The organism is Pandoraea pulmonicola, from assembly GCF_000815105.2.
Lineage (GTDB): Bacteria > Pseudomonadota > Gammaproteobacteria > Burkholderiales > Burkholderiaceae > Pandoraea > Pandoraea pulmonicola.
The window spans coordinates 4483802-4714487 of the sequence record NZ_CP010310.2; the positions used below are offsets into that span (position 1 = coordinate 4483802).

Annotated in this window: 204 protein-coding genes, 1 tRNA gene, 1 pseudogene and 1 riboswitch (2 of these 207 cut by a window edge); of the genes and pseudogenes, 107 read left to right on the forward strand and 99 right to left on the reverse strand. The window is 64.6% G+C overall.

The features are described from left to right. The 3 genes in view from RO07_RS19120 to RO07_RS19130 are tightly spaced (each overlapping or abutting the next) and all read left to right on the forward strand, a layout consistent with a single transcriptional unit that may run on beyond the window. A protein-coding gene (locus RO07_RS19120; protein WP_039404898.1) for a DUF1656 domain-containing protein crosses the window boundary here: on the forward strand, window positions 1–138 show its 3' portion. 72 nt of this gene lie to the left of the window's left edge; the window shows 138 of its 210 coding nt (coding positions 73–210); its start codon lies beyond the left edge, outside the window; it ends in the stop codon at window positions 136–138. Then, window positions 135–1088 (forward strand): efflux RND transporter periplasmic adaptor subunit, encoded by a 954-nt coding sequence (locus RO07_RS19125; RefSeq protein WP_039404900.1) that lies wholly within the window; start codon window positions 135–137, stop codon window positions 1086–1088. The genes RO07_RS19120 and RO07_RS19125 overlap by 4 nt, the downstream gene beginning before the upstream one ends. Continuing rightward, complete coding sequence (locus tag RO07_RS19130; RefSeq protein WP_237171296.1) at window positions 1085–2608, forward strand: efflux transporter outer membrane subunit; 1524 nt, start codon at window positions 1085–1087, stop codon at window positions 2606–2608. The genes RO07_RS19125 and RO07_RS19130 overlap by 4 nt, the downstream gene beginning before the upstream one ends. Before the next feature lie 219 nt (window positions 2609–2827). Here RO07_RS19130 and RO07_RS19135 read toward each other — a convergent pair whose 3' ends face one another. From RO07_RS19135 to RO07_RS19145, 3 genes are all read right to left on the reverse strand, one after another. Further along, window positions 2828–3094, reverse strand: a complete 267-nt coding sequence (locus tag RO07_RS19135) for a DUF4148 domain-containing protein (RefSeq protein WP_039404902.1) — start codon at window positions 3092–3094, stop codon at window positions 2828–2830. Between the two features lie 270 nt (window positions 3095–3364). Further along, window positions 3365–4132 (reverse strand): autoinducer binding domain-containing protein, encoded by a 768-nt coding sequence (locus RO07_RS19140; protein WP_039404904.1) that lies wholly within the window; start codon window positions 4130–4132, stop codon window positions 3365–3367. A gap of 182 nt (window positions 4133–4314) precedes the next feature. Beyond that, window positions 4315–5199 carry a LysR family transcriptional regulator gene (locus RO07_RS19145; protein WP_039404905.1) on the reverse strand — a complete coding sequence of 295 codons (885 nt, stop codon included), beginning with the start codon at window positions 5197–5199 and terminating at the stop codon, window positions 4315–4317. 139 nt (window positions 5200–5338) lie between these two features. Here RO07_RS19145 and RO07_RS19150 point away from each other — a divergent pair, with 139 nt between their 5' ends. Further along, complete coding sequence (locus RO07_RS19150) at window positions 5339–6523, forward strand: MFS transporter (RefSeq protein ID WP_039404906.1); 1185 nt, start codon at window positions 5339–5341, stop codon at window positions 6521–6523. A gap of 128 nt (window positions 6524–6651) precedes the next feature. Continuing rightward, window positions 6652–7248 carry a nitroreductase family protein gene (locus RO07_RS19155; protein WP_039404907.1) on the forward strand — a complete coding sequence of 199 codons (597 nt, stop codon included), beginning with the start codon at window positions 6652–6654 and terminating at the stop codon, window positions 7246–7248. A 96-nt stretch (window positions 7249–7344) separates the two neighbouring features. Here the strand turns inward: RO07_RS19155 and RO07_RS19160 are convergent, their stop codons facing one another. The 3 genes from RO07_RS19160 to RO07_RS19170 are packed head-to-tail and all read right to left on the reverse strand — an operon-like array spanning window position 7345 to window position 13234. After that, window positions 7345–8805 carry an efflux transporter outer membrane subunit gene (locus RO07_RS19160; protein WP_084072710.1) on the reverse strand — a complete coding sequence of 487 codons (1461 nt, stop codon included), beginning with the start codon at window positions 8803–8805 and terminating at the stop codon, window positions 7345–7347. After that, window positions 8802–11948, reverse strand: a complete 3147-nt coding sequence (locus tag RO07_RS19165; protein WP_039404908.1) for a multidrug efflux RND transporter permease subunit — start codon at window positions 11946–11948, stop codon at window positions 8802–8804. Before RO07_RS19165 ends, RO07_RS19160 begins: the two co-directional genes overlap by 4 nt. A gap of 2 nt (window positions 11949–11950) precedes the next feature. Beyond that, window positions 11951–13234, reverse strand: a complete 1284-nt coding sequence (locus tag RO07_RS19170) for an efflux RND transporter periplasmic adaptor subunit (protein WP_052266726.1) — start codon at window positions 13232–13234, stop codon at window positions 11951–11953. A 339-nt stretch (window positions 13235–13573) separates the two neighbouring features. On the opposite strand from RO07_RS19170, the gene RO07_RS19175 reads away from it, so the two are divergent. Next, entirely contained in the window at window positions 13574–14446 is an 873-nt protein-coding gene (locus RO07_RS19175; RefSeq protein ID WP_039404909.1) for a LysR family transcriptional regulator, read from the forward strand. Window positions 14447–14507: 61 nt separating this feature from the next. On the opposite strand, the gene RO07_RS19180 is transcribed toward RO07_RS19175, so the two are convergent. The 3 genes from RO07_RS19180 to RO07_RS19190 all read right to left on the reverse strand — a co-directional run bounded on the left by RO07_RS19180 (window position 14508) and on the right by RO07_RS19190 (window position 18818). Then, on the reverse strand, window positions 14508–16076 hold the full coding sequence (locus RO07_RS19180; protein WP_039404910.1) for an MDR family MFS transporter: 1569 nt from the start codon (window positions 16074–16076) through the stop codon (window positions 14508–14510). After that, window positions 16073–17194, reverse strand: coding sequence for an HlyD family secretion protein (locus tag RO07_RS19185; RefSeq protein ID WP_039404911.1), 1122 nt, complete (start codon window positions 17192–17194; stop codon window positions 16073–16075). The genes RO07_RS19180 and RO07_RS19185 overlap by 4 nt, the downstream gene beginning before the upstream one ends. A 70-nt stretch (window positions 17195–17264) precedes the next feature. Next, window positions 17265–18818 (reverse strand): efflux transporter outer membrane subunit, encoded by a 1554-nt coding sequence (locus RO07_RS19190; RefSeq protein ID WP_084072874.1) that lies wholly within the window; start codon window positions 18816–18818, stop codon window positions 17265–17267. Window positions 18819–18911: 93 nt separating this feature from the next. On the opposite strand from RO07_RS19190, the gene RO07_RS19195 reads away from it, so the two are divergent. The 3 genes from RO07_RS19195 (at window position 18912) to RO07_RS19205 (ending at window position 21970) form a co-directional block, all read left to right on the forward strand. Continuing rightward, on the forward strand, window positions 18912–19694 hold the full coding sequence (locus RO07_RS19195) for an AraC family transcriptional regulator (RefSeq protein ID WP_039404912.1): 783 nt from the start codon (window positions 18912–18914) through the stop codon (window positions 19692–19694). Window positions 19695–19860: 166 nt separating this feature from the next. Beyond that, on the forward strand, window positions 19861–20766 hold the full coding sequence (locus RO07_RS19200; protein WP_052266728.1) for a LysR family transcriptional regulator: 906 nt from the start codon (window positions 19861–19863) through the stop codon (window positions 20764–20766). 244 nt (window positions 20767–21010) lie between these two features. Beyond that, a complete protein-coding gene (locus RO07_RS19205; RefSeq protein ID WP_072637098.1) occupies window positions 21011–21970 on the forward strand; it encodes a hypothetical protein in 960 nt (319 codons plus the stop codon). On the opposite strand, the gene RO07_RS19210 is transcribed toward RO07_RS19205, so the two are convergent. Next, window positions 21967–22497, reverse strand: a complete 531-nt coding sequence (locus RO07_RS19210) for a TetR/AcrR family transcriptional regulator (protein ID WP_237171298.1) — start codon at window positions 22495–22497, stop codon at window positions 21967–21969. The genes RO07_RS19205 and RO07_RS19210 overlap by 4 nt on opposite strands. 174 nt (window positions 22498–22671) lie before the next feature. Here RO07_RS19210 and RO07_RS19215 point away from each other — a divergent pair, with 174 nt between their 5' ends. After that, window positions 22672–24138 carry a phytoene desaturase family protein gene (locus RO07_RS19215; RefSeq protein ID WP_039404915.1) on the forward strand — a complete coding sequence of 489 codons (1467 nt, stop codon included), beginning with the start codon at window positions 22672–22674 and terminating at the stop codon, window positions 24136–24138. A gap of 12 nt (window positions 24139–24150) precedes the next feature. Beyond that, window positions 24151–24741, forward strand: a complete 591-nt coding sequence (locus RO07_RS19220) for a DUF6196 family protein (protein WP_237171299.1) — start codon at window positions 24151–24153, stop codon at window positions 24739–24741. Window positions 24742–24833: 92 nt separating this feature from the next. Here the strand turns inward: RO07_RS19220 and RO07_RS19225 are convergent, their stop codons facing one another. Continuing rightward, on the reverse strand, window positions 24834–25475 hold the full coding sequence (locus RO07_RS19225) for a LysE family translocator (RefSeq protein WP_039404918.1): 642 nt from the start codon (window positions 25473–25475) through the stop codon (window positions 24834–24836). Between the two features lie 113 nt (window positions 25476–25588). On the opposite strand from RO07_RS19225, the gene RO07_RS19230 reads away from it, so the two are divergent. Beyond that, window positions 25589–26041, forward strand: a complete 453-nt coding sequence (locus tag RO07_RS19230) for an Lrp/AsnC family transcriptional regulator (RefSeq protein WP_039412902.1) — start codon at window positions 25589–25591, stop codon at window positions 26039–26041. An 87-nt stretch (window positions 26042–26128) separates the two neighbouring features. Here the strand turns inward: RO07_RS19230 and RO07_RS19235 are convergent, their stop codons facing one another. Continuing rightward, window positions 26129–26464 (reverse strand): MerR family DNA-binding protein, encoded by a 336-nt coding sequence (locus RO07_RS19235; RefSeq protein WP_147284610.1) that lies wholly within the window; start codon window positions 26462–26464, stop codon window positions 26129–26131. A 158-nt stretch (window positions 26465–26622) separates the two neighbouring features. Between RO07_RS19235 and RO07_RS19240 the strand changes: the two genes are divergently transcribed. Next, window positions 26623–27666, forward strand: coding sequence for an SDR family oxidoreductase (locus RO07_RS19240; protein ID WP_039404920.1), 1044 nt, complete (start codon window positions 26623–26625; stop codon window positions 27664–27666). Here RO07_RS19240 and RO07_RS19245 read toward each other — a convergent pair. Next, window positions 27663–28562, reverse strand: a complete 900-nt coding sequence (locus RO07_RS19245) for a LysR family transcriptional regulator (RefSeq protein WP_039404922.1) — start codon at window positions 28560–28562, stop codon at window positions 27663–27665. The genes RO07_RS19240 and RO07_RS19245 overlap by 4 nt on opposite strands. A gap of 118 nt (window positions 28563–28680) precedes the next feature. On the opposite strand from RO07_RS19245, the gene RO07_RS19250 reads away from it, so the two are divergent. After that, window positions 28681–29670, forward strand: coding sequence for a zinc-dependent alcohol dehydrogenase family protein (locus RO07_RS19250; RefSeq protein WP_039404924.1), 990 nt, complete (start codon window positions 28681–28683; stop codon window positions 29668–29670). Between the two features lie 110 nt (window positions 29671–29780). On the opposite strand, the gene RO07_RS19255 is transcribed toward RO07_RS19250, so the two are convergent. Continuing rightward, complete coding sequence (locus RO07_RS19255; RefSeq protein WP_039404925.1) at window positions 29781–30704, reverse strand: sialidase family protein; 924 nt, start codon at window positions 30702–30704, stop codon at window positions 29781–29783. 388 nt (window positions 30705–31092) lie between these two features. Here RO07_RS19255 and RO07_RS19260 point away from each other — a divergent pair, with 388 nt between their 5' ends. Both RO07_RS19260 and RO07_RS19265 read left to right on the forward strand, forming a co-directional pair. After that, window positions 31093–31860, forward strand: coding sequence for a helix-turn-helix domain-containing protein (locus tag RO07_RS19260; protein WP_039404926.1), 768 nt, complete (start codon window positions 31093–31095; stop codon window positions 31858–31860). A gap of 139 nt (window positions 31861–31999) precedes the next feature. Continuing rightward, window positions 32000–32866, forward strand: coding sequence for a DMT family transporter (locus RO07_RS19265; protein WP_418303726.1), 867 nt, complete (start codon window positions 32000–32002; stop codon window positions 32864–32866). A 186-nt stretch (window positions 32867–33052) separates the two neighbouring features. Here the strand turns inward: RO07_RS19265 and RO07_RS19270 are convergent, their stop codons facing one another. Next, on the reverse strand, window positions 33053–33877 hold the full coding sequence (locus RO07_RS19270) for a hypothetical protein (RefSeq protein ID WP_039404928.1): 825 nt from the start codon (window positions 33875–33877) through the stop codon (window positions 33053–33055). 280 nt (window positions 33878–34157) lie between these two features. On the opposite strand from RO07_RS19270, the gene RO07_RS26150 reads away from it, so the two are divergent. After that, window positions 34158–34751, forward strand: coding sequence for a hypothetical protein (locus tag RO07_RS26150; RefSeq protein ID WP_147284609.1), 594 nt, complete (start codon window positions 34158–34160; stop codon window positions 34749–34751). A gap of 190 nt (window positions 34752–34941) precedes the next feature. On the opposite strand, the gene RO07_RS19275 is transcribed toward RO07_RS26150, so the two are convergent. From RO07_RS19275 to RO07_RS19290, 4 genes are all read right to left on the reverse strand, one after another. Next, a complete protein-coding gene (locus tag RO07_RS19275) occupies window positions 34942–36324 on the reverse strand; it encodes a DnaB-like helicase C-terminal domain-containing protein (RefSeq protein WP_072637099.1) in 1383 nt (460 codons plus the stop codon). A gap of 204 nt (window positions 36325–36528) precedes the next feature. Next, window positions 36529–37359, reverse strand: coding sequence for a hypothetical protein (locus tag RO07_RS19280; RefSeq protein ID WP_115089063.1), 831 nt, complete (start codon window positions 37357–37359; stop codon window positions 36529–36531). Next, complete coding sequence (locus tag RO07_RS19285; protein WP_160118099.1) at window positions 37356–37820, reverse strand: DUF4145 domain-containing protein; 465 nt, start codon at window positions 37818–37820, stop codon at window positions 37356–37358. The genes RO07_RS19280 and RO07_RS19285 overlap by 4 nt, the downstream gene beginning before the upstream one ends. 314 nt (window positions 37821–38134) lie before the next feature. Next, window positions 38135–38977 (reverse strand): RNA helicase, encoded by an 843-nt coding sequence (locus RO07_RS19290; RefSeq protein ID WP_147284608.1) that lies wholly within the window; start codon window positions 38975–38977, stop codon window positions 38135–38137. Window positions 38978–39443: 466 nt separating this feature from the next. Here RO07_RS19290 and RO07_RS26630 point away from each other — a divergent pair, with 466 nt between their 5' ends. Further along, window positions 39444–39836, forward strand: a complete 393-nt coding sequence (locus RO07_RS26630; RefSeq protein ID WP_237171300.1) for a hypothetical protein — start codon at window positions 39444–39446, stop codon at window positions 39834–39836. Between the two features lie 130 nt (window positions 39837–39966). Here RO07_RS26630 and RO07_RS26950 read toward each other — a convergent pair. Together RO07_RS26950 and RO07_RS19300 are read right to left on the reverse strand one after the other, a co-directional pair. Next, window positions 39967–40596: pseudogene (locus tag RO07_RS26950) on the reverse strand (tyrosine-type recombinase/integrase); the annotation flags it as partial. 110 nt (window positions 40597–40706) lie between these two features. Next, a tRNA-Arg gene (locus RO07_RS19300) sits at window positions 40707–40783 on the reverse strand. Between the two features lie 223 nt (window positions 40784–41006). On the opposite strand from RO07_RS19300, the gene rocD reads away from it, so the two are divergent. Next, window positions 41007–42212, forward strand: a complete 1206-nt coding sequence (rocD, locus tag RO07_RS19305; RefSeq protein WP_039404931.1) for an ornithine--oxo-acid transaminase — start codon at window positions 41007–41009, stop codon at window positions 42210–42212. A 100-nt stretch (window positions 42213–42312) separates the two neighbouring features. Here rocD and RO07_RS19310 read toward each other — a convergent pair whose 3' ends face one another. After that, complete coding sequence (locus RO07_RS19310; protein WP_039404932.1) at window positions 42313–42642, reverse strand: DMT family transporter; 330 nt, start codon at window positions 42640–42642, stop codon at window positions 42313–42315. A gap of 234 nt (window positions 42643–42876) precedes the next feature. Between RO07_RS19310 and alaC the strand changes: the two genes are divergently transcribed. Further along, a complete protein-coding gene (gene alaC, locus RO07_RS19315; RefSeq protein ID WP_039404934.1) occupies window positions 42877–44094 on the forward strand; it encodes an alanine transaminase in 1218 nt (405 codons plus the stop codon). 238 nt (window positions 44095–44332) lie between these two features. On the opposite strand, the gene RO07_RS19320 is transcribed toward alaC, so the two are convergent. The 5 genes from RO07_RS19320 to RO07_RS19340 form a co-directional block, all read right to left on the reverse strand. Beyond that, a complete protein-coding gene (locus tag RO07_RS19320; RefSeq protein WP_039404936.1) occupies window positions 44333–44752 on the reverse strand; it encodes a DUF3757 domain-containing protein in 420 nt (139 codons plus the stop codon). A gap of 263 nt (window positions 44753–45015) precedes the next feature. Further along, window positions 45016–45438 carry a PPC domain-containing DNA-binding protein gene (locus tag RO07_RS19325; protein WP_039404938.1) on the reverse strand — a complete coding sequence of 141 codons (423 nt, stop codon included), beginning with the start codon at window positions 45436–45438 and terminating at the stop codon, window positions 45016–45018. Next, window positions 45435–45971, reverse strand: coding sequence for a PPC domain-containing DNA-binding protein (locus tag RO07_RS19330; RefSeq protein WP_039404940.1), 537 nt, complete (start codon window positions 45969–45971; stop codon window positions 45435–45437). The genes RO07_RS19325 and RO07_RS19330 overlap by 4 nt, the downstream gene beginning before the upstream one ends. Beyond that, window positions 45968–47545 (reverse strand): acyl-CoA synthetase, encoded by a 1578-nt coding sequence (locus RO07_RS19335; RefSeq protein WP_039404941.1) that lies wholly within the window; start codon window positions 47543–47545, stop codon window positions 45968–45970. Before RO07_RS19335 ends, RO07_RS19330 begins: the two co-directional genes overlap by 4 nt. Window positions 47546–47659: 114 nt before the next feature. Then, a complete protein-coding gene (locus RO07_RS19340; RefSeq protein ID WP_039404943.1) occupies window positions 47660–48826 on the reverse strand; it encodes an acetyl-CoA acetyltransferase in 1167 nt (388 codons plus the stop codon). Between the two features lie 650 nt (window positions 48827–49476). Here RO07_RS19340 and RO07_RS19345 point away from each other — a divergent pair. The 3 genes from RO07_RS19345 to RO07_RS19355 all read left to right on the forward strand — a co-directional run bounded on the left by RO07_RS19345 (window position 49477) and on the right by RO07_RS19355 (window position 53231). Next, window positions 49477–50496, forward strand: coding sequence for a TRAP transporter substrate-binding protein (locus RO07_RS19345; protein ID WP_039404945.1), 1020 nt, complete (start codon window positions 49477–49479; stop codon window positions 50494–50496). Window positions 50497–50511: 15 nt separating this feature from the next. After that, the gene (locus RO07_RS19350) at window positions 50512–52374 is read left to right on the forward strand and encodes a TRAP transporter large permease (protein WP_052267423.1); all 1863 of its coding nucleotides are present in this window, start codon (window positions 50512–50514) and stop codon (window positions 52372–52374) included. Between the two features lie 101 nt (window positions 52375–52475). Further along, window positions 52476–53231, forward strand: a complete 756-nt coding sequence (locus RO07_RS19355) for an SDR family NAD(P)-dependent oxidoreductase (protein WP_039404949.1) — start codon at window positions 52476–52478, stop codon at window positions 53229–53231. A 111-nt stretch (window positions 53232–53342) separates the two neighbouring features. On the opposite strand, the gene RO07_RS19360 is transcribed toward RO07_RS19355, so the two are convergent. Beyond that, window positions 53343–54287, reverse strand: coding sequence for a LysR family transcriptional regulator (locus RO07_RS19360; protein ID WP_039404950.1), 945 nt, complete (start codon window positions 54285–54287; stop codon window positions 53343–53345). 369 nt (window positions 54288–54656) lie between these two features. Between RO07_RS19360 and RO07_RS19365 the strand changes: the two genes are divergently transcribed. After that, entirely contained in the window at window positions 54657–55781 is a 1125-nt protein-coding gene (locus RO07_RS19365) for a sigma-54-dependent Fis family transcriptional regulator (protein ID WP_039404951.1), read from the forward strand. Window positions 55782–56613: 832 nt separating this feature from the next. Continuing rightward, the gene (locus RO07_RS19370; protein ID WP_039404952.1) at window positions 56614–57777 is read left to right on the forward strand and encodes a porin; all 1164 of its coding nucleotides are present in this window, start codon (window positions 56614–56616) and stop codon (window positions 57775–57777) included. Window positions 57778–57996: 219 nt separating this feature from the next. On the opposite strand, the gene RO07_RS19375 is transcribed toward RO07_RS19370, so the two are convergent. From RO07_RS19375 to RO07_RS19400, 6 genes are all read right to left on the reverse strand, one after another. Next, window positions 57997–58398, reverse strand: a complete 402-nt coding sequence (locus tag RO07_RS19375; RefSeq protein WP_039412916.1) for a MarR family winged helix-turn-helix transcriptional regulator — start codon at window positions 58396–58398, stop codon at window positions 57997–57999. Window positions 58399–58478: 80 nt separating this feature from the next. Continuing rightward, window positions 58479–58967 carry a nucleoside deaminase gene (locus tag RO07_RS19380; protein ID WP_039404953.1) on the reverse strand — a complete coding sequence of 163 codons (489 nt, stop codon included), beginning with the start codon at window positions 58965–58967 and terminating at the stop codon, window positions 58479–58481. After that, window positions 58964–59407, reverse strand: coding sequence for a DMT family transporter (locus RO07_RS19385; protein WP_237171302.1), 444 nt, complete (start codon window positions 59405–59407; stop codon window positions 58964–58966). Before RO07_RS19385 ends, RO07_RS19380 begins: the two co-directional genes overlap by 4 nt. Before the next feature lie 4 nt (window positions 59408–59411). Beyond that, the gene (locus tag RO07_RS19390; protein WP_039404958.1) at window positions 59412–59732 is read right to left on the reverse strand and encodes a DMT family transporter; all 321 of its coding nucleotides are present in this window, start codon (window positions 59730–59732) and stop codon (window positions 59412–59414) included. Window positions 59733–59791: 59 nt separating this feature from the next. Further along, window positions 59792–60421, reverse strand: coding sequence for a DsbA family oxidoreductase (locus RO07_RS19395; RefSeq protein WP_039412918.1), 630 nt, complete (start codon window positions 60419–60421; stop codon window positions 59792–59794). 252 nt (window positions 60422–60673) lie between these two features. Beyond that, window positions 60674–62143: a gamma-glutamyl-gamma-aminobutyrate hydrolase family protein gene (locus RO07_RS19400; protein ID WP_072637103.1), complete on the reverse strand. Its 1470-nt coding sequence runs from the start codon at window positions 62141–62143 to the stop codon at window positions 60674–60676. A gap of 349 nt (window positions 62144–62492) precedes the next feature. Between RO07_RS19400 and RO07_RS19405 the strand changes: the two genes are divergently transcribed. Beyond that, window positions 62493–62774, forward strand: a complete 282-nt coding sequence (locus RO07_RS19405; RefSeq protein ID WP_039404960.1) for a YkvA family protein — start codon at window positions 62493–62495, stop codon at window positions 62772–62774. 80 nt (window positions 62775–62854) lie between these two features. Here RO07_RS19405 and RO07_RS19410 read toward each other — a convergent pair whose 3' ends face one another. From RO07_RS19410 to RO07_RS19420, 3 genes are read right to left on the reverse strand one after another with little or no spacing between them, the layout of a single operon-like run. Continuing rightward, window positions 62855–63829 (reverse strand): quinone oxidoreductase family protein, encoded by a 975-nt coding sequence (locus tag RO07_RS19410; RefSeq protein ID WP_039404962.1) that lies wholly within the window; start codon window positions 63827–63829, stop codon window positions 62855–62857. Window positions 63830–63844: 15 nt separating this feature from the next. Then, window positions 63845–64291 (reverse strand): methylglyoxal synthase, encoded by a 447-nt coding sequence (locus RO07_RS19415; protein WP_052266733.1) that lies wholly within the window; start codon window positions 64289–64291, stop codon window positions 63845–63847. 50 nt (window positions 64292–64341) lie between these two features. Beyond that, complete coding sequence (locus RO07_RS19420) at window positions 64342–65121, reverse strand: SDR family oxidoreductase (protein WP_039404964.1); 780 nt, start codon at window positions 65119–65121, stop codon at window positions 64342–64344. Window positions 65122–65391: 270 nt separating this feature from the next. Here RO07_RS19420 and upp point away from each other — a divergent pair, with 270 nt between their 5' ends. Continuing rightward, window positions 65392–66042, forward strand: coding sequence for a uracil phosphoribosyltransferase (upp, locus tag RO07_RS19425; RefSeq protein ID WP_039404967.1), 651 nt, complete (start codon window positions 65392–65394; stop codon window positions 66040–66042). A gap of 72 nt (window positions 66043–66114) precedes the next feature. Here the strand turns inward: upp and RO07_RS19430 are convergent, their stop codons facing one another. Both RO07_RS19430 and RO07_RS19435 read right to left on the reverse strand, forming a co-directional pair. Next, the gene (locus RO07_RS19430; protein ID WP_039404970.1) at window positions 66115–67038 is read right to left on the reverse strand and encodes a DMT family transporter; all 924 of its coding nucleotides are present in this window, start codon (window positions 67036–67038) and stop codon (window positions 66115–66117) included. Window positions 67039–67212: 174 nt separating this feature from the next. Next, window positions 67213–68670: a helicase HerA-like domain-containing protein gene (locus RO07_RS19435; protein WP_052267424.1), complete on the reverse strand. Its 1458-nt coding sequence runs from the start codon at window positions 68668–68670 to the stop codon at window positions 67213–67215. 539 nt (window positions 68671–69209) lie between these two features. Between RO07_RS19435 and RO07_RS19440 the strand changes: the two genes are divergently transcribed. From RO07_RS19440 to RO07_RS19505, 14 genes are all read left to right on the forward strand, one after another. After that, the gene (locus RO07_RS19440) at window positions 69210–69935 is read left to right on the forward strand and encodes a YebC/PmpR family DNA-binding transcriptional regulator (RefSeq protein ID WP_039404973.1); all 726 of its coding nucleotides are present in this window, start codon (window positions 69210–69212) and stop codon (window positions 69933–69935) included. Between the two features lies 1 nt (window position 69936). Then, on the forward strand, window positions 69937–71214 hold the full coding sequence (gene purD / locus RO07_RS19445) for a phosphoribosylamine--glycine ligase (RefSeq protein ID WP_039404975.1): 1278 nt from the start codon (window positions 69937–69939) through the stop codon (window positions 71212–71214). Window positions 71215–71528: 314 nt separating this feature from the next. Continuing rightward, window positions 71529–72464: an oxygen-dependent coproporphyrinogen oxidase gene (gene hemF / locus RO07_RS19450; RefSeq protein WP_052266735.1), complete on the forward strand. Its 936-nt coding sequence runs from the start codon at window positions 71529–71531 to the stop codon at window positions 72462–72464. 13 nt (window positions 72465–72477) lie between these two features. Further along, the gene (locus RO07_RS19455) at window positions 72478–73197 is read left to right on the forward strand and encodes a nicotinate-nucleotide adenylyltransferase (RefSeq protein ID WP_039404978.1); all 720 of its coding nucleotides are present in this window, start codon (window positions 72478–72480) and stop codon (window positions 73195–73197) included. A 61-nt stretch (window positions 73198–73258) separates the two neighbouring features. Further along, the gene (gene rsfS / locus RO07_RS19460) at window positions 73259–73708 is read left to right on the forward strand and encodes a ribosome silencing factor (protein ID WP_039404982.1); all 450 of its coding nucleotides are present in this window, start codon (window positions 73259–73261) and stop codon (window positions 73706–73708) included. 18 nt (window positions 73709–73726) lie between these two features. Then, entirely contained in the window at window positions 73727–74197 is a 471-nt protein-coding gene (gene rlmH, locus RO07_RS19465) for a 23S rRNA (pseudouridine(1915)-N(3))-methyltransferase RlmH (RefSeq protein ID WP_039404985.1), read from the forward strand. A gap of 182 nt (window positions 74198–74379) precedes the next feature. Next, window positions 74380–75711 (forward strand): sn-glycerol-3-phosphate ABC transporter substrate-binding protein UgpB, encoded by a 1332-nt coding sequence (ugpB, locus tag RO07_RS19470; protein WP_039404988.1) that lies wholly within the window; start codon window positions 74380–74382, stop codon window positions 75709–75711. 133 nt (window positions 75712–75844) lie between these two features. Beyond that, entirely contained in the window at window positions 75845–76741 is an 897-nt protein-coding gene (gene ugpA / locus RO07_RS19475; protein WP_039404991.1) for a sn-glycerol-3-phosphate ABC transporter permease UgpA, read from the forward strand. Beyond that, a complete protein-coding gene (gene ugpE / locus RO07_RS19480) occupies window positions 76738–77583 on the forward strand; it encodes a sn-glycerol-3-phosphate ABC transporter permease UgpE (RefSeq protein ID WP_039404993.1) in 846 nt (281 codons plus the stop codon). Before ugpA ends, ugpE begins: the two co-directional genes overlap by 4 nt. Before the next feature lie 2 nt (window positions 77584–77585). Beyond that, the gene (locus RO07_RS19485) at window positions 77586–78683 is read left to right on the forward strand and encodes a sn-glycerol-3-phosphate import ATP-binding protein UgpC (protein WP_039404995.1); all 1098 of its coding nucleotides are present in this window, start codon (window positions 77586–77588) and stop codon (window positions 78681–78683) included. Next, window positions 78680–79456, forward strand: a complete 777-nt coding sequence (gene ugpQ / locus RO07_RS19490) for a glycerophosphodiester phosphodiesterase (protein ID WP_039404997.1) — start codon at window positions 78680–78682, stop codon at window positions 79454–79456. Before RO07_RS19485 ends, ugpQ begins: the two co-directional genes overlap by 4 nt. A gap of 193 nt (window positions 79457–79649) precedes the next feature. Next, on the forward strand, window positions 79650–80249 hold the full coding sequence (locus tag RO07_RS19495; RefSeq protein WP_039405000.1) for a Maf family protein: 600 nt from the start codon (window positions 79650–79652) through the stop codon (window positions 80247–80249). Window positions 80250–80293: 44 nt separating this feature from the next. After that, the gene (rng, locus tag RO07_RS19500; RefSeq protein ID WP_039405003.1) at window positions 80294–81763 is read left to right on the forward strand and encodes a ribonuclease G; all 1470 of its coding nucleotides are present in this window, start codon (window positions 80294–80296) and stop codon (window positions 81761–81763) included. Between the two features lie 31 nt (window positions 81764–81794). Next, window positions 81795–83054 (forward strand): cation diffusion facilitator family transporter, encoded by a 1260-nt coding sequence (locus RO07_RS19505; protein WP_039405006.1) that lies wholly within the window; start codon window positions 81795–81797, stop codon window positions 83052–83054. Window positions 83055–83143: 89 nt separating this feature from the next. On the opposite strand, the gene rfbC is transcribed toward RO07_RS19505, so the two are convergent. The 5 genes from rfbC to msbA all read right to left on the reverse strand — a co-directional run bounded on the left by rfbC (window position 83144) and on the right by msbA (window position 88121). Beyond that, window positions 83144–83692: a dTDP-4-dehydrorhamnose 3,5-epimerase gene (gene rfbC / locus RO07_RS19510; RefSeq protein WP_039405009.1), complete on the reverse strand. Its 549-nt coding sequence runs from the start codon at window positions 83690–83692 to the stop codon at window positions 83144–83146. A gap of 22 nt (window positions 83693–83714) precedes the next feature. Continuing rightward, window positions 83715–84602, reverse strand: a complete 888-nt coding sequence (gene rfbA / locus RO07_RS19515; protein ID WP_039405011.1) for a glucose-1-phosphate thymidylyltransferase RfbA — start codon at window positions 84600–84602, stop codon at window positions 83715–83717. A gap of 7 nt (window positions 84603–84609) precedes the next feature. Then, window positions 84610–85674 carry a dTDP-glucose 4,6-dehydratase gene (gene rfbB, locus RO07_RS19520; protein WP_039405014.1) on the reverse strand — a complete coding sequence of 355 codons (1065 nt, stop codon included), beginning with the start codon at window positions 85672–85674 and terminating at the stop codon, window positions 84610–84612. A gap of 28 nt (window positions 85675–85702) precedes the next feature. Next, window positions 85703–86287, reverse strand: coding sequence for a peroxidase-related enzyme (locus RO07_RS19525; protein ID WP_039405017.1), 585 nt, complete (start codon window positions 86285–86287; stop codon window positions 85703–85705). A gap of 79 nt (window positions 86288–86366) precedes the next feature. Beyond that, window positions 86367–88121 carry a lipid A export permease/ATP-binding protein MsbA gene (gene msbA / locus RO07_RS19530; protein ID WP_039405021.1) on the reverse strand — a complete coding sequence of 585 codons (1755 nt, stop codon included), beginning with the start codon at window positions 88119–88121 and terminating at the stop codon, window positions 86367–86369. Between the two features lie 174 nt (window positions 88122–88295). Here msbA and recQ point away from each other — a divergent pair, with 174 nt between their 5' ends. Both recQ and RO07_RS19540 read left to right on the forward strand, forming a co-directional pair. Beyond that, window positions 88296–90104: a DNA helicase RecQ gene (recQ, locus tag RO07_RS19535; RefSeq protein ID WP_039405023.1), complete on the forward strand. Its 1809-nt coding sequence runs from the start codon at window positions 88296–88298 to the stop codon at window positions 90102–90104. Between the two features lie 51 nt (window positions 90105–90155). After that, window positions 90156–90938, forward strand: a complete 783-nt coding sequence (locus RO07_RS19540) for a glycosyltransferase family 2 protein (RefSeq protein ID WP_237171303.1) — start codon at window positions 90156–90158, stop codon at window positions 90936–90938. 114 nt (window positions 90939–91052) lie between these two features. On the opposite strand, the gene RO07_RS19545 is transcribed toward RO07_RS19540, so the two are convergent. Both RO07_RS19545 and dnaE read right to left on the reverse strand, forming a co-directional pair. Then, window positions 91053–91904 carry a glycosyltransferase family 2 protein gene (locus RO07_RS19545; protein WP_039405026.1) on the reverse strand — a complete coding sequence of 284 codons (852 nt, stop codon included), beginning with the start codon at window positions 91902–91904 and terminating at the stop codon, window positions 91053–91055. Window positions 91905–92058: 154 nt separating this feature from the next. Then, window positions 92059–95640, reverse strand: a complete 3582-nt coding sequence (gene dnaE / locus RO07_RS19550) for a DNA polymerase III subunit alpha (RefSeq protein WP_115089061.1) — start codon at window positions 95638–95640, stop codon at window positions 92059–92061. Window positions 95641–95827: 187 nt separating this feature from the next. Between dnaE and RO07_RS19555 the strand changes: the two genes are divergently transcribed. Further along, the gene (locus RO07_RS19555; RefSeq protein WP_039412934.1) at window positions 95828–96700 is read left to right on the forward strand and encodes a sulfurtransferase; all 873 of its coding nucleotides are present in this window, start codon (window positions 95828–95830) and stop codon (window positions 96698–96700) included. A 59-nt stretch (window positions 96701–96759) separates the two neighbouring features. Continuing rightward, complete coding sequence (gluQRS, locus tag RO07_RS19560; protein ID WP_039405032.1) at window positions 96760–97662, forward strand: tRNA glutamyl-Q(34) synthetase GluQRS; 903 nt, start codon at window positions 96760–96762, stop codon at window positions 97660–97662. Window positions 97663–97782: 120 nt separating this feature from the next. Here gluQRS and RO07_RS19565 read toward each other — a convergent pair whose 3' ends face one another. Together RO07_RS19565 and RO07_RS19570 are read right to left on the reverse strand one after the other, a co-directional pair. Further along, window positions 97783–99261: a DEAD/DEAH box helicase gene (locus RO07_RS19565; protein WP_039405034.1), complete on the reverse strand. Its 1479-nt coding sequence runs from the start codon at window positions 99259–99261 to the stop codon at window positions 97783–97785. Between the two features lie 241 nt (window positions 99262–99502). Further along, entirely contained in the window at window positions 99503–100588 is a 1086-nt protein-coding gene (locus RO07_RS19570; protein WP_039405038.1) for a bile acid:sodium symporter family protein, read from the reverse strand. A 231-nt stretch (window positions 100589–100819) separates the two neighbouring features. On the opposite strand from RO07_RS19570, the gene RO07_RS19575 reads away from it, so the two are divergent. Both RO07_RS19575 and RO07_RS19580 read left to right on the forward strand, forming a co-directional pair. Beyond that, window positions 100820–101755, forward strand: coding sequence for a LysR family transcriptional regulator (locus tag RO07_RS19575; protein WP_039405039.1), 936 nt, complete (start codon window positions 100820–100822; stop codon window positions 101753–101755). 248 nt (window positions 101756–102003) lie between these two features. After that, complete coding sequence (locus tag RO07_RS19580; RefSeq protein ID WP_039405041.1) at window positions 102004–102297, forward strand: hypothetical protein; 294 nt, start codon at window positions 102004–102006, stop codon at window positions 102295–102297. Between the two features lie 76 nt (window positions 102298–102373). Here RO07_RS19580 and RO07_RS19585 read toward each other — a convergent pair whose 3' ends face one another. Then, window positions 102374–103225, reverse strand: a complete 852-nt coding sequence (locus RO07_RS19585) for an OXA-62 family carbapenem-hydrolyzing class D beta-lactamase OXA-156 (RefSeq protein WP_052266736.1) — start codon at window positions 103223–103225, stop codon at window positions 102374–102376. 401 nt (window positions 103226–103626) lie between these two features. Between RO07_RS19585 and RO07_RS19595 the strand changes: the two genes are divergently transcribed. Further along, complete coding sequence (locus tag RO07_RS19595; protein WP_052266737.1) at window positions 103627–105288, forward strand: hypothetical protein; 1662 nt, start codon at window positions 103627–103629, stop codon at window positions 105286–105288. Window positions 105289–105337: 49 nt separating this feature from the next. Here the strand turns inward: RO07_RS19595 and RO07_RS19600 are convergent, their stop codons facing one another. Beyond that, a complete protein-coding gene (locus tag RO07_RS19600) occupies window positions 105338–105793 on the reverse strand; it encodes a carboxymuconolactone decarboxylase family protein (RefSeq protein WP_039412940.1) in 456 nt (151 codons plus the stop codon). A 210-nt stretch (window positions 105794–106003) separates the two neighbouring features. On the opposite strand from RO07_RS19600, the gene pdxR reads away from it, so the two are divergent. Further along, window positions 106004–107560, forward strand: a complete 1557-nt coding sequence (gene pdxR / locus RO07_RS19605) for a MocR-like pyridoxine biosynthesis transcription factor PdxR (RefSeq protein ID WP_072637104.1) — start codon at window positions 106004–106006, stop codon at window positions 107558–107560. Between the two features lie 191 nt (window positions 107561–107751). Then, window positions 107752–107850, forward strand: a riboswitch (TPP riboswitch). A gap of 73 nt (window positions 107851–107923) precedes the next feature. After that, entirely contained in the window at window positions 107924–109840 is a 1917-nt protein-coding gene (gene thiC / locus RO07_RS19610; RefSeq protein ID WP_039405044.1) for a phosphomethylpyrimidine synthase ThiC, read from the forward strand. Window positions 109841–109993: 153 nt separating this feature from the next. On the opposite strand, the gene RO07_RS19615 is transcribed toward thiC, so the two are convergent. Then, the gene (locus tag RO07_RS19615) at window positions 109994–111070 is read right to left on the reverse strand and encodes a hypothetical protein (protein ID WP_039405045.1); all 1077 of its coding nucleotides are present in this window, start codon (window positions 111068–111070) and stop codon (window positions 109994–109996) included. A gap of 505 nt (window positions 111071–111575) precedes the next feature. On the opposite strand from RO07_RS19615, the gene paeA reads away from it, so the two are divergent. Further along, complete coding sequence (gene paeA / locus RO07_RS19620) at window positions 111576–112922, forward strand: polyamine export protein PaeA (RefSeq protein WP_039405046.1); 1347 nt, start codon at window positions 111576–111578, stop codon at window positions 112920–112922. On the opposite strand, the gene recD is transcribed toward paeA, so the two are convergent. From recD to RO07_RS19635, 3 genes are read right to left on the reverse strand one after another with little or no spacing between them, the layout of a single operon-like run. Beyond that, window positions 112891–115110, reverse strand: a complete 2220-nt coding sequence (gene recD / locus RO07_RS19625) for an exodeoxyribonuclease V subunit alpha (protein WP_052266738.1) — start codon at window positions 115108–115110, stop codon at window positions 112891–112893. The two genes, paeA and recD, sit on opposite strands and share 32 nt — an antisense overlap. Continuing rightward, the gene (gene recB, locus RO07_RS19630; RefSeq protein WP_072637105.1) at window positions 115107–118982 is read right to left on the reverse strand and encodes an exodeoxyribonuclease V subunit beta; all 3876 of its coding nucleotides are present in this window, start codon (window positions 118980–118982) and stop codon (window positions 115107–115109) included. Before recB ends, recD begins: the two co-directional genes overlap by 4 nt. Continuing rightward, the gene (locus RO07_RS19635; protein ID WP_039405048.1) at window positions 118979–122449 is read right to left on the reverse strand and encodes an exodeoxyribonuclease V subunit gamma; all 3471 of its coding nucleotides are present in this window, start codon (window positions 122447–122449) and stop codon (window positions 118979–118981) included. Before RO07_RS19635 ends, recB begins: the two co-directional genes overlap by 4 nt. Window positions 122450–122704: 255 nt before the next feature. On the opposite strand from RO07_RS19635, the gene RO07_RS19640 reads away from it, so the two are divergent. After that, on the forward strand, window positions 122705–124927 hold the full coding sequence (locus RO07_RS19640; RefSeq protein ID WP_039405050.1) for an FUSC family protein: 2223 nt from the start codon (window positions 122705–122707) through the stop codon (window positions 124925–124927). Window positions 124928–124979: 52 nt separating this feature from the next. Here the strand turns inward: RO07_RS19640 and RO07_RS19645 are convergent, their stop codons facing one another. The 5 genes from RO07_RS19645 to RO07_RS19665 form a co-directional block, all read right to left on the reverse strand. After that, complete coding sequence (locus tag RO07_RS19645) at window positions 124980–125618, reverse strand: response regulator (protein WP_039405053.1); 639 nt, start codon at window positions 125616–125618, stop codon at window positions 124980–124982. Window positions 125619–126014: 396 nt separating this feature from the next. Beyond that, on the reverse strand, window positions 126015–127652 hold the full coding sequence (locus tag RO07_RS19650; protein WP_052266739.1) for an efflux transporter outer membrane subunit: 1638 nt from the start codon (window positions 127650–127652) through the stop codon (window positions 126015–126017). 139 nt (window positions 127653–127791) lie between these two features. Continuing rightward, window positions 127792–130956 carry a multidrug efflux RND transporter permease subunit gene (locus RO07_RS19655; protein WP_039405056.1) on the reverse strand — a complete coding sequence of 1055 codons (3165 nt, stop codon included), beginning with the start codon at window positions 130954–130956 and terminating at the stop codon, window positions 127792–127794. Beyond that, a complete protein-coding gene (locus tag RO07_RS19660) occupies window positions 130953–134129 on the reverse strand; it encodes an MdtB/MuxB family multidrug efflux RND transporter permease subunit (RefSeq protein WP_039405058.1) in 3177 nt (1058 codons plus the stop codon). The genes RO07_RS19655 and RO07_RS19660 overlap by 4 nt, the downstream gene beginning before the upstream one ends. Window positions 134130–134204: 75 nt before the next feature. After that, window positions 134205–135725, reverse strand: a complete 1521-nt coding sequence (locus RO07_RS19665) for an MdtA/MuxA family multidrug efflux RND transporter periplasmic adaptor subunit (protein ID WP_237171304.1) — start codon at window positions 135723–135725, stop codon at window positions 134205–134207. Window positions 135726–136121: 396 nt separating this feature from the next. Between RO07_RS19665 and RO07_RS19670 the strand changes: the two genes are divergently transcribed. Further along, window positions 136122–136841: a response regulator gene (locus RO07_RS19670; protein ID WP_039405061.1), complete on the forward strand. Its 720-nt coding sequence runs from the start codon at window positions 136122–136124 to the stop codon at window positions 136839–136841. A 187-nt stretch (window positions 136842–137028) separates the two neighbouring features. Beyond that, entirely contained in the window at window positions 137029–138303 is a 1275-nt protein-coding gene (locus RO07_RS19680) for an ATP-binding protein (RefSeq protein WP_039405068.1), read from the forward strand. A gap of 317 nt (window positions 138304–138620) precedes the next feature. Here RO07_RS19680 and RO07_RS19685 read toward each other — a convergent pair whose 3' ends face one another. Next, the gene (locus tag RO07_RS19685) at window positions 138621–138911 is read right to left on the reverse strand and encodes an H-NS histone family protein (RefSeq protein WP_039405071.1); all 291 of its coding nucleotides are present in this window, start codon (window positions 138909–138911) and stop codon (window positions 138621–138623) included. Window positions 138912–139824: 913 nt separating this feature from the next. On the opposite strand from RO07_RS19685, the gene RO07_RS19690 reads away from it, so the two are divergent. Together RO07_RS19690 and RO07_RS19695 are read left to right on the forward strand one after the other, a co-directional pair. Then, window positions 139825–140451, forward strand: coding sequence for a GNAT family N-acetyltransferase (locus RO07_RS19690; protein WP_084072716.1), 627 nt, complete (start codon window positions 139825–139827; stop codon window positions 140449–140451). A gap of 228 nt (window positions 140452–140679) precedes the next feature. Further along, window positions 140680–142014: an MFS transporter gene (locus tag RO07_RS19695; RefSeq protein ID WP_052267426.1), complete on the forward strand. Its 1335-nt coding sequence runs from the start codon at window positions 140680–140682 to the stop codon at window positions 142012–142014. Between the two features lie 83 nt (window positions 142015–142097). Here the strand turns inward: RO07_RS19695 and RO07_RS19700 are convergent, their stop codons facing one another. The 3 genes from RO07_RS19700 to RO07_RS19710 all read right to left on the reverse strand — a co-directional run bounded on the left by RO07_RS19700 (window position 142098) and on the right by RO07_RS19710 (window position 143344). Next, window positions 142098–142523, reverse strand: a complete 426-nt coding sequence (locus RO07_RS19700) for a YeeE/YedE family protein (protein ID WP_039405076.1) — start codon at window positions 142521–142523, stop codon at window positions 142098–142100. Beyond that, a complete protein-coding gene (locus RO07_RS19705; RefSeq protein ID WP_039405078.1) occupies window positions 142520–142966 on the reverse strand; it encodes a YeeE/YedE family protein in 447 nt (148 codons plus the stop codon). The genes RO07_RS19700 and RO07_RS19705 overlap by 4 nt, the downstream gene beginning before the upstream one ends. 93 nt (window positions 142967–143059) lie before the next feature. Beyond that, window positions 143060–143344 carry an ArsR/SmtB family transcription factor gene (locus tag RO07_RS19710; RefSeq protein WP_237171476.1) on the reverse strand — a complete coding sequence of 95 codons (285 nt, stop codon included), beginning with the start codon at window positions 143342–143344 and terminating at the stop codon, window positions 143060–143062. Between the two features lie 269 nt (window positions 143345–143613). Between RO07_RS19710 and RO07_RS19715 the strand changes: the two genes are divergently transcribed. After that, entirely contained in the window at window positions 143614–144483 is an 870-nt protein-coding gene (locus RO07_RS19715) for an MBL fold metallo-hydrolase (RefSeq protein WP_039405080.1), read from the forward strand. Here the strand turns inward: RO07_RS19715 and RO07_RS19720 are convergent. Next, window positions 144470–145357, reverse strand: a complete 888-nt coding sequence (locus tag RO07_RS19720; protein WP_039412959.1) for a LysR family transcriptional regulator — start codon at window positions 145355–145357, stop codon at window positions 144470–144472. The two genes, RO07_RS19715 and RO07_RS19720, sit on opposite strands and share 14 nt — an antisense overlap. A 130-nt stretch (window positions 145358–145487) precedes the next feature. On the opposite strand from RO07_RS19720, the gene RO07_RS19725 reads away from it, so the two are divergent. The 5 genes from RO07_RS19725 (at window position 145488) to RO07_RS19745 (ending at window position 149511) form a co-directional block, all read left to right on the forward strand. Beyond that, complete coding sequence (locus RO07_RS19725; protein ID WP_039405081.1) at window positions 145488–145892, forward strand: tautomerase family protein; 405 nt, start codon at window positions 145488–145490, stop codon at window positions 145890–145892. Between the two features lie 392 nt (window positions 145893–146284). Next, window positions 146285–146683, forward strand: a complete 399-nt coding sequence (locus RO07_RS19730; protein WP_039412962.1) for a YXWGXW repeat-containing protein — start codon at window positions 146285–146287, stop codon at window positions 146681–146683. A gap of 239 nt (window positions 146684–146922) precedes the next feature. Next, window positions 146923–147768: an ABC transporter substrate-binding protein gene (locus RO07_RS19735; RefSeq protein WP_039405083.1), complete on the forward strand. Its 846-nt coding sequence runs from the start codon at window positions 146923–146925 to the stop codon at window positions 147766–147768. Between the two features lie 78 nt (window positions 147769–147846). Further along, complete coding sequence (locus RO07_RS19740) at window positions 147847–148569, forward strand: amino acid ABC transporter permease (protein ID WP_039405085.1); 723 nt, start codon at window positions 147847–147849, stop codon at window positions 148567–148569. 78 nt (window positions 148570–148647) lie between these two features. Next, window positions 148648–149511, forward strand: a complete 864-nt coding sequence (locus RO07_RS19745; RefSeq protein WP_084072718.1) for an amino acid ABC transporter permease — start codon at window positions 148648–148650, stop codon at window positions 149509–149511. Here the strand turns inward: RO07_RS19745 and RO07_RS19750 are convergent. Further along, entirely contained in the window at window positions 149489–151777 is a 2289-nt protein-coding gene (locus RO07_RS19750; protein WP_039405086.1) for an NADP-dependent malic enzyme, read from the reverse strand. The two genes, RO07_RS19745 and RO07_RS19750, sit on opposite strands and share 23 nt — an antisense overlap. Window positions 151778–151981: 204 nt before the next feature. Here RO07_RS19750 and RO07_RS19755 point away from each other — a divergent pair, with 204 nt between their 5' ends. From RO07_RS19755 to RO07_RS19770, 4 genes are all read left to right on the forward strand, one after another. Continuing rightward, entirely contained in the window at window positions 151982–152950 is a 969-nt protein-coding gene (locus RO07_RS19755; protein ID WP_039412968.1) for a LysR family transcriptional regulator, read from the forward strand. 171 nt (window positions 152951–153121) lie between these two features. Further along, complete coding sequence (locus tag RO07_RS19760) at window positions 153122–154396, forward strand: autotransporter strand-loop-strand O-heptosyltransferase (RefSeq protein ID WP_039405087.1); 1275 nt, start codon at window positions 153122–153124, stop codon at window positions 154394–154396. Window positions 154397–154481: 85 nt separating this feature from the next. Continuing rightward, window positions 154482–155009 (forward strand): helix-turn-helix transcriptional regulator, encoded by a 528-nt coding sequence (locus RO07_RS19765; protein ID WP_039405090.1) that lies wholly within the window; start codon window positions 154482–154484, stop codon window positions 155007–155009. Further along, window positions 155006–155413 carry a VOC family protein gene (locus RO07_RS19770; RefSeq protein WP_039405092.1) on the forward strand — a complete coding sequence of 136 codons (408 nt, stop codon included), beginning with the start codon at window positions 155006–155008 and terminating at the stop codon, window positions 155411–155413. Before RO07_RS19765 ends, RO07_RS19770 begins: the two co-directional genes overlap by 4 nt. Window positions 155414–155434: 21 nt before the next feature. Here the strand turns inward: RO07_RS19770 and RO07_RS19775 are convergent, their stop codons facing one another. Both RO07_RS19775 and RO07_RS19780 read right to left on the reverse strand, forming a co-directional pair. Then, complete coding sequence (locus tag RO07_RS19775; RefSeq protein WP_052266742.1) at window positions 155435–157642, reverse strand: putative bifunctional diguanylate cyclase/phosphodiesterase; 2208 nt, start codon at window positions 157640–157642, stop codon at window positions 155435–155437. A 443-nt stretch (window positions 157643–158085) separates the two neighbouring features. Further along, window positions 158086–159102, reverse strand: coding sequence for a transporter (locus tag RO07_RS19780; protein ID WP_039405094.1), 1017 nt, complete (start codon window positions 159100–159102; stop codon window positions 158086–158088). 316 nt (window positions 159103–159418) lie between these two features. On the opposite strand from RO07_RS19780, the gene ppk2 reads away from it, so the two are divergent. Beyond that, window positions 159419–160339, forward strand: a complete 921-nt coding sequence (gene ppk2, locus RO07_RS19785) for a polyphosphate kinase 2 (RefSeq protein ID WP_039405096.1) — start codon at window positions 159419–159421, stop codon at window positions 160337–160339. Here the strand turns inward: ppk2 and RO07_RS19790 are convergent. From RO07_RS19790 to RO07_RS19800, 3 genes are read right to left on the reverse strand one after another with little or no spacing between them, the layout of a single operon-like run. Beyond that, window positions 160333–161691 carry an ATP-binding protein gene (locus tag RO07_RS19790; RefSeq protein ID WP_052266743.1) on the reverse strand — a complete coding sequence of 453 codons (1359 nt, stop codon included), beginning with the start codon at window positions 161689–161691 and terminating at the stop codon, window positions 160333–160335. The two genes, ppk2 and RO07_RS19790, sit on opposite strands and share 7 nt — an antisense overlap. Next, complete coding sequence (locus tag RO07_RS19795) at window positions 161688–162545, reverse strand: response regulator (RefSeq protein ID WP_084072719.1); 858 nt, start codon at window positions 162543–162545, stop codon at window positions 161688–161690. Before RO07_RS19795 ends, RO07_RS19790 begins: the two co-directional genes overlap by 4 nt. A 17-nt stretch (window positions 162546–162562) precedes the next feature. Beyond that, on the reverse strand, window positions 162563–162784 hold the full coding sequence (locus RO07_RS19800; RefSeq protein ID WP_039405098.1) for a hypothetical protein: 222 nt from the start codon (window positions 162782–162784) through the stop codon (window positions 162563–162565). Window positions 162785–163063: 279 nt separating this feature from the next. On the opposite strand from RO07_RS19800, the gene RO07_RS19805 reads away from it, so the two are divergent. The 4 genes from RO07_RS19805 (at window position 163064) to RO07_RS19820 (ending at window position 168705) form a co-directional block, all read left to right on the forward strand. Beyond that, window positions 163064–163696: a hypothetical protein gene (locus RO07_RS19805; protein WP_147284606.1), complete on the forward strand. Its 633-nt coding sequence runs from the start codon at window positions 163064–163066 to the stop codon at window positions 163694–163696. 175 nt (window positions 163697–163871) lie between these two features. Beyond that, on the forward strand, window positions 163872–165029 hold the full coding sequence (gene macA / locus RO07_RS19810; protein WP_039405100.1) for a macrolide transporter subunit MacA: 1158 nt from the start codon (window positions 163872–163874) through the stop codon (window positions 165027–165029). Continuing rightward, entirely contained in the window at window positions 165026–167080 is a 2055-nt protein-coding gene (locus tag RO07_RS19815; RefSeq protein ID WP_039405102.1) for a MacB family efflux pump subunit, read from the forward strand. Before macA ends, RO07_RS19815 begins: the two co-directional genes overlap by 4 nt. 104 nt (window positions 167081–167184) lie before the next feature. After that, window positions 167185–168705 (forward strand): efflux transporter outer membrane subunit, encoded by a 1521-nt coding sequence (locus tag RO07_RS19820; RefSeq protein ID WP_160118098.1) that lies wholly within the window; start codon window positions 167185–167187, stop codon window positions 168703–168705. Window positions 168706–168712: 7 nt separating this feature from the next. Here the strand turns inward: RO07_RS19820 and RO07_RS19825 are convergent, their stop codons facing one another. After that, window positions 168713–169777 carry a Rossmann-fold NAD(P)-binding domain-containing protein gene (locus RO07_RS19825; protein WP_052266745.1) on the reverse strand — a complete coding sequence of 355 codons (1065 nt, stop codon included), beginning with the start codon at window positions 169775–169777 and terminating at the stop codon, window positions 168713–168715. Window positions 169778–169792: 15 nt separating this feature from the next. On the opposite strand from RO07_RS19825, the gene RO07_RS19830 reads away from it, so the two are divergent. The 5 genes from RO07_RS19830 to RO07_RS19850 all read left to right on the forward strand — a co-directional run bounded on the left by RO07_RS19830 (window position 169793) and on the right by RO07_RS19850 (window position 174632). Next, a complete protein-coding gene (locus RO07_RS19830) occupies window positions 169793–170827 on the forward strand; it encodes a CDP-6-deoxy-delta-3,4-glucoseen reductase (protein ID WP_039405106.1) in 1035 nt (344 codons plus the stop codon). 296 nt (window positions 170828–171123) lie between these two features. Continuing rightward, window positions 171124–172383, forward strand: a complete 1260-nt coding sequence (locus RO07_RS19835; protein ID WP_072637106.1) for an acetylornithine transaminase — start codon at window positions 171124–171126, stop codon at window positions 172381–172383. A 76-nt stretch (window positions 172384–172459) separates the two neighbouring features. Continuing rightward, window positions 172460–172957: a GNAT family N-acetyltransferase gene (locus RO07_RS19840; protein ID WP_084072721.1), complete on the forward strand. Its 498-nt coding sequence runs from the start codon at window positions 172460–172462 to the stop codon at window positions 172955–172957. Further along, on the forward strand, window positions 172954–173433 hold the full coding sequence (locus RO07_RS19845) for a GNAT family acetyltransferase (RefSeq protein WP_039405107.1): 480 nt from the start codon (window positions 172954–172956) through the stop codon (window positions 173431–173433). The genes RO07_RS19840 and RO07_RS19845 overlap by 4 nt, the downstream gene beginning before the upstream one ends. Then, window positions 173430–174632, forward strand: a complete 1203-nt coding sequence (locus RO07_RS19850; RefSeq protein WP_052266746.1) for an MFS transporter — start codon at window positions 173430–173432, stop codon at window positions 174630–174632. Before RO07_RS19845 ends, RO07_RS19850 begins: the two co-directional genes overlap by 4 nt. A 129-nt stretch (window positions 174633–174761) precedes the next feature. Here RO07_RS19850 and RO07_RS19855 read toward each other — a convergent pair whose 3' ends face one another. From RO07_RS19855 to RO07_RS19885, 7 genes are all read right to left on the reverse strand, one after another. Continuing rightward, window positions 174762–175475: an ABC transporter ATP-binding protein gene (locus tag RO07_RS19855; protein ID WP_039405109.1), complete on the reverse strand. Its 714-nt coding sequence runs from the start codon at window positions 175473–175475 to the stop codon at window positions 174762–174764. Continuing rightward, entirely contained in the window at window positions 175475–176248 is a 774-nt protein-coding gene (locus RO07_RS19860; RefSeq protein ID WP_039405111.1) for an ABC transporter ATP-binding protein, read from the reverse strand. The genes RO07_RS19855 and RO07_RS19860 overlap by 1 nt, the downstream gene beginning before the upstream one ends. Window positions 176249–176269: 21 nt before the next feature. Beyond that, window positions 176270–177406, reverse strand: a complete 1137-nt coding sequence (locus RO07_RS19865; RefSeq protein ID WP_237171305.1) for an ABC transporter permease subunit — start codon at window positions 177404–177406, stop codon at window positions 176270–176272. Between the two features lie 18 nt (window positions 177407–177424). After that, window positions 177425–178375, reverse strand: coding sequence for a branched-chain amino acid ABC transporter permease (locus RO07_RS19870; RefSeq protein WP_039405113.1), 951 nt, complete (start codon window positions 178373–178375; stop codon window positions 177425–177427). Window positions 178376–178586: 211 nt separating this feature from the next. Next, entirely contained in the window at window positions 178587–179795 is a 1209-nt protein-coding gene (locus tag RO07_RS19875) for a branched-chain amino acid ABC transporter substrate-binding protein (RefSeq protein ID WP_039405114.1), read from the reverse strand. 788 nt (window positions 179796–180583) lie between these two features. Next, the gene (gene ispH, locus RO07_RS19880; protein ID WP_039405116.1) at window positions 180584–181558 is read right to left on the reverse strand and encodes a 4-hydroxy-3-methylbut-2-enyl diphosphate reductase; all 975 of its coding nucleotides are present in this window, start codon (window positions 181556–181558) and stop codon (window positions 180584–180586) included. Window positions 181559–181566: 8 nt separating this feature from the next. Beyond that, window positions 181567–182022: an FKBP-type peptidyl-prolyl cis-trans isomerase gene (locus RO07_RS19885; RefSeq protein ID WP_039405117.1), complete on the reverse strand. Its 456-nt coding sequence runs from the start codon at window positions 182020–182022 to the stop codon at window positions 181567–181569. A 159-nt stretch (window positions 182023–182181) separates the two neighbouring features. Between RO07_RS19885 and radC the strand changes: the two genes are divergently transcribed. The 4 genes from radC to nadB all read left to right on the forward strand — a co-directional run bounded on the left by radC (window position 182182) and on the right by nadB (window position 185347). Then, complete coding sequence (gene radC / locus RO07_RS19890; RefSeq protein WP_039405119.1) at window positions 182182–182856, forward strand: RadC family protein; 675 nt, start codon at window positions 182182–182184, stop codon at window positions 182854–182856. Window positions 182857–183081: 225 nt separating this feature from the next. Then, window positions 183082–183315, forward strand: coding sequence for a 50S ribosomal protein L28 (gene rpmB / locus RO07_RS19895; RefSeq protein WP_039405121.1), 234 nt, complete (start codon window positions 183082–183084; stop codon window positions 183313–183315). 16 nt (window positions 183316–183331) lie between these two features. Then, on the forward strand, window positions 183332–183499 hold the full coding sequence (gene rpmG, locus RO07_RS19900; protein ID WP_010807102.1) for a 50S ribosomal protein L33: 168 nt from the start codon (window positions 183332–183334) through the stop codon (window positions 183497–183499). A gap of 243 nt (window positions 183500–183742) precedes the next feature. Next, window positions 183743–185347: an L-aspartate oxidase gene (gene nadB / locus RO07_RS19905; RefSeq protein ID WP_039405123.1), complete on the forward strand. Its 1605-nt coding sequence runs from the start codon at window positions 183743–183745 to the stop codon at window positions 185345–185347. Between the two features lie 84 nt (window positions 185348–185431). On the opposite strand, the gene nadC is transcribed toward nadB, so the two are convergent. From nadC to purN, 6 genes are all read right to left on the reverse strand, one after another. After that, entirely contained in the window at window positions 185432–186337 is a 906-nt protein-coding gene (gene nadC, locus RO07_RS19910; protein WP_052266747.1) for a carboxylating nicotinate-nucleotide diphosphorylase, read from the reverse strand. Further along, window positions 186334–187467 (reverse strand): quinolinate synthase NadA, encoded by a 1134-nt coding sequence (nadA, locus tag RO07_RS19915; RefSeq protein WP_039405125.1) that lies wholly within the window; start codon window positions 187465–187467, stop codon window positions 186334–186336. Before nadA ends, nadC begins: the two co-directional genes overlap by 4 nt. Window positions 187468–187560: 93 nt before the next feature. Beyond that, window positions 187561–188757, reverse strand: a complete 1197-nt coding sequence (locus tag RO07_RS19920) for a DesA family fatty acid desaturase (RefSeq protein WP_039405127.1) — start codon at window positions 188755–188757, stop codon at window positions 187561–187563. A 290-nt stretch (window positions 188758–189047) separates the two neighbouring features. Next, on the reverse strand, window positions 189048–190472 hold the full coding sequence (locus RO07_RS19925; RefSeq protein ID WP_072637107.1) for a mechanosensitive ion channel family protein: 1425 nt from the start codon (window positions 190470–190472) through the stop codon (window positions 189048–189050). A gap of 46 nt (window positions 190473–190518) precedes the next feature. Beyond that, complete coding sequence (locus RO07_RS19930) at window positions 190519–191790, reverse strand: RsmB/NOP family class I SAM-dependent RNA methyltransferase (RefSeq protein ID WP_052267427.1); 1272 nt, start codon at window positions 191788–191790, stop codon at window positions 190519–190521. A gap of 161 nt (window positions 191791–191951) precedes the next feature. Continuing rightward, a complete protein-coding gene (gene purN, locus RO07_RS19935; RefSeq protein ID WP_039405130.1) occupies window positions 191952–192602 on the reverse strand; it encodes a phosphoribosylglycinamide formyltransferase in 651 nt (216 codons plus the stop codon). A 222-nt stretch (window positions 192603–192824) separates the two neighbouring features. Here purN and RO07_RS19940 point away from each other — a divergent pair, with 222 nt between their 5' ends. The 7 genes from RO07_RS19940 to dut all read left to right on the forward strand — a co-directional run bounded on the left by RO07_RS19940 (window position 192825) and on the right by dut (window position 201697). Next, window positions 192825–193817 carry a bifunctional riboflavin kinase/FAD synthetase gene (locus RO07_RS19940; protein WP_039405133.1) on the forward strand — a complete coding sequence of 331 codons (993 nt, stop codon included), beginning with the start codon at window positions 192825–192827 and terminating at the stop codon, window positions 193815–193817. A 150-nt stretch (window positions 193818–193967) separates the two neighbouring features. Then, window positions 193968–196805 (forward strand): isoleucine--tRNA ligase, encoded by a 2838-nt coding sequence (gene ileS / locus RO07_RS19945; RefSeq protein WP_039405136.1) that lies wholly within the window; start codon window positions 193968–193970, stop codon window positions 196803–196805. Next, window positions 196805–197350 (forward strand): signal peptidase II, encoded by a 546-nt coding sequence (gene lspA, locus RO07_RS19950; RefSeq protein WP_039405139.1) that lies wholly within the window; start codon window positions 196805–196807, stop codon window positions 197348–197350. Before ileS ends, lspA begins: the two co-directional genes overlap by 1 nt. A 122-nt stretch (window positions 197351–197472) precedes the next feature. Next, window positions 197473–198684 (forward strand): bifunctional phosphopantothenoylcysteine decarboxylase/phosphopantothenate--cysteine ligase CoaBC, encoded by a 1212-nt coding sequence (gene coaBC / locus RO07_RS19955; protein ID WP_039405143.1) that lies wholly within the window; start codon window positions 197473–197475, stop codon window positions 198682–198684. Window positions 198685–198893: 209 nt separating this feature from the next. Beyond that, window positions 198894–200114, forward strand: a complete 1221-nt coding sequence (locus tag RO07_RS19960) for an MFS transporter (protein ID WP_072637224.1) — start codon at window positions 198894–198896, stop codon at window positions 200112–200114. A gap of 73 nt (window positions 200115–200187) precedes the next feature. Next, window positions 200188–201219 carry an LLM class flavin-dependent oxidoreductase gene (locus RO07_RS19965; protein ID WP_039405146.1) on the forward strand — a complete coding sequence of 344 codons (1032 nt, stop codon included), beginning with the start codon at window positions 200188–200190 and terminating at the stop codon, window positions 201217–201219. A 31-nt stretch (window positions 201220–201250) separates the two neighbouring features. After that, on the forward strand, window positions 201251–201697 hold the full coding sequence (dut, locus tag RO07_RS19970; protein ID WP_039405148.1) for a dUTP diphosphatase: 447 nt from the start codon (window positions 201251–201253) through the stop codon (window positions 201695–201697). A 116-nt stretch (window positions 201698–201813) separates the two neighbouring features. Here dut and clpA read toward each other — a convergent pair whose 3' ends face one another. Both clpA and clpS read right to left on the reverse strand, forming a co-directional pair. Continuing rightward, entirely contained in the window at window positions 201814–204111 is a 2298-nt protein-coding gene (gene clpA / locus RO07_RS19975) for an ATP-dependent Clp protease ATP-binding subunit ClpA (RefSeq protein ID WP_039405150.1), read from the reverse strand. Further along, window positions 204108–204422 (reverse strand): ATP-dependent Clp protease adapter ClpS, encoded by a 315-nt coding sequence (gene clpS / locus RO07_RS19980; RefSeq protein WP_010807118.1) that lies wholly within the window; start codon window positions 204420–204422, stop codon window positions 204108–204110. The genes clpA and clpS overlap by 4 nt, the downstream gene beginning before the upstream one ends. Before the next feature lie 441 nt (window positions 204423–204863). Here clpS and RO07_RS19985 point away from each other — a divergent pair, with 441 nt between their 5' ends. After that, on the forward strand, window positions 204864–205070 hold the full coding sequence (locus RO07_RS19985) for a cold-shock protein (protein WP_039405152.1): 207 nt from the start codon (window positions 204864–204866) through the stop codon (window positions 205068–205070). A 581-nt stretch (window positions 205071–205651) separates the two neighbouring features. Here RO07_RS19985 and RO07_RS19990 read toward each other — a convergent pair. The 4 genes from RO07_RS19990 to RO07_RS20005 all read right to left on the reverse strand — a co-directional run bounded on the left by RO07_RS19990 (window position 205652) and on the right by RO07_RS20005 (window position 208880). Continuing rightward, window positions 205652–205966, reverse strand: a complete 315-nt coding sequence (locus tag RO07_RS19990; protein WP_039405156.1) for a non-heme iron oxygenase ferredoxin subunit — start codon at window positions 205964–205966, stop codon at window positions 205652–205654. Between the two features lie 21 nt (window positions 205967–205987). Further along, a complete protein-coding gene (locus RO07_RS19995) occupies window positions 205988–206461 on the reverse strand; it encodes an aromatic-ring-hydroxylating dioxygenase subunit beta (RefSeq protein ID WP_039413004.1) in 474 nt (157 codons plus the stop codon). A 13-nt stretch (window positions 206462–206474) separates the two neighbouring features. Beyond that, window positions 206475–207764, reverse strand: a complete 1290-nt coding sequence (locus tag RO07_RS20000; protein ID WP_418303727.1) for an aromatic ring-hydroxylating dioxygenase subunit alpha — start codon at window positions 207762–207764, stop codon at window positions 206475–206477. Window positions 207765–207848: 84 nt separating this feature from the next. Beyond that, complete coding sequence (locus RO07_RS20005; protein ID WP_039405159.1) at window positions 207849–208880, reverse strand: 2Fe-2S iron-sulfur cluster-binding protein; 1032 nt, start codon at window positions 208878–208880, stop codon at window positions 207849–207851. A gap of 177 nt (window positions 208881–209057) precedes the next feature. Between RO07_RS20005 and RO07_RS20010 the strand changes: the two genes are divergently transcribed. Then, window positions 209058–209969 carry a LysR family transcriptional regulator gene (locus tag RO07_RS20010; protein ID WP_039405162.1) on the forward strand — a complete coding sequence of 304 codons (912 nt, stop codon included), beginning with the start codon at window positions 209058–209060 and terminating at the stop codon, window positions 209967–209969. 60 nt (window positions 209970–210029) lie between these two features. On the opposite strand, the gene RO07_RS20015 is transcribed toward RO07_RS20010, so the two are convergent. Further along, a complete protein-coding gene (locus tag RO07_RS20015; protein WP_039405164.1) occupies window positions 210030–210773 on the reverse strand; it encodes an SDR family oxidoreductase in 744 nt (247 codons plus the stop codon). A 107-nt stretch (window positions 210774–210880) separates the two neighbouring features. Between RO07_RS20015 and RO07_RS20020 the strand changes: the two genes are divergently transcribed. Next, window positions 210881–211804 carry a LysR family transcriptional regulator gene (locus tag RO07_RS20020; protein WP_039405166.1) on the forward strand — a complete coding sequence of 308 codons (924 nt, stop codon included), beginning with the start codon at window positions 210881–210883 and terminating at the stop codon, window positions 211802–211804. An 80-nt stretch (window positions 211805–211884) separates the two neighbouring features. On the opposite strand, the gene RO07_RS20025 is transcribed toward RO07_RS20020, so the two are convergent. Next, complete coding sequence (locus RO07_RS20025) at window positions 211885–212253, reverse strand: VOC family protein (protein WP_039405169.1); 369 nt, start codon at window positions 212251–212253, stop codon at window positions 211885–211887. 200 nt (window positions 212254–212453) lie between these two features. Here RO07_RS20025 and RO07_RS20030 point away from each other — a divergent pair, with 200 nt between their 5' ends. The 3 genes from RO07_RS20030 (at window position 212454) to RO07_RS20040 (ending at window position 213517) form a co-directional block, all read left to right on the forward strand. Continuing rightward, window positions 212454–212882, forward strand: a complete 429-nt coding sequence (locus RO07_RS20030; protein WP_039405172.1) for a hypothetical protein — start codon at window positions 212454–212456, stop codon at window positions 212880–212882. Window positions 212883–213053: 171 nt separating this feature from the next. Continuing rightward, window positions 213054–213206, forward strand: a complete 153-nt coding sequence (locus tag RO07_RS20035) for a hypothetical protein (RefSeq protein ID WP_157118219.1) — start codon at window positions 213054–213056, stop codon at window positions 213204–213206. A gap of 8 nt (window positions 213207–213214) precedes the next feature. Then, window positions 213215–213517: a hypothetical protein gene (locus RO07_RS20040; protein WP_039405175.1), complete on the forward strand. Its 303-nt coding sequence runs from the start codon at window positions 213215–213217 to the stop codon at window positions 213515–213517. A 173-nt stretch (window positions 213518–213690) separates the two neighbouring features. Here the strand turns inward: RO07_RS20040 and icd are convergent, their stop codons facing one another. Beyond that, entirely contained in the window at window positions 213691–214947 is a 1257-nt protein-coding gene (gene icd / locus RO07_RS20045; RefSeq protein WP_039405178.1) for an NADP-dependent isocitrate dehydrogenase, read from the reverse strand. Between the two features lie 241 nt (window positions 214948–215188). Between icd and RO07_RS20050 the strand changes: the two genes are divergently transcribed. The 4 genes from RO07_RS20050 (at window position 215189) to RO07_RS20065 (ending at window position 217027) form a co-directional block, all read left to right on the forward strand. Then, complete coding sequence (locus RO07_RS20050; RefSeq protein ID WP_039405181.1) at window positions 215189–215779, forward strand: pseudouridine synthase; 591 nt, start codon at window positions 215189–215191, stop codon at window positions 215777–215779. Between the two features lie 52 nt (window positions 215780–215831). Next, on the forward strand, window positions 215832–216080 hold the full coding sequence (locus tag RO07_RS20055) for a hypothetical protein (protein ID WP_039405184.1): 249 nt from the start codon (window positions 215832–215834) through the stop codon (window positions 216078–216080). Window positions 216081–216207: 127 nt separating this feature from the next. Further along, a complete protein-coding gene (locus tag RO07_RS20060; RefSeq protein ID WP_039405187.1) occupies window positions 216208–216414 on the forward strand; it encodes a hypothetical protein in 207 nt (68 codons plus the stop codon). Window positions 216415–216616: 202 nt separating this feature from the next. Further along, window positions 216617–217027, forward strand: coding sequence for a DUF192 domain-containing protein (locus RO07_RS20065; RefSeq protein ID WP_115089317.1), 411 nt, complete (start codon window positions 216617–216619; stop codon window positions 217025–217027). A 47-nt stretch (window positions 217028–217074) separates the two neighbouring features. On the opposite strand, the gene RO07_RS20070 is transcribed toward RO07_RS20065, so the two are convergent. From RO07_RS20070 to xseA, 3 genes are all read right to left on the reverse strand, one after another. Beyond that, complete coding sequence (locus tag RO07_RS20070; protein ID WP_084072722.1) at window positions 217075–217803, reverse strand: HD-GYP domain-containing protein; 729 nt, start codon at window positions 217801–217803, stop codon at window positions 217075–217077. A gap of 210 nt (window positions 217804–218013) precedes the next feature. Further along, on the reverse strand, window positions 218014–218592 hold the full coding sequence (sodB, locus tag RO07_RS20075) for a superoxide dismutase [Fe] (protein ID WP_039405190.1): 579 nt from the start codon (window positions 218590–218592) through the stop codon (window positions 218014–218016). A gap of 202 nt (window positions 218593–218794) precedes the next feature. Continuing rightward, complete coding sequence (gene xseA / locus RO07_RS20080) at window positions 218795–220168, reverse strand: exodeoxyribonuclease VII large subunit (protein WP_039405193.1); 1374 nt, start codon at window positions 220166–220168, stop codon at window positions 218795–218797. 448 nt (window positions 220169–220616) lie between these two features. On the opposite strand from xseA, the gene RO07_RS20085 reads away from it, so the two are divergent. The 8 genes from RO07_RS20085 (at window position 220617) to RO07_RS20120 (ending at window position 226272) form a co-directional block, all read left to right on the forward strand. Next, window positions 220617–221231, forward strand: coding sequence for a MotA/TolQ/ExbB proton channel family protein (locus tag RO07_RS20085; RefSeq protein ID WP_039405196.1), 615 nt, complete (start codon window positions 220617–220619; stop codon window positions 221229–221231). A 15-nt stretch (window positions 221232–221246) separates the two neighbouring features. Beyond that, window positions 221247–221708, forward strand: coding sequence for an ExbD/TolR family protein (locus tag RO07_RS20090; protein WP_039405199.1), 462 nt, complete (start codon window positions 221247–221249; stop codon window positions 221706–221708). 47 nt (window positions 221709–221755) lie between these two features. Next, window positions 221756–222772 carry a tetraacyldisaccharide 4'-kinase gene (gene lpxK, locus RO07_RS20095; protein WP_052267429.1) on the forward strand — a complete coding sequence of 339 codons (1017 nt, stop codon included), beginning with the start codon at window positions 221756–221758 and terminating at the stop codon, window positions 222770–222772. After that, window positions 222753–222959: a Trm112 family protein gene (locus RO07_RS20100; RefSeq protein WP_039405202.1), complete on the forward strand. Its 207-nt coding sequence runs from the start codon at window positions 222753–222755 to the stop codon at window positions 222957–222959. Before lpxK ends, RO07_RS20100 begins: the two co-directional genes overlap by 20 nt. After that, a complete protein-coding gene (kdsB, locus tag RO07_RS20105; RefSeq protein ID WP_039405205.1) occupies window positions 222956–223747 on the forward strand; it encodes a 3-deoxy-manno-octulosonate cytidylyltransferase in 792 nt (263 codons plus the stop codon). Before RO07_RS20100 ends, kdsB begins: the two co-directional genes overlap by 4 nt. A gap of 290 nt (window positions 223748–224037) precedes the next feature. Continuing rightward, complete coding sequence (adk, locus tag RO07_RS20110) at window positions 224038–224703, forward strand: adenylate kinase (RefSeq protein WP_039405208.1); 666 nt, start codon at window positions 224038–224040, stop codon at window positions 224701–224703. A gap of 125 nt (window positions 224704–224828) precedes the next feature. Further along, the gene (locus RO07_RS20115) at window positions 224829–225587 is read left to right on the forward strand and encodes an SDR family NAD(P)-dependent oxidoreductase (RefSeq protein ID WP_039405211.1); all 759 of its coding nucleotides are present in this window, start codon (window positions 224829–224831) and stop codon (window positions 225585–225587) included. Window positions 225588–225777: 190 nt separating this feature from the next. Continuing rightward, window positions 225778–226272: an Mpo1 family 2-hydroxy fatty acid dioxygenase gene (locus RO07_RS20120; RefSeq protein WP_039405213.1), complete on the forward strand. Its 495-nt coding sequence runs from the start codon at window positions 225778–225780 to the stop codon at window positions 226270–226272. 132 nt (window positions 226273–226404) lie between these two features. On the opposite strand, the gene RO07_RS20125 is transcribed toward RO07_RS20120, so the two are convergent. Together RO07_RS20125 and murJ are read right to left on the reverse strand one after the other, a co-directional pair. Next, entirely contained in the window at window positions 226405–227271 is an 867-nt protein-coding gene (locus RO07_RS20125) for a SirB1 family protein (protein ID WP_039405215.1), read from the reverse strand. A 45-nt stretch (window positions 227272–227316) separates the two neighbouring features. Then, window positions 227317–228870, reverse strand: coding sequence for a murein biosynthesis integral membrane protein MurJ (murJ, locus tag RO07_RS20130; RefSeq protein WP_039413018.1), 1554 nt, complete (start codon window positions 228868–228870; stop codon window positions 227317–227319). 179 nt (window positions 228871–229049) lie between these two features. On the opposite strand from murJ, the gene rpsT reads away from it, so the two are divergent. After that, window positions 229050–229322 carry a 30S ribosomal protein S20 gene (gene rpsT, locus RO07_RS20135; RefSeq protein ID WP_039405217.1) on the forward strand — a complete coding sequence of 91 codons (273 nt, stop codon included), beginning with the start codon at window positions 229050–229052 and terminating at the stop codon, window positions 229320–229322. A gap of 265 nt (window positions 229323–229587) precedes the next feature. Here the strand turns inward: rpsT and RO07_RS20140 are convergent, their stop codons facing one another. Continuing rightward, window positions 229588–229902: a DUF3579 domain-containing protein gene (locus tag RO07_RS20140; protein ID WP_039405219.1), complete on the reverse strand. Its 315-nt coding sequence runs from the start codon at window positions 229900–229902 to the stop codon at window positions 229588–229590. A gap of 350 nt (window positions 229903–230252) precedes the next feature. On the opposite strand from RO07_RS20140, the gene argF reads away from it, so the two are divergent. After that, window positions 230253–230686: the 5' portion of an ornithine carbamoyltransferase gene (argF, locus tag RO07_RS20145; protein ID WP_039413022.1), read on the forward strand. The gene runs 493 nt beyond the window's last position; 434 of the gene's 927 nt are visible here — the first part of the coding sequence; it begins with the start codon at window positions 230253–230255; its stop codon lies off the right edge, out of view.

Below are 230686 nucleotides of genomic sequence, written 5' to 3' on the forward strand. Positions count from 1 at the left end.
GCGACCGGTGCGCTGCGCTTCGTGCTCGCACGTCTGGGCTTCTACAAGCTCGTCTGGCACCGTTCGCTATTCAACCTCGCTGTGTACATCATCGCGCTGGGCGGTATCGTCGCCATCGCGCGGGCCTGCCAACCATGAAACTGAAACTTCGCTCCCTCGGTCCCGTCGTCCTGACGCTCGCGGTATCCTGCGTCGCGGTCTTCGTGCTCCTGCATCTGTGGGACTACTACACCGTTGCGCCGTGGACCCGCGACGGTCGCATCCGCGCCGATATCGTGCAGGTTGCGCCCGACGTCTCCGGTCTCATTACCGACGTCGAAGTCAAGGACAACCAGCCCGTGCATCGCGGCGATCTGCTGTTCGTGATCGATCGCGACCGCTACGCGCTTGCACTGCAGCAGGCCGAGGCCAATGCGGCCGCGCTTCGCGCCACACTCGCCCAGGCCCGCCGCGAGAACGCGCGCAACCATCAATTGACGGAAGTCGTCGCCAGGGAAGTCGTGGAAGCCGGTCAGGCGAAGGTCGAATCCGGCGAAGCGGCCGTGGCGCAAGCCGACGCGGCCGTGCGGCTGGCGAAGCTCAATCTGGAACGCACGCGCGTGCTCGCGCCGGCCGACGGTTATCTGAACGACCGCGTGCCGCGCGTGGGCGACTACGTCAGCACGGGCCGCCCCGTGCTCTCGATGGTCGATGCGAATTCGCTGCACGTGGAAGGCTACTTCGAAGAGACGAAGATGCGCGGCATCCACATCGGCGACAAGGTCGAGGTCCGACTGATGGGCGAGCGCAATGTGCTGCATGGGCACGTGCAGAGCATCGTCGCCGGCATCGAGGACCGCGACCGCACGAGCGGCGCGTCGATGCTCCCCAACGTCAACCCCACTTTCAACTGGGTCCGTCTCGCGCAACGCATTCCGGTGCGAATCGCGCTCGACGACGTGCCCAGGGACATGCGGCTGGTCGCCGGGCGCACCGCGACGGTGAGCGTCGTGGAAGGCCATCCAGAGAAGTCCGCGGAGGCCGGCGAGACCGCACCTGCCAGGCTTGCCGCGCATCAGGCCGGCGCCCAGTCCGGAGCGCAGCAGTGAAAGCCCGGTCATTTCTCGTGAGCGCCGTGGCGGCTGCCGCCGCGCTGGTGGCCGGCTGCACGACAGTCGGTCCCGACTACCATCTGCCCGAGCAATCGGCGATGCGTTCGCCCGACGCGAACGGCCCTCTCACAAACGGTTCGCAGCGCGCCGTATCGCTCGCCGCCGTGCCCGACGACTGGTGGCAACTCTATGACGACCCGCAGCTCGACGCCCTCGTGAAGCAGGCGCTCGCCGCCAACACGACCGTGCGCGTGGCGCTGGCCAACCTGCGGCGCGCCGTCGCGATGTACCACGAAGTCGAGTCGGAGAATCTGCCGCAGGGCGGCGTGGAAGCCAATACGGCGCGCGCGCAGCTCTCGGGCGAGAGTTTCCTGAAGGAAGAAAAGCTGCCGGTGGTCAACCTGGCCGCCGCCGCATTGTCGGTCTCGTACCAGATCGACTTCTTCGGCAAGCTCGCGCGCGCGGACGAAGCCGCGCTGGCCGCCGCCGAAGCGAGCCAGGCCGCACTCGACGTCGCACGGGTGAGCGTGGCCGCCGAGACCGTGCGCGCCTACGTGCAAAGTTGCGCGGCCAATCACGAATACGACATCGCCAACGAACAGCTCAAACTTCAGGAACGGAGTGTGGCGATCACGCGCAAGCTCGTCGATGTCGGGCGCGATCAGCCCACCGACCTGCTGCGCGCCCAGGCGCAAGCCGATACGCTGCGCGCCGCCTTACCGCATTTCCAGGCGCAGCACGAAGCCGCGACCTACCGCCTGGCGGTCATGCTCGGCAAGGTGCCCGGCACGCTCGAGGCGAGCGCCACGCAGTGCCGTCGCATTCCACGGTTGAGCCAGGCGCTGCCTGTCGGCGACGGCGCCGCATTGCTCCGGCGCCGCCCCGACGTCCGTCAGGCCGAGCGCGAACTTGCGTCGGCCACGGCGAAGATCGGCGTGGCGACGGCGGACCTGTACCCGTCGATCCGCATCGGCGCCTCGATCGGCGCGAGCGGCGTGCTGGAACATTTCGGACAGGCCCGCACGGAACAATGGACCGTGGGACCGATGATCACGTGGTCGCTGCCGACCAACGGCGTGCGTGCTCACATCGAGGGCATGGAAGCCGGCGCCGACGCCGCGCTCGCGCACTTCGACGGCGTGGTTCTCAAGGCGCTTCAGGAAACACAGACGTCCCTCTCGGCGTACACCCGCGAACTCGAACGCGACGCCGCCCTGCGCGATGCGCGCGACAAGTCGCGTGCGGCGGCCGAACAGAATCACAAGCTGTATCAGGCGGGCCGTGCGCCGTACCTGACGAGCCTCGACGCCGAACGCACGCACGCGAGCGCCGAAGCGGCCCTGGCGAGCGCCGAAACGCAGGTCGCGATGGACCAGATCAACCTGTTCCTCGCGTTGGGCGGCGGCTGGCAATCGAGCGCGGCGGGCGGCAAAGCGCCGTCCGCGCTCGCGCGATCGGACGCCGCACGGCGTCTCGCGCCCGTGGCCGGCGAAGCCGCGGCCACGACTACGCACTGAAATTTGGAGACGAGGTCTGCGGCGTCGTCACGACGTCGCCCTCCGGAAACACACAAGCCCCGTCGGGAGCGAATCCTCGGGCGGGGCTGTGGCAAGTGACGCGGTACGGCGTCGGCGGGGTGGAATCGCGCGGCGCGGGCGGGATCTGTCAACAGATCGGGCGGGCCGTCGGCGAATCCGGGTACTGCATCGATAACCCTGCGGCTATCGCGTTTTCACTTAGTTGACGCTCGGCGCCTGCGGTGCCGCACCGCGCTGCATGGCTTCGATTTCCGCCGTGCGCTTCTGCAATTGAACCGACTGTTCGAAGGTGTACGGGAAATTGAATTCCGTCACCGGCGAGAGGCCGAGCTCGCGTGCCGCTTGCAGCTCGGCACGTACGTGCTCACGGCTCACGCCGCTCGTTTGCGAATCCGCCGCAAATGCCGAGCCGGCAGCCATCGTCAAGCCAACAAGCGCGACGGCGATCAACAGGTTCTTTTTCATGGAAAACCCCTTTTGTCGTTTATGTGTTGCCAAAGGACGTCGAAACCGCCAATCGACAAGTTTCCGCCCTGAATAAATTATAGTTTTCCCTTACTTTTGAACCAGACCGAATGCCACAACACACTGTTTCGGAAAAGTCGTGAAATCGGCGGCAAAACGTGCCGACTCGGTGTCTGAATGCGGGATAAATTGCGCGGGGATGGCGTGAAAACGGCGCGTCGGGCGCGCCCGTGAAAGGCGCGCCCGATGCTCATCGATTTGCCTGCGGAATCAGGGGGCGATCATCCCGGTACTGATGGCGGCAGCAATGGCCTGATGACGATTGACGGCGCCGAGCTTGCGCTTGGCGTTGTTGATGTGAAACGTCACGGTGTGCTCCGAAATCTTCAGGATCAGACCGATCTCCCACGCCGTCTTGCCGCGCGCCGCCCAGAGCAGACTTTCCACCTCGCGGGGACTGAGCTTGCCTGTGCTGCGACTCGCGACCCATTGCATGTCGAGTTGCTGGATCGCCTGATGGAAATACACGGCGCTCAGATAGATTTCGCCGAGCATGCGTGTTTCATGCTCGGCCGACGCCTCCGGCGACTGCGCGGTCGCCGCGCTGAAGATGGCGCGCTCGCCCGCCGCCCCGTAGATCGGGATCGACACGCCGCAGGCCAGTCCGTGGGCGCGCGCATCGGCGAAAATCGGATGCGGTCGCTTCTGCGAGAGAAACGTGCGCCAGCGAATGGGAAGCGGCGACAGATTGGCCGCGACCAGCACCGGATCGTTGTCCGCATATCCCGCGCTTTGATAGCGCTCGACCCATGACGCCGGGAAGGTCGTGAAGATGTGGCGACTCGGCATTCCCTCTGCCGTAATACGCTGATCGTCGACCTGGAAGGCGGCGGCTTCGCGTTCGCGTCTCGGCAACAAGGGGGCATAGAACAACGCGTCGTATCCGAGCGTGCGCGGCAGCTTCCGAAACTCGACGTCCAGCGCTTCGACGGAGCGGGCGTTGAGCAGCCCCTCGTATCGATAAAGATTGTGATGCATTGCGAGTTGTACTTATTTTAGTGACTGCCCGTGGATTGCCGCCATCCGCGCATTGTAGCCCTGGCATTACCTGTTGCGGACAGCAATGTTGCTCAATGAAACAACACTCGCCCTTGACATGGAGTACCAATCATTCACATCGTTAATTATCGCATCTCGACCCCATATCGCGCCCCCATGCCTCACCCCAATTCCTCCAGTCCCGTCATCACCTTGCGCAGCCCCGGCGTCAATGGCTTGTCCTGCCGAACGACGATCGCCAGGGTACGCGACAGGGCCGGCGCCAGCGTCGCGATACGCAGCCCTCGCCGGTAATGCGCGGCATTGACCGACATGCGCGGCACGATGCTGTAGCCGAGTCCCGCCGCGACCATTTCCTTGATCGCTTCGATACTGCCCAGCGCCATGACCGGACGCAGGCGCAATCCCGCCTGCAGAAACCATTCGTCGATCAAAAGCCGTGTACTGCTGCCGGATTCGAACGCAACCATGGGCGCGACGGCCAACATGTCCGGTGTGACCTCCTCGGCCCAATCCGTTTCGTTCGAGGGCGCGATGGCGACGAATTCGTCGCGCAGCACAGGCGTGATGTGCAGGCTGCGCCCGGCGGCAGGCAACGTGACAAGCCCGACATCGAGTCGGTTTTCGGTGACCGCCGCCACCACGTCGTCAGTGTTGCCGGTACTCACGCGAATGTCGAGTGCCGGATAGCGACGGCGCATGGCGCGCAGCATCGGCGGCAGCAGATGGATGCACGCCGTGGCGCCGGTGCCGATGGCGATCTCGCCTGCGACGCCTTGCGCGTGCGTGGACAGCGCCTGCATGGCGTCTTCGACGGCGGCATCGATGCGCACCGCATGTTCGAGCAACGCGGAACCCGCTGGCGTGGGTTTCAGCCGCTTGCCCACGCGCTCGATCAGCCGAACGTTCAGGCGCTGCTCCAGTTGCCGGACCTGCAGGCTCACCGCCGGCTGCGACAGATCCAGCCGGGCGGCCGCCGCCGAGAAACTCCCCGCATCGACGACCTCCGTGAAGGTATGAAGCTGATCCAGATTCAGGCGCCTCATCTCCAAGTTTTCCTTATGGTCCGGATAAGATGCCAAGACTTTACCAAGAGATGGGGGCGGCGCACCATGCAGGCTGCGTTCCACCATTGCCCTCGGTCGTCAGCCGACCGGCCGCCGTCAGCGACGACCGTCACCCCACATGCCCACCGTCCCCACCAGTCTTACGCTCGGCCTCGCACAACTGATCAACTGGGGCGTGAGCTTCTACCTTCCCGGGGCATTCGCCTGGCGCATCGCCAGCGCCACGGGCTGGCCGCAATCGTGGGTATTCGCCGGTCCGTCGCTGGCCATGCTCGTGATGGCCGCCGTCTCCCCGCTCTCCGGCCGATGGCTCGATCGCATGGGTGGGCGGCGCGTCATGTGCACCGGCACGCTCGTCTGTTCGGCCGGCTGCGCGGTACTCGCGACGAGCACGACACTCGCGCAGTTCCATGCGGCGTGGGTCTTGCTCGGCGTCGGCATGCGGCTCTCGCTCTACGACGCCGCCTTCGCCACCCTCGCCTCACTCTACGGCGCGGCGGCGCGCCGCCCGATGACCCAGATCACGCTCATGGGCGGCCTCGCGACCACCGTCTTCTGGCCGCTCGGCAACTGGCTTGGCGACACGTGGGGATGGCGGGTGGGCGTGCTGGTCTACGGCGCGTTCAGCCTGCTGGCATGGGCGCTGCTGCGCACGCTGCCGCCCACGCCGCCGAAGACGAGGCAAGCCGACGCGCGCCTCGAACCCAGGGCGCCATTGCCGCGCACGCCCGCATGGCTCTATGGCGCGACCATGGCGCTCGTGTCGATCCTGTCGTCGGGGCTCGCCGCCCATCTGACGGCGCTGCTCGGCGCGCGCGGGTTGCCCGTCACGCTCGCCGCGCTGTGGGGACTGGGGCAGGTGTGTGCGCGCACGCTCGAATGGCTCCAGCCGCGTCAGGCAAGCGCGATCCGGCTCAATGTCGTGGTCGGCTGCGGCCTGCCGCTGTGTTTTGCCCTCGGCATCGCGGGCATGTCGTCGGTGCCGGCGGCGGGCGTCTTCATCTTCGCTTACGGCGCGCTCAATGGCCTGGCGACGCTGCTGCGCGCCAGTCTGCCGCTGGAGCTTTTCCCGCACGGCGCCTATGCGCGTGCACTCGGCACGCTGCTCACGCCGGCCTTCGCGGTGTCGGCCGTCGCCCCCTGGGGGTATTCGCTGGCGCGCCAGCATTGGGGCGACACGGCGATCCTCTGGGTCTCGCTCGCCGTCAGCGTGCTCATTGCGGCCGCGTCGCTAACGCTGCGGCGTCTGGTGCGGCCAGCGCCTGCGCCACAAACGCGCGCGGAAACTCGATCCACGCCTTGACCTTCGCATCGGGGTAGCGCCGCGATATATGCACGTGCCGCAATATTGGTTGGGCCTGGTGAGCCTGCAGGGTATCCTGTCGCCCCATTCAGCATTCCACGGCCCCTCTCATCGCACGAGACATTCGCATGACCGACACGACCATTCGCCAAGCCGACCATCCGATCGACCCGCAATTCACCGCCCGCTGGTCACCGCGCGCGTTCACCAACGAGACGCTGCCCGAAGCCACGCTGCTGTCGTTCTTCGAAGCGGCGCGCTGGGCGCCGTCGGCCTACAACGCCCAGCCCTGGCGCTTCGTGTATGCACGCCGCGGCACGCCGCACTGGGAGCAGTTCGTTGGTTTCCTCAACGAATTCAATCAAAGCTGGGCGAAGCACGCGGCGGCCATCGTCATCGTGATCTCGAAATCGACGCTCAAGCCGCCGGGCAGCGATCAGGACGCGCCCTCGCCGACACATGCCTTCGACACGGGCGCGGCCTGGGGCTATCTGGCCCTGCAGGCCTCGCTCTCGGGCTGGGCCACGCACGGCATGGCCGGCATCGAGCACGACAAGATTCGCAATGAACTCGATCTGCCACCGAAGTACACGATCGAAGCGGCGATCGCCATCGGGCGTCCGGGCGACCCCGCAACGCTGCCGGAAGGCCTGCGCTCGCGCGAAGTGCCGAGCCTGCGCGATCCGCTCTCGACGATTGCCGCCGAAGGCCGCTTCGCGTTCTGACCTCCGCCGTCTCGACAAAGCAAAACCCCGCCGGGTGGAAAGCCCGGCGGGGTTTTGTGTTTCGAGGGTTCAGGGTGTGTTGCGCGTCGGGACGCGTCAGGACGCGTCCGTCTCCGGCTGCCAACCGCCGCCCAGCGCACGGTAGAGCGTCACGTGGTTCACGAGCACACGCTGCTTCACGTCGATCAACTGCTGCGCGGCGTGAAACTCGCTGCGCTGCGCGTCGAGCAGTTCGAGATAGCTCGCCACGCCGTTCTCATAGCGGCGCTTGGCCAGACGCAACCGCTCCCGCTCGCCGTCCGACACGCGCTTTTGCGCCTGAAACTGTCGGGCGAGTTGCTGTTGCGCGACCAGTGCGTCCTCCACTTCCGCGAAAGCCGTCTGGATGGTCTGCTCGTACGTCACGACGGCCATCTCCTTGCGCACGTTCGCGAGGTCGAGCCCCTGAATGTTGCGTCCGCCCTCGAAGATCGGCACGGTGATCTGCGGCACGAATGACCACACACCGGTCCCCGCGCTGAACAGGTCCGCCAGGCGCGAACTCGCGCTGCCCACGTCGGTCGTCAGTTTGATCGACGGGAAGAACGCCGCGCGTGCCGCACCGATGTTGGCGTTCGCCGCGCGCAGTTGCGCTTCCGCCCGACGGATGTCGGGACGCCGTATCAACAACGACGACGGCAGCCCGGCCGCGACCGGCACGACGAAGGCATCGTCGAGTCTGGCCGCCGCCACAGGCTTCACGCTGACGTCGCCCGTGAGCAGTTGCAGCGCATGCAGAATCTGGCTGCGCTGGCGTTCACGCTCGGCCAGCGCCGCACGGGCGACTTCGACCTGCGTGGTCTCCGTGTTGAGATCGAGATCGTCGATCAGGCCGCGCTCCGCACGCAGGCGGATGACGCGAATACCGTCCTCGCGCGCCGCCAGCACGTCACGCGCATACCGGATCTGTTCGTCGATGGCCACAAGTCCGATGTAGGACGTCGCCACTTCGGCGACCAGGCTCACCTGCGCCGCGCGCTGCGCCTCCTCGCTCGCGAGGTACTGCTCCAGCGCCGCGTCGCGCAGGCTGCGCACGCGCCCGAAAAAGTCGAGTTCGAACGCGCTCACGCCGACCGTCGCGCGCAGATCGTTGGCGACGTAACCGTCGGGATTGCGGCCGCCCCCGTCGGGCTGCCCGGCCGAACCGGAGTAGCGCTGGCGTGCAAACGAACCGCCCGCCTGTATGCTCGGCAGCAGATTGGCTCTCTCGATACCGTAGAGCGCACGCGCTTCCTGCACGCGCAGTGACGCCAGGCGCAAATCGCGGTTCTGCGCCAGCGCGCGGCGAATGAGCGCCTGCAGACCGGGATCGGTGAAGACCTCGGCCCAATCGGCATCGCCAGCGAGCGGCTCCGCGAGCGCCAGACGCACACCGCTGTCCTGCGGCGCGGCCTCGAACGTCGTCGGGATCGGCGCCGCCGGGCGCTCATACGTGGGCGCGAGCGTGCAGGCGCCGAGCGTGAAGACGCACGCGCCGGCCAGCGTTATCCCGCGCAAGCGGGGTCGAAACATCGTCATACCTTCCCCTCGACGGCCGGCGCGGCATCGCCCGACGCGTCCTTATTGTCCGGACTCGGCCGGCGCACGAAGCGGCCGACCAACACGAAGAACAACGGCACCAGGAAGATCGCGAGCACGGTGGCCGTCACGATCCCGCCCAGCACGGCTACGCCGATGGCGCGCTGCGCCCCCGACGCCGGCCCCGAAGCGATCGCCAGCGGCACCACGCCGAAGCCGAAGGCGAGCGAGGTCATCACGATCGGACGCAGACGCAGACGGGCCGCTTCCACTGCGGCATCGAACCACGTCATGCCCTGCTTCGCCAGATCATTGGCGACTTCCACGATCAGGATCGCGTTCTTCGCCGACAGACCGATCGTCGCGATCAGCCCGACCTTGAAGTAGATGTCGTTGGGCATACCCAGCAGACTCACCGCGCCAAGCGCGCCGATCACGCCGAGCGGCACCACCATGATCACCGCCGCCGGAATCGCCCAGCTCTCATAGAGGGCCGCGAGCGCGAGGAACACCACGAGCACCGACAGGGCGAACAGCGCCGGCGCCTGGGCGCCCGAGATGCGCTCCTCCAGCGACTGCCCGCTCCACTCGTGGCCAATGCCCTTGGGCAGATCGGCCATCAACTGCTCCATGCGCGCCATCGCTTCGCCGCTGCTCTTGCCCGGTGCGGATTCGCCCTGAATCGTGAACGACGGATAGCCGTTGTAGCGCTTGAGCTGAGGCGCACCGAGCTGCCATTTGAGCGAGACGAAGGCCGAGAGCGGCACCATCTCGCCGAGCGAGTTGCGCACGCGCAGATTGCCGATGTTCTCCGGCGACACCCGGTAGCGTCCGTCGGATTGCACCAGCACGCGGCGGTTCTCCGAGCCGAGCATGAAGTCGCCCACGTAGTCCGAGCCGAACATGGTGGAGAGCGTGGTGTTCACGTCGTCCATGCTCACCTTGAGCGCCTCCATCTTGCGGCGATCGATACTCACGTCGATCTGCGGCACATCGCCCTGGCCGGCGAAGATCACATTCTTCAATACCGGATCCTCGGCGGCCTTCTTGAGCAGCTCGTCACGCGCGGCGATCAGCGTGTCCTTGCCGACGCCGGCGCGATCCTGCAAGCGCAGATTGAAACCGTTCGACGAACCGAGCTCCGGCAGCGCCGGGCTGTTCATCGCGATCAACATGCGATCGGGCTGGCCGCCGAACTTCTCGTTCACGCGATCGACGATGGCATTCACGCCGTCGTGCTTCGAGGTGCGCTTGTGCCAGTCGTCGAGCGTGACGAACAACATGCCGCCGCCCGGCCCCGCGCCGAACTCGTTCCATCCCCCCAGCACGAACACGTGCTTGACCGGCTCGTTCTTCATCAGGTACTGCTCGATGCGCTTGAGCGCCGTCATGGCCTCCGGCAACGTGGCACCCTGCGGCTCCGAAGCCATCACCATGAAGCTGCCGGTGTCCTCCTCGGGAATGAATGCCGAGGGCAGGCGCATGAACGCGAGCGGCACCGCGATGAGCACCAGGCCATAGACCACCAGCGCCCGCCACGGACGACGCAACGTCTTGCCGACGGTGCGCGTGTAACGCTGCGTGCCGAGCGCGAACGTGCGGTTGAACCAGCCGAAGAAGCCCCGCTTGTCGTGATGGTCGTCAGCGATCGGTCGCAGCAGCGTGGCGCACAGCGCCGGCGTGAGCGAGAGCGCGAGGAACGCCGAGAAGCCGATCGACACGGCCAGCGTGACCGCGAACTGCCGGTAGATGTTGCCCACCGCGCCCGAGAAGAACGCCATCGGCACGAACACCGTGACCAGCACCACCGTGATGCCCACGATGGCGCCGCTGATCTGCCGCATTGCCTTGACCGTGGCCGCGTAGGGCGACAGTCCCTCCTCGACCATGATCCGCTCGGTGTTCTCGACGACCACGATGGCGTCGTCCACCAGAATGCCGATGGCGAGCACCATGCCGAACATCGTCAGCGTGTTGATCGAATAGCCCAGCCCCAGCAGCACGCCGAACGTGCCGAGCAACGCGACCGGCACCACGAGCGTGGGGATGAGCGTGGCGCGCAGGTTCTGCATGAACAGATACATCACCAGGAACACGAGCACCACGGCTTCGAGCAGCGTCTTGACGACCTTCTCGATCGACACCTTCACGAACGACGCCGTCTCGTAGGGCAACTGGTATTCGACGCCGGCCGGGAACTGCGCGGCCTGCTCGTCCATCACCTTGCGCACGGCCTTCATCACTTCCACGGCGTTCGAGCCGGCCGCGAGCTTGATGCCCATGGCGGTGGCCGGCAGCCCGTCGACCCGCGACGAGAAGTTGTAGTCGGACGCGCCGAGCTCCACGCGCGCCACGTCGCCCAGCCGGATGGCCGAGCCGTCGGCGCGTACGCGCAATGGAATATTGGCGAACTCCGCCGGCGTCGACAGCGCGCTGTCGGAGACCACGTTGGCGTTGATCGGCGCGGACTTTGGCGTGCCTCCCGCGCCCAGATCGCCAACTGTCACCCGCGCGTTATAGGCGCGCACCTTCGAGACGATATCCGACGCCGTGAGATCGACCGCGACCAGTTTGGCGGGATCCGGCCAGATGCGAATGGCCTTCTCCGTGCCCCAGAACTGCACCTGGCCGACGCCAGGCACGCGCTTGAGCTGGTTCATCACCTGCGCGGCCGCGAGTTCGCCGAGGTCGAATTCACCGATGGCCGGATTGCGCGAAGAGAGCGTAACGACCATCTGGACGTTGTCGGCCGCCCGCTCGACCTTCACGCCGTAGCGGCGCACAACCTCCGGCAGACGCGATTCGACGGTCTTCAGACGGTTCTGCACTTCCACCGCGGCCAGATCGAGGCTGGTGCCCTGACGGAAGGTCAGGTTGACCGACGACTCGCCGTTGCCGCTCGTCGCCGACGTGTACATGAGGCCCGGCGCGCCGTTCATCTGGCGCTCGATGATGGCGGTCACCGAGTCCTCGACGACCTTGGCCGAAGCGCCCGGATAGGTGCTCCAGACGCTGACCATCGGCGGGGCGATGTCCGGGTACTGCGCCACGGGCAGCGCCCGGATCGCGAGTACGCCGATCAGGGTGATCAGCAGGGAGATCACCCAGGCAAAGACCGGGCGATCGATAAAGAAACGAGCCATTGTTATTGCGTCTCCGCTTTGGAGGCCGGGCTGGCGCGAGCGAGCTCGACCGGCCTGGCATTGGCTTCAGCATGGGTTTCGGCCTTCACGGCCGATGCGCCCGGCGCGACAGGCGTCGTCAGCGTGGTCGGCGCGGCCGGCTTTATGGGCGGTGGGGGCGGCGGCGCCGCGGCCGCCTTGATCTTGACCTGCATGCCGTCCGAGAAATGCGCGACGTTCTGCACGATGACCTTCTCGCCGCCCTTCAAGCCGTCCGTCACCAGCCAGTCGTGGCCGACGATCGTTTCGGCGTGCACCTTGGTGTCGTGCACCTTGCCCTGGGCGTCGACCACCCGCACGATGGCACCTTCGGCCGTCCGGACGAGCGACTCGCGCGGCACGCGTACGACGTTCGGGTTCACCGCGCCTTGCATGCGAACCTGCACGAACGCGCCGGGCAGCAGCACGCCGTCCGGGTTCGGCAGCAGCGCGCGCATGGCGATGGTGTCGGTGCCGGGGTCGACGGCCAGATCGGTGAAGAGCAGCTTGCCGGGCAACGCGTATTCGCGTCCGTCGGGCAGCGTGACATGCACCTGCGGCGCAGCCGCACTGCCGCGCTCCAGCTTGCCTGCGCGCAGGTCGCGCGTCATGGCGTAGACCTCGGCGGCCGGTTGCGAGAAGTTCACGTAGATCGGATCGATCTGCTCCACGCGCGTGAGGAGCGTTGGCGAATCGAGACCGACCAGGGCCCCTTCCGTGACTTCGGCGCGACGCACACGGCCAGCAATCGGTGAGACGACGCTGGCATAGCCGAGGTTGAGTTCCGCGCGGCGGACTTCGGCGCGAGCGGCCAACACTTCGGCCCGGGTACGTGCCTCAGCGGCACGGGACTCGGCGTCCTCGCGGGCGCTGATGGCGCGATCGGCGAGCAGTCCACGGTAGCGCTCGATCTTGTCGCGCGCGGAGTCGTGTTCGGCCTGTGCCTTGGCGAGTGCGCCGCGCGCGGCGTCGAGGGCGGCGGACAGCGGCTTCGGGTCGATGCGAAAGAGCACTTCGCCCCGGGCGACCGTTTGACCCTCCTGATAACGACGCTCGATGACGACGCCGCTGGCGCGCGCGCGCACGTCGGCATTGCGGTAGGCCTCCAGACGCCCCGGCTGGTGAGTCGTGAGCGGCTCGGCGCGACGCTCCACGGTGCGCACGACGGCTTCCGGCGTGGCATCGGCCTTCTCGCCCTCGCCGCGATCCGAGCAGGCGGCGAGAAACACCACACCGGCGAGCAGACTGACTGACACACCCGTTAGCATTCCGAAGCGGGTTCGGTAATCGATTTTCGATGACATGTATTTGCGTTGGATTTACGACATCCGGTCAGAGTGTCGAACCGCGTTCGGTGCGCGACGACGACCTATGGCTGAGCCAGCGATGGGGGAACCGGGGGCCCGCATCTCTCCAGAAGCACCGTGGGTGGCAGGATGCGCGTTGCGCGAAGGAGGTCTGTGCCCAAGACCACCGGACCGGTGGGATCCGGTCGTCTGCCGCCTCGCCTATGTTGGCGTTTCAATCTGGCGTTTTAGATGGAGAAACGCGATTCTGACGTGAAATTGATGTTAGAAAAAGTTGGAACCTATCTATAAAATGAATGGATGAACTGGACCATAGAACAATTGCGCTATTTCGTGGCTGCCGCCGAGGAAGGATCGATATCGGCTGCCGCCCGGCGTCTCGGCAAAGCCCAGTCGGCGGTGAGCACGGCAATTTCGCTGCTCGAAGCCGACTTGGGCTTTGAATTATTCGACCGAAGCCGTCGCAACGCCCGGCTGACCGATCAGGGCGAGGTGATGCTGCTCGAAGCGAAGGAGTTGCTTCGTCAGGCGGAGGGGCTGAATCACCGGGCGAACGCGCTGGCATACGGCGAGCAGCCGCAGCTCTCGCTGGCGCTCGACGAGGCGTTGCCGTATCAGGCGGTGAGCGAGCTCGTGCGCGATCTCGCCTATCAGTTCGCCTATCTGGAATTGACGCTGCTCAACGGCACGTCGACGGAAGTGGCCGAATACGTGGAGAAGCAGCGCGCGGACATCGGTTTTCACGTGGATCGGGGGCCGATTTCTTCCGCCTTTGGGCAGAAGTACGTGGGCTCGGCCGTGCAGGGCGTGTTCGTGGCCGGCGACCACCCGCTCGCGTTCCGCGCTCAGGTCACGCGCGGCGATCTGGCGAAATATCGCCAGATTCTGTTGCAAATGGACGACATCACGCCCATGCAGCTGAGCCCGTCGATCTGGCGGGCGGACAGTTCATACGTAATTGCCAGCATGGTCGTCGACAAGCTGGGCTGGGCGGTGCTGCCGATCGACATCGCGGAGTACGAAGATCTTCACGAGCTGCGCTGCGGCGACCTCGGCCTTCCGCAGTTGCCGGTGCGCATGCTCTGGCGCTTTGGACGCGAACCCAACGACGTCATGCGATGGTGCGAGGCGCGCTTCGCCGAACTGCTGCGCGCGAGCACGCAGGAGACGTGATGGCGCCGGGAGACGCGGCGTCGCCGCCTGAAGCCGGCACAACGCTCGCGTCCCCGTGAGCTCATTGCGGCTTCGGCCCCGGTGCCGACTTCGCCCGCAGCAGCAGCGCCGCCGCCGTGCAGCCCAGCATGGCGATGCCGGCGATCAGGAACGTGTCGCTGTACGCCATGAACAGGGCCTCGCGCATGACGCGCTGCTCGATGAGGCCGAGCGCGGCGTCGCGCGCCTGGCCGCCCGCAACGCCCATTTTGGCCATCCAGTGCTGCATCATGTGCATCCGGTCGCGAAATGCCTCCGCGTACGGCGTCACCGCCTCGCCGATCCGCATGGCATGGAGCTTTTGCCGCTCGACCACGATCTGGCTGGCCACGGCAATGCCGATGGCGCCCCCGACGTTTCGCACCATCGTGAAGAGCCCCGACGCCGATCCGACCTGCGCCTTCTCCACGCCGGCGACCGCCATGACCGACAGCGCCACCACGACCAGCGACTGACCGACACCCCGCACGATCAACGACGGTTCGATGACGTTGACGCCCGCGTCGATATTGAGATTCACGTTCATGAGACACCCGGCCGCCACCAGCGCGAAGCCGGCAATGATCGTCGTGCGCGGGCCGATGCGGCGCATCAGCGGCGGCGTGAGGAACGACATCACGAACTGCACCGCCCCGTAGGGAATCATGGTCAGCCCGATATCGCGTGCGCTGAACCCATGGAGCTCCGCAAAGTAGTTCGGCACCAGGAACACCACGCCAAACACCACAGCCCCGAACAGGAACTGCATGAGGCTTGCCACGCCGAAGTTGTACCGGGCGAGCAGCCGCAGGTTGATGAACGGTTCGGCGCGGTGCCACTGCGTCCAGGCGAATGCCGCCAGACCGATGGCGGCAACGATCGACAGTTGCACCATCTCGGTCGAGGCGAACCAGTCCTTTCGCCCGCCCTCCTCCAGCACGATCTGCAGCGCGCTCAGGCCGATGGCCATCGCGCCGATACCGAACCAGTCGGCGCGCCTGAGCCGATCCAGATGCACCGGCGTCGCCTTGATCGACCAGCCGATGGCGGCAAGCAGCGCGATGCCGGGCGGGATCTGGAGATAGAAGATCCACCGCCACGAGTACATCTCCGTCAGCCATCCGCCCAGCGATGGGCCGGCGGCCTGCGCCACGTTATTCGCCACGGCGAACAGCGCCATTCCCAGCGGATGTCGCGACGGAGGCAGTTCCGAGACGATCAGTTGGAACGACAGTGGGATCAGCACCCCACCGAACGCGCCCTGCAGCGCTCGGGCGACGATCATGGTGGAGATGTCGGGCGCGAGCGAGCAGGCCAGCGAGAACAGCAGGAAGCCCCCGGTGCCCACGAGCAGCACGCGCCGCGCCGAGAACACCTGCACCAGCCAGCCTGTCAGCGGAATCACAATGATCTCGGCGACGAGATAGGCCGTGGTGATCCACGATCCTTCCTCGAAACTCGCCCCGAGCGAGCCGCGAATATCGGGCAGCGAGGCGTTGGTCACGTGCACGTTCATGCCGGCCATGAAGCAGCCGAACACGCCACCGAGCACCGCTACCCACGCGCGCAGGGAAACGTGCCCGGATTCCGGAGCGGGCGCGGCGGCGCTCATTGCGCCCTCGCTTGCTGCGCGCGCGTATCGACCTGCGCGATCACCGACATGCCGGGGCGCAGCACGGGCGCGTGTTCGGCCGCGTGGTCGAGACGAATCTTGACCGGGATGCGTTGCACGATCTTCGTGAAGTTGCCCGTCGCGTTATCGGGCGGCAACAGCGCGAACTGCGCGCCCGACCCCGGCGAAAAGCTGTTGACCGTGCCGCGCAGCGAATGCTCTGGATAGGCGTCGACATCGATGACCACGGGTTGCCCCTGCCGCATCTGACGCACCTGGGTTTCCTTGAAATTCGCGACCACGTAGACGTCGGCCAGCGGCACCACGGCAAGCAGCGGGTCGCCGGCCTCGACATACTGCCCGACGCGCACACTGCGTTGCCCGACGACACCGTCGCCGGCCGCCTTCACGACGGTGTGCGCGAGCGTGAGCTCCGCCTGTGTGAGCGACGCCTGCGCCGCGGCGAGCCGGGCGTTCGCCTGCGCGATGGCCGCCTTGCTTTGCTCGCGTCGACGCTGCAATACCGTCAATTGGTCTCGCTGCGCCTGACTGGCGGCCCTGGCATGCGCGAGTGCAGCGCTGGCCTGCTGCGCCTGTGCCTCCGCCTGCTCGAAGCGTTGGCGGCTCGCGGCCCCGTCGTCCAGCAGCGCGCGATAGCGCTGTGCATCGGCCGTGTGTCGCGCATGCTGCGCCTGCTCCCCCGCCACATCGGCCTCGGCCTGCGCGATGAGGCTGCGTTGGCGCACCAACTCGGCGTCGAGCGTGGCGGCCGCGTCGATCTGCGCCTGCACGTCCGCCGCGGCGGACTGCACCGCAGCCTTCGCCTGCGCAACACCGGCTTGCGCATCTCGATCGTCGAGGCGCACCAGCACGTCTCCGGCATGGACGTGCTGGTTGTCGTCGACTTCGACGCGACTGACATATCCGGCAATTCTCGGGCTGACGCGCGTCACGTCGGCTCGGACGTAAGCGTCGTCGGTGCTCTCGATAAAGCGGCCGACGAACCACCAGTGGCCGGCGGCAACGACAACTGCCGCGCTCAGCGCGACGCCCGCGGTGATCATCCACGTCTTGCGGCTCGCAAACCGTGACCGGCCTGGCAAGGCAACAGTACTCATAACAATCTCTCGACAGATAACGGAAAGGGAGACGACGCCGCGCGACGGCGTCGCGAAGAAACGCCCCGCACTAGCGGGCGGCTGTCTTGTGGGGTTGGGATTCGTTGCGCGTGGCAGACGGCTCGTGCAACACGTCCGGCAACACGTCCGGCGGTGCATCGGCGACCTGCCATCCGCCACCGAGCGCCTTGAACACCGTGACCTGATCGATGCCGATCTGCAGGGCGCTCCTGGCCAGCGCGGCGTCCGCCTGAGCGAGCGAACGCTGCGCATCGAGCAGATCGAGAAAATCGGCGGCGCCGGCCTGGTAGCTGCGCTCGGCCAACGTCAGCGCGCGCCGATGATGGGCGCGAGAGGCTTCGAGCGCACGCCCCCGCGACCAGTCTGCCCCATAGTGCGCCAGCGCTTGCTCGGTTTCCTTCACGGCGACGAGCAAGCGACCTTCGAAGCTGGCCAGTGCGGCGTCGTCTTCGGCGTGCGCCGCACGCAGCCGCGCGCGTTCCGCGCCCAGATTCGGGAATTGCCACTGGATCAACGGCCCGACGCCCCAACTCACCGCGTAACGATCGCCAAGCGAGGACAGGCGACTGCTGCTCGACAGCCAGTCGACGGACCCGCCCAGCGTGATGCGCGGATACAGGTCGGCCGTCGCGACACCCACGCGGGCGGTTGCAGCGGCGAGGCGCCGCTCGAACGCGCGCAAGTCCGGGCGCCGCTGCAGCAAGTGCGCGCCGTCGCCCACCGGGAAGGGTTGCGCCAACGCCGGTACCGCCGCGCACTGCGCCGCCTTGTGCGGGAGACCGGCAGGGGCGCGTCCAGTCAGCACGGCGAGTTCATAGAGCGCCGCCTGACGATCGCCTTCGAGCGCGGGCAGGCTGGCGCGCGTGTCCTCGACGAACGCCTGCGCACGAGTGACTTCGAGATCGGAGACAAGGCCATCCGCCTGTTGCCGGCGGGTGAGATCGGCAATGCGCGTGGCGATATCGAGCGTACGCCGCGTCACGCGCGCTTGATCGGCAAGGCCGCAGACCTGCAAGTAGGCCGCGACAGTCTGCGCGGCAATGCTCACGCGCATCGCATCGCGCTCGGCGGCCACGGCGTCGGCATCGGCGGCGGCCGCTGTCACGAGATGATCGACGCGTCCCCACAGATCCACCTCCCAGGAGAGCGAGAACGACGGCGCCCAGCCCCAGCGAGTCGATGGACTGTCGGTGCCCCGGCTCGCCGCGACGATCTGGTCCGGCCCCGGTTTGCCGTAGCGCGGTCCAAACGATGCGGAAGTCTGCGGCAGCCGTCGCGCTTCCTGCTCGCCGAACGCGGCACGCGCCCGACGGATGTGCGCCGCCGCGACCGCGAGGTCCCGATTCTCGGTCAGAGCTTGCATCACCAGGGCGTCGAGCACCGGGTCGCGATAGAGCCGCCACCAATCGTCCGGCGGGTTGTTGACGCTCGTCGGCGCAGCGCTCGTGGTGACGAATCCGCCTTGCAACGCCGTCGAAGGCTGCGGTGCGTGATACGTCGGACCGACGCTGCACGCGCTCAGCAGACAAACGATGAAGATGGCCGGGAGACCTCCCCGGCGCGACGGTGTTTTCGGGCGCTCCCCGCGTGCGTGATGAACCATGGCGAACTTGCTCGTCTGACAAATCAGGAAGTTCGATGGTATGGTGATGTGGCTGCGCCAATCGAACGCAGACTGCACAATCATCGTCGCAAAATGGACAGTTTCATCAACGCCTTGCATACCGGTGAGGCGACCGCCCAGGTCGCCGTGGTCGCCACCGACTCTCCATCGCACACCACGTATCCGACACACGCGCATCGTCACGGACAGTTGATTCATGCGATCGCCGGCGTGATGATCGTGCGCACTGCCGCGGGCAGTTGGGTCGTGCCGACCGGTCGCGCCGTGTGGGTGCCGGGGGACACCGAGCACGCCATCGAAATGGCCGTCGACGTCGCCATGCGCACGGTTTTCGTGGCGCCGGGCACGCGCGCCACGCTACCGCAGCGCTGCCGGGTCATCAATGTGAGCCCGCTGCTGCGCGAGCTGATTCTGACAGCGGACGAGGCGGGCCACCGGCAGTCTCGGCCCGACGACGTCAATCGCGATGGCCGCGTGCTCGCCCTGATTCTCGACGAAATCGAGCGGGCGCCGGCGCTGTCCCTGCATGTGCCGATGCCGCGTCACCCCGCGCTTGCAGGCCTGTGCACATCGCTGCTGCGGGATCCGTCCATGTCTTCCACGCTGGCCGAATGGTCGACGCGCGTCCACATGAACGAGCGCACGTTTGCGCGCACCTTCAAGAAGGAAACCGGCATGACGCATGGCGCCTGGTGTCGCCATGCCCGCGTGTTGCTCAGTTTGCCGAAGCTGGCGGCGGGAACGTCCATCCTGGCGCTCGCGCTGGAGCTCGGCTACGACAGTCCGAGCGCCTTCGCCGCCATGTTCCGCAAGACGCTGGGCGTGGCGCCGAGCGAGTACTTTCGCACACGCTGAGTCGTGCGCGGTGTTCGTGCGGTGTCGGCGCATTGTCCGAATCGCGACGACGGTTGCGCGATTCGCGCGCGCGAATCGCGCCAACGAGTCGCTAGACTGAAGGCACGGCAATTCGCGGCGGGCGCCTTCGTCCGCCTCTCGGCAACCGATGGACCTTCTTCGATGCATGCGCACGTTCGTCCGTCTCGCGGACGCGGGCAGTTTCGCCCGCACCGCGGAGCAACTGGACCAGACACCCTCCCAGATCACCCGCGCGATCTCCGCACTCGAGGCGCATCTCGGCACGCGGCTCCTGCACCGGACCACGCGCGCCATGTCGCTCACACCCGCGGGCGAGCGATATCTGCGTCGCACGCGTGAAGTCATCGACGCGATCGATCAGAGCGAACGCGAAGCGCAGGGCACTGCAATGCACGCGCGAGGGCGCTTGCGCGTGCATTGCAGCGCGAGCATCGCCAACCGCCTGCTGATTCCGCTGGTGGAGCCGTTCGGGCAGGCGCATCCGGAAGTCGCCCTCGATCTGACGATCGGCCCGCGCGTGCCCGATCTCATTCGCGAACCGTTCGACGTGGCGTTCGTCGCGGCACGCTCGTTGCCCGGCTCCGAACTCGTCGGCATCGAACTGGGCAGTATTCGCAACGTGCTGTGCGCCGCCCCGGAGTACATCGCGCAACACGGCCGACCGGCGCATCCGGAAGCGCTTGAGCAACATCGATGTCTGCAACTGGTCGCGCCCGAATACGACGACAGCCTTTGGTGCTTCGGCGAGACCCGGAACGCGCCGCTGAAGATCGATCCGTTCCTCACGGTGGACACGTCGGCGTCGCTCGTGATCGCCGCGCGGCAGGGCACGGGCATTGCGCTGTTGCCGTCGTTCGTGGTCGAGGACGATCTGCAGACCGGTCGGCTCGTCGAGCTTCTGCCGCAATTTCGGCCCGCGTCGCTCAACCTTTACCTGTTGTACGCGTCGCGCCTGCATCTGGACGCGAAGATTCGCGCCTGGGTGGATTTCATCCGGCCGGCCATTCGGCGGCGGTTGGCGCCGGAGGCGGGTGTCGCGAGAGATCAATGAGAGCGAGACCGAATTGTTGCCGCCGAGGTAACCCGGTGGTCCCGCGACGGGCCATTTGTTGCTCGGCGAACGGGCCCGCGATGAGGAACGCCGTTCCGGCGTGAGACGCCGGGCTGGCCTGGCTCGTAGAAGCGTTGGCCCTCGCCGATGAATGATTCTTGATAGTCGGGACAGCTAATCTGCGTATATCTTTTGCGGGTTCATGACAACCTACGCGACAAATACGCGCACCCGTTACGTCCATATGATCAAGTTCTCCCCCGCATCCTTCGACAGATCGAGCACGATGCGAGCCCCAACCGCCGCAGCGTCTCATGGTGCGGACGCTCCCCGCGAAAATGGCGGCAAGAAAGGCATGGCTTCCAATATTCGTGCCGTTTTCAACTGCGCCAGAAAATCACTCGCGGGCGCGCTGGGCGGCGTGCGCAACTTTGCGCAACAGACAAGCCATTGCATCGTGGTGGCGGTGAGGTCGGTATTCGGCGCAAGACCCAAGGGCGCTGGCGAAGCGCCATGCAGCGGTGCTGACGAGAGGAACCTGAAGTCCATGCTCCGCGGTGTCGAGGGAGGCGTGACATCCACTCGATCGCCTGGATCCGTCCGTTTTCATACCGAAGCCGGGATGGTGGAGTACGAGGGGCGCCAGCGCGTGAACCTTCTTGCGACCGTGCCTCGGCAGACAGTGCCAGTCAGGGACCGGGCCGTTCCGACGCTCTTCTCGCACACCACTGTCGCCGCATCGCGCCGTGAGACGACCACTTTCCCGTCAGGGAGCAGCGAATCTTTCCGCAAAGCGAGCCTGCGCACGCCGCCAGATGTCAAGACGCGATTGTCGCTAACCTCGGTCAACGAGGAAACAAAGCGGTTGATAGGATCTGAGCCAAACCCATCGTTTCCGAACCGCGTGGAAAAGCCGGGCCAAGGCGCCAGCTTCGATCCTGAGCAGAATAGCGCGATCTATACGCTGGTCCAGTTGCTCAAGCCGAACCTGAGTTCCGTGGAGTTGGATCGAGAGGTGTTGGCACTGCGCTGCCTGTATGACGCCCGGCATCCAGCCGACCAGGGCAAGCCCTTCTCCTTTGACGCAGGCAACAGCAGCGCGGCACGTACGCTCGTCGAGCTCGTTAACCAGCGTTACGGTACGGACATAAAGGTGCGCACGGTCGAACCGGGACTCGTTGGGCTCGTCAATGAGCTGTACTAGGTTCTGTTCACATTCTCACCATCGCGCCCCTCGGCAGTCGACACCGCGCCCCGCATGAAGAAATCGAGCGCTTTGCCAAATTCATCTTCCAGGCGGACGTCCGAGTTGCTTAACCATGTCATGACGGCAGATAGATAAAGAAAATGCAGATAAAGCGCCAGGCGCTCGGCCGGCGTATCGGATCTGAGTTCCCCCGCCTGTTGTGCATGGCCGATGAGTCGCACATACAGGGAGATCATGTCCGAACTGGCTTGCTGCGCCACCCCGTCACGCACCTGCTGGAATCGAAAGCGAATATACGGCGCCGCATACTGACGGTGGTGCTCCCACCACTCGGCTGAGCCATGCAACAACGCTGTTACTCGCGAGACGAAGGATTTCCTGCCGAGGACCAGCCCTTCCGCCACTGCCTCGAGATCTTCCCCGAGTTCATTGTGCATCCAGTGCACCAGTACCGCTTCCTTGACCGGGAAGTGGTTGTAAAGCGTTCCTCTCGCGACATCTGCCTCCGCGGCGATCTGCTCCATCGTGACTCCTTCATACCCGTCACGTTCGAATAATGCGTGGGCGGTGGCCGCAATGTGGTCGCGAGTTTGATTCCGTTTGCGGGTAGTCCGATCGTCCTTGGTCATCTCAATTGCAGATTTATTGCACAATGTCTAATATTGGACATTGTACATTTTTTTTGAGAGGAATGGCTGATGCACGGCAGAAAAGCGTTTCCCACGGTAGTGATTGGGGCAGGCCTGTCGGGACTGGCCGCCGCCCTTCTGCTATCTCGTCGGGGTATCCCCGTGATGGTTGTCGAAGCCCAGGACGGCGCGGGCGGGTGTTGTTCGACCGAGGCGTTTGATGGATACACTTTCAACAATGGCGCGGTCTATGTGGCGGTCCCTTCGCTGCTTCGCGCCTCCTTTCGGCGCCTGGGCATCAGCTTCGATGACGAAGTACAACTCATCCCGATCGCGAGGCCGCACGTCACTCATTTGGACAACGGCACGACGGTGCACCTCTCGACAGCAGAGAACTCGCACGTCGAAGGTGCTGACGGCAACTCGCGAACACGGCAACTTCGAGAAGGGCTGACCAAGCTGCACAACGACTGGCATCCAATCTACCGAGCGTTGGTCTGCGACGTGCTGCCGGAAGAACCGTCGCTCGTACGGACTTTCGGCAAACTCTGGAAATACCTGCCTCGAATGGGCGGCCACATAAACAAATTGATCGCGTCCTATTTCCCGGACGGCGATCTGCAAGCTGCCGTCGCCTCCACATTGTTGTACACAGGCCTTCCACCCGACCAACTCCCCTCGACACAGATCATTGGATTACTGGCGTTGCTCGAAGAGGGATTTCACCTGCCGCGAGGGGGCATGGGAGCCATCAGCGCTGCACTGCTGCGTCATCTACAGGACCAATCCGTCCCAGTTCGTTTTGGCGCCAAGGTCAAGGAGATTGCCGTCGAAAACGGACAAGTGCGCGGCGTCGTGCTTTCCGACGGCGAACGCATCAACACCTCGCACGTCATTGCGACTTGTTCGGGGTTGGGTGTCGTGAAGACTCTGCTGCGCCCTGACGCTATTCCGCGACGACTGGCCGCGAAGGCGGATAAGGCTCCGCTGTCGCACAGCGCCATCTCCATCCAGATCGGATATTCCGGCGCCCCGGCCTCGGACGCCTTCATCGTCAACCACGTCCCTGCAATGGACAAGCAAGGCGCCGTGCACACGCTGACGCCTGAAGTTCCGCGCTGGATTTCTTATACACAGCCCACGCAAGTCTTCTCGGATCTGGCACCTGAGGGGAAGAATATTATCGAGCTGTACGCTCCTGCCACGGGTATTCAGTCGGCGTCTGGATGGGACAAGGCATGGAGTGATGCCGTGGTGGAGAGATATCTGAGAGCATTGCGGCAGCGAGTGCCGGAATTGACCGTCGAAAGGACTCGCGTGCTTGATCCGCAGGACTTCGCCCAGGAACGGCATTTGCATGAAGGCGCACTGTACGGCATTGCTCCGGGCGCATCTCCCAGCAAGTTCCTTCCCCATCGCACCCAGATCGCCGGACTATATCTCGGGGGACAAACAACGTTCCCAGGCTACGGTGTGCCTTCCGCGATTCTGTCGGGGATACAGTCCGCGGAGTCTCTGGTTGCCGATTTGTCGTAAGCCCGATGCACAGTGTCCCCCACATTTGCACAGATCAGTTATGCCATCTATCCGGTCGGTCGTCGTGACCCTTCGACCGAAAGTGCTTTTCGTGCCGGCAAGATAAATTCGATTTACGCTTGCATTCGCGAACTGATCGGCTATCCCCCTATTCCCGGAGTTGTCATGGTTGATATTTCACGCGAAACCACTGAACAAACGGAGCAGCGTCTCCGACGAGTCATTACAGAAGCACGGCTACGGATATACCCCGAAACATACGCGTTCGTTGAATTTCCGCTGGACCAATTTCCGAAGGCCGTGCGGTCCGATGCACTTGCCCTGGTGCGGGACGACAATGTGTGGAGTCAGCTCGTTCCGAGTCGCGATGCGAGCAAGGAGACATTCGGCGTCTTTCGGTTTCACTTTCCGGCGGGTGCGGACAACAGTGGTTTCGTCGGCTGGCTGGCGACGCATCTCAAGAGTCGATTTGGCACCGGCGTATTTGTGACGTGCGGACAAAATTCCGAAGACGGCGGAATATTCGATTACTGGGGCGTCCCGGCAACACTGGCAGACGAAGTATTTGAGGAAGTCAAGCGTCTTGTTCAGGTGGGAAAATAGCGGGTTCTTCGCAGGCTATTCGAATTCAGCCCGAAAACGGGACTCGAATGCCGACACTGTCGAGCATGTGCTGGCATGCGTTGTCCCGCAGATCAGATGCCCTGGATAAGTCCAGACACTCCGGAGACCGTCTGGACGCACCCAAACAAAGCGACCACGACGGCCGATATGCGCGAAAAGCCGTGCATCAGTGAGACGGGTATCGCTTTCCGTACTGCGGCGGTTGCAGTGCTCAAGCACAACCACCAGGCAGCGGAGCCGGCAAACACCCCTCCGACCATCAGCGATACCGCGGACCATCCAAGGCCATCGCGCGAATCCGACAGCGGCCCCAGCGCCGCAAAGATCCCGATGAACGACAGAATGGTCATGGGATTGGACAGCGTAAGGCCAAACGTCGTGATGAAATCGCGAGCGACGGATGTGCGCGGTGTGCCTTGGGAAACGGTGGAAGCAGCGGGCGCCTCGCGAGCGATACCCCAGGCCAGCCAGACAAGAAACACGCCACCGCCCATTTTCAGGGCCACACTCAGCATCGGCAGCGCCGCCGCCACGCCGGCGATACCGAGCGCGCCGAGCAACCCATAGATGCCATCCGCGCTTGCTGCGCCCAGGCCCGTGGCAAAGCCGGAGCGAAAACCGCGGGTTAGGCTACGCTGGATGCACAACATACCGATGGGACCTACCGGCGCAGCAATGCAAAAACCCATCACCATTGACTTGACGAACAACATGCCCTTCTCCGACGAACTGCGTTGATGTGAAGAGCATCGTAGGCAGTTCACGAGAGTGCGGAAAGTCAGTTTTTAAGAGAAAATGGTGTTTTCTCCTTAAAAACTACGGCATGATGGACGAACTGGATTGGAAGCTGCTTTCCTTGCTGCAGCATCACGGACGCATGACCTATACCGAACTGGGTCGCCAGGTCCATCTATCGGTGCCAGCGATAACGGAGCGCGTCAAGCGCCTGGAAGAAGCCGGGATCATCGAAGGCTACTCGGCGCGGATAAACCCCGTCGCGGCGGGCTATGCGGTGAGTGCGCTGATCGGCATTACGGTGCCGCAACCTGCAAAAGCAAAGTTTCTCAAGTTGCTCGGCACGATCCCCGAAGTGCTCGAATGCCATCACGTAACCGGGGCAGACTCTTATGTCATGCGATTGGTGGCGGTGAGCCTGGCCGATCTGGAACGGTTGATTGAACGTATCAACTTATACGGCGAAACTCGTACGTCAATCGTGATGTCGACACCGTTGGTTGCCCGGGGCCTGCAACAGCCGCCCGCCAAGCCGCGAAGCTGAATGACGCATTGACTTGGAAGCCGCCGCTTGCAGGATGCGTCCGCGTACTTGGACGGGAACTGCGGCCGTCTATCTTCCAGAGAGGGTTCATCCCGTCTGCGAGCACTCGTCACGAATACCGGCCAGGGCCAGTTTCAGTTCGTTTGAAAGATCCTGTAGCTCCAGGATCTTTCGATCTATTACCTCAATTTTTTCGGCAATCACTGCGCGTTTCTCTTCCGGCCTGAAAGTGTGATTGGCCCATGCGTCCAGCAGTCCCTGGATTTCTCCAAGTGAAAAGCCCAGCGCCTTGGCCTGCTTGATCAGACCCACACGTCGAACGGCCGATGCGTCGTAGCGGCGATATCCGTGGCGGCCCTCTTGACCGCGCTGGGGCTTGATGAGGCCGATTCGCTCATAAAAACGGATCGCATCGCGACTCATTCCCGTCTGTTCCGCCAACTCCCCGATCCGCACGATCCAATTCTGCCGTCAATTTCAATCTTGACCTTGGACTGTACACCAGTGTTTACAGTGCCCTTTCGAACAGCCTTGGCTGACTTCCGAAGCACCCTGTTACGGGCCAACGATCAAAGAAAAACATGACGCAAGAAAAAACCGCATTTGTCACCGGCGCCACTGGATTGCTGGGTAACAACCTTGTTCGCTTGCTGCTGGCGGAAGGCTATCGGGTCAAGGCGCTGGCTCGGTCCGCACAAAAAGCCACGGCACAGTTCGGGGAACCAATGGATGACCGCCTGGAACTGGTATTGGGCGATCTCGAGTGTGTGGAGGAATTTGCGCCGGCACTGCAGGGCTGCGAGGTTCTTTTTCACACGGCGGCCTATTTCCGCGACAGCTACAAAGGCGGCCGCCATATGGCCGCCCTGCGGAAGATCAATGTCGAGGGCACACGGGTTCTGCTGAATGAGGCGTATGCGGCGGGGATTCGGCGCATCGTCCACGTCAGTTCCATCGCGGTATTGGGCGGCAACGCGGCAGGATTGACGGACGAGACCATGACGCTGGCAAAAGACGCGGCGCCGGATGACTATTACCGCAGCAAGATCGAAACCGACGAGGTGGTATTCGCCTTTCTGGACAGTCATCCTGACATGCACATTTCCCTCGTCCTGCCCGGCTGGATGCATGGCCCGGGCGATCTTGGCCCGACCTCCGCAGGGCAGTTCGTACAGGATTATCTGCAACGAAAAATCCCTGGGGTGGCCGATGCGGCCTTCTCCGTGGTGGATGCCCGGGATGTGGCCCGAGTCGCCTTGGCGTCCAGCAAGACGGGGAAACGAGGCGAGCGCTATTTGGCTGCAGGCTACCCAATCAGCATGGCCGGACTTCTGCAGGCGATGGAAGCCGTCAGCGGCGTGCCCGCGCCGCGGCGCAAGCTGCCTCGAGTGATGTTGTATGCCATCGCCTTTGCGCAGGAGGCCTATGCTCGATTGACCGGCAGGCCGGTATTGCTCAGCTTGGCTACGGTACAAAACATGGCAAACGACTACGGGAGAAGATTCTCCGCGGAGAAGATTCGGAGGGAGTTCAACCTGGGCTTCAGACCCATGGAAGAGACGCTGGCGGACGAAGTGAGGTGGACTCGTCAGCGCGCAGCGCGCGGAACGCCCGACATCGCCTAGGTCATCATGCCCGGCAGTGCTTCCGCCAACGCGTCGACGGCGATGCGAACCTTGCGCGGGAGATGCGGCGTCTGCAGCCATAACGCGTAGGCGTCGTAGAGAAACGGCGGCTGCTCGGGAAGCAGATGAACCAGCGCACCTGCGCGAATGCGATCGCTCACCAGCCAGTAGGGCAGCCAGGCGATGCCCGCGCCCAGCGTCGCAGCGTCGGCGATGGCGTCGAGATCGTCCATGCGCACCCGATTCGCGGGCATGAACGCGTGCGGCGGTTGTCCATCGCGGGGAAACAACCACGGACGCGCCCGGCCGGAGCGTCGATACAACACCGCCTGATGCACGCCGAGCGCGTCGATGTCGTGCGGCAGTCCATGCGTCTCGACGTACGCGGGCGACGCGCAGACAATCATCGGCTGACGCGCCACCCGTCGCGCAACAATGCCCGCCTTGTCCTCCAGGTCGCCGGTGCGAATGGCGATGTCGTAGTCCCCCTCCGCCAGATCGACGAAGCGATCGCTGAACGAGAGATCGAGTTCCAGCGTCGGATACCGCTGCGCGAGGCGCAGGAGCACGGGTGCGACACAACGTCGGCCGAAGTGCACCGGCATGGCCACGCGCAGCTTGCCGCGCGGCTCCGCCAACTGATCCGCCGCAAGCGCATCCGCCGCTTCGGCCTCGGCGAGCACGATCTTGCAGCGCTCGTAGTAGGCGCGGCCGAAGTCGGTCAGGCTCTGGCGCCGCGTCGTGCGATTGAGCAACCGCATCCCCAGCCGCGTCTCCAGCCAGTGCACGTGCTTGCCGACCATGGGGCCGGACAGGCCGAGGGTATCCGCCACGGCAGCAAACGATCCCAGATCGACCGCTTTCACGAATACCGCCATGCTGGTCAGGCGATCCATATTGGAAACTCCTGGTTTTTAGTATTGATATCGAACCGCCATTTATTGACGAAGAGCGTACCGCCACAGTGAATTCCTATCAACGAGTTCTTACTGGAGAATCCAAATGGCAACCCAAATGGCACGCGTCGTTCGTTTTCATCAACATGGTGACCCCGAGGTGCTTCGCATCGAAACGGTGGAGGTTGCGCCACCGGGGCCGGGGGAAGTGCAGATTCGCGTCAGAGCGCTGGGGCTCAATCGCGCGGAGGCGTTGTTGCGGGCGGGGAAGTACATCGAGCAACCGACTTTTCCGTCGGGGTTGGGACTGGAGGCCGCGGGCGTCGTCGAGGTGGTAGGCGAGGCGGTGACCGGCTTCGTACCGGGCGACGCCGTGAGTGTGATCCCCCCGCAATCGATGGTGCGCTGGCCCGCGTACGGCGAATTGGTCACGTTTCCCGAAGCGCTCGTGGTCAAGCACCCGTCGGCGCTCGGTTGGGAGGCCGCCGCCGCCGTCTGGATGCCGTACCTGACCGCCTATGGCGCGTTGATCGATATCGGCAAGCTGAGCCGGGGGGACTTCGTCGTGGTGACGGCAGCGTCGAGCAGCGTGGGACTCGCGGCGATACAGATCGCCAATCGGGTGGGCGCGATCCCCATTGCGGTCACGCGGACGTCGGCCAAGGCGCAGGCGTTGCGGGAGGCAGGCGCGGCGCATGTCGTGGCGACTGCCGAGTTCGACCTCGCCACGCGGCTGCAGGAGATCACCGGTCCGACCGGCGCGCGAGTGGTGCTGGACCCGATCGGCGGGCCGATCTTCGAGCCGCTTACGGTCGCGATGTCGCGCGGTGGCATCCTCATCGAATATGGCGGTCTGAGCCCGGCGCCGACGCCGTTCCCGTTGTTCGCCGTGCTGAGCAAAACGCTGACGCTGCGTGGCTATCTCGTTCACGAAATCACGGGCGATCCGCTCCGGCTGGCGGCGGCCAAGGCGTTCATCCTCGACGGGCTGGCATCGGGTGCGTTCTCGCCGGTAATCGCGAAGACGTTTGCGCTCGACGACATCGTCGACGCCCATCGTATCCTCGAATCGAACGACCAGTTCGGCAAGATCGTGGTGACGGTCTGAGGTGGTGTAGTGGCACACGCGAAACGACGGCGGTGGTTGAGCGCCGACCGGACAGCGAAAAAACTACACCGCATCAGCGCGTAATTGGGGGCCGTTCAGCACGGCGGCGGTCACTGGTAAAAATATGAGACATGATCTCCTGTTGTCGTAATGAAGAAGTAAAGGCCTGGCCCCCGATTTGCGAAATTTGCGAGAACTGGAGCAATCGCCGGAGATTGGTATGACGCGGTCGACGTGGATACGGGGGTGTCGCCACTCCACACCCCGGCAACGTACCCCAGATACCAGAGTTTTGATCCGTTATTGCCAGGAAACCTCAAGTGCAAGCAATACAACGTCTCGTTATAGAAGGCCAGCGCGGGCTCGGAAAAAATCGGGGCATTGGGAATCTGGGCGGGCGCAGACCAGTTCTTCCCATTGAGTGTCGTGTACCAGATCTGTCCATTTGGGATCAACTGCGAATCCACTGACTGATACGCAAGGTAGACGTTGCCATATGGATCCGCTGCCAGCCCAACGCCACCCGCCGTCGTCACCACATGAGTTGGGGCGGGCTGAGACCAGTTTGTGCCGTCGAACGTCTGGTACGAGACGTCTCCGCCTTCGTCGGTTAGATACGCCACGTACAGCGTCGTTGAATTGGCTGCGAGCGCAGGATTGGACGAGAATGAGGGACTATTGGGAATCACCTGGCCCGGCGCCCACCAGATGTTCCCGTCGAACGTCATGTACCACGCCTGCCCCCCGCAGTCGGCCGCGCAGAGCAGCAAGCCCTGCCAGACTACCAGCGCAGGATTGAATGCGTTGCTGGGAAAGGAAAGCTGGACGGGTTGCGACCAGTTGGTTCCGTCGAAATTGGTAGTCCAGATTTGGCCGGAGAACTGATCGCCCTTCGGCACATACGCCAAATAGATTTTCCCCTCGTAAAATGCGGCCGCAGGTGGATACCCTGTGGTGACATTAGGGACTTGGTCAAGCGTGTGCGGATGGATCGTTTCATTGTCACCGTCAACGCTCTTTTTCTTCTCGCTCATAAGTTGCCTCCAAAATTAGGCGACGTAATGGTTGCAAGCATTCTTTGACCGACTTTCCCCGTGGACTGTGCACACGCTCCAGAACCGCACCTTGATGCCAAGTTAGTTGCCAATGAACTTGAATAATATTCGTGATATTTCGGCATACGTACTAGCAGTATTAATAGCTGGTTATATATGGCTAAGCATCAGCAGAGCTCAACCAACGGCCTCTCGATGCACGCAGACCTTCACCTCGTCGCACAACCGCACCTGAACCACGCCATCGCGCCGCTGACGCGATATGCGGCGGCGCACGGTGCTATCCTGCTATCTGCACACCGGCCATGAGGGGCCGCACTTGCTCAAACGACCAGATCGCCCCGCCTTCTCGATATCCCGCTGCGCCATGCCTGGCGTGGAGGCCGTCGCTGCCGATTCCGCCCATACATTCCCTCGCCATACGCACGAGCAATTCGGTATCGGCATCGTCGACCGGGGTGCGCAAAAATCCTTCAGCGGACGCGGCATGGTGGAAGCCGCCGCGGGCGACGTCATTACCGTCAACCCGGCGGAAGTGCACGATGGCACCCCCATCGGCGACACAGGCCGCGCGTGGCGGATGCTGTATTTCGACCCTGGCGTGGTGACCGTTCTGGCCCACGATCTGCGTGCCGGGCGCAACGGCGGCGTCGAATTTGGCCGCCCCGTCATCCGCGACATCCGTCTGGCACGCCGGGTACGGCTTCTGCTTGCCGAGATGAAGGCCGGCGCAGCCCCAGTCGATGCACTGCGGCGCGAGCAGCTGCTGCTTGTCGTCCTGGCCGATGCGCTGGACGCCTTGCCGCGCCACGCCGACGATGTGCCCAATGCCATTCGCTTCGCGCGCACACGCATCGACGATGATCCGGCGGCAGCCGTCTCGTTGCTCGACCTGGCGCGCGAGACTGGCCTGAGCCGCTTCCAGGTGCTGCGCGGCTTTGCCCGCGCAACAGGCCTCACGCCCCATGCCTATCAGGTGCAGCGCCGTGTCGCCTTGGCGCGCGGACTCATCGTCCGCGGCCAGCCCCTGGCTGAAGTCGCGGCCACGTGCGGCTTCGCCGACCAGAGCCACATGACGCGCCAGTTCGTGCGCATCTATGGCGTGTCCCCGGGTATGGTGGCCGGAGCGCGGTAGACGGCCTCCTCCTCCCTCCTCTTCGCTGCAATTTCGTTCAAGACGCGCACGCCGCGGGTAGCCATCCTGCGGTTTTCTTTTTTGCGCGGGGTGAAGCGTGTCCAAGCGAGGCGGAGGCTATTGGTATCTGGCGTTGGCGATGGTGCTGGTGGGCAGCACGGTCGCGGCCAGCAAGATCATCGCGGCAGGCCTGCCCCCCTTCACGGCGACGGCGTTGCGCTTTGAGATGGCGCTGCCGCTGTTCCTCATCATCATGCGGGCGACCGGCACACGCTGGCCCGTGCTGGCACGGCGGGACTGGGTGCTGCTGTTCCTGCAGGCGGCCGCAGGAAGCGTGGGCTATACGACGTTGTTGATCTCGGGCTTGCGGCATACGTCTGCGGCGGATGCTGGCGTGATCATCGGTACGCTGCCGGTCATGTCCGCGCTCATCGCTATCGTGCTGCTGGGCGAGCGGCCGGGCCGCGCGGTCCTGGGCGCCATTGCATTGGCCACGGCGGGCGTGCTGGCCATCGCGCTCCCACCAGGCGGCGACGCTTCGCACCCGTTGCTGGGCAACCTGCTGGTGATGGGCGCGGTGGTATGCGAGGGACTGTTCATCCTGCTCAACAAACGGTTGCGCAATCCGGTGCCACCGCTGGCGCTGTCCGCGCTGATGAGTGCGTTTGGCTTGCTGACGGCACTGTTGCCCGCGCTGTGGGAAGCGCCCTGGCAATTGCACGCTTCCGCCCAGGTCACGCATGCCGTAATGGCTGTTGCGTACTACGCCGTGGTGCCGACCGTGGGCGGCTTTGTGCTGTGGTATGCCGGTGCGGCGCGCGTGAGCGGCGCGGAGGCATCGCTCTTTACCGCGCTGGCGCCGGTGGCAGCGCTTCTGTTTGCGGCCACGCTGCTTGAAGAGTCTGTCACCGTGCGTCAGGTGGGGGGCATTGTCTGCGTGCTGGCGGCGGTGGTCAGCCTTGGACTGATGACGCGCGCGCCAGCGTCTGCGTCGTCAGTGTCTTAGCAATGCTGGCCTGCCCAGAGGGATTCGAACCCCCGACCGTCGGCTTAGAAGGCCTCGCTTTTAGGCGGCGGCGGAGCTAAAGCCCCTTGCCTTCTATCCAACTGAGACGCGTGTGTGAGCGGATTATAGCGGCGGTGTGATGGGAGTGTGATGCCCACTCACCTCCATTAAAATGAAGAGCATCGGTCACAGGTCGTCCCAAGTCTTCCGCGTTCGCATGTAGGAATCTGCGTTATAGAACGGCCCAAAAAGCTCACTTAGGAACGGAATGTCTTGTTTACCAAGTCGGTGCGCCATGTGCTCAAGGCAAGAAAGTAGCTCTGTCCAATAGCGAATGATGTGCAGAACATATAGTTGGCGATATGGGGCAACGGCTTCGTAAATCCCGGTTCCTCGGCTCGCGCTTTCCACGTCGGTAATTTGCTGCCCGGTTTCTGAGGTATGGCGAACAAGTGCATGTGCCCCCATCAGCGCATCGACCAACGCCGCGTTCCGGTCAATCATTTGCTTCCGCCGCTCAGTGACACGCGTCTGGAAAATCGGGAGATCGACCTCCGTGGACCAAGACGCAATCGGGTCGGCAGACATTCTGCGACTACGGACCAACAAATTAACATTGGCATAACGATCACCCTCTGCGAAATTACTAAGGACCCGTGTCATCGCCACGTGAATTGGATCGGAAAGGTCCTGAAGAAAGGTCAGCGATATCCCGCGCCGGGAAATTAGTGACTGGGATCGTTCGTACAAGATCGATAGATTGTGTCCGATTTCGTTCTTGAGGTAATCGAAGTCGGGGAATTGACCACCAGTCTCGATGTAGTGATCAACCATTAGACAGAGCTTCCCAATACGTTCTAGCCCGGTTGAGAGACTTGTAAAAGCTAGGAAGTAAGCCCCTTTGGTCGCGTAGTTTGCACGGCGAATTTGCGTCGCGCCTGCTCCCAGCAGTTCCTTGGTGAATTGCGCCTCTTTGAGCAGTGCCTGAAAGGTCGAGTTAAATTGTTCCATATATAGCGCGTATATGCGTACGCCGAAACTGGCAGACACCAGTCGGTTAGGTTGGATGAAATATCGGCAGTAAGTGAGTTCCCGCGAGGAAATAATTTCTGACACAACCGCAATTTCACCTCAGATTTTCGTGAGGGGATTGCACCGCTTCTGCCCAGCCGGTTTTCTCTTGCTGGGGAGGCGCGACGACCAACGATATGGCCCTCTCGTGTCACAGGTCAAGGTATTTGGTGGTGTGCCGATAATCCATCTTTAGACACTAGTCAACGTTGGTCCCAACATGATCACAGAAGCGAGACTTGCTATCGTCCTCAGTGCCTTTGCTACCGCCTTCACGGGGGCACAATGGTATGAAAGCCACAGGACCAACAGCATCAACGATGAAAACCTCGCAGTTGAAATTCTGCCGGGCGACGACCCATCGGACAGGGTTGGCAATCCGATATGTTGGACGGATACGACCACTATTGATTTGGCGTGGCGAGTTTCGGTGTTTAACACATCTATCCAGCCGGTGACGATTCAATCCGCAAATTTTTTCGGCAGTTCCTCTGCGGGAATGTCATCTGAAGTCGGCTCATTTGGTCCTCATGGACCTACAAAGCGCGAGTTTCCACGCACCATCGCGGCGCGCAGTTTTGACGCATTTGTGGTTCATGTACCAGTACAAACGTCGCCACGGTTTGGCGCGTGGCTGCGGAGCACTGGTGCGTGCAATGGGAAGCCTCTAGACGTCCGTATGGCCGCTATGAAAGCTGGGTTTTCTGAGGCGGAGGCGAATGTCGGCGGTGCGTCCAATCCACGCGTTATCGCGTTGATTCAGACGGCGGGGGGGCGCGAAATTCATGCAACTGCTCGCTGGTACGGACGGTAAACGTTCGGTTCAATGGCCGGGTACGAAATAGCATAGGGAAATTTCGGGAAATGTATCGCTTGGGCGGCCCAACTCCGAATTCCGTTTTAGCACCCTCGAACAAACGGTGCGAGCTTTGGCGAGTAGAAATGGCGTGACCGCCAGCTAGCTAACAACTTACCCTCCGGAAATGTATAAGGTTCCCGTATAACTAGGAGCAACTGATTACCGAATCATCGGTCCCCGGGGGCGTGATCAACTCCATGAAGATGCCCTTGCTAGGAGCATGGGCAACTCGCACCGCACCGCTGTAGCCGCGTGCACACCGTGCCACCACAATTTCAGCGGTATCGCGATCCGGGCCTTCCGGGTTATACACTGAGTCCACATAGGTGAATAGTAATACGTCGGATTCCTCACCAAGCACGGCCCAATCCCCTAAATCACCCGCGACCGGGCGTTTGTTCGGCCTTGTCTCTACAGTAGGCATTACGTTCGCGGTCACCAAAATACGGCAATGTAGCTCTCTAGCTAAGCTTTTAAGCTCCCTCGCAACAACCGATACATCAGTGTTTTTTGATTCGCCCCCCAGATAATGTATGGAATCCAACAAAACCAAACCGAGCTTGCCCCGTTCGCGACATATGGATCGGCATTTTTCGCGGAACTCACTGAAGCCCAGCCTGACGGTGTCATCGAGCATCACGTCCAGTTTTTCCATCGATTGAACAGCATGCACTAGTCCGGGCCAATCAGCGTCCGTCATCATCGCACGCTCCATCGCCAACGGACGGATACGACCGGAAACACTCAACAGTTTGGTAGCAATACCCGTTGTCGAGGTCTTCGTGCTGAATATTAGGACGGGGAGATTTTCCGATGCGACCCCGAGCGCGATCTTCAACGCCAGTGTTGTGCGGCCCATCAGCGGCCGAGACGCGATGACAATTAAGTCCCCCTCATGCGTGCCGTCAGTCATTAAATCCAGATCCACCAAACCAGTGCTCACTCCGCCAATCACCGCGTCAGAGTGATATCGTGCGTCAAGGGCTTCGACTGCCTCTGTCATCGCATCGATCACAGAACGCATTTTTATGGGCTCGCCAGACGAGGCATCAAACCGCCCCTTCCGCTCGATGATTTCGCTTACAGTCTGCCTAACACCCTTTGCAACTTGCAGCCAAGCGGAGTCAACATTGTCCCACTCAGAAACGCTTTTCGCGTCCGTGGGCAAGCCCTGAAGGCTCATAAATGGCATGCCATGTAGGTCTGCCGGCCGTACGAAAACTGGTACGACGATGGCTGACTCGGCTTGATGCCGTTGCAGCGCTATCGCCAACTCTTTCTCCATGCAATAGTCGGAGTTTACAAAACTAGGGCTGACGAGAAGAAGAATGAGATCGGCGTCTTCAATGTTCTTATCGATGGTTTGCGACCAGTCTGTGCCCGGCGGAATCATTCGATCTGACCAAACAGACACGTCGCCCGAACGACGCAACGGCGCTAAGTGTTCATGCAGCGCGTCCTTGAACGACTCGTCCTTGTGGGAATAACTGATGAAAAGGTGTACAGATGGCCTTTTATGCGATTCCATGCCGGGTGCTCTCGGTGAGGTGAATCCGTAGTACGAGATACAGTTCGATTGGGAACTGATTGCGATCCATTCAACTTTCTATGACTGCGACGTTTGCCACAAACATGGCACCCTTCGCGCCGAGGCTGGGCGTGTGTTGGTGAACACAAGACCAATGCGCCAGCTTCAGTCTTTCAGGCTCAGTCACCACCGAATGCTGTCCCGTCAACGGCTGTATCGTGGACTGTCGATACCGGCGTTCTTCCTTATGACGTCGAATACTGTCTGGCAGATACCAGTAAAGTTCAGAAGGACTTGGTACATCCGATCATATAGCTCGAGTTTCAGATCATGGTCATCGAAGTTAGCCCCGGCAAACACAGTCGAGTCGGATAGACGATACATCGCTGCATCGGAGGCTCTGCCTATGTGACTGAACCTGTGATAGAGCTTTTCCGCTTCCCGCATGATCCCGACAGTATCCCTATTCATACCCCAGCGGCTGCATTTCTCGAATAGTTTCCCTACCGCGCTATTTGTGCTGTAGTCCTGATACTTCGAGTAGTCCCTAGCGACCTGTAGTTGTCGGTCGGAGCATAGCATCGCCATCGACAACGCTTCCAGCACCTGTCGGAATGTGTTGCCTGCGGGCGCTAAATGGCCTGAAGTGAGCAGCCGCGTCGACTGCGTGTGCATGAACAGGCATGCCCGCATAAAGTCGGCGGGTAGCTTAATGTGCATGTCTCCATTGTCGCCAATGGCTGTTGTGTGCTCGTGTAGCGTCTGGTGCGCAATGGACATAGCCACCGAGAATCTTTCTAGTTCCGGCCGGAAGTGCCTGATGAATGCCGCCCTTACCGCAGGATCGTCTTCCGTTATTTCCCGCCAAATCGCCTGTCTCGTTGCATCCCTATCCACGTCGTAGTCCCCGGTTTGTGTGAAAGCGCGGATCAAATTTTGCTGCGATATTTTGCTGGGATTGCGCCGCTCACCACGAGCCGGTTTCCCCCATGCCGGGGTGTCAGCGACACAGACAACCGCAACGCCCGCCGTCATTCGGCCTGCTTACCCTCCCCTGCGTCCCTCCGCTCAATCGCATCTCGCGCCCCCGACGGCAACGACGAGAATACGTCATCAACCATTTTCGGACTGGTGATGCGGTCCTCTACGATAAGGTTCACGAGAGCAAACAAGGTGTTGCACACAGCGCCTACGTCCGCCCGGTCCATTTTTCCCGGATGCACTGCGTTATTGCCGATGACGCGGACAGCATCAAGCGCCCTTTGCACGCCTATCGGCAGCCCGCCCGCCACCAAATCCCCGATTCGCTCATTTATGTTGTTGCCCTTTGCGTTGAGTCCAGCGCACAGTTTCTCGATACTAAGACGTAACAATGCTGAGGCTGCCCGTGGCGAAACAACTGCTATCTGGCGGGCTTCCTCGTAGTCTGCACGCACATCCTCGGGCATATCGTCGTGGGGCGGCGGCGCTGAGGTAGCAGCCGGGTAGACCATCATGCCGAAGGTTGCCTGCACTTTGGGAGACCACCAAACGCTCTCGCCGCCGCAGTGCACACAATGTGCGAGAGATGCCCGTGTCCCGTTAAATCCGTTGCCCACCGTGCACAAGATTGCCCATTTCATTTGTGCATAGGCTTCGCAGTGAGGGCAGTTAAATCGACGGCGGCTCGTGTTTCATACGCTTATTCTCGAATCTATGGTGCTGGCTAGCGTATCACCACCGCCACCTACAGAAAAGTCAGGTTAGGGTGCACCGAGAAGGTCATCCAGCTTGGGCAGACGGTACGACATTCCACTATTGACGCCCTTTTTCAACCACGCTCCGAAACGTGTCTAATTGCTCGGTCAACCATGCCGGCTAGATTAGGCCTATCGGGGTACGTCCGCTGCAAATCTGCGACTATGTAGTCTCTGAAATTCTCGTCACTCACAGCCTCCGTCCATTGTTCGCTCGTCATTCGATCTCGCTCTTCCCTCACCCTGCGTCGAGCTACTACTCCAACCGCGTCGGACGGGCTCCTGAGGCCTTCATGCATCCCGAGTCGGTCGACCTTCAGGTTCAGTCGCTGCATTTGACTCTGAACTTGTTCGAGCATCGACATCACGATTTGGTCCGACTTGGCCTCTTCTGTATCTAGGTTGGCGACCTTGAACGTCCCGAAATTTTTTAAGAAGGTACTGTGCGTCGGGTCATCAATTGATTTCTTGTAGGTTGACGTGACCTTCTCGGCAAGCTGTTGCTTAAATGATTGCATTGTTGTGTAACGCAAATCACGCGGATATGTCAGGTGCTCGATAACGCCAGTGTCGAACGAGTAAGACGTCTTGTCGTCCTTAATTATTACTGCTGGCCGATCAAACGCTAGGCGCATCCCGAGTTCGAACATTACGTTCGGATTCTTTCCGCTTACGTCGCAAACTACCACATCGCTCATGAAGATGTTTGAGACGATTCTCTTCTGGATCACCCCGACTTCGTCAGCGTCACTGACCATGCGCGCAGAGAAAGCTGGATTTGCGATTGTCTCTACGCTTTCCTTGATAATTGCTTGAACGTCCAGCCAATGAGAAGCCGAGCACCCATCAATTGGGGAAAGCGGCATGATTATTCCGCATGTCGGCAAAGGCGTGCTTTCGGAAATTTGTTCAGACATCTTATTCTCATCCCCCGAAGAATAAATATGGCAAGTATCGGAATGCAAGGTTGTGATATTTAGTTTTCTTTCCGATTGTATATCAAAGGAATGTCACTGATCGATGGGAGTTCTATCCAGTCGAATGGCGTGAAGTTGACATCAAACATGACCTGCCCGTGAACTTCTCCCATCACGCAAACAACCGTGATCTGGGTTTGGCGACCCGGAATGCCAAAGGCGGACAGCCGCCGTGGAGAACTCGCATTCGTAAGCAGCCTCCGGCGGTTTTCTTTTGGGTGCTCGCACGCCCGGATGCTTTATGCTGTCCGCACACACCTTGCTCCTCCTACGGGCGGGCCCCGGTGGGGAGGGGTTCGCCCCTGCCGGTCTCCTTTGGCACCGGTTCGCCAACCCTGCCGTGTGCCCGCCCACCCCGTTTGGCGACGGTATGGGTGGGTTTCTAAATGCCAGAGGAAACCGCACCGTGCATACCATCCATAGTTCCGCCAATAACGTCATCCACATCGAAAGCCGCTGCGTTAGCCGCACCCGCGCCGAGCGCATTGCCCACCGCATCCCGCATGTACTCAACATGCAGCAGCTTGCGGCACATGTGACCCTTTACCAGCAGGGCCGCAAGGCATTTACTCATTGGCTTGAGCTGCTTGCACCGGCACGTGCCCGCGCCGCATATATCCCTCGGGCAGATGATCCCAAGCGAATGCAGTACGTGCCGGGAACGTTCGACAGGAGGGTCGCCTATGAGATGCTGGCGCACAGGCAGACCACTGCGGCTTACACAACACATGCCATGTCTTCCGTTGGGGCTTCGATGACGCAGCAGCGGACGCGGGGATATCCACGTAGGCACGCCTAGCTCTGTTCAACGCCCGCTCGAACGCCTGTGAAGTCGAGTCCGGTGCGAGTCCGAACACAGAACCGGCCTCCTGCCGTCCGACCTGTTCCAAAAGGGCTACGGTCGCCGAGGAAAGCGGCACAGTGCGGGGCACGTCCGTCTTAGTACGCGGGATGTGGGCTGTACGACGCTGAAGGTCGACATGCTCCCAGCACAGACCGGCGATTTCCCCACGGCGCATCGCGGTCTCGACAGCGAAGCGAATAACGTAGCCGAGCACGGGAGAAAGTGAAGCCGCCTCAATTGCAACAATTTCCCCGTCTGCAACGCGCCGGGTGCGACCGGACGGCTTCTGAGGCTTCCTGACTGACGCGGTGGGTATACCTGCGGGAAGAGTAACGCCCCATTCCGAGACAGCGTGCCGCAAAGCCCGGCTCATTAGATTCAACTCGTGGATGACCGTCTGTGGCCCCACGGAACGCAGCCGAGCGTTGCGGTATTCGGCCAGTATTGCCGGGGTAAGAGTCGGAAGACTGTACTTACCCAACACTCGCTTGATGGTCTTAGCGCGCCCAAGGTCGCTCTTGCCGCTCCGTTTGCTCGGTGACACCTCATCGCAATACCGATCAAGCAGCGTCCCTAGAAGCTCGACGGGCACCGGAGGCCGGAGGAACTGCCCACGGTCAATCTGCGCCTCAAGGTCACGCCCCATTGAACGGCGTCTGCCCGAGAATGGAAGGATTGGGTACGGGGCGGGTGCCCCTTCTTGCGCACTTGGCATTGCCACTTCGCGCCAAGCTTCCGGATGGTCGCCATGTGTCCTCACTGTGATGAAAGTGTGATGAACACGCGACTCGATGGAACCGGGCGACCGTAGGCCCTTATAAAAACTGGCCTGCCCAGAGGGATTCGAACCCCCGACCGTCGGCTTAGAAGGCCGATGCTCTATCCAACTGAGCTATGGGCAGTGCGTGATGACAGCGACCAGATGTCGCCGCCGGAGAGGCCTCGGGGCGATGTCTTCGATACTTCGCATCGCAGGCGATTTCGCGCGTGAATGCGTGCTGTGCCCGAGGAATCACGGATTATAGCGCACGCGCATGCCAATTTCATTGGCGCCGCATCTGGGAGTTGTCCTCTTTACGTGACTCTGCGTTCGCATCTAGACTGCAGACGTGGAGGGCCGCGCTCATGAACGAGATCGAACGCGAACAACGCTATGGTGCGCACAACTACGCGCCGCTGCCCGTCGTGCTATCGCACGGCAAGGGCGTCTGGGTCTGGGACGTCGACGGCACCCGCTACCTCGACATGATGAGCGCCTACTCCGCCGTCAGCCATGGTCACGCGCATCCTCGTCTCGTCGCCGCACTCGCCGCGCAAGCGCAACGCCTCGCCGTCGTCTCCCGCGCCTTCTACTCCGACCGGCTCGGCGCCTTTCTCGAACGCCTCTGCGACCTCACCACGCTCGGCGGCGCCCTACCGATGAACACCGGCGCCGAAGCGGTCGAGACCGCCATCAAGGCAGCCCGCCGATGGGGCTACAGCGTCAAGCACATTCCCGCCGGGAAAGCGGAGATCATCGTCGCCGACGGCAATTTCCATGGACGCACCACCACCATCGTCGGCTTCTCTTCCGAAGCCGCCTATCGCGCCGACTTCGGTCCGTTCGCTCCCGGCTTCGTGCGCGTCCCGTTCGGCGACATCGACGCCGTTCGCGCCGCCATCACGCCCAACACCTGCGCCGTGCTGTTCGAAACCATCCAGGGCGAAGGCGGCATCATCCTGCCGCCCAACGGCTTCCTGCGCGATCTGCGGCAACTGTGCACCGAGCAGAACGTCCTCCTGCTGCTCGACGAGATCCAGTCCGGACTCGGCCGCACCGGCAAATGGTTCGCCTACCAGCACGAGGACATCGTGCCCGACGGCGTCATGCTCGGCAAAGCCCTCGGCGGCGGCCTTCTGCCCGTGTCCGCCTTCGTCGCGCGACGCGAGGTGATCGACCTGTTCGAGCCCGGCAGCCACGGTTCGACGTTCGGCGGCAACGCGCTCGCCGCCGCCGTCGCGCTCGAAGCGCTCGACGTCATGGCCGACGAGGACTTGCCGGGAAGAAGTGCCGAGATGGGGGAATACCTGCTGTCGCGACTCCACGCGATCCACTCGCCCGTCATTCGCGAAGTGCGCGGACGCGGCCTGTGGGCCGGCATCGAAATCGACCCCACCTTCGCCAGTGCCCACGACCTGTCGTTGCAGTTGCTGCGGCGTCACATTCTCACCAAGGAAACGCGCACCACCGTGCTGCGACTCGCCCCACCGCTCGTGATCGCCCGCAGCGAAATCGATCTTTGCATCGCCGCGCTCAAAGCAGTGTTGGCAGAAGCGGAAGATCAGGCTTGAGTCACCGTGACGACACGCGCATCGTGATCCGGATCAGTGAATCGGTGAAGCCGGATCACGCATCGTGGCATGCAGGGTCATGTGAGCGCGCCACGCCCGATCAATGCGCCGATGACTTCGACCAGAGATTCATCACGAGCACACCCGCGATGATGAGCGCCATGCCAACCATGGCGGGCGCGTCGAGCTTCTGGCCGAACAGCACGCGCGACGCGATCGAGATCAGCACGATGCCCAGCCCCGACCACATCGCATACGCAATGCCCACGGGAATCGTGCGCAGCGTGAGCGACAACATGTAGAACGCCAATCCATAACCGGCCACGACGAGCGCCACCGGCCCCACGCGCGTGAATCCCTCCGACGCCTTGAGCGCCGACGTGGCGATCACCTCCGCCACAATCGCCACCAGCAAATACACGTACGCCATTACCACTCCTTTTGCCTGTGGACTCACGGGCGCCCATCATAACCGACGGCCCGCCCATCGCCTCGTCCGCCGTACCGATGCGCCAGTGCATCGATACACCGCTCCACATCCGGGCGACACCCTGCAAAAACCGCTTGCGCATTTGCGCCCCGCCGCGCTAAAGTCGCCGTCACGGTGTGGCCGGCACACCGGCGTCGCTCGGACGGTTCCGGGCGCTTACGTTCCAGGATCATCATGTCAGGCTCCCAGAGCTCGCGCAGCTTTGCGCGCATCAATCGTCTTCCCCCGTACGTTTTCAATATCACCGCCGAACTGAAGATGGCGGCGCGCCGTCGCGGCGAAGACATCATCGACCTCTCGATGGGCAACCCCGACGGGGCGACGCCTCCGCACATCGTCAACAAGCTCATCGAGGTCGCGCAACGCCCCGACACCCACGGCTATTCGACCTCGCGCGGCATCCCGCGTCTGCGTCGCGCGATCACCCGCTGGTACAAGGATCGCTACGACGTGGAGCTCGATCCCGAACGCGAAGCCATCGTCACCATCGGTTCGAAGGAAGGCCTGGCTCACCTGATGCTCGCCACGCTGGATCAAGGCGACACGGTGCTCGTGCCGAATCCGTCGTACCCGATCCATATCTACGGCGCCGTGATCGCCGGCGCCAACATCCGCTCCGTGCCGATGACGCCCGGCATCGACTTCTTCTCCGAGCTCGAGCGCGGCATTCGCGAAAGCCATCCGAAGCCCAAGATGGTGATCCTCGGCTTCCCGTCGAACCCCACGGCGCAATGCGTCGAGCTGGAGTTCTTCGAGCGCGTGGTCGACCTCGCGCGCAAGCACGACATCCTCGTGGTGCACGATCTGGCCTACGCCGACATCGTCTACGACGGCTACAAGGCGCCGTCGATCATGCAAGTGCCCGGCGCGCAGGACGTCGCCGTGGAGTTCTTCACGCTGTCGAAGAGCTACAACATGGCGGGCTGGCGCATCGGCTTCATGGTCGGCAACCCGGAGCTGGTCGCCGCCCTCGCGCGCATCAAGAGCTATCACGATTACGGCACATTCACGCCCGTCCAGGTCGCCGCCATCGCCGCGCTCGAGGGCGACCAACAGTGCGTGGAAGAGATTCGCGCGCAATACCAGCGCCGCCGCGACGTGCTCTACAAGGGACTGACGGAAGCGGGCTGGGCCGTGGATCTGCCACGCGCGTCGATGTATATCTGGGCGCGCGTTCCGGAGCCGTATCGCTCACTCGGCTCGCTCGAATTCGCGAAGAAGCTGCTTGCCCAGGCGAAAGTCTCGGTCTCGCCCGGCATCGGTTTCGGAGAGTACGGCGACGAGTACGTGCGCTTCGCGCTGATCGAAAACGAATCGCGCATTCGTCAGGCCGTGCGCGGCATCAAACATATGTTCCGCGAGGATGGGCTCGTGCAGCCGGCCATCGCATAAGTTGCAGACGCATCGGAAAGACATCGGGGCGCACTCGTCGGAGGCGCCCCGATGTCTTTTCGGCGCTTGCCGGATTGTCGGCGGACACGGCCAATCCCGCTCGGCACAACCTCCGACATACGACAAAACGCCACCGTGAACACGTTCGGATCCGTTTTGGATCAATAACGGTGACATACGAGCCAAAGGGTCGTCGATACGACGACCCTTTGGCTCACGGTGCCTTATTCTGTCCGGATCACGGCTTCATTTCGAATGTGCAGCTTTGAGGAGAGCCTTTCGTTTCGCAATCCCATGTTGTGCGGTTCACAACTTTCCAATTGTCCCCCGTCACGTGCCCCGCATTTCGCTGGACCATGCTGACGCCACCGCCAGAACCACCTTCGTACTGGCAGATGACCTTTGCATCTTTCCCGCTGCCCATGAAACGTGCTGCGGTAAAAACCAGACTCTTGAGCAGAGCGTCAGTGGCCCCGTAATCCATATTCGCCGAACCTTTCCAACTGCTGCCATTTGCATTCGCAGAATATTTAATGATATTGCCTTCAATCTTCTGGCTGATATCGCCAACCGCCGGACACGCATTGCCGGCCGCGAATGCCACCGAGCAGCTTGCAGAGCACAATGTTGCAATGAAGATCGACTTCATGACGCGCATGGAACTCTCCTGAAGGAAACCGCATTGAAGATGGCCGCTCATATTGCACACGGCGAGCGACTCTCCCTCCCCCCGACGAGAAAACCCGGATTCGAGGGAATTTTCATTTTCCGCGGAACAATTCCCAAGCAATGTCCGATGCACATAATTTGGGCGAATTCCTATTTTTCGACGGAATAGGCCCATGCAAGGAAAAAGGGAGGCCGAAGCCTCCCTCATTCCCAAAAAACGCTGTCAACGGGACGTCTCACTCGCGCTCAGGATCAAGCCGGCAACCACTCCTGCAACGTCACCTCGATGGTAATGAACGCGAGATTGCCACCGCGCACGAAGCGCCCGGCGAACATGCGCCCGTCGGTGTCGGCGACCATGCCATGCAACATCGGCAGTGTGCGCGAAGCGTCGGCGTGTGTGTCGACCTCGCCGAACACGTTGAGGATTTCCACGCCGGGGCCGGTGACGATCTGCTCGCGCCAGCCGTCACCCGCGCGAAACGCGAGCCGCGCGTCGATCAGGCTGCCGACCGCGCCACGCACGATGGCCCGCGCAATGCCATGCTCGGTGCACAACGCTTCGATGCTCTCGGTCAGATCCTGATTCGGCTTGAGGCGGGCCACCACCAATCGGCCCAGCGTGCCATTTTCGATGGCGACGGGAATGTCGGCTACGTCGGATGCTGCGCTCATGACAGATCTCCGGCAACGGGATGGAGCAGATGGAAACGTGTCTCCTCGTCCTCTCCGGTCACATAACCGCCGTGCTCGAACAGGCACAGACGGATGACCACGGGCTCGTCGCCGGCCCATGTGTGATCGAGGATGAGGTGACCGCCGTGCAATTCGCCGCTCGGGTCGGAAAACCCTGCATGGCAATGCATCAACGTGGCACCGTCGGCCGTTCGGCCCACGGTGATCGCGCCACCGATCAGATCCACTTCCCGGGTTTCGTCGACCGGCGCCCCATAGCCGAAAGGGCGCTCCTTGTCCGCGGTGTTCTCGATCATGTGATACCGCAGACCTCGCGCGGTGCCCGCGCAAAAACGGCCGACGCCGCCGCCGTACGCATAGCGGGATAACGCCGCGCGTAACGACTCGCCGAGATTCGCACCAGACCGGATCGTCACGCGCAGTTCGTGCTGCCCGCTCAGCACGCAGTCTTCCACACGGGGTAACGTGGGGACGCCTGCATGCCGATAGATCCGTGAAAGCGCAGGTTTCATAGTCGATAGTCTCCTTGCTCTTCGAGCATCGTCTTGATTTGCTTTTTCACGATCTTGCCGTAGCCCGACTTGGGCATGGCATTCCAGAACACGAAGCGACGCGGCCACTTGTAGCGGGCAATACGCGCTTCGAGATGTCCGAGCAGTTCATCGGCCTGAGCGGCCATGCCTTCCCGGGCGACCACTACCGCGAGCCCGCTCTCGCCCCACTTGGGGTCAGGCACGCCAAGCACCGCGCACTCGGAAACCGCCGGGTGCGTGAGCAACGCTTCCTCGATCTCGCGCGGATAGACGTTCGAGCCACCCGAGATGTACATGTCCGACGCCCGCCCCGTGATGTACAGGAAGCCCTGTTCGTCCACGTGCCCCAGGTCGCCGGTATGGAACCAGTCGTCCTTGAACGCCTTGGCGTTCGCCTCCGGATTGTTGTGATACCCCATGAACACCGCCGGGCCGCGCACGCAAATCTCGCCCGAGGCGAACGGCGGTTGACGCTGCCCCGTCTCGTCGAGGATCGCCACCTCCATGCCGGTGCGCGGCATGCCGCAGGTGCCCACGCGTGCATCGGGGGCGTCGTCGTCATCGCTGTGCAGCCAGGGCGGCAGCACCGTGATGTTGCCCGTGACCTCGCCGAGCCCGTAGTACTGCACGAGCACCCGGCCCAGCTTCTGGAGCGCGTACTTCTGATCGGCACGATACATCGGCGCGCCCGCGTAGATCACGAAGCGCAGCGAACTGTGGTCGTAGCGATCCACGGCCGGATCCTCGACCAGCATCTTGACGATGGTCGGCACCGTGAACATGTTGTCCACGCGGTGACGTTCGATGGCCTGCCAGACCTGCTCGGCATCCATCTTTTCTCCCGGCAGCAGCACGCTCGCCGCACCGCGCGCCGTGTTCACGATGGCGTGAATACCCGCACCGTGCGACAGCGGTGCGACGACCATCGAGCGGCTGCGATAGGTGATGCCCGGCATCAGATCGGCCAGGTGATTGGTCACGACGAAGGCCATCTGTCCGTGCGAGAGCACGCCGGCCTTGGGATGTCCCGTCGTACCCGACGTATAGAAGAACCACAGCGGGTCTTCGTACTCGACTTCCGCTTCGTAGCCCGGCGCGCCCCGATGCTCGGCGACCAGCGTCTCGTAGTGCAGCTCGCCTGCACGCGGCGTCCCCAGCGCAATCACGTGACGCAGCGCCGGCGAGGCGGCGCGCACGGCGTCCACATGGCCCTCGAAGCCGGCATCGTAGATCATTGCGCACGCCCCGCTCGACTGACCGAGATAAGCCGCCTCGGGCGCCGTAATGCGGAAGTTCGTCGGCACCCAGACCATCCCCAGCCGGAACGCAATCCATGCGCTCTCGAAGATCTGCAGATTGTTGCGCGAGTGCACCAGCAGTTTGTCACCCTTGCCCACGCCCAGTTGGCGCAGCGCGTCGACGACGGCGTTCACGCGCGCATCGATCTCGCCCCACGTATGCACCTTGTCGCCGATGATCACACCGGGCTCGTCGGGGTGCCGTCTTGCAACGTCGGCCAGCAGACGGCCGAGATTCATGACCTTCTTGAGCATTTCGCTCGTCTCCCAATTCTTATTGCTCAGTCTTGCTTCCTGCCCCGCACCCGGCACGCATACCGGGCGCAGGACATGGTCGAACACGGCCGGGGGTGCGCCCGGCAGCACGCATCAACGCGCCTCGAGAATGCTCACGTAGTTCGCCACCGCGGCGCCGCCCATGTTGAACACGCCCGCGAGACGGGCCTCGGGAATCTGCATCTCGCCGGCCGTGCCGGTCAGTTGCATCGCGGCCATCACGTGCATGGACACGCCCGTGGCGCCGACCGGGTGACCCTTCGCCTTCAGGCCGCCCGAGGGGTTGACCGGCAGCAGGCCGTTTTTCTCGGTGATACCTTCGGCGATCACATTCGCGCCCTGTCCGGGCTTGGCGAGCCCCATCGCTTCGTATTCGATGAGTTCGGCGATGGTGAAGCAGTCGTGCGTCTCGACGAGCGAGAGGTCCTTCAACGAGACGCCCGCCACGCCCAGCGCCTGACGCCAGGCATGCTGTCCCCCTTCGAACGCGAGCGGATCGCGACGCGAGAGCGGCAGATAGTCGTTGACCTGCACCGCGGCACGGAAGCCGACAGCCTTGGGCATCGAGCGCGCCACGTCGGCCTTCGAGATCACGAGCGCGGCGGCGCCGTCGGAGACCATGGAGCAGTCGGTGCGCTTGAGCGGCCCGGCGACGAACGGGTTTTTCTCGGACACGGTGCGGCAGAAGTCGTAGCCGAAGTCGCGCCGCATGTGCGCGTACGGATTGACCGAGCCGTTGCGATGGTTCTTCGCTGCGATGCGTGCGAGGGCGTCGGACTGGTCGCCGTAGCGATCGAAGTACGCTTGCGCGATGGTGCCGAACACGCCGGCAAAGCCGCCCGGAATGCCGGCCTCCTCGCGCGCATAGGAACACTTGAGCAACACCTCGCCGACCTGCGGCGTGGCGAGCTCGGTCATCTTCTCGAAGCCGATCACGAGCACGTGCGTGGCCTTGCCCGCTTCGATGGACTGCAGGCCGCCATGGACCGCGGCCGACCCCGTCGCACACGCATTCTCGTAGCGCGTGGCGGGTTTGAAACGCAGCCCGGGAATACGGTTGAAGACGAGCGACGACGGGAAATCCTGATACAGGAAACCGCCATTGAAAGTGCCGACGTGAATGGAATCGATCTGCTCGGGCGCGAGGCCCGCGTCGTCGAGGGCGGCCTGTGCGACATCGGCCAGCAGAACCTCGGCATCGACGTTATCGAGTTTGCCGAACTGGGAGTGGGCCCAGCCGGTAATGCATGCAGCAACCATGAAGTGTCTCCGGGAAATGGGGTCATCCAGACTCCGGTGAGCAATTTCGATGCCAGACATGCGTGCGGCACGACAACGACGCGCTGTGACGGGCATCGACTGCGAATTGCGCCGCCGTGGCGACATCGCGCGCTTGTGGCGCGCCTGCAATTGACGTAAGCGTAAGGCCGGTTTCCCCGGGCCATCAAGTGAATTCGGATGCGCACGAGGTGAATTAAATTTGCCGCATTGCAACACGGCTGCCCCAGCCGCCCACTTGCGACACCTGTCGCAGGGGTGTCGTGCCGCGGCAGTGACACCTGTCGCACCCCGCGGCGCGAATGCGACAGGTGTCGCACGGCCGTCCGATGTGGCCTTGGCGCGCTGCACGGCGGCGGCAGACGCCAATGCCGACGCGGCCGCTCGCGCCCGCCTGTCATCGGGCCGCTGTGGCGAGTGAATCCTGGCCCCGGGTTTTCACGTATGCTCGACAACGTAAGGGTTTTCCCGTCCGCCCTGCGATCTGGCATTCGATTTGCGTAAGATAGTCGAGCCACTTGCGAGTCGCCCAGCGCGCGAATGTCGAGTTGGCCGAAACGTTGCACGGCAACACGCGCAATCGCTTCGCGCTTCAGACGCAGTCACTAAACCTATAACAGGAGACATGCAGTATGAGCACTATGGATCGTCGCCACTTCATCAAGGTCGTGGCCGCCGCGTCGGCCGCCGCCGCCACGGGGTTGTACCAGACGCAGGCCCACGCGGCCGAATTCACCCTGAAGTTCGCCAACAACCTGCCGATCAGCCATCCGATGAACATCCGTGCCAAGGAAATGGCGCAGAAGATCGCGGAGCAATCGAAGGGCCGTATCGACTTCCAGATCTACCCGAACAACCAGCTCGGCTCCGATAGCGACATGCTCAGCCAGATTCGCTCGGGCGCCATCGACTACTTCACGCTCTCGCCGCTGATTCTCGGCACGCTCGTGCCCTCGGCGCAGATTTCGGGCGTGGGCTTCGCGTTCAAGGACTACAGCCAGGTGTGGGCGGCCATGGACGGCGACCTCGGCGCCCACGTGCGCGGCCAGATCGCCAAGACGTCGGTGTTCGCCTTCGACAAGATCTGGGAGAACGGCTATCGCCAGATCACCACGAGCAACCGCCCGATCAACTCGCCGGCCGATCTGAAGGGCCTGAAGATCCGCGTGCCGACAAGCCCGCTGTGGACGTCGATGTTCCGCGCGTTCGACTCCTCGCCCACGTCGATCAACTTTGCCGAAGTGTATTCGGCCCTGCAGACGCACATCGTCGAAGCGCAGGAAAATCCGCTCGCGCTGCTCACCACGGCCAAGCTCTACGAGGTGCAGAAGTACGTGTCGATGACGAATCACATGTGGGACGGCTTCTGGTTCCTCGCCAACAAGCAGAAGTGGGACAAGCTGCCGAAGGACCTGCAGGCGATCGTGACCGCCAACGTGAACGCGGCCGCCATGGCGCAACGCGACGACGTGCGCAAGCTCAACGACGGCGTGATGGTCGAGCTCAAGCAGAAGGGTCTCGTGTTCAACGCACCGAACAACGAGCAGTTCCGCGAGAAGCTCCGTTCGGCGGGCTTCTATGCCGAGTGGCACAAGAAGTTCGGCGACGAGGCATGGGCCATGTTGGAAAAGTACACCGGGAAGCTCGCGTAAATGGAAACGTTGACGATGACGGCCGAGCCGACGCACGCGCTCGCCCGCCTCTTCTGCCACGTCAACCGCGCGGTGATGAAAGTCACCGAAGCGGTTGCCGTGCTGCTGGTGGTGGCGGAGACTCTCATCCTGCTCGCGGGCGTGGTCTCGCGTTACGGGTTCGACAATCCGATCACCTGGTCCGACGAGCTCGCCCAGATCCTGTTCATCTGGCTGTCGATGCTCGGCGCCGTGCTCGCGCTCGATCGCGGTGAGCACATGCGCCTGTCCGCCATCGTCAACAAACTCCCCGCGGCGTGGCGCGACTGGTTCCAGACGATGGCCGCGCTCACCGTGTGCGTGTTCGTCGCGCTGATCATCATGCCGGCGTACACGCATGCCATCGAGCAGATGGACATCACCACGCCCGCGCTGGAGATTCCCGACGGGCTGCGCGCGGCAGCCCTGCCGGTCGGCGCGGCGCTGATGCTCATCGCGGCAATCTCTCGCATGGCGCGTTGCTCGTCGCTGCGCCAGTTCGGCCTGGGCGTACTGTTCGTGGCAACGCTCGGCGCCGCGCTCTGGCTCGGCCGCCCGGCGCTCATCGCGATGGGCAACTACAACCTGCTGATCTTCTTCGTGCTGATCGTGGGCGTGTGCGTTGCGGGCGGTATTCCGATCGCGTTCGCCTTCGGCACCGCGACGCTCGGCTATCTGGCGCTCGTCACGGACGCGCCGCTGCAAATCGTCGTGAGCCGCATGGACGAAGGCATGTCGGGCCTGATTCTCCTGTCGGTGCCGTTGTTCGTGCTGCTCGGCGCCCTCATCGAGATGAGCGGTCTGGCGCGCAGCCTGATCGAGTTCATGGCCTCGCTGCTCGGTCACGTGCGCGGCGGCCTGCAATACGTGCTGCTCGGCGCGATGTTCCTCGTCTCCGGCATCTCCGGATCGAAGGCAGCCGACATGGCGGCCGTCGCACCCGCGCTCTTCCCCGAGATGCAACGGCGCGGCTCGAAGCCGGAAGATCTCGTGGCGCTGCTCTCCTCGACCGGCGCCATGACGGAGACGATTCCGCCGAGCCTCGTGCTCATCACGATCGGCGCCGTATGCGGCGTGTCGATCACCGCGCTCTTCGTCGGCGGACTGCTGCCGGCGGTCATCGCCACGCTGGCGATCGTCGTGGTCTGCTTCGCCCGCTCGCGCAAGGAAGCGCCGAACGCTGCGCGTCGGGCACCGTGGAGCGTGATCGGCAAGACGTTCATCGTGGCATTGCCCGCCCTCGCGCTGCCCGTGCTCATCCGCACGGCGGTCATCGAAGGCGCGGCCACCGCGACCGAAGTCTCGACCGTCGGCATCGCCTACACGGTCGTGATCGGCCTGATCGTGCATGCGTTCAGGAAGCATCTCGACTTCAAGCGTCTGTATCCGCTGCTCACCGAGACGGCCGCACTGTCCGGCGCCATTCTGCTGATCATCGGGATGGCCACGGCCATGGCTTGGGCGCTCACGCAATCGGGTTTCTCGGCCAAGCTCGTCAGCCTGATGCACGGCGTGCCGGGCGGGCAGATCGGCTTCCTGCTCATCTCGGTGGTCGTGTTCATCGTGCTGGGCAGCGTGCTCGAAGGCATTCCCGCCATCGTGCTGTTCGGCCCGCTGCTCTTCCCCGTGGCGCGCTCGCTGGGCATTCATGACGTGCACTACGCGATGGTCGTGATCCTCTCGATGGGCATGGGGCTCTTCGCACCGCCGCTCGGCGTCGGTTTCTACGCGGCCTGCGCGATTGGCAAAACCTCGCCCGACAAGGTGTTCAACCGGATGTGGACTTACATGGGCGCACTGCTCGTCGCACTGCTCGTGGTGGTCTTCATTCCCTGGATCTCGATCGGTTTTCTGAAGTAGAACAAACCCGCCAGCGGTTTTTAGATTCACCGACGGGCTCCGCCGCATCGCTGGCGGCGGAGCCCGTGCTGTAGATGTCAATAAATTTAGGAGTCCATAGTATGACGGAGAAAGTAGCAGTTGTAACAGGCGGTGGCATGGGCATCGGCGCGGCGATCTGCGAACGGTTGGCCAGCGATGGCATGACCGTGGTCGTGGCCGATCTGAATGAGAGTGCGGCGCAGGAGACGGTGGCCGCGCTCAAGGCAGCCGGCGGCAAGGCCTCGGCGCTGACGATGAACGTCGGCGACGAGGCGTCGATCGCCGAGGGATTTGCCAAGGTCGCCAAGCAGTACGGGCGTTGCGACGTGCTCGTCAACAACGCGGGCATTGCCAAGACGTTTCCGTTTCTCGAATATCCGATCGACCACTGGCACCAGGTCATGGCGGTGAACCTGACCGGCACGCTGCTGTGCGGCCAACACGCCGCGCGGCTCATGCGCGAGCAGCGCTGGGGACGGATCATCAACATGGCGTCGGTGGCAGGTATTCTGGCCAGCGCCGGACGCACGGCCTACGGCACATCGAAGGCCGCCGTCATCGGGCTCACGCGGCAGATGGCCATCGAGCTCGCGCCGTTCGGCATTACCGCCAACGGCATCGCGCCCGGCCCCATCGACACGCCGCTCACGCAGGTGCTGCACTCGGACGTCTCGCGTCGCAACTACACCGAGACGACGCCGCTGGGCCGTTACGGACAACCGCGCGAAATTGCCGGGGCGGTGAGCTTTCTCGCGTCGGACGATGCGTCCTACGTGACCGGACACATCCTGCCGGTCGACGGCGGCTTTGTCGCCGCCGGGATTCTGGAAATCTGAGGGACTGAAGCCCACAGGCCCGGGCATGTACCGGGCCTCATGGCTTCGCGGCATGGCCTGGCTTCACCGGCGGAGCACGTTGGGACCGCGTTGGGGCCGTGCCGCCAGGCTTCACTCCGGGCCGGTGTCCGGCATATCCGGTACCAGCCGCGCACCCGGTGTGCGCTGCATCTCGCGCCACACGTTGCGCGCATTCTCCACGAACGTCGCCACACACGGGTTGTGGTTGTCGCGATTCCACAGCAACGCCACCTCGGCCACCGGCGCGTTGCGCAGCGGCTTGAACACCGCGTTGCCCGACGCGCTCGCGCTGCTCATCGACATCGGCACCATCGCCACGCCCAGCCCTTCCCCCACCAGGTTGATGATCGTCTGCTGCAGGTTCGTCTCGAGCCGGATATGCGGTGAGAACCCCGCGCGCCGGCAATGCACGACGATCAGGTCGTAGACCAGCGGCGCAATCTCGCGCGGAATGCTCACGAACGACTCGTCGGCCAGTTGCGTGGCGTCGAGCACTCTCACCTTTGCCAGCGGATGCGTGCGCGGCAGCACCGCCACCATCTCCTCGCGGAATACCGTCGCCGTGTCGAGCCCCGTGAGATCCTCGGGACGATACAGGATGCCGACGTCCGTCTTGCCGGCCCGCACGGCTTCGGCCAGCAGGTTGGGCAAGGTCTCCGCGAGCTTCATGTCGACGCGCGAGTACGCCGCCGCGTACGTCCGAGTGAGCGCCGGCAGGATGTTGTAGGCCGAGGACATCATGAAGCCGACGGTGATCGCGCCATCCTCTCCGCGGCTCGCCGCCACCACGTTGCGACGCGCGCGGTCGACCGAATTCAGGATTTCGACGGCGTCCTGATAGAAGCGGGTGCCGGCGCGCGTGAGTCGCACACTACGGCGCGTGCGCTCGAAGAGCTGCACGCCGAGCTCCGCCTCCATCAGCGCGATCTGACGCGACAGCGGCGGCTGGGAAATGTGTAATTGCTGGGCGGCCCGGCCGAAGTGGAGGGTCTCGGCGAGCACGACGAAATACTGCAAATGACGCAGCTCGATCATCTTATACCCCAAAGGTATTAATGGCGCATCTATATTGTATTGGATGTTATGACTGAGCAGACGTATCCTGCATTGGCGGTCGCTACCCGAGCAGGCCGCGATATAAAGAGACGTCAGGAATCGCCAGGCCACAAGCCACCGACGGCGCCCTTTCGTACCGATACGAGAAGGAGACAAGTCATGCCCGCTCACCTTGCTGTAGCGCCTGCCCCCGCTCGACCTGTCGGCCAAGGCCAACTCGCCACGGCCAGCGCCAACACCGCATTCAGCAATATCGCCGCCCTCGCCGAACGCCTCTCACGCGTGCCGCCCCCCCATTCGGCCCCCACGGCTTCCACCGCCCCCGCAATGCAGGCAGCCGCCGGCCGGATGCGCCCCGACTATCTCGCCATCGACGACCTGTGCGGCACCGACGCCCGCATGCGCGAGTTGCTCGCGCGCGGCAAGCGTTTCGTCGATCGCGGCCTGCCGATCCTGATCCTCGGCGAGACCGGTACGGGCAAGGAATTCCTCGCCCGCGCCCTGCACGAATACAGCGAGCGCCGCGCGCAGGCGTTCGTCGCCATCAATACCGCATCGCTGCCCGAGCATCTCGTCGAGAGCGAGTTGTTCGGCTATCAGCGCGGTGCGTTCTCGGGCGCCTTGCCCGGTGGCATGAAAGGCAAGCTGCAGCAGGCCGACGGCGGCACGCTCTTTCTCGACGAGATCGGCGACATGCCGCTCGCACTGCAGACGCGATTGCTGCGCGTGCTGTCCGAGCGCGAGGTCACGCCGCTGGGTGCCATGCGCCCCGTGCCGGTGGATGTGCAACTCATCTGTGCGACGCACCAGGACCTGCCCGGCGCCGTCGCCCAGGGTACGTTCCGTGAAGATCTGTATTACCGCATCGCGGTCGGCGTGCTCACGCTGCCGACACTGCGCGATCGTGACGACAAGGCCGAACTGATCGCCCGCATGCTATGCGACGAGTGGCCAGACGTGCGCGTGGAAGAAGCGCTCGAGCGTGTGTCGCCGCAAGCGATGACGTGCCTGCTGTCGCACGCATGGCCGGGTAATCTGCGTCAGATGCGCGCGGCGCTGCGTTATGCGTGTGCCGTCATGAATGGGAACGTGCTGCGCGCAAGCGACTTGCCGCCGGAGCTGACTGGACCGTCAACGTCGCCTTCGGCTTCGCCGTCTTCGCTCTCATCGCTAACTTCGCGCTGTGACGAAGCACCTCGCATGTCGGCCACGAGCGCGGTCGACGCCATGCGCACCGATGCCGTCGATGCTTCCTGCGACGGCACATTTGCCGACGCGAGCGCACCCGCGTCTCCTCAGACGCAGGAACGCGAGCGCATTCTGCAAGCCCTCGCACAACACCGCTGGAACATTTCAGCAGCGGCGCGATCGCTGGGCGTGTGTCGTGCCTCGCTCTATCGCAAGCTCAAGCAATTGAGCATCCCTCACGTGCGCGACTGCGGCGAAGCGCTGCGCGCCGGGTACTACGCCTGACGAAAATCGCAGGCAAAAAAAAGCGCGGCCAATGAGGCCGCGCCAAGGTTTGGAGACTTTTCACTCAACGCAAAAGTCTACTTCTCGCGGAACGTAGTATAGGTGCGCATCCCGAAATCATTGTCATCATTCGGCGCAATGAATTATTCGGTGAGTCGCAATAGTCGCGTAACACCCCATAAATAAAGGCGTTTTTCGCCATGATGCACAAGCTCTCCCGCGTGAGCATCTAGGAATCAACTCAAAATCCGCGCGTCTCCATCGCTTGCTCCGCGCTCCCATTCCGATTCGCCCCGCCACCTCCCTGACGCGAGCATGACGGTGATCCAACACGGACTTATCACTTTCGCGTCGCACTCATGCTCGTCGCATCGACACTCGTCGTGAGTTCGTTCGATGCGCGTCTCGCGCAACGCACGGATGCGACATGAGTACGCACCGCCGGAACTATTCCACACGATGCATGTCACGCGCAAAACCACGGCTGGCAACGCTTCGCACGCGCTTCGTCAAGCGCTTCACACTGTGTCCCAAGCGCAACACACGTCACTTGCATTGCCATTTCTCGCCTAGGCTTAACTGAGCCAATGCCTTGTCTGGCAACGCTTTTCAGCATGCGCGCAGGATTCTTCTCATATCTGAAATAGATTCTTGCGGATTCTGAAATAGGCGGGAGTAGCCGCCACTCATACACTGCCCCCTGTCAACAGAGCAGTGCCGACACCTGATCGGGTCCGCGAATGACAAACCGTCACCTCGACATGTTCTGTTTCGCCGCGTTCTGTTTTCACGCGAATTCTGCGATTCGTGTCACGTTACTGGAGCTTAAACCATGAAAAAAACTCTTCTTGCCGCGGCCGCCATCGGCGCGTTCTCGGTGGGCGCGCACGCACAAAGCAGCGTCACCCTGTACGGTTTGATCGACGCCGGTGTTTCGTACACCAGCAACTCGACCAACACGATCGGCGCTTCGGGTTCGAAGAACTTCCGTGCAACGAGCGGTCTGGTCAACGGCAGCCGTTGGGGCCTGAAGGGCACGGAAGACCTGGGTGGCGGCAACAAGGCCATCTTCGTGCTGGAAAACGGTTTCTCGATCGCTAACGGTTCGTCGCTGCAAGGCAACCGCATGTTCGGTCGTCAAGCCTACGTCGGCCTGCAGAACGACAAGTTCGGCGCCGTGACGTTCGGTCGTCAGTACGACTCGGTTGTCGATTACCTGGCACCGCTGACGCTCAACGGTTCGTCGTTCGGCGGCACGATCGCATCGCACCCGTACGATAACGACAACACGAACAACTCGTTCCGTGTGAACAACTCGGTCAAGTACTCGAGCGCCAACTACAACGGCCTGACCTTCGGCGGCCTGTACGGCTTCTCGAACAAGGCGGGTGACTTCGCCAACAACCGTGCATTCAGCGCCGGCGTGAACTACGCAAACGGCCCGCTGACGGTGGCTGCCGCTTACTTGGAGCGTCAAGGCAATCCGGGTAACAACAACACGGGCGGTGCAGTCGACACGTCGGCTACGGGTGACTCGGTGTTCAACGCCTCGAAGCAGCGCGTCTGGGGTATCGGTGGTAACTACGCCTTCGGTCCGGCAACGGTCGGCCTGGTGTACACCCACACCCAGATCCAGGGTCTGTCGGGCCTGAACTACAACAGCACTTCTGTTGGCTTCAACAACGACGGCCTGAAGTTCGACAACATCGAAGTCAACGGTCGCTACATGCTGACCCCGGCAGTCTCGCTGTCGGCCGCGTACACCTACACGATGGCCAAGCAGGATTCGACGGACAAGAAGCCGAAGTTCCACACCGTTACGCTGCAAGCTGACTACCGTCTGTCGAAGCGCACCGATGTGTACCTGACCGGTTCGTACCAGCACATCTCCGACAACGAAGGTACGGGCCTTGCCGCCGGTATCGGCGCTGCCGGCGGTATGTCGTCGACCAGCTCGCAAACCGTCGTGGGCACGGGTATCCGTCACCGCTTCTAATCAAGGCGGCGTGAACACCGGGGCAGTTTTCCGGTGTTCCTGACGAAAGAAAGGCTGAGTTCCTCGGAACTCAGCCTTTTTTCTTTTCTCGACGACTCCAACCCGGCATCTCGCCGGGCTGCGCCGAAGCCGGATACTGAGCCCAACCGTCAGCGTTCCGTCTTCGAACCTCATAACTGTTGACGATTCGCCCAGAATTTCTGAGCACGGCCTATCGGGTTATTGGGTTTTCAGACTCAACAACTTCTCTGCGCCGTGCTCCTTGAGCGCGACCTCCAATGCCTTCTGGTAGGCCGGCTGGGCTTCCTCGAGGTGAGCCCGCCCTTGTGCGGTGAGCACCGTGTACACCCCGCGCTTGTCGTCCGGGCACAGGTCGCGGACGGTAAAGCCGGAGCGTTCCAGGCGCTCGACCATCCGCGAGACCGAGCTTTGATTCAAAAGCAGATGCGAGGCCAGTTCCTGCATGCGCAGTTCGGAGTTCGGAGACCGCGCCAGCATTTCCAGCGCGCGGTATTCCGACAGACCCAGCCCATACTGCGCCTGCAACATCCTGCCCAAGTCGGCCTCGACATTAGTAACGACTTGAATCAGCTTGAGCCATGCATCGCTTTTCTTCGGCATCACCGTCGCGCTCCTCTTGAACAATGGGGAGTCCATTTTCTCATATGTATGCCCATACAAGTAGATCAAGAGGAGCGACCTCAAGACGTCATTACGCCAGAACGGAAAGCCAGGAAGGGCTGCATTGCACCCGGCACCGGCAGCTTGTGCACGGCAGGAGAGCGCCAATCCAAGGGGTCGCTGGCGAACAACGCGTAGGTATTGCGATAGTCGAAGCCATGCACCGCCGCCTCGTTTCGATCCACGGCAAACAGCACCTGCGAAACGCCCGCATAGAGAGCGCTCAGATAGCACATGGCACACGGCTCTCCCGATGCCAGCAGCGTCGTCCCATGCAGATGCGGCCTGCCGGTGGCGCGGCAAGCATCGCGGATGGCCTCGACCTCGGCGTGCGCAGTCGGGTCATGACGCTCCCGAACGCGATTGACGCCGCGCCCGAGCACAGTGCCATCGGCATCGACCACCACGGCCGCGAAAGGGATGCCGCCACGATGAACATGCGCCACCGAACAGGCCACGGCCTCCTCCATGCGTTGCGTGAAACGCGCGGCAAGGTCGCTCGCCATCATGCAGCCACCCGCTTTTTGCCGACCTGGAGCTTCGCACTGTCGGCAAGCTTCAACCAGACGACACCGCCGATGATGACTGCCAGCCAGAAGGCCTGCGTCAGCGTGATCGGCTGGTCGAGCAACACGCTGCCGAAGACAGCCGCGCCCACTGAACCAATACCCGCCCATGCTGCGTAACCAATGCCCACGTCGATGGTTTTCAGGGCCACGCTGAGGGCATAAAGCGTCAGCAGGAAGAACACGGCGGCAGCGACAGACCAGTTCAGTACTGTGAACGCCTTGCTGCCTGCCACGCTGAGCGCGTAACCGATCTCAAACGCGCCGGCCAGCAGCAGCATGATCCATGCGCGTCCGTTGCCCTTGTTCGTTTCGTGGGGGGTTGTCATTTTGGATTCCTTGTCAAAGTTGGAATGGGGGAAAAGTGAGGGATGGTCTGTCATGGCTTCACGCCGCACCACTGAGTCGCAGGCCGACGACGCCGCCAATGACCAGGGCGATGCCGAGCGCCTTGCCCAGGGTCAGCCGCTGCCCGAAGAACAGCGCGCCCAGGACAACGACGCCAACGCCCGCGATGGAAGTCCAGATCGCGTAGCCCACGCCAACGTCAAAAGTCAGCAAGGCAAGACTGAGAAAGACGGTCGCGATGGCCCCACAAGCCAAGGTGGCGATCGTCCACCCCAGGCGGGTGAATCCTTTTGCATTTCCCGCGGAGATGGCGACTGCGATCTCGAAAATTACGGCGAAGCCAAGGTATAGCCAATGCATGATGAAAGTACCTCTCTTGAATGTGCTCCTTGCGAGGGCGGTGGGGAAAAAATCGTTGGTCAGGCCTGGGGAGCGAAGGTCGAGGACGACTCCCTCGAATCGCGGGCAAGTTGGTCGATGGCCCGCTTCAACTCGTCCAAGGGCGGTGTGCCCCGGAACACTCGCTGCCCGACGACGATGGTGGGAACCGAGGTGATGAGCATGTCCTCGCGGGCATGGCGTTGCGCCTCGCGGTGACGCTGGGCATAGGTTCCGTTTTCGAGTGCCAGCCGGGCTTGCTCCGGATCGAGGCCAGCATCGGCGGCAATCTCGATCAGGCATTCGGTATCGCCAATGTCCCGACCTTCCTGGAAGAAGGCCTGGAAAACACGCATGGAGTAAGCGTGATCCAGTCCCAGGTCCTGGGCCATCGCCAGAAGCTCAAACGCCTTGGCGGTTCGCGGCTGGGGCGAAATCGACGGCAGCCGTATCGGTACGCCCAGGCGTTCGGCCAAGGGATAGACGGACCGCTGCCAGACCGCGGGCAGATACGGATCTTCCGGCTTCAGCGTCGGTTCTGGCGCGGGACGCAGCTCGAAGGGACGCCAGCCAAGCGATATGTCCCGGTCCCCGATGGCCTCGGAAAGCACCTTTTCCGCGAGCAGGCAGAAGGGACACACGTAGTCGGAATAGATGGTGATGGATGTCATACAGCCCTCATTTATTTGCATGTGCATGCATATTAATAAAGGCAAAAAGAAACGTCAAGTTATTTGCGCGTGCATGTAAATTTATTGTTGATTCGGGTGAGCACGGTGACGACGGCCATCGCTGTGCCGCCAGTCACGTGAATTCAAATCGCAGGGCCGCGCTGCCGCCCGATCGCCCATGGCACTCCGCCGCCGTGCGCCATCGCGGCGATCCCCGGCCTCAATCGCTCACTCAATCGCTCACTCAATCGCTCAGAAGCGCGTCTCGCGTGCCGCGCGCAGGAAGTTGTCGAGCACCGGCGTGCAATCGAGAAACTCCGGTCCGCCCGCGCGGTGGAACTCGGGGTGCCACTGCAAGCCCATCACGAACGGCGCCTTGCGGTAGCGAATGGCCTCGACCACGCCGTCTTCCGCACATATCGCCTCCACGCTCAGATCGCGCCCCAGCGTCTTCACCGACTGATGGTGAATCGAGTTCACGATGGGCACGTCCACCGGCCCGAGCATCTGCGCCAGCGACGATCCTTCGGGGAACGTCAACGTATGGCGATTGTGTTCGTAGGTCTCGGTCACGTGCGGGATGGCTTCCGGCAGATCGGTCGCAATGTCCTGATGCAGCGTGCCGCCGAACGCCACGTTGATCAGTTGGCAGCCACGGCACACGCCGAGGATCGGCTTGCCCTGCTCCACGAATTCGTGCAGCAGCTCGAGCTCGTACATGTCGCGCATGCGATCGCCCTGCCACTCGTGACGTGTGGCGACTTCGGAATAGGTCAGCGGCGAAACGTCGGCGCCGCCCTGCAGCACCAGCCCGTCGAGATGCTTCGCGTAGTCGTGCAGACGGATGTGGCTCGGGTGCAGCAGGCCCTGCGTGTCGACGGTCGGGATCATGAACACCAGCACGTCGCGCGACATCACCCAGTGCGCGATCGACTCTTCGAGATATTGCAGCGTCTTGCTGCGCAGTCCCTTCGAACCCGGCTCAGGATGGAAGATACGCGCCGAGATGCCGATCTTCAGCGTGCGCTGCGTGATGCGCTGCCCGGCGCGGTCGTACCACGCGCGAAAACGTGCCGACATGATGCGGCGCAGGACCGACCACGGCGAATCGCCGGCCTGGAGATACGACGGCTGACCGCCCATTGACGACGGACTGCCCGGACGCGGCGTGCTGCCAAAAGCAGGCTGATGCGGAGGTTCGCCACCGCCTGCCCCGCGCCCCGCCGCGCCACCGGCGCCTGCGCCTGCGCCTGCGCCTTCGTCAGCACCGACACCGGCAGCGTCCTGCCCGCCAATGCTGCCGCCCGCACTACCGGAACCGGCAGCCTTGACGTCCTCACGCGAAGCGTGCGCCGACTTGCCGATGGGGTTGCTGTCGGAAGCCACCTCGGCGGCCAGCGCCCTCGGTGCAGTCTGCGGCGCCTGCGAAGCGGGCTTCGCCGACGGCGCGGCAGGCCGCGTGAGCGTGTCGGGGTTCGGCGGCATATCGGAAGAGCCTTCGGCCGTGCCGGCGACCGGTTTGGCCGTCGGATGCGCGGAGGTCGGCGACGCGGGTTCGACGTAGTCGGATCCCTGCGTGGGAGACGTCGGCGTCGAACCGGATTCGGTGGCCGGACGTTTCTCCTGCGGGGTCGCGCTCTTGCTCGTCTCGCTATCAGGCTTCGGGGAATTCAGGGGCTTGGCGGGCTGCTGCGGCGATTTCGGATCTTGAGCGTCGGTCATGATGGCGTTTTGATGGCGTCCGCGAAGGGGAAAGGGGGGTTGACCATTGCGGCTGGCAAATTATCCCGCCGCCCCGATCACGCCGCAACCGGAAAGCCGACGTCCGGCAAGAAGGCCAACGACACCGGAAAAACCCGGATGAACCCGGCGAGGGCAGCACTGTCGAATGAAGTTGTGACGCATCGAGCGTCACACGTCGCGTGACCTAAAGGCTTCGGCGTGCAAAATGATTTTTGCGCACAATCAAAACAAGTTACGCGATTTTAGACGATATTTCTGAAAATTTCATGTAAATTACGCACTTTCGCCCGCCACCTTCGGCGGGCTCGTCCGTTTCAGGAGTCTGCAAGTGAAGCGCTTCCTCCGTCTGTGGCAGATCGCCCGCCACGATTTCCGCATCCTTTGGCATGCGGTTCGCGATCCCCGCCGTCCCCGCTGGCTGCTGCCGGCCGTGACGCTGCTCGTCGTGTACCTCATCAGCCCGTTCGACTTGATCCCCGATTTCGTGCCGGTGTTCGGCCTGCTCGACGACGTGGTGGTGATCGGCATGGTCGTGCATTGGCTCGTCGGCCGTCTGCCGGCCGATGTCCGCGAGGATGCGCGCGCTCACGCGCTCACGCAGCGCGCTTGAGCGCCTTGCCCCGCCCGCCGAACGCAGGCCATAAAAAAGGACGCCGAGGCGTCCTTTCTTCGTTACCGGTTCCGCTCGACTCACGGCATGAGCAAGGTCGAGCCGGTGGTCTTGCGCGCCTCGAGATCGCGATGCGCCTGCGCCACGTCGGCCAGCGCGTAACGCTGATTGATCTCGATCCGGACCTTGCCGCCGGCAACGACATCGAACAGCTCGTTCGCGGTGGCTTCAAGATCGGTGCGCTTCGCGGTGTAGTTGAAAAGCGTCGGACGCGTGAAGAACAGCGAGCCGCGCGAGACGAGGTCCTCCGTGTGGATCTGCGTGATGGGCCCGGACGCGCTGCCGAAGTTCACCATCGTGCCCAGCGGGCGCAGGCAGTCGAGCGAGCCGACGAACGTGTCCTTGCCGATCGAGTCGTAGACCACCGGCACGCCCTCGCCGCCCGTGATCTCCTTCACGCGCTCCACGAAGTTCTCGCGCGTGTAGACGACCGGATGATCGCAGCCGTACCGGCGCGCGAGCGCAGCCTTCTCGTCGGAGCCGACCGTGCCGATCACCGTGGCGCCGAGCGCCTTGGCCCACTGGCACATGATCAGGCCCACGCCGCCGGCCGCCGCATGAATGAGGACGGTGTCGCCGGCCTTGACGGGATACGTACGGCGCAGCAGGTACTGTGCGGTCATGCCTTGCAACATCATCGCCGCGGCCTGATCGTCGCCGATCGCGTCGGGCAGCCGCACGAGCGATGCGGCCGGCATCACGCGCGCCTGCGAGTAGGCGCCGCACGGGCGGCTCGCATACGCCACGCGATCGCCCGGCTTGACATGCGTCACGCCCTCGCCCACGGCCTCGACCACACCAGCCGCTTCCATGCCGAGCCCGGCAGGCAGCGGTTGCGGATACAGGCCGGTGCGGAAATAGACGTCGATGTAGTTCAGGCCGACGGCGTTATGGCGTACGCGCGCCTCGCCCGGGCCCGGCTCGCCGACTTCGACGTCGACGTACTTCATCACCTCCGGGCCACCGTTCTGTTCGATGCGGATTGCCTTGGTCATCCTCTCTCCTTTCGCTCAGGGTTGCGTGCGGTTCGCCGACGGCATGGCCGCCAGACGCACGATCAATTGTTCAAGCAGCAGACGCGCCGTCGCGCTGTTGGTCGCGCACGGTACGTTGTGCACGTCGCAGGCGCGCACCAGCGCGTTGATATCGGGCTCGTGCGGCTGCGGCGTCATCGGGTCGCGCAGAAAGAGCACCATGTCCACGCGCCCTTCGGCCAGTTGTGCGCCGATCTGGAGGTCGCCGCCGTGCGGGCCGGAGAGCATGCGCTCCACCTCCAGGCCGAGTTCGTTGGCGATGCGCCCGCCGGTCGTTCCCGTCGCCACGAGCCGGCATTGGCGCAGCACGTCGACGTAATCACGGGCGACGGCAAGAATCTCGTCCTTTTTCTTGTCGTGCGCGATCAGCGCTATCCGAACATTGGGGACATTGGGAACTTGCGATTCGGTGGAGACAGTCATCAAAGCGTTCGCAGCCCGTGCGGGGCCGTCCGGAAAGGGTCGCAGGAGAATCAGAAGGTGCCCGGGTAGGCGCCGCCGTCGATCAGGACGTTCTGACCGGTGATGTACCCGGCCTGCGCGCTGCACAGGAAGGCGCAGGTCGCGCCGAATTCATCGGGCCGGCCGAAGCGACGCGCCGGAATCGCGCTCGCGCGCTGACTGCGCGCCTCGTCCACGGTCTGCCCGTGCTTGTCCGCCCAGGCTTTCATCGTGCCGGCGAGACGGTCGGTATCGAACGCGCCCGGCAGCAGGTTGTTGATCGTGACATTGTGCGCCACCGTCGTGCGCGAGAGCCCGGCGACGAAGCCCGTCAAGCCGGAACGCGCACCGTTGGACAAGCCGAGAATGTCGATGGGCGCCTTCACCGCCGACGAGGTGATGTTCACGATGCGCCCGAAGCGGCGCGCGATCATGCCGTCCACGGTCGCCTTGATCAGTTCGATGGGAGTGAGCATGTTGGCGTCGAGCGCGCGGACCCAGTCGTCGCGCTGCCAGTCGCGGAAGTCGCCCGGCGGCGGGCCGCCAGCGTTGGTCACGAGGATGTCGAGCGCTGGGCAGGCTGCCAGCGCCTGCTCACGGCCCTGCGGCGTGGTGATGTCGGCGGCCACCGCCGTGACCTGAACGCCGGTCGAGGCGCGGATGTCATCGGCCGCAGCCGCGAGTGCGTCCGCCGTGCGGGCGACGATCACGACATTCACACCCGCCTCGGCCAGCGCCTGCGCACACGCGCGCCCCAGCCCCTTGCTGGCGCCGCACACCAGTGCCGTGCGCCCCTTGATACCCAGATCCATGTTCAGCCTTCAAGACAAATGAAGCATCGGACAGATGCGGCCGTGGCCGCCTTGCGACGATTCTAAGGGAATCGCGCGTGCGCCGCTGTATCTCTCCCTGTATTTCTCCTTCATGCCGGCGCACCGCGGGGGGCGTGGCAGTTCTCCCCTGCGAGCGGCGCGCCCCGGGCATTTCCCGTGCCAGCGCACCGAAACCCGGACCGGCCGCGCCCGCATCGGCTAAAATCGCGGCCATGCGGGCCATGTCGGCCCAGCCTCAGATCGCTTGCCATGAAACAAGACACCCGCTTTCCAAACCTCTACATCTGCGATCATCCGCTGATCCAGCACAAGCTCTCGCATATGCGCGACAAGGAAACCTCGACGCGCACGTTCCGCGGTTTGCTGCGCGAGATCACCTTGCTCATGGGCTATGAGATCACCCGCGACCTGCCGCTCACGACCGAGCGTATTGCCACGCCGATGGTGGAAATGGACGCCCCGGTGATCGCCGGCAAGAAGCTCGCCATCGTGCCGGTGCTGCGCGCCGGCGTCGGCATGAGCGATGGCCTGCTGGACCTGGTGCCCTCGGCGCGCGTCGGGCACATCGGCGTGTATCGCGACGAGCAGCATCGTCCGGTCGAGTATCTCGTGCGCCTGCCCGACGTGGCCGATCGCCGCTTCATCCTGTGCGATCCGATGGTGGCGACCGGCTACTCGGCCGTGCATGCCGTGGACGTGCTGCGCAAGCGCGGCGTGGAGGAAGAGAACATTGCGTTCCTGGCGCTGGTGGCCGCGCCCGAAGGCGTGAAGGTGCTCCACGACGCGCATCCGGGCGTGAAGCTGTACGTCGCCTCGCTCGACGAGCGCCTCGACGATCACGCCTACATCATTCCGGGCCTGGGCGATGCCGGCGACCGCCTGTTCGGCACGAAGAACTGAACGCACGTTGCCGCAGCAAAACGCCCCGGCACGTCCGGGGCTTTTTGTCGGTTGACGATCGGCCGAACGCGGTCATCCGTTCCTGGGTCTGCGACGCGTGGCCATCGCCACACCGATAGCCGCGAGCACCATCCCGCCCCACGCCAGCGGCGGCATGTGTTCGCCGACCATGACCCACGCCGCCAGCGCGGCGGCCGGCGGCACCAGGAAGAACAGCGCCGATACGCGCGACGCCTCGCCGCGCCGGATCATCGCCAGCAACAACGAAATGGCCACGATCGAGTTGCCGATCACCAGATAGACGAGCGAAAGGCTGAGCTGCCATGTCCATTCGATGTGCATCGGCTCGAGCCACCAGGCGAGCGGCAGCGTCGCGGCAAATCCCACGGCGTACTGCACGAGGTTCGACGTGATCGGGTGCTGCCCCACCCCGAAGCGCTTTTCGTACAGCGTGCCGCAGGTGATGGCGCCCAATGCCACGAAGGTCAGCACAAGCCCCAGCACTGACGTGGCTTCCACCGCCGAGCGCGCGACGATCACGAGCGCCGCGCCCGCCAGCCCCAGGCCGAGACCGACCCAGTTCAGGCCGCTCACACGCTCGCCGACCAGATACGGCGCGGCGAGCGCCACGAGAATCGGTTGCAGCGACGTGATCAGCGCCACGCTGCCCGCCGAGACGCCCATCCGCAGCGCGAGATACGTCATGCTGAAGTACAGCGCCTGGATAAGCAGGCCGATGACGACGAGATGCCCCCACGCCGCCGCCGTCTTCGGCAACGGCGGACGCATGACGAGCGCCAGCGGCGCGAGCAATACGAGCACGAGGCCGTAGCGCAGGGCGAGGAAGGTCAGCGCGTCGGCATACGCGAGGCCGATCTTGGCGATGGTGAAGCCGACCGACCACAGGAACAGGAAGATGAGAGGCGCGGCACGCAACCACAGCGGGTCGTGGGCAACACCCGTGCGTACCGGCTCAAGCGAAGGTTTCAGCGACATGGATTGACAGGGGGCCTGGCGAGAATGGCGATCCCGAACGCGGCTGCGGCTTTCGGGATCGCCGTTTTGTTGTTATGCCGGACGGCACGCGGTCCGGACGAAGATGAAACATGACATACCCGCGCATCGAGGCGCGGCGAGCCGAACACAAACCGACGAAGCGTCAATGAAGCGTCAACGGCGTCTGCTGCCGCCGAAGATGCTGCCGAGCACGCCGCGCACGATCTCGCGGCCCAACTGGCTGCCGACGGTGCGCGCCGTACTCTTGACCATCGCTTCGATGGCCGTGTCCTTGCGGAGCGAGCCGCCGGCGCCGCCCAGCAAGCCGCCAAGCGAGTCCTTCACGGTATCGAGCAGACCGCCGCCCGAAGTGCCGCCCGAAGCGCCGCCGGCAGGTGCGTCCACCTGACGGGACTGCGTGCGTCCGACGAGCTTTTCGTACGCGGACTCGCGATCCACCGCATTCTCGTACACACCGGCCACCAGCGACGACGCCATGAGCGCCGCGCGCTCCTGCGGCGTGATCGGCCCGATGCGCGAGGCGGGCGGCGCGACGTACGCACGCTCGGTCACCGCCGGGCGGCCCTTCTCGTCGAGCAGCGACACCAGCGCCTCGCCCACACCCAATTCGCCGATCACCGTCTCGATGTCGAGCGCCGGGTTGGCGCGCATGGTCTGCGCCGCCACCTTCACGGCCTTCTGGTCGCGCGGCGAGTAAGCGCGCAACGCGTGCTGCACGCGATTGCCCAGTTGGCCGAGCACGGTGTCGGGGACATCGACCGGATTCTGCGTCACGAAATACACGCCGACGCCCTTCGAACGAATCAGCCGCACCATCTGCTCGATGCGTTCGAGCAGCGGCTTGGGCGCCTCGTTGAACAGCAGGTGCGCCTCGTCGAAGAAGAAGACGAGCTTCGGCTTTTCCGGGTCGCCCACTTCCGGCAGTCGCTCGAAAAGCTCGGCGAGCAACCACAGCAGGAAGGTCGCGTAGATGCGCGGGGCGGCGAGCAGCTTGTCGGCCGCGAGGATGTTGACCATGCCGCGCCCTTGCGCGTCGGTCTGCATGAAGTCCTCGATGTTGAGCATCGGCTCGCCGAAGAACTTGTCGGCGCCCTGCTGCTCCAGCGTGAGCAGCCCGCGCTGGATCGCGCCGATCGAGGCGGCGGAAATATTGCCGTACTGGGTGGTGAACGTCGACGCGTTGTCGCCCACATGCTGCAGCATGGCACGCAAGTCCTTGCTGTCGAGCAGCAGCAGACCGTTGTCGTCGGCGATCTTGAAGACGAGATTGAGCACGCCGCTCTGCGTCTCGTTCAGGCCCAGCAGGCGCGCGAGCAGCAGCGGACCGAGATCGGAGACCGTCGCGCGCACGGGGTGGCCCTGCTCGCCGAATACGTCCCACAGCGTCGCCGGACTGCCGTGCCAATCCGGTGTATCGAAGCCGAGGTTGGCGACACGCTCCTTGAGCTTGGGCGTCTCGGTCCCCGGCTGCGTGATGCCCGTGAGGTCGCCCTTCACGTCGGCGAGGAAGACCGGCACACCGATGTCCGAGAACGCCTGCGCCATCACCTGCAGCGTCACGGTCTTGCCGGTGCCCGTCGCGCCCGTGATCAGGCCATGGCGGTTACCCATGGCGGGCAGCAGACCGAGCACGTGCTGCGCGTTGCGGGCGATGACGAGCCGGTCGCCGGTGTCCTGCGCGGAACTCGCGCCGACAGGCAGGTGCGCCGCGGGAGCGGGGGTGGCAGCGGCGGATGACGCGGTGGCCGCCGAGGTATCGGCGGGAGAGGAGGAAGAAGCAGGAGAAGACACAGCGGAAGAAGCAACGGACGACGCTTGCGACGGCACGGACTTGCGGGGCATGAGCAACCTCGGCGACAGACGCCGGCTTGACGCGTGACACGGCGCAGCAAACACCCGTGGCACGGTGCGGCGGCATGATAAAATTGCCTTCGATTATAGCGGCACGTTGCCGCTTGGACCGTCCCGGCCCGGTTTGCACACGGTGCACCTCGGGCGCACGGGGCGATTGGGCAATTGAAGGGCAACTGGTTTTCGGGCGCCCGCGACCCCGGTGGTGGCGGGCGCTCCCGTTTCAACGGCTGGCCGCGTCGAATCCTGGCGGCCGCAGCGCATACTTTGCCGCACAGCGCGGCACGACGGAGAAATTCATGGCGGGTCATAGCAAATGGGCCAACATCAAACACAAGAAAGCGGCAGCCGATGCCAAGCGCGGTAAGGTCTGGACACGCCTGATCAAGGAAATCACCGTGGCGGCGCGCCTCGGCGGCGGCGACGCCGACAGCAATCCGCGCCTGCGTCTGGCCGTGGAAAAGGCAGCCGACGCGAACATGCCCAAGGACAACGTCAAGCGCGCCATCGATCGCGGCATCGGCGGTCTGGACGGCGCCAACTACGAAGAAATCCGCTACGAAGGCTATGGCCTGAACGGGGCGGCGGTGATCGTCGACACGATGACCGACAACCGCACCCGCACGGTCGCGGAAGTGCGTCACGCCTTCTCGAAGTTCGGCGGCAACATGGGCACCGACGGTTCGGTGTCGTTTCTCTTCACGCACTGCGGCCAGTTCCTGTTCTCGCCGGAAACGCCGGAAGACAAGCTGATGGAAGTCGCGCTCGATGCGGGCGCGGACGATGTCATCACCAACGACGACGGCAGCTTCGAAGTCATCTGCCCGCCCAACGACTTCCAGGCCGTGAAGGCCAAGCTCGAAGCGGCGGGTCTGAAGGCCGAAGTCGCCGAAGTCACGATGAAGCCGCAAACCGAAGTGGTCTTCACCGGCGAGGACGCCGTGAAGATGCAGAAGCTGCTCGACGCGCTCGAAAACCTCGACGACGTGCAGGAAGTATTCACCAACGCCGTCATCGAGGAATAAGATGAAAATCATGGTTGTCGGCTCGGGCGGCCGCGAACACGCGCTGGCGTGGAAGCTTGCCCAATCGCCGCGCATTCAAATCGTCTACGTTGCCCCCGGTAACGGCGGCACGGCGCTCGACGAGCGCCTGCGCAACGTGCCGATCAGCGACCCGAACGTGCTCGCCGAATTCGCCGCGCGCGAAGGCATCGCCCTCACGGTGGTCGGCCCGGAAGCGCCGCTCGCCGCCGGTATCGTCAACATCTTCCGCGCGCGCGGCCTGAAGGTCTTCGGACCGACCAGGGAAGCGGCGCAGCTCGAATCGTCGAAGGATTTTGCCAAGGCGTTCATGAAGCGCCACGGCATTCCGACCGCCGAGTACGAAACGTTTTCCGACGCCGCCAAGGCCCACGCCTACATCGACGCCAAGGGCGCGCCGATCGTCATCAAGGCCGACGGCCTGGCTGCCGGCAAGGGTGTCGTGGTGGCGATGTCGCTCGAAGAAGCCCACAACGCCGTGGACGCCATGCTGGCCGACAACAAGCTCGGCGACGCCGGCGCCCGCGTGGTCATCGAGGAATTCCTCGAGGGCGAGGAAGCCAGCTTCATCGTGATGGTCGACGGCAAGAACGTGCTGCCGCTGGCCACGTCGCAGGATCACAAGCGTCTGCTCGACAACGATCAGGGCCCGAACACGGGCGGCATGGGCGCCTACTCGCCCGCGCCGATCGTGACCCCGCAGATCCACGCGCGCGTGATGCGCGAGATCATCCTGCCGACCGTGCGCGGCATGGAGACGGACGGCATTCGCTACACCGGTTTCCTGTACGCCGGCCTGATGATCGACGCGCAAGGCAACATCAAGACGCTCGAATTCAACTGCCGCATGGGCGACCCCGAAACGCAGCCGATCATGGCGCGTCTGAAGGGCGACTTCTCGGTGGTGGTCGAGCACGCGATCGCCGGCACGCTCGACAAGATCGAACTCGACTGGGACCGCCGTTACGCGCTGGGCGTGGTGCTCGCCGCGCACGGCTATCCGGACAATCCGCGCAAGGGCGATCGCATTTCTGAGATCCCGGCGGAGACGTCCGACTGCGTAACGTTCCATGCCGGCACGAAGCTCGAGAACGACGTGCTGTCGGTCACCGGCGGACGCGTGCTGTGCGTCGTCGGCCTGTCCGACACCGTGCGCGGTGCGCAGAGCGTGGCGTATCAGACCGTCAATCAGATCAATTTCGACGGCATGCAGTATCGCCACGACATCGGCAACCGCGCCCTCACGCGCAAGCCCGAGTAAGTCACCGTCCGGCGCCGCGGCGGCCCAGCGCCGACGCCATGCACCGGTCCGCCACGGCCCGGGGATTCCACATCCCCGGGCCGTTGTCGTTTGGGCGCGTGTGGCCCTTCCCCGCTACGTGGCGCCGCTCCAGCCGGCGCGCTGCCCAACGGCGCCTGCGCCCTGACGTCCGACGCCCGACCCACGCTCGATGCCGGCACTTGATACAAATCATGCCGACGGCTCACGACGCCCGCCGTTTGTCACCCGCCCTGCCCCGAACACGTGGCTGCCGGTACAATCGCGGTAATGACCACGCATGGGGACGTTACAGAATGACAGTGCAAGACGCTGCACCGGCGCCGGATACGGCGGCCGTACGTACTTATCTTCTCGGGCTTCAGGACCGCATCGTCGAGACGCTCGAACGTCTGGACGGCAAACGCTTCTTCGCCGACGACTGGCAACGCCCGGCCGACAGCCCCCTGCGTGGCGACGGTCGCACCCGCGTTCTCGACGACGGCGACTTCTTCGAGCGCGGCGGCGTGAACTTCTCCCACGTGCTCGGCGACAAGCTGCCGGGCTCGGCGAGTGCATCGCGCCCCGAACTGGCCGGACGCGGCTTCGAGGCGCTCGGCGTCTCGCTCGTGATGCATCCGCGCAATCCTTACTGTCCCACGGTGCACTTCAATGTGCGCATCCTGATCGCCACCGCGCCCGGCGAAGCGCCGGCGTTCTGGTTCGGCGGCGGCATGGACCTCACGCCCTACTACGCGTTCGAAGAGGACTGCCGGCACTTTCACCAGACCTGCAAGAACGCGCTCGATCCGTTCGGCGCCGAGTGGTATCCGCGCTTCAAGACGTGGTGCGACGAGTATTTCTACCTGAAACATCGTCAGGAACCGCGCGGCATCGGCGGCATCTTCTTCGACGACTTCTCGGGCGGTGGCTTCGACACGGGCTTCGCCGTCATGCAAAGCGTGGGCGACGCCTTCCTCGATGCCTACGTGCCGATCGTCGAGCGCCGCCGCGGCATGCCGTACGGCGAGCACGAGCGCGATTTTCAGGCGCACCGGCGCGGCCGCTACGTCGAATTCAACCTGGTCTGGGACCGAGGTACGCACTTCGGCCTGCAGTCGGGCGGACGCACCGAGTCGATTCTGATGTCGATGCCGCCGATCGTGAAGTGGCACTACGACTGGAAGCCGGCGCCGGGCACGCCCGAGGCGAAGCTGTACACGGACTTCCTCGTGCGCCGCGAGTGGGTGTAAAGGCTGGCAGCGCATGACCGTCTTCTCCACTGCCGCGAACGCGGCACCGGGCGCCAAACGGCGGCGCATCGGTGTGCTGGGCGGCACGTTCGACCCGATCCACACCGGTCATCTCGCCCTTGGCGCCCTGTTCGCCCACACCCTGGCGCTCGATGAACTGGTGCTCATGCCCGCCGGCCAGCAACCTCAGAAACAGGGCAGCACCACCGCCGAGCACCGTCTGGCCATGACGCGGCTGGCCGCCGAAGGGCTGGCGGCCGATCTGGCGCGCACGCACCCGGCCACGCAACTGATCGTCAGCACGCGCGAAATCGAGCGTGCGGGGCCGAGCTACACCGTCGACACGCTACGTGAGCTGCGCGGCGATATCGGCCCCGAGGCGTCGCTCTCGCTGCTGATCGGCTCGGACCAGTTGGTGCGGCTCGATACGTGGCACGCCTGGCGCGAATTATTCGATTACGCGCACGTCTGCGCGGCGGCGCGCCCCGGTTTCAGCCGCGAGGCGGCGTCCCCGACACTGCGCCAGGTCTTCGCCGAGCGGGAGAAGTCCGCGCTCGGGGTACAATCCACGCCATGCGGCGGCATCCTGATCGACGACTCCCTGGCCGTCGACATCTCCGCCACCGAGTTGCGCGCCACGCTGGCGCACGCGCGAGACGCGGCCACGCCCCCGGCGAACCTGCCCGAATCCGTGTGGCAGTACATCCGCGCGCAGCACCTGTATCGCGCCTGACGCGCCCGCGGCCCCACGCGGGCCCCGACACGCGCACCCCGTTTCACCCAAAAAACGCACTATGGATATTCGCAAACTGCAGCGCCTCATCGTCGACGCCCTCGAAGACGTCAAGGCTCAGGACATCAAGGTTTTCAACACCTCGCATCTCACCGCACTGTTCGACCGCGTGGTCATCGCGAGCGGCACCTCCAACCGCCAGACCAAGGCACTCGCCGCGAGCGTGCGGGACAAGGTCAAGGCCGGCGGCGGCGACATCGTCAGCATGGAAGGCGAAGATGTGGGCGAATGGGTACTGGTCGACACGGGCGATGCCATCGTGCACATCATGCAGCCGGCGCTGCGCCAGTACTACAACCTGGAAGAAATCTGGGGCGAGAAGCCCGTGCGCCTGAAGGCGGCGGGCACGAAGGCCGGCGCCAAGGCAAGCGCGCAAGCGGACGAGGAGGACGAGGAGGACGAAGACGCCGCCGCCGAAGCGCCCGCCCCCGCCCGCCGCAAGGCCAAGTAAGCCGCGACGCCTCGCGCCATGCGTCTGTTCATCCTCGCCGTCGGGCACAAGATGCCCGGCTGGATCGAGACGGCCTTCGCCGAGTACGCCAAGCGCATGCCGCCCGAGCTGCGCATCGAACTCAAGGAAATCAAGCCGGAGCAACGCTCCAACTCCCGCACGGCCGAGACGGTCATGGCCGCCGAGGCACAGCGCATCGAAGCGGCCCTGCCGCGCGGCTGCCGCCTCGTCTGCCTGGACGAGCGCGGGCAGGATCTCACCACCATGCGTCTGGCCCAGTCGCTCACGACGTGGCAGCAGGACGGCCGCGACGTCGCGTTCGTGATCGGTGGCGCCGACGGATTAGACCCCGCCCTCAAATCGCGCGCCGACACCCTTATCCGCCTGTCCAGCCTCACCCTGCCGCACGGCATGGTGCGCGTGCTGCTCGCCGAGCAGCTCTATCGCGCATGGAGCATCAACGCCAACCACCCCTATCACCGGGTGTGAGGCGGCATGCCCGGCCAGCCGCGCGGCCGGGTGTCTCCGCCGCTGTCAATCCCCGCAAGACGCCGTCATACAACACGCGTTGTGCGCCGCCAGTGGAAAAAACATGTCGACGTGTTAGTCTACGCGCGCTATAGCGTTCGCACCGCGAACAACAGACTTCTCGTGAACCATCGGAGATTGGCATGAAGCAACCTTCCCTGCGTAAATTCGCCCTGGCCGGCGCTGCGGCGGCAATGGCGCTCGGCATGAGCACCTCGGCCCTGGCCGCCACCGAGATCCAGTTCTGGCACTCGATGGAATCGGCCCTCGGCGAGCGCGTGAACCAGATCGCCAACGACTTCAACGCATCGCAAAGCGACTACAAGATCGTGCCCATCTACAAGGGCAATTACGAACAGGGTCTGGCGGCCGGCATCGCGGCCTTCCGCGCCGGCAACGCCCCGGCGATCCTGCAGGTATACGAAGTGGGCACCGCCACGATGATGCAGGCCAAGAAGGCCGTGAAGCCGGTGTGGGAAGTGATGAAGGACGCCGGCGAGCCGTTCGACGAGAAGGCGTTCGTGCCGACCGTGGCGAGCTACTACGCCGACAGCAAGACGAACCACCTCGTCTCGATGCCGTTCAACAGCTCGACGCCGGTGCTGTACTACAACAAGGACGCCTTCAAGAAGGCCGGCCTCGACCCGAACACCCCGCCCAAGACCTGGGCCGACGTAAAGGCCGACGCCCAGAAACTCAAGGCCGCCGGTCTGGCATGCGGCTTCACCATGGGCTGGCAGAGCTGGACGCAGCTCGAGAACTACAGCGCGTGGCACGCCCTGCCGTTCGCGACCCGGAACAACGGCTTCGACGGCCTCGACGCCAAGCTCGAATTCAACGGCCCGCAGCAGGTCAAGCACATCCAGTTCCTGGCCGACATGGCCAAGGAAGGCACGTTCACGTACGTGGGCCGCAAGGATGAAGTGACCTCGAAGTTCTACAGCGGCGATTGCGGTATCGCCATGACGACCTCGGGCGCGCTCGCCAACATCGCCAAGTACGCCAAGTTCAGCTACGGCGTGGGCATGATGCCGTACGACGCCGACGTGAAGGGCGCGCCGCAAAACGCCATCATCGGCGGCGCCAGCCTGTGGGTGCTCGGCGGCAAGTCGCCGGCCGAGTACAAGGGCGTGGCCAAGTTCCTGAACTACCTCGCCTCGCCGGCCGTGGCGGCCAAGTGGCACCAGGACACGGGCTATCTGCCGGTGACGAAGGCCGCCTACGAGCTGACCGAGAAGCAGGGCTTCTACGCGAAGCACCCGGGCGCCGACATGGCCATCAAGCAGATGCTCAACAAGCCGCCCCTGCCGTTCACGCGCGGCCTGCGCCTGGGCAACATGCCGCAGATCCGTACGGTGATCGACGAGGAACTCGAAGGCGTGTGGAGCGGCAAGCAGGCGCCGAAGGCCGCACTCGACAAGGCGGTCTCGCGTGGCGACGACCTGCTGCGCCGCTTCGAGAAGTCGGGGAGCTAAACCGCTCCCGCCACCCGTGGTGCGCCAGATGCAGGCTTTTCCTGCCTTCGGCGCGCCCATGGCGACGCTACAATGACGCCACCCGGCCCGCCCTCCGCGCGGGCCGGTTTCGCTTTTTTTCCGGCAACACGTTATGGCGCATAACACCAGAGAACGCCCTCGCTTCGGAACCGGCTGGCTGCCCTACGCTCTCGTAGCGCCGCAGCTCTTCATCACGGTCGTGTTCTTCCTTTGGCCCGCGGGCGAGGCCCTGTGGCAGTCGACCTCGGCTCAGGACGCCTTCGGGCTGTCGAGCCAGTTCGTCGGCATCGACAATTTCACCGCGCTGTTGAGCGACGCGCTCTATCTCGCGTCGTTTCGCACCACGATGATCTTCAGCGGCCTGGTCACGGTCTGCGGGCTGGTCATTTCGCTGCTGCTCGCCGCGATGGCCGACCGGGTGACGCGCGGCAAGCGCACCTACCAGACGCTGCTCATCTGGCCGTACGCCGTCGCACCGGCCATTGCCGCCGTGCTGTGGGCCTTCCTGTTCAACCCGAGCATCGGCCTCGTCACCTATGGCCTCGCGAAGCTCGGCATCGAGTGGAATCACGCGCTGAACGGCGGACAGGCCATGTTCCTCGTCGTGCTCGCCTCGATCTGGAAGCAGATCAGCTACAACTTCCTGTTCTTCTACGCCGGCCTGCAGGCCATTCCACGCTCGCTCGTGGAAGCGGCGGCGATCGACGGCGCGGGACCGGTGCGCCGCTTCTTCGGGCTGGTGCTCCCGCTGATCTCGCCGACGACGTTCTTCCTGCTCGTGGTCAACCTCGTGTACTCGTTCTTCGACACTTTCCCGGTGATCGATGCGGCCACCGGCGGCGGCCCGGGTCAGTCGACCATGACGCTGATCTACAAGATCTACTCGGAAGGCTTCAAGGGGCTCGACCTCGGCAGCTCGGCGGCGCAATCGGTGGTGCTGATGGCGATCGTCATCGTGCTCACGGTCGTGCAGTTCCGCTTCATCGAACGCAAGGTGCAATACGCATGATCGAGAATCGTCGCGGCCTGGATATCTTCTGCCACGTCATGCTGGTGAGCGGCGTGCTGCTGGTGGTCTTTCCGCTCTATGTGGCGTTCGTCGCCGCCACCATGAACGAGCGCGAAATCTTCAACGTGCCCCTGTCGCTGGTGCCGAGCACGCACCTGTTCCAGAACCTCTCCACCGTCTGGAACCAGGGCACGGGCGATTCGGCCATGCCGTTCGGCCTGATGCTCGGCAACAGCCTGCTCATGGCGCTGGTCATCACGATCGGCAAGATCTCGGTGTCGATCCTGTCGGCGTTCGCCATCGTGTATTTCCGCTTCCCGTTGCGCAACCTGTTCTTCTGGCTGATCTTCGTCACGCTGATGCTGCCGGTCGAAGTGCGGATCTTCCCGACGGTGCAGGTCATCTCGAGCCTCGGGCTGATCAACAGCTACGTGGGCCTGACCGTGCCGCTCATCGCTTCGGCCACGGCCACGTTCCTGTTCCGGCAGTTCTTCATGACGCTGCCCGACGAGCTCGTGGAAGCCGCGCGCATCGACGGCGCCGGCCCGATGCGCTTCTTCTTCGATGTGCTGCTGCCGCTGTCGAAGACCAACATCGCGGCGCTGTTCGTCATCACCTTCATCTACGGTTGGAATCAGTACCTGTGGCCGATTCTGGTGACCAACGCGCCATCGATGACGACGGCCGTCGTGGGCATCAAGAGCATGATCGGCAGTGGCGACACCGCCACGCAATGGCAGCTCGTCATGAGCGCCACGCTGCTCGCCATGCTGCCGCCGCTCGCGGTGGTTCTGCTCATGCAGCGCTGGTTCGTGCGTGGTCTGGTCGATTCGGAAAAGTAATCATGGCAAATCTCAAACTCCATAGCGTCAAGAAAACCTACGACCAAAAGAACTACGTCCTGCATGGCGTCGACATCGACATCCAGGACGGCGAATTCGTGGTCATCGTGGGGCCGTCGGGCTGCGGCAAGTCGACGCTGCTGCGCATGGTCGCCGGCCTCGAGTCGGTGAGCGAAGGCAGCATCCTGATCGGCTCGCAGGTCGTCAACCAGCTGGAACCGAAGGATCGCAACATCGCGATGGTGTTCCAGAACTACGCCCTGTATCCGCACATGAACGTACGCGAGAACATGTCGTACGGCCTGAAGATCCGGGGTATCGACAAGAAGGCGATCGAGGAGCGCGTGCTCGCCGCGGCGCGCATTCTCGAGCTCGAACCGCTGCTCGCCCGCAAGCCGCGCGAGCTCTCGGGCGGTCAGCGTCAGCGCGTGGCGATGGGCCGTGCCATCGTGCGCGAGCCGGCCGTCTTCCTGTTCGACGAACCGCTCTCGAACCTCGACGCGAAGCTGCGCGTGCAAATGCGCCTGGAAATCCAACGCCTGCACAAGCGCCTGAAGACCACCAGCCTGTACGTGACGCACGATCAGGTCGAAGCCATGACGCTGGCCGATCGCGTGATCGTCATGAACAAGGGCTACGCCGAGCAGATCGGCACGCCGTCGGACGTGTACGAGCGCCCGGCGTCGCTGTTCGTGGCGAGCTTCATGGGCTCGCCCGCGATGAACCTGCTCAAGGGGCGCGTGGATACGGAAGGCCGCACCTTCCAGGTCGACGGCGGCGGCCCCTCGCTGCGCCTGCCGCCGACGAGCCTGGCCCACGCCAACCGCGAACTGGTGCTCGGCGTGCGTCCGGAGCACCTGGTGCCGGCCGAACAGAAGGACGGCATCGGCGCGTTCGCCGCGCAGACGAGCATCCTCGTCGATCAGCTCGAACTTCTGGGCGCCGACAACCTCGCGCATGGCCGCTGGGGCGAGCAGCCCGTGACGGTGCGCCTGCCGCATGAACTGCGTCCGGCCGCGGGCACGATCGTGCCGCTGGCCATCTCGGCGCGCTCGCTGCATCTGTTCGATCCGTCGACCGGCAAGCGGGTGGAGGCATGAGCGATACCTCGTCCTCCCACCTGTGGCCCGCCTGGCCGTATCCGCGCATCGTCTCGCACCGCGGCGGCGGCAAGCTGGCCCCCGAGAACACGCTCGCGGCCTTCGAGATGGGCGCTTCGCTCGGCCTGCACATGGTCGAATTCGACGCCAAACTGTCGGCCGATAACGTCGTCTTCCTGCTGCACGACGACACGGTCGATCGCACGAGCGACGGGCACGGGGCGGCCGCGCAGATGACCTATGCCGAAATCGAGAAGCTCGACGCCGGCAGCTGGTTCGACGCGCGCTTTGCCGGGCAGAAGATGCCCACGCTCGCGCAGGTCGCCGAGCGCTGCGAGGCGCTGGGCCTGGCGGCCAACGTCGAGATCAAGCCATGCCCGGGACGCGAGGCCGAGACGGGCAAGCGGGTGGCCGAAGCGGTCAGGACGCTGTGGGCCGGACAGGCCGTGCAACCGCTGCTCTCGTCGTTCTCGTACGAGGCGCTCGAAGCGGCCGCCGCCGCGGCGCCAGAGCTGCCGCGCGGCATGCTCTACGAAGCGGTGCCGGCCCATTGGCGCGACGATGCACGCAAGCTCGGCACCGTCTCGCTGCATGCGAGCCACAAGCATCTCGATGGCCCGCAGGTCGCCGAAATCAAGGCTTACGGCCTGCAAATGCTCGTCTACACCGTCAACGACCCGGCCCGCGCCCGCGAGCTCGCGGCGTGGGGTGTGGACGCCATCTGCACCGACCGCATCGACCTGATAGGCGACGACTTCCTCACCGCCGCCTGAGCCAGCCCACAACCGCCTCCCGGAGTGGCCCAGTCGGGTCTTTCGGGCCGCGCCCGTGTCCTCGCCGCGCCCTGCTGGCGGGCGTGGGCGCAAGGCGGCATAATAGGGCGTCCCCCTCGCCCAGCCTATACAGCGGCCCGGTGCACCAAGCCTCTTTGGCGTGCCGGGCTGGACGAATTCAAGCCAAGCCGCCATGCCGTACATCTATCTCGCTTCGCAAAGCCCCCGCCGTCAGGAATTGCTGCACCAGCTCGGCGTTCGTTTCGAGCTGCTGCTGCCTCAGGCGGACGAGGACGCCGAAGCGCTCGAAGCCGTGCTGCCCGGCGAGCCGCCCGACGACTACGTGCAGCGCGTCACGCGCGCCAAGGCCGAAGCGGCGCTTGCGCGCTTGTCGCGCGCCGGACTGCCCGGCGCGCCGATCCTCGCGGCCGACACCACCGTCTGTCTTGACGGCACCATCCTGGGCAAGCCGTTCGACGACGCCGATGCGTGCGCCGTGCTCGCCCGCCTGTCGGGCACGCGTCATCGCGTGCTGACGGCTGTGGCCGTCTGCGCCGACGGCAAGATTCACCAGGCGGTGAACATCTCGCATGTCTGGTTCCGTCCGCTGCGCCGCGACGAAATCGAGCACTACGTCGCCTCGGGCGAGCCGCGCGGCAAGGCCGGCGCTTACGGCATTCAGGGCAAGGCTGCCGAATTCGTCATGCGCATCGACGGCAGCTACTCGGGCATCATGGGCTTGCCGCTTTGCGAGACCGCCGCGCTCTTGCGCCAGGCGGGCGTCGACTTCTGACGCGCACCGAATCCGCCACGCATTTCGAGTCTGGTCGACACTTTATGAACGAAGACATTCTGGTCAACATCACGCCGCAGGAAACCCGTGTGGCGCTCATGCAGCTCGGCGCCGTGCAGGAACTGCACATCGAGCGCACGCTCTCGCGCGGCCTGGTCGGCAACATCTATCTGGGCAAGGTCGTGCGCGTGCTGCCCGGCATGCAATCGGCCTTCATCGACATCGGCCTGGAGCGCGCGGCGTTCCTGCACGTGGCGGACATCTGGCATCCGCGCGTGAACAACGACACGTCGGTGCCGCATCCGCAGCCCCCGATCGAGAAGACCGTCTTCGAGGGGCAGACGCTCATGGTGCAGGTCATCAAGGATCCGATCGGCACGAAGGGCGCGCGACTGTCCACGCAGATCAGCATTGCCGGGCGCACGCTCGTGTATCTGCCGCAGGAGCCGCATATCGGCATCTCGCAGCGCATCGAGAGCGAGACGGAGCGCGAGGCGCTGCGCAGCAAGATCCAGGCACTCGTACCGGCAGACGAAAAGGGCGGTTTCATCGTGCGCACCATCGCCGAGGATGCCGCCGACGCGGAGCTCGCCAACGACATCGCCTACCTGCGCAAGTCGTGGCAGACCATCGGCGAGCAGAGCACGCGCATGCCGGCGCCCGCGCTGCTGTATCAGGACCTGAATCTCGCTCAGCGCGTGCTGCGCGACTTCGTGCACGAGGACACCGGCAAGATCCTCGTCGATTCGCGCGAGACGTTCCAGAAGCTCGCGGAATTCGCCGCGACCTATACGCCGGCGGTACTCGGCAAGCTCACGCATTACACCGGCGAGCGGCCGCTGTTCGATCTGTACAACGTGGAGACGGAAATCGAACGGGCGTTGTCGCGCCGCGTCGATCTGAAGTCCGGCGGTTACCTGATGATCGATCAGACCGAGGCGATGACGACCATCGACGTGAACACCGGCGGCTACGTCGGTGCGCGCAACTTCGACGACACGATATTCAAGACCAACCTCGAAGCGGCGCTGATGATCGCGCGCCAGTTGCGGCTGCGCAATCTCGGCGGGATCATCATCATCGACTTCATCGACATGGAAAGTGCCGAGCATCGCGATTCGGTGCTGGCCGAGCTCAAGAAGGCGCTCGCGCGCGACCGCACGCGCATCACCGTGAACGGCTTCTCACAACTGGGCCTCGTGGAAATGACCCGCAAGCGCACGCGCGAGTCGCTCGCTCACGTGCTGTGCGAGCCGTGTGCCGTGTGCCAGGGCAAGGGCCAGGTGAAGACGCCCCGCACGCTGTGCTACGACATCCTGCGCGAGATTCTGCGCGAATCGCGTCAGTTCAACCCGCGCGAATTCCGGTTGATCGCCTCGCAGGAAGTCGTCGATCTCTTCCTCGAAGAAGAATCGCAGCATCTGGCGATGCTCATCGACTTCATCGGCAAGCCGATCTCCCTGCAAGTCGAATCGACGTTCCACCAGGAACAGTACGACATCATTCTGATGTAACGTTACCCGGCGCCACGCGCGCCTCGAGCTCATGCCTTACACGAACTACGACAACCTGGCGGCATCCAGCGAGGCGCTCGACAAGCATGCCGTCGCCCGCCATTCGACCTGGGTCAGCATCTGGGTCAATGTCGTGCTCACCACCGCACAGATCGTCATCGGCGTCTTCGCCCGTTCGCAGGCGTTGATCGCCGACGGCATCCACTCGCTCTCGGACATCGTCTCCGACTTCGTGGTGCTGGCCGCCGCGCGCGGCAGCGCACGCGCTCCCGACGCCGATCACCCCTACGGCCACAACCGCTACGAGAACGCGGCGTCGCTGTTCCTTGGCGTGATTCTGCTGGCCGTCGGTGCAGGCATGCTGTGGCGCGGCGTGGAGCGGCTGCTGCACCCGGAGGACATTCCGGAAGTGCACACCGTCGCCCTGCTCGTTGCCGTGTTCGTGCTGATCTCGAAGGAAGGCCTTTTCCGCTATATGCTGCGCGCCGCCCAGCGCGTGCGCTCGGCCATGCTCGTGGCCAACGCCTGGCATGCGCGCTCTGACGCCCTCTCCTCGCTCGTCGTCGCCTGCGGCATTCTCGGCAACCTCGCCGGCTATCGCATTCTCGACCCGCTCGCCGCGGCGCTCGTGGGACTGATGATCGGCCGCACCGGCTGGAAATTCGGCTGGAATGCGCTGCAGGATCTGATCGATCGTGGCGTGGACGACAGTACGACCGTCAACATCCGCACGCAACTCACGGACACACCGGGGGTGCGCGCCATCGACATGTTGCGGACTCGCCGCATGGGCGACCAGATCGTCGTGGACGTGCATATCCTCGTCGACGGACGCCTGTCCGTCTCCGAAGGCCACTACATCGCCGAGCAGGCCCGCGCCGCCGTGATGCGCGAGCCGGAAATCCTCGACGTGCTCGTTCACGTCGACCCGGAAAGCGACACCAAGGGCACCGCCTTGCAGCAGTGGCCCGCACGCGCGGTCGTCGTGGGCGCCGCCGAAGTACTCTGCCGCGCCAACGCGCTGGCGCTGCACGACGTGAAGCTGCACTACCTCGATAACGGGCTGGAAGCGGACGTGCTCGTCGAGGGGCTGGGCGAAGCCGCAAGCGCCGGGATGCACGGCGGCATCGAGCCTGCATCGCAGACGGTCGCCGACGCGCTGGCCGCCCGCTTCGGCCTGCGGCACGTGCGGGTGCTGCGTATCACGGGTGAGACATCCGTCGTCTCGGGTGAAGCTCGCGTTGCGGTGGACACCGAAAAAACCGCGACCGCCGGGACCTCCGCCGACTGACGGAAGGCCCAGGGCGGCCGCGAGCGTTGCGCGGCGTCGCCAGGCGGCCATCGACGGTCTGCCGACTGCCTGGCGACGGTCCGCGCCGATCAGTCTTCGTGGCGGTAATCCGCGAACAGCATGCCGAGCTTGTCCTTATCCGAGACGATCGGGGTGATACCGTCGAGCGGCCAGGGAATTGCCAGCGTCGGGTCATCCCAGCGAATGCAGCGCTCGTACTGCGGCGCCCAGTAGTCGGTGGTCTTGTAGAGCACTTCCGCACTCTCCGAGGTCACCACGAAACCGTGCGCGAAGCCGGCGGGGATCCACAATTGTCGATGATCCTCGGCCCGCAGCACCTCCGACACCCATTTTCCAAACGTTGGCGCTCCTTTGCGCAGGTCAAGCGCGACATCGAATATCTCGCCTTGCAATACCCGGATGAGCTTCCCCTGAGGTTGCTTGACCTGATAGTGCAGGCCACGCAGCACGCCGCGCGCCGAGCGAGACTGGTTGTCCTGCACGAACGTGAGGCGCTCGCCGAGCGCATCGTCGAACTGGCGCTGGTTGAAGCTCTCGAAGAAATAGCCGCGCGAGTCGCCGAACACCCTGGGTTCGACCACTTTGACGTCGGCAATGGCGGTGGCAATCAGTTGCATGAGTTGACCTTAAACGGGACGATCAGAATACGCGCTCGTTGAGCATGGCGAGCAGATACTGGCCGTAGCCGGTCTTCGCCAGCGGTTGGGCCAGGGCTTCGATGGCGGCGGCGTCGATCCAACCGCGGCGGAATGCGATTTCCTCCGGACAGGCGACCTTGAGTCCCTGGCGCGATTCGATTGTCTGGATAAACGTGCTCGCCTCCAGCATCGATTCGTGCGTACCGGTATCGAGCCAAGCGTAGCCACGCCCCATGATCTGTACGTTAAGCTTGCCGCGACGCAGATACTCATTGTTGACGTCCGTGATCTCCAGCTCTCCACGCGCCGACGGCTTGATCGAGCGCGCGATGTCGATCACGTCGTTGTCGCAGAAGTACAACCCCGTCACGGCGTAACGCGACTTCGGCGCTTTCGGCTTCTCGACGAGTTCGATTGCCTTTCCGCTATCGTCGAATGTCACCACGCCATAGCGCTCGGGATCGTGCACCGGATACGCAAACACGGAAGCACCGTCGGTCTTGGCGTTGGCGGCCGAAAGCAGCCCGGCGAAGTCATGCCCATAGAAAAGATTGTCGCCGAGCACCAGGGCGCAAGGATCGTTGCCGATGAAATCGGCGCCGATCAGGAACGCCTGTGCCAGACCGTCCGGCGAGGGCTGCACTGCGTATTGCAGATTCAGCCCCCATTGGCTGCCGTCACCGAGGAGCTGCTCGAAGCGCGGCGTGTCCTGCGGCGTCGAAATGATCAGCACGTCGCGAATCCCCGCCAGCATCAGCGTGGTGAGCGGGTAATAGATCATCGGCTTGTCGTAGACCGGCAGCAACTGCTTGGAGACCGCCAGCGTCGCCGGGTACAAGCGGGTGCCGGATCCGCCGGCGAGAATGATGCCTTTGCGTTTGATGCTCATACGTGCCTCAATCTTTCTTCTGATAATGCGTTTCGATCCAGCGCTGGTATTCGCCCGACTGCACCTGGCGCACCCATTCGCCGTTGGCCAGATACCACTGCACCGTCTTGCGCATACCGGTTTCGAACGTCTGCGCCGGACGCCAGCCCAGCTCGCGCTCCAGTTTGCGTGCGTCGATGGCATAGCGACGATCGTGCCCCGGACGGTCCGTCACGAAAGTGATCTGGTCGCCATACGACTTGCCGTCGGCACGCGGCGACAGTTCGTCGAGCAGCGTGCACAGATGCTTCACCACCGACAGGTTGTTCTGCTCGTTCCACCCGCCCACGTTGTACACCTCGCCGAGCGCACCGCGGGCGAGCACCTCGCGAATGGCCGAGCAGTGGTCGCCCACATACAGCCAGTCGCGCACGTTGCTGCCGTCGCCGTAGATCGGCAGCGGCTTGCCGGCGAGCGCATTGGCGATCACCAGCGGAATCAGCTTCTCGGGGAATTGATAGGGACCGTAGTTGTTCGAACAGTTGGTCGTCAGCGTGGGCAGTCCATACGTGTGATGGTAGGCACGCACGAGGTGGTCGGAACCGGCCTTCGACGCCGAATACGGACTGTTCGGTGCATACGGCGTCGTCTCGGTGAACGCGGGATCGGTCGGGCTCAGAGAACCGTAGACTTCGTCGGTCGAGACATGAAGGAAGCGGAAGGCGTCACGCGCCTCACCGTCGAGCGTGCTCCAGTAGGCGCGCGCGGCTTCGAGCATCGTGAACGTGCCCACGACATTCGTCTGCACGAAGTCTGCCGGACCATGAATGGAGCGGTCGACGTGGCTTTCCGCCGCGAAATGTACGACGGCACGGGGCTGGTGCTCGGCATACAGTCGGTCGAGCGCATTGCGATCGCAAATGTCGACCTGCGAAAAATGGTGACGAGGATCGCGCTCCAGGCTCGCCAGATTCGCAAGATTACCGGCGTAAGTCAGCTTGTCGATGGTCAAGACCGGTTCGTCGTTTTGCGCGAGCCAGTCAAGGACGAAATTCGCGCCGATGAAGCCGGCGCCGCCAGTCACGAAGATCATAGATGTCAGACTTTTGTGAGAAGTAGGTTTAGCGGGTGCGCGGCACGCGTCCCATCAGAAAGAATTCGTCGTTCGGCCGCATCGAAATGGCATTCGCGATGCGGTTGGACATACCGAAAAACGCGGTGATCGCGGCGATGTCCCAGATGTCCTCGTCGTCCAGACCGTGCTCGCGCAATGCGGCATAATCGTCGTCGCCAACTTCGTGGGAGCGCTCGCACACCTTCATGGCGTACGCGAGAATCGCCTTCTGACGCGCCGTCAGATCGGCCTTCAGATAGTTGACGGCCACCTGGTCGGCGAGCAACGGTTGCCTCTCGTAAATGCGCACCAGCGCGCCGTGCGCGACCACGCAGTACAGACACTGGTTCGCAGCGCTCGTGGCCACCACGATCATCTCGCGCTCGCCCTTGCTGAGATTGCCGTCCTTGAGCATCAACGCGTCGTGATACGCGAAAAACGCCCGGAACTCGTCGGGACGGTGCGCCAGCGTGAGGAACACGTTCGGAATGAAGCCGGCCTTCTCCTGCACTTCGTCGATACGCGCGCGAATATCGGTCGGCAACGCGGCCAGATCCGGCACGGGGAAACGACTGATTGGCGGCTGGCGCATCGCGATCTCCTGGTAGGACGCTGGTATGAGCTGATATGTGCCGATGGTCCGACGGGGACGGCGGCCGGTTCGTCGGGCGTCAGGCTTCCTGCTGTTGCTGCGCGTACTGAATGCGGTGCAGGTGGGCGTAGAGGCCATTATGCGCCAGCAGCTCCTGGTGAGCCCCCTGCTCCACGATCCGGCCGTGCTCGAGCACGACGATGCGGTCGGCGCGCTCGATGGTCGACAGACGGTGCGCGATCACCAGCGTGGTGCGGCCCTCCATCAACACTTCCAGCGCCGCCTGCACATGACGCTCCGACTCCGAATCCAGCGCCGAAGTCGCTTCGTCGAGAATCAGGATCGGGGCGTCCTTGTAGATGGCGCGCGCGATCGCCAGACGCTGACGCTGGCCGCCCGACAGGCGCATGCCATTATCGCCGACGAGGGTCTGCACCCCACCGGGCATGGCCTCGACCGCATCGACCAGGTTGGCTGCGCGCAAGGCCGCCTGCACCCGCGCCGCATCGACTTCCTGACCGTAGGCGACGTTCGCCGCGATGGTGTCGTTGAACAGCACCACGTCCTGGCTCACGAACGCGATCTGGCTGCGCAGATCGGCCAGACGCAGATCGGCGAGCGGAATGTCGTCGAGCAGGATCCGGCCCGCGGTCGGATCGAAGAAACGCGGCACCAGATTGACGAGGGTCGTCTTGCCGCTGCCCGACGGGCCGACCAGCGCGACCATCTCGCCGGGGGCGACGTTGAGCGAAATCCGGTCGAGCGTCGGGCGCTCGCTCGCGCCGTAATGGAAACTCACCTGATCGAACGTCACGCGTCCCTTGGCGCGTTCGAGCGTGCGCTCGCCGCCGGCAGGCTCCACTTCGACGTCCATCACTTCGAAAATCAGCTCGGCGGCCGTCACGCCGCGCTGCAGCGGCTGATTGACGTCCATCAGATGCTTGAGCGGCGAGACCACGAGCAGCAGCGCCGTGACGAAGGCCGTGAAGCCCCCCACGGTCATCTCGCCCGACGACGATTCGATCATCGCCACCGTGATGACGACGGCCAGCGCGAGCGACGCCAGCGCCTGCGTGACCGGCTGCGCCAGACCGCCGGACACCGTCACGCGCATGGCATAACCGCGCAGCTTGCTGGTCATCCTGTCGAAACGCGTCTTCTCGTACTCTTCGCCGTTGTGAATCTTCACGACCTTGTAGCCGCCCACCGCCTCTTCGACCACGTACGACAGTGCGTTGGTAAGCGTTTGCTGCTCGCGGTTCAGGCGACGCAAGCGCCGGTTGATCCTGCTGACCAGCCAGCCGATGAGCGGCAGAATGACGGCGACGACCAGCGTCAGGCGCCAGTTCAGATAGAACAGGTAACCCAGCAGGCCGACGACCGTGAGCGAATCGCGCACCAGCGTGATGAGCACCGTGGTCAGCACGCCGAGCACCTGATTGACTTCGAAGACGATGGCGTTGATGAGAGTACTGGTCGTCTCGCGCTGGTAGAACGCCGCGGGCGCGCGCAGCAGGCGCTCGAACATCCGCACGCGCAGATCGAGCAGCACGCGGTTCGAGACCCAGGAGAGCATGTAGTTGGCGGCGTATTGCGCCAGCCCGCGCACGACGGCAAGGCCGATGACCGCGGCAGGCACGTACCACAGCTTCCACGGGTCGCCGCCCGAGAAGCCCTTGTCCAGCACCGGCTTGAGGACTGCCGGAATGGCCGCTTCGGTCCCCGCCACGAGCGCCATGGCGACGACGGCCAGCAGGCCCATGTACCAGTACGGCTGAAGATAGCCCAGCAGACGTCGCAGAATCGGTCCGGCGGGCTTGTGCGGTGCGCTCATGTAAATGGGGGACGGCGGAAAAACCGCTATTCTAACGTACCGGACGCCTGCGCCGGGACGCGTCCGAGGCCGCCTCGGACGCCACAGCAAAATTCCCCACAATCCCCGCAAGCCCCGTGCTTTTCGGGGATCCTGGCGCGCCGGAGCCCCGGGGGAACCGGTATACTCCCGGCCATGGCAAGCGCACTCGAAGTCCTCCGAACCGTATTCGGCTATAACGCATTCCGTGGCGATCAGGCCGCCATCGTCGACCATGTGGCCGACGGGGGCGACGCCCTCGTCCTCATGCCCACGGGCGGCGGCAAGTCGCTCTGCTACCAGATTCCCGCCCTGCTGCGCCCGGGCATCGGCATCGTGGTCTCGCCCCTCATCGCGCTCATGCAGGACCAGGTCGACGCGCTGCTGCAAGCGGGGGTGCGCGCCGCCTATCTCAATTCCAGCCTCGGGTTCGACGAGGCGCTCGACACCGAGCGCCGTGCGGCGCGCGGCGAGCTCGACCTGCTCTATGTCGCGCCCGAGCGGTTGCTGACCGACCGTTTCCTCGATCTGCTCGACCGGCTCGACGAACGCGGGCAACTGGCGCTGTTCGCCATCGACGAGGCACACTGCGTGTCCCAGTGGGGGCACGACTTCCGTCCCGAATACATCCAGCTCTCGGCACTGCACGAGCGTTATCCGCGAGTGCCGCGCATCGCGCTCACGGCCACGGCCGATGCCGCCACCCGCGACGAAATTCAGACGCGGCTGGGCCTGACCGAAGCGCGTCTGTTCGTGTCGAGCTTCGACCGTCCGAACATTCGCTACGAGATCGTCGACCGGGACAATCCGCGCAAGCAGTTGCTGGCCTTTCTCGGACGGCATCGGGGCGAGGCGGGTATCGTCTATTGCCTGTCGCGCAAGAAAGTGGAAGAAACCGCCGCGTGGCTGGAGACGCAGGGCATTCCAGCGCTGCCGTACCACGCCGGGCTCGACGCCGAAGTGCGCCGCGCGCACCAGCAACGCTTCCTGCGCGAGGAAGGGTTGGTCATGGCGGCAACCGTGGCGTTCGGCATGGGCATCGACAAGCCGGACGTGCGTTTCGTTGCGCACCTGGACCTGCCCAAGAGCCTGGAAGCCTACTACCAGGAAACCGGGCGTGCCGGGCGCGACGGCGAACCGGCCGAAGCCTGGATGACCTACGGACTCAACGACGTCGTGGTGCATCGCAGCCGTATCGACGAATCGAACGCATCCGAATTGCAAAAGCGCATCGAGCGCCAGAAGCTCGACGCCCTGCTCGGCTACTGCGAAGCTCCGCGTTGCCGCCGCACCGTGTTGCTGTCGTATTTCGGCGAGACGAGCAAGCCTTGCGGCAACTGCGACGTCTGTCTCAATCCGCCCGAGGTGTACGACGGGACCGTCGCGGCCCAGAAAGCGCTCTCGGCGATCCTGCGCACGGGCCAGCGCTTCGGCGCCGGGCATCTGGTCGACGTGCTGCGCGGGCGAAGCACGGACAAGGTCCGTCAATTCGGACACGAGAGTCTGCCGACGTTCGGCGTGGGCGGAGAGCTCGACGATCAGGGCTGGCGGTCGGTATTTCGTCAACTGATCGCGCACGGCATCATCGAGCCGGACAGCAGCCAGTACGGCGCGCTGACGCTCAACGCGGCGGCACGCCCCGTGCTCAAGGGCGAGACGACGCTGTCGCTGCGACGGCAGCGCGTGGCGGCGGGCAAGAAGAGCCGCTTTGCCGGCTATGCGTCGTCACCGGCCATCGAGCTCGATCCCGCCGATCAGCAACTGTTCGACAAGCTGCGCGCCTGGCGGCAGGACATCGCCAAGACGCAACAGGTGCCCGCTTACGTTATCCTTCACGACCGGACGCTGCGCGAACTCGCCCAGCGCCGCCCGAGGCATCGCGAAGGTCTGGCCGACATTACCGGACTGGGCGAAGCGAAGATCGAACGCTACGGCGAAGCGCTCGTGGCGCTGCTGAACGCCTAGGCGACATCCGGCGAGGCCGCCGCGATCGTTGCCGTCATTTCGTGAGTATTCATGACCGAAGCCACTTCGCCCGCGGCTCAGGCGCCGCAACTGCCGCTCACCGTGACGATTCTCACGCGCAACGAGCGGCATAACATCGCCGAGTGCATTGCATCGGTGAGGGCGGTCGCGTCCCAGATCGTGGTGGTCGACAACGCGAGCACCGACGGCACGGCGGACCTCGCGCGCGCGGCAGGCGCCGAAGTCCACGTCACGCCCGACTGGCCCGGCTTCGGCCCACAGAAGAATCGCGCGTTGTCGCACGCGACGCAGCCATGGGTGCTGTCGCTCGATGCCGACGAACGCGTCACGCCGGAACTCGCTGCCGACATCGCGTCGGCGATCGCACGGGGCGCTCACGCCGGCTATCGCATGCCGCGCCTGTCGCAGTTTCTCGGCCACTGGGTGCGGCACTGCGGCTGGTATCCCGACTATGTGGTGCGTCTGTTCCGGCGTGAGGCCGGCCGCTTCTCGGACAACCTTGTGCACGAGCGCGTGATTGTCGATGGCGAGCTCGGCACGCTCGCGCATCATCTCCTGCATTACAGCTATACCGAGGCGCGTCAGGTCGAAGACAAGGTGCAGCGTTACGCGCGCGCCGGCGCGAAGGAAATGGCGCAGCGCGGCAAACGCGTCTCGCCGCTCAAACCCTGGATCAACGGCGGGTGGGCGTTCGTTCGCACCTACTTGCTGCGCCGGGGCTTTCTCGACGGCGGCACGGGCGCGGCAATTGCCCGCATGAATGCACGAAGCGCATTTCTCAAGTACGCCCTGCTACGGCGCGGCGACGTCTGAGGCCGGCGCGATGCGCCGCCGAACACGAAAAAACGGACGCGCATGGCGTCCGTTTTTCGTTCCCCACGGTGTGTGCCGGCCGGCGAGCGCTCAGGCATGGATCCGTGGCCGCTGTTACTTGGCAAGCGCCCGCTTCACGCGCGAGCGGAACAGTTCCCAGCGCAGCTTCCCGTCGTCGACAGGCTCGGCCAGACGGCCGTCGCTTCCCACCGGGATCGGCTTGCCGCGACGCAGGTAGTAACGGTCGAAGATCGACTGCGTCATGCCCCATTTGCGCAAAAATTGCGTGCGCCCGTCGTTCTTCACGACCTTGCCGGTACTCTTGCACTGGAAGTGGTACACGAGGCTCGCGCCGACACCGATGAACCGGCGCGCGCCAGCGCCCCACATCTTCATCGAAAAGTCGTTGTCGCTGCTCATGCCCGGGCTCAATTCGGTGCTGTAGCCGCCCACGAGGAACCACCAGTCGCGATGTACGAGCGTCGGCGGCCAGGTCGCGCCGAACCAGTCCGGCTTGCGGTAGGTCGGCACCGTGGCGAGCAACGCCTGCTCGTCGAACGTATCCGCGTCGCGCCCGAAGTCCTGCACCAGCACGCACGGATTGCCCGTGTCGACGGGCTCGATCATCGTGCCCGAGAGCATGAACGCCTTGTCGGGCATTGCCTCCGCCCGGTCGAGCAGCGCGGTGTCCCAGCCCGGGCAGCAATACATGTCGTCGTTCAGATAGACGATGTACTTCTCGCGCGCCAGCGCTGCCGCCTGGTTCACTGCGTAGCAGATCCCGATGTTGTCCGGCGACGCCGTGTGCTCGATCCCCTCGGCGCGTACCCAGTCGAGGGTGCCGTCCGAACCGTCGTTCACATGCACGATGATCTGATGCGGCCGGCTCGAATTCCGGCGGATGCTGCGCACGCACAGCTGCAGCAAGGCAAGGTTGTTCCACGTCGGAACAATGATGGAGAACATCGGGATTTCCCTGTTGGATCGTCCGGGGAACGGCCTCGGGCCGCCCACCGGGGTTATGACATGAAGTCACTCGTGACATCGACGCGATACCGGCGAAGCGGTCGCGCAGGCCGCACCATGCATACCGCCCGAACGAGGCGCGACGCGCGCCCGCTCAGTAGATCACCTGTACCGAATCGGGCGTGAGCCACTGGCGGAGTTCGCCGAGCAGTTCGTCGCCGGGCTGCACCTTCCAGTCGTCGCCCAGACGCGACTCGCATTCGGCGTCGGGACGGCGATACACGATATGCACCGGCAGACCGGTCTGCTTGTCGCCATCGTCGTTGCCGTTGCCATTGCGGCGCCCGAAGCCGCCACCTCCACCGCCACCGTTATACCCGCCGCCACCGCCGCCATTGAACCCGTTGCCGGCATTCGTCGTGGCCGCCACGCGATACATCGTGCAGTGCGGTTGCAGGGTGGCGCGAAGGCGCGTCCAGTCGGCATTGCCGTTGAACGAGAGCTTGAGGGCGCGCGCGAATCGCGCACGCGCCCGGCCGAGATCCATCACGCTTTCCGTCGTGAAACGCAAGCCGCCCGTGAAACTGTCGGGGCGCGCATTGCCCTGCACGATCAGCAACTCGTCTTCCTTGAACAGGTGCTTGTTCGCCTCGAACTGCTCGTTGAAGATGGTGGCCTCGAGCGTGCCGGTGCCGTCGTCGAGCTGCACGATCACCATCTTGCCGCGCTGCGTCATCATCGTGCGCAAGCTGGAGATCACGCCGGCCACGAGCTTGTCGCGTCCGTCGGACAGGTCGCGAATGCGCGTTCGCACGAAGCGCCGCACTTCCTCCGCGTACGAATCGAACATGTGCCCCGACAGGTAGAAACCGAGCGCCTGCTTTTCCTCCTGCAGCTTGCGCTTGTCGGTCCATGCCGGCTCGTCCGCCAGTTCCAGCGGCGCTTGCAGGCTCTCGTCGCCGAGATCGAAGAGGCTCACCTGATTAGCCGCCGCGCTCGCCTGTTCGGCCGCTTCCATCGCGAGCGGCACCGAGACCATCAGTTGTGCACGGTTGTCGTGGATCGAGTCGAACGCACCGGCGCGAATCAGCGCTTCGATGGTGCGACGATTCACCACGCGGCGGTCGATGCGCGCGCAGAAGTCGAACAGATCGGTAAACGGCTTGCCTTCGCGCGCCCGCAGGATTTCTTCGATGGCCGACTGACCGCTGCCCTTGATCGCCCCCAGACCATAGCGCACGGTCTTCGTGTCGGCCGGCTCGAAACGGTAGGCCGAGACGTTCACATCCGGCGGCAGGACGCCCAGACCGTTGGCCAGGCAGTCGTCGTAAAGAATCTTGACCTTGTCCGTGTCGTCCATGGCCAAGCTCATGTTGGCGGCCATGAACGCGGCGGGATGGTGCGCCTTGAGCCATGCGGTGTAGTACGCCAGCAGGGCGTACGCGGCCGCGTGCGACTTGTTGAAGCCGTAGCCCGCGAACTTCTCCATCAAGTCGAAGATTTCGTCGGACTTCTCGCGCGAGAGGCCGTTCTTGGCAGCGCCCTGCGCGAAAATCTCGCGGTGCTGCGCCATTTCTTCGGCCTTCTTCTTGCCCATCGCGCGACGCAGCAGGTCGGCGCCACCGAGCGAATATCCGCCGATGATCTGCGCCATCTGCATCACCTGCTCCTGGTAGACCATGATGCCGTAGGTCTCCTGGAGCACCGGCTCGACGCGCGGGTCCGGATATTCCACCTTCTCGCGGCCATGCTTACGCGCGCAGAAGCTCGGAATCAGGTCCATCGGCCCTGGGCGATACAACGCCACGAGCGCGATGATGTCCTCGAAGCGGTCGGGCTGTGCGTCCTTGAGCATGCCCTGCATGCCGCGGCTTTCCAGCTGGAACACCGCCACCGTATTGGCTTTCTTGAGGATGCTGAACGCGGCCGGATCGGTGAGCGGAACCTGATCGAGCGACCAGTCCGCCATTTCCGGATGCAGACGCTTGATGTAGCGCTCGGCCCAGTTCAGGATCGTGAGCGTGGTCAGGCCCAGGAAGTCGAACTTCACGAGGCCGACGGCTTCCACGTCGTCCTTGTCGTACTGGCTCACCACGCCACTGGCGTCTTCGCCCGTGCCCTGCGTGTAGAGCGGGCAGAAGTCGGTGAGCTTGCCCGGGGCGATCAGCACGCCGCCCGCGTGCATGCCGACGTTACGGGTGAGGCCTTCCACACGTTGCGCCAGGTCGATGAGCTGCTTGACCTCGTCTTCTGTCTGATAGCGCTCGGCGAGTTGCGGCTCTTCCTTGAGCGCGTCGTCGATCGTGACGAGTTTGCCCGGCTTGAACGGAATCAGCTTGGAGATGCCGTCGACGAAGTTGTAGCCCAGATCGAGCACACGGCCGACGTCGCGCACGGCCGCCTTGGCCGCCATCGAACCGAAGGTGGCGATCTGCGACACGGCGTCCGCGCCGTACTTCTCCTTCACGTACTGGATGACGCGATCGCGCCCGTCCTGGCAGAAGTCGATGTCGAAGTCGGGCATCGACACACGTTCCGGATTCAGGAAGCGCTCGAACAGCAGGTTGTACTTGAGCGGGTCGAGGTCCGTGATGCCGAGCGCGTAGGCGACGAGCGAGCCTGCCCCCGAGCCCCGGCCTGGGCCGACCGGCACACCGTTGTTCTTCGCCCACTGGATGAAGTCGGCCACGATCAGGAAGTAGCCGGGGAAGCCCATCTTGATGATCGTGCCGGTCTCGAAGTCGAGCCGCTTGTAATAATCGGTGCGCTGCTTGTCGCGCTCGGCTTCGTCGGGGAAGAGCTGCGCAAGACGCGTCTCCAGCCCTTCCTTGGACAGATGCACGAGATAGTCGTCGAGCGACATGCCGTCCGGCGTGGGGAACAGCGGCAGCTTCGGCTTGCCGAGCTCGAGCGTGACGTTGCACCGCTTGGCGATCTGGACGCTGTTGGCAATCGCCGACGGCACGTCCTCGAACGCGGCGATCATCTCGTCCTGCGTGCGGAAACGCTGATCCTGCGTGAAGCGGCGTACACGTCGTGCATTGCCGAGGATTTCGCCCTCCGAGATACACACGCGCGCTTCGTGCGCGGTGAAATCGTCGGCCGTCATGAACTGGATCGGATGCGTGGCAACGACCGGCAGGCCCGCCTTCGCGGCCAGTTGCACCGCCTGCTGCACGTAGGCTTCCATGCCGGGCTGGCCCGTGCGCTGCAGCTCGATGTAGTACGCCCCCGGAAATACGCTCGCCCAGTGCTGCGCGCACTGCAGCGCCAGCGCCGGGTTGCCGGCGGCCAACGCCGCGCCGACATCGCCCATCTGCGCCCCGGACAGGGCCAGCAGGCCGGCGGCGAGACCGTCCGCCTGGAGCCACGACGCTTCGAGCTCCGCGCGCCCGCGCCACTGGTTACCCAGCCACGCCTTGGAAAGCAACTGGCACAGGTTCAGATAGCCTTGCTTGTTGCGCGCGAGCAGCAGCAGCCGCGTCGGCTTGTCGCGATCGGCGGGATTCGTGATCCAGGCGTCGCAGCCGATGATCGGCTTGACGCCCTTGCCGCGGGCTTCCTTGTAGAAACGGATGGCGCCGAACATGTTCGCGAGATCGGTCAGCGCGAGCGCGCCCTGACCGTCCTTGGCGGCGGCCTTGACGATGTCGTCGAGCCGCACGATGCCATCGGCGATCGAATATTCGGAGTGAAGACGGAGGTGGACGAAGCGGGGTTCTGACATGGCCGGTATTGTACCGCGACGCCCTCCCCTTGATCGCGTCCGGATGTTCGTGAATCGGCAACGGAAGCCGGGCGCTCCGGGGTGGAGCGAATTTGCGCCAGATCAACGGCGGTTCGGGCTCGAATCGGGGCGAGTCGGCACGATATCGGCGATAATGGCGGATTATCGTTTCACGCTTTTGCGTTTTCCCGTTGCCATGTCCATCGTCAATATCGCTGCGTACAAGTTCGTCACGCTCGACGACATCGCGACCCTGCGTCCGGCGCTGCTCGAACGCTGCCAGGCGCTCGACCTCAAGGGCACGATCCTGCTCGCGCCCGAGGGGATCAATCTGTTCCTGGCCGGCGCGCGCGAGGCCATCGACGCCTTCCTCGCCGGCCTGCGCGCCGACGCCCGCTTCGCCGACCTCGCGGTCAAGGAAAGCCTGTCGGACACGCAGCCCTTCCGTCGCATGCTGGTCCGCCCGAAGAAGGAGATCATCACGATGAAGATGCCGGTCATCAAGCCGGCCGACGGACGCGCACCGGGTGTCGACCCCGCCACGCTCAAGCGTTGGCTCGACGCCGGCCACGACGACGACGGCCGCCCCGTCGTGATGCTCGACACGCGCAACGACTTCGAAGTGGATGTCGGCACGTTCGACAATGCCGTCGACTACCGGCTGACGAAGTTCTCTGAATTCCCTGACGTCATCGCCGCGCATCGCGCCGACTTCGAGGGCAAGACCATCGTCTCGTTCTGCACCGGCGGCATCCGTTGCGAGAAGGCGGCGATCTACATGCGCGACATCGGCCTCGAACATACGTATCAGCTCGACGGCGGCATTCTGAAATATTTCGAGGACGTGGGTGGCGCGCACTATCAGGGCGACTGCTTCGTTTTCGACTACCGCACGGCGCTCACGCCCGAGCTCGCGCCCTCGGCGACCAGGCAGTGCTTCGCCTGCCGCGCCGTGGTGACCGTCGAGGATCAGCGCAGCCCCGACTACGTCGAGGGCGAGCACTGCCCGGCCTGTGTCGGCAGCGAGCGTGGTGCGGCCGGCGCCACCCCGGCTGCCGCCGCTCGATGACGGCCTGACGTCGTCACGCCGAGATGCAAGCGCCGGCGTCCAGCGAGGCACGAGATCCCATGACACGGACTTACCGGGGCCGCTTCGCCCCCTCGCCCACCGGGCCGCTGCATCGCGGCTCGCTCGTCACCGCACTGGCCAGTTGGCTCGACGCGCGCGCGCACGATGGCGTGTGGATCGTGCGCATGGAAGATCTCGACGAGCCACGCTGCGTTCCTGGCGCGGCCGATGACATTCTCGTCACCCTTGCCCGGCTCGGTCTGCATTCCGACGAGCCCGTCGCATGGCAAAGTCGGCGCCACGCGTTCTACGACGCCGCACTCACCTCGCTCACCGCCCGCGGACTGGTGTATCCCTGCGGCTGCACGCGCCGCGAGATCGCCGATTCGCTCACGCGCGTCCATGCACGCCACAGCACGCTAGCCTACCCCGGCACCTGCCGCGATGGGCTGCACGGCAGACCCGCGCGCGCCTGGCGTCTGCGCGTGCCCGATGGCGCTGCGGCGCGCGTGACGTTCGAGGATCGCTGGATGGGGGCGCAGACGCAGGATCTCGCGACGGAAGTCGGCGACTTCGTGCTCAAACGCGCGGACGGGCAATGGGCCTATCAACTGGCCGTGGTCGTGGATGACGAGGATCAGCGCATCACGGACATCGTACGCGGCGCCGATCTACTCGATTCGACGGCGCGCCAGATATATCTCCAGCAGTGCCTCGAGGTGCCGACGCCCCGCTACCTGCATGTGCCGCTGGTGATGGCAGACGATGGCGAAAAGCTCAGCAAGCAAAACGGCGCGGCGCCGCTCGCACTGGACAACCCCGAAGCCGTGCTGAACGCCTTGAAGGCGTCGGCCCGGCATCTCGGATTGCCAGCGGCGCTCGCCGACATCTCGCATCGCGACGATTTCTTCGCTGCGGCCACGGCCGCGTGGCGTGAGCAACGCGTACAACACGGACGCTGAACGGTCAGCCTCCTCGCCGCTCCCCCTCGCAACCGACCGTCCCCAATGAAAAAGCCAGCGCAATTCACGCTGGCTTTTTCGTTTCGACGCGCCAAAATGCCCGGCGCGCGGCTTGCCTCGTCAGTGACTCGCCTTACGCGGGAAACCGGCGAGCAAGGCGGCGACCTGCCGCTTCGGGGCTTTCTCCGGGATCGCGCCGAACGCGGTCGGTGCGCCGGCATCCGGCTGCGAATGCGCGTCGCGCTGCGACTGCCCCGCCGAGGGCGACGGTTCGTACGGCTTGTAGAAGAACTCGTCCTCCGGACGCACGCGGCGCGGCGCCGTGCCGCCGCCGCGGCTTGCGCGCAAGCCTTCATGGCGGCCATGGCGTTCGTTTCGTTCGCTCCGATCGCTGCGTTCGTAGCGATCGCCACGGTCGTCGCGCGAACGGCTGCGGCGCTCGAGTACCAATTCGCCGCGCTTGAGCTCGCGCTTGATCAGCTTCTCGATTTCCACGAGTTGCTTGCGCTCATCCGGGGCACACAGCGACAGCGCCTCGCCCGACGCACCCGCACGACCCGTGCGCCCGATACGGTGCACGTAGTCTTCCGGGTTGTACGGCAGGTCATAGTTGATCACGCCCGGCAGATCGGAGATGTCCAGGCCGCGTGCCGCCACGTCGGTGGCGACAAGCGCGCGAATACCGCCCTGCTTGAACGCCTCGAGCGCCTGCATGCGCTCGTTTTGCGACTTGTCGCCGTGGATGGCCGCCGTCACGATGCCGTCGCGCTCGAGCTGACGCGCCAGACGGCTCGCGCCGATCTTGCTGTTGACGAACACGATCACCTGCTTGAGGTCGCGCTCGTTGAGGATCTGGACCACGGCTGCGCGCTTGTCGTCTTCATCCACTTCGTAGACGACCTGCTCCACCGTGTCGGCCGTGGCATTGCGACGCGCGACCTCGATGGTGACCGGGTTGGTGAGATAGCTCGAAGCGAGCTTCTTGATTTCGTTCGAGAACGTTGCCGAGAACAGCAGCGTCTGACGTTGTTTGGGCAGCAGATTCAGAATGCGCTGAAGATCGGGCAGGAAGCCCATGTCCAGCATGCGGTCGGCCTCGTCGAGCACGAGCATCTTGACCTGGCTCAGATTCACCGTCTTCTGCTCGACGTGATCGAGCAGGCGGCCCGGCGTGGCGATCAGGATCTCGACGCCGCGGCGCAGAACATCCTTCTGCGGATTCATGTCGACGCCGCCGAACACCACGGTATTGCGCAGCGGTGTGTGCGCCGCATAAAGACGTACGTTGTCGGCGACCTGATCGGCGAGTTCGCGCGTGGGCGTGAGGATCAGCGCGCGCACCGGGTGGCGGGCGGGCGATGCACTCGTGTTGGCGTCGGGCAGCAGGCGCTGGATGATCGGCAGCGAGAAGCTCGCGGTCTTGCCTGTCCCCGTTTGTGCGGCGCCCATCACGTCGCGACCGGACAACACCACCGGAATGGCCTGCGCCTGAATCGGCGTCGGCTGGGTGTAGCCCTGCTCGGCAATGGCCCGCAAGATGTCCGCATGTAGCCCAAAGCTATCGAAGCCGGGGGTCGGAACAGCATTTACATCAGCCATGATGAAGGGACATCTCTTTTAAAAAACGGGGGCCGCCACGCGGAAGGATTCCGCATCAAAGCTCACTCGCGAAGATTCAAGGGGCGCTGCGCGCCATGCTCGGGGCTGGCGCAAGAGGGGCCTGTCAGGGGACAGAAGCGTCGGGCACCGCCGGACCAGGGTGGTCGTCAAGAAGCGAAACAACCGCGATTCTAACACTTGCGCGAGACCAACGTGTGACAGTCGCCCCGGCAGGGCCGTATCAGCGGCCCGCGCCGGCGTTTGCACGCTTCTCGGATTCGCGCGTTTTGCCGGCTTTACCGTCGCGCCCGGTCAGCTTGGCAGCCCCGGCGTTGGCCGATTTGCCCGCCTGCGCGGCGCGCTGGCGGCTGGCGTAGCGCTGTGCGAGAACCGCACAGACCATGAGCTGCATCTGGTGGAACAGCATCAGCGGCAGCACGATCGCGCCCAGCGGCCCGGTGGCGAACAGCACTTTCGCCATCGGAATGCCGCTCGCCAAGCTCTTCTTCGAGCCACAGAAGACGATGGTGATTTCATCCTCGCGCGAAAAACCGAGCCAGCGCGCCGAATAAGTCGTGAACGCGAGCATGATCACCAGGATCACCGCGCAGCAGCCGAGCAGTCCGAGCAACGCGAGCGGCGGGATCTGATGCCACAGTCCGGTGTTCACGGCTTCGCTGAACGCCGTGTAGACGACCAGCAGGATCGAGCCCTGATCGACGAACTTGAGCAGCGCACGGTTGCGCTCGACCCACCCGCCAATGGCCTTGCGCGCGAGTTGCCCCGCGATGAAGGGCACGAGCAGTTGCAACATGATGTTGCCGATCGAGTCGAACGGCGACGCCCCGGTGTTGCCGTCGTGATGCACGACGACCAGACCCACGAGCACCGGCGTGATGAAGATGCCGAACAGGCTCGACGCCGATGCGCTGCAAACGGCCGCAGGCACGTTGCCGCGCGCGATCGACGTGAAGGCGATGGCCGACTGCACCGTGGCAGGCAGCGTGCACAGGAACAGAATGCCCAGGTAGAGCTCGGGCGTGACCGTCCACGAGAGCACCGGCTTGAGCGCCATGCCCACGATCGGAAACACGGCGAACGTGCTGGCGAACACCAGCAGGTGCAGGCGCCAGTGCGTGGCGCCGGCGAGCACGGCCTCGCGCGAGAGCTTCGCGCCGTGCAGGAAGAACAAGGCGGCAATCGCCACGTTGGTGAGCAGGTTGAAGGCGACTTCGCCCTCGCCGTGCGCCGGCAGGAAGCTGGCGAGCACGACGGTCGCCACCAGCATCAACGTGAAATTGTCGGGAAGGAAACGCGGTCTGGACATCGTCGATCTCGAATGCTGCAGTCGAATGCAATAGAAAAGACAAAGCCCGTCCGCAAGCCGCTCGACGCCGCGGCATGGGGGCCACCGGCGTTACCGTTGGTACCGTCGTCGATCGACGGGCGATCGAACAGAACCGGAAGTGTGTGCTCGCGATACGGGTTTTTACGTATTAGAGCGCAAGGGCAGTTAAAATACAAATTCATTTAAAAAATTTATTCATACCAATTACGCATGAATATCTCGCTGCGCCAGCTCAAGGTGTTCCTCGCAGTGGCCGCGCACGGCAGCTTCAGCCGTGCCGGCGAGGACATCGGCCTCACTCAGCCGGCCGTCAGCCGCTGTATCCGCGAACTTGAACAGGAACTCGGTCTCAAGCTGGTGGACCGCACGACCCGCGAAGTCACGCTGACCGAAGTGGGCGCTAGCCTCTCCGCCACGCTCTCCCGGGTTCTGGACGATCTGGAGAGCGCCCTGCGCGACACGCACGGCCTGGCCGAGGAGCGACGCGGGCGGGTGCGAGTGGCCAGCGCACCGACCATTTCGGCCAACCTCATGCCCGAGTGCATCTCGGCGTGCGCGGCCCGCTACCCGGACATCACCCTCATGCTGCGCGACCAGGTGCAGACGCTCGCGACCGACAGCGTGCGCCACGGCGAGGTGGACTTCGGGGTGATCGTCGCCTCGGAAGGCACCGACGATCTGGTCGGGGAGCCCATCATGGTCGAGCCCTTCCTCGTGGTGTGCGACCGCTCACATCGCTTCGCCCGGCAGACGCAGGTGACATGGAAGGAGCTCAACGGCGAGAAACTGGTGCTGCTCGATTACGCATCGGGCAGCCGTCCGCTCATCGACCGCGCGCTGGCCGAGCACGGCGCGTATTGTCAGGTGGTGCAGGAGGTCGGGCACGCCGTCACCGTGTTTCGGATGATCGAGGCGGGCATTGGCATCAGCATCGTACCGGCGCTGGCGCTGCCGACCATGCCGGGTATGCCGGAAAATGACGAGCGCCTCGCCGCCCTGCCCCTCGTGCCGCAGGTCGACCGCACGATCATGCTCGTGCGCCGCAAGAACCGGACGCTCTCGCCCGCCGCGCAATCCGTCTGGGAACTCATTCAGCAGATCACGGCCGGCACGCCCCAGTCGGGCCAATCAACCGGCAAAGCCTGACATCATGGGAAATACCGGCGGATATCGGTGTTTTTTCGTCTAGTTGCAAGAAATTCAACGAAATCAGCCGAATCGCAGCGAGGCATCGATGTCTCGAAGTGAGTGGTCACCTGCTACAATGATGGGGCGTCGACTCCCCGGGCGGGGAAGGTACGATAGGTGCGACAAGGACAAGAGCGCTTGCCCGGTCGATCGCGCTTCGACGCCGTGCCCGCGGCTTGCGGGCATTGTGTTTCCGATGCGGCGTCATGGACTTGTTCATCAAATACTTCAGCCCGCTGTGGCTCTTCCACGCGGCGGCCGATCTGTCGTTCTGGCAGCGGCATCAACTCGACGCCCGCATGCGGATCGTAAGTCGCTTCATGTGGCGATACGTCATGCGCTGGTGCGTAGTCAGCGCCGCGCTGCTCGCACCCGCGGCCACTCTGGCGCACGGCTTCGCCGCGACCGGCCTCGCGCTTGCCGGCGGCCTGTCGGCCTGTGTCACCGTCCTCATGGCTGCGCTCGCGCTCGGTTGCCTCATCGGTTCGCGACTTCGCTGAACGCTTCGGCGCTCAAGCCGGAAAAGCCCGCCGCCATGGCGGGCCTTTCGTTCAGTACGTCGACACTTCGAATCCGTCAGATCAACTTCAGATCCTTGAGCACGCTTCGGACGATGCGCACGCGCTTCGGCCCGTCGGCATCCGACTGTATATCGATGTTCAGGGCGATCATGGTGAGGTTGCCGTCACGCTCGAGCCAACCCACCCACCAGCCGATGTCGGGCTTCTTGTCGGTGAACCAGCCCGTCTTGCCGTGCAGCACGTAGTCGGCATTCGCTTCCACGATCGAGATGTTCCGCACGATGTCCTGCGAGCGCGCCGAGAACGGCAGCGTGCCCTTCGCCAAACGCTGCAGGAAGTCGACCTGTTCGCGCGCCGAAATCTGCAGGCTGTCGTCGACCCAATAGGTGTCCGCGGCGTGGCCGATCGTGCGATTGCCATAGCCCACCTCGTTGAGTTTGGCCTGCGCATACTGACGCGGGATCTTGTGCGAGAGGATCTGATAGCAAGGCAGACATGACACGCGGAACGCGTCCCGCAGGTTGAGCGCCGCGTTCCACGCCTTCATGCTACGCGGCTTGCCGTCCCAGGGAATGACTTCGCGTTCGTTGTCGATCGCCCCCGATTCGAGCGCCAGCAAGCTGTTGAAAATCTTGTAGGTTGATGCCGGCGACAGGCGCCGCTCGGCGCGCGCGGCGTCGTACGCCTGATAGGTCTGCGTGCGGCCGTCGAGCACGACGACGGTGCCTTTGACGCCTTCATCAGCAAAGTACTTCCCCCAATCGGCCCGCTCGGTGATATGTACGGAAGGGGGACGCACGGGTTCGGCGGCATGCCCCGGCGTTGCGAAGACCACGGGCGAGGCCAGCGCGCCAAGGATGCGCAACACGAGCGCGCCGCGCCGCCAGCGGGAGAATGTCTTTTTCATTTCGTTATCCTGAGTTCGGTGGGTGCCAGATCAAGATGACTGGCTGGAACACTGTCGACGATGCTGGCCAGGCACCTCTCTCGAAAGCGTTTGCAGCATAGTGTGCGTTTCGGCAGATGCAAAGTATCGCTACCGTAACTTTCGTAACCACCGTATCATCGGTCGCAATGGCGAATGTGGACTGCCTCGGGCGTCCGTCCAGCGGAGGCGTTCGGCGACGGCAGCAGCCAACTGCCGATGCGCGTCGGCGCGGATGGTGCACGGGCGGAACACCAGTTGAGCGTGCCATGGCATCACGTCGATGCACGCTGTCGCGAGCCGCATGCGTCGTCACACGCCGTCGCACGTCGTCGCCTGTTGCTTTTCAACATTGCCTAACCCCCTAGCTGACACGTACCGCCATGACCGACCCGCTCACGCAGCGCCAGTCTCCCGCCGACACCCGCGAGCGCTTGCTGGTACGCCTCGACGCACCGCAGAAAGTCGGCGGCGAGCCGGTGCGATATCAGAGCCTGTGGTTGCTGATGCGCGTCTACTTCGCGGCGCGCTACGAAAGTGCGCCCGTCTCGCTCGCGTCGCTCAAGATCCGTTTCGGGCAGTCTGGCGCCGCGGGGGACCTGCGCATGCTGATCAGCCGCGCATTCGCCGATTTCGCACGCTGGGGCGTGGCCGTCGGCTGGGGCGACGACCGGCAGGCGGACGTGCGTCTGCTGCCGACGCGCGGACGCAGCAAGGGACCGTTCTGGCTTGCCGCACACGACGTGTCGCGCATCGCCGTCATGGTCGGCGACACGCCGCCCGACGACCCGCGCCGCGACATCGCGGCCTTCCTCGGTCTGCCGCAGGACACCGCCCAGGGCAAGCCATCGCCCGCGCTCGACTACGTCATGCAGGACATCGCATTCTGGCATCACCTCACACTCGGCAAGCGCGATATGCAGGACGGCGTGTTCTTCGCACCGGAAGCCCCATCGCCGGGCGAGGCCCGCCGCCAGCGCACCGGCGCCATTCCGTCGTTTCACGCGGCCCAGGTGTGCGCCGTCGACGACGTGCAGCGCGGCATCGCGCTGCTTGCCGAGACCCTTGTGTGGCGCCGCATGGGCGACGGAGCTCGCACGCAGCGCTCGCTCGCCACGCTGGCGGCGACCTTCCATGCGAATCAGCCGGGTTCGCCGACATTGCGTGCCATGCACTGGATCGTGCAGGCATGGCAGGCGTACGCGTTGCGCGATGAGGCGGGCGCGTTCGCGCATCTGCAACGTATCGGCGACGACCCGTCGCTTGCCCCCTGTCTCGTCTACAACCCGCGCATTCGCTTCGAGACCCGCAATCTGCAAGCGCTACTGCACAAGTCGCGTGCCGCGCGTCCCGGGCCGATGCCCATACGGGCGCAGTCGGCCGCCGACGCGCTCGCCGCGTTTTCCGATGCGCTGCAAGCCGCATTCGAAGCCGACTCGATCGAGCTGGCGCAGCACGTCGCGGCGAACATCGGACTGTCGTTGTGGTTGTTCTGGCAGGAGGCGCTGATCGACCCTGGCAGGCGGCTCGCCGTCACCGAGGTGCAACGGCAATCGTTGCGCTGGATCGGTCTGTCGGAGTGGATTTGCGATCGCTTCGGCGTGGGCGGCAACTCCGTGTGGAACACGGTTTTTTTACTGCGCATTGCGCGCGGCGGGGTGCCTGCGCGGCGCGATCCCGACCTCGCGACGCTGCGCGCGAGCACGCCGCTGACGGTGGACGCCTTTCTCGACGCCGTACAGCCGTTCGGTGCGCCGTTCTCGCGCGCCAAAGGGTTCCGGCAGTGGACGGACGTGGTGGCGACGACGCTGGCCGATCACGAGGACGGACGCGTTCGTTTCGAGCCGTTGCAGCTCGCCAATCTATGGTTCGAGATGTTGTGGTTCGCCCTGCATCAGGACGGCGACTCGCCACAGGCACTGCACGCGGCCCGTTCGCTGGGACGTGTGCTGCCGATACTGCCGCCGCCCGACCGGCGCTTTTTCCGCGACGCGTTGCGGCTGATGCCGCGCGAATTCCAGCGCGAAGTCCGACTCGCCCGCTGAGCCCCGGCGCCGCCCTCGGGAACGGGCAAGCGCCCCCTGCCCGTACGGTTCAGCGCACGCCCTGCGGCGTCTTCGGCAACGGCGAGCGGAACGAAATGGCCAGACGATTCCACGCGTTGATGGTCGCGACCGCAAACGTCAGGTCGGCAATCTGCTTGTCGTCGTAGTGCGCACGCAAGTCGTTGAAGACGGCGTCCGGCACGTGGCCATCCTGCACGTTCGTGACGGCTTCGGTCCAGGCCAGCGCGGCACGCTCGGCCGGCGAGTACAGCTCGGTCTCGCGCCATGCATCGAGCAGATGCAGACGGCGCGGTTCGATGCCCATTTTCAGCGCGTCGGTCACATGCATGTCGATGCAGAATGCGCAGCCATTGAGTTGCGAGGCCCGCAGCCAGACCAGCTCGACCAGACCGTCGGGCAGACCGCAGTCGTGGAAGTACGCGCTCAGGGCGCCCAGTTGCTCGTAGGCCTGCGGGGATGCTTTGACGTAGTTGAGACGCATCATGAGTCGATTCTCCAGTCGGTTCGTAAAATGCCGCGGATTCGGCGCGCAAGTGCGGTGGCCTCCCGTTGACATCGCTAACGATACGTCCGCCTTGTCTTATAGAGAAGAGCCAAAACAGAATAGAATCGCTAGGCCAATCCTGGTCATCTCAGGCCACACCGGTCCAAGCCAGGACGCCCCGGCGTGGACCGCCACGCGAGGCACTGCGCCATGACAGACAACCCCAGCCCGACCGACTCGCCGGCCCTTGCCGCGCTGCATCTGGCGGACGCCGCGCACACCGCCGGTGTACCGACTTATCGCGCGCTCTATGAGCGTATCCGCGACGGCATCCTGTCCGGCAAGCTCGCCCCGGCCGCGCGCCTGCCCTCGACACGCGCGCTCGCCAGCGAACTGGGCGTGGCACGCGGTACGGTCGAGGCCGCGTACGAACGGCTGGTCGCCGAGGGCTTCGTGATCGGACACGGCGCCGCCGGCAGCCGCGTCAATCCCCAGCTGGACGCCGCCCGGCTTGGCGCCGCCGCCAGGGTTTTCCCCTCGGCGTCGCACAAGACGGCGGACGGTTCACCAGATGCGTCAGTCGTCTCCGCTGGCAAGGCGACGGCACTGCATCCCGTGGACAACCCCAGTCATATCCCGATAAGCGCGTCGGGCATGCCGCTCCCGCTGCAAAACGGCATGCCCGCGCTCGACGAATTCCCACGCAAGCTGTGGGCGCGGCTCGCGGCACGTCACGCGCGCCATCTCGCCCCGGAAAGCCTGCACTACCAGGACGCCACCGGCTGGGCGCCGCTGCGCGAGGCCATCGCCGGCTATCTGGCCATCGCGCGCGGCATTCGTTGCGAGCCCGGGCAAATCGTCGTCACCGCGGGTTACCAGGGCGCGCTGGCGCTCATCGCACGCGTGCTGCTGCGCCCGGGCGATGCCATATGGTGCGAAGACCCCGGCTACTTCCGCGCGCGCGAAGCGCTGCGCATGGCAGGCGCGACGCTCGTGCCCGTGCCGGTCGATCGGGAAGGGCTCGACGTCGCGGCGGGCGAGCAGGCCGCCCCACACGCGCGACTCGCTATCGTGACGCCATCGCACCAGTCGCCGCTGTCGGTAACACTGCCGCTCGCACGCCGCCTCGCGCTGCTGGCTTGGGCGCAGGCGCGCGACGCGTGGATCGTCGAAGACGACTACGACAGCGAATTCCGCTACACCGGCGCGCCGCTGCCCGCGCTCAAGAGCCTGGACGGCGGCGAGCGCGTGCTTTACGCGGGGTCATTCAGCAAGGTGCTGTTTCCCGCGCTGCGGCTGGGCTATCTGGTGGTGCCCCCGGCATTGTGCGATGCGTTTGCCGCCAACGCGGCGCTCACCACGCCGGCGCAGGGCTGGATCGAGCAGGCCACGGTGACGGATTTCATCACGCAGGGGCACTTCAGCCGCCACATCAAACGCATGCGACAACGCTACGGGGAACGCCGCACGGCGCTCGCCGAAGCGTTGCGCGCGCGCCTGGCAGGCCGCATCGATCTGGCGCAACAAGCCGGCGGCATGCATCTGCTCGGCTGGCTTGAAGCCACGCGCGACGATCGCGGCATCTGCCGTGCGGCGGCCCGGCATGGGCTCGCGCCCGGAGCACTGTCGTTCTTCAGCATCGCACGAGCGATGCCGCCGGCGCTCGTGATGAGCTTCACGAACGTCGACGAATCGAGCGCCGACGACGTGGCACAGCGCCTTGCACGGGCCTTCGACGACGACGATCGCCGCCGCGCGGGCGGATAAGGCCAACGACATGGCGCGGCGCGAAAACCGATGCGTGATCGGTGCACGGTCGACGTATGAGCGCTCGTCGACACCCGTCTCGCTGTCCGGTGCACACAAGCGCCATGCCGCAACGCACCATGGTGCCGTTCACGTTTTTCGGGACACATCGTGCTTGTGCTGGCCGGTCGAGTCGGTGTATCGTTGCCGCAAAGCTAGCGCAGGGGTCCTGCAACGTGAGTTGTGGGTGAGAAATACCCTTAGAACCTGATCTGGATAATGCCAGCGCAGGGAGCGTAGAAGTTACTCGCCCCCGTTCATGCTCCTGAGCCGCTTTGCGCCGAATTTGTCGGCGTCAACACGTGCCCCGCCAGGAGACATTGCATGAACGCCAATCCGAAGTTCCTCTCAGCCAACGCGCGCGTGGACGAAGCCGCGATCGCACCGCTGCCCAATTCCCGCAAGATCTACGTGAGCGGCTCGCGCCCCGACATCCGCGTGCCGATGCGCGAGATCTCGCAAGCCGACACGCCGACGAGCTTCGGCGGCGAGAAGAACCCGCCGATCTTCGTCTACGACACGTCGGGTCCTTACACCGATCCGAACGCCAAGATCGACATCCGCTCGGGGCTGCCGGCACTGCGCGCCGCCTGGATCGACGAGCGCGGCGACACCGAAGCGCTGCCTGGACTCACTTCGGCCTACGGCCGCGAGCGCGCCGCCGACGCCGCCACCGCCGAGTTGCGCTTCCCCGGCCTGCACCGCACGCCGCGCCGCGCCAAGGCCGGCAAGAACGTGACGCAGATGCACTACGCGCGTCAGGGCATCATCACGCCCGAGATGGAGTACATCGCGATTCGCGAAAACCTGCGCCGTCAGGAATACATCGAGAGCGTGCGCCGCGCCGGTCCGCAGGGCGAGCGTCTCGCCAATCTGCTCTCGCGCCAGCACCCGGGCCAGCACTTCGGTGCGAGCCTCCCCGCCGAGATCACGCCGGAATTCGTGCGCAGCGAAGTCGCGCGCGGGCGCGCCATCATCCCGAACAACATCAACCACCCGGAATCGGAGCCGATGATCATCGGCCGCAACTTCCTCGTGAAGATCAACGCGAACATCGGCAACTCGGCCGTGACGTCGTCGATCGGCGAAGAAGTCGACAAGATGACGTGGGCGATCCGCTGGGGCGGCGACACCGTGATGGATCTGTCGACCGGCAAGCACATTCACGAAACGCGTGAGTGGATTCTGCGCAACAGCCCGGTGCCCATCGGCACGGTGCCGATCTACCAGGCGCTCGAAAAGGTCAACGGCAAGGCCGAAGAGCTGACGTGGGAAATGTTCCGCGACACGCTCATCGAGCAGGCCGAGCAGGGCGTCGACTACTTCACGATCCACGCCGGCGTGCGCCTCGCGTACGTGCCGATGACCGCCAACCGCATGACGGGCATCGTGAGCCGCGGCGGCTCGATCATGGCGAAGTGGTGCCTCGCGCATCACAAGGAGAGCTTCCTGTACACGCACTTCGAAGAGATCTGCGAAATCATGAAGGCCTATGACGTCGCGTTCTCGCTCGGCGACGGCCTGCGTCCCGGCTCGATCTACGACGCCAACGACGAAGCGCAGCTCTCCGAGCTCAAGACGCTCGGCGAACTCACGCAGATCGCCTGGAAGCACGATGTGCAGGTGATGATCGAAGGCCCGGGTCACGTGCCGATGCAGCTCATCAAGGAGAACATGGATCTCCAGCTCGAGTACTGCGACGAGGCCCCGTTTTATACCCTCGGCCCGCTGACGACCGACATCGCCCCCGGCTACGACCACATCACGTCGGGCATCGGCGCGGCGACCATCGGCTGGTACGGCACGGCCATGCTGTGCTACGTCACGCCGAAGGAGCACCTGGGCTTGCCGAACAAGGACGACGTGAAGGAAGGCATCATCACGTACAAGCTCGCCGCCCACGCCGCCGATCTCGCCAAGGGCCACCCGGGCGCGCAGATTCGCGACAACGCGCTGTCGAAGGCACGCTTCGAGTTCCGCTGGGAAGACCAGTTCAACCTGGGCCTCGACCCGGACAAGGCGCGTGAATTCCACGACGAAACGCTGCCGAAGGACTCCGCCAAGGTGGCGCATTTCTGCTCGATGTGCGGGCCGCATTTCTGCTCGATGAAGATCACGCAGGACGTGCGCGACTACGCCGCCAAGCAAGGCATTACCGACGAGGCTGCGCTCAAGCAAGGCATGGAAGTGAAGGCCGTCGAGTTCGTCAAGAGCGGTGCCGAGATCTATCGCCGCACCTGAGGCGCGAATCGCGAACGACTGGCTCACCGTGTGTGACCCGCCGCTCGCCTCGCCCGCATGAAGAAACGCCCGCAGCGATGCGGGCGTTTCCGTTTCCCCTCGGGAGTTGGCGTCCGGCGGACACAATCGGCAGTGCCGCGCGGTGCGGGCGACTCAGGCAGGCTTTGACGCGTCGGGCGTCGTGGCCGCCTCCGCGGTCGGCACGCCGAGCGCCGTGAGCCGGTTGCGCAACCGAAGCGCCGCCAAGTCGGGACGCAGCGTCGAGATGGAAGTCGCCAGCGCGACGAACGCCTGCGTGTCCGTCGCCGGCAGTTTGGCGGCATTCACCACGTCGCGATGCCGCATCCCCCAGTGCTGGTCGCCCAGTTGCTCGATACCGAGCGCGCACCGCGCCCATTCGTCGGTGCCGAGGCCCGCGGATGCCGGCAGGTCGTCGCGCACCGTCGCCTGATGCATCGGCATCGCGTCGGAGAAGGCCACACGCAACAGCCACGCGGTCGCGTCCGCCGACGGCAGTGCCCGGTGGCTCGCCTGCAGGCGGGTGTTCACGTCGCGAAGGAATCCCTCCGCAGGCTGGTGGACCTGGCATGCGTGGATCCATTCCTTCTTGCCGACCAGGCCCGACTTGCCCGTCCAGCGGCGTGCGGTGTCCGCGACCGTCCGCGTGACATCGGTCAGACCGACCTCGAACGGCACGGTGGCATTGCGTCCGTCGGTGCCGAGCAACGCGCCCTCGATGACGGACGCGCAGATCTGCGCCCCTTCGCTGCGAGAATCGGGCATCGCGACGGGATGATGCGCGAAGTCACCGGCATTGCCACGCGCGTTGCCTCGTCGCTCGCCCGCGCAGACAAACAGCGTCTGCAGCGCCGACGGACATAGCACCGCCTTCGCAGGCACACGCCCTTCGGGATCGAGCTCCGCCCTCAGGATGGAAAGCGGATCGCCGGGCTTGCCGTCCATCCCGGCGGGCGCGGGAGCGTTGCCCGGCCTGGGCTCCGGCGCATTTGCGGATGAGACTTTACACAAATCGTCGCACAGCTCGGTCGTCGGAAGGCAAGTCACGGGCTTGCAAAGATGCTCCGTGACCAGCCCTCTCGCGCTGCCGGCAAGGCTGTTGGCCAGGCGTATCAGGGGAAAGTTCTCCCACTTCACCTTGTCGAGCGAAAGATCGAGGCTGCCCAGGTCGGGCTTGGCCATGTTGCCCGGACCGATCGGATAGTTGTGCATGATGTCGTCCTCGGAAAGTGGCGTGAACGCGATGATTCACCGCGACTTCGACCGCATGTCGAAGCGGATCCACGATGCCCGAGCGTGGCGGCGGCGATTATCGTTTCTGCGCCGCCGAACGCGCGGCAGGTACACGCCACCGCCCGGAAGTAGACAGGCCATCCGCCCGACCGCAGGGCCCGGGAGGCAGCGTGCGGCGGTGCAACGGTGGCCTGGGCGGGCGTATCGGCGCGCCCCGAAGTTATGGCATGCTATTGGACAGGCGATACAGCCGACGGCTGACGCAACCCGCGAGACTTCGCGGACAGGCGTAGGCGGCAATGCTTGCTCGCCGCACACGCCGGGCCCGGCCCCTGGTCCGGCGCCCCAGCCCGAAGGCATCTCAAAATGATGGCCCCACCGGCCTTGTTTTGAAATGTCTCCTGTCACCGGCCCTCCGTCATGCGGACGGGTCCGGCCTACGTCGCTGCTGTGCGCCCGCTTTCGTACATACAGGGACATCAATATGAGTGGTTACGGCTTTCTCTTCAGTATCTTTTTGCTCGTCCTGGCGAGCGCCTTCTTTTCCGCCTCCGAAATTTCCCTCACGGCTGCCAAGCGCACCAAGCTTCAGGTGTTGATGGAAAAGGGCGACGCGCAAGCGGTCAAAGTGCTCGCGCTCAAGGAGCAGCCCGGCAATTTCTTCACCGTCGTGCAGATCGGCGTGAACGCGGTCGCCGTGCTGGGCGGTGTGCTCGGGGAGAGTTTCCTCACGGGCTATCTGTTCAGCTGGCTCTCGCCCGTCGCCGATCAGGCGCTCGCGCTACGGCTCGCGAGCATCGGCTCATTCCTGTTCATCACGATCGCGTTCATCCAGTTCGCGGATCTGATCCCGAAGCGGCTTGCGATGGTCAACCCGGAGCGCGTCGCGATGGCCATCATCGATCCGATGCTGCTCTGCCTGAAGGTGCTGCGTCCGCTCGTCTATGTCTTCAACGGCGTGGCCAACGTGTTCCTGCGCATCTTCAAGCTGCCGACGCATGCCATCGAGAACATCACCTCCGAGGACATCGCGGCGATGGTCGGCGCCGGTGCGGAGGCCGGCGTGTTGCGCAAGCAGGAACTGCATCTGATCGAAAACGTGTTCGAACTGGAATCGCGCACGGTCGGCTCGGTCATGACCTTCCGTGACGACGTGGTGTATTTCACCATCGCCGAGGAAGAACGCAGCATTCGCCAGAAGATCACGGAGAGCCCGCATTCGAAATATCTCGTGTGTCGCGACGAAATCGACAACGTGCTCGGCTACGTCGACTCGAAGGATCTGCTCCAGCGCATCGCGAGCGAAGACCTGTCGAGCGTGATCCGCAATCTGGATCGTCTGTACGCGAAAAAGCTGCTTGTGATCCCCGACACGCTCAACCTGTCCGAAGCGCTGGCCCGCTTCAAGGAAGCGCGGGAGAGCTTTGCCGTCATCATCAACGAGTACGGGCTGGTGGTCGGTGTGGTCACGCTCAACGACATCGTCGGCGCGCTCATGGGTGACGTCGTTCACCCCGCCGACGAAGACCAGATCGTGCAGCGCGATGAGCGCTCGTGGCTCGTTGACGGTGTGACTTCGGTGGAAGACGTGAAGAAAACGCTCGACATCGACGAGTTGCCGGGCGAAGGCGAGTACGAGACCATCGCCGGCTTCATGATCTATCAGCTCAAGCGCATTCCGAAAAAATCGGAAGCGACCGAAGCGGCGGGCTACAAGTTCGAAGTGGTCGACATCGACAACTACAAGATCGACCAGTTGCTCGTCACGCGCCTCGGTTCTGTTACCGAAGAAGCGGCGATTATCGCGCCCCCGACGGATCAGGCATCGTAGCGAGCACCTGCGTGAGCCGGTCGGTCAGTCCACCATCGCGCTGCGTCGGACGCGCGATGGCCGACGCGATCACCTGCCACGGCGCACAGACCCAAGCCTGACGGCGTGCACGTGTCACCCCGGTGTAAATGAGCTCGCGTGAGAGCACGCGGCTCGCCTGCTCCGGCAGCACGATCGCCACGCGCTCGAATTCCGATCCCTGAGATTTGTGAATCGTCATCGCGAACGCCGTCTCGTGCGCGGGCAGACTCGCCGGGGAATAGAGACGGTAGCCGCCGTCCGGGGTCGCGAATGCTACGCGCAACGTGCCCGACGGGCCCAGCGGCAGCGCGATGCCGATGTCGCCGTTGAACAGGTTCAGTGCATACTCGTTTTGCGTTACCAGGACGGGACGCCCGGCGAACCAGGCGCCGCCCCCCGCGCCGAGGGCGACGCCCGCGCGACGCGCCAGCACCGTGGTGAGCTGCGCGCCGAGAAACTCGACGCCACGTCGCCCGCCCCGTGTCGCGCACAGCACGCGAAACCGGCCAAATGCCGCGAACACCGGTTGCGCCACCATCGCGATATCCGCCGTCGTCGCCGCGGCCGGGTCGCCAAGCTGCCCGATCATCGTGACCGCGTCGGCCAGTGCATCGAGATATGCCGCATAGCCGTCGGCGAGCGCGTTCAGATTCGCTGGCGACAACTGAATTCCGCCATCCTCGCTGAGGAGTACGCGATCGGCAGCCGTGGTTTGCGGGTTTGCTCCTTCTAGCGATTCCGTCTTCACCAATGTCGATGCCGATGTCGATACCGATACCGACGCTGATGCCGACGCATCCGCCACGGTGAACTCCCTGCGAGCCTCGATGACCTTGCCTGCCTTGATCGCCGTGGCGAGCCGGCCGATGGCCGAGTGCGAACCGAAGCGATAATTGCGCTCCAGCCAGACCACCGTATCCTCGAGCCCCCGCGCCGCGCGCGACGCCTCGCCGGAGGCCAGCGGCCCCGGCGGCGGCGGTTCGCCTTGCGGCCATTCGAGCGCATCCAGCAACCGCGCCCGCATCCCGGGCGAGAACGAGCGCTGCGCACTCAGTTCGCCGAACACCGCCCCCGCCTCCACGGCCGCCAATTGGTCCTTGTCGCCGAGCAGGATCAGACGCGCGCCATCCGGCACGGCTTCGAGCAACTGCGTCGCCATCGACAGATCGATCATCGACGCCTCGTCCACGACGATCAGGTCGTACGGCAGCGGATTGCCCGCGTGGTGACGGAAGCGTCTGCCCACCTGCTCCGCCGACTCCGGCAGCACGCCGAGCAAGCGGTGCAACGTCACGGCCGCGTCGGGCAACGCCTGGCGCACCGTTTCGGGCAGATCCTGGCGCGCCGTCAGCGCTTCCTGCATGCGCTGGGCCGCCTTGCCCGTGGGGGCTGCGAGCGCGACGCGCAAGTTAGCGTCTCTCTCCAGCAGACATGCCAGCAGCCCAACCACCGTCGTTGTCTTGCCCGTGCCCGGACCGCCGCTGAGCACCACCAACGAGCGCTGCAGCGCCAGTGCCGCCGCGGCCATCTGCCAGTTCGGTTCGTGCTTGCCATCGGGGCCGACGAGCACGCCATCGCCGAAATAGCGGCGCAGACGAGCGCGATCGTCAGGCGTGATCGACATGTGGCCACCCGCCGCCAGCTTGCGCCCCAGGGCCGCCGCCAGACGCGCCTCGTAGCCGTAATAGCGCGCCAGATAAAGCCGGTCGTGCTCATCGAGCAACAAGGGGAAAGCGTCTGCCTGAGCGTCGCCCGCAAGGGCAAATGCGAGACTTGCCGGGGCGCAGAGGCCACTGCCGAACAGGGCATCGCGCCAGACGGACAGCGCCGGCGCATCGCCGGGAAACAGTTCGCCGCTCGCTTGCGCGTCGAGCAGGTTGTCGAGGGGTACACACACGTGGCCTTCGGCGGTCGCAAGGCTGACGGCAAGTGCCGCCCGCCAGACATACCGGCACGTGACGTCGTCAACCCCGCGTCCGCGCGCGAGCAATGCCATGCGGCGCGCGAAGCCCTGCGCGAGCCGTACGCCCCCACTGTCGGCCAGCGGTGTGCCGGAAGCGCCATTGGTATGGTCGCCATGCCCGGCATGCCCCACATGGAACATGTCGCCCTTATCGCGCCTGACGGCCGCCTTGCCAGTGCCGCTCGAAGTACGAATGTCGCTCATGCGTCCTCCCCCGGCGCAGCCCCTGCATTGCCTTGCCCGATGATCGTGTCGTTCGCATCGAGCGCATCGAGCCCATCAAGCGACAGGGCCTCGGCCAGCGCGCTGTTCTCGCCCGCGGCAAACAACCGATCGAGCGCATCGACCATTTCGCGCGATGGTTTGTCGAAGAACACGCCGGGGACTTCGTCACCGGCCAGATGCGCGCTCGCCCAGTCTGGGCGAACGCCACGCACGAAAAGATAAAGACTGCCCGCCATGTCGCGATCGTAATCGTAGTCGGGCAAACGGCGCCGCAAGTAGCGATGCAGCGCCAGCGTGTACAGCAGGTATTGCAGGTGATAGCCGTGTTCGGCCATCGCTTCACGCAATCCATCTTCGCCGTAGTTCTCGGGTGCGGTACCGAGGTAGTTCGACTTCCAGTCGAGAATCCACCACTGGCCGCCGTGACGGAACACAAGATCGATGAAGCCCTTCAGATAGCCCCGCAACACCGTCGCGTCGAGCGGCAGATCCGGATAGCCGAACTGGCGCAACACGCCGCGCAGCGCATCGAGCGACACCGCGTCGGCCGGATAGGTGAACTCCATTTCGGTGAGGCGCTCCGACATCGCGACGTCGGCCAATTGCAGCCCCGGGCGCAGAGGTGTCGTCACCGTATCGGCCAGCATGTTCATCATCATCGCGCGCCAAACGTCGTTCTGCTCCGCGCCCCGCCCCGGTGGCCGCTCACGCAACGCACGTGCAACGGCGTGCGGCCATTGCGAGCGCGACTGGAAATCGGCCAGTTCGAAGACACGGTGCAGGCTCTCGCCGGCTGCGGGACCGCGCGGGAAACGCAGGATGTCGTCCGCTGGCGGCCAGGTATCGTCCCCCGTCGGCGGCAATGCAAACGTCGGCCCGGCGTTGGCCTGCGCATCGTAATCGGGGCGCGTGCGCTCCGGCGCGCTCAATTGACCGCCGCCAAGTTGCGGCCCCGTGTGCATCCCGGCCAACAGACCGGAGAAGCTGCCGATGCGCCAGACTTCCCGCAGTGCCCGCGTACTCGAGCGCGTGGTCAGTTCGGGCGGGGCCTCGTGCGCGACGCGCGTCTCCGTATCGAGCGCATCCCCCATGGGCAGCGGTGTCATCCCGATCGGACCGCTGGCGAGCGCCTTCCACGCCGAGCGGATCGTCTGCACTCGCTCGTCGGTGTCGAGCGTCGAGGCAATCCACGCATCGAACGCCATGCCCTGCCCGGCGGCGAGCCAGTTGAGCATCCCGCCGCAAGCCTCCTTCACGCTCCTGCGCGATGCATAGATGCCCGCCGCCAGATAGCAGCGGTAGACGGCGCGCGTGAGCGCCACGTACAGCAAGCGCACCTGCTCCGCCGACTGCTCGCGGCGCAATGCGGCTGCCGCCGGCGTACCCTTGCCCGCCGCGTCGGTGAAATCGATCACGGCCGTCGGGCCATCGTGGTATTCGAGCCCGTCGAGGCTGCCGCCGTCGCGCACTGCGCCGTCCCAGAGGAATGGACAAAAGACCACGCCGTACTCCAGCCCCTTCGACTTGTGAACGGTCACGATCTGCACGAGATTCTGGTCCGACTCGAGCCGCAACTGCGCCTCCTCGCCGCCGCTTGCGTTGCGCTGCGAGGCCAGCCAGCGCAGCAGCGCGGGCATGCCCGGCTGCTCGGCCCAGCGCGCCTGCGCGAGTTCGGCCAGGTGCATGAAGTTCGTGAGACGCCGCTCGCCACCGGCCTGCGCCACCAGGCGCGCGGCCAGTCCCAGTTCGCGCATCAGCGTGCGCCACATCGCGGAGAAGCCGCGCTCGATCCACAACTGGCGATACCGTTGCAGGCGCTCGATCCACGCGATCGCTTCGGCGTCGGACGCTTCGCTCGTCTGCATGCGGTAAAGCGCCGTGGCATCGAGGCCGAACAACTCGGTCGCCAGTGCAGCCCGCAGCGCGCGCACGTCCCCCGGCGACTCGACCGCCCGCAGCACACGCAGCAGCGTTTCGGCCTCCTCGCTCGCGAACACGGAATCCTGCGTGAGTTCGACGCTGCCCACCGCATGCTCGGCGAGCATCGCTTTCATCAGCGCACCCTGACGGTGCGTCTGTACGATCACGGCGATGTCGCCCGGGGCCAGCGGCCGCTCGCCGATGCACACGTCGCCGCGTGATGCGCCCGCCAGCAAGCGGGCAACCTCGGCGGCCGTCGCCCTGGCGCAAGCTTGCTGCGCCTCGTCTTTCGACAGCGGTTCGTCGTCCGGCAGCCACCAGACGGTCAGATCGGCAACGCTGCGCACGTCCGACAACGGCGCGCGCCGCCGCGATCCCGGACGCACCGGCGGATAGTCGAGCCCGTCGAGCACGAAGGCCCTGTCGTTGGCGCCGAAAAGCCGGTTGCCCGCCTCGATGATGGCCGGCGTCGAGCGCTGATTGACGGCAAGCGTATAGGCCGCGTCGGCATTCTCGCGCGCCGCGAGATAAGTGTGCAGATCCGCCGCGCGGAAGCTGTAGATGGCCTGTTTGGGATCGCCGACCATGAACATCGGCCCACGCCCCTCGTCGTCGGCCGCTGCATCTCCCTGTCCGTACACCGCACTGAAAATGGCGAACTGCAGCGGGTCGGTATCCTGGAACTCGTCGATCAACGCACACGGATAACGCGCTCGCAGTGCCTGCGCGAGGTCGGGATGCTGTGCGAGCGCACGCGCGATATTGCCCAGCAGATCGTCGAACGACACCACGCGCAGTTCGCGCTTGCGCTGCGCGAGTTGCTCGGGCGCATGCATCAGCCACTCGCGCAGGATGCGCAACCACTGCATTGCATAGCGCTCGTCCGCATCGGCGCGGGCGCGCACGAGCATGTCGGCCATCTCGAAGAAGCGATGCTCCGGCGGCGTCTCGCCCTTTTTGATGTCCTTCGCGAGACGCGTCGACGTGAGCAGCTCGGCCTTCGGGCTCAACAGCGCGCCAACGTCGCGCGCATTCAAATAGCGTTGCCAGGCGCCCACCGCCTGGGCAAGCGACGCCTCGTGATAGATGTTCTTCCTGTACGCCGGCAACGCCGCGCGCATCAGATCGGCAATCGCCGACGCTTCCGCCTCCCAGCACTCGTACGCCGCGCGATAGGTGGCAAGCAACGTCTCGTCTTGCAACGTCCGGGCGTCCGCGTCCAGGGCCACCGGCCAGCGCAGCGCCGACATCGGCTTTTTCAGGCGGCGGGCCAACTGATCGGTGAGCGTGCCCGGCGAACGCTTGCGATCGACCAGCCACGCGGCGAACCCGTCGTCCTGCGCCGCGAGGGGTTCGACCACGCGACGCCAGAACTCGACGGCCAGATCGTGGCGCACACCGTTGTCGTCCGGCACCAGTTCGTAGGCGAACGGCAGGCCGGCCGCAAACGGCACCTCTGCCAGCGCGCGCTGGCAGAAGCCGTGGATCGTGTGGATCGACGCCTGATCGAAGCCGCGCAAAGCCGTTTGCAGACACGCGCGAATCGCCTTGGGCGTCATGTCTGCGCGTTCGACCAGCCCCGCGATCATCACGTTGAATAGCGGGTCGTCGCTCGCATTGGGATCGAAGTCGGGGAATCCGTCGTCTCCGTCTTCTTCGTCCGACGTCTGCCCGTCGTCGTCATCGAAGACGGGCGCCATCGCGGCAACCAGTCCCGCCAGACGGTCGCGAATGCGCTCGCGCAGTTCGGCCGTTGCCGCGTTGGTGAAGGTGACGACGAGAATCTGTTCGACCGTCAGTTGCTTCTCGAGCAACAGACGCACGTACAGCGCGCAGATGTTCCACGTCTTGCCCGTCCCGGCGGAGGCCTCGATCAGACACACCCCATCGAGGTCGCAATGGAATACGTCGAGGTCGATGAGCTGCGTCATGCGCCCTCCACGAGTTCGAGATGTTGCATCAGCGGACCGAAGATCGCGTTGGCCAGCAGGTCGAATGGAGACGCCAGCGGGTCTTCCACACCTCGCCAGAGCAGGCGGGTGTAGGGGTCGTCCGCATCGCCGCGCGCAAATGCGGAGCCTTGCCACGCGCTCTCGGCCTCGGCAGGCTTACCCGTACTTGCAAGTTTCCACGCACTGCGCGCGAAGAATGGCAGCGGACGCGTCTGTCCCAATCGATACAGCGCCACCCATTGCCCCAGCAATGCGGCAGCGTCCTCGACGGGCCTCAACGCAAACGTCTCGTCCTCGCCGTACCACAGCGTGCGCGCGGCAATGTCCTCGCCTGCCTGCTCGGGCTGCTGCAGATGCGCGCACAAGGCGAGATGCGAGAGCCATGCGGCCAGCAGATCGCTCGGGCGCATGCTCCCGTACCGGTACATCACAAGGCCATACCGCGACACCGGGGCGAGGCGCCCCTGCAGCAGGCAGGCGGCAGACAGCGTCGCATCGCCATGCCAAACGGCGTCGGTCGATTCGCGCCACGTAGCGGGCAACGCCGGTTGTAGCGGCAGCGTCACCAGCAATTCCCGGGTGCCTTCGGCTTGCGCCTGCCTGACCTGCGAGGCCAGCGCCCGCAGGCCGCCCAATTCGCGTCGGCGCCAAACGGCGCCCGTGGCGCCACCAGGCAGTTCATGACTGACGTTGGCGATACGTTCAACGACTTCGGCATGCGTATGCGCGTCATGCCCATCGTGCCGCAACAGGCGCGGCAACAGTCGGGCCGCCAGCGCATCACGTCCGGCCCAGTCGAGCACGAAGGGCTCTTCGTCCTCGACCTCGGTGAGCATGTCGCCCAGCGAAAGGCCGAGCCGGTCGCGCGCCCACGCCCTGCCAGGATGGCGCCAGAAACGCAGCAGGTCGTCGAGCGTGAGATGGGTCTGGGCGACCGCGGGCAGCGCTTCGCGCACAAACGGCGCGGCCTGGGCGTCCGGCAACGCAGACGCGAGTTGCTCCGCCAGTTTCTGTGCGGCTTCGCCGTTGGACACGTCGTAGCTGTACAGCGACGCGTCACGTCCGTCGAAATAAGCCGGGGAGAACGGCTGCAGCGGATGCAGCACGACCAGCCTCTCGCGCGCCTCGCGCTGCTCCTCGAGCGTGTAGCCCTGCGACATCGGGGCGAGCATCTGGCCGGTGAAGTCCAGCAACTCGTCCACGGCCGTGGAGGGCGGCAGCGGCGCGTTGTCCCGCACACTCCGCCCCGTATAGGTGATGAGAAACCGGTCCTGCGCGCTGAGCATCAGGTCGAGGAAGAGATTGCGCTCGTCGTCGCGCCGTTGACGATCGCCGCGCTGCGGCAGGGCCCGCATCAGGTCGAATTCGTCGACGCGCACGCGGCCCGGCAGCACGCCGTCGTCCATGCCCAGCATGCACACCACGCGATACGGCAGCAGACGCAGGCTCGGAATCGCGGCAAACGTCACGCGGCCGGACGGAACGCCACCGCGTGTCGGGTCGTCGAGCGCGTCGGCGAGCACGCGGGCGACCACCGCCACCGGCACGCGAATCTGCGGCGCGCCGTCAGCAATCGCGGAACCGATCTGTTCGATGGCCAAACGCACCTCGGCGACATCATCGGCAAAACGGGGTTCGTCCGAAAAGAACTGCTCCAGCATCGCGAGCAGTTGATCGCGCCACGCAATGCCCGTTCGCTCCGTTTGCAGCGCCACGGTCGTCGCATCGAGGTCGTCCACGAGCCGCGCCAATTGACCGAGCAGTTCGGCACGCCCGCCTTCGATGCCGCCGACCGGGAGCCAGTCGTCCACGGGCAGCGCGTCGTCCGGCAGCGCATAGCCGAGGAACAGCCGCATCATGGCATCGCCGAGCGTGTGGCGCTCCAGCGCATGCGCCCCTCCTGTCTCGTCCTGCATACCGTCGCCCGGGGCGTTGGTGGCGAGGGTGGCGAGGGTGGCGAGGGTGGCGGGGGTGGCGGGGGTGGCGTTTGGGGCGCTCGGGGCGTCCAGCCGCAGCAGCGCATCGCCGCGCCAGCCGCGCCGGGCGCCTGCCGCGTGCAGCCAGTTCTGAATCGAGTCGAGCACGTTGCCGCCGAGATCGTAGCGTTGTGCGATGGCTTCCGTGCGGGCCAGTTCGATGAGGCTCGACGCCGCCACGCGCTGCTGCGGCAACGCCAGGATCGCCGAGAACGCGCGTGCGACCGGGTTGGTGCGCGTCGGCGGCAAGCCGGTGACGAGGTAGGGAATGCGCGGCGTCGCCGTACCGAATACCGCGTCGATGAGCGGCGCGGCGCGGCCAAGGTCCGGCACGGTGATCAGGACGTCGTCCGGGCGCAAATCGGGAATCTCGTCGAAACATGCCAGCAGCCGGTCGTGCAGCACCTCGATCTGCCGCGCCAGACTGTGGCAGACATGCACCTGCACCGACCCATCCGCGGTGACGCCGTCCGGCGCACCATGACGGCCATCGTCGAGCGTAAGGATGCCGTTCTGAAGCGCGGCGAGCAGCGTCGGGGCCGGGTTCGGCTGAAAGAGCGCGTGGTCCTCCACCGCCTGCGGCGCGAGGTCGGCATAGAGCGCATCGATATGCGACTGCGTCTGGCGGCCCCATTCGGCCAGCAGCGGATGCCCCACTTCCCGGTGCGCCGCGCCGTCGCGCTGCGTGAGGTACGACAGCCGCGACGGCGGCACGATGTCGAACCAGTAGCTCTCGCAGGGATTGAGCGCATACAGATGCACGTCGATCAGGCGCGACATCGCCTTGAGCAACGCCATCGAGAGCGGCGGCATCGACGACAGGGCAAAGACCGACACGCGCGACGGCCATCCCTGCGGCACGGTCTCGGGAGTCAGTTCCCCGATGCGGTCGATCGCCCGCAGCGTCGGATGGCGCTCACGGATCTCCAGATGGGCCAGCACCTGCCGCCAGAGCGCGCTCTGCCAGGCTTCGTCGGCGCGTTGCACGTCGCCCCAGCCGGATGCGGCGCCCGGATCGATCGCGGCGCCGGACTGCCATCGTTCCAGCCAGCCCGGCCGATACGTCAGATACTGATCGTAGATATGCGCGAGCCGCTCGGCCAGTTCGAAGCGCATGACGTCGTCCGCCTCGGACAGATAGCCGGCCAGCCTCGGCGAGGCCGCCACCCACGGTTGCGCCAGACATTGGTACAACGGCCAGACGAGCCGGTCGGGCGCGAACGGCGAGCTCTCCGGCACCGTCAGCAGCTTGCCCGCCATGTCCCACAACCATTGTGCGAGATAGGTCAGGCGCACGTTCGCGCAAACGCCGAAGACGTCCGCATAGTCGAGCTCCAGCCGGCGGCGCACCGCCACACTTGGCACGACGATGGTTTCCACGTGCAGTGGGTCGCCGGGCGAGCGCGCCAGATCGCGCAGCAAAGCGGCTTCGAGCGTGGTGAACCGGTTGGAAAAGAAGAGATGGAGCATGCGGGCGTGGCGGCTGAGCGAGTCTGTTCGCAAGGATAGCAAATGCCCCGTGGAACGGTGGATCGGGCAGTTCCGAAAACCTGCCCCATCATGCGTGACGCGTCCGCGCGCCGTGCCGCCGGCACACCCGCCCGCCGCTTGTAACCGGCAGTATCCCCTCTTCGCGGCGCGCGGGGCTTCGGCTAGACTCTGTCTGCGCCGCGCCCTTCCCCATCGCGCGGCCGGCTTTGCTGCGGAACCCCTCGCCCCGGACGCATGGACTACCAGACCGATATCAAGAAGTTCCTTTACAGCCATTACTTTTTCAGCGGCACCCGGCAGGCGGTGGGCGTCGTGATGCCCGCGCTCGTGTTGTTCTGGGGAATGGATCAGCATCTGCTCGGCATCGAAGTCGCCTCCGGCGCCCTGTGCGCGAGCGTGGTGGATATCAACGGCCCGCTGCGCCACAAGCACACGGAACTCCTCAGCTGCACGCTGCTCGGCGCGCTCACGGTGCTCATCACCGGCATGGCCACCGCCGCGCAGCCGTGGCAACTCTGGCTCACCACGCTGATCCTGACGTTCGGGCTGTCGATGCTCGTGATCTACGGCTATCGCGCGTCGCTCGTGAGCTTCGCCTGCCTGATGATGATGGTGCTCAACGTCGAGGCGGATCTGACCCGGCACCAGGCCGTGCTCGATGCGGGCGCCGTGCTCGCGGGCGGCCTCTGGTACACCTACTTCAGCCTGGTCGTCTGCCGCGTCTGGTGGTTTCGCATCGAGCAGCAGACGCTCGCCGAGTGCTTCTTCGTCACCGCGCAGTACCTGGACGCCAAAGCGGCGTTCTACGACACCTCGACCGATATCGACGAATGCTACCGGCGGCTCATCGCCGCCCAGGTCAACGTTGTGGAAAAGCAGCAGGCGGCGCGCGAGATCATCCTGCGCAACCTCCCACGGCTGCGCACCGGTACGTTGGAACCGCGACGCACGATGCTGTTCAACCTGTTCATCAACATCGTCGACCTGCATGAGGTCGTGGTGTCGGTGCACACCGACTACCCGATGCTGCGCCGCGAGTTCGCCAATAACGACGTGCTCCTTTTCTTCCGCGACATGATCCGCAAGATCGCGAACGAGGTCGATGCGATCGGTTATGCCATCGCGACCAACGAGCCGTCGCGCGCGCAACGCAGCTGGCGCGCGGAGTTCCGCGCCATCGAGTACGAGATCGAGCTCATGCGCAAGCAGGGCCTGCCGCAGCGCGCGCCCGAGGCCTACCAGGCCGTCGCGAGCACCTTCCGGCGCGTGTGGAGCAGCACGCGCGTGGTCGAGCGCATGCATCGCAACACGAATCTGGCAACCGCCGGCTCGGCCACGGAAATGCAAATCGACCAGGCGCTCGTGCGCTTCACGTCGCGGCAGAGCTTTTCACCGAAACTTCTCTGGAAGAATCTGACGTTCTCCTCGCCGAGCTTCCGCCATGCGCTGCGCGTGACGATCGCCATCACGGCGGGGCTGATCATCTGCGAGAACTGGTCATTGCTCGCGGGACAGGCCCACAGTTACTGGGTGCTGCTCACGATCATCGTGATTCTCAAGCCCGGTTTCAGCCTGACGAAGCAGAAAAATGCGCAGCGCCTGACGGGCACGCTCGTCGGGTGCGTGAGCGTGCTGATCATCCTCGCGTTCGTGCACAAGCCCTGGGTGCTGCTCGCCCTGATGTTCTTCTGCATGGTCATGGGCAACAGCCTGTCGTTGTTCAACTACGGGCTGTCGGTGGTGTTCATGTCGTCGTATGTGCTGCTGCTGTTCCACTTCCTGCTGCCGGGGTCGCTGTCGGTGATCGGCGAGCGCGCCATCGACACGTTGATCGGCTCGGCCGTGGCGCTGGTGTGCTCGTATCTCTTCCCGTATTGGGAATACCGCCTGATGGGGCCGCTCATTCGCAATGCGGTGCAATCGACGCGCGCCTATCTCGAGTCTTGCGCCGGCCGCGACGGCAAGCGCGACGATTTCGCCTATCGCATGGCGCGCAAGGACATGCACATCGCCTTCGGGAATTTCGGGGCGGCGTTCAAGCGGATGATGCTCGAGCCGAAGTCCAAGCAGGTCTCGGTGGGCGAGCTCAACGATCTGCTCGTGCAGAACCATGTGATGGCGTCCTACATCACGGGCATGGCGGAGGTGTTGCCGCGTCAGATCGCGGCGGACAAGAGCGGAGAACTGGGGCAGGTGGTGTCGGCGATCAGCGATCTGCTGTCGCAGGCGGTGGCGGCGCCGGCGGCGTCGGTGCCGACGGATACCCAGGCGGCGAGCGAAGCCATGCGCGATTACACACGGCGGCTCGACGCGCTCGTCGTGAGCCAGGAGCAGCAGCCCGACGCGCCCGAAGCTCACGTGCAGGAGATCAAGCAGGTGGTGCATCAACTCAAGCAGATGCTGCGGGCGGGAGAACTGATCCTGCGGGATATGCGGGCGATTCGTCTACCGGCCTGACGCCCGCTTCATGCCGAGGACGGCGTGGGCCGCTGCGGCCGACAAGCGCGCCTCACGTGATGCCGGTCCGTGTGGCGTAGTGATAGAGATCGACGTCGCGATCCAGACCCAGCTTGCGCATGGCGTTCGTCTTTTGCGAGCTGACGGTCTTCACGCTGCGGCTGAGCTTGAACGCGATCTCGCTGATGGTGAGACCCGACACGAAGAGTCGCACCACCTCCACCTCGCGCCCCGAGAGCTTCGACGCGTCGATCTCGGTGTCATCGACCACGGAATCGTGCAACCGGGTCGCGAGCCCGGCGGGGATGTAACGACTGCCATCGGCCACCACGCACACGATGTCCGCGATCGAACTCTGCTCGTCGAGCTTCGAGAGTATCGAATGCACGCCCAGCTTGAGCATGCCGCGCAGGATCGCCAGGTTTTCCAGCATCGTCACGACAATGATCTTGATGTTCGGGAAGTACCGCCGAACGTAGCCGATGAGAAAGAGGCCGTCCTTGAAATGGCCGCCCGGCATCGAGAAATCGGTCACGAGAATGTCGCATGGCGCTCTCGCAAGCAGGCTCACAAGTTCGGACGAGTTGGCCGCCTCGCCCACCAGTTGAATCATGTCCCGCTCTTCGAGCAGTCGCCGTATTCCATAACGCACTATCGGATGGTCGTCCGCGACCACGACGTTGATCGTCATCGTTGTCTCTCCCCCTATTCGTCATCTGGCAAACCGTGGACGGTGCTCGTCGCACCGTACTTCGCGCGGCTGTGGCAGCGAAGCGAATCCATTCTGGCAAAAAGGAAACGGGCGAACCTGCTGGGAATCGTCACATTACCGTGACGTCGGGACATCGCTGCCACGCGGTGTGGTCAACCCGCGTGAGCCCCGCATGCTGCCCGATAGAGCGGGTACTGCGACCTAGAGGCTTGTCGGGACGCGGGCAGACGTGAAATTGCACAGCGGCGCGGCGACATCGTCTGTGCTACTCGCGTTACCGGCCTTCGGACGATTCTTCGCGCGAGCTTCCGCCTGTCCGATTGGGAAGTTCGGAAATACCTTAAACATTGGGACCTGAACCGGCCGCACGGCGCGTTACTCCTGCGCGGCGGCGCCAGAGTTGCGTTCCGCACCCTCTGCGCTGCCTACGCTTCCTGCGCTTCCTGTGCTTCCCGCGGTCGGTGCACTCGCCGTGCCGGCTACGCTTGCAGCGGTCGCCGCATCGCCCGCCAGCCCGTGCCAGCCACCGCCCAGCGCCGTCACGAGCAGCACGTTCGCGGTGAACTGGCGGCCGAGAATCGTGAGCGCCGTCCGCTCGGAAGTGTAGGCCGTCGTCTGTGCGGTAAGCACATTCTGGAATCCGACGGTGCCCGCCTTGTATTGGTTGAGGATGAGTTGCAACGCGTCGCGCGACGACTGCACCGCCTGGTTCTGCACGGCCGCTTCGCGTCCCAGGTAATTGAGCGCCGCGAGATTGTCCTCGACCGACTGGAACGCCGCGAGCACCGTCTGGCGATAGGTCGCCACCTGCGCGTCGTAGGCCGCGATCGCCGCATCGGTCTGCGCGCGACGCAGGCCACCGTCGAAAAGCGTTGCCGCCAGCGCGGGGCCGACCGACCAGAAGCGGCTCGGCAGCGTCAGCCAGTTGGCGAAGCTGCTGCTCTGGAAACCACCCGTCGCCGAGAGCGTCAGCGCGGGGAAGAAGGCGGCCTTGGCCACGCCGATCCTGGCGTTCGCGGCGGCCACGGCCCGCTCGGCCGACGCGACGTCGGGGCGACGCTCCAGCAACTGCGACGGCAAGCCCACCGGCACCGGCGGCAATGCCGCACGCAATGGCGCCGGCGCAAGCGAGAACGCCGCGGGCGCCTTGCCGACGAGCAGCGCGATCGCATGCTCCAGTTGGGCTCGCGTCACCTCGATATCGATGGCGGCCGCCTGCGCCGACTGGAGCTGGGTCTGCGCCTGAATCACGTCCGAGCGCTGTGCAACGCCGACCGCGTACTGGTTCTGCGTGAGCTTGAGCGTCTGCTCGTACGCGCTCACCGTGCGATCGAGCAATGCCTTCTGCGCGTCCGTCACACGCAGGTCGAAGTAGTTCTGCGCGAGCAGCGCCTGCGCGGACAGACGCGCATTGGCCAGATCGGCCGCGCTCGCCTCGGCGCTGGCGTTGCCGGCCTCGACCGAGCGGCGCACGCTGCCCCAGATGTCCGGCTCCCAGCTTGCGGTGCCCGACAGGCTGTAGCTGTTCGAAATGCCGCCCGCGCCGGCGCCGGACACGGCCGTGTTACTCACGCGCGAGCTGCTGCGCGTGAGGCTCGAATTCGCACCGATGGTCGGGAAAAACGCTGAGCGCGCTTGCGACGCCACCGCCAGCGCCTGCCGGTAATTGGCCTCGGCCGCCTTGATGTTCTGATTGTTGACGTCGACCTGCTGCATCAGATCGGCAAGCACCGGGTCCTGATAGATCGACCACCATTCGCCCTTGGCGAGCGCGTCGCCCGGCTCGGCGATCTTCCAGTCCCCCGTTTCCTTGAACGCGGCGGGCGTGTCCATTTCCGGGCGCACGTAGTCCGGCCCCACGGCGCAACCCGCGAGCCACAACACGGCGCTCGCCGCCAGAAACGCCGCCGTGCGGCGCGCGCGCGGCGACGCCCCCGCCCTCCTCTGACGCCCCGCCGCGGCGCGGGCGTGAGAACGAATGAGCGGGACTTGACGATTCAGGGTACGAGACATGGCACACATCGGCCCATCGGCCGGGACAGGAGTTACGGGAGACGCATCGGTGCGCGTGCCGACGACTCCATCGGCACATCCACCGGAGACGACAGTAGCGTGGGCGACAGGGAGCGCTCCGCGCACAGGACGAACGGCATCAGCCATGGCCAACCTCCCCGACGTCGCTCTTGCCGCTCTGGCCGCGCGCACGCCAACGCGCCCAGCGCAGGCGCAAACGATCGAGATACAGGTACACCACCGGTGTCGTGTAAAGCGTGAGTACCTGGCTGACGAGCAGGCCGCCCACGATCGAAATCCCCAGCGGCTGACGCAGTTCCGCACCGTCCCCGGTGCCGAGCGCGAGCGGAATCGCGCCGAGCATGGCGGCCATCGTCGTCATCATGATCGGACGGAAACGCAGCACGCATGCGTGATAGATCGCATCGCGCGGCGCCATGTTCTGCCGGCGCTCGGCCTCCAGCGCGAAGTCGATCATCATGATCGCGTTCTTCTTGACGATGCCGATGAGCAGAATCACGCCGATGAGCGCGATGATGCTGAATTCCGTATTGAACAGCAGCAGCGCGAGCAGCGCCCCCACGCCCGCCGACGGCAGCGTCGACAGAATGGTGAGCGGGTGGATATAGCTCTCGTAGAGCACACCCAGCACGATGTACACCGTGAGCAGCGCCGTCAGAATCAGAATCGGCTGCGACGACAATGCCGACTGGAACGCCTGCGCCGTCCCCTGGAAACTGCCTTGCACCGACGTGGGCATGCCCAGGCGGCTCACCGCATCCTTGATCGACGCCTGCGCCTCGGAGAGCGACACGCCCGGCGGCAGGTTGAACGAAATCGTGCTCGCGGCGAACTGCCCCTGGTGCGACACGCCCAGCGCGGTGTTCGTCGGGCGGTAGCGCGCGAACGCCGAGAGCGGCACCTGCGCGCCGGTGGACGTCACCACGTAGATATCCTTGAGCGACTCCGGACTCTGCCACCACTGCGGCGCAACCTCCATCACCACCTTGTACTGGTTGAGCGGGTTGTAGATGGTCGAGACCTGCCGCTGCCCGAACGCGTCGTTGAGCACGTTGTCGATCTGGCTCATCGTCAGGCCCAGTCGCGATGCCTGATCGCGATCGACGTCGAGTGTCGTCTGCAGGCCCTTGTCCTGCTGGTCGGTATTCACGTCCACGAGGTTCGGCAGACGCGAAATCGCATTGCGCACCTTCGGCTCCCACTCGCGAAGTTGCTGCAGATCGTCGGCCTGCAAGGTGTATTGGTACTGCGCGTTGCTCGAGCGCCCGCCCACGCGAATGTCCTGCACGGACTGCAGGTAGAGCATCGCGCCCGGCTCCTTGGCCAGCTTGCCGCGCAGGCGCGCAATCACCTGATCGGCGCTGGTCTTGCGCTCGCCCAGCGGCTTGAGCGTGACGAACATGGAGCCGCCGTTGCGGTTCGAGCCGCCCGTGAAGCCGGTGACGGTCGTGACGTCCGGGTCGGCCTGCACGATCCTGATGAAATCGGCGAGCTTCTTCTCCATCGCCTGGAACGAGATCGCCTGATCGGCCTGAATGAAGCCGATCATCCTGCCCGTGTCCTGCTGCGGAAAGAAGCCCTTCGGCACCACGGTGTACAACCAGACATTCAGGCAGATGGTCGCGAACAGGATGACGAGCATCAGCGGCCCGTGCCGCAGCGCCCATGCCAGCGAGCGCTCGTACTCGCGCAACATGCCCTCGAACATGCGCTCGGTCCACTCGCCCATGCGCGTCCAGACCGTGCGACGCGGCGGCGGCTCGGGCGCGAGCGGCGCCGTCCCAACGGGCACGCCCGGTGCGGGCTTGCCCTTGAGCAAGCGCGCGCACATCATCGGCGTGGTCGTGAGCGAGACGACCAGCGAGACCATGATGGCCGCCGTGAGCGTCACCGCGAACTCGCGGAACAGGCGGCCGACAATGCCGCCCATGAGCAGCAGCGGGATGAATACCGCCACCAGCGAAATGCTCATCGACAGCACCGTGAAACCCACTTCGCGCGTCCCCTTGAGCGCCGCCGCGAAGGGACTCAGCCCCTCCTCGATATGCCGAGAGATGTTCTCCAGCACCACGATGGCGTCATCGACGACGAAGCCCGTCGCAATGGTCAACGCCATGAGCGACAGGTTATCGAGGCTGAACCCGCACAGATACATGATGCCGAAGGTGCCGATCAGCGAGACCGGCACGGCCACGCTCGGGATCAGCGTCGCACGCCAGTTGCGCAGGAAGATGAACACCACCATGATCACCAGCGCTATGGAGATCAGCAGCGTGTGCTCGACTTCCTTGAGCGACGCGCGGATCGTCGGCGTGCGGTCCATTACCACGTCGAGATTGATCGCGGCGGGGATCGACGCACGCAGATTCGGCAGAATCCGGTTGATGCCGTCGACCGTCTCGATGATGTTCGCCCCGGGCTGCGTCGTGATGATCAGCAGCACCGACGGCTTGCCGTTGGCCGAACCGGCATTGCGCAGATCCTGCACCGAATCGACCACGTCGGCGACATCGGCCAGGCGCACGGGGCGCCCGTCCCGATAGCTGATGATGACCGGCAGGTACTCCTTGGCCGTCTTGGCCTGATCGTTGGCGAGAATCTGCCAGCGCCGGTCGCCGTCTTCGAGTGCGCCCTTCGGCCGGTTCGCGTTGACCGACTGGATGGCCGTGCGCACCGTCTCCAGCGGAATCTGATACTTGTTGAGCGCCGTGGGATTGAGTTCGACGCGCACCGCCGGCAGCGAGCTGCCGCCCACCGTCACGTCGCCCACGCCGTCGAGTTGCGAGATCTTCTGCGCGAGGATGGTCGACGCCGCGTCGTACATCTGCCCGCGCGTCATGCTCTCGGAGGTCAGCGCGATGATCATCACCGGCGCGCTCGCCGGGTTCACCTTGCGATAGGTCGGGTTGCTCGGCAGCCCCGTGGGCAGCAGGCTGCGCGCCGCGTTGATCGCCGCCTGCACGTCGCGGGCCGCGCCGTTGATGTCGCGCGAGAGGTCGAATTGCAGCGTGATGCGCGTGGAGCCCAGCGAGCTGTTCGACGTCATTTCGGTCACGCCGGCGATGCGGCCGAGGGAGCGCTCCAGCGGCGTGGCCACGCTCGCCGCCATCGTCTCGGGACTCGCCCCGGGCAGCGACGCGGAAACGGAAATCGTCGGAAAATCGACCTGTGGCAGCGGCGAGACCGGCAGCAAGCCGAACGCGACAGCGCCCGCGAGCGTCACCCCGATGGTGAGCAGGACCGTGGCGACCGAGCGCTTGATGAAGACGGCCGACAGGTTCATCGCACAGGACCGTCCATGGTCGCCGGATGGCCGCCGCCGTGGCCCTCGCCGCCATTGCCACCACTATCGCCATCGTCGTCCGACGGGCCGAAGCGCCGCTCGCGCCATGCGCGCGCACGCGCCGCCCAGCGATCGAACCAGAGATAGATCACCGGCGTGGTGAACAGCGTGAGCACCTGACTGACCATCAACCCGCCGACCATCGTGATACCGAGCGGCTGACGCAGCTCGGAGCCGACGCCCGAGCCGAGCATCAGCGGCAGCGCGCCGAGCACGGCGGCCATCGTCGTCATGAGGATCGGGCGAAAACGCAGCAGGCACGCCTGATAGATCGCCTCGCGCGGCGCCATGCCATGTTCGCGCTCGGCCTCGAGCGCGAAGTCGATCATCATGATGGCGTTCTTCTTGACGATGCCGATGAGCAGGATGATGCCGATGATCGCGATGATGCTGATGTCGTTGCCCGAGACCATGAGCGCGAGCAGCGCGCCCACGCCGGCCGAGGGTAGCGTCGAGAGGATCGTGACCGGGTGGATATAGCTCTCGTAGAGCACGCCCAGCACGATGTACATCGTCACCACGGCCGCCAGGATCAGCCACAGCGTGTTCGACAGCGACGCCTGGAACGCCTGCGCCGCGCCCTGGAAAGTCGTCTGCGTGCTCACCGGCAGGCCGATGGACTGTTCGGCCTCGGTGATCGCCTTGACGGCATCGCCCAGCGACGCGCCCTTGGCCAGGTTGAACGAAATCGTCGCGGCCGGGAACTGCGCCTGATGGTTGATCGCAAGCGGCGTGGGCTTCTCGATGATCTTCGCGAACGACGTGAGCGGCACCTGCACGCCCGAACTCGACGCCACGTAGATGCCCTTGAGCGCATCGGGGCCACGCTGAAAGTCGTTGGCCACCTCGAGCACCACGCGGTACTGCGACGCCTGCGTGTAGATCGTCGAGATCAGCCGCTGACCGAACGCGCTGTAGAGCGTCTGATCGACCGACGCCGGCGTCACGCCCAGGCGCCCCGCCGTATCGCGATCGATTTCCACGTAGGCTTGCAAGCCGTTGACCTGCAAGTCGCTCGTCACGTCGGCGAGCTGCGGCACATGCCGCAGCTTCTCGACGAGCTTCGGCACCCACACGCCCAGCGTGTCCAGGCTCGGGTCCTGCAATGTGAACTGATATTGCGTGCGGCTGATCCGGTCTTCGATCGTCAGATCCTGCACCGGCTGCATGTACAGCGCGATGCCCGGAACCTTCGCCACGGCCGGCTGGATGCGGCGAATGACTTCCGAGGCATCCACCCCGCGCACGCCCTTGTCTTTCAGGTTAATGAGCAGACGGCCGCTGTTGAGCGTGGCGTTCACGCCGTCCACGCCGATGAACGACGACACCGATTCGACGGCCGGGTCCTTGAGCACTTCGGCCACCAGCGCCTGCTGACGCTCGCCCATCGCCGCAAACGATATCGACTGCGGTGCTTCGGAGATGCCCTGGATCACGCCGGTGTCCTGCACCGGGAAGAAGCCCTTGGGCACCCACAGATACAGCAGCACCGTGAGCACGAGCGTGCCGAGCGCCACGAGCAGCGTGGCCGGTTGACGATCGAGCACCCACGTGAGCCACTCTCCGTACTTGGCGATGATGCGATCGAACATCTCGCCGGTCTTGCGGTAGAACTTGCCCTGCTTGTCTTCCGGCACGTGACGCAGCAGCTTCGCGCACATCATCGGCGTGAGCGTGAGCGAGACGACCGCCGAGATGAGGATCGAGACCGCGAGTGTGATCGCGAACTCGCGGAACAGCCGCCCGACCACGTCGCCCATGAACAGCAGCGGGATGAGCACGGCGATGAGCGAGAACGTCAGCGAAATGATCGTGAAACCGATCTGCTCCGCGCCCTTGAGCGCCGCCTGCAGCGGCTTCTCGCCCTGTTCCATGTAGCGCGCGATGTTCTCGATCATCACGATGGCGTCGTCGACCACGAAGCCCGTCGCGATGGTCAGCGCCATGAGCGTGAGGTTGTTGATCGAGAAGCCGGCGAGATACATCACGCCGAACGTGCCCACCAGCGAGAGCGGCACGGCCACGCTCGGGATGATGGTGGCCGAGACGTTGCGCAGGAACAGGAAGATCACCATCACCACGAGCGCGACGGCGAGAATGAGCTCGAACTGCACGTCGGAGACCGACGCGCGAATCGTCGTCGTGCGGTCGGTGAGCAGCTTCACGTCGATGCTGCCCGGCAGCGACGCCTGCAACTGCGGCAGCAGCGCCTTGACCTTGTTGACCGTCTCGATCACATTCGCGCCCGGCTGGCGCTGCACGTTCACCACGATGGCCGGCGTGGTGTCGGCCCAGGCGGCGAGCTTGGTGTTCTCCGCGCCGTCGATCACGTCCGCGATGTCCGACAGCCGGATAGGTCCGCCGTTCTTGTAGGCGATGACGAGATTGCGGTATTCGTCGGCCGAAGCGAGCTGATCGTTGGCGTCGATGGTCGACGCGCGCAGCGGGCCGTCGAAGCTGCCCTTCGCCTGATTGACGTTGGCCGCCGCGATGGACGTGCGCACGTCTTCGATATTGAGCCCGTACGAGGTGATCGCACGCGGGTTGACCTGGATGCGCACGGCCGGACGCTGACCGCCCGAGATGCTCACCAGACCGATGCCGGGCAACTGCGAGATCTTCTGCGCGACGCGGGTGTCGACGAGGTCCTCCAGCTTGGGCAGCGGCATGGTCTTCGACATGACCGCCAGCGTCAGGATCGGCGTATCGGCCGGGTTGACCTTGCTGTAGATCGGCGGCATGGGCAAGTCGCTCGGCAGCAGGTTGCTGGCGCTGTTGATGGCGGCCTGCACCTCCTGTTCGGCGACGTCGAGCCCGAGATCGAGCGAGAACTGCAGCGTGATCACCGACGCGCCGCCCGAACTGGTCGACGACATCTGGTTGAGGCCCGGCATCTGGCCGAACTGCCGCTCCAGCGGCGCCGTCACCGACGACGTCATCACGTCCGGACTCGCGCCCGGGTAAAGCGTGACCACCTGGATGGTCGGATAGTCGACTTCCGGCAGCGCCGAGAGCGGCAGCAGCCGGTACGCGACGAAACCGGCGAGCAGGATCGCCAGCATCAGCAACGATGTGGCGACCGGTCGGAGAATAAACGGGCGTGACGGATTCATTGGCTGCGTTGAAGGGCGTGGAGTACTTCTCTGGAGGCGTCGGAACGGCGTCGCGTGACTTCGCGCGACGCCACCTTATTGCGCCTGACGGCGATGTCCGCCATTGCCATTGCCGCTACGCTTCTCACCCGGGGCGCGTGGCGCGACCGCCGCCGCGCGGCTCTCGGCCGTGATCACCTCCACCCTGGCACCATCGCGAAGCTTGTCCATGCCGTCGATGACGAGCTTCTCGCCCGGGCCGATGCCCGACTCCACGGCCACGTTGGTGCCGTCCGTCGGACCGAGTTTCACGGTCTTGAGCTTGACGGTCTGATCCGGCTGCACCGTGTACACGAAGCTGCCCTGCGTGCCGCGCTGCACGGCCGCGCTCGGAATGAGCGTGGCGCCCCTAAGCGTGTCGACGAGCATCTTCACGTTGACGAACTGGTTCGGGAACAGCAGGCCGTCGCCATTGGCGAACTCGGCCTTGAGCTTGACGGTGCCGGTGCTCACGTCGATCTGGTTGTCGATCGACGCGAGCTTGCCCGTGGCGAGCTTGGTCTTGCCCGCGCGGTCGAACGCCTCCACGGGCAACGTCTCGCCGCCGCGCGAGCGCTTGAGCACGCGCGCGAGATTGTCCTCGGGAATGGTGTAGACGACCGTGATCGGCGTGACGCCATTGATGATCACGATGCCGTTGGCGTCCGAGGCGTGGACGATGTTGCCCGGATCGACTTGCCGCAGGCCCGCGAGTCCTGAGATCGGCGCGGTCACATTCGCATACGTCAGTTGCAGACGGGCATTGTCGAGCTGTCCCTGATCGGACTTGACCGTCCCTTCGTACTGCTTGACGAGCGCACGCTGGGTATCGACTGTCTGCGTGGCAATCGAGTCCTGCTTGAGCAGCGTTTCGTAGCGGGCGAGATCGAGTTGTGCGTTCCTGAGCAGCGCCTGATCGCGCGCGAGCTGACCTTCCATCTGCGTGACCTGCACCTGGAACGGACGCGGGTCGATCTCGGCGAGCAACTGGCCTTCCTTGACCATGTCGCCTTCCTTGAAGTGCACCTTCATCAACTGACCGTCCACGCGTGAGTGCACGGTAACGCTGCGCGTGGGCGTCACCGTCCCCAGACCATTGAGGAAGACGGGAAGATCGCCGGTCTTCGCTTCGACGGCGGTCACCGGCGTGGCCGGTCCGCCGGCCATGCCGCCCGGCGGACCGCCGCGGCGCCCGCCCGCCTGGGCCGGCCCCTGGGCGCCTTGCGTGTGCAGGCGGTAGTAGACGCCCCCGGCGATGAGCACGACGATCAGCCCGATCACGCCGGGCACGAGCCAGCGGCGCGTGCGTGCCCCCGTGTCTGCCCCTGTATCGCCCGGCGCCGGCGCCTTGGGCGGCGCAGGCGGTACAGACGAACGATCAGAACCGTTCGGTTGTTCGGAACCGTGGGGACCGTGCTCGGTCATGACTTCCTCGTAACAGCGGTGTAGTTGGTGGATTCGTCCGATCGCGACGATGGCGTCAATTCGGACGACGTTCTTCTTGTCTTGTTGCTGCAGCGCGGCAAACCGCCCGGACGCCCGGGACAGCACCTCGCGCCAAGCCTGGCCGATCAGCATAGCAGACCGTCGTGGAGGCCCGGCACATCGGACAACTTTCAGCGACTTCGCCGCTTGACGGCCGAATATCGTTGCTGGTGAAAGACCCGCGGCGCGCGCGATGGTTCGCATCGCCGGGGCGCGTCAGCGCTTTCAGAACCATGCCTTGCGGTGCCTTGTCGCCGCACTCTCGTGACACGAGACGCGCGCTTGGGTATACGGAACCTGCCGCCGGATCGGCGGCCTTTCGGGCAGAGCGAAGCTTACGTGAAGCGTAGGAAATTGTTGCAACGTCGAAGCTCGCACTATTATTACGCATCGTTACAGGCAACCAAGACTGTAATGTCCGGAAACAAAACATGTGTCTAACCGCGCGGGGAGGCCACTATCATGACGACACCACCTGTTCGATCCAATATGAAGATTCTTGTTGTCGACGACGATCCCGATCTGCGTGACCTGCTGCGCGAATACCTGAGCCGCCACGGCTTCTCGGTCGCAGTGATGCACGACGGCGACGGGCTGGCCGCACGCCTCGAGCGCGAGCGCCCCGCCCTGATCGTGCTCGACCTGATGATGCCCAAGGTCGACGGCCTGACCGCGCTGCGCGATCTGCGCGCGCGCAACGACGATGTGCCGGTGATTCTGCTCACCGCGCGCAGCGACGAGATCGACCGTATCGTCGGCCTGGAAATCGGTGCCGACGACTACCTCGGCAAGCCGTTCAGCCCGCGCGAGCTGCTCGCGCGCATCAACGCCGTGCTGCGTCGTCGCAAGACGCCCGACGCCGCGGTGCCCGAGCAGCGCGAGAACTACACGTTCGGTCCGTTCGTGCTCGACTTCCGCAGCCGCACGCTCACCCGCGATGCGCAGTTGCTCACGCTCTCGGACGGCGAATACGGACTGCTGCGCCTGCTGGTGAACCACGCCATGCAGGTGCTCTCGCGCGAGCGCATCATCGAATTGCTCTACGGCGCGGACAGCGACGTCAACGACCGCGGCATCGACGTGCAGATCTGGCGCTTGCGCCGCCTGCTCGACGAGGACGCACAAAGCCCGCGCTTTATCCAGACCGTGCGCGGGCGCGGCTATATCTTCGTTCCCGACGGCCAGCGCGCCGACATGGCGAGCGCCTGATGGCCCGGCGCGGCCATCCGCCCCCCATCTCGCGCCTCGTGGAGTCCGTCGATTCGGATGATTGGGACCGCTCGGCAGACGCAGACGCCGTCGAAACGCCGAGCGTGCCGCGCGACACCATCTCCCGGTCTGGCAAGGATTCCGGCATGCTGCCAGTGCTTTTCCCGGACCCTCTGCGGAGCGCCGCATGAAAGGCCGGTTCGATACGCTGTTTGGCCGGCTCGCGGTGCTGATCATCGCCGCGCTGGTCATCAGCCATTTCTCGTACCTCACGATCCTGCGCAGCGATCACGACGACACGCGCGTGCAGAATGCGGCCGAGCAGATGGCGTTCATCATCAAGGCCGCCGCCGACGTACACGACGGCAATTCGACGCTCACCTTGCCCGATCTCGTGCAGGTCGTGCCCGTCACGTTCGCACATGGCGACGTCTTCGAGCCGACCACGCGCAGTGCGCGCCTCACGACCCAGCTCGCGCGCCGCCTGCCGCCCGGCACCCAACTGCGCGTGGAGCGCACACCGCCGCCGCGCATCTGGGCGCGGTTGCCGGGGCGCGACTACTGGATCGCCACGCCGATCCTCTCCGTGCGCAATCCGCCGGGCACTGCCGCCGTGCTTCCGGGCCTGGCCGCGGTACTCGGCATCACGGTGATCTTTGCGCTGTTCGCCGCGTGGCAGTTGCAACGCCCGGTGCGCGACATGGCCGCCGCGGCCGAACAGTTGGCGACGCATCGCGTGCGCACGCAGGTCAAGGAGCGCGGTCCGTTCGAGCTGCGTCAGCTCACCGAGCGCTTCAACCGCATGAGCCACGACATCGTGCAGACCGATCGCGAGCGCAACACCATGCTCGCCGGCATCGCCCACGACTTGAAGACTCCGCTTGCCCGGCTGCGGCTGCGCGCCGAAATGCTCGACGACGCACAGATGAGCGAGGGCATCACGCGCGATGCCGAATCGATGACCCGAATCGTCGACCAGTTCCTGCTGTTCGCACGCGGCATCGAGATGGACAGCGCGGCGTCGCCGGTGGAGGCACGGATTCCGGCGCTCGCTCAGCCGTTCCTCGATCTGGGTTATGCGATAGAACTCGACCTGCAGGCCGGACCGGGCTTCAAGCTGCGTCAGACCTACCTCGAACGCATCGTGAACAACCTGCTCGACAATGCCGTGACGTATGGGCGCGCCCCGCTCGCGATTCGCACGTCGTATGACGCGAGCGGCTGGCGGCTGGTGATCGAAGACAGCGGCCCGGGTATTCCGAACGAGGACATCAACCGTATCGTGCGTCCGTTCGTTCGGCTCGATCCCGCGCGCGGCGGCAACGCGCACTGCGGGCTCGGACTGGCCATCGTCGACAAGTTGACGCAGCAACTGGGCGGGCGTGTATCGTTCGCCAATCGCCCCGCCGGCGGGCTGCAGGTGACGCTGATGTTCCCGCCGGACGATCCCGGTGCGCAATGAGTCGTGATGGCCCCTGATCACGCCTGGCAGCGCCTCCGAACCCACCTCGATGCCGCATGAATGAAAAAACCCGCCCTCGTTCCACGAGCGGCGGGTTTTGACTTTTACGGCAATGCGTCACATCAAGCCACAGCCAGGCGATCCAGGGTTGGGGGCGCAATGCGACTACTGGGCTGTTGCTCTACGGCTCACAGGGACACGCGATTCACGTTGGATAGGCAACGACGCCATGCGCGTTGACGCAACACGGCGACCGCTTACACCCACCCTCTCCCTGGCATGTGACCGGCAATGCCAGTCCGGCTTTCGCCGGCGAATTACTTGATGAGGAATTTCTCTTTGTTCTTGCCGACCCACTTCGGCGCACGGCCGCGGCCCGACCATGTCTCGCCCGTTGTCGGATTCATGTACTTCGGCGCAATCTGCGCGCGGGCGGCACGGCGGCGACCGTCCGTTACCGTGAGACCCAGATCCTTCGCGGTCAACTCATAGTCATAGATCTTCTGCTTCACTTCGGCGACCACCTGAGCGACTTCACGAGCCCGGGCTTCTTCGATCTGCTTTTCGATCTTTTCGCGTTGCGCGACGAGTTCCTTATAGCTTGCCATCTAGCGTGTCCTTACGTTGTTAAAAATGGATCGCCACTTAAAATAACACGAGTTTTAATAAATTGAAAACCGCATTTCCAGAGAATGAGGCTTCGGATGCAAAAATCGCGTTGAATTGTCCTAGCGATGCTTCAGAAAATGCACAGAATCTGGGCAGAAATCTGGGAATATCAGCCATTGAACCTTGCTTATCTCCTCGGCCAGATGCCGGATTGACGCTCAATATCCCTCTCTCGGATCCGAAGTCATCAGGACTCCACGCGACAGCGCCGTGGCATGTTTCTGCCGGCAAGATTCCGTAAGCATTGGCGCCACTCGTGCACTGCGCCCCGCGCAATGACGACAACCATAATTCGACGCACCAAAATATACGATCACAAATATTTAAGCGCTATCCGATCATTCTGTGATCCAAAGCACCGGCTGATTCGGACACTTCGCAAACCATTCGCGCACAATTTCCCTTGAGGTTACGCAATTTACGGATAAGAGCGAGGCTGATTTCGCCTGTACGATTTGCTGGATTTCATCTGACACTCAATTTGCCATCGCCCTCGGCACGAGTACCGTCCGGACCAATCCACGCTTTTGGGATATTCGAGGCGTTGCGCCTCGCATTACCGAATGCGACGGGTATTCCCAGCACGGTTCCCGGTGAATGGCGACAAACCGCGGATATCCGGGATCGCTTGACGTATACGTCAAATTCATACGTCGATATCACACCGGATCGGCGCACAATTCCGTAAGATAAGCCAATACATTGAGTGATTCGCCGGCATGCCGCCGCGTGCGGACGCCCGCCGTTCGGGACATTCCGTCGGATCAATTGCATCGGCTCGAGAGAGTTAAGTGGATCCTGATTTATCGTAATGGTTAATTCGACGACCGAATTCAATTCGGGTTTGAACGCATGACGACGTCTCAAAATGCTTCCGGCACTTCTTCGGCATCCGCGCCGAAGCCACCCGCTGGCCCCCACTCGCTCACGACAGCGCGCACGATATTGCGTCAATGGCGGCCCGAGGATCTGGCGCCGTTCGCGGCACTGAACGCCGATCGCGAAGTCATGCGGCACTTTCCGACGACGCTCGATCGTGCACAGAGCGACGCCGTCGCCCAGCGACTGTCCCGACACATCGAGACGCACGGCTATGGTCCGTGGGCGCTCGAGATTCCCGGCGTGACGCCGTTTGCCGGCTTCGTCGGCCTCCTGCATGTGGGCTTCGACGCGCCTTTCGCGCCGGCCGTCGAGATCGGCTGGCGACTGGCCCGTCCGTGGTGGTCGAAGGGATACGCCACGGAAGCGGCGCAAGCGGCCGTCGCCTTCGCGTTCGAGACGCTCGGCCTCGACGGGCTGGTCTCGTTCACCGTCACGGCCAACGCTCGCTCGCGCGCGGTCATGGAGCGCCTGGGCATGCATCACTGCCCCGACGAGGATTTCCTGCATCCGCTGGTCCCACCCGGACACCGCATGCGCCGCCACGTGCTGTACCGGCTAGCGGCAAGCGACTGGCGAACGGGCAAATCGTCCTCCTGACCTCCCTCGTCCGCCTCCCGTCGTAAAACTCAACGGCGCGAAATCCTCCTCATTCCCGACGCATGGGAATCGAAAGGGATGGAATGGCAACAACGGCGCGACGGGCGTCGCCTTCGCGATTGAAGGGCCCTGCGCAGTCGTGGGAGAATTCGAACCTTTGCGCTTGCCGTTCCCCACATCGTGTCGCGCGCCGTCATCATCCCGCTCATCATCGCCTGCGCCCTGTTCATGGAGAACATCGACGCGACGGTGATCACCACCTCGCTGCCCGCGATGGCACGCGATCTGCATCAGGATCCGATTTCACTCAAGATAGCGCTGACCGCGTACGTGGTCGGGCTGGGCATCTTCATTCCGATTTGCGGCTGGGTCTCCGACCGGTTCGGCGCACGCAATGTATTTCGCACGGCCATCGGCATCTTCATGGCTGGCTCGATTCTGTGCGCGCTGTCGTTTTCCCTGCCGACGTTCGTTTTTGCCCGCTTCCTGCAGGGCGTGGGCGGCGCGATGATGGTGCCGGTCGGCCGGCTCGTGATCTTCCGCGCGGTGCCCAAGCATGAGTTGGTGAAGGCCATCGGCTACCTGACCATGCCCGCCCTGCTGGGCCCGGTCGTCGGCCCGCCGCTCGGCGGCGCGATCACAGCCTATCTGCATTGGCGTTGGATCTTCTTCATCAACATTCCCGTGAGCTTGCTCGGCATCTATCTCGCGGGCAAGTACATCGACAATGAGCGCGGCGGCGACGCGGGACGTCTCGACACCGTCGGCTTCATCCTCTCCGCGCTCGGCAGCGGCCTGCTCATGCTCGGTCTGGCGATGCTCGGCGAGCATCAGGTCGACGACCGCGTCGTCGCGATCATGTGCGCGCTGGGCGCGCTGTTCCTGCTCGCTTACTGGCGTCACGCCAATCGTGCCCAAGCGCCGTTGCTCGACTTCCGCTTGCTGCGCATTCCGACGTTTCACGCGAGCGTGATCGGCGGCTCGCTGTTTCGCATCGGCCTGGGAGCGGTGCCGTTCCTGTTGCCGCTGGCACTGCAGGAAGGCCTGCACATGGATCCGTTCGAGTCGGGCATGATCACGTGCGCGTCGGCCTTCGGCGCGATCTTCATGAAGGCCATTGCGCAACGCGTGCTGGCGCGTTTCGGGTTCCGCCGGGTGCTGATCGTCAACGCGGGGCTCGCCGGTCTCGCGTTGTCGTCCTACGGACTGTTCACGCACGACACGCCGGTCGCGGTGATGCTCGCCGTGGTCGCGTTCGGCGGTTTCTTCCCGTCGCTGCAATTCACCTGCCTGAATTCGATCGTCTACGCCGATATCGCGAGCGGCGACGCCAGCCGCGCGACGAGTCTCGCGAGCGTGGTGCAGCAGCTATCGCTCGGTCTCGGCGTGACGATCGCGGGGATGGTGCTGCAGATAACCAGCCGTCTGGCCGGGCACGAGCAACTCACCGCCGGCGATTTCCTGCCGGCCTTCCTCGTGATCGGCCTTTTCTCGTGGCTGTCGATTCCCGTGACACGTCAGTTGCCGGCGGACGCCGGCACCGAACTCGCCCGCAAGCACTGACGCCGCGGCTTGGGGCTCTGTTCACGCTAATGCAAAGCACGTTCGCGAGTCCGTTATCAGTGTGAAATTTGTGTGAACAGGATCTAGGATTTCGCTGGCTCTCGTGTAGCCAGAGCGTGGATCGCCATGCCGACGATCATGGCGACGACGAACACCAGCGCCTTGCCCGATCCCGCGCCGAGCAGCACCAACGCCGGCCCGGGACAAATACCGGCCAGCCCCCACCCGACGCCGAACAGCAGCGCACCGATCACGAGCCGTTTGTCGAGCCCGCGCGAGGCGGGCCAGACGCGCGGCTCGCCCGTCCATGCCAGCGCCCGCGCGTGCGCCAGCCGGAAGCCCGCGAGGCCCACCGCGACCGCGCCGCCCATCACGAAAGCCAGCGACGGGTCCCAGCGTCCGGCCAGATCGAGAAAGGCCAATATCTTTGCGGGGTTGGCCATGCCCGCGAGGATCAGTCCAAGTCCGAACACCAGGCCGCCGAGGAAGGCGAAGAGCAGCTTCTTCATGCCGCACCTCCGAAGCCGACGACGTGACGCACGACGAACACGGTCAGGAAGCCCGTGACCATGAAGCACAACGTGGCGATCAGCGAGCGCCACGACAGCCGCGACAAGCCGCATACGCCGTGGCCGCTGGTGCATCCGGCGCCAAGTCTTGTGCCGAAACCCACGATGAGACCGGCCGCGGCCAGCATGGCGGTCCCCGCCTCGATCTGCGCTTCCGGCACCAGCGCCACGGCGCGATAGATCCACGGCGCCACCATTAATCCGATGACGAACGCGACGCGCCAGCCGACGTCCCCCGAGCGCGGCCGAAGCAGACCGCCGACAATGCCGGAGATCCCGGCGATACGCCCAGTCGCGAGCATCAGCCAGACAGCGGCCGCACCGATCAACACGCCGCCCGCGAGCGAGGTCCAGGGAGTGAAATGGAAAGTGTCGAGTGTCATGATGGATTCGCGATAGCTGGGCGGTGACGTAGCGACGACGCGAGCAAACGGTTCGCGCCCACGCAAAGCGCTGAACCGCGCTGGACGGCGCACTCAGGGTTTCGGACAGAACTGCTCGTATAGACAGGCCAGAACGCCGAGCACGGCGCCGTCGGCAACCGAGTAGAAGATGCGCTTGCCGTCGCGCCGCGTGGTCACGAGCGCCTCCGCGCGCAGCACGGCAAGCTGCTGCGAGAGCGTGGGCTGGCGGATGTCGAGCTGCGCCTCGAGCTCGCCCACGGACAGTTCGCCCTGGGTCAGCTGGCACAGAATCAATAGCCGGTCCTCGTTGGCGAGCGCCCGCAGCAGCGTGGTGGCCTCCCGCGCGGCCGAACGCAGCCGAGCGATGTCCAGCGGTACGCCCGCCGCGTCATTGGCGGCGGCGCCAGCAGCGTCGGCGGCCGCTGTCACAGAAGCGGCGACAGCGGCCGTCGGGGCCGTCCGGTCGTCCGGGGATGGCGCAGCGCCTCGTGGCATGGCAGGATCTAAGCCCGTTCAGGAAAGTGGGGAAGTGGCGGCGCGGCGAGATGCCGCGCAGTGTCACGCTCAACGCGTACACTTTACTGATTTATAATATATGAATCGATAAATTTTTGCAGGAGCCGGACATGTCAGCCACGCCAGCCCACATCGAGGGATTTTTCGACACCGCCACCGCCACGGTGACGTATGTCGTGTTCGATGCGCCTGGCGGTCACGCGGCGATCATCGATCCGGTGCTCGACTACGACCCCAAGGCCGGGCGCACGCACACGGGCTCGGCCGAGCGCGTGCTCGACTTCCTGGCCGCGCAAAAGCTCACGGTCGAGTGGATCCTGGAGACGCATGCCCACGCGGATCACCTGTCGTCGGCACGGTGGCTCAAGGAACGCGTGGGCGGCCGCATCGCCATCGGTGCGCACATCCGCGACGTGCAGCACGTGTTCAAGAAGCTGTTCCATCTGGGCGCCGACGTGCCGCCCGACGGCTCGCAGTTCGATCATCTGTTCGAAGACGAAGAAACGTTCGCGATCGGCGCGCTGCAGGCGCAAGCGCTTTTCGTGCCGGGACACACGCCGGCGGACATGGCGTATCGCGTGGGCGATGCCGTCTTCGTCGGCGATACGCTCTTCATGCCCGACGTCGGCACCGCGCGCTGCGACTTCCCCGGCGGCGACGCCCACACGCTGTTCCGCTCGATTCGCCGACTGCTGGCCATGCCGGCCTCGACGCGTCTGTTCATGTGTCACGATTACCCGCCGGCCGGGCGCGCGCCGAAGTGGGAAACGACGGTGGGCGAGCAGCGTCGCGACAACGTTCACGTGCACGACGGCATCGATGAAAACGCGTTCGTCGCCATGCGCGAAGCGCGCGACCGCACGCTCGACATGCCGACGCTGATTCTGCCTGCCGTGCAGGTCAACATCCGGGCGGGCGACATGCCCGCGCCGGAAGCGAACGGCACGCGCTACCTCAAGATCCCGCTCAACGCGCTGTAAGCTGCGCGGCCAGCGCATCGCGCGCCTGTGTGACCCATTCGGGCTCGCCGCGGCGCGCGGGCAGCAGGTGGAATTCGGCCTCCGGCAGCGCGGGCAGGCGCCGCCCCGGCACGAGCGTCTCGATACGCGCGAGCGAAGGCCCCGCGGCCGACGCATTGAGGCACGCGACGCCGAGTCCGGCGTTCAACGCCAGTTGCAATCCCGCCACGCCGGACGCCACATGCGCAATCGTGTACGGCACGCGATGCGCGTCTAGCCACTGCGTTGTGAAACGATGCAGTGCGCAGGTATCCGGTAGCACGAGCAGCGGCAACGGTGCGCCTTCTTCCCGTACGAAATCCGTCGACGCCACCCAATCGAGCGGTTCACGCCCGAGGGTTCGCGTACCTGCAACGGTGTCGCGCCCGAGTCCCTTGCCGAGTACGCGCATCGACACGCCGATGTCGAACTCGCCGCCGTCGTAGCCCGACTCGATGACACCGCTCTTGAGAATCGTCACGTGGATACGCAGTGACGGGTACGCCACGCCCAGGTGTCGCAGCATGCGCGCGACTTCACCCGGACGGAAGTAATCGGTGATCGCCAGCCGCAGTTCGCCCGCGAGCGAGTAGCCACGCACGTCGTGCCATGCCTGCTCGGACTGCGCAAGCAACTGCCGCGCATGTCCGAGCAGGCGCTCGCCGGCCGGCGTCGTCGCCACGCCCTGCTTGCCGCGCGTGAACAGCGTGACGCCGATGCGCTCCTCGAGCTTGCGCATCTGCTCGCTGACGGAGGACTGCGACAGGAACACGCGAGGCGCCGCCGCGGACAGGCTGCCCGCCTCGGCCACCGCCACGAAGGTCCGCAACTGATCGAAGTCGAATCCGGGTGCCATGATTCCATCCATTGAAGAAATCGATGGATGGAATCGTAAATTCCCGCTTTTCCGATGTCAATCGACTCCCTAGACTGAAGCCGTCGTCTTCAACAACACCCCATGCCTCTTAACGTTCAGGAGTCGCACCATGCCGCACATCGTTCTCCAACTCTCGGGCACGCCCAACGACACCCTCACCCGCAACGCCGTACGCGCCGTGTCGCAACTCACCGTCGACACGCTGCACAAGGCCCCGGAAGTCATCGCCGTGACGGTCGACTACATCCCGCTCGATCGCTGGTTCATCGGCGGCTCGCCACTGTCGGAACAAGGCAAAAATGCCTTCCACCTCGATATCAGCGTGACTGACGAGACCAACACGAAAGGCGAGAAAGCCCAGTTCATCGCACAAGTCTTCGAAACGCTCTCGGAACTCCTCGGCAATGTCCACGAGTGCTCCTACATCCACGTGATCGATGCGCGCGGCGCCGCCTACGGCTACGGCGGGCGCACGCAGGAGTATCGGCATCAGCATGCGCATACGCCCAAGTGAGGGAGCGCTTCGCGTCCGGGCTCGTTTCTGGGCTCCGCGGCACACCACATCCCACTTCACCCTCCCTCGCCCTCCCCCACCTCCGGGCCGTGGAGATCGGGAGTACCCTGACTGCGCTCCACCTCAAAGTCGCTCCGTCAGGGCACCCCCGATCTCCACCCATTTATTGCCCCTATCCCCCTTCCCCCTTCCTGCTTCTCTCGTTTACGCAATCCCCTCGTTCCCTTCAATTCCGACCGGGTGACGGGTTCTCGGAATTGCCTGTTCATGCAAGTTTCCATGGAATGGAACGAAACACTTCCAACACTTTTTTACGACTATTCGTTTCACTATCCAGGCATTCACCTCATACGATGAAGATGTACCAGGACATCGCTTTCAAAGAGGTGAATATGAAAAAACCAACTCTGGCCATCGCGCTTCTCGCCGCCACACTCGGCGGCATTGCCACCGCACCAGCCCACGCTCAGGTCGACGTCTCGATCAGCATCGATGCACCACCCGCGCCGCGCTATGAACCCGTGCCACCGCCACGCGCCGGCTACCTCTGGGCGCCCGGCTTCTGGGACTGGGACGGTCATCGCCACGTATGGCGCAACGGTCACTGGGAACGCTCGCGCCCCGGCTACGCCTATCGCGCACCGGCCTGGCATCAGGGCCCGCACGGCTGGGAACTCAACCGCGGAGGCTGGGACCACGACGGCCCACGACCCGGTCGCCCCGACGACGATCGTGATCGCGATCACGGCCGCGGTCGCGGCCACGGCCACGGCTACGGTCATCGCGACTGACCGATGGGTCGTCACGCATGACCGTCTGACCGGCACAGGCGCCGGCGCTTATCAGCGCCGGCGTTTTGCTAAGGAAAATCGATTGGTTGGGCACGCCGCCCCGCGCCGTTATCGTAGAGACCCACTCGCTGCCACCCGCAGCCATGTCCCCCGCCGGCATCTGTCCAGGCTGTCCGCCGGCGCAATCGACCGATTGCGGGACGAGTGACGAATCTACGCAAAACGGAGCCCAACAGGCCATGCAAAAACACATTCGCACACCACGCGCCAGTCTCGCTGTTTCCGCCCTCGCGGCATCGCTCTTCTCTATCGCGGCACTCGTACCGCTCGCGGCCCACGCCGACAAGCTCGACGACATCAAGAAAGCCGGCGTGCTGCGCGTCGCCACGTTCGACAGCAACCCACCGTTCGGCTATGTCGACGCCAAGTCGCACAAGATCGTCGGGCTCGACGTCGACTACGCCAAGGCGCTCGCCGACAAGCTCGGCGTGAAGCTCGAACTCCAGCCGACCAACCCGGCCAACCGCATTCCGTTCCTCACCTCGAAGAAGGTCGACCTGGTGCTGGCGAACTTCACGATCACGGACGAGCGCGCCAAGCAGATCGATTTCAGCATTCCGTATTTCTCGTCGGGCCAGCAGTTCCTCGCGAAGAAGGGCACGCTGTCTTCGCCGGATCAACTGAACGCCCTGCGCATCGGCGCCGACAAGGGGACGACCAACGAAATCACGCTGCGCGAGAAATTCCCGAAGGCGACGATCGTGGCGTTCGACGACACACCGTTCGCCTTCGCAGCGCTGCGCACGGGCACGGTCCAGGCGATCACGCAAGACGGCCCGAAACTGGTCGGCCTGCTCGCCAACGTGCCCGACAAGCAGAACTACGAAATCCCCGCCTTCACGATTTCGAACGACTACATGGGCGTGGGCGTGCCGAAGGGCGAGGCGCGTCTGACGGCCTTCGTGAACGATACGCTGCGCGGGCTCGAGAAGGATGGCACCGCCGCGAACATCTACGACCGCTGGTTCGGCCCGAATACGGCCCAGCCGCTACCGCGCCTGTTCAAGATCGGCGACAAGGTCTGACGCCTGTCCGTCGGCCTGCCGGGACGCCTGGGGCACAAGCCTCATGCGCCCCGGCGTTTTGCATTGGAACCCCGGATCATGATGGACTGGCTCGCCCCGAAATACCTCGCGTGGCTGCTGCAGGGCTTCGGCGTCACGCTGGCGCTCGCCATGGCCGCGAGCGCCGCCGCCACGTGGCTCGGCTTCGGACTCGCCCTCGCACGCGACTCGCGCAGCGCCCCCTTTGCCCGGCCCGCCGCCGCGTTTGTCGCCGTCATGCGCAATACGCCACTGCTCGTGCAGTTGTTCTTCTGGTACTTCGGCGTGGCCGCGCTATTGCCGCCGGGCGTGGTGCAGTGGCTCTCGCAACCGCATGCGTGGCACCTGGTGCTGTTCGATATCCGTTGGCCGACGCTGGAGACGCTCGCGGGCTTCCTCGGTCTCACGCTCTACACCACGGCCTTCATCGGTGAAGAGATCCGCGCCGGTCTGCGCGGTGTGCCCCCCGGGCAGACGCACGCGGCCGCCGCGCTGGGCCTGGGCCGCTTCGCCGTCTTTCGTCACGTGGTGCTGCCGCAGGCCGTGCGCATTGCAATGCCGCCGCTGTTCGGTCAGTACATGAACGTGGTGAAGAACTCGTCGCTCACGATGGCGATCGGCCTCGCGGATCTCTCGTACGCGTCGCGCCAGGTCGAGACCGAAACGTTCAAGACGTTCCAGGCCTTCGGCATCGCCACGTTGCTCTACATCGGCGCGATCGCCGTGATCGAGGCCGTCAGCATGGCTACCACGCATCGGCACGCCGCCGCCCCATCTCGCTGAATTTCACGACCTCACCGACTTCACCGATCGCCGCTGCGTTGACCGTGGCCGTCGGCGAGCGAACTCCCGGACGCCCCCATGAACGCCTCCGCCGTACTCGACAACCTGCCCTATCTCCTGTGGGGGGACTTTCCCGACGGTCCGCTCGCCGGTGCCGCGCTCACACTCGTGCTCGCAAGCGTGAGCGCCGCGGCCTCCGGCGTGCTGGGTCTTGCCGGCGGCATCGCACTCGCCATGCTGGATGGCCCCGGGCGCTGGGTGCTGACGCTCGTCATCGGCTTCTTTCGCGCCATCCCCGTCCTGATGCTGATCTTCTGGACGTACTTCCTGCTGCCGATCCTCTTCGGCGTGAACGTGCCCGGTCTTGCCACCGTCGCCTGCGCTCTGGCGCTGATCGGCGGCGCATACCTTTCGCACACGGTCCATGCCGGCATTCGCGGCGTGGGCGTCGCGCAGTGGCAGGCCGGCATGTCGCTCGGTCTCACGCGAGCGCAAACGCTGCGCCACATCGTGCTGCCGCAGGCGCTGCGCATCATGACGCCATCCTTCATCAACCAGTGGGTGTCGCTGGTCAAGGACACGTCGCTTGCCTATATCGTCGGGGTGGCGGAGCTCTCCTTCGTCGCCACGCAAGTCAACAGCCGCCTGATGGTCTACCCGGCGGAAGTGTTCGCGTTCGTCGCGCTGATCTATTTCGTGATGTGCAGCGTGCTCGAGTGGCTGTGCACGAGACTGCTGGGCAAGCCGTTAAGGCCGCAGTCGCAGGCCCCGATGGCGCAAAAGACACAGTCCCGGGGAGGCTGGCGGCGCATCGTGGCAATGCGCATGCCGGGCACAGCGGGGCTGCAGAGGATCGCGGAACGTCATCAGGCGCGTCGCGCCGCGGGCGAACTCGCCGAGCGCGAACGGCGCTCGGACTTCAGTCACGATTGGCCTGGATGACGGTAAGCGCCGTCATGTTGACGATACGGCGCACGGTCGAGCTCGACGTCAACACGTTGACCGGCGCACCCACGCCCAGCAGGAACGGTCCCACGGCCACGTTGCTGCCGGCGCCCGTCTTGAGCAGGTTGTAGGCGATGTTGCCCGAGTCCACGTTCGGGCACACCAGCAGGTTGGCCGCCCCCTTCAGACGCGATTGCGGCAGGATGCGGCTGCGCAACGCTTCGTCGAGCGCGCAGTCGCCATGCATTTCGCCGTCGATCTCCAGCTCCGGCGCCTGCGCCGTCACCATCTCCAGCACGCGACGCATCTTCGTGCCCGACGCCGCACTGCCCGAGCCGAAGTTCGAGCGCGAGAGCAGCGCGACCTTCGGATTGAGGTTCAGCCACGACATCTGCCTGGCGGCGGCCAGCGTGAACTCGGCGATCTGTTCGGCTGTCGGGTCGTCGTTGACGTGGGTGTCGACCAGCGCCACGGTGCGCTTGTCGAGCAGCAGGATGTTCATCGCCGCATAGGTGTTCGCGCCCGGCTGCTTGCCGATCACTTCGTCGACGAAGCGCAGGTGGTCGTGATATGCGCCCACGGTGCCGCAGATCATGCCGTCGGCGTCGCCCAGGCGAACCATCATCGCGCCGATCAGCGTGAGACGGCGACGCATCTCCACGCGGGCCATCTCCTTGGTGATGCCGTCGCGGCAGCGCAGCTCCCAGTAGCTGGTCCAGTACTGGTGGAAGCGCTCGTCGTAGTACGGGTTGGTGACTTCGACGTCTTCGCCCAGACGCAGACGCAGACCGAATTTTTCGATGCGCGCGAGCAGCACCTCGGGGCGTCCCACGAGAATCGGACGGGCCAGCTTCTCGTCGACGATCACCTGCACCGCACGCAGCACACGCTCTTCCTCGCCCTCGGCGAACACGATGCGCGCGCGGCCACCGTCGCGCACGAGCTGCTTGGCCGCCGAGAAGATCGGCTTCATGAACGCGCCCGAGTGATACACGAACTGCTGCAACTGATCGGCGTAAGCGTCGAAATCGGCGATGGGGCGCGTGGCCACGCCGTCTTCCATCGCCGCACGCGCCACGGCCGGCGCGATGCGCACGATGAGACGCGAGTCGAACGGCTTGGGAATCAGGTATTCCGGCCCGAACGACAGGTCATAGGCGCCGTAGGCGGTCGCCACGGAATCGTTCGGTTCTTCCTGCGCCAGACCGGCGATCGCGTGCACCGCCGCGATTTCCATGTTGCGCGTGATCGTGGTCGCGCCCACGTCCAGCGCACCACGGAAGATGTACGGGAAGCACAGCACGTTGTTGACCTGATTGGGGAAATCCGAACGGCCAGTGGCGAGTACCACGTCGTCGCGCGCGGCACGGGCGTCCTCCGGGAAGATTTCCGGGGTCGGGTTGGCCAGCGCCAGGATCAGCGGACGGGCGGCCATGGTCTTCAGCATTTCCGGCTTGAGCACGCCGCCGGCCGACAGACCGAGGAACACGTCGGCGCCCTCGATGACTTCGGCGAGCGTGCGCTTGTCGGTCTTCTGGGCGAAGCGCGCCTTGTCCGGGTCCATGCTGACGGTGCGACCTTCGAACACCACGCCGTCGATGTCGGTCACCCACACGTTCTCGATCGGCAGCCCCAGGTCGAGCATCAGTTCCAGGCAGGCGAGCGCGGCGGCGCCGGCGCCCGAGGTCACCACCTTGACCTCGCGGATGTCCTTGCCCACGACCTTCAGACCGTTGATGAACGCGGCGCTCACGGTGATGGCGGTGCCGTGCTGGTCGTCGTGGAAGACGGGAATCCTCATCCGTTCGCGCAGCTTGCGCTCGACGGTGAAGCACTCGGGCGCCTTGATGTCTTCGAGGTTGATGCCGCCGAAGGTGGCTTCGAGGCTGGCAATGATGTCGACGAGCTTGTCGGGGTCGCTCTCGGTGATCTCGATGTCGAACACGTCGATCCCGGCGAACTTCTTGAAGAGGACGGCCTTGCCTTCCATGACGGGCTTGGAGGCGAGCGCGCCGATGTTGCCCAGGCCCAGCACGGCCGAGCCGTTGGTGATCACGCCGACGAGGTTGCCCCGGCCGGTGTACTTGAACGACGCCGCCGGATCGCCGGCGATTTCCTGGCACGGGATGGCCACGCCCGGGGTGTAGGCGAGCGCCAGATCGCGCTGCGTGACGAGCGGCTTGCTGGCCGTCACCGAAATCTTGCCCGGCGTCGGAAACTGGTGGTATTCCAGGGCGGCCTGGTGGTCGTTGTTGGTGCTCATGGCGTGTCGTCCTCGTTGAATGTCTCGGCTCCGGCATGCGCCGCGAGCCGTTCTCACGACGGTTCCCGCCCTGGCGCATCAGAGGTGAAGCCATTCTAGGCAGCCGCCAGCGGGGGGCGATTCTGAATTACTATGGGGGCATCATGTTTTTGTTATAAGCCCCGTGCACCGGGGGTTTCAGAGGATTGGGGACAGATGGGCGCGATGCCTTTCGATACGGGAGAAGTGGTCCGGCGGCTGACGTCCCGGCTCAAGATGCGTCATCTCGTGCTGTTGCTGCAGATCCAGCAGCACGGCTCGCTCACGCGGGTGGCCGAGCATATGGCAACGAGCCAGCCCGCCGTCACGAGCGCCCTGGCCGAGCTCGAGAGCATGCTCGGCGGCCCACTCTTCGACCGCACCCCGCGCGGCATGACGCCAACGCCGCTGGGCGAAGTCGTTCTCGCCCGCGCCCAGGCAATGGTGCACGACCTGGACCACCTCACGCGCGACATCGAGGCCGTGATGGCGGGGCACGCGGCGCGGCTGCACGTCGGCGTGATCCCCTACATCTCGGGCAAGATGCTCGCCGCCGCCATCCAGCAAACGCTCGCCCAGATCCCGCAGCGCCTGACCGTCACCCTGCACGAAGGGACCAGCGAGGCGCTCATGGCGCAGTTGCGCGATCACACGCTCGACGTCGTGATCGGACGCGCGGCCGCCAGCGTCGATCTCGCGCAGGTGCAGTTCGAAGTGCTTCATCACCAGATGCCGCGCGTGGTCGCCAGCCGGCGTCTGGCGGCGCGGCTCGGGCGCAGCGCCCCCGTGTGGTCGCAACTGGCCGAGCTCGACTGGGTGATGGGAGCGCCCCACACGCCGATGCGCGACCAGTTGTCCGATCTGTTCCTGCACGCGGGCGTGGTGCCGCCCGTGCCCATCGTGGAGAGCTTTTCGTCGCGGTTGACCGGCGAGCTGCTGGCCAGCAGCGAGCGGGCCGTGTCGTTGCTGCCGGCCGACATCGCCGAAGAACTCGTGCGCATTGCCGGCGTCGCCATCGTGCCGTGGTCGCTCACGTGGACGCTGCCGCCCGTGGCGATGTTCACGCGCCGAGAGAATCCCCGCGACATCCACCTCCGGTTCACGCAGGCGCTGCGCGCCCAGTATCAGATGATGACTGCCGGTACCGGCGCCTGAATTCGATTCGCGTCCGCGCGCCTCGGGAAGGTTCGGAAACGCCCTGGGCCGGCCAGGGAAAGGCGCCGAAAGGTCTTCTGACGTCAACACCGGCCAATTTCGCGAATTGAGCCCTTTTCGGCTCGTTTGCCCGGCGATTGCCGGGGCGCTTCGAGCGGTAAGGTGTCGTCCATGACCGATGCCGTCCCCGCCCCGATGTCCGCCGACACCCCGACCGCCGCTGCCGGCCCTGTGCCAGCGCCCGCCCTCGCCCCCGCCCCGTTTGCACGTTCGCCGCACCAGATATTCCTGTCTCCCGCGCTGCTGCCCACGCAAGTCGGCCCGGCGGGCCTGCGCTTCGACTTCAACGACGGCGCGCGCGTCGTCATCCCGGACTTCGGGCAGCCCCTGCCGTGGCGCGTACGCCTGAGCGACCTGCGCGACGACACCACGCTCGCCGACGTGTCGCTGTCCTCCGGCGTGGTGCGCAGTCCGGCAAAGTACTTCGTGCCGTATGGCATCACGATCTGGCTCAATGACGTGGTCGTCTTCGAGCACCGCTACGACGCCCGCGATCAGGACGTGCTCGTCCAGTTTCCGCTGGCTGCCCTCGGCGACGTGCTGGGCTGGCTGCCGTATGCGCTGCGCTTTGCCGACGTGCACGGCTGCCGCCTCGCCTGCGTGGTCACGCCGGCGGTGGCCGCGCTGTTCCGCGATGCCTATCCCGACGTGGACTTCGTGGCGCAGGAGAACGTGGAACGCCGCAAGTACTATGCAACGTACAACGTCGGCCTGTTCTTCGACGACAAGGCGCTCGTCGAGCAACCGCGCGACTTTCGCGAGACCGGACTGCATCGCACGGCGGCGCACATTCTGGGTGTGGACGATGCCGAGGCACCGGCGAGGACCGCGCTGCCGGACGTGTCCCGGCCGATGACCGAGCCCTATGTGTGCATCGCGGTGCAGAGCACGGCACAGTGCAAGTACTGGAACCACCCGGGCGGCTGGCAAGCCGTCGTGGCCGGCTTGCGCGAACGCGGCCTGCAGGTGGTGTGCATCGATCGGGAAGCGCGCGACGGCAAGGGCGACTTCTGGCAGTCGATCCCCGAAGGGGCGATCGACGCGACGGGCGATCTGCCGCTCACCGAGCGCGCCCGTTGGCTGATGCACGCGAGCGCCTTCGTCGGCCTGTCGAGCGGCCTGTCGTGGCTGGCGTGGACCATGGGCACGCCCACGGTGCTGATTTCGGGCTTCACGCTGCCGCACAATGAATTCTCGACGCCGTACCGCGTGATCGCCGAAGACGTTTGCACCGGCTGCTGGCACGATCCGGCGCTACGCTACAACCACGACGACTTTCACTGGTGTCCGCGTCACAAGGGCACACCGCGTGCGTTCGAATGCACGCGCGCCATTCACCCCACGCAAGTGCTGGCAGCCTTCGACCGGATACCGGGCACGCGCTAGGACGCCGCCAGGCCGACATGGCGGCCATCGCACCCGCGTCACATTGCGCCTAAACTACGCGCTGGTCCCCCTGCCATCGACGCCCATGGCCCTTCGTGAACGCCGTAGCCGCTCCGCCGAGCCCGCCAGCGCCGGGCCACTCGAAGATCCCGCCTTGCTGCGCCGCCTGCTGCGGGCCAAGGACCGCATGGACGCGGCGTCGCACGAGGCATGGCCCGTCAAACGACTGGCCGCGCTCAGCGGCACGTCCGAAGCGCATTTCGCCCGCTCGTTCAAGCGCGCCTTCGGCCTGCCGCCGCATCGCTACCTGCTGACGCGCCGGATCGAGCAGGCCTGCACGCTGTTGCGCGACACGGACCTCGGCGTCACCGACATCGCCTTCGCCACGGGATGGGAGAGCGTGGGGACGTTCGGACGCATCTTCCGCGACATCACCGGACAGAGCCCCAGCACGTTTCGCGTACAGGCGCGCGGCAACGACGCCCAACTGGCGCGCGTGCCGGCCTGTGTCCTGAAAGCGGCCCAGCGCCCCGACCTCAACATCGCAGTTTTGGAGAAGCGCCGCCGCGTGGCCGCGGGTACAGTCCCGCCATCAACCCAGGAGGACTTATGAATCAAGGTATCGGTGTGGTGGGCCTGTACGTCGACGATCAGGACGAAGCGCTGACGTTCTACGTCGACAAGCTCGGTTTTCGCGTCCATACGGACGTGCGGAATGGCCCCTATCGCTGGCTGACGGTGCAGCATCCGGATCAGCCGTCGTTCCAGCTCGGACTGTTCAAGCCCGGCGCGCCCATTCACGACGACGCCACCGCCCAGACGCTGCGGGCGATGGTCGCCAAGGGCGCAATGCCGCCGCTCGTCCTGCATGTCGAGGATTGCCGCGCCGAATACGCCAGACTCAAGGCCAACGGGGTCGAGTTCACGCAGGAACCGGTCGAGCGCTACGGCAACGTCGATACCGGGTTCCGCGACCCGGCCGGTAACGGCTGGAAGATGATTCAGATGGCGAAGTAATCGGGCGGCGTGCGCGGTCCGTCACGCGCGGCTCAGCCGACGTTCGTCCCACGCATGGCCGCGCCCCACGCCGAACACCTCGCCGAACTCTCGTGCAGGCATCGGTTTCCCGAACAGATACCCCTGCCCTTCGTCGCAGCCGAGCTTGCGCAGACGATCGTGCTGCTGGACCGTCTCCACGCCTTCGGCGATGGCGCCCAGTCCGAAGCCACGCGCCATGTCCACGAGCGCGCGCACGACGGCGGCGTCGGCCTCCGATTCGATCATCGATTGCACGAACGAACGGTCGATCTTGATGCGGGTGAGCGGATAGCGCCTCAACTGACTGATCGAGGCATACCCCGTGCCGAAGTCATCGAACGCGACGCCCACGCCCAGTTCGCGCAAACGTTGCAGCGTCGTGAGCACGACGTCGTCGTCGAGCGCGATGTTCTCGGTCACTTCCAGTTCGAGCGCCTGCGGTGGCAGGCCATGCCGGTTCAGCACGTGGCGTACTTCATCGACAAGGTTGCCGACGCGGAACTGCAGCGGGGACAGGTTGACGCCCATCTGGAAGTCGGGCGCGCCGTTGCGGCGCCAGAACGCCGCCTGCGCACACGCCTCGTCGAGCACCCAGAGACCGACGGTCGCGGCGAGCGGCCCGCGCTCCAGCGCCGGCAGGAACGCCGCCGGCGAGAGCAAGCCACGCTGTGGATGACGCCAGCGGATCAGCGCCTCGGCGCCGGTCAGCGAGCCGTCCTCGAGGTCGACCTGCGGCTGATAGAACAACACGAATTCACCGTCGTTGACCGCACGGTGCAGTTCGATGTTGTAGACGCGACGCTCGACCGCCTCCACGCGCAGGGCATCGACGAAGACGAACGCCTGCCCCGATCCGTGGCGCTTGGCCCGCGACAACGCGAGGTCGGCGTCGCTGATGAGGCTCAGGGCTTCCTGCGCGCCTTGCGGCGTGAGCGCGATACCGCAGCACGCCGTCACGCGCACGTCGACGCCGCCGATGGCCATCGGCTCCGCGACCGCGGACGCCGCGGCTTCCGCGAAAAAACGCGCTTCGGTGGCGTTGGTCACACCTCGCAGGAGGACCGCGAACTCGTCCGCGCCGACGCGCGCCACCGAGTCGCCGGGACTCGCCAGAGCGGTGAGGCGTCGAGCGACTTCGCACAGGATGCCGTCGCCCACGCGCTGACCGAGCATGTCGTTGGTGTCCTTGAAACCGTCCAGATCGAGGATCACAACGGCCGCGCCGTCCGGACCGAGCGCGGCCACCTCCGTGTCCCGATAGAAACTCGCGCGATTGGCGACACCGGTGAGGATGTCCGTGCCGCCCGCCTGCACGCCGGCTTCCCGCGCCTCGCGAGCGGCGCCCAGATCGCAGACATGCGCGTTTAAGGTCGGCACCCCGTTTTCGCGCCAGCAGAAAAGCGATACGCCCATCGGGAATTCCGTGCCGTCCTTGCGCACGCCGTACAGACCGGAGGGCATCGTCATGCCATCCACCGTACCCGCGCTCACCGCGCGCCCGAAGTGGTCGTACAGTGCCGCCCGGCCACGCTCGGCAATGAGTTCGAAAACCAGACGGCCGACGCCTTCGGCAACCTCGTAGCCATAGAGCCTCGCCGCCGCGAGGTTCCAGTCGAGGATCTCGCCCGAGGCGGTGAAACGAATCATCGCGGTCGGCGATTGCCGCTCCGGCTCGGCGAACGTGTGTCGCTCGCGCTCGACGAACAGTTCGACGCGACGCAACTCCAGCCGGTCGGACGCCATCTTCGCGAGCTCACGCAGGCGCGCACGGTCGATGCTGGAGAAGGTGTAATTGGGCTTTCTGTCGATGATGCACAGCGCACCGAGCGCGTGCCCATCCGGCGACGTGAGTGGCACGCCCGCGTAGAAACGCACCTTCGCGTCGCCGGTGACAAGCGGGTTGTCGTGGAAACGCTCGTCGGTTCGCGCGTCGGGCACGACCATCACGCCATCCTGAGAAATCGCGTGCGCACAGAACGACACATCGCGACTCATGTCGACACCGCCGCCAGTGAATCCCGTGGCGGCAGCAAAGAAGACGTGATCGTTGCCGACCATGTTCACGGCCGCCACAGGTACGTCGAACATGGTCGCGGCAATCTGCACGACGGCGTCGAGACTCGGCAGCGCACGGTCACTTCCCAGACCGTATTGAGCCAGCGCGGCCAGTCTCTCGGTTTCCATCGACAATACAGGGGGACACTTCATTGACAGTCTCCTCGCCTGAAAGCGGTTCATCGAAAAACACCGGCGCTCCTGGTGCGGGTCCTGAAACGAAAACGCTCATCTTCTCGCTTATCGTCTTTAAACACGCATGCGCTCGCCGAGCATCGGGAGACGTGATTCTCTTTAATTTCTTCCCGTTGAAATACGGCGAATAGATGTCCGATGAAATTAATTATAAGGGGAAGTCAATTTCTTCCGTTATCCAGAATAACCAGTCCCGCGAATCCTTTTTCGTAATGGGATTCCGCCAGTTTACTCTGTCTTTTTTGGGTGCGAATTTGGCTCCCCCCTTGCCACGCAAGGCAATTGAGGGCATCACCACGCCCCGGCCACATAGTTTTCGCTTCAAACTTCCGTTTAATATTTTTTAAGCGGCGCGGATGTCCGCCGGGGAAGCGACCGAACGGCTCGTGATGAAAGGACGCTCAGTCCGGCCGGCGGCGAAACGCCCACCATCCGGCCGCCGCGGTGCCGGTCGCGACGATCGCCACCAGCACCCAGAAGCCGTGAGGATGATCGGCCAGCGGGATGCCGCCGACGTTCATGCCGAAGAAGCCCGCCACGATATTGATGGGCAACGCGAGGACGGTGACGACCGTCAGCGTGTAAATCGTGCGGTCCGTGCGTTCGCTGACCATCGCGGCGATCTCTTCCTGCAGCAGTTTGATGCGTTCGAGCAGCGCCGACAGGTCGTTGAGCACCACCGCAAACTCTTCCGTCGCCTGGCGGAATTCCTGCACGTCATCCGCATGGCCCCATACCGGCGGCCGGCTCAGCAGCCGGAAAAGCGCGGCGGGTTCCGGTGCGAGCAGACGCTGCAGGCGCACCAGCACCCGCCGCAGCGAGCCCAGATCCGCGCGATTGCTCTCGATGCGTTGCTGCAACAGCCGATCCTCGACCGTATCGACGCGGCGGCTCGTCTCGCGCACGATGCGCTCGAGCACGTCGGCCTGATCGCGCAGCAGATGCACGAGCAATGCCAGGGGGGAACGGAACGCGTCGCCCCGCTTGACCGACGCGCGCAGCTTGTCGATGGAGCGCAGCGGCTTCACGCGCCCGGTCACCAGCAACCGGGCGTTGGCGGCCACGCGAAGCGTCGAGATCTCGGACTGCGCGATGTCGAACGCGAAAATCACGTCGTTGATGACCGCGAGCAGCCAGTCGTCGGAATGTTCGATGCGGGTGGAACGCGAACCTTCGCCGAGGCTCTCGTAAAACTCTTCGGGCAGCGAGAGATGCTGTTGCAGCCATTTCTCGCACGCCGCGTGCGCGAAATTGAAATGCAGCCAAAGGAAGCCCTCGGCCCGTTCTCCGCGCGCCAGCCAGGCGAGCGCATCGCCCGAGTCGATCGGCTCGGGCGGCGTGCCCTCGGTGAAGCGATAGCCATAGATCAGGCCTGCCTGATCGCAGCCGTAAGCGTTGTGAATCAGGTCAGCGAACATGCGCGCGGCGTCTTGGCGAACGTGGGGAGATGGCGAAAACCGCCTGCAACACGGCGATGAGACTTGCCATCATGACAATGTCATATTTCGCTTTTGTGACAAGCGAGAGCCCCCCACCGCTGCCGCCCCGCCGCCTGTGACGCCCGCCCGGCGAGGCCTCGGCGGAAACGGCGCCGCGCGGCCCCCCCAACGCCATGCTGCCGTCACAAAAACGTCGCATACTCGAAGTTCATCACCGGGCGAGTGCTGTCGTCGCCCGCCGCCGCCCGTGCCACAGGGCGCCCATTGTGTTTTCTGGCCGCAAGAGATCGTCGCCATGACCAAATTCGACTCCGATGCCGACCACGACGCCTCGCTCGCGCGTCGCCTGCAGGATGAACTCGTCGACAGCTACGACGAGGAAATCGAGATGGAGATCGACGATCTCCGTCTGCCCGGCTTGAACGACCTGACCGAAAGCGCGCGCAACGACCGTCTGCACTACTTCCGCGAGTTGTTCCGTCTGCAAGGCGAGCTCGTCAAGCTGCAGGACTGGGTGATCCGCAGCCGCCACCGGATCGTGGTGATCTTCGAAGGCCGCGACGCCGCCGGCAAGGGCGGCGCGATCAAGCGCATCACGCAGCGCCTGAACCCGCGCGTATGCCGCGTCGCCGCACTGCCCGCGCCCAACGATCGCGAGCGCACGCAGTGGTACTTCCAGCGCTACGTCCAGCATCTGCCCGCCGCCGGCGAGATGGTGCTGTTCGATCGCAGCTGGTACAACCGCGCCGGCGTGGAGCATGTGATGGGCTTCTGCACCGACGACGAGTACGAGGAGTTCTTCCGCTCGGTGCCCGAGTTCGAAAAGATGCTCGTGCGCAGCGGCATCCAGATCGTCAAGTACTGGTTCTCGATTTCGGACGAGGAGCAGGAGGCGCGCTTTCTCGCGCGGATTCAGGATCCGCTCAAGCAATGGAAGCTGAGCCCGATGGATCTGGAGAGCCGGCGCCGGTGGGAGAGCTATACGCGCGCGAAGGAAGTGATGCTCGAGCGCACGCACATTCCGGAAGCGCCATGGTGGGTCGTACAGGCCGACGACAAGAAGCGCGCGCGCCTGAACTGCATCCACCATCTGCTCGCGCAGGTGCCGTATCACGACGTGGAGCGCGCGCCGGTGCTGTTGCCCGAGCGCGCCCGCAGCGAAGACTACATGCGGCAACCCGTGCCCGACACGATGATCGTGCCGGAAATCTACTGAACGTCATGGCGCGGGACATCCGGGGCTTCGTCAGCGCCCCGGATGTGCGCGATGTGTGCGTCGCCGGCCTGCGCGGCGGCTGCGACGGGCAAGCGCAACACCACGCGCAATCCGCCCGGTGGCGAGCGGTCGAGACGAACCTCGCCGCCCAACCCTTCCACCAGACGCGCCACCAGCGACAGACCGAGGCCGCAATGGCCCTCGCCGCCACGCGACGCGTCGAGCCGCACGAACGGCCGCATCGCCAGCGCCATCCGGTCCTCCGGAATGCCCGCGCCGCAATCGCTGACTTCGATGCATCCCATGTCCGCCTCTCGCCACGTCGCCAGACGCACCGGCGGCTCGCCATGCTCCAGCGCGTTGTCCACGAGGTTCGACATCACGCGATCGAGCAGCGCGCGCGGCAGCATGAAGCCGGCGCCCGCGCGCAGATCGCAGACGAAGAGCGGTGCATCGTCGCCCGCAGCCGTGTCGTCGGCCGGAAACTGCTTCTGCAAAAAGGCGTCGACGCTCACGAGCGGGCTCCTGTCGTTCTCGTCGCGCGCGTACGCGAGGAACTGCTGCACGATGTGATCGATGGAAGCGATATCGCGCGCAAAGCCATCGCGTGAAACGTCGTTCCCGATCAGATCCGCACGCAGGCGCAGGCGCGTAAGCGGCGACTTCAGATCGTGTGCGATGCCGGCCAGCATGATCGCCTGATTATCCTCGGCTTCCGCGAGCCGCTTGGCCATCTCGTTGAAAGCGTGCGCCAGATCGCGCAGCTCGTGCGGCCCCTGCTCGGGCAGCAGCGCCGGGCGGCGGCCCCGTGCGATCACTCGCGCCGCCTGGGCCACACGCGCAATCGGCCGCTGCATCTGCCACGCGACGAGCAGGGCGAGGAGCACCGCGCCGAGCAGAATACCGACGGTCTCCCGCACGAACGGCGGCATCGGCGGCAGATCCAGTCCGATCACGATCCACTGGTCGTGCTGCGGCAGCAGGACCCACAAGCTGGCGCGCTTGCCGTTCTCGCGCAGATGCAGTTGCGTGCCCGGCGGCAGGCGGGAGAGCAGTTCGTTGCGCAGCCGCTCACCGCGCGCATCGTCGAGTGGGTCCGCGAACTTCGGCGCCTCGGCCAGCGGCACGCGGCGCAAACCATGGCGCGGCGCGAGACTGCCCGGAACGACCGCGCGCTGATCCACGCTCTGAATGGCGACGAGCAGGCCGCGGGCGAAACCGTCGACCTGCTGGCGCGGACGCTGATAGAGCACCAGCGCGCTCCACACGAGATGCATGACGAGCAGAACGGCAATGCCCAGCCCGGCCATGCGCGCGAACAGCGAGTCGCGCAGCAGCCAACGCAGATTCACGCGGTCGACTCCCGCCAGCCGCGCACCGCCCGCTTGCCGGCCGCAGCCGCCGGTGCGAGCGACATGCCGTCGTCGCTATCGTCGCCGTCCGAACCGATGCCGCCGATGGCGCCGGACGGCTCCCGCGCGTCGGACGTTGCGTCCTCGGACAGTTCGCCCCCCGGCACGAAGACGTATCCCTTGCCGCGGATCGTCTGGATATAGCGCGGCTCGGACGGATCGACTTCGATGAGGCGTCGCAGGCGCCACACCGGCACGTCGAGACTGCGGTCACGAAAAGTGATGCCGTCGCCGTACAGCATGGCGTGCAGCTTCACGCGCGGCAGCACCTGCATCGGGTGCTGGGTGAATGCCTTGAGCATCGCGAACTCCGTGTCGCGCAGCGGCAGACGCTCGCCTTCGCGTTGCAGCGTGCGCAGCGAGTAGTCGAGCTCGAACGGACCGAAGCGATACGGCGCCCGGGCGTCCGGCGCGCTCGCCGCCACCGGGCCACGACGGCGCAGCACGGCGTGAATGCGTGCGAGCAATTCGCGCGTGTCGAACGGCTTGGCGAGATAGTCGTCGGCGCCCAGTTCCAGCCCCAGCGCCCGGTCGAGCGGGCCGCCGCGCGCGGAAAGCATGATCACCGGGATATCCTCGCCGGCGGCACGCAGGTCCTGCAGCGCCCGCAGCCCGTCGCGCTCGGGCATCATGATGTCGAGCAGAATCACCGACGGCCGCTCGAGTTCGAGCCGGCGCAGCAGCGACGCCCCGTTGTGCAGCACCGAAACCTGCATGCCGTTGGCATGCAGCACTTCGCGCAGCAGGTCGCGCACGACAGGATCGTCGTCGACCAGAAGAACATGCAGACTCATGAAACGCTCTCGGTAATTTAAGTTTGGCGCGGTTCGCGCGCCGCTTGCGACAATTTCACGGCGCTGTCCTGGGTGACGTCGGCGGGCGCCGGCAGGTTCGAAAGCGTGCGCAGCGCATTCGTATATCGATCGGACGACGACGCGGCCCGCCGGGTGCCGACCGTCGCAGCGTTTCCCTGACCCGGCAAACGCCAGGTCCGATGCAGCGCCGAACCCGGCGCACCAATGCCTGAAGACATGGTTCGTGCTCCCTTGGTGTCGAGATACACCGGAGTCTGCGCCCCCGTCCGCTCAGGCGTTGAACGAAGCATCTTATAGAATGGCGTCCAATCCTTATTTCAGAAAGGATCGGTAAGGTACGCCGATGTCCGGCGTCGGCATCGAAACCTATCGCCCCCCAGAAACAAAGATATTTAAGCGACGTTGACGGATGTAGCGAGAAATTATAGCCACCTTCTCGCACCACTCTCGGCGTCGCGGCATTGTCCGCATCGGCCGTTTTGGCCATGGGAGGCAACATGCGCCGTGCAATCTTCACACTGTGCAGCCGGCTGGCCCTCGCCGGGGCGCTGGGGGCCTGTCTGGCAGCGACACCGCTGGCCGCGCCGAACGGCTTGTCCGGTGGGGCCTCCGCGCCGCCTTCGCTCGCTGCCACGGCTTCCGCGTCGGGTGAACCGCGCAACTTCGGCCACGATCCCTTTCTCCACATTTCCACGGCGATCGCCGATTGTCCGGTACCGCTCGGCCCCGCCATGCGTGAATCCGACTGGCTCGCCGACGCGCATCACCGCATCGAGAAAGGCAACCACTGCTGGCTGGAGGGACGCTGCCGCCTGTCCAACAGCTACCGGTACGATGCGGAGATCGCCGACGCCGCGCAGCGCCGACTCTCCAGCATCGCCGCCGAGATCCCGTGGGCGGCGCAGACCTCGCTCTGGCTGACGTTCCAGCGGCGCATCATCGTCGTGCAAGGCTGCGTCGCGCCGGGCTTCGCGGTGGCGAAATTCCTCAAGGCACTGGGCGAAACGGCCGATGTGGAGGCCGTGGTCGACCAGCTCATCGTGCATCGCCCAGGCACGCCGCTAACGCGTCTGACCTACCCGACGCCCGCGCATCCCGAATTACCCGCCGGCGCCCGGACGCTTCCCTGAGGGCGGCGGCGCCGCGCGGCACGGCGCGTCGTACGGGCGTGCCGTGATCCACCGTCACACTTCAGTCACGCCCGTTCACAAAGTCACAACAACAAAAAACAGTTTGACCTCCCCTGTTTGATTAGGATCGCCAACACGTCCGCACCTTGCGGCAGCCTTGGCCCCTTCCTGATCGATGACGCTTTTCCCTCCGTTCCGTCTCACACGCCGCCGCAAGATCGGCGTGGCCGTATTCGTCCTGCTTTGCGGCGTTGCCTTCTGGCTTTGGCCGCGGCCGAAGCCGCCCGCATATCTGAGCGCCAAGGTCACCCGCGCCGATCTCGAAGACGCCGTGCTCGCCACGGGCGTGCTCCAGCCCATCAAGCAGGTGGAAGTGGGCTCGCAGGCGAACGGTCAGTTGCGCTCGCTCAAGGTGGTGCTCGGCGACCGCGTGACGAAAGGCCAGTTGCTGGCGGAAATCGATCCGACCTCCAGCGACAACGATCTGCGCGAGGCGACTGCCGGACTCACGACGCTCGCGGCCGACCGCCGCGCCAAGTCGTTGCGCCGCGCCCAGGCCGAGCGCGAGTTCGCGCGTCAACGCCAGCTCGCGCACGACGACGCCACTTCGCCGCGCGAACTGGAGAAAGCGCGCACGGAAAGCGACGCGCTCGCGGCCGAGGTCGAGTCGCTCGACTCGCAAATCCGTCAGCAGAACGTGAAGGTCGACAAGGCGCGCACGAACCTGTCGTACACGCGCATCACCGCGCCGATCAACGGCACGGTCACCGCCATCACCACGCAGGAAGGGCAGACGGTCACGGCGATCTACCAGATCCCGACCATCCTGAAGATCGCCGACCTGTCGCAAATGACGATCCGCGCGCAGGTCTCCGAAGCCGACGTCGTACGCATTCGCGAAGGTCAACGGGTGTACTTCACGATTCTCGGTGCGCCCGAGACTCGCTATGAGGGCAAGCTGCGCGTGATCCAGCCGTCCCCCGAGAAGATCAACAACGCCATCTTCTTCAACGCACTTTTCGATGTGCCGAACCCGGACGGCGTACTGCGTCCGGACATGACGGCACAGGTGTCCATCGTGCGTGCGCGCATCGAAAAGGCGCTCACGTTCCCATCGGTCGCGCTCGGCGAGAAGCGCGCCGACGGCCGCTATCGCGTGCGCGTGCTCGACGCGAAGGGCAACGCGCACGTGCGCTGGGTGAAGGTCGGACTCGACAACCGCCTCACGGCGCAGGCGCTCGACGGGTTGTCCGAGGGCGAGCACGTGGTAACGGCCGATCCGACCGACGCGCCGCCGCCGGGCGCCACCCCCGACTCGGGAGGCGTTCTGTGACGTCCGCTGGCGAACCGCTGCTGCGTCTCACAGGCATCTCGCGTACATTCGGCGAGGGCGTGGGCGCGGTCACGGTACTGCGCGACGTCGAGCTCGTGATTCGCCGCGGCGAGATGGTCGCGATCATGGGCCCGTCCGGTTCGGGCAAGTCGACGCTGATGAACGTGCTCGGCTGCCTCGACCGCCCCAGCACCGGCCGCTACGAGATCGACGGACAGGACGTGGCGTCGCTCACCGACGACGCCCTCGCCCGCCTGCGCCGCGAGTATTTCGGCTTCATCTTCCAGCGCTATCACTTGATGGGGCATCTCACGGCACAGGGCAATGTCGAAGTCCCCGCCGTGTATGCCGGCACGTCGAAGACCTCGCGGGCGACACGCTCGGCGGCACTGCTCGAGCGCCTGGGCCTGGGCAAGCATCTGTCGCACCGGCCCGCGCAGATGTCGGGCGGTCAGCAGCAACGCGTGAGTATTGCGCGTGCATTGATGAACGGCGGCGACATCATCCTCGCGGACGAACCGACGGGGGCGCTCGACAGTCGCAGCGGCCTCGAAGTCATGCAGATCCTGTGCGAGCTGCATGCGCGCGGGCACACGATCATTCTCGTCACGCACGATCCGGGCGTGGCGGCGTGGGCGCAGCGCGTCATCGAGATCGCCGATGGACGCGTCGTGCGCGATCGCATCAACGAAACGCCGCGCGCAAGTCCGCGCGCCGAGCAAGCGGTGGACGCTTCGCGCACCGCCAACGATGACGATCGACACCACGAGCCGGCCGACCGCGCGGGCGAAGACGACATCGTCCCGGCCCCCGCATCCGCGCCGGCCACGCCCCGCCAGCGCTGGCTGGCCGGTTGGCCAACCTTCTCCGAGAGCCTGGCGATGGCGTGGCATGCGCTCGCGTCGCATCGGCTGCGCACGGGACTCACGATGCTCGGCATCGTCATCGGCATCACCTCCGTCGTGTCGCTGTCGGCCATCGGCGAAGGCACGAAGCGGCGGGTCATCGACGACATCGGCAGCATCGCGCCGAACACGATCACGGTGCTGCGCGGCAAGGACTTCAACGACGACAAGGCGGCCGAGATCCGTACGCTGTTGCCGCGCGACGTCGCGTTGCTCGCCGCACAGCCGTACACCGACAGTGTCTCGCCGCAGATCGGCCCGCGCACGATACGCATGCGGTTCGGGCGTCTGGACACCGACGCGCAGGTGCATGGCGAAGGCGCCGATTTCCTGCGCGCGAACGGGCTCAAGCTCTCGCGCGGGCGCAGCTTCGACGCCAACGAGGTCGAGCGTCAGGCGCAGGTCGCCCTGATCGGCGAGAACGCGCTGCGCAAGCTCATGCCCCACGGCGGCGACCCCATCGGCCAGATCGTGCTCGCAGGATCGCTGCCGCTGCGCATCATCGGCGTGATCCGCGACAAGTCCTCGATGTTCGTGAGCCGCTCGCTCAACGTGTATGTGCCGTGGACCACGGTCGCGAGCCGCCTGTCGGGTCAGCAGCATCTCGAATCGATCACGGTGCGCGTGCTCGATGGCCATCCCCCGGCGGCCGCCGAGGCCGGGATCATCCGCGTGCTCACGCGCGCCCACGGACAGAAGGACTTCTTCACGTTCAACATGGACACGATCGTGCAGTCGATCTCGCGCACGAGTCAGATGCTCACGCTGCTGCTCTCCTTCGTGGCACTGATCTCGCTCGTCGTGGGCGGCATCGGCGTGATGAACATCATGCTCGTGTCCGTGACCGAGCGCACGCGCGAGATCGGTATCCGGCGTGCCATCGGGGCGCGTCGCCAGGACATTCTGCGGCAGTTTCTGATCGAGGCGGTGCTCGTGTGCCTGATGGGCGGCGCCGTCGGTGTGGCGCTGTCGTACGCCATCGGACGACTCGTCGCGATGTTCGTGCCGCAGATCGCCGTGGTGTTTTCCGTGAGCACGTTTGTCGCGGCCGTGATGTGCGCGAGCGTCATCGGCATGGCGAGCGGCTGGTGGCCGGCCCGCAGCGCCGCACGTCTCGATCCGGTCGACGCGCTGGCTCGCGAATGATTTGCCCCCAACCGTCCTGGGGCCCCCCTGTAGTTGACCTGGGACGGCTTTCCCACCCCGCGCGCGATTCGGTGTCGCGCGCGGGGGTCTTTTTGACAGATTTGATGATTCGTTCACCAGGATTGCTTCACGACCTGCGCATCGGGCGCGTTGCCGCGATGCTGCCGTCCTCCCTCGCATTGGCCGTTGCCGCACTGCTCGCCGGTTGCAGCCTCACGCGCACGAACTACGAGCGTCCGGCGCTCGACGTCCCCGCGCAATACCAGACAGCGCTCGACGGCAATCGGGCCGTTGCGGCGGCGTCCGATACGTCCCTCATGTCCCTCATGTCCCTCACGTCCCGCGCGACCGCCCCGGCGAACAGTGCGGACGGCGCGGACATCGATCCGTGGTGGCTCGCGTTTCGCGACCCGCAACTCGACACCCTCATTTCGCAGGCGCTGGCCGCCAACCCCGCCCTCGCCATCAAGGCTCTCCAAGCCGATCGCGACGCCCTGCAGGCGGGCCTCACCGGCGCCAACCGATGGCCGCAGCTCTCGGCGTCCGTCACCGGTTCGAAGTCGCGAGCGCTCGATGGCGGCAGCACCTACAACGGACAGACACACACGCCTTCCGGCACGACCGCCAGCATCACGTATGAGATCGACGTCTGGAACAAGTTGGCGGCACAGCGTGACGCCGCAACTTGGCAGGCTGCGGCGAGTGCGTGGGACCGTCGCGCTGCCGCGCTGTCCCTGTCGAGTCAGGTGGCGTCGCTGTACTGGCGCGTGGCGTATCTGAACGAGAACGTGCTCAGCGCACAGGAGGACCTGCGCGCCGCCGAGAGAACCGTGGGGCTTGCGGATGCAAAGCGGCGTGCGGGAGCAGTCTCGGCGCTCGACCCGGTGCAGGCCCGCCAGGATCGCGACGAGGTGGCGGGAGCGCTCGCCAACTGGGAGCGGCTGCGCGACACGGCGCGGCACTCGCTTGCCGTGGCGCTCGGATTGCCGCCGCAGACCCGCTTCGCCGAGAACGTGTCGTTGGCGCAGGCTTATTTGCCGGAGATCACGCCGGGATTGCCGGCGTCGCTGCTGGCACGACGCCCCGACCTGGCCGCCGCCGAGACACGGGTGCGCGCACGGCTCGCGGATGTGGACGCCGCACGGCTATCGTTCTATCCGACGTTCACGCTCACGGGTACCGCCGGCACCAGCAGCGACTCGCTCTCGCGTCTGCTCACCAACCCCGTCGGTACGCTCGCGGCGACGATCGCCCTGCCGTTCCTCCAGGTGCAGACCGCGCGCTTCACGACGGCCATCGCCCGCAACGATTACGAACAATCGGTGACGACGTTTCGCAACGTGCTGCTCACCGCGCTCAATGAAGTGGAAGATGCGTTGACGACACGCGGGGCCACGACGTCGCAATACACATCGCTCGCCAGCGCCGCCGCGCTCGCACAGCGCGCGGCCGAATTGTCGGGCGCACGCTACCGCGCGGGCGACATCGAACTGCAAACCTGGCTCGAGGCGCAACGGCTCGCGCGTCAGGCACGGCGCGACGCCGCGCAGTCGCGCCTCGATCAGATCGACGCCACGCTCACCCTTGTCAAGGCGCTGGGCGGGACGTTGGGCGACACGCCATGATCGTCGGCTACAGCGTGGCGAGCAGCGCGGCCACGTCAGGGTAAATCAACCGGTAGCCGAGTTCGCGCTTGAGTCGCGTGTTCTCGAGCCGTCGCGACTCCGACATGAACGACAGCAATGTCGGCTCCAGCACACGCGCGGCTTCCTCGCGCGAGACGCGCGGCGGGCGCGGTAGATGCAGCGCGTCCGCCACGCGGTCGAAATACTCCCCCATGCGCCACTGCGTGTCGTCGCTCGCGTGCACGACCCGCTGCGGCTTGCCTCGCCACATCGCCCGAATCAGGATCGCGGCGAGATCGTCGGCGTGAATATGGTTGGTGAAGACGTCGTCCTCGGCGCGCAGCGCGGGCGTACCGCGCTGCAGCCGCGCCACCGGCAGACGGTCCTCCGCATAAATACCCGGGATGCGAACGAGCGTGGCGCGCCACGTGGCCCGCGCCGGTTCGGGACGACGCCACGCCGCCCGGGCGCCCGTGCCCGCGGGCGCCTGTCGGCGCGATGGGCCGGCCGCCAGCCAGCGACGTGTCGTAGAGGCGTGGCGAGACGGGCGTCCCAACTGGCGCAACGTTCGCTCGGCATCGACACGGCGCTGCCCGCGCGGCGAGCGCGGCGCCGGCGTTCGAGTCTCGTCGATATGTGCGCCCCCGCAGTCGCCATAGACGCCGCTGGTGCTCGCGTATACCAGGATCCGGCGAGCCGCACCGGGCCGGCGCGGCAGGGCCTGACGTCCCCCCTCGGGTACAATCACGGGTTCAGGCGGTCGGCCGAGCGCCGCGCGCAAACGGCGCGTGCGCAGGTCCCGTGTACCGTTGCCGGCGACCCCGGCGGGCGGGGCGAGATGCAGCACGCGCGAGGCCAGCCGGCCGACGCGGCGCAGGCTCGCGGCGTCGTCGAGATTGGCGGTGACGGGGATGGCGCCGGCCGCGCGCAAGGCCGCATGCCTGGCATCGCTGGACGTCACGGCAAAGACCCGGAAGCGTTTGACGAGGGCAGGCAACGCACGCATGCCGACGTCGCCGCAGCCCACGACCAGCAGGCGCGGACGACCGAAGGATTTCGACGAATTTTTCATTTTTCGGATTGTAGTATGGCTTACAACGTTACCCTCGTGCCGAGCGGGCGCGAGTTCCAGGTCGAAGACGGCGAGGCCGTGCTTTCCGCCGCGTTGCGTCAGGGCATCGGTTTGCCTTACGGGTGCAAGAACGGCGGCTGCGGTTCGTGCAAGGCCAAGCTCGTCGAGGGCAGCGTCGAGCATGGCGCACATTCGAGTTCCGCGCTCACCAAGGACGAGGAAACGCGCGGCTTCGCGCTACTGTGCTGCGCGCACACCAAGGGCGATCTCGTGATCGAATCGCGCGAGGTCAAGGGCATCGGCGACATTCCGGTCAAACGTCTGCCCTGCCGCGTGAACGCGCTCGAGCGCCGCGCCGACGACGTCATCGTGATGCGACTGCAACTGCCCGCCAACGAGCGGTTCCAGTACCTCGCCGGTCAGTACATCGAGTTCATCCTGAAGGACGGTAAACGCCGCAGCTATTCGATGGCGAGCGCGCCGCACGAGGAGGGCTTCCTGGAACTGCATCTGCGGCACATGCCCGGCGGTGCATTCACGGATCACGTTTTCCTGAACATGAAGGAGCGCGAGATTCTGCGCTTCGAAGGTCCGCTGGGCACGTTCTTCCTGCGCGAGGATTCCGACAAGCCCATCGTGCTGCTCGCCTCGGGCACGGGCTTCGCGCCGATCAAGGCGATCGTCGAGCATGCGGTGCACAAGGGCTTGAACCGACCGATGACGCTGTACTGGGGCGCACGACAGCTCAAGGACATCTACATGCGCGAACTGGCCGAACAGTGGGCGCGGGAAATTCCTGGCTTCGCCTTCGTGCCGGTGCTCTCCGAAGCCGCGCCCGAGGACCGGTGGCAAGGCCGCACGGGCTTCGTCCACCGGGCCGTGGTGGAGGATCTGCCGGACCTGTCGGCCTACGAGGTGTACGCCTGCGGTGCGCCTGTGATGGTCGAGTCGGCCCGGCGCGACTTCACCGCGCATCACGGGCTGCCGGAAGACGCGTTCTTCGCCGACGCGTTCACCACCGAGGCCGACAACCCGGGCGGCGGCCACTGACGACCGGCCAGTCGCCGGGCGCCCCTGGGCGATCCGGACCATTGCAAAGATGCGCGCACGCCACAGTGCGCGCATACCCTTTGACAAGCGCCGCGTCACCCCCTTATGCTTGCCGACATGAACCTGATTGCCATCGCCTCGATCCGACGTCGCCGTACGCTGCCCCAACCGGGATGCCGCGCGGCACGCTATCGACTGCGATAACACGCAAGTTCTCAAGCACAGCGAAGCCACGGGCAACCCCGTGGCTTTTTTTATTCCTTCGTCTCGTTCACCTCAGTCCTTCGGAGACCGTCATGTCGCTTGCCAAATCGCCCGCCGTCGCGCCGTCCAACACTCCCGCCACGGCGCGCAACGCCAAGTTCGCCGAGTTCGCCACCCAGGCGTTGCTGCCGATCACTTCGCGTCCCGAGCTCGTATTCACGCACGGCAAAGGCGGGTGGCTGTACGACCATGAAGGCAAGCGATATCTCGACTTCATCCAGGGCTGGGCGGTGAACAGTCTCGGCCACTGCCATCCGGTGATGCGCGACGCGCTGGCCACGCAGGGCGCGCTGTTGCTCAATCCGAGCCCCGCGTACTACAACGGGCCGATGATCGAACTGGCCGACCTGCTCGCCACGCTCTCGGGCCTGGGCAAGGTTTTCTTCGCGAACAGCGGCGCCGAAGCCAACGAGAGCGCCATCAAACTCGCACGCAAGTGGGGGCAGTTGCACCCGAACGCGTCGGGCGGCGCGCGCTACGAGATCATCACGTTCAAGAACGCCTTCCACGGCCGGACGCTGGCAACGATGTCCGCGAGCGGGAAGCCGGGCTGGGATACGATCTTCGCGCCGCAGGTGCCGGGTTTCCCGAAAGCGGAGCTCAACGACATTGCATCGGTCGAGGCGCTCATCGGCCCGGACACGGTGGCCGTGATGCTCGAACCGATTCAGGGCGAGGCCGGTGTCGTGCCTGCGACGTCGGCGTTCCTCAAGGAACTGCGGGCGCTGACGCAGGCGCGCGGGCTGCTGCTGATCGTCGATGAAGTGCAGACCGGCTGCGGGCGCACCGGCACGCTCTTCTCGCATCAGCAGGCGGGCATCGTGCCGGACATCATGACGCTCGGCAAGGGCATTGGCGGCGGCGTGCCGCTGGCGGCCATGCTGTGCGGCGACGAGTTCGCCGTCTTCCAGCCCGGCGATCAGGGCGGCACGTACAACGGCAACCCGCTCATGTGCGCCGTGGGCCTCGCGGTCATGCGCACGGTGAGTTCGCCGGGCTTTCTCGAATTCGTGCGGGCGCAGGCCGACTATCTGAGCGCCGGGCTGCAGCATCTGTCGTCGCGTTACGGTGGCGAGGGCGAGCGCGGCGCGGGTCTGCTGCGCGCGCTGCTGCTTGGCCGCGACATCGGTCCGCAACTGGTCGAGGCGGCGCGCGACATGACACCGGACGGGTTGCTGCTCAATTCGGCGCGCCCGAACCTGTTGCGCTTCATGCCAGCGCTGAATGTGAGCCGCGAGGAAATCGACCAGATGCTGTCGATGCTCGACACGCTGCTCGCGAAGCACGTCTGAGACCTTCCGGGGCCTGCCTGTCCGGTGTACGCATCGGGCGGCGCGGCGTCCTGCCAATTTTTGAGGGACCCCGTCAATGAACGACATGAGTCACGCACACTCGACGCCGCCGGCGGACGCCATCGTCGAGATCTCGTCCGATTCGGCCCGGCTCGACATCGGTTTCATTCATCACGCCCTTTCCACACAGACGCATTGGGCGAAGGACATTCCGCGCGAGACGCTCATGCGCGCCATTTCGCACTCGCTGTGTTTCGGCGCTTATGCGACGGAAGTGGAAGGTGGCCCTGCGCGACAGGTGGGCTTCGCGCGTGTGATCACGGACCGCGCGACGTTCGCGTATCTGGCCGATGTGTTCGTCGATCCGTCGATGCGCGGTTTGGGCATCGGCAAGCGCCTGTGCGAGGACGTGCTGGCGCATCCGGCGTTGCAGGGGTTGCGGCGTTTCCTGCTGGCGACGACCGACGCGGCGGGGCTGTATGCGCGCTACGGTTTCGAGCCGCTCGGCCCCGTCAACAAGATGATGCAGATCCATCGGCCCGACGTGTACACCGGCACGCGGGAGGCGTCATGACGAGTGCGCCTGCCAACGTTCACATTCGCGCGTTCGACGACACGGATACCGAAGCGGTGATCGCGTTGTGGCGCGATGCGTTTCCGGAGTACAGCGCGCCGGACAAGCCACATCGCGAGCCGCGCCGTTCGATTGCCAACAAGGTGGCGATGCGCGATGGATTGTTCTTCGTTGCGGTTCGCGAGCGCAAGATTGCGGGCACGGTGATGGCCGGCTACGACGGACATCGCGGCTGGGTGTATTCGCTGGCGGTGACGCGTGCGCTGCGGCGTCGCGGCGTGGCGAGCGCCCTGCTCCAACATGCGGAAGCGGCGCTCGCGCAACGCGGATGCCTCAAGCTCAACCTGCAGGTCCTGACCGGCTCGCGCGAAGCCCTGGCGTTCTACAACGCCCACGGCTACGCCCCCGACGATGTCGTGAGCCTCGGCAAGCGACTGCCGGTCGCGGCGACGGGGAGCGGGCAAGCGCGCTCGTGAGCGAATCCCTTCGGGACTATTGCCGCCTGCTCGGCTCGCGAGCGGTGGGCGCCGCCATTCTCTGGATCGACTTCACGTTGATCTTCGAGACCCTGGCATTCCGCTGGGACGCCAATCCCATGTGGATCGGGTTTGCCATGACGCTGTATGGTCTTCCAGGCATCGTTGTCGGTCCTTGGCTGGGCTCGCTCGCCGACAGGCACTGTCCGTGGCGGCTGCTGCGCTGGAGCTACGCCGCAAGAGCGGTTGTCTCCGTCGGGCTTTGGCAGGCCCCCACGTTCGGCCTCTTTCTCGGGTGCATCGCCATGAAGGGATTGGTCAACGTCATGCCGGCCCCCGCCGAGCAGCAGCTGTTTCGCCGTCTTCTCGACGACAGCCGCCTGGCGGCGAATGCGGGTCGCGTCACGCTCATCGATCAGGCGACAAAACTCGTCGCGCCGCTCGTCACCGTCCTGACGGCTCGCGCGGGCATCCCGGGATTCTCGATATCGGCACTGCTCGGCGTTGCCGGGTTGCTGCTCACGACCGGCAAACGACTTCAGCCGGCCAATTCGCCGCAACATGGCGCGCGGGCTCGCCCGATCTGGAGAGTATTTTTTTCCATCCTGGGCGACAACGCCGTGTTGCGGCGCGTCTTCATCGTGACGCTCTGTCAGGCGTTCGTTCTCGGACTCTATGATGCTCAACTGGCCTTGCTTCTCAAGGCGCAGGGCTTTCCTGACGGCACCTTCGGCAGCATCGTCGGATGTACGGCGGCCGGCGCCATGATCGGCGCGTTTCTATTCCAACGAATACAACGACATATCAAGACGAGGCCGCTGCTCTGCGTCTCGTGCCTGCTGTTCGGCTTGACCATCCTGACGCCGGCGATCATGGCGTACGCTGCGGCGCCGATCCCCTTGCCGCTCATGCTCTCGCTCTGGGTTGGCAACGGCTTTGCCTATGGGCTCGGTGCGATGCTGACGATGGTGACGTTTCAACGCGAATGCCCTGTCGAATCGCTCGGGACCCTCACGTCGACCGGCCGGAGCCTCCAGATCACCCTGCTGATCCTGGCGCCGCTCGTTGGCGGCGCGCTTTCATCGGCGGCCAGTATCGAATTCGTCTTCCTGCTCGCCGGAACGTTCTCCATCGGCCTGGGCCTGCTTGCGATGCGCCCATTGAACGGCCTGCCTTCGCCCCGGTCTGGTACTCGTTAAGAAAACGAGGCTCGCTTCCAGGCAACAAAAAACCCCAAGGCGCGGACGTCCATCCGCGGCCTTGGGGTTCCAAGTCGATGCGGCGTCGACGAAAATCGACGCTCATCTCCTGCTCCACCTTATTCCACCTTACTCTCCCAGATACGCGGCGCGCACCTTCGGATCGTCGAGCATGGTTTTGGCGTCGCCGGTCATCGTGACGAGACCACTGTCCATCACGTAGCCGCGGTGCGCGGCCTGCAGCGCCAGACGTGCGTTCTGCTCCACGAGCAGCACCGTCACGCCCTCGGCCGACACCGTGCGCACCACTTCGAAGATCTTCTCGACCATGATCGGCGAGAGTCCCATCGACGGCTCGTCGAGCAGCAACAGCTTCGGCTGGCTCATGAGCGCACGCGCCATTGCCAGCATCTGCTGCTCACCGCCCGAGAGCGTGCCCGCGAGCTGGTCCTTGCGCTCCTTCAGACGCGGAAAGATGCCGAACATCCGGTCGACGTCCTGCTTGATGCCCGCGTTGTCGTTGCGCAGATACGCGCCCATCTGCATGTTCTCGAGGATGGTCATGCGCGTGAAGATGCCACGACCTTCCGGCACCATCGCCAGCCCCTGCTTGAGCAGATCGAACGCCTTCACGCCACGAATCGACTTGCCCAGATACTCGATGTCGCCGTCGGCCCACGGCAACAGCCCCGTGATCGCCTTCATCGTGGTCGTCTTGCCCGCCCCGTTCGCGCCGATGAGCGTGACCAGCTCGCCCGGCTGAATGTTCAGGTCGATGCCCTTGACCGCCTTGATACCGCCATAAGCGACTTTCAGGCCCTTGATCGTCAACATTGCGCTCATCAATGGCCTCCCGCACCGAGATACGCTTCAATCACCGCGGGATTGCGTTGCACATCCTGCGGCAAACCTTCGGCAATCACCTTGCCATAATCGAGCACCGTCATGCGGTTGCACAAGCCCATCACCAGCTTCACGTCATGCTCGATGAGCAGGATCGTCTTGCCGTCGCTACGGATCTTGTCGAGCAGACCGCGCAGCTCCACCTTCTCGGTCGCGTTCATGCCGGCAGCCGGCTCGTCGAGCGCGAGCAGCTTCGGATCGGTCGCCAACGCACGCGCGATCTCGAGACGACGCTGGTGGCCGTACGAGAGGTTCGCCGCCGTGTAATTGGCGTACTTCGCCACGCCCACATACTCGAGCAACTCCATCGCACGATCGCGAATGGCACGCTCCTCGGCCTTCGCGCCCGGGTAGCGGACGATCGCGCCGATCACGCCCATCTTCGTGCGCACGTGGCGTCCGACCATCACGTTCTCGATCACGGTCATGCCGCCGAACAGGCGAATGTTCTGGAACGTGCGCGCAATGCCGGCCCTCGCCACTTCATGCACGGCCGTCGGTTTGTACGACTCGCCCGCCAGACGGAATTCGCCCGAATCCGGCGTGTAGAGACCGGTGATCACGTTGAAGAACGTGGTCTTGCCCGCACCGTTGGGGCCGATCAGGCCATAGATCTGCCCCGGCTTGATCTCCAGCCCCACATCGGTGAGGGCCTGCAGACCGCCGAAGCGCTTGTTCACGCCCTTGACGGACAGAAGAATTTGTTCGCTCATCTTGAATTCGTCTCCCTCGGCTTACAGAGTCCGCTCTTCCGGACGCGGCGACGGCCACAGGCCGGCCGGACGGTACAGCATGATCAGGATCATGGCCAGACCGTACAGCAACTGCCGGATCACTTCGGGATCGACGATGACGCTGCCGAACATCTTCATCTGCAACGGGCCCATGGTCGAGCGCAGAATCTCGGGGAACGCCGAGAGCAGCACACCGCCCAGAATCACGCCCGGAATGTGGCCCATGCCGCCGAGCACCACCATCGAGAGCACGACGATCGACTCCCAGAAGGTGAACGACTCGGGCGAGACGAAGCCCTGGAACGCCGAGAACATGCCACCGGCCACGCCGCCGAACGACGCCCCCATGGCGAACGCGAGCAATTTGATGTTGCGCGTGTTGATCCCCATCGCCTTGGCGGCGATCTCGTCTTCACGGATGGCGACCCAGGCGCGTCCGATGCGCGAGTGCTGCAAGCGCACGCAGATGAACGCAATGAGCAACGCCAGGAACACGAACAGGTAGTAGTACATGTACACCGAGCTCACCTGGAACCCGAAGAAGTTGTGCGCCTTCGAGAAATCGAAGCCGAACAGCGACGCGGGCTCGATGCCGGTGATCCCCTTCGGGCCGTTGGTGATGTTCACCGGCCGGTCGAGGTTGTTCATGAAGATGCGGATGATCTCGCCGAAACCCAGCGTCACGATGGCCAGGTAGTCGCCGCGCAGGCGCAGCGTGGGTGCACCGAGCAGAATGCCGAACACCGCCGCGACCGCCGCGCCGATGGGGATCGTGAACCATACCGGTACGTGCAGGCCGGCGGGGAACAGATGCGCGATCCACTCGAATTGCGTGGTCAGGTGAGGCGAACTCAAAAACGCGGTGACATACGCGCCCACGGCATAGAACGCGATGTAGCCCAGGTCGAGCAGGCCGGCAAAGCCCACGACGATGTTCAGGCCCAGCGCGAGCATGATGTATAGCAGCGCGAAGTCGAGCACGCGCACCCAGTAGTTGCCGCCGGCATAGCCGACGAGCATGGGCGCGAAGATCGCCGCGAGCAGGAACAGCGCCAGACCGCGATAGGCGCGGCGCGTGGCCGCCGCGGCGGAAATCTGCGTGGCCGGACCGGAGGAGGTTTGCACGGGTTGATTCATGATGTGTTTCCTCCCCGCTCAGGCACGATCGGCCACGCGTTCGCCAAGCAGACCGCTCGGACGGAACACCAGCACGACGATCAGGACGATGAACGCAAAAACGTCCTGGTAGTTACTTCCGAATACCCCACCGGTGAGATCGCCGATGTAGCCGGCACCGAGCGCTTCGATCAGGCCGAGCAGCACGCCGCCGACCATCGCGCCTTGCAGGTTGCCGATGCCGCCGAGCACGGCGGCCGTGAAGGCCTTCATGCCAGGGATGAACCCCATGTAGAAGTGGGCGTTGCCGTAGTTCGAGGCCATCATCACGCCCGCGAGCGCCGCCAGGGCGCCGCCCAGCGCGAAGGTCGCGGAAATCACGAAGTTGGGATTCACGCCCATGAGGCCCGCCACGTTGCGGTTTTCCGCCGTCGCCCGCATGGCGCGCCCGAGCTTGGTACGGTTCACGAGCTGCGTCAGACCGAACATCACCAGGAATGCGACCACGACGATCACGATACCGGTGCCGTTGGTCACCGCCCCCGGATGCTCGCCGCGTTGCGGAATGATCGTGAGCGCATCGGTCGGCAGCAGTTGCGGGAACGAGAGCGGGTTGCGCGACCAGATCAGCATGGCGATGGTCTGCAGCAGCAGCGACACGCCAATGGCGGTGATCAGCGGCGCGAGACGCGGTGCGTTGCGCAGCGGCCGATAGGCCACGCGCTCGATCACGACGTTGGCCAGGGCACACACGGGCATGCACACGAGCGTGGCAATGGCCAGCATGAGCGCCGGGTTCATGTCCGGCGCGACCTTCAACAACAGGTTGATGGTGGACAGCGCGACCATGGCGCCGATCATCATCACGTCGGCGTGGGCAAAGTTGATGATGCCCAGAATGCCGTAGACCATCGTATAGCCCAGTGCAATGATCGCGTAGACGCTGCCAAGCACGAGGCCGTTCAAGATTTGTTGGATAAAAATATCCATGAAACTAACTCCTTGTCCCGAAAACGGGCTCCCGGCGCGCTTGCCCGATAGGGCGTGCGACGAGGCCGGAAGAACTGCGGGTAATGAGGCGTAATCCTGTGTCAGGAGGGGGGCCGTGCCCGTCATGCAGGCACGACATCGTTCCGCAGATAAAGAAACGGCACCGAACGGGTAGGCAACGGTGCCGTTTCATGGCGCAAGCGCCCGGGACTTACATCTTCACCACGTCAAGCACGCTCTTCTTCTTGTCCTTGTAGTTGTAGAGCGTGATCACCGGCTCCTTCATGTCGCCCTTGCTGTCGAAGGCGATGTGACCGATGACACCCTTGTAATCCGTGGCGGGCATGGCAGCCAGGATCTTCGCCGGGTCCGCCGAATTGGCACGCTTCATGGCGTCGATGATCACGTTGATGGCGTCATACGTGAACGGGGCGTAGATCTGGATCGGCTGCTTGAAGCGATCTTCGTAACGCTTCGAGAAGTCCGCACCGCCCTCCATCTTCGACAGCGCCATGCCCGCTTCCGAGCAGACGATGTTGTCGATGGCGTCGCCGGCCAGTTCGGCCACCTTGTCGGTACACACGCCGTCGCCGGCCAGCACCTTGGCGCCGATGCCCAGTTCCTTCGACTGCTTGGCGAACGGGCCGCCGGTGGCGTCCATACCGCCGTACATGATGATGTCCGGACGCTCGCCCTTGATCTTCGTCAGAATCGCGCGGAAGTCCGTGGCCTTGTCGTTGGTCGCGTCGTGCGAGAGCACCTTCAGGCCGTTGGCCTTGGCGGTCTTCTCGAACTCGTCGGCCAGCCCCTTGCCGTAGGCCGTTGCGTCATCGACGATGGCCACCGACTTGGCGCCCAACGACTTCGTGGCGTAGTTGGCGAGTGCCGGACCCTGCTGGGCGTCCGTTGCCACGACGCGATAGGTCGTCTTGAAGCCCTGCTGGGTATAGGCCGGATTGGTTGCCGACGGGGAGATCTGAACGAGGCCGGCGTCACTGTAGATCTTCGAGGCCGGGATCGTGGTGCCCGAGTTCAAGTGACCCACCACCGCGACCACCTTCTCGTCGACGAGCTTCTGGGCAACTTGCGTTGCGGTCTTCGGATCGGCGGCATCGTCTTCCGCCACCAGTTCCAGCTTGACCGGCTTGCCGTCGATCGTCAGGCCAGCCTTGTTGGCTTCTTCGACGGCGAGGCGTGCACCATTTTCGTTATCTTTGCCCAAGTGAGCAATTTGGCCCGTCAATGGTGCAACGTGACCAATTTTGACTACAACCGCATCGCCGCCCCCGCTGGCGGCAGTCGTCGCGGCAGGTGCAGAAGCGGCACCCGAACCGGCCTGCTTTTCTTCCTTCTGACCGCATGCCGCCAACAGCGTCACTGCCGCGACCACGGGCAGTACCTTCGCGAACTTGAGTTGCATGTGATTATCTCCTGATTGTCGGCGCTTTAATAACGCCAATGACGTCAATGACGCCAATTCAATGTTTCGTATGCGAAACGCGCGCATTGTAACTCCATTCTTTGCGGCTGCGACGCCCGCCGCCACAGGGTTTTCCATAATGGAGGCCTAAGGTTTATACCAACTTGTGCAACCCTGAATTTTCAAAAGCGCAACCCCGGATTCGTTAAAGATTTTATTCACCCGCGCGCATCGGCACGGGCGGCTTCATGGTGCATGCAACGCACCATCTATGGGCCTCAATAGCGCACCAACCCAATAAGCAATTCCTGTGCCCAATCGCTCTGGAGGTTTTCGTCTAATTAAGGAAGCATATAAATAACTGGTCTTTCAAAAAACGGTTATCGCTTTTTCGATTCAATTCCATAATTGTTGAATTAAGAATTGCGGCAATCAGTTTCAATAGATGAGACGCAAAAGTGCACCGATTCGGACATGCGGGAATTTTGCAAAATGTGCGATGTCCGCGCATAAATTCCGCAATGTTTTTTGAGCTGGATCAAGAGACCATCCGAGTCAATTACGGAAGGGCATCGGCGCGCCGATGACGGCGGTAGGGATAGCGCCCGAAGGAAAAACGGGCGGCGGGGTGAAAGGCAATAAAAAACCGGAGGTCGCCGATGCGACACTCCGGTTCGATGGCGACGCGGCGCCTGCGTTGCGTGTGTGGTGCGGGTGCGGGTGCGTTGCGACTGTGGTGCGTGTGCGGCGTTAACGCGAACCGCAGCCGCTTTTCACGAGGTTGGCGCTCAGCCGGCCGCCACCTGCGTGAGGCCCTTGGGCAGCGGGAACGCAATGTTCTCCTCGACGCCCTCGAGCACCTTGACCTGAGTCACGCCCAGTTCGCGCAGACGCGACACGATCGACTGTGCCAGGACTTCCGGCGCCGATGCCCCTGCCGTCACGCCAATACGACGCTTGCCGTCGAACCACTCGGGCTTGAGCTGATCCGGCGAATCGATCATGTAGGCCGGCACGCCCATCTTCTCGGCGACTTCGCGCAGGCGGTTCGAGTTGGAACTGTTCGGGCTGCCAACGACCACCACGACGTCACACTGCGGCGCCATGAATTTCACGGCGTCCTGGCGGTTCTGCGTGGCGTAGCAGATGTCCTGCTTCTTCGGCTCGGTGATCGACGGGAAGCGCGTCTTGAGCGCGTTGATGACCTCGGCGGCGTCGTCCACGGAGAGCGTCGTCTGCGTCACGTAAGCCAGCTTGCTCTCGTCGGCGACTTGCAGAGCCAGGACGTCCTCTATCGTCTCCACGAGGAACATGCCCTCGCCCGACTGCCCCATCGTACCTTCGACTTCCGGATGGCCCTTGTGGCCGATCATGATGATCTCCAGGCCCTGGTCGCGCATCTTCGCGACTTCGACGTGCACCTTGGTCACCAGCGGACACGTGGCGTCGAAAATGCGAAGGCCACGGGCTTCCGCTTCGGTGCGAACGGCCTGCGACACGCCGTGGGCGCTGAAAATCAACGTGTTGCCGGGTGGCACGTCCGTCAGTTCCTCGACGAAGATCGCGCCCTTCTTGCGCAAATTCTCGACGACGTACGCGTTGTGCACGATCTCGTGGCGCACGTAGATCGGCGCGCCGTACATCGCCAGCGCGCGCTCGACAATCTCAATGGCACGGTCGACGCCAGCACAGAAGCCTCGCGGCTGGGCCAGCAGGATTTCCGCATCCGACAGCGTCGGTGCTACGAATTGGGTGGCGCTCATCTCGATTCCTACAGAATGCCGATAATCCGGGCTTCGAACACGATCGGCTGTCCGGCCAGCGGGTGGTTGAAGTCGAACAATGCCCAGCCGTCGCCCAGTTCGCGCAGGATGCCCGCGTAGCGGCCACCGCTCGGCGCGTTGAACTCGACCAGGTCGCCCACGCTGTATTCCTCGCCAAAGTTGCTGTTTTCCTGCAGCGTCTTCATCGAGACGCGCTGCAGCAACTCGGGATTACGCGGGCCGAACGCCTGCTCGGGCGCCAGTTCGATGCGGCGCCGCTCCCCCACCGTCATTCCCAGCAACGCCTGCTCCAGCGTCGGCGCCATCTGGCCACCGCCGAGCTGCAGCGTGGCAGGCGTGCCTTCGAAAGTGTTGACAATGTCCGCACCGTCGGGCGCGGCAATCCGGTAGTGGAGCGTCAGATAGGAATCGTCTTGAACCACGGGGGTTGCGACAGAACTCATGGGGGTCTCACAGCAGGGTCAAGCTATTATTGTAAATGACGACGCGTTGCGCGTCCGGCTCCCCATCGAAGCTGCCCCGATTTTTTCCGTCGGCGGCGGTACCTTTATTTGAGACGCACCGGCATCATGCGCCCGGGCGCGTCCGCCACAGGAGTCGTCATGTCCATCGCCCAATGGCCGCTCACCGAGCGTCCCCGCGAAAAAATGCTCGCTCGCGGCCCCGGCGCGCTCTCCGACGCCGAATTGCTCGCCATCCTGCTGCGCACCGGCTCGCACGGACGCAACGCCGTCGATCTCGGCCGCGAATTGCTCGCCCGCAGCGGCTCGCTCGCCCGGCTTCTCGCCATGCCGTTCGAGACGCTGCGCCAAGTCCCGGGGCTCGGTCAGGCCAAGTGCCTCCAATTTCAGGCCGCGCTCGAAGTTGCGCGCCGCATGCTCGGTGAAGGCATGCAGGCCGGCAGCCTCCTCGATTCGCCCGCGCGCGTACGCGATTACCTTCGGCTCACGCTGCAGGACCGCTCGCGCGAGCGCTTCGCCTGTCTGTTTCTCGATGCCTCCCACCGGCTCGTGAGCACGCGGGTGATGTTCGAGGGCACGCTCACCCAGACCTGCGCCTACCCGAGGGAAATCGTGCGGGCTGCCCTGGAAGTCCATGCGGCGGCGGTGATCGTCGCCCATAATCATCCGTCCGGCGTGCCGCACCCGAGCGCCGCCGACCTGGCGCTCACGCGGCAACTGGGCGAAGCACTGGCGCTGCTCGAGATCCGCCTGCTGGATCATTTCATCGTGGCCGGCAGCAGTGTGTACTCGCTCGCAGAGCACGGCGAGGTGTGACTTCCTGCAACATTTGCACAAGAATTTGGCAAGCATGTCGCGTTCGGGGGCTGCTTGCGCTATAATCCGTCCCTTCCCCGAATCTCCGACAGACGTTTCCCGCCAGGGACTCGCATCCTACATCGACTAAAGCGATTGATTTGTCTGGGATTTTTGTGGTATTATCGCGGTCTGTCTTTTCGACTCACCATTTTTTTACACAGAATTCTGGGTTAGGAGTGCTTCATGGCACGCGTATGTCAAGTGACCGGGAAAGCGCCGATGGTCGGCAACAACGTTTCCCACGCCAACAACAAAACCAAGCGCCGTTTTCTCCCGAACTTGCAAAATCGCCGGTTCTGGGTTGAGAGCGAAAACCGTTGGGTGCGTCTGCGCATTTCGAATGCGGGTCTGCGCCTGATCGACAAGAATGGCATCGACGCCGTTCTGGCCGACCTGCGTTCGCGCAACGCCATCTAAGTTTTAGGAGCTCATCATGGCAAAAGGCGCTCGCGACAAGATCAAGCTGGAATCGACCGCTGGCACGGGTCATTTCTACACGACCACCAAGAACAAGCGTACCCATCCGGAAAAGATGGAAATCAGCAAGTTCGATCCGGTGGCTCGTAAGCATGTGCCGTACAAGGAAACCAAGATCAAATAAGATCAACAGGTTTTCTCGCGGCAGTTCGCTGCTGCGTTCGATACCCCGCCACTGGCGGGGTTTTTCATTTCTGGCGCCCCAAAATCCGCCGCGCTACGCTTTGCGTAGTCAGGCAAGGCACTATTTCGTCAATGTGCGCATAGCCTCCTGTGTCACTCGCGTATTGACTCGCTATACTGGCTCACTTTCCATTACGAGAATCGCCCCACCGCCGTGGCGACGACTCCGGAGACAGCCCGTATCATGAATTTCGATGTCGTTATCGTCGGCAGTGGACTCGCCGGCCAGTCCGTCGCCCTGCATCTGGCCGACACCTGCCGCGTGGCACTGGTTGCCAAGCGCCCCATGCCCGAGGGGGCGAGTGACTGGGCGCAGGGCGGCATCGCCGCGGTACTGGACTCGACCGACAGCATCGACGAGCATGTGGCCGATACCCTCGTTGCCGGCGCCGGGCTGTGCGACGAAGGGGCCACGCGCTTCATCGTCGAACACGGCCGGGAAGCGATCGAATGGCTCATCGCCCAGGGTGTGCCCTTCACCCGCGACGACGACGCCGAACTCGGCTTCCATCTCACGCGCGAAGGCGGCCACAGTCATCGCCGCATCATTCATGCCGCCGATGCCACGGGGCACGCCGTCATCGCCACGCTGACCGAGCGCGTGCGCCGCCATCCGAACATCACGCTTTTCGAGAACCACTTCGCGGTCGACCTGATCACGTCCGATCGCGCCGACGCAGCGCCAACGGCTGGACGTCACTGTCAGGGCCTGTACGTGCAGGATCTGCGCACTGGCGAAGTGCACGCCATGACCGCGCGCCACACGGTTCTGGCCACGGGCGGCGCGGGCAAGGTTTATCTCTACACCACGAACCCCGACACCGCCACCGGGGACGGCATTGCAATGGCATGGCGCGCCGGTTGCCGGATCGCGAACATGGAATTCATCCAGTTCCATCCGACATGCCTCTACCATCCCTACGCCAAGTCCTTCCTGATCACCGAAGCCGTGCGCGGCGAAGGCGGACGACTCGTACTGCCCGACGGCACGCGCTTCATGCTTGCGCACGATCCGCGCGCCGAACTGGCGCCGCGTGACATCGTGGCCCGCGCCATCGACTTCGAAATGAAGAAGCACGGACTCGACTGCGTGTACCTGGACATCAGCCATCAGAGCCCGGAATTCCTGCGCGAGCATTTCCCCACGATCCTGGCGCGTTGCGCCGAGTTCGGCATCGACATCACGAAGCAACCGATCCCAGTCGTACCCGCGGCGCATTACACTTGCGGCGGCATCGTCACCGACATGCAGGGCCGCACCGATCTACCGGGGCTGCATGCGGTCGGCGAAGCTACTTATACCGGCCTGCACGGCGCCAACCGGCTCGCCAGCAACTCGCTGCTCGAATGCATCGTGCTCGGCAAGGCCGCCGCCGAGGACATTCAACGCGGCGAATTCACACATCCTGCCGCTGCCGATGTGCCCGCCTGGGACGAAAGCCGTGTGTCGGACGCCGACGAGGAAGTCGTGGTGGCCCACAACTGGGACGAACTGCGTCGCATGATGTGGAACTACGTCGGCATCGTGCGCACGACCAAACGGCTCGAGCGCGCACAGCATCGCATCGCGCTGCTGCGCGAGGAAATCGCCGAGTATTACGCGAATTTCCGTGTGAGCCGGGATCTGCTCGAGCTGCGCAATCTGGTCGACGTCGCCTCGCTCATCGTGGACAGCGCACTGTCGCGCCATGAGAGCCGCGGCCTGCATTTCTCGCGCGACTTCCCCGATACGCTGCCCAAGGCACTGCCGACCGTCCTCTCGCCGAAGCTGCCGCGCCGCGAGCACTGACGCGCAGCCCACGTGCCATAAAAAAAGCCGCAGGTCCGACCCTGCGGCTTGTTGGCTTGAAGCGAACGAGAACTCAATCGAAGCTTAACCGACCGTCTCCAGAATTCGCATCGAGAAGTCGGTCGCACGCACATCCTTGGTCAGCCCCCCGACCGAAATCCGGTCGACGCCCGTCTCCGCAATCGCGCGCAGCGTTTCGTGATTGATACCGCCCGAGGCTTCGAGCAGCGCGCGTCCATCCGTCACCCGGGCCGCTTCGCGCATCATTTCCAGCGAAAAGTTGTCCAGCAGGATCGACTTGGCGCCGCACTCGAGCGCCGTCCCGAGTTCTTCGAGCGACTCCACTTCGATCTGCACCGGTGCGTCATCGGCAAGACGGTCGGCGTTGGCCAGCACCTGACGAATGCCGCCCGCCGCCGCGATATGGTTTTCCTTGATCAGAATGCCATCGTAGAGTGCAAGGCGCTGGTTCGTCCCACCGCCCACGCGTACGGCGAATTTCTGTGCGAGACGCAGGCCCGGCAGCGTCTTGCGTGTATCGAGCACACGGGCTTTCGTGCCTTCGACGATGTCGGCATACCGGCGCACGGCCGTGGCGACGCCCGAGAGCATCTGCAGGAAGTTCATCGACGTGCGCTCGCCCGTGAGCAGCGCGCGTGCCGGGCCGTAGATATCGCAAACCGGCGAGTCGGGCGTCATCCGATCGCCTTCGCGATAGTGCCATTGCACACGCACCGAGGTGTCCACGCCCTTCATGCAGCGCTCGAACCAGCGCACGCCGCACAGCACCGCGGATTCGCGCACGATGATGCGCGCATGCGCCATTTCGTCGGCCGGCACCAGCAGCCCGGTCAGATCGCCGGCGCCGATGTCTTCTTCAAGTGCGTCGCGGACGTTGCGCGACAGGGCAGCTTCGAGCGGTTCGCCGAAGCTGGCGAAATCGGGAGAGAGCGCCTCGTCGGTGCTCAGGAGAAGGGTTTGTGTCGTCATGCGGGGCCTACGCCGGTAAACAGCGCGCCATCGCGCGCGAAATCGCCGCTGGCGCGCACGTTCTGCTTACGCGCCTCGGCAAACGTCAACATGCGGTCGATGCAGGTGTGGGCGCGACGGCCGATTTCCGGATCGACGTGGATCTCGTTTCGTCCCGACTCGAGCACGTCGGCCAGATTCCGCAGACCGTTCATCGCCATCCAGGGACAATGTGCACAGCTCTTGCACGTGGCGCTGTTGCCCGCCGTCGGCGCTTCGATGAAACGCTTGCCCGGTGCCGCTGCACGCATCTTGTGCAGGATGCCGTTGTCGGTCGCCACGATGAACTCGGTTGCGTCCATGGTTTGCGCGGCCGCGATCATCTGCGACGTGGAACCGACGACATCGGCCTGCTCGACGACGGATGCGGGCGACTCCGGGTGCACCAGCACCTTGGCGTTCGGAAACTCGCGGCGCAGCAGCTCCAGTTCGGTCCCCTTGAACTCATCGTGCACGAGGCAGGCGCCCTGCCACAGCAGCATGTCGGCGCCCGTCTGCTTCTGGACGTAGCTGCCCAGATGGCGGTCCGGCGCCCACAGAATCTTCTTGCCCTGCGCATGCAGATGCGCAACGATCTCGAGCCCGATGGAGGACGTCACCATCCAGTCGGCCCGTGCCTTCACCGCCGCACTGGTATTCGCGTACACCACGACCGTACGGTCGGGATGCGCATCGCAGAAGGCGGCGAATTCGTCGGCGGGACAGCCCAGATCCAGCGAGCAGGTCGCGTCCAGATCCGGCATCAAAATGCGCTTTTCGGGGCTGAGGATCTTCGAAGTCTCGCCCATGAAGCGGACCCCGGCCACCACGAGCGTCTTGGCCGGATGGTTCCGGCCGAAACGCGCCATTTCAAGCGAATCGGCCACGCAGCCGCCGGTCTCCTCGGCGAGATCCTGCAAGTCCGAATCGACGTAGTAATGGGCCACCAGCACCGCGTCGCGCTCGACAAGCAATCGCTTGATGCGCGCCTTGAGCGCCGCGCGCTCCTCCTGCGACGGTGCCTCCGGAACGCGCGCCCAGGCATGGGCTACGCACGTGGCGCCGCTCGGTGCGGGGCGCTCGAATTCTACGGATTTGAGTGAGGCGTTCATGTTCACGTGGTCTGTGGGGGACCGGGAATGACAAAACCCCGCCGTGGCGGGGTTTCGATTATGCGTCAAAAACGGAATCCTGGCTGAGCCCGTTCACGCATAGCGACGCAGACGCGAAGCAAATTCCTGCAGTGCGTGAATACCACTCTGCTCCGCACGATGGCACCAGTTCTGCAACTGCCCCAGCAACTGCTCACGCGATGCATTCGAACGCTCCCAGATACCGGCCAGTTCACGGCGCAGTTCGTAATACGTCTTCACCGCATTGCTGTGGGCGAAAATCTCACCCAGTTGCTGCTTCTGCGGCTCTTGCAGCGAGGCTTCGTCGTGATGCAGCCACTTGCGCGCGCCGCGGAACAACTGATACTCGCCGTGCTGACGCTTTTCCTTGAAGCGCGCCAGTTCTTCACCGTACGCACGCTTGAAGGTCTTCGCGTAGCGGGCCATCACCTCGTAGCGGTTCGAGAGCACGGCCTGCAGCGTATCGTCGTCGCAGGCGGCCTTGTTCTTCGCCAGCTTCGGCGTCGGGGCGATCTTCTTGACCTTGGCAAGGCCCACGGCCGACATCATGCGGATATACATCCAGCCGATATCGAACTCGTACCACTTGTTCGACAGCTTGGCCGACGTGGCGTACGTGTGGTGATTGTTGTGCAGTTCTTCGCCGCCGATGATGATGCCCCACGGCACCAGGTTCGTCGACGCATCGGCACAATTGAAGTTGCGATAGCCCCAGTAGTGACCCAGGCCATTGACCACACCGGCGGCCCAGAACGGAATCCACACCATCTGCACGGCCCACACGGTCAGACCGATCGCGCCGAACAGCGCGATGTCGATGATCATCATGAAGCTCACACCGAGAATCGGATAACGCTTGTAGACGTGGTTCTCGATCCAGTCGTTCGGCGTGCCGTGGCTGAACTTGCGCAGCGTTTCTTCGTTCTTCGCCTCGGCGCGATAGAGTTCGGCCCCTTCGGCGAGCACCTTCCACAGGCCTCGCGTCTGCGGGCTGTGCGGATCTTCCGGCGTTTCGCACTTGGCGTGGTGCTTGCGGTGGATGGCGGCCCACTCGCTGGTCACCATGCCCGTGGTCATCCACAGCCAGAAACGGAAGAAATGCGAGACGATCGGGTGCACGTCGAGCGCACGGTGCGCCTGGCAGCGGTGCAGATAGATCGTGACGGCCGCGATGGTCACATGGGTGACCAGCAGCGTGAACAACGTAATCTCCCAGCCGCTCCAGTCGAGCAGGCCGGTCGAGAGAAATCCAAGAAGACTGTCCAGCAAAATATCACTCCAAACTAATCAATACGGTGGCAATCACGGCGAGCCGCCGCGCCTTGTCTTGTCGGGTCGCCGCCACCGCGTCAGGTCTCGTTCTTGCGCTCGCTTGACGCTTGGATTCGCTGGAGGTCGGCAAGTTGCTGAAATGCCGGGGCGAGATGGGCGGAAAACGTGCCAGTGAACGTCGGATTGTTATGGTTTGGGGGCATTCTACCTGACGGACCGTTGCCCGTGTGTAGCCCGCCCGCCACGCATTTTGTCGCAGGTCAACCCGACGCCGTAGGTAATTTCGTCTACGGCGCCGTCTTCACGCCGTCATCCGCCTGTGGCGGGCGCTGTCGGGACGTCGTCTGAGCGTCGGGCGGCGCGTCCTGCGAAACGGATGGCGAAGGCGCCCGATCGACCGGAGCGCTCGGCACACCGTCCGCCCAGTCGTTCAGAATGCGTATTTCGCGCTGCGCATACGGTATTTCAATGCCATGCTCGCGAAAAGTGCGCCAAATCCGCATATTGATCTCGGAACGGATGGCGCCGCTGCCCAACGCCGGGTCCTGGACCCAAAATCCCATTTCAAGATCCATCCCATCCGCACCGAAATTGAGCAGGAGCGGCGTCGGCGCCGGGTTGCTCAGCACGCGCGGGACGCCCTCCGTCGCCTTGAGCATCAGCGACATCGCCAGTTCCACGTCGGCGCTGTAGGCCACCTGCACGTTCACCTTGGCGCGGCCCCGCGTCTCGGTAAAGGAATGGTTCTGCACGACATTCGTCACGAGTTGCTCGTTGGGCACGAGCGCCTCCACGCCATCGAGCCCGCGCACGACCGTATAGCGCGTGTTGATCTGCGAAACCGTGCCGTGATACGGGCTGATCGTGATGAGGTCGCCGATGCGCACCGACCGGTCGAGCAGGATGATGAAGCCGGACACGAGATTCGATGCGATCTTCTGCAAGCCGAAGCCCAACCCCACGCCCAGCGCACCGCCGAACACACCCAGCACCGTGATATCGATGCCGACGAACGACAGCGTCGCCAGGACGGCGATGAGCGTCAGCACGCCCTTGACCACCCGCGAGAGCACCACCTTCAGGTTGCTGTCGAGCGTGGCCGTGCGCATGATGCGATCTTCGATCAACGCGCCGACCCACATGGCGAGCACGAGCGTCACGCCGATCCAGAGCACTCCCGAGAGGATCGAGAGCAGCGTCAGATGGCTCGCCCCCACGGCAAAGCGCACGCTGCCGAGCCAGGCGAGGATGTCGTCGTGCACGCCCAGCACGTAGGCGAGCATCGACAGCCACGCGAGCGTGGTGAACACGCGCTCGAAGATCTTGAGCAGCCCGTGGGCGTGCGGCGACGAGGCAAAGAGACGCCGCACGAAGTAGAACGCTAGATAGATGAGCGCGGTGCCGAACAGCGGCACCTCCGCGAGCCGCAGCAGCGACACGCGCATAAAGTCCTGAAGCGCCACTCGCGTGAGCACCACGCATATCCAGCCGAACATCGGGAAGAACGAGCGGCGCAGGCTCGACGAGCCCGCCCGCCGCGCCGGCGCCACGCGCTCGAAATGGCGCTCGAGCCGCCCGATCATCCAGCGTCGGAGAATGAGCGCGACGACGAGCGCCCCGACGAGCGCCACGATCTGCCAGACGATCTGCGGGTCGCCGAAATCACGAACGACGTCCCGCACCAACTTCGCGAAAGCCGGACTTTCCTGCATCGCTATCCCTCTTCCTGTTGTAAGCGGGCGGCCGCCGCCTTGGATCTCAGGCCGAACGGCGCTCGAACACGGCGGCAAAGAAGCCGTCGGTCGCGTGGCGGTTCGGTAGCAATTCGAGATACTTGCCCGTGTCGAGGGCGATCTTCTGCGAGGCCAGCAACTCGTTCGCCGGCAGCAGTACGAACTCCGGATGCGCCGCGGCAAACGCCTCGGCGATCGCGCCGTTCTCCTCCGTCAACAGGCTGCACGTAGCGTACACGAGACGGCCGCCCGGTTTGACCAGCCGCGCCGCGCTCGCGAGGATCGACGCCTGCTTCTGCGTGAGCTCCTCGACCGACTGCGGCGACTGACGCCACTTGAGATCCGGGTTGCGGCGCAACGTGCCGAGCCCGCTGCACGGCGCGTCGACGAGCACGCGGTCGATCTTGCCCGCCAGCCGCTTGATCTTGCTGTCGTTCTCGCTGTCGATCATGACCGGGTAGACGTTCGACAGTCCGCTACGCGCGAGACGCGGCTTGAGCTTGGCCAACCGCTTTTCCGACACGTCGAAGGCATACAGACGGCCCGTGGAGCGCATCTGCGCACCGATGGCGAGCGTCTTGCCACCCGCGCCGGCGCAGAAGTCGACGATCATCTCGCCGCGACGCGGCGCCACGAGCTGGCACAGCAACTGGCTGCCTTCGTCCTGCACTTCGATGGCGCCCGATATGAAGAGCGGATGCTTCTGCAATGCGGGCTTGCCCGCCAGACGGATGCCGTTCGGCGCGAAAGGCGTCGGTTCGGCCGAGAAACCGTCCGCGCGCAGCTGCGCCAGCACGTCGTCGCGGCTCGCCTTGACCACGTTCACGCGGCAGTCGAGCGGCGCGGGTTGATTCAGGGCGGCGGCGAGCACTTCGAGCTCCTGCGCGTCGAACCGCTTGGCCAGACGTTCGTAGAGCCATTCCGGCAAGTTGGTCCGCACGCGCACGGCAAGACTGGCCGGATCGATCTGGCCGACGTGTTCGAGCCAGGCGGCCTCTTCGGGCGTGGCGACCAGCTCCACCGATGCGATGCCGCGCGTGAACGCCAGTCCGAGCAGCGCCAGACGACGCTCCAGCGGCCCCGAGCCGCTCGTGGCGTGCTGACCGAATTCAAGCTTGCGACGCAGGATGGCGAAGACCGTCTCGGCGAGCACGCCGCGCTCGCGGTGGCCCAGCTTGGCGTTGGCGCGGAAATACGTGCTCACGAGCGTGTCGGCCGGACCGGTGAACTTGAGCACGCTGCCGAGCAGCATCTGGGTGTGCTCGAACAGGGCGGGCGACAGACGGTCGCCTCGCATGCGGGCGGTCTCCGCCGGCGGGGCTTCCGGGGCGCCATGGCGGCGCTCCGCGCCCGGACGGCCGCCGCGGCCGCCCTTGCCCGACGCACGGGAATCGAACGATTTGCCGCCATTGCGGCCACCGGAATACGCGCCATCGCGGCGCTGGGTCGGGCGTGTGCTCATGCGTCCTCACCAAAGAGCCATTGCGGTTCGGGCGTGCCGTCGGCCCGGGGGGCGACCGTCACGCGGCCATCGGCCACGACCAGGCGGTCTTCCACGAACCAGCGCACGGCGCGCGGATAAATGATGTGTTCGAGCGGCAGAATGCGCGCGGCGAGTGTGTCGGGCGTGTCGCCGGCCCGCACGGGCACCGCGGCCTGCAGCACGAGGGGGCCGTGATCGAGATCGGCCGTGACGAAATGCACCGTGGCGCCGACGATCTTGCAACCGGCGTCGAGCGCACGGGCGTGCGTCTGCAGGCCGGTGAACGCAGGCAGCAGCGAGGGATGGATGTTGATGAGTCGGCCGGCGTAACGCGCGGTGAAGTCCGGCGTGAGAATGCGCATGAAACCGGCGAGCACGACCAGATCGGGCTGGTGGCGGTCGATTTCGGCGGCCAGTTCGGCGTCGAACGCCTCGCGGGTCTTGCCCCGACTGGGGACAACCGCCGTGGCGATGCCGTTTTCCTGCGCGAATGCCAGGCCTTCGGCCTCGGCGCGATTGGCGATGACGGCGGCCACGCGGGCCGGCCAGCCTTCGGCGGTACAGGCCCGGACGATGGCCTGCATGTTGCTGCCTCGTCCGGAAATCAGGATGACAATGTTCTTCATCGGCGGATTTTATCATTGGCGCGTCGCACCAGACAGCCGATCCGCGCCGCGAAGGCCCCGAAGCGTTTATAATTCAACGTTCTGCGGCGCCGCAATGTCGGATCGGCCGTCCTGCGCCGCCGGGCCCGTCCCGCCGCCACAGGCCGCCGGCCCCTCACGGCCACGCCGCGCGGTTCCTCCACCAACGCTCACTCAACGTCCTGTACTGACGCTTCCTTTATCGTGCGAGTCTTCCGGGGTCTACCCAACGCGCAAAGCAAGGCGCCCTGCGTGCTGACGATCGGCAATTTCGACGGCGTCCATCTGGGCCATCAGGCGCTGCTCGCGCGCGTGCGCGCCGCAGGGGCCGCGCGCGGCCTGCCCGTGTGCGTGATGACGTTCGAGCCGCACCCGCGCGAGTACTTCACGCCGGACAAGGCGCCTGCGCGCATCTCGAACCTGCGCGACAAGTTCGAGGCGTTGCGCGCGCACGGCGTCGACCGACTGGTGGTGGAGCACTTCAACGCCCATTTCGCCGGTCAGTCGCCCGAAGACTTCGTGCGCAACATCATCGTCGACGGCCTGCACACCCGCTGGCTGCTCGTGGGCGACGATTTCCGCTTCGGCGCCAAGCGCGCGGGCGACATCGAATACCTGCGCGACGCCGGCCGCCGCTTCGACTTCGTCGTCGAGCAGATGCCGACCATCGCGCACGACGGCGTGCGCATCTCCAGCTCGGAAGTGCGCACGGCGCTGGCCGATGGCAACTTCGAGCGCGCCCATGCGCTGCTTGGCCGCCCGTACGCCATCACGGGCCACGTCGTGCACGGCATGAAGCTCGGCCGCAAGCTCGGCTTTCCCACGCTCAACCTGCGCATCGCGCACAAGCACCCGGCCCTCTCGGGCATTTTCGTGGTGCAGGTGCACGGTCTTGCCGAGAGGCCGCTACCCGCCGTGGCGAGCATGGGCCTGCGCCCGACCGTGGACGACTCCGGCCGCGTGCTGCTCGAAGTGCATCTGCTCGATTTCGTCGGCGATTGCTACGGCAAGCTCGTCGGGGTCGAATTCCTGCAGAAGCTGCGCGACGAAGCGAAGTTCGACGGGCTGGCCGAACTCGAAGCCGCCATCGCCCAGGACACGCGCGAGGCACGCGCCTACTTCGCCCACGCGCTCGACGCCAACGGCCCGAGCGCACGACGCGACTTCGCCACCTCGGCCACCGACCGAATTAGTTGATCTTCGCCCGCGTGCGCCGGCGCCCAGCGCCACGCACGCGACCCGCCGCCGCCTTCGGCCCTTGCTGCGGGCGCTGTACCGGACCGCACGGCAAACGCCGCCGGCGCGAGCGCCCCACACCCGATATTCCAAAATTCGTAGCGAAGCACCATGAGCGAAAAGAAAGCACCGAGCAAATACCCCGTCAACTTGCTGGACACACCGTTCCCGATGCGCGGCGATCTGCCCAAGCGCGAGCCGCTGTGGGTCAAGCAGTGGCAGGAAAAGAAGATCTACGACAAGATCCGCCGCGCCAGCAAGGGACGCCCGAAGTTCATCCTGCACGACGGTCCCCCGTATGCCAACGGTGACATCCACATCGGCCACGCCGTCAACAAGATCCTCAAGGACATGATCGTCAAGGCGCGCAGCCTGGCGGGCTTCGACGCGGCCTACGTGCCGGGCTGGGACTGCCACGGCATGCCCATCGAAATCCAGATCGAGAAGCAGTTCGGCAAGCATCTGCCGGTGCGCGAGGTGCAGGAGAAGGCGCGCGCCTATGCGGCCGTGCAGATCGAGCGTCAGAAAGCGGACTTCGAGCGTCTGGGCGTGCTCGGCGACTGGAACAATCCGTACAAGACCATGAACTTCTCGAACGAAGCCGACGAGCTCCGTGCCCTCGCGAAGATCCTGGAGAACGGCTATGTGTATCGCGGTCTGAAGCCGGTGAACTGGTGCTTCGACTGCGGCTCGGCACTGGCCGAAGCGGAAGTCGAGTACAAGGACAAGACCGATCTGGCCATCGACGTGGGCTTCTCGTTCGCCGAGCCGGAGAAAGTGGCCGCAGCCTTCGGCTTGCCCAGGCTGCCGCGTGAAGACGGCTACATCGTCATCTGGACGACCACGCCGTGGACGATCCCATCGAACCAGGCCCTCAACGTCCATCCCGAAGTGGAGTACGCGCTGGTCTCGACCGAGCGCGGCCTGCTGATCCTCGCGACCGAACGCGTCGAGGAATGCCTGAAGACCTACGGTCTGCACGGCGAGATCGTCGCGCGCACGAAGGGCGAAGCGCTGTCGCTCATCCGCTTCCATCACCCGCTCGCCAAGGCGGACGCCGGCTACGAGCGCACTTCGCCGATCTACCTGGGCGACTACGTGACGACCGATACCGGCACGGGGATCGTCCATTCCGCGCCGGCCTATGGCGTGGAAGACTTCTTGTCGTGCAAGGCGCACGACATGCCCGACTCGGAAATCCGCATGCCGGTGCTCGGCGACGGCCGCTACCAGGACAGCCTGCCGCTGTTCGGCGGCCAGTCGATCTGGGACGCCAACCCGCACATCGTCGAAGCGCTGCGCGAAGCCGGCACGCTGTTCCACTCGTTCAAGTACACCCACAGCTACATGCACTGCTGGCGTCACAAGACGCCGATCATCTATCGCGCGACGAACCAGTGGTTCGCGGGCATGGACGTGAAGCCGGTCGACGGCGCGCCGGGCGACGGCAAGACGCTGCGCGAGATCGCGCTGGCCGCCATCGAAGCGACCGAGTTCTTCCCGGCGTGGGGCAAGCAGCGCCTGCACAACATGATCGCGCACCGCCCGGACTGGACGCTCTCGCGCCAGCGTCAATGGGGCGTGCCGATGGCGTTCTTCGTGCACAAGGAAACCGGCGCGCTGCATCCGCGCACGCCGGAACTGCTCGAGGCCGTGGCCAAGCGCGTGGAAATCGAAGGCATCGAGGCCTGGCAGACCCTCGACCCGGTCGAGCTGCTGGGCGACGAGGCCAAGGACTACGTGAAGAACCGCGACACGCTCGACGTGTGGTTCGACTCGGGCACGACGCACTGGCACGTGCTGCGCGGCTCGCACGCGCATGAGCTGGGCTTCCCCGCGGACCTGTACCTGGAAGGCTCGGACCAGCATCGCGGCTGGTTCCACTCGTCGCTGCTCACCGCGTCGATGCTCGACGGCCGTGCACCGTACAAGGCGCTGCTCACGCACGGCTTCACGGTCGACGGTCAGGGCCGCAAGATGTCCAAGTCGATCGGCAACACGATCGTGCCGCAGGAAGTCGCGGGCAAGCTCGGCGCCGAGATCATCCGTCTGTGGGTGGCGTCGACCGACTACTCGGGCGAGCTGTCGATCTCCGACGAAATTCTCAAGCGCGTGGTCGAGAGCTATCGCCGTATCCGCAACACGCTGCGCTTCCTGCTCGCGAACCTCGCCGACTACGACCACGCGAAGCACGCGCTGCCGCAGGACCAATGGCTGGAGATCGATCGCTACGCCGTGGCGCTGGCGCAATCGCTGCAGACCGAAGTGCTCGGCCACTACGACCGCTACGAGTTTCACCCGGTGGTCGCCAAGTTGCAGACGTTCTGCTCCGAAGACCTCGGCGGCTTCTACCTCGACATCCTCAAGGACCGTCTGTACACGAGCGCTCCGGACGCGCCGGCACGTCGCGCCGCGCAGAACGCGCTGTATCACATCACGCAGGGCCTGCTCAGGCTGATGTCGCCGTTCCTGTCGTTCACGGCGGAAGAAGCGTGGCAGGTGTTCCAGCCGGGCAACGACACGATCTTCACGGAGACGTTCTACGCCTATCCGGAAGTCGCGGAGGGCACGCGTCTGCTCGAGAAGTGGCATCTGCTTCGCACGGTGCGCGGCGATGTGACCAAGGCGCTCGAAGAGGCGCGCGCCGCCGAGCAGATCGGCTCGTCGCTGCAGGCCGAAGTGGACGTGCGCGTGTCGGGACGCAAGTTCGAGGTGCTCGCAAGCCTCGGCGACGATCTGCGCTTCGTGCTGATCACCTCGGCCGCCTCGGTGACCCAGGTGGCGACGGAAGCGGACGAAGGCGTGGTCGTCACGCCGTCGGCGCACCAGAAGTGCGAGCGCTGCTGGCACTACCGTGAGGACGTGGGCGCAGACGCCGCGCACCCGACCCTGTGCGGCCGCTGCGTGTCGAATCTGTTCGGCAGCGGCGAACACCGGAGCGCGGCATAATGGCAGGCAAAGCAGGCGCTCGTACGGGCGCAAAGCGTAGCGGCGGCAACAGTGGCGCCCGCGGCGCGGCCGGCTTCGGCCTGGCGCCGTGGCTCGGCATCGCGGTCATTGCGATTCTGCTCGACCAGGTCACCAAGCTCACCATACTGAAGACGTTTCAGTACGGCGAATTCCGCCCGCTGACGTCGTTCTTCAACCTGGTGCTGGTGTACAACAAGGGCGCGGCCTTTAACTTTCTGGCCACGGCCGGTGGCTGGCAGCGCTGGTTCTTCACGCTGCTGGGCGTGGTGGCGGCCACGGTCATCATCTGGCTGCTCAAGCGCCACAACGGCCAGAAGATGTTCTGCCTGTCGCTGTCGCTGATTCTCGGCGGCGCGCTGGGCAACGTGATCGATCGCGTGATCTACGGTCACGTGGTCGACTTTCTCGACTTTCACGTCGGCGGCTGGCACTGGCCAGCGTTCAACGTGGCCGACTCGGCCATTTGCGTGGGCGCGGTGCTGCTGGTCATCGACGAGTTGCGACGCGTGCGGCGCGGCAAATAGCGCCGCCGTGGCAGGACTTGCGGCGCGCTGCGTGCGTGGTGCCACGGCACGGCACGCAGCGATGCAAACACCGTCGCGGCGCCCCTGAGGCGCCGCGCGGCACTTTGGAGGAGCATTTCCCTATGGATCGCGGTGAACTGGCGGGCAAGACCATCGTTCTCGGCCTGACGGGCGGCATCGCCTGCTACAAGTCGGCCGAACTCACGCGCTTGCTCGTCAAGGCCGGCGCTGCGGTACAGGTCGTCATGACCGACGCCGCCACGCAATTCATCACCCCGCTCACGATGCAGGCACTCTCGGGTCGCCCGGTCTTCACCAGTCAGTGGGACAACCGCATCGACAACAACATGGCGCACATCGACCTCTCGCGCGAGGCCGACGCCATTCTCGTTGCCCCCGCCTCCACCGACTTTCTCGCGAAGCTCGCACACGGCATGGCCGACGATCTGCTTTCCACGCTGTGCGTGGCGCGCGACTGTCCGCTGCTCGTCGCACCGGCCATGAATCGTCAGATGTGGGCCAACCCGGCAACGCAGCGAAACGCCGCCACGCTGCGCGGCGACGGCGTCACGTTGCTCGGTCCGGGCAGCGGCGACCAGGCCTGCGGCGAAATCGGCGACGGACGCATGCTCGAGCCCGAGGATCTCTACGAGGCGATGGTCGGCTTCTTCCAACCGAAGCGGCTGGCCGGGCGCCGCGTGCTGATTACCGCCGGCCCGACCTTCGAGCCGATCGACCCGGTGCGCGGCCTGACCAACCTGTCGAGCGGCAAGATGGGCTTCGCCCTCGCGCGGGCCGCCGCGCAAGCCGGCGCCGACGTGCACCTGGTGGCCGGTCCCACGTCGCTGGCCACGCCGTGGGGCGTGACGCGCAGCAACGTCCAGACCGCGCAGCAGATGTACGACGCGGTGATGGCCGACGCCTCGCGCAACGACATCTTCATCGCCGTGGCGGCCGTCGCCGACTGGCGCGTGCGCGATGTGGCGCACGAGAAGATCAAGAAGACTGGCGACGCCGACGTGCCGACGCTCGAGTTCGTCCAGAACCCCGACATTCTCGCGGCTGTGGCGCAGTTGCCGAAGCCGCCGTATTGCGTGGGTTTTGCCGCCGAATCGGGCGATCTGGAGAAGAACGGCGCGCAAAAGCGCCTCCGCAAGCAGGTACCGCTACTCGTAGGCAATCTCGGCCCGGCCACGTTCGGACAGGACGACAACGAGGTCATCCTGTTCGACGACGCCGGCCAGAAGCGCCTGCCCCGCGCCGACAAGCGATCGCTCGCGCGCAGCCTGATCATCGAGATCGCCGCGCGGCTGCCCTCGCGCGCGCCAGGCTGATCGGCGCCTTCGCTTCGCCGGCGCGTGCACGGATGCCGCGACAGCCGTGACGGCGCCGACGTGCCTCGATTCTCCGTCTGTCATCACCGTTGTCCGGCGGCGCTGACAGACTGGCGGAATCGGCAGGCCCCGGGACTTCGATTCCGCTGCCCCGCAGCATCCGCCCGTTCTTCGGTCTTCGGGCCATCGCACACGACAACCATCACAAGATGACACAACCCTCCTCGCCAGCGCGGCCCGCCGTCAGTGTCTACGGGACACTGAGCATGCTCGCCGCGATCATGTTCTTCGGCTTCATGACGATCGGCATGCCACTGCCCGTGCTGCCGGTCTATGTCCACGAAACGCTCGGCTACGGCTCGTTCGTGGTCGGCGTGACCATCGGTATCCAGTCGGTCGTCACGCTGTTGCTGCGCTCCTACGCCGGGCGCACCGTCGATACGCGCGGCCCGCGCCGCGCCGTACTCACCGGCCTGTGCGGCTGTGCCGCGGCAGGCGTGCTGTATCTCGTGGCGTCGGTGGCGCCGAACCCGGCGCTCGCGTTGGGCGTGCTTATCGCCGGGCGCGTGGTGCTCGGCTTCGGGGAGAGTCTCATCCTCACCGGCGGGATGTCGTGGGGCATCGGGCTGTTGGGCGCCGCCCACGCGAGCAAGGCCATTTCGTGGCAAGGCGTGTCGATGTACACCGCACTGGCCACCGGCGCGCCGTTCGGGGCGTACCTGCTGCAATCGGCGGGCTTCACTGTGGTGTCGCTCGTCAACATTGCGCTACCGGCCATCGCATTCGCCATCGCGCTTCGGCTGCCGCCTGCCGCCCCCGTCGGCGGCAACCGTCTGCCGTTCTTCCGGGTGGTCGGTCTCGTGTGGCGCCCGGGGCTCGCCATGACGCTCGGCAGTATCGGCTACGCCGTCATCGCGGCCTTCATCACGCTCTACTACGCGAGCCACGGCTGGTCAGGCGCCGCGTATGCACTCACGCTCTACAGCGCCTGCTTCATCGGCATGCGCGTCCTGCTGGCGCATGCGGTGGACCGCTTCGGCGGACGTCGCGTCGCCATGTTCTCGCTCGTGTTCAGCGCCATCGGCCAGTTCCTGCTGTGGGGCGCCGTCAACCCGCATATGGCGCTCGCCGGCGCGGGGCTGACCGGCGTGGGCTTCTCGCTGGTATTCCCGGCGCTCGGCGTGGAGGCGCTGCGCTCGGTGCCGCCGCAGAATCGCGGTGCGGCGCTGGCCGCCTACTCCGCCTTCTTCGACCTGGCGCTGGGTCTGATCGGGCCCATGGCCGGACTCGTCGCCAACTATTTCGGTTACGCCTCGATCTTCCTGTGCGGCGCGCTCGGCGGCATCGTGGCGATCCTCATGATTGCGCGCCTGCCGCACGCAGGCCCCCACACCGCACCGGCAGATTCGTCCGCCGGCAGCGGCCATTGACCGACGCCAATTGACGCGAATTGACGTGACCTGCGCCGGCATGTGAACGCCGGCCATCCGGAGCATCGAACTCATGGCTCACACCCCCGCCCCCATCAAGCTCTCGATTCTCGACCAGACGCCGATGATTCACGGCCACAGCGTGGCGGACGCCATCGCCGCGACCGTCGAGCTCGCTCAAGCGGCCGACGATCTCGGCTACACGCGCTACTGGTGCGCCGAGCACCACGGCCTGCGCGGCGTGGCCAACCCGGCGCCCGAGGTCATGATCGCGCGCCTGGCGGGCGTGACGAAACGGCTGCGCGTCGGATCCGGTGGCGTCATGCTGCCGTACTACAGCCCGTTCAAGGTGGCCGAACAGTTCCTGATGCTCGAAGCGCTGTTCCCCAACCGGATCGACCTGGGCGTTGGCCGTGCACCCGGCGGCGACATGCGCACCGCGCGCGCCGTCGCCAAAGGCCCGTACGACGCGGGCGAGCAATTTCCGCAACAGGTTGCCGAACTGGCCGGACTCTTCGGCGGCACGCTGGCCGACGACCACCCGTATCGCGGCGTGCTGCTGCAACCGGCGGTCGATACGCGTCCCGAGCTGTGGGTGCTCGGCTCAAGCGAATTCGGCGGACTGCTCGCCGCACAACTCGGCCTGCGCTACTGCTTCGCCCACTTCATCAACGCCTACGATGGTCAGCACGTGGCGCAAGCCTATCGCGAGCGCTTCGTGCCGGGCCAACTCGCCAAGCCGTATTGCGCGGTCGCGCTATTCGTCATCTGCGCCGACACCGACGCCGAAGCCGAAGCGCTGGAGGCAAGCGTCGACCTGCGCCGCGTGCAGATGGCGTACGGCATGAACGAGCCGATCCCGAGCCTCGAACAGGGGGCGCAGGCCAAGCCGCGGTATGGCGATCGCGAACGCGCCGTCATTGCCCGCGAGAAAGCCCGTAGTATCATCGGCACCCCGGAGCGCGTCACCGAACGCGTGGTGGAATTGCAGGCAGAGTTCGACGCGGACGAGATCGTCGTGCTGACGGTGGCGGGCAGCTACCGGGCGCGCCTGCGTTCGCATGAATTGCTCGCGCAGGCGTTTTCGCTGCGCACTACCGACTGACCTTTTGATTGAACCGTCCCAAGCCAACGCCATGAAACTCGACGTCAAGATTCTCGACGAGCGCCTGCGCTCGCAGTTGCCCGCCTACGCCACGCCGGGCAGTGCCGGACTGGATCTGCGCGCCTGCCTCGACGCCGCGCTCACCATCGAACCGGGCCAGACCGTGCTCGTGCCGACCGGGCTCGCCATTCACCTGTCCGATCCGGGCTACGCCGCACTGATCCTGCCGCGCTCCGGGCTCGGCCACAAGCACGGCATCGTGCTCGGCAACCTGGTCGGTCTGATCGACTCGGATTACCAGGGCCAGCTGATGGTCTCGACGTGGAACCGCGGCAACGAGCCGTTCGTGCTCAACCCGTTCGAGCGCCTCGCGCAACTCGTGATCGTGCCGGTCGTGCAGGCCGAGTTCAACATCGTCGACGAATTCCCCGAGAGCGATCGGGGTGCGGGCGGCTTCGGCAGCACCGGCAAGCACTGACGCCAGGTCCGTGCGACGGGCCCGCCAAGGCCAGCGGCAAAGACTCACCGTCGCGAACGCCCCAATGAAAAGCGCCGCATGAAGCGGCGCTTTTCATTTCGGCCAGACTCGGTCGATCACTCGACCTCGGCGGCCTCCGGCTCTGCACGAGTGTTGCCGTCCTCCGGGAAGGAGAGCCGAACCTGATCGTGCTCGTCCAGGTCGACCGTGACACGCCCGCCGCTGGTCAGGCGGCCGAACAGCAGCTCGTCGGCCAGTGCACGACGAATCGTATCCTGGATCAGACGCTGCATCGGGCGCGCACCCATGAGCGGATCGAAACCCTTCTTCGCCAGGAAGGCGCGCAGCTTGTCGCTGAAGACGACCTCGACCTTCTTCTCGTGGAGCTGATCTTCGAGCTGGATGAGGAACTTGTCGACCACGCGCAGGATGATCTGCTCGTCGAGCGGCTTGAAGCTGATGATCGAGTCCAGACGGTTGCGGAACTCCGGCGTGAACATGCGCTTGATGTCGGCCATTTCGTCGCCGGCCTGACGCTCGTTCGTGAAGCCGATGCTCGCACGATTGATCGTCTCGGCGCCCGCGTTCGTCGTCATGATGATGATGACGTTGCGGAAGTCGGCCTTGCGACCGTTGTTGTCCGTGAGCGTGCCATGGTCCATCACCTGCAGCAGCACGTTGAAGATGTCCGGGTGCGCCTTCTCGATTTCGTCGAGCAGCAGCACGCAGTGCGGCTTCTTCGTGATGGCTTCGGTGAGCAGGCCGCCCTGGTCGAAACCGACGTATCCCGGCGGCGCGCCGATCAGGCGGCTGACCGCGTGGCGCTCCATGTATTCCGACATGTCGAAGCGGATCAGTTCGATGCCCAGCGTGAACGCGAGTTGCTTGGCGACCTCGGTCTTGCCGACACCGGTCGGCCCGGAGAACAGGAATGCACCGATCGGCTTGTCGGTCTTGCCCAGCCCGGCGCGCGACATCTTGATCGCGGCGGCCAGCGCGTCGATGGCCGGGTCTTGCCCGAACACCACGCTCTTGAGGTCGCGATCGAGCGTCTGGAGCTTGCCGCGATCGTCCGCCGACACGCTCTGCGCGGGAATGCGCGCGATCTTCGAGACGATGTCCTCGATCTCGCCCTTGCCGATGGTCTTCTTCTGCTTCGACTTCGGCAAAATCCGCTGCGCCGCGCCCGCTTCGTCGATCACGTCGATGGCCTTGTCAGGCAGATGACGATCGGTGATGAACTTGGCGGAGAGCTCGGCGGCGGCCGAGAGCGCGCTCGACGAGTACTTCACGCCGTGATGCTCTTCGAAACGCGACTTGAGGCCGCGCAGGATCTGCACCGTCTGTTCGACGCTCGGCTCGTTCACGTCGATCTTCTGGAAACGCCGCGACAGGGCCGCGTCCTTTTCGAAGATGCCGCGATATTCGGTGAAGGTCGTCGCGCCGATGCACTTGAGCTGGCCCGAGGACAACGCCGGCTTGAGCAGGTTCGAGGCGTCGAGCGTGCCGCCCGATGCGGCGCCCGCCCCGATCAGCGTGTGGATTTCGTCGATGAACAGGATCGCGTTGTTGCGCTCCTTGAGTTCCTTGAGCACGGCCTTGAGGCGTTGCTCGAAGTCGCCGCGGTACTTGGTGCCGGCCAGCAGCGCTCCCATGTCCAGCGAGTAGACGGTGGCGTCCTGCAGAATCTCCGGCACTTCGCCGCGCGTCACGCGCCAGGCGAGCCCCTCGGCGATGGCCGTCTTGCCCACGCCGGCTTCGCCGACGAGCAGCGGGTTGTTCTTGCGGCGGCGGCACAGCACCTGCACCACGCGCTCGACTTCCGCCTCGCGCCCGATGAGCGGATCGATCTTGCCGTCGCGCGCCATCTGGTTGAGGTTCTGGGTGTACTGGGCGAGCGGGCTTTCCTTGGTATTGGCGCCCTCTTCCCCTTCGGCACCGCCTTCGCCGGCCTTGGCAGACTCGCCGGACGCACCGGTCTTGGTGATGCCGTGGGAGATGAAATTGACGACGTCCAGGCGGGTTACGCCCTGCTGTTGCAGGTAGTACACGGCATGCGAGTCCTTCTCGCCGAAGATGGCGACGAGGACGTTGGCGCCGGTCACTTCCTTCTTGCCGTTGGAAGTGGACTGCACGTGCATGATGGCGCGCTGGATCACACGCTGGAAGCCAAGCGTGGGCTGGGTGTCGACCTCGTCGCTGCCCGGCACGGTCGGCGTATTGTCCGCGATGAAGTTGCGCAGGTTCTGGCGCAAATCGTCGAGATTGGCCGCGCAGGCGCGCAGCACTTCGGCGGCAGTGGGGTTATCCAAAAGAGCGAGCAACAGGTGCTCGACCGTGATGAATTCATGTCGGGCCTGGCGCGCTTCCATAAACGCCATATGCAGGCTGACTTCCAATTCCTGGGCAATCATGCTTCCTCCATCACGCACTGCAGCGGGTGCCCGGACTGCCTTGCATGGCTAACAACTTGCTCAACTTTGGTCGCCGCGACGTCGCGCGTAAAGACCCCACAAACTCCCCTGCCCTCTCGATGGACCTTGAGCATGATCTGCGTGGCAGACTCCCGATCCTTATTGAAATATTCCTGAATGACCATCACCACGAACTCCATCGGGGTGAAATCGTCGTTCAACAGTACCACCTTGTACATCGATGGCGGCTTGAGCTGCTGCTCCTGCCGCTCCTGTACGGTGTCGTCATGCGTTGTCGGTAAGGTTGCCATACGTGGATTCTAAACAACTCCCCGGGTGCAGGAAGCAATCGGCGTTCCATTGCCGCCTGCCGGCCGGTTGTCCACCGGTCAAGCCAACACTCGTCGATCTCCGCAGGACATTGCCAGCATGGCGCTAGCGCCCCGACCACCGGGGTGCCACACCCATATGAGTCAGCTTAACCCAAATTTCAAGGGTGTGTCGCGGCACGCCTTATGCCTTCCGAGATATAAGGGTAATACCTGATCGAACGCTACTTCTATCGTTCAAAAAGGGCTTGACACTATTGGCAGTTAGCGAAAACAATCATCGTGGCGCTTTTCCTCAATAAGCGTTTTAAAAGAAAAGATGCCTGGGTGAGCCTAAGAAGCCGCCGCCAGTCGGCGGGTTTTTCAGATGTGCTCGTTGTTGCGGTAATATGTAGTAGTGGTAATTGTTTAGGGGAAGTTTGTATGGCAACCGGTACGGTCAAATGGTTTAACGATGCCAAGGGTTTTGGTTTCATCACGCCGGATGAGGGTGGCGAAGATCTGTTCGCTCACTTCTCGGCGATCCAGATGAACGGCTTCAAGACCCTGAAGGAAGGTCAGAAGGTGACGTTCGACGTCGTCCAGGGCCCGAAGGGCAAGCAGGCGTCGAACATTCAGTCGCCGACCTGACGAAGCGCGCTTCTGACGCATTGGAGACCCGGCTTCGGCCGGGTTTTTTATTGCATCGCAACAATAGTTTCCCCCGTCGACGCATTTTAGTATCCGCTTTTGAATGCAAAGGCAGCGCAATTTTCCGCTCCGCCCCTGAAAGTTTTCGGTATTTAACTGCGTTTAATCCCTTATGGAATTCGATTCAACGCAACAATTCACCTCGTTATTAAAATAACGCCTGTCAATCGCGTGTTGCGGAAATCAATTACGCAATTACCTGAATTGACTAAGTATTCCTACGCAGCAGGCCGGCCGGTCGACACAAAAAACAGCCACTCGTTAAGCGTCCGAAACGGAAAGACTTTTTAACGATTCCGGCAGCCCGGAGGTCCGGCGACGAGCGCCCCGCAAAGCATCACCTGGTTCAGACGAACAACGGATGAAGCAAATGGTTCACTGCACAAAGCATGCCGTCTCGACGGCGTGCCGCGCCCTCTCTCGTGTCGCTCAAACGCGACGGACCGCCCAGTCGGCGGCCCGTTTGGATGCATTTTCCTAATTGTGGGGTGGCGACGTGCACCACCACGGCAGCACCGATATCAGCCCAGGTCGACGTACACCTTGCCGGCCTCGATGCGGATCGGATACGTGCGTACCGCGTCGGTCAGCGGAGCACACATCGCCTCGCCGGTTCGCACGTCAAACCTGCCCTGATGCAGTGGGCACTCGATCTCGTGGCCGTCGAGAAATCCGTCGCATAGCCGGGCGTTGCCGTGTGTGCAGACGTTGTCGGTCGCGAAAACCTCGCCTTGCACGCCATACAGCGCGATATCCCGTCCGCCGACGATCACGCCGATCACATCGTCCTCGGGAATGGCGTCGCGCGACGCCGCCTCAATCCAGTTGCCGCTCATGGTGTCCTCTTGTCGGATCGGTCAGATCGGGTAGATCAGCGAGTTGGGGATCATCTCGCTGTCGAAGATGCACAGGCGGGAGGCGAATTTCCAGCCGTCGCCGGTGCGTTTGACGGTGTCCAGATAGCGCCCTACCGACAGGATGTCGGTGAGCTGATCCGGCTTCGTGCGAAATACCGCGTAGTTCGCTTCCACATGCAGCGTGTCGACATCGATCTGCCGGACGGCGGGCAGCCCGATCACGTGACGCTGGTAGTACGGGTCGTGGAACAGCGTGTCCCGAATCCCGTAGATGCGATCGCGCAGCATGCCCTTGCTCTCGAACGACAGCGTCGCGAGCGGCAGCCCCATCTCGTGGTTCTCGCGTGGCTGAATCCGGTAGATGCAGTCGTCCAGAAAGAATTCGGGCCAGGCGTCCCACTGTTGTGCGTCGAGGGCCGCCGCATAGGCGGCATTGAGTTCGACCACGGCCTGAAACGTTGCAAAATCGACCATCGCGTCCACCTCCTCAAACATCCATGACGCGGCGCCAGTAGGCGTACATGCCGCGAATCAGGGTCTCCGTCACCATGTGATCCGTGTTCTCCACGCCGGTGCCGCCCAATTCGGCGATCACGCGATGCCACGGCTTCTGCTCGAATCCCTCCTGCGAGCACTCGATCGCCTCGCCGTCGTCGGCGGAAACGAATCCCGCCGGGCCGAACAGGTTGGCCTGGCGCAGCCGGCGCTGGGTCATCTCCTCGGTGTCGTCCTCGAAGCCGAAGTGTGTCCAGACGAAGTCGAACGAATCGTGCCCGCGCGGCTGAATGTGGCGCGTGGACACCGAGTTGACCTGCTGCTGGAGAATCACGCTCGGGAAGAGCGTCATGAGCACGGCCGTCGGCCCTTGCCACCAGTCTTCCTGCACGATGTCGAGAAAACGCGTGTCGTTGAGCGACATCGATTCCTTGAAGCTTGACACGCCCGACGTCACTTCACCGCCACCGCCCTGCCCGCGCGTGGAGATCATCGCGGCGTGACGCCCATGCGCGTCCATCACCAGGCGCGACTTGTTGTCCGCACGCCAGAGCCCGAAAGTGACGAACCACGTGTGCAGCAGGCCCGGGTGATACGGGTCCTTGATATTCTCTTGCATCAGCTTCCAGTTACCCGGGATGCGCTGCTTGTTGTAGCCGAGCAGCTTGAGCTTGCGACCGTTGAACAACCGATCGAAGTAGCCGCAGATCTCCGGCCCAAGGAAGGCCTCGAGCGACTCCACGTCGTGATCGAACGACGCGAAGATCACACCGCCGCGCGTGGCCACTTTCAGTTTCGTGAGACCGTGATCCTCCGGGCGGAAATCCTTGGGCATGCCGCCATTGACCTTGCCGTCCTGCTTGACGCCGCGCCGGAACGGCACGCCCTGCAGGTTGCCCTTCAGGTCGTAGTTCCACTGGTGGTACGGGCAATGGAAGTCGGTGCGATTGCCCCGCTTTTCGCGACAGAACTTCATGCCGCGATGTGCGCAGACGTTCTCGACCACGTTGATCCCGCCGTTCGCATCGCGCGTGACGATCACCGAGCGTTCGCCGATCACCGTGCGCTTGAAGTCGCCGGGATTCGGCACTTCGGCTTCCAGCCCCACGTAGTTCCAATGGTTGCGGTAGAAGCACTGTTCCAGCTCGCGGCGGTACAGCTGCTCGTCGGTATAGACGCGAAACGGAATGCGGCTCGAGCCGTCCGACGGCCAGATCGTCGAGGCCGTCCGGCCTTCGCTTTGCGCCGGATCAGGCCCGGTCTGCGGTGTTGTACTCACGATTGTCTCCTGAGGGAAATACACGAAACGCTCGGGGGAAGCGAGCCCCGGTGCCGCGCACGCATCGCGTCGTCCGCATCGTCCGCGTCATGCAGCCTTGGCGTAGAACGCGTCCGCGTGGATGTGCGACGGATCGACCCCACGCTCGCGCAACAGCCGCGTGGCCGCTTCGACCATCGGCGGTGCACCGCACAGGTACGCGCGCCAGCCAGCGAGCGCGTCGGCGACGGCGAAGTCCGCGGCGAGCGCATCGGTGACGTGACCGATGCGCTGACCGTGGCCGTATGCCTCCGGTCCGTCCGGTGCGCCCGTCGTCGTCACGACGTGCAGGCGAATGCCCTCGTGGCGCGATGCGAGCGCATGCAGCCAGTCGCGTCCATAGACATCCGCCGGCGAGCGGGCGCCGACGTAAATTTCGATGGGATTGGTCATGCCCCGCGCCAGCGCGCCGCGCACGATCGAGAGCACCGGCGCGAGGCCCGTGCCGCCGGCGACACAGAGCATCGGACCGTCATGACGCGTTCGCAGATACGACGTGCCGAGCGGCCCCGACACGCGCACGGCGTCGCCCACCTTGAGTTGTTCGTCGACGTACCCGGTAACGGCGCCGCCCGGCACGCGACGGATGTGGAATTCCAGCGTGTCGTCACCGGCAAGACCGGCCATCGAATACGGGCGGATGTGATCGGGCGTGAACTGCAGCGTGGCGTATTGACCGGGCGAAAAACTCAAGGCCTTCGCCGGCTTGAGCACCAGGCGCTTGATGTCGTGCGTGAGCGGCTCGATGGCAAGAACCGTCGCCTTCAGGATCTTCGCCGGGTGCACCACGATCTCGTCGAGCTCCGGCAGCTCGATTTCGCAGTCGCCCTGCACGGTGGCTTGACAGGCGAGGACATGGCGCTCGCCGCGCGCGGCTTGCGCGTCGGCATCGTGATGACGGTATTCGGCGCCCTCGACCTGCCGAACATCTCCCGACACCACGCGACAGCGGCACGTGCCGCAGCGTCCGGAAAGGCAACTGTGGGAGATGGGGATCTGCCGGTCGGTCAGCGCTTTGAGCAGATTGTCGCCGGCCGCGACCTCGAACCGCTCGCCGAGCGGTTGCACGTGAACTTGCATGGGGATTCGTCTCCGTTCTCGCGACACCCGCTGGGCGCCGCCGTTGGCGTTCTGACGCCGTTTGCAGCAAGCATCGCGCAACACGTTATATAAACCAATAGAATCTCGTTTATATTCCCCATAAATTTCAGTGATTTCACTACACTGACGGCGAAAGCCCCTCGGGGGGCAAGTTCCATGGACCTGCATTCCGTCGACCTGAACCTGCTGGTGGTTTTCCAGCATCTGTACAACGCGCGACGCGTCTCACGCGTGGCGGACGCGCTCGGCGTCACGCAGCCGGCCGTGAGCAATTCGCTCGCCCGCTTGCGAAAACTCTTCAACGACGAGTTGTTCATCCGGACTTCGCGGGGCATGCTGCCCACGCCGATGGCGATCGAGCTGGCAGAACCGGTGGCCGCCGCGCTCGACGCCCTGCATGGCGTCTTCAACCGTCAGCTCGCCTTCGATCCGGCCACGAGCCAGCGCGCGTTCCGGATCGCCATGACGGACATCGGTGAGGTGCACTTTCTTCCGAAGCTCATGCATGCGCTGGGCGAGCGGGCGCCGGGCATCACGGTCAGCACCGTGCGCAACACGGCGGTCAATTTGCAGGAGGAGATGGCGGCGGGTCAGGTGGACCTCGCCGTGGGGCACTTGCCGGACCTCACGGCCGAGTTCTTTCAGCGACGGCTGTTCCGCCAGCGCTATGTGTGCATGTTCCGGCCGGGGCATCCGCTCGACAGGAAAGGCCGCAACCGCATGACCCGCGAGGACTTCGAGCGCGCCGAGCAGGTGATGGTGGTCGCGGCGGGCACCGGACACGGGCAGGTCGACGAACTGATGGCCCGCGCGCACGTGCAGCGCAATATCCGGCTGCGCGTGCCCCACTTCGTGGCGCTCGCCGACATTCTTCACGCCACCGACCTGATCGCGACCGTGACGGAGAAGTTCGCGCAACGCAGCGCGCGGCATTTCGGGCTGCGTTACGTCGACCATCCGCTCGACCTGCCCGACGTGCAGATCAACCTCTTCTGGCATGCGCGCTACCACCGCGAGCCCGCGAGTCAGTGGATGCGCACGCTGCTCTTCGACCTGTTCTCTGAGTGACGCCGCGGGCCGCTCACGGTCGCGACGACCATGGCGCGCCACGCCGCATCAGGCTGCGGGTCAGGCGCTGTAGCCGCCGTCGATCGTCAGGCTCGCGCCGGTCACGAAGCCGGCTTCGTCGCTGGCGACGTAGGCCACCATTGCGGCGATTTCCTCCGGCCTGGCGTGGCGCTTGAGCGCCATGAGGTCGTGCATGCCGCCAGCGAACTCGCCTGCCGCCGGGTTCATGTCGGTGTTGGTCGGCCCCGGTTGCACGTTGTTGACGGTGATGCCCCGCGGCCCCAGATCGCGCGCCATCCCCTTGACCAGGCCGACCAGCGCCGCCTTGCTCATCGAGTACGTGGCGCCGCCCACGAAGGCCATCCGATCCGCATTGCACGAACCGATGTTGATGATGCGGCCACCGTCGCCCATGTGCGCGAGCGCCGCCTTCGATGCGACGAACACGGAGCGCACGTTCACGTCGAGCATCCGGTCGAATTCTTCGAGCGCGAGATCGGCCACCGGCGCTATCGAGAACACCCCGGCGTTGTTGACGAGGATGTCGATGCGTCCGAGCTGCTGCGCGGCGTCGTTGATCGCGCGCGTCAGAGCGGCCGCATCCGCGGCGTCGGCCTGCAGCGCGAGGGCCCGGCCGCCCGATGCCTGGATACGGGCGGCCAACGCCTCGGCGGTGGCCTTCGAGCCCTTGTAGGTGAAGGCGACGGCAGCGCCCTCATCGGCGAAACGCTGAACGATGGCCGCGCCGATGCCGCGCGAACCGCCCGTCACGAAAGCCACCTTGCCCTGGAAATTCGTTGCCATGTTTGACTCCTTTTCGGTTGAAAGTGACGCCAGTATCGTTGGCGGATTACCTCACAACTAGCCCATAATGATGAACATCAGTTTCAACTTCATGGAATAGACAAGCGATGGACGCCTTGCATCTGATCGAATCGTTCGTGCTGAGCGCGCAGGCCGGAAGCTTCTCCGCGGCGGCGCGCCGGCTCGGGATGACGCCTGCGGCAGTGAGCAAGAACGTGGCGCGCCTGGAAGCCCGGCTCGGCCTGCGGCTGTTCCACCGCAGTACGCGCAGTCTCACGCTGACCACCGGGGGCGAGCGCTTCCTGCTCGACGTCGACGGACCGTTCGCCGCGCTCGCCGACGCCTTCTCGCGGGCAGCCGAGCGCGAGAGTGCACCGTCGGGCGTGCTCAAGGTGAGCGTTGCCCATTCCTTCGGCCGGCAGTATCTGGTGCCGCTGCTGGGGGAATTTCTGGCGCGCTATCCGGATATCGTCCCCGACTGGCGCTTCGACAACCGCAGCGTGGATGTCGTGGCAGAAGGTTTCGACGCCGCCATCGGCGGTGGCATCGAACTGACACCGGGCGTGATCGCGCGCCGCCTGGCGCCGACCTATGCCGTGATCTGCGCGTCGCCGGCGTACATGGCCGGACGCGCGCTCCCCGCGCATCCGTCGGCACTCGCATCGTTAGACGCCGTGATCCGTCGTTCGGGCACGAGCGGACGGCTACGCGCCTGGGAGCTGCGCAACGCCATCGGGGAACGAGTGAACGTCGAGGCCCGCACCCGCATGATCTTCGACGATCCGGAAGCGATGGCCCATGCCGTTGCGCTCGGCTACGGCGTGGCGCTGCTGCCGATGCCGCACGCGGCACCCCTGCTGGCCGATGGCCGCATTCAACGTCTGCTGCCGGGATGGTACGAGGAGTACGGCGGCGTTTTCATCTACTACTCGAACAAGAAGCAGTTGCCGCTGCGCACGCGGGTGTTCGTGGATCATGTCGCGCAGGCGTTCGAGGAACAACGCCTCGCGGCATGCTTCGATGGACGTTGATGCGCGTCGATGCGAGTTGACGTGCTGGAGATCGCCGACGGTCGACGGCGCATGCGGAGTCGGCGCAACGCCAGCGTCGCCTATCGATGCGAGAGGATGTTGATCAGCCGGCCGAGCGGGTCGCGCACATAGAAGCGCCGCACGCCCCACGGCTCGTCGGCAGGGCCGTATTCGATGGCGATGCCGGCGTTCCGCATCCGCGTGAGCGCACCGTCGGGACCGTCGATGTCGTCGACTTCGATCGACAGATCCGGCACGGCGGTGTCGTTGCCGCCTTGCGTTGCCACACTCATCTGCACCGTCATCTTCGATGCATTGCCGTAAGTCGCGATCCAGCCGTGATCCATCAGCAGATCCAGCCCCAGCAATTCGCCGTAGAAGCGCTGTGCCGCCTGCAACGCTTGCGGCGACGGCGCTGCAAGATTGGCAACGATGCGATTGACCTTCATCCTCGTCCTCCGTGAGTGAACAACCGGATTGAACCGTCGAGCGTAGCATGGTCCCCGGCGCGATCGCACCTTGCCATGGGGGCCGCCGTGCACTGTAATGAAAGCGTCGGGCCGACGCGTCGCATGTGTGGCATATGTGGCATATGTGGCATGGGCGGGAGAACACCGGAGCGTCGGCCGCAGGGGGTGGGAGATCCGACATGGACGCCACGCGAACGATATTGCGCGCGATGGCCTTCGTCGCGTGCATGCTGAGCGCATGCGCGGCGCAGGCCCAATCCGCCTATCCACCGCCGCACCTCGAAGTCGACGTGGCGGTCGGCCAGAAGGTCGCGATCTGGGTGCAGTCGAACTACAGCGTATTGTGCCGCTCGCTCGGTCAGCCGACCTTCGAACTCGATTCGAAGCCCACGCTCGGCGAAGTGATGGCCGAATGGATCGACTACACGGTGCCGGACGGCCAACGCTGCGAGACGATGCGTTTTCCCGGCATGATCGTCTGGTATCAGGCCGGCCAAGTGGCGGGCACCGAGGTCGTCGTCTGGACGGTCGGCTTTCCGCGCGAACTCACCAGCCGCGTTCCCAGCAGCGGCGACCATCGCGTCACCACGACCGTCATCGTGCACTAGCGCCTGACCTCTCGAGATCCTCTTCGGGACTTTTCGGATTTACGGCACCATCGGTGGCCGAATGCTTGCGTTCGACGTATGTCAGCGACATAGAATTTCTCACACCGCATGACATCCGAACACAACACTCCGAGGCCACGAACCATGATCAAGTTCACTCCCGAAACACGCATGAAACTGCAGAGCATCGGCGGCTTCGCCGTGCTGGGCGCCGCCGTGACAGGCGTTGTCGTGGGCAAGACGGATCTGCCCTACGACCCACGCGACGTAGGCGCCATCGTGTTTGCCGCCGTATCCGCTCTCTGGCTTTTTCGCCGCAGGTGACATACGTGTTGAGCGACTTTCCATTCGATGGCAACTGGGTCGACTGCGGCGCCGTGTTGACCGGCGTGGCGTATGTCGCATGGCGTGCCTGGCAGATGCGACACGCCACCACACGCGGGCTGACGTGCTCTTCCGAATTCGCCTTCGGTGTGGCGGTCTTTCCTCAGTGCCTGTTGCTGGTATGCGTGATGTCGTCGGCAATCATCGACGGCCTCGCCCAGTCCAGTCGCGCGAGTCTTTGCGTTGCCGGCAGCTACGCGCTGGGCGCCATGTGGGACGTGCGACGCAGCCGCCGCACGCGCAAGCGTTAGCGTCGTTGGCGTTGGCGTTGGCGTTGGCGTTGGCGTTGGCGTTGGCGAACGATCGAGGCAATGAAAAAGCCCCGGTCGGCAATACCCGACCGGGGCTTGATCGTTGCATGTCCGGGACTCGTCACACGCATTGCGTTGCGGTGCGCTGCGCGTCGTCGCGAACAGGCTGCGGCTTACATGTTCTCGATCATCACGTCGCCGAAGCCCGAGCACGACACCTGCGTCGCCCCTTCCATGAGACGCGCAAAATCGTAAGTCACCTTCTTCGAGAGGATCGACTTCTCCATCGACGCGATGATGAGATCGGCAGCTTCCGTCCAGCCCAGGTGACGCAGCATCATCTCGGCCGAGAGAATCTCCGAGCCCGGATTCACGTAGTCCTTGCCCGCGTACTTCGGAGCCGTGCCGTGTGTCGCTTCGAACATCGCCACGGAATCGGACAGGTTTGCGCCCGGTGCGATACCGATGCCGCCGACCTGCGCGGCGAGCGCGTCGGAGATGTAGTCGCCGTTCAGGTTGAGCGTGGCGATCACATCGTATTCGGCGGGACGCAGGAGAATCTGCTGGAGGAAGGCGTCGGCAATCGAATCCTTGATCACGATGTCCTTGCCCGTCTTCGGATGCTTGACCTTGCACCACGGACCGCCGTCGATTTCCGTCGCACCGAATTCCTTCTTGGCGAGCGCGTAGCCCCAATCGCGGAACGCGCCTTCGGTGAACTTCATGATGTTGCCCTTGTGGACGAGCGTGACCGAATCGCGATTGTTGTCGATGGCGTACTGGATCGCCTTGCGCACCAGCCGGTCCGTACCTTCGCGAGACACCGGCTTCACGCCGATGCCGGACGTCTGCGGGAAGCGAATCTTGCTCACGCCCATTTCATCCTGCAGGAACGCGATGAGCTTCTTCGCGCCGGCCGATTCAGCCTCCCACTCGATGCCTGCGTAGATGTCCTCGGAGTTCTCGCGGAAGATCACCATATCGATCTTCTCCGGTTGACGCACCGGCGACGGCACGCCCTTGAAGTACTGCACCGGACGCAGGCACACGTACAGGTCGAGCTGCTGACGCAACGCCACGTTCAGCGAACGGATGCCGCCACCGACGGGCGTCGTCAGCGGCCCCTTGATCGACACGACGTAGTCGCGCACGACCTCGAGCGTTTCGTCGGGCAGCCACACATCCGGCCCATACACGCGCGTCGATTTCTCGCCCGCGTAGATTTCCATCCAGCTGATCTTGCGTTTGCCGCCGTACGCCTTTTCCACGGCAGCATCGACAACCTTGATCATCACCGGCGTAATATCCGCGCCCGTGCCATCACCCTCGATGTACGGGATGATCGGATTGTCCGGCACGTTAAGGGAGAAATCCTTGTTGACGGTAATCCTCTCGCCGCCGGCCGGTACCTTGATGTGCTGATACGACATGGTGGAGCTCCAATGGATAGATCGGACGGGGTGCATCGAGCGAGGAACATCGGGGGGCTTGCCCGGCACATTGCCGTCCTATTGTAGTCACTGCGCTCGTCTGCGCGTATGACAAGATATAAGTCTTATATAAGACATAAGACTGATATTCCGAATTATGCATTAACATGGCGGGGCTGACCAGAGTCGGGCTTCTGAACTGGCCTGTTGCGTCGGCAGTTTTCGATTTTCGTTCCACCGTATGACACTTCTCGCGCTTAACAAACCCTTCGGCACCATCTGCCAGTTCTCGCCGCACCCCACGCGTCCCACGCTCGCCGAGTGGGTGCGGCGCCCTGGCGTCTATCCCGCCGGCAGGCTCGATGCCGACAGCGAAGGACTGCTGCTGCTCACCGACGATGGACGCTTGCAGGCACGCATTGCGGAGCCGGAGCGCAAGTTGCCCAAGACCTATTGGGCGCAGGTCGAAGGGGCCTACGACGAGGCGGCGGTTGCCCGCCTGCGCGGGGGCCTGGACCTGGGCGACTTCGTCACGTTGCCGTGCGAGGCGCGCGAAATTGCCGAGCCGGATGGCCTGTGGTTGCGCGATCCGCCCATCCGCCACCGGGCGAATATCCCGACGCACTGGCTCGAAATCAAACTCGTCGAAGGCAAGAATCGGCAGGTCCGGCGCATGACCGCCGCCGTGGGCAAACCGACGCTGCGCCTGGTGCGCGTGGCAATCGGCCCGGTCGACGTCTTTTCGTTGAACCTCGCGCCGGGCCAGTGGTGCGAGCTTCCGCAACAAATATTTACATTTTCCAGTCAACGCAGCACGCGCTCCTCTCGTTGAGGGAACAGGTGCGCAACATAGGCACCACTAACCGAAACGAGGAAACCAAGTCATGAACAAACTGCTGCTCGCATTGACCGCCGGCCTGATTGTGTCCGGCGCCGCAATGGCCCAACAATCGGCGCCGGCCACGGCGCCTGTCGCACCGGCAGCGCCTGCAGCAGCAGGTCCGGCGGTGTCGGCACCGGCCGCTGCCGATCAGGCTGCTCCGGCGAAGAAGGCCACCAAGCACAAGAAGCATCACCACAGGAAGTCCGGCAAGAAGAGCGCGACCCAGCCGGCCACCGGTAACAAGCCGTAATACTTGTGCGCTGAAAAATCCGCGAGCGGGTTGTCAACCGATGTCCTGAACGGACGTTAAAGGAGATGACTCACTTCGCGGGTCAACGAGTACACCATCCAAACATCGAGCTCCAACGAGGAATCTCATGAAAAAACTGATCGCTGCCCTGGTCGCTGGCCTGTTCGCAACTGGCGTGTTCGCCCAAGCTTCGGCTCCGGCCGCTGACGCGGGTGCTGCTCCGGCCGCCGCAAGCAAGCCGGCTGCCAAGAAGAAGTCGTCGCATAAGAAGTCGCACAAGAAGTCGGCGAAGAAGGCTTCGGCTGCTGAAGCTCCGGCCGCTGCCAGCAAGTAAGTACCACGTCGCGCGGCTCGGCTGCGCAACGGACGGTGAAGCAGGTTGCCCATGCAACCTGCTTTTTTTTCGTCCCGCCGCTACAATGACTCGCCACTCATCTGACGTTCCCCCGATCTTCTCAGGAGTCCCCGTGATCCGGATTTCACGTCAGCTGGCCGCGCTCGCCGCCAGCGCCACGTTCAGCACCCTCGCCGCCTTCATGGCACTCTCCCCGGCTGCCGCCATCGCCCAGATCAAGCAGCCCGGGCAGTTCCCGACCGTCCAGCTCTCCGCCGGCATGTTTGTCATCAAGGCCGAAGTCGCCGCCAACGAGGCAGACCGCGAGCAGGGCCTGATGTACCGCACGACCATGCCGGCCAACGCCGGCATGCTCTTCGTCTTCGAACAACGTGCGGGCCACTGCTTCTGGATGAAGAACACGAACCTGCCGCTGTCGATTGCGTTTCTCGCCGACGATGGAACGATCGTGAACATCGAAGACATGGCCCCGCAGACCGAAGACAATCACTGCCCGCGTGCGGCGGTGCGTTATGCACTCGAAATGAATCAGGGCTGGTTCAAGAGCAAGAACATCGGCCCCGGCGCGAAAATCTCGGGCTTGCCGCGCTGATCGCCACTCATTCGCAGCGCAGCGCGAAGTCACCCAATGCATCGCGTTTAGCGCGCGCCGCTCGAAATTTCCAGCGCCGCCCCTAGCGAGCGCTCCAGGAAACGGTCCAGCAACCAGGGATCGAAGTGGCGTCCGCGCTCGCCGAGCATGGCGCCGACGATCTGCGTCGGGCTGAGCGCCGAGCGATACGGGCGGTGGCTTGCAAGCGCGTCGAACACATCCACCAGCGCGACGATGCGCCCCGCCAACGGAATCCGGTTGCCGGACAGCCCGTATGGATAGCCACCGCCGTCATAACGCTCGTGATGCGAGCGCGCCACCGTGGACGCCAACTCACACGCCGCACCGCCGATCGCACTGAGGACATCGGCGCCCAGTTGCGGGTGCATGCGCATCACGGCCATCTCTTCGTCGGTGAGTCTGCCGGGCTTCTCCAGAATTGCATTCGGAATGCAGAGCTTGCCGGTGTCGTGCAACGCGGCGGCAAGCCCGAGCGCTTGCGCCTTGACGGTGGACATGCCCAACGACTGCGCGAAGCGCCATGCGAGTGCGCCGACGCGCCACATATGCGTGGCCGTGCCGCCGCGCTTGTGCTCGGCGAGGCGAAACAGCGTCCAGGCGGCGGGCGGCAGACTGCGCATGAGACGCGCATCGGCGAGCCAGTACCGATGCGACTCGTCGTGCCGCACACCGATGCGGCCCGTCTCGGGAGGGAGGAAAAACGAGGGGGAAGTTGCGGAGGTGGCGCCGCACATTGGCGCCGGGTCTTCTGGCATACGTCGTTCGATGAGTTTGAAGCAAACACTCTAACGACGCGAGCTCGCACGAACGTTGACCGGGATCAACGCCGCCGCAGATGTCGGAGATCCGGCAACCGCTGAAAACAAGGAAGCCCACTGCATGCAGTGGGCTTCCTGCCTTGCCGCGCACGCCGGACGCTCGGGTTGGGCGTCAGACGTTGCTCCGGCGAAGTCCGGGCGATTCGATTACGCGAAGTTCTTCGCGGCGAATTCCCAGTTGACCAGTTTCCAGAATGCCTCGACGAACTTCGGACGGGCATTGCGGTAATCGATGTAGTAGGCGTGTTCCCACACGTCGATCGTGATCAGCGGCTTGTCCGTGCCGGTGAGCGGCGTGGCAGCGTTGCTGGTGTTCACGATGTCGACCGAACCGTCGGCCTTCTTCACGAGCCACGTCCAGCCCGAGCCGAAGTTGCCCACGGCCGACTTGGTGAAGGCTTCCTTGAAGGCGTCGTACGAACCGAACTTGGCGTCGATGGCCTTGGCCAGATCGCCGGTCGGCGCACCGCCGCCCTGCGGCGACAGGGTGTTCCAGAAGAACGTGTGGTTCCACACCTGTGCCGCGTTATTGAACACGCCGCCCGACGACTTCTTGATGATGTCTTCGAGGCTGGCGTTTTCGAATTCGGTGCCCTTGATCAGGTTGTTCAAGTTGGTCACATAGGCTTGGTGATGCTTGCCGTAGTGATACTCCATCGTTTCCTTGGAGATGGTCGGCGCCAGCGCATCGATGGCGTACGGCAGTTCAGGGAGCTTGTGTTCCATGGCAATTGTCCTTTGTGCTCTGAGGGGAACCCGATTTGCGTTATCCGGAGCCACCGATTCTATGGCAGATGGGAAAACCCCGCAAACCGCACGGTTACTCGTTTTACCGCACAGTACGCCACGTAGATGACGATTGTTTGTCGATCCCGGCAAATCGGCGCACGATGCATGCGATTTGCCGGGATCGTCGAATCGGGTCGCGCTAAAAAGTATCGTCTAGCCTGACCTGGACATCACCAATGCCCACGTCGGCGGCGCCGTCGGCCAGATGCATCGTGACCGACTGGCCGCGCTGCAGCTTGCGTGGATCGCGCACCGGCTGTCCGCGGCTGTCGAGCACGGCGGCGTAGCCGCGTTGGAGCGTGCGGCGCGGATTGAGGAGTTCGAGCTGTGCAGCGGCATCGCTCAGCCGTTGCGCGGATCGCTCGGCGCGGCGCGACATCGCCGTTTGCAGTCGCTGCGCGAGCAGCGCCACGCGCTCGTGCTGCGACGCGACATCGGGTACGGCGCGCGCCAGGCGCAACCGCAGCATGTCGAAACGGTTGCGCCGTTGTGCGAGTGGGCGCTCGAGCGCATGACGCATGCGATCGCCCAGGTGCGCCAGTTCGCCACGTTGACGGGCCAGGCGCTCGCGCGGCGAGACCAGGCCGCGCGCGAGACTGTCGAGTTGCTGCGCGCGTTGCTCCAGCAGCCGCCCCATGGCGCGCGTGAGACGCTGGCGTTCGCGATCGACTTCGCGCAGACACTCGTCGCGCGCCGCGCTGATCAGCTCAGCGGCGGCCGTCGGCGTCGGCGCTCTCACGTCGGCAACGAAGTCGGCGATGGTGAAATCGGTTTCATGCCCCACGCCCGAAACCACGGGCAGTTCGCTGCGCGCGATCGCGTGGGCCAGCACTTCCTCGTTGAACGCCCACAGGTCCTCGATGGAACCACCGCCGCGACACAGCAGGATCGCGTCCACTTCGCGGCGCGCGTTGGCCGTATCGAGGGCGGCCGCCAGACGCGACGCCGCATCGGCGCCCTGCACCGGCGCGGGATAAATCACGACCGCCACGTGCGGTGCGCGACGGGCCAGCGTCGTGAGGACGTCGCGCAATGCTGCCGCCTGCAACGACGTGACGACCCCGACGCGGCGCGCATATCGCGGCAATACGCGCTTGCGGGCGGCGTCGAACAATCCGGCGGCGGAGAGCTTTTCCTTCAAACGCAGGAAGGCTTCGTACAGATTGCCCTGCCCCGCGCGACGAATTGCCTCGACGTTGAGCTGCACCTCGCCGCGCGGCACATACATGGAGAGCAACGCGCGGACTTCGACGCGGTCGCCCTCCTTCGGCGAGAAGTCGGCATGCTGGGCGCGGCCGCGGAACATGACGCAGCGCATCTGCGCCTGCGCGTCCTTGATCGAGAAATACCAATGGCCGCTGGCCGCGCGCGTGAAGTTCGAAATTTCGCCGCTGACCCACGCCAACGGGAAACTCCGCTCGAGCACGCCGGCCACGGCCTTGTTCAGATCTGAAACACTCAGTACGCGGTCTGCACCACGATCGTGCCGAATGTCGTCAAAAGTTGAGTTCATGCGTGTGCGCTGACAAAAACCTGTCCACAGGCCCGCTAATTTACGGGTTTTCTCGGCCCGGCGCCGCATATTTCCTCGGCACCGACGCCAAACCCTTGATTTATCGGGCTCCCCGCCTAGGCTCACATCGACGGCAGGAAGCGAACTCGGGCCTGTGGGCAAGATATATTATCCACAGCCGACATGTACACATAGTTATCCACAGGCTGCGCGTGAGCGGTTGGGAAAGCTGAGCTTGCGGGGGTGTTCATTTCTGAAACGATGTGCTGCCCATTTTTTAATCACGAACTAAAATCCTCCGCAGCGTCAACGAGTTGCCGTACGTATCCAAAGGTTGTCCACATCCTTGTGCTCGTTCGGTGTGGAAAACGGTGCTTGCCCCATCCCCCCCTGCACGCTACAGTTCGGACTCGTTTGCCCATCCCCCGCAACAAGCAAGAGGTCGTCTTTGTTCGCCGTCATCCAGGCCGCCGGCTGGCCCATCTGGCCACTTCTCATCGCATCCGTCATCGCTCTCGCCCTGATCGTCGAGCGCGCCCTTTCGTTGCGCCGCGCCCGCGTACTGCCGAACGGCGTGCTCGAGAATGCGATCACCCTGGCCCGTCGCGGCAACACAAAGCACGAGGCCACCGAGGCCCTCGCGCAAGGCTCGATGCTCGGACGCGTGCTCGCGACCGGCGTGCGCTACGTCGCGCGCAACCCGCAGGGTCCGCGTGATGGTGCGAAGGAAGCGCTGGAGGAGACCGGACGCGCCGTTGCGCACGAACTCGAACGCTTCCTGCCGGCGCTGGGCACCATCGCATCGGTCGCGCCACTCATGGGCCTGTTCGGCACCGTGATCGGCATGATCGAGATCTTCGGTTCGCAGGACGCCACCGGCACCGACCCGGCGCAGCTCGCACACGGTATTTCGGTGGCACTCTACAATACGGGCTTCGGCCTGATGATCGCGATTCCCGCGATGATCTTCTATCGTTACTACCGCACGCGCGTCGATGCATTCCTGGTGGAGCTCGAAACGCAGGCGGTTCATTTCCTCGATGCCACGTTGCCGCGGCACTGACGCGAGAGACGCACGATGAATTTCCGTCGAGGCCTCTCCACACGCGATGAGCCCGAGATCAATCTGATCCCGCTCATCGACGTGCTGCTCGTGATCCTGATCTTCCTGATGGTCACCACGACCTATACGCGCTACACCGCGCTCAAGGTCAATCTGCCAACGGCCGACGCCGAGAAGGCCATCGTGCCGCCACGCCAGATCGTGGTGTCGGTCGGCGCCGACGGTAGCTATGCCATCGATCGTCACGCACTCGTACAGCGCGATGTCGCCGGCCTGGCCGCCGCGCTGCGCCAGGCGGCCGGACCGGCGAACGACGGGGCCGAAGCGCCAGTCGTCATCATCAACGCCGACGCCAAGAGCGCGCATCAATCGGTCATCAATGTGATGGAGGCGGCGCGCGAGGCGGGTTTGACGCGCCTGACCTTCTCGGCCCGTTCGACGGCGGCGCAAGGCGCCGCGAAGCCCTCGTCCCGATGACAGCCCCGGACGCCCCCAACGCCAGCGGCGCGCGCTCACGTGCGCTGGTGCCGCGCCTGTCCGGCGCGCTGGTGCACTGGGTGACGGCGCAATGGCAGCGGCGTGGGCTCGTCGCCTGGCTGCTGTGGCCGCTGTCGTGGGTCTTCGGCGCCGTCGCGGCCTGGCGGCGGATGCGTTTTCGTCGAGGCTGGAAGACGTCGACGCGGCTGCCGGTGCCGGTCGTCGTGGTGGGCAATCTCACCGTTGGTGGCACAGGCAAGACACCGACCGTCATCGCCCTCGTCGCCGCCCTGCGCAGCCACGGCTATACGCCGGGAGTCCTCTCGCGCGGCTACGGGGCAACGCTTTCCCGGCCGACGGAAGTCGGTGCCGACGCGCGTCCGGAAAACGTGGGCGACGAACCGTTGCTGATTGCGCGACGCACCGGCGCCCCGGTGTGGGTATGGCCGTCGCGCGTCGAAGGCGGGCAGGCGCTGCTCGCGGCACATCCGGAGTGCGACGTCATCGTGTGCGACGACGGCCTCCAGCACTATGCGCTCGCGCGCGACGTCGAGATCGCCGTGTTCGATCACCGGCTGGACGGCAACGGCTTCCTGATGCCGGCGGGGCCACTGCGCGAGCCGTTGTCACGCCGGCGCGACGTCAATCTCATCAACGATCCTTACGGCAAGACGCTGCCGGCCTGGCCGAACACATGGCGGCTGTCGCTAGCGCTCGGCGACGCCTGGTGTGTGAGCCAGCCGTCGCTCACCCGGCCACTCACGCACTTCGTCGGCCGGCGCGTGTTCGCGGCTGCCGGCATCGGCGCCCCCGAACGGTTCTTCGCGGCGTTGCGCGGTGCGGGGCTGGAGATCGAGACGCTGGCGCTGCCGGATCATTACGACTTCGCGGCCAGTCCGTTCGACGGCGTGACGGCCGATGCCATCCTGATCACCGAAAAGGATGCAGTAAAATGCCTGACCTGGTCGGACCCGCGCGTGTGGGCCGTGCCTGCCGAGGCGTTGCTCGATGCGCGCCTCGTATCACTGGTAGTGGAGAAATTGCGTGGATACCCGACTGTTTGAGATTCTCGTCTGCCCGCTGTGCAAGGGCCCCCTGGAATACGACAAGAAAGCCCAGGAACTGATTTGCCACGCCGACAAGCTCGCGTATCCGATCCGTGACGGCATTCCCGTCATGCTCGCGGATGAAGCCCGCCAGTCTGTCGAAGGCACGCCCGTCCCGCTGAACGACGACAAGTCCGCATCGTGAGCAAGCCGGTCCGCTCCGTCGACTTCGTCGCCGTGGTGCCTGCGCGCCTGGCGTCGACACGTCTGCCGAACAAGCCGCTCGCCGACATCGGCGGCAAGCCGATGGTGGTTCGCGTGGCGGAACGCGCGCGGGAGTCCGGCGCCCGTCAGATCGTGGTCGCCACCGATGCGCAGAGCGTGGCGGACGCCGTCTCCGCACACGGATTCGACGTCGCGCTGACGCGCGCCGATCATCCCACCGGCACCGACCGTCTTGCCGAAGTCGCCGTCCAGCAGGGATGGCCGGATGACACCATCGTGGTCAACATACAGGGCGACGAACCGCTCATCGATCCGCGACTGGTGCACGCCGTTGCCGCGCATCTGGCCGAGCATCCGGAGTGTGCGCTGTCAACCGCCGCACACCCGATCACCGACAACGCGGAGATCTTTTCGCCGAATGTCGTGAAGGTCGTGCTCGACGCCCACAGCCGCGCCCTGTATTTCTCCCGCGCCCCCATTCCCTGGTCGCGCGACGCGTGGTCCGCCGGTCTGCCCAGTGCGACGGCGCTGCCGGCACCCGCTGCGCCGATCTTCCGGCACATCGGGCTCTACGCCTACCGCGCCAAGTTCCTGCGTCACTACCCGAACCTGCCGCAAGCCCCGATCGAGACGGCCGAATCGCTCGAACAATTGCGCGCCATGTGGCACGGCGAGCGCATTGCGGTGCTCGTGACCGACGATGCCCCGTTGCCGGGCGTCGACACGGCCGAAGACCTCGAGCGCGTGCGGGCGTTGGTGCGTCGCTGAGTCTCACGCATTCGGCGGCCGGCGCGGGTCGCCGGACGCGTCCCGGAATTCATGCGCGGCGGGTCTGGCGACGCCCGCAAAACGCCGAGGGGTGGGTACGTCGTGGCATAATCGCTCTGATTCTCGCGAGCAGACCCCCGGTCGCACGCGATGCGCCCATGCCGAGCGCATCGTCTGCGCGCAGCACGGTTGAGCCGGCCACACGAGCCGAAACGGCTGCCGACATCCGGAGACGCACCTGCCTGCCGCACGCACAGCATTCACAAATCACAAACTTTCAGGAGTCATCGATGCGTCTGATTTTGTTGGGGGCACCCGGGGCCGGCAAGGGCACCCAAGCCACTTTCATCAAAGAAAAATTCGGCATCCCGCAAATCTCGACCGGCGACATGCTGCGCGCCGCGATCAAGGAAGGCACCCAGCTCGGCCTCGAAGCCAAGCGTTTCATGGACGCGGGCGACCTCGTCCCTGACGGCGTGATCATCGGCATGGTCCGTGAACGCCTGACCGCCGACGATTGCAAGAACGGCTATCTCTTCGACGGCTTTCCGCGCACCATCGCGCAGGCCGAAGCCATGAAGGATGCCGGCGTTGCCATCGACTTCGTGCTCGAAATCGACGTGCCGTTCGACGAGATCATTACGCGCATGAGCGGCCGCCGCACGCACCCGGCGTCGGGCCGCACCTATCACGTCAAGTTCAACCCGCCCAAGGTGGAAGGCAAGGACGACGTGACGGGCGAACCGCTCGTGCAACGTGACGACGACAAGGAAGAGACCGTCAAGAAGCGTCTCGCCGTGTACGAATCGCAAACCAAGCCGCTCGTCGCCTACTATTCGGATTGGGCGAAGCACGGCAGCGAAGGCGCGATCGTCGCCGCCCCGCAGTACCGCAAGATTTCGGGCCAGGGCAGCGTGGAGGACATCCGCGCGCGCGTGTTCGAAGCGCTGAAGTAAGCCGTCGCCGCGGCTCGGGTCCCGGCGCTGCACGCACCGCCCACGGCTCGGCCGACGTCGATGACGCCACGAAGAAGGCGGCCAGTTTGTACTGAGCCGCCTTTTTTGCCATAGGAGGACGACGCATGGAAATTCAGGGCAATGTGTTTCTGATCACCGGTGGCGCCTCGGGGCTCGGCGCCGCTGCCGCGCGCTGGCTCGCCGGTCTTGGCGCGACGGTCGTGCTCGCCGACGTCAATGTCGCGGAAGGCGAGGCGCTCGCCGAAAAACTCGGCGGGAAGTTCGTCAAATGCGATGTCACACGTGAAGACGATGGCAAAGCCGCCGTAGCCGCCGCCCAGGCGCTCGGCACACTGCGCGGCCTCGTCAACTGTGCCGGCATCGCCATCGGCAGCAAGACGGTCGGGCGCGACGGCCCTCACCCGCTCGACGCGTTTGCCCGCGTCATCCAGATCAACCTCATCGGCACGTTCAACATGATCCGGCTCGCCGCCACCGCGATGAGCCAGAGCGCGCCCAATGGCGAAGGCGAGCGCGGCGTGATCGTCAATACCGCCTCGGTCGCCGCGTACGACGGGCAGATGGGCCAAGCGGCTTACGCGGCGTCCAAGGGCGGCGTCGCCAGCCTGACGCTGCCGGTCGCGCGGGATCTATCGCGCAGTGGCATCCGCGTCATGACGATCGCGCCGGGCATCTTCGAAACGCCGATGATGCTCGCCATGCCCGCCGAAGTGCAGGCGTCACTCGGTCAGATGGTGCCGTTTCCGCCGCGGCTGGGCAAACCGTCGGAATACGCCATGCTCGTCGAGCAGATCGTGCGCAACCCCATGCTCAACGGCGAAGTCATCCGGCTCGACGGTGCGATCCGCATGCAACCGAAGTAGCCCCAAACATCGTTCCGGAGGACCTGTGGCAGGGCTCGCGCGGCGGCTCGCATCACGTTGACGCAACGCAACAAAATGTTGTTCCAAGTGTGACTACAATGGAATGCCGGTCGCCCCGCGCGACCGGATGGCCGCCGGCGTCGGCGCCGGCATCCCCCCATTCTCTCCGCCCCCGCGGCAGGAGGCTGGCATGAAATCACTGGCGCAACAGATGTCGTTCTACCAGCGCTATCACCGCAGTCCCAAGAATCGTCTGACCCATTTCTTCGGCGTTCCCATGATCATCCTGGCGGTGATGCAGGCATTTTCCTGGGTGCCGCTCGGCCCCAGCGGCCTGAATGCCACGCATGTGATCGTGCTGGTCCTGCTGATGTACTACTTCCTGCTCGACGTCCCCCTCGCCCTGGCCATGACCGCGTTCTTCGCGGTGCTGCTCGCCATCACCCAGCATCTCGCGAAGCTGCCGTGGCCCTGGGCGCTGACGGTCTTCGGGGTGCTGTTCGTCGGCGGCTGGATCATCCAGTTGATCGGCCATCACTTCGAAGGGCGCAAGCCTGCGCTGCTGGACAATCTCTTCCAGATCTTCATTGCGCCGATGTTTCTGATGGCGGAAGTCTTCTTCCACTTCGGCTACAAGCCGGGCTTGCAGCGCCGCGTGCAGGAACTGGCCGCGCAGTCCGCTTGACGTACCGATGCGGATGGCGAATTGGCAAACGCCCGATTCGCTGTCCCCAAAAACGAAACGCCAGCCGACAGGCTGGCGTTCTTCATTGCCGACGACGTCCGGGCCAACCGGGCCGTTGCCCGTTCGCTTCCCTCAGCCGTGGCTCCCCGGGCGGCGGCTCAGATCGTCGAGCACTTGCCGGATCGCGTCCGCATCTTCGGCGTCGGGTCGTTTGCCCAGGTAAAACTCCAGATCGTCCTGCGCTGGACGCACCAGTCCGAGCCGCGCGTACGCCAACCCGCGATCCCGCTTCTCGATCGGTTGATCGGGCAACACGAGCACCATGCGTTCCTGCACGGCCAGCAGCCGCTCCCACCGCTCGCTCTGCGTGTAGATGGCTCGCAGGTTGCGAAGCATCCGGGCGAGGATCTCGCGCGGTGTCGCGGGTTCGAGGAACGGATGCAGCAGCGCCCACAGCGCCAACTCCTGGATCGGCTCGGCACTTTCATCGCGGTAGTGCTTGAGATAGGGCTCGACCATTTCGAGGAGCCGTTGCGGCGAGAGCGAATGCCCGGAGATCGGATCGATGACCACGTCTCCCGCCGGCACCGCCAGCCGTAGCAGGAAGTGCCCCGGGAACGACAAGCCGCGCAACGGCAGCCCGATCTGATGACCGATTTCCATGCAGAGCACGGCCAACGAGATCGGAATGCCGCGACGCCGATCCAGCACCACGTGCAGGTGACTGTTGTCCGGGTCGTAGTAGTCGTTCTGATTGACGGTGAAACCGAGCTCGCGGAAGAAAAAGTGGTCGAGCAACTGCAACTTCTGCAACGGCCCGGCATCCGGCGGCAGACGCTTGGCCAGCCGCGCCGCGAGCGTGTCGATCTGGGTCAGCGTGTCCTGCACGTCGAGGTCCGGATAGACGTCCTGCGCAATTGCTATCGCGGCTTCGGTGAGCGGCAGCCCGTCATCGGAGGCCACCAGCGCAGCAAAGTACTCGAGAATTCGGTTCGCCATGCGGTATCCGTGGGTGTATTCCGTAGGTTATGCCGCGCCGGACGCTCACGAATGGGTACGTCGGCGGAAGAACGAGAAGTTGAAACCCATGAGAAATAATGCCCCGAAATACACTACGGCGCATAGCACCAGACTCGCGCCGAGCAGGGCGATACGCGAAAGCGGCCGTGCACCGAGCGCCACCCAGTCGAAGCTCTGGGTGAACCACAGCAGCACGCCGGCGAGAATCAGGCAGGCCGCGAGCAACTGCACGAAGAACAGACGCCAGCCGGGCGCCGGACGGTAAATACCGCGCTTGTACAACCCCACGAAAAGCAACACCGCGTTCATGCAAGCGCCCACGCCGATCGACAGCGACAAGCCGGCATGCGCGAACCAACGCACGAACAGCACGTTCGAGAGCTGCGTGGCGACGAGCACCACCACGGCAATCTTCACGGGCGTCTTGATGTCCTGCTTGGCATAGAAGCCTGGAGCCAGAATCTTGATGAGGATGAGGCCAACAAGCCCCACACCGTAGGCCGTCAGCGCATGTGCCGTCATCGTCACGTCGGTCGCGTCGAAGCGCCCGTACTGGTAGAGCGTGGCGGTCAGCGGCTCGGCGTACACGAACAGCCCCACCGCGCTCGGCATGGCCAGCAGGAACGTCAGACGCAGCCCCCAGTCGAGCAACGCCGAATACTCGGCAGCGTCGCCGTCGGCATGCGCCCGCGACAGGCTCGGCAGCAGAATGGTACCCAGCGCGACGCCAAGCAACGCCGTCGGAAACTCCATCAGACGGTCGGCATAGGCCAACCACGACACGCTGCCCTGCGCCAGGCGCGACGCAATGTTCGTATTGATGATCAGGCTGACCTGAGCGACCGACACGGCCAGCGTGGCGGGCACCATCTTGGCCAGCACGCGCTTCACCCCGGCATTGCGCAAGGCGGCGAGGACATTGAAGCGAATGCGCGGCAACATGCCGATGCGCGCCAGCGCGGGGAGCTGAATGACGAGTTGCAGCACGCCGCCGACGATCACGGCGTAGGCCAGCGCGTACACCGGTGTCTCGAGGTGGGGGGCGACCCACAGCGAGGCGACGATCGAGCTGACGTTGAGCAGCACCGGCGCAAACGCGGGCATCGAGAACTGTCGCCAGGTATTGAGCACCCCGGCAGCCAGCGTCGTGATCGAAATCAGGGTGATGTAGGGAAACATCACGCGTGTCATGAAGACGGCGGCGTCGAACGTGCCGTTCTCCCGCGAGAGCCCGGTGGCCACCGCGTAGACCACCGCGGACGCACCGAGCACCCCGGCGACCGTGATCGAGAGCAGCGTCCAGAACAGCACGGTCGTCACGGAATCGACGAGCGTCCTGGTCTCCTCGGGACTGCGCTGGGACTTGAATTCGGCCAGAATCGGAACGAATGCCTGCGAAAACGCCCCTTCTGCGGACAAGCGGCGCAGCAGATTGGGAATCCGGAACGCGACGTTGTAGGCATCGGTCATGGGACCCGCGCCGAACATGCGTGCGATGAGGATTTCACGGATCAGGCCGGTGATGCGCGAGAGCATCGTGAAACCGCTGACCGTAGCGAGAGCTTTGAGCAAATTCATGTTGCGCGTATTATACGCACAGCCCTGCTGCAAAGAAGTTGCAAATTCCGTTGGCCTTCGGCTATAATCGTCGGTTTCGAAGTCAATGGATTGCTTCCTGGCCACCGTGTCTCCCAGGGAGCCGAGCCAAACTGCATAGAAGCCGCATCAGGCGGAGCAATTCAAGGAATTCACCGAACATGGCAAATACCGCACAAGCACGCAAGCGCGCGCGTCAAACCGTTAAGATCAACGCCCACAATTCGGCGCTGCGTTCGCGCCTGCGCACGGCTGTGAAGGCTGTCCGCAAGGCCATCGCCGCCGGCGATCAGGCCGCTGCCAAGGAAGTGCTGCGCGCCTCGGCCAAGACGATCGACATCATCGCTGACAAGAAGATCGTCCACAAGAACACCGCGGCTCGCCAGAAGAGCCGTCTGTCGGCCGCCATCAAGGCGATGTCGGCTGCTGCCTAAGACAGCATTCGCTGCGAAGCAGAACAAGTTGCTTGCCGGTTCCGACCTCGGTCGGGACACTAAAAAGCCCGCTTACGCGGGCTTTTTTCTTTTCCGGATCCCACCCCAATGCCCGGACGACACAACGCCACAGCGCGCATGGCTCGTCAGCCAAAACAGGAAATCGGAAAACGACGGAGGAGGGGCGGACGATCGGGAGGAGACGACGGTGAGTCGGGGCCAAAGGCCCGGTACTCACGTCTGGCCGGAGAACGGCCGGGGGGATTTACTTGATATCGGGGACAATACAGGCTTCGGTCAACTGCAGATCGTTGTCACGGGCAAAGTTCATCACGAAATCGAAAGCCCTCGGCTCAATCTCGCGCAGTCGCTCGTCGACCACGACACACTTGACGTCACCCACCATAATCGGGCGCACGTAGGGGGAGTACTGCATGTATGCGTTCGGACCGGTGTTGCTTCGGCCACAGAACGACACGGCGCCGCACAGACGTTCCGCCCAGTCGCTCGGCCGGAACTTCTTGCCACCCCGGGTGATGCCCTGGATGAAATACTCGCGCGCGGAAACCTGGTCGGTCATATCGCTAAATCACCTAAAAAAACATCTGGCCGGTCATACGCTGGTAGCGTTGCCGACAGAGACAGTATTATATCTTATATAAGACTCGAACCTGTCCCCCACCAACGCTGCGGATGTTTTTTTCGGTCTTGCCAGCCCGTTGAGGCTGTGTAGCAGCGGCCTCGATCATACGCTTTTCGTGTGACGACAAAACGATTTGGTAGACTAGGCGCTGTTCCCCTGACGCCAGCAACCGGTAGAACACCTTCACGAGCCTGACCGGGGGACAGGCCTCAAGGCTTGTTCGTCGTGCCGCGGGCGGACGAGTTCCCATGGAACTCCCGTCACCCGGCCTCCAGCAGAACATCCAAATGACCACCGCCAAACCCATCAAGCATTACCTTCAGTTTTCGGACCTGACGCTCGACGAGTATGACTACGTGCTCGAGCGCACCCGCATCCTCAAGAAGAAATTCAAGAACTACGAGACCTACCACCCGCTGCACGACCGCACGCTGGCGATGATCTTCGAGAAGAGCTCGACCCGCACGCGCCTGTCGTTCGAAGCCGGCATTCACCAGTTGGGGGGGCACGCCGTATTCCTCAACACGCGCGACACGCAGCTCGGCCGCGGCGAGCCGATCGAAGACGCCGCACAGGTCATCTCGCGCATGACCGACATCATCATGATCCGCACGTTCGGTCAGGAAATCATCGAGCGCTTCGCGCAACACTCGCGCGTGCCGGTGATCAATGGGCTGACCAACGAATACCATCCGTGCCAGGTGCTGGCGGACATCTTCAC

Bases quoted from the DNA above. Each gene is read 5' to 3' on its own strand.
- RO07_RS19125 (WP_039404900.1), top strand. From the start codon at position 135: ATGAAACTGAAACTTCGCTCCCTCGGTCCCGTCGTCCTGACGCTCGCG.
- RO07_RS19135 (WP_039404902.1), bottom strand. From the start codon at position 3,094: ATGAAAAAGAACCTGTTGATCGCCGTCGCGCTTGTTGGCTTGACGATG.
- RO07_RS19140 (WP_039404904.1), bottom strand. From the start codon at position 4,132: ATGCATCACAATCTTTATCGATACGAGGGGCTGCTCAACGCCCGCTCC.
- RO07_RS19145 (WP_039404905.1), bottom strand. From the start codon at position 5,199: ATGAGGCGCCTGAATCTGGATCAGCTTCATACCTTCACGGAGGTCGTC.
- RO07_RS19150 (WP_039404906.1), top strand. From the start codon at position 5,339: ATGCCCACCGTCCCCACCAGTCTTACGCTCGGCCTCGCACAACTGATC.
- RO07_RS19155 (WP_039404907.1), top strand. From the start codon at position 6,652: ATGACCGACACGACCATTCGCCAAGCCGACCATCCGATCGACCCGCAA.
- RO07_RS19160 (WP_084072710.1), bottom strand. From the start codon at position 8,805: ATGACGATGTTTCGACCCCGCTTGCGCGGGATAACGCTGGCCGGCGCG.
- RO07_RS19165 (WP_039404908.1), bottom strand. From the start codon at position 11,948: ATGGCTCGTTTCTTTATCGATCGCCCGGTCTTTGCCTGGGTGATCTCC.
- RO07_RS19170 (WP_052266726.1), bottom strand. From the start codon at position 13,234: ATGCTAACGGGTGTGTCAGTCAGTCTGCTCGCCGGTGTGGTGTTTCTC.
- RO07_RS19175 (WP_039404909.1), top strand. From the start codon at position 13,574: ATGAACTGGACCATAGAACAATTGCGCTATTTCGTGGCTGCCGCCGAG.
- RO07_RS19180 (WP_039404910.1), bottom strand. From the start codon at position 16,076: ATGAGCGCCGCCGCGCCCGCTCCGGAATCCGGGCACGTTTCCCTGCGC.
- RO07_RS19185 (WP_039404911.1), bottom strand. From the start codon at position 17,194: ATGAGTACTGTTGCCTTGCCAGGCCGGTCACGGTTTGCGAGCCGCAAG.
- RO07_RS19190 (WP_084072874.1), bottom strand. From the start codon at position 18,818: ATGGTTCATCACGCACGCGGGGAGCGCCCGAAAACACCGTCGCGCCGG.
- RO07_RS19195 (WP_039404912.1), top strand. From the start codon at position 18,912: ATGGACAGTTTCATCAACGCCTTGCATACCGGTGAGGCGACCGCCCAG.
- RO07_RS19200 (WP_052266728.1), top strand. From the start codon at position 19,861: ATGCGCACGTTCGTCCGTCTCGCGGACGCGGGCAGTTTCGCCCGCACC.
- RO07_RS19205 (WP_072637098.1), top strand. From the start codon at position 21,011: ATGATCAAGTTCTCCCCCGCATCCTTCGACAGATCGAGCACGATGCGA.
- RO07_RS19210 (WP_237171298.1), bottom strand. From the start codon at position 22,497: ATGGAGCAGATCGCCGCGGAGGCAGATGTCGCGAGAGGAACGCTTTAC.
- RO07_RS19215 (WP_039404915.1), top strand. From the start codon at position 22,672: ATGCACGGCAGAAAAGCGTTTCCCACGGTAGTGATTGGGGCAGGCCTG.
- RO07_RS19225 (WP_039404918.1), bottom strand. From the start codon at position 25,475: ATGTTGTTCGTCAAGTCAATGGTGATGGGTTTTTGCATTGCTGCGCCG.
- RO07_RS19230 (WP_039412902.1), top strand. From the start codon at position 25,589: ATGGACGAACTGGATTGGAAGCTGCTTTCCTTGCTGCAGCATCACGGA.
- RO07_RS19235 (WP_147284610.1), bottom strand. From the start codon at position 26,464: ATGAGTCGCGATGCGATCCGTTTTTATGAGCGAATCGGCCTCATCAAG.
- RO07_RS19240 (WP_039404920.1), top strand. From the start codon at position 26,623: ATGACGCAAGAAAAAACCGCATTTGTCACCGGCGCCACTGGATTGCTG.
- RO07_RS19245 (WP_039404922.1), bottom strand. From the start codon at position 28,562: ATGGATCGCCTGACCAGCATGGCGGTATTCGTGAAAGCGGTCGATCTG.
- RO07_RS19250 (WP_039404924.1), top strand. From the start codon at position 28,681: ATGGCACGCGTCGTTCGTTTTCATCAACATGGTGACCCCGAGGTGCTT.
- RO07_RS19255 (WP_039404925.1), bottom strand. From the start codon at position 30,704: ATGAGCGAGAAGAAAAAGAGCGTTGACGGTGACAATGAAACGATCCAT.
- RO07_RS19260 (WP_039404926.1), top strand. From the start codon at position 31,093: ATGCCTGGCGTGGAGGCCGTCGCTGCCGATTCCGCCCATACATTCCCT.
- RO07_RS19265 (WP_418303726.1), top strand. From the start codon at position 32,000: ATGGTGCTGGTGGGCAGCACGGTCGCGGCCAGCAAGATCATCGCGGCA.
- RO07_RS19270 (WP_039404928.1), bottom strand. From the start codon at position 33,877: ATGGAACAATTTAACTCGACCTTTCAGGCACTGCTCAAAGAGGCGCAA.
- RO07_RS26150 (WP_147284609.1), top strand. From the start codon at position 34,158: ATGATCACAGAAGCGAGACTTGCTATCGTCCTCAGTGCCTTTGCTACC.
- RO07_RS19275 (WP_072637099.1), bottom strand. From the start codon at position 36,324: ATGGAATCGCATAAAAGGCCATCTGTACACCTTTTCATCAGTTATTCC.
- RO07_RS19280 (WP_115089063.1), bottom strand. From the start codon at position 37,359: ATGACGGCGGGCGTTGCGGTTGTCTGTGTCGCTGACACCCCGGCATGG.
- RO07_RS19285 (WP_160118099.1), bottom strand. From the start codon at position 37,820: ATGATGGTCTACCCGGCTGCTACCTCAGCGCCGCCGCCCCACGACGAT.
- RO07_RS19290 (WP_147284608.1), bottom strand. From the start codon at position 38,977: ATGTCTGAACAAATTTCCGAAAGCACGCCTTTGCCGACATGCGGAATA.
- rocD (WP_039404931.1), top strand. From the start codon at position 41,007: ATGAACGAGATCGAACGCGAACAACGCTATGGTGCGCACAACTACGCG.
- RO07_RS19310 (WP_039404932.1), bottom strand. From the start codon at position 42,642: ATGGCGTACGTGTATTTGCTGGTGGCGATTGTGGCGGAGGTGATCGCC.
- alaC (WP_039404934.1), top strand. From the start codon at position 42,877: ATGTCAGGCTCCCAGAGCTCGCGCAGCTTTGCGCGCATCAATCGTCTT.
- RO07_RS19320 (WP_039404936.1), bottom strand. From the start codon at position 44,752: ATGCGCGTCATGAAGTCGATCTTCATTGCAACATTGTGCTCTGCAAGC.
- RO07_RS19325 (WP_039404938.1), bottom strand. From the start codon at position 45,438: ATGAGCGCAGCATCCGACGTAGCCGACATTCCCGTCGCCATCGAAAAT.
- RO07_RS19330 (WP_039404940.1), bottom strand. From the start codon at position 45,971: ATGAAACCTGCGCTTTCACGGATCTATCGGCATGCAGGCGTCCCCACG.
- RO07_RS19335 (WP_039404941.1), bottom strand. From the start codon at position 47,545: ATGCTCAAGAAGGTCATGAATCTCGGCCGTCTGCTGGCCGACGTTGCA.
- RO07_RS19340 (WP_039404943.1), bottom strand. From the start codon at position 48,826: ATGGTTGCTGCATGCATTACCGGCTGGGCCCACTCCCAGTTCGGCAAA.
- RO07_RS19345 (WP_039404945.1), top strand. From the start codon at position 49,477: ATGAGCACTATGGATCGTCGCCACTTCATCAAGGTCGTGGCCGCCGCG.
- RO07_RS19350 (WP_052267423.1), top strand. From the start codon at position 50,512: ATGACGGCCGAGCCGACGCACGCGCTCGCCCGCCTCTTCTGCCACGTC.
- RO07_RS19355 (WP_039404949.1), top strand. From the start codon at position 52,476: ATGACGGAGAAAGTAGCAGTTGTAACAGGCGGTGGCATGGGCATCGGC.
- RO07_RS19360 (WP_039404950.1), bottom strand. From the start codon at position 54,287: ATGATCGAGCTGCGTCATTTGCAGTATTTCGTCGTGCTCGCCGAGACC.
- RO07_RS19365 (WP_039404951.1), top strand. From the start codon at position 54,657: ATGCGCCCCGACTATCTCGCCATCGACGACCTGTGCGGCACCGACGCC.
- RO07_RS19370 (WP_039404952.1), top strand. From the start codon at position 56,614: ATGAAAAAAACTCTTCTTGCCGCGGCCGCCATCGGCGCGTTCTCGGTG.
- RO07_RS19375 (WP_039412916.1), bottom strand. From the start codon at position 58,398: ATGCCGAAGAAAAGCGATGCATGGCTCAAGCTGATTCAAGTCGTTACT.
- RO07_RS19380 (WP_039404953.1), bottom strand. From the start codon at position 58,967: ATGATGGCGAGCGACCTTGCCGCGCGTTTCACGCAACGCATGGAGGAG.
- RO07_RS19385 (WP_237171302.1), bottom strand. From the start codon at position 59,407: ATGACAGACCATCCCTCACTTTTCCCCCATTCCAACTTTGACAAGGAA.
- RO07_RS19390 (WP_039404958.1), bottom strand. From the start codon at position 59,732: ATGCATTGGCTATACCTTGGCTTCGCCGTAATTTTCGAGATCGCAGTC.
- RO07_RS19395 (WP_039412918.1), bottom strand. From the start codon at position 60,421: ATGACATCCATCACCATCTATTCCGACTACGTGTGTCCCTTCTGCCTG.
- RO07_RS19400 (WP_072637103.1), bottom strand. From the start codon at position 62,143: ATGACCGACGCTCAAGATCCGAAATCGCCGCAGCAGCCCGCCAAGCCC.
- RO07_RS19410 (WP_039404962.1), bottom strand. From the start codon at position 63,829: ATGACCAAGGCAATCCGCATCGAACAGAACGGTGGCCCGGAGGTGATG.
- RO07_RS19415 (WP_052266733.1), bottom strand. From the start codon at position 64,291: ATGACTGTCTCCACCGAATCGCAAGTTCCCAATGTCCCCAATGTTCGG.
- RO07_RS19420 (WP_039404964.1), bottom strand. From the start codon at position 65,121: ATGGATCTGGGTATCAAGGGGCGCACGGCACTGGTGTGCGGCGCCAGC.
- upp (WP_039404967.1), top strand. From the start codon at position 65,392: ATGAAACAAGACACCCGCTTTCCAAACCTCTACATCTGCGATCATCCG.
- RO07_RS19430 (WP_039404970.1), bottom strand. From the start codon at position 67,038: ATGTCGCTGAAACCTTCGCTTGAGCCGGTACGCACGGGTGTTGCCCAC.
- RO07_RS19435 (WP_052267424.1), bottom strand. From the start codon at position 68,670: ATGGGTAACCGCCATGGCCTGATCACGGGCGCGACGGGCACCGGCAAG.
- RO07_RS19440 (WP_039404973.1), top strand. From the start codon at position 69,210: ATGGCGGGTCATAGCAAATGGGCCAACATCAAACACAAGAAAGCGGCA.
- purD (WP_039404975.1), top strand. From the start codon at position 69,937: ATGAAAATCATGGTTGTCGGCTCGGGCGGCCGCGAACACGCGCTGGCG.
- hemF (WP_052266735.1), top strand. From the start codon at position 71,529: ATGACAGTGCAAGACGCTGCACCGGCGCCGGATACGGCGGCCGTACGT.
- RO07_RS19455 (WP_039404978.1), top strand. From the start codon at position 72,478: ATGACCGTCTTCTCCACTGCCGCGAACGCGGCACCGGGCGCCAAACGG.
- rsfS (WP_039404982.1), top strand. From the start codon at position 73,259: ATGGATATTCGCAAACTGCAGCGCCTCATCGTCGACGCCCTCGAAGAC.
- rlmH (WP_039404985.1), top strand. From the start codon at position 73,727: ATGCGTCTGTTCATCCTCGCCGTCGGGCACAAGATGCCCGGCTGGATC.
- ugpB (WP_039404988.1), top strand. From the start codon at position 74,380: ATGAAGCAACCTTCCCTGCGTAAATTCGCCCTGGCCGGCGCTGCGGCG.
- ugpA (WP_039404991.1), top strand. From the start codon at position 75,845: ATGGCGCATAACACCAGAGAACGCCCTCGCTTCGGAACCGGCTGGCTG.
- ugpE (WP_039404993.1), top strand. From the start codon at position 76,738: ATGATCGAGAATCGTCGCGGCCTGGATATCTTCTGCCACGTCATGCTG.
- RO07_RS19485 (WP_039404995.1), top strand. From the start codon at position 77,586: ATGGCAAATCTCAAACTCCATAGCGTCAAGAAAACCTACGACCAAAAG.
- ugpQ (WP_039404997.1), top strand. From the start codon at position 78,680: ATGAGCGATACCTCGTCCTCCCACCTGTGGCCCGCCTGGCCGTATCCG.
- RO07_RS19495 (WP_039405000.1), top strand. From the start codon at position 79,650: ATGCCGTACATCTATCTCGCTTCGCAAAGCCCCCGCCGTCAGGAATTG.
- rng (WP_039405003.1), top strand. From the start codon at position 80,294: ATGAACGAAGACATTCTGGTCAACATCACGCCGCAGGAAACCCGTGTG.
- RO07_RS19505 (WP_039405006.1), top strand. From the start codon at position 81,795: ATGCCTTACACGAACTACGACAACCTGGCGGCATCCAGCGAGGCGCTC.
- rfbC (WP_039405009.1), bottom strand. From the start codon at position 83,692: ATGCAACTGATTGCCACCGCCATTGCCGACGTCAAAGTGGTCGAACCC.
- rfbA (WP_039405011.1), bottom strand. From the start codon at position 84,602: ATGAGCATCAAACGCAAAGGCATCATTCTCGCCGGCGGATCCGGCACC.
- rfbB (WP_039405014.1), bottom strand. From the start codon at position 85,674: ATGATCTTCGTGACTGGCGGCGCCGGCTTCATCGGCGCGAATTTCGTC.
- RO07_RS19525 (WP_039405017.1), bottom strand. From the start codon at position 86,287: ATGCGCCAGCCGCCAATCAGTCGTTTCCCCGTGCCGGATCTGGCCGCG.
- msbA (WP_039405021.1), bottom strand. From the start codon at position 88,121: ATGAGCGCACCGCACAAGCCCGCCGGACCGATTCTGCGACGTCTGCTG.
- recQ (WP_039405023.1), top strand. From the start codon at position 88,296: ATGGCAAGCGCACTCGAAGTCCTCCGAACCGTATTCGGCTATAACGCA.
- RO07_RS19540 (WP_237171303.1), top strand. From the start codon at position 90,156: ATGACCGAAGCCACTTCGCCCGCGGCTCAGGCGCCGCAACTGCCGCTC.
- RO07_RS19545 (WP_039405026.1), bottom strand. From the start codon at position 91,904: ATGTTCTCCATCATTGTTCCGACGTGGAACAACCTTGCCTTGCTGCAG.
- RO07_RS19555 (WP_039412934.1), top strand. From the start codon at position 95,828: ATGTCCATCGTCAATATCGCTGCGTACAAGTTCGTCACGCTCGACGAC.
- gluQRS (WP_039405032.1), top strand. From the start codon at position 96,760: ATGACACGGACTTACCGGGGCCGCTTCGCCCCCTCGCCCACCGGGCCG.
- RO07_RS19565 (WP_039405034.1), bottom strand. From the start codon at position 99,261: ATGGCTGATGTAAATGCTGTTCCGACCCCCGGCTTCGATAGCTTTGGG.
- RO07_RS19570 (WP_039405038.1), bottom strand. From the start codon at position 100,588: ATGTCCAGACCGCGTTTCCTTCCCGACAATTTCACGTTGATGCTGGTG.
- RO07_RS19575 (WP_039405039.1), top strand. From the start codon at position 100,820: ATGAATATCTCGCTGCGCCAGCTCAAGGTGTTCCTCGCAGTGGCCGCG.
- RO07_RS19580 (WP_039405041.1), top strand. From the start codon at position 102,004: ATGGACTTGTTCATCAAATACTTCAGCCCGCTGTGGCTCTTCCACGCG.
- RO07_RS19585 (WP_052266736.1), bottom strand. From the start codon at position 103,225: ATGAAAAAGACATTCTCCCGCTGGCGGCGCGGCGCGCTCGTGTTGCGC.
- RO07_RS19595 (WP_052266737.1), top strand. From the start codon at position 103,627: ATGACCGACCCGCTCACGCAGCGCCAGTCTCCCGCCGACACCCGCGAG.
- RO07_RS19600 (WP_039412940.1), bottom strand. From the start codon at position 105,793: ATGATGCGTCTCAACTACGTCAAAGCATCCCCGCAGGCCTACGAGCAA.
- pdxR (WP_072637104.1), top strand. From the start codon at position 106,004: ATGACAGACAACCCCAGCCCGACCGACTCGCCGGCCCTTGCCGCGCTG.
- thiC (WP_039405044.1), top strand. From the start codon at position 107,924: ATGAACGCCAATCCGAAGTTCCTCTCAGCCAACGCGCGCGTGGACGAA.
- RO07_RS19615 (WP_039405045.1), bottom strand. From the start codon at position 111,070: ATGCACAACTATCCGATCGGTCCGGGCAACATGGCCAAGCCCGACCTG.
- paeA (WP_039405046.1), top strand. From the start codon at position 111,576: ATGAGTGGTTACGGCTTTCTCTTCAGTATCTTTTTGCTCGTCCTGGCG.
- recD (WP_052266738.1), bottom strand. From the start codon at position 115,110: ATGAGCGACATTCGTACTTCGAGCGGCACTGGCAAGGCGGCCGTCAGG.
- recB (WP_072637105.1), bottom strand. From the start codon at position 118,982: ATGACGCAGCTCATCGACCTCGACGTATTCCATTGCGACCTCGATGGG.
- RO07_RS19635 (WP_039405048.1), bottom strand. From the start codon at position 122,449: ATGCTCCATCTCTTCTTTTCCAACCGGTTCACCACGCTCGAAGCCGCT.
- RO07_RS19640 (WP_039405050.1), top strand. From the start codon at position 122,705: ATGGACTACCAGACCGATATCAAGAAGTTCCTTTACAGCCATTACTTT.
- RO07_RS19645 (WP_039405053.1), bottom strand. From the start codon at position 125,618: ATGACGATCAACGTCGTGGTCGCGGACGACCATCCGATAGTGCGTTAT.
- RO07_RS19650 (WP_052266739.1), bottom strand. From the start codon at position 127,652: ATGTCTCGTACCCTGAATCGTCAAGTCCCGCTCATTCGTTCTCACGCC.
- RO07_RS19655 (WP_039405056.1), bottom strand. From the start codon at position 130,956: ATGAACCTGTCGGCCGTCTTCATCAAGCGCTCGGTCGCCACGGTCCTG.
- RO07_RS19660 (WP_039405058.1), bottom strand. From the start codon at position 134,129: ATGAATCCGTCACGCCCGTTTATTCTCCGACCGGTCGCCACATCGTTG.
- RO07_RS19665 (WP_237171304.1), bottom strand. From the start codon at position 135,725: ATGCTGATCGGCCAGGCTTGGCGCGAGGTGCTGTCCCGGGCGTCCGGG.
- RO07_RS19670 (WP_039405061.1), top strand. From the start codon at position 136,122: ATGAAGATTCTTGTTGTCGACGACGATCCCGATCTGCGTGACCTGCTG.
- RO07_RS19680 (WP_039405068.1), top strand. From the start codon at position 137,029: ATGAAAGGCCGGTTCGATACGCTGTTTGGCCGGCTCGCGGTGCTGATC.
- RO07_RS19685 (WP_039405071.1), bottom strand. From the start codon at position 138,911: ATGGCAAGCTATAAGGAACTCGTCGCGCAACGCGAAAAGATCGAAAAG.
- RO07_RS19690 (WP_084072716.1), top strand. From the start codon at position 139,825: ATGACGACGTCTCAAAATGCTTCCGGCACTTCTTCGGCATCCGCGCCG.
- RO07_RS19695 (WP_052267426.1), top strand. From the start codon at position 140,680: ATGGAGAACATCGACGCGACGGTGATCACCACCTCGCTGCCCGCGATG.
- RO07_RS19700 (WP_039405076.1), bottom strand. From the start codon at position 142,523: ATGAAGAAGCTGCTCTTCGCCTTCCTCGGCGGCCTGGTGTTCGGACTT.
- RO07_RS19705 (WP_039405078.1), bottom strand. From the start codon at position 142,966: ATGACACTCGACACTTTCCATTTCACTCCCTGGACCTCGCTCGCGGGC.
- RO07_RS19715 (WP_039405080.1), top strand. From the start codon at position 143,614: ATGTCAGCCACGCCAGCCCACATCGAGGGATTTTTCGACACCGCCACC.
- RO07_RS19720 (WP_039412959.1), bottom strand. From the start codon at position 145,357: ATGGCACCCGGATTCGACTTCGATCAGTTGCGGACCTTCGTGGCGGTG.
- RO07_RS19725 (WP_039405081.1), top strand. From the start codon at position 145,488: ATGCCGCACATCGTTCTCCAACTCTCGGGCACGCCCAACGACACCCTC.
- RO07_RS19730 (WP_039412962.1), top strand. From the start codon at position 146,285: ATGAAAAAACCAACTCTGGCCATCGCGCTTCTCGCCGCCACACTCGGC.
- RO07_RS19735 (WP_039405083.1), top strand. From the start codon at position 146,923: ATGCAAAAACACATTCGCACACCACGCGCCAGTCTCGCTGTTTCCGCC.
- RO07_RS19740 (WP_039405085.1), top strand. From the start codon at position 147,847: ATGATGGACTGGCTCGCCCCGAAATACCTCGCGTGGCTGCTGCAGGGC.
- RO07_RS19745 (WP_084072718.1), top strand. From the start codon at position 148,648: ATGAACGCCTCCGCCGTACTCGACAACCTGCCCTATCTCCTGTGGGGG.
- RO07_RS19750 (WP_039405086.1), bottom strand. From the start codon at position 151,777: ATGAGCACCAACAACGACCACCAGGCCGCCCTGGAATACCACCAGTTT.
- RO07_RS19755 (WP_039412968.1), top strand. From the start codon at position 151,982: ATGCCTTTCGATACGGGAGAAGTGGTCCGGCGGCTGACGTCCCGGCTC.
- RO07_RS19760 (WP_039405087.1), top strand. From the start codon at position 153,122: ATGACCGATGCCGTCCCCGCCCCGATGTCCGCCGACACCCCGACCGCC.
- RO07_RS19765 (WP_039405090.1), top strand. From the start codon at position 154,482: ATGGCCCTTCGTGAACGCCGTAGCCGCTCCGCCGAGCCCGCCAGCGCC.
- RO07_RS19770 (WP_039405092.1), top strand. From the start codon at position 155,006: ATGAATCAAGGTATCGGTGTGGTGGGCCTGTACGTCGACGATCAGGAC.
- RO07_RS19775 (WP_052266742.1), bottom strand. From the start codon at position 157,642: ATGAAGTGTCCCCCTGTATTGTCGATGGAAACCGAGAGACTGGCCGCG.
- RO07_RS19780 (WP_039405094.1), bottom strand. From the start codon at position 159,102: ATGTTCGCTGACCTGATTCACAACGCTTACGGCTGCGATCAGGCAGGC.
- ppk2 (WP_039405096.1), top strand. From the start codon at position 159,419: ATGACCAAATTCGACTCCGATGCCGACCACGACGCCTCGCTCGCGCGT.
- RO07_RS19795 (WP_084072719.1), bottom strand. From the start codon at position 162,545: ATGAGTCTGCATGTTCTTCTGGTCGACGACGATCCTGTCGTGCGCGAC.
- RO07_RS19800 (WP_039405098.1), bottom strand. From the start codon at position 162,784: ATGTCTTCAGGCATTGGTGCGCCGGGTTCGGCGCTGCATCGGACCTGG.
- RO07_RS19805 (WP_147284606.1), top strand. From the start codon at position 163,064: ATGCGCCGTGCAATCTTCACACTGTGCAGCCGGCTGGCCCTCGCCGGG.
- macA (WP_039405100.1), top strand. From the start codon at position 163,872: ATGACGCTTTTCCCTCCGTTCCGTCTCACACGCCGCCGCAAGATCGGC.
- RO07_RS19820 (WP_160118098.1), top strand. From the start codon at position 167,185: ATGATTCGTTCACCAGGATTGCTTCACGACCTGCGCATCGGGCGCGTT.
- RO07_RS19825 (WP_052266745.1), bottom strand. From the start codon at position 169,777: ATGAAAAATTCGTCGAAATCCTTCGGTCGTCCGCGCCTGCTGGTCGTG.
- RO07_RS19830 (WP_039405106.1), top strand. From the start codon at position 169,793: ATGGCTTACAACGTTACCCTCGTGCCGAGCGGGCGCGAGTTCCAGGTC.
- RO07_RS19835 (WP_072637106.1), top strand. From the start codon at position 171,124: ATGTCGCTTGCCAAATCGCCCGCCGTCGCGCCGTCCAACACTCCCGCC.
- RO07_RS19840 (WP_084072721.1), top strand. From the start codon at position 172,460: ATGAACGACATGAGTCACGCACACTCGACGCCGCCGGCGGACGCCATC.
- RO07_RS19845 (WP_039405107.1), top strand. From the start codon at position 172,954: ATGACGAGTGCGCCTGCCAACGTTCACATTCGCGCGTTCGACGACACG.
- RO07_RS19855 (WP_039405109.1), bottom strand. From the start codon at position 175,475: ATGAGCGCAATGTTGACGATCAAGGGCCTGAAAGTCGCTTATGGCGGT.
- RO07_RS19860 (WP_039405111.1), bottom strand. From the start codon at position 176,248: ATGAGCGAACAAATTCTTCTGTCCGTCAAGGGCGTGAACAAGCGCTTC.
- RO07_RS19865 (WP_237171305.1), bottom strand. From the start codon at position 177,406: ATGAATCAACCCGTGCAAACCTCCTCCGGTCCGGCCACGCAGATTTCC.
- RO07_RS19870 (WP_039405113.1), bottom strand. From the start codon at position 178,375: ATGGATATTTTTATCCAACAAATCTTGAACGGCCTCGTGCTTGGCAGC.
- RO07_RS19875 (WP_039405114.1), bottom strand. From the start codon at position 179,795: ATGCAACTCAAGTTCGCGAAGGTACTGCCCGTGGTCGCGGCAGTGACG.
- ispH (WP_039405116.1), bottom strand. From the start codon at position 181,558: ATGAGCGCCACCCAATTCGTAGCACCGACGCTGTCGGATGCGGAAATC.
- RO07_RS19885 (WP_039405117.1), bottom strand. From the start codon at position 182,022: ATGAGTTCTGTCGCAACCCCCGTGGTTCAAGACGATTCCTATCTGACG.
- radC (WP_039405119.1), top strand. From the start codon at position 182,182: ATGTCCATCGCCCAATGGCCGCTCACCGAGCGTCCCCGCGAAAAAATG.
- rpmB (WP_039405121.1), top strand. From the start codon at position 183,082: ATGGCACGCGTATGTCAAGTGACCGGGAAAGCGCCGATGGTCGGCAAC.
- rpmG (WP_010807102.1), top strand. From the start codon at position 183,332: ATGGCAAAAGGCGCTCGCGACAAGATCAAGCTGGAATCGACCGCTGGC.
- nadB (WP_039405123.1), top strand. From the start codon at position 183,743: ATGAATTTCGATGTCGTTATCGTCGGCAGTGGACTCGCCGGCCAGTCC.
- nadC (WP_052266747.1), bottom strand. From the start codon at position 186,337: ATGACGACACAAACCCTTCTCCTGAGCACCGACGAGGCGCTCTCTCCC.
- nadA (WP_039405125.1), bottom strand. From the start codon at position 187,467: ATGAACGCCTCACTCAAATCCGTAGAATTCGAGCGCCCCGCACCGAGC.
- RO07_RS19925 (WP_072637107.1), bottom strand. From the start codon at position 190,472: ATGCAGGAAAGTCCGGCTTTCGCGAAGTTGGTGCGGGACGTCGTTCGT.
- RO07_RS19930 (WP_052267427.1), bottom strand. From the start codon at position 191,790: ATGCGAGGCGACCGTCTGTCGCCCGCCCTGTTCGAGCACACCCAGATG.
- purN (WP_039405130.1), bottom strand. From the start codon at position 192,602: ATGAAGAACATTGTCATCCTGATTTCCGGACGAGGCAGCAACATGCAG.
- ileS (WP_039405136.1), top strand. From the start codon at position 193,968: ATGAGCGAAAAGAAAGCACCGAGCAAATACCCCGTCAACTTGCTGGAC.
- lspA (WP_039405139.1), top strand. From the start codon at position 196,805: ATGGCAGGCAAAGCAGGCGCTCGTACGGGCGCAAAGCGTAGCGGCGGC.
- coaBC (WP_039405143.1), top strand. From the start codon at position 197,473: ATGGATCGCGGTGAACTGGCGGGCAAGACCATCGTTCTCGGCCTGACG.
- RO07_RS19960 (WP_072637224.1), top strand. From the start codon at position 198,894: ATGACACAACCCTCCTCGCCAGCGCGGCCCGCCGTCAGTGTCTACGGG.
- RO07_RS19965 (WP_039405146.1), top strand. From the start codon at position 200,188: ATGGCTCACACCCCCGCCCCCATCAAGCTCTCGATTCTCGACCAGACG.
- dut (WP_039405148.1), top strand. From the start codon at position 201,251: ATGAAACTCGACGTCAAGATTCTCGACGAGCGCCTGCGCTCGCAGTTG.
- clpA (WP_039405150.1), bottom strand. From the start codon at position 204,111: ATGATTGCCCAGGAATTGGAAGTCAGCCTGCATATGGCGTTTATGGAA.
- clpS (WP_010807118.1), bottom strand. From the start codon at position 204,422: ATGGCAACCTTACCGACAACGCATGACGACACCGTACAGGAGCGGCAG.
- RO07_RS19985 (WP_039405152.1), top strand. From the start codon at position 204,864: ATGGCAACCGGTACGGTCAAATGGTTTAACGATGCCAAGGGTTTTGGT.
- RO07_RS19990 (WP_039405156.1), bottom strand. From the start codon at position 205,966: ATGAGCGGCAACTGGATTGAGGCGGCGTCGCGCGACGCCATTCCCGAG.
- RO07_RS19995 (WP_039413004.1), bottom strand. From the start codon at position 206,461: ATGGTCGATTTTGCAACGTTTCAGGCCGTGGTCGAACTCAATGCCGCC.
- RO07_RS20005 (WP_039405159.1), bottom strand. From the start codon at position 208,880: ATGCAAGTTCACGTGCAACCGCTCGGCGAGCGGTTCGAGGTCGCGGCC.
- RO07_RS20010 (WP_039405162.1), top strand. From the start codon at position 209,058: ATGGACCTGCATTCCGTCGACCTGAACCTGCTGGTGGTTTTCCAGCAT.
- RO07_RS20015 (WP_039405164.1), bottom strand. From the start codon at position 210,773: ATGGCAACGAATTTCCAGGGCAAGGTGGCTTTCGTGACGGGCGGTTCG.
- RO07_RS20020 (WP_039405166.1), top strand. From the start codon at position 210,881: ATGGACGCCTTGCATCTGATCGAATCGTTCGTGCTGAGCGCGCAGGCC.
- RO07_RS20025 (WP_039405169.1), bottom strand. From the start codon at position 212,253: ATGAAGGTCAATCGCATCGTTGCCAATCTTGCAGCGCCGTCGCCGCAA.
- RO07_RS20030 (WP_039405172.1), top strand. From the start codon at position 212,454: ATGGACGCCACGCGAACGATATTGCGCGCGATGGCCTTCGTCGCGTGC.
- RO07_RS20035 (WP_157118219.1), top strand. From the start codon at position 213,054: ATGAAACTGCAGAGCATCGGCGGCTTCGCCGTGCTGGGCGCCGCCGTG.
- icd (WP_039405178.1), bottom strand. From the start codon at position 214,947: ATGTCGTATCAGCACATCAAGGTACCGGCCGGCGGCGAGAGGATTACC.
- RO07_RS20050 (WP_039405181.1), top strand. From the start codon at position 215,189: ATGACACTTCTCGCGCTTAACAAACCCTTCGGCACCATCTGCCAGTTC.
- RO07_RS20055 (WP_039405184.1), top strand. From the start codon at position 215,832: ATGAACAAACTGCTGCTCGCATTGACCGCCGGCCTGATTGTGTCCGGC.
- RO07_RS20060 (WP_039405187.1), top strand. From the start codon at position 216,208: ATGAAAAAACTGATCGCTGCCCTGGTCGCTGGCCTGTTCGCAACTGGC.
- RO07_RS20065 (WP_115089317.1), top strand. From the start codon at position 216,617: ATGGCACTCTCCCCGGCTGCCGCCATCGCCCAGATCAAGCAGCCCGGG.
- RO07_RS20070 (WP_084072722.1), bottom strand. From the start codon at position 217,803: ATGCCAGAAGACCCGGCGCCAATGTGCGGCGCCACCTCCGCAACTTCC.
- sodB (WP_039405190.1), bottom strand. From the start codon at position 218,592: ATGGAACACAAGCTCCCTGAACTGCCGTACGCCATCGATGCGCTGGCG.
- xseA (WP_039405193.1), bottom strand. From the start codon at position 220,168: ATGAACTCAACTTTTGACGACATTCGGCACGATCGTGGTGCAGACCGC.
- RO07_RS20090 (WP_039405199.1), top strand. From the start codon at position 221,247: ATGAATTTCCGTCGAGGCCTCTCCACACGCGATGAGCCCGAGATCAAT.
- adk (WP_039405208.1), top strand. From the start codon at position 224,038: ATGCGTCTGATTTTGTTGGGGGCACCCGGGGCCGGCAAGGGCACCCAA.
- RO07_RS20115 (WP_039405211.1), top strand. From the start codon at position 224,829: ATGGAAATTCAGGGCAATGTGTTTCTGATCACCGGTGGCGCCTCGGGG.
- RO07_RS20120 (WP_039405213.1), top strand. From the start codon at position 225,778: ATGAAATCACTGGCGCAACAGATGTCGTTCTACCAGCGCTATCACCGC.
- RO07_RS20125 (WP_039405215.1), bottom strand. From the start codon at position 227,271: ATGGCGAACCGAATTCTCGAGTACTTTGCTGCGCTGGTGGCCTCCGAT.
- murJ (WP_039413018.1), bottom strand. From the start codon at position 228,870: ATGAATTTGCTCAAAGCTCTCGCTACGGTCAGCGGTTTCACGATGCTC.
- rpsT (WP_039405217.1), top strand. From the start codon at position 229,050: ATGGCAAATACCGCACAAGCACGCAAGCGCGCGCGTCAAACCGTTAAG.
- RO07_RS20140 (WP_039405219.1), bottom strand. From the start codon at position 229,902: ATGACCGACCAGGTTTCCGCGCGCGAGTATTTCATCCAGGGCATCACC.